This is a genomic window from Pedobacter immunditicola, assembly GCF_037482985.1.
Taxonomy (GTDB): domain Bacteria; phylum Bacteroidota; class Bacteroidia; order Sphingobacteriales; family Sphingobacteriaceae; genus Pedobacter; species Pedobacter immunditicola.
This window is the reverse complement of record NZ_JBBHKC010000009.1, coordinates 1-230,686: the sequence shown is the minus strand read 5'-3', so window position 1 is coordinate 230,686 and position 230,686 is coordinate 1. Positions and strand designations below refer to the sequence as shown.

Annotated in this window: 188 protein-coding genes, 1 pseudogene and 1 riboswitch (1 of these 190 cut by a window edge); of the genes and pseudogenes, 126 read left to right on the top strand and 63 right to left on the bottom strand. The window is 41.0% G+C overall.

The genetic code is table 11. The features are described 5' to 3' along the window. The 12 genes from nanU to WG905_RS16725 form a co-directional block, all read left to right on the top strand. On the top strand, positions 1-425 hold the 3' end of the coding sequence (gene nanU, locus WG905_RS16780; protein ID WP_339592905.1) for a SusD family outer membrane lipoprotein NanU. It extends 1,120 nt beyond the left edge of the window; 425 of the gene's 1,545 nt are visible here — the last part of the coding sequence; its start codon lies beyond the left edge, outside the window; the stop codon is at positions 423-425. 100 nt (positions 426-525) lie between these two features. After that, positions 526-1,470 (top strand): dihydrodipicolinate synthase family protein, encoded by a 945-nt coding sequence (locus WG905_RS16775; RefSeq protein ID WP_339592904.1) that lies wholly within the window; start codon positions 526-528, stop codon positions 1,468-1,470. 38 nt (positions 1,471-1,508) lie between these two features. Continuing rightward, entirely contained in the window at positions 1,509-2,690 is a 1,182-nt protein-coding gene (locus WG905_RS16770; protein WP_339592903.1) for a galactose oxidase, read from the top strand. Then, positions 2,677-3,918, top strand: a complete 1,242-nt coding sequence (locus WG905_RS16765; RefSeq protein ID WP_339592902.1) for an MFS transporter — start codon at positions 2,677-2,679, stop codon at positions 3,916-3,918. Before WG905_RS16770 ends, WG905_RS16765 begins: the two co-directional genes overlap by 14 nt. A 37-nt stretch (positions 3,919-3,955) precedes the next feature. Then, on the top strand, positions 3,956-5,524 hold the full coding sequence (locus WG905_RS16760; RefSeq protein ID WP_339592901.1) for an exo-alpha-sialidase: 1,569 nt from the start codon (positions 3,956-3,958) through the stop codon (positions 5,522-5,524). A gap of 3 nt (positions 5,525-5,527) precedes the next feature. Then, a complete protein-coding gene (locus WG905_RS16755) occupies positions 5,528-6,715 on the top strand; it encodes an AGE family epimerase/isomerase (protein WP_339592900.1) in 1,188 nt (395 codons plus the stop codon). 90 nt (positions 6,716-6,805) lie between these two features. Then, a complete protein-coding gene (locus WG905_RS16750; RefSeq protein ID WP_339592899.1) occupies positions 6,806-9,067 on the top strand; it encodes a TonB-dependent receptor in 2,262 nt (753 codons plus the stop codon). Positions 9,068-9,071: 4 nt separating this feature from the next. Continuing rightward, positions 9,072-9,878 (top strand): DUF4249 domain-containing protein, encoded by an 807-nt coding sequence (locus WG905_RS16745; RefSeq protein ID WP_339592898.1) that lies wholly within the window; start codon positions 9,072-9,074, stop codon positions 9,876-9,878. A 140-nt stretch (positions 9,879-10,018) separates the two neighbouring features. Then, a complete protein-coding gene (locus WG905_RS16740; RefSeq protein WP_339592897.1) occupies positions 10,019-11,845 on the top strand; it encodes an ATP-binding protein in 1,827 nt (608 codons plus the stop codon). Then, positions 11,846-12,544 carry a response regulator transcription factor gene (locus tag WG905_RS16735; RefSeq protein ID WP_339592896.1) on the top strand — a complete coding sequence of 233 codons (699 nt, stop codon included), beginning with the start codon at positions 11,846-11,848 and terminating at the stop codon, positions 12,542-12,544. It begins immediately after the preceding gene. Positions 12,545-12,581: 37 nt separating this feature from the next. Continuing rightward, on the top strand, positions 12,582-14,336 hold the full coding sequence (locus tag WG905_RS16730; protein WP_339592895.1) for a DUF4153 domain-containing protein: 1,755 nt from the start codon (positions 12,582-12,584) through the stop codon (positions 14,334-14,336). Positions 14,337-14,377: 41 nt separating this feature from the next. Next, positions 14,378-16,666, top strand: a complete 2,289-nt coding sequence (locus WG905_RS16725) for a helix-turn-helix domain-containing protein (RefSeq protein WP_339592894.1) — start codon at positions 14,378-14,380, stop codon at positions 16,664-16,666. Here WG905_RS16725 and dapF read toward each other — a convergent pair. Beyond that, on the bottom strand, positions 16,663-17,475 hold the full coding sequence (dapF, locus tag WG905_RS16720) for a diaminopimelate epimerase (protein ID WP_339592893.1): 813 nt from the start codon (positions 17,473-17,475) through the stop codon (positions 16,663-16,665). The genes WG905_RS16725 and dapF overlap by 4 nt on opposite strands. A gap of 166 nt (positions 17,476-17,641) precedes the next feature. Between dapF and WG905_RS16715 the strand changes: the two genes are divergently transcribed. From WG905_RS16715 to WG905_RS16700, 4 genes are all read left to right on the top strand, one after another. Continuing rightward, on the top strand, positions 17,642-19,168 hold the full coding sequence (locus WG905_RS16715; RefSeq protein ID WP_339592892.1) for a trypsin-like peptidase domain-containing protein: 1,527 nt from the start codon (positions 17,642-17,644) through the stop codon (positions 19,166-19,168). A gap of 249 nt (positions 19,169-19,417) precedes the next feature. After that, positions 19,418-20,098: a succinate dehydrogenase cytochrome b subunit gene (locus WG905_RS16710; RefSeq protein ID WP_339592891.1), complete on the top strand. Its 681-nt coding sequence runs from the start codon at positions 19,418-19,420 to the stop codon at positions 20,096-20,098. A gap of 27 nt (positions 20,099-20,125) precedes the next feature. Beyond that, entirely contained in the window at positions 20,126-22,105 is a 1,980-nt protein-coding gene (locus tag WG905_RS16705) for a fumarate reductase/succinate dehydrogenase flavoprotein subunit (protein WP_339592890.1), read from the top strand. Between the two features lie 14 nt (positions 22,106-22,119). Further along, positions 22,120-22,890: a succinate dehydrogenase/fumarate reductase iron-sulfur subunit gene (locus WG905_RS16700; protein WP_339592889.1), complete on the top strand. Its 771-nt coding sequence runs from the start codon at positions 22,120-22,122 to the stop codon at positions 22,888-22,890. 85 nt (positions 22,891-22,975) lie between these two features. On the opposite strand, the gene WG905_RS16695 is transcribed toward WG905_RS16700, so the two are convergent. Next, positions 22,976-24,841 carry a TonB family protein gene (locus tag WG905_RS16695; RefSeq protein WP_339592888.1) on the bottom strand — a complete coding sequence of 622 codons (1,866 nt, stop codon included), beginning with the start codon at positions 24,839-24,841 and terminating at the stop codon, positions 22,976-22,978. Then, positions 24,838-25,215, bottom strand: a complete 378-nt coding sequence (locus WG905_RS16690; RefSeq protein WP_339592887.1) for a BlaI/MecI/CopY family transcriptional regulator — start codon at positions 25,213-25,215, stop codon at positions 24,838-24,840. The genes WG905_RS16695 and WG905_RS16690 overlap by 4 nt, the downstream gene beginning before the upstream one ends. 230 nt (positions 25,216-25,445) lie before the next feature. On the opposite strand from WG905_RS16690, the gene WG905_RS16685 reads away from it, so the two are divergent. Next, positions 25,446-26,792 carry a M20/M25/M40 family metallo-hydrolase gene (locus WG905_RS16685; RefSeq protein WP_339592886.1) on the top strand — a complete coding sequence of 449 codons (1,347 nt, stop codon included), beginning with the start codon at positions 25,446-25,448 and terminating at the stop codon, positions 26,790-26,792. A gap of 13 nt (positions 26,793-26,805) precedes the next feature. Here the strand turns inward: WG905_RS16685 and WG905_RS16680 are convergent, their stop codons facing one another. Next, the gene (locus WG905_RS16680) at positions 26,806-26,985 is read right to left on the bottom strand and encodes a hypothetical protein (protein WP_339592885.1); all 180 of its coding nucleotides are present in this window, start codon (positions 26,983-26,985) and stop codon (positions 26,806-26,808) included. 311 nt (positions 26,986-27,296) lie between these two features. Between WG905_RS16680 and WG905_RS16675 the strand changes: the two genes are divergently transcribed. Both WG905_RS16675 and WG905_RS16670 read left to right on the top strand, forming a co-directional pair. Next, positions 27,297-28,331 carry a sensor histidine kinase gene (locus WG905_RS16675; RefSeq protein WP_339592884.1) on the top strand — a complete coding sequence of 345 codons (1,035 nt, stop codon included), beginning with the start codon at positions 27,297-27,299 and terminating at the stop codon, positions 28,329-28,331. Beyond that, a complete protein-coding gene (locus WG905_RS16670) occupies positions 28,328-29,077 on the top strand; it encodes a LytR/AlgR family response regulator transcription factor (RefSeq protein WP_339592883.1) in 750 nt (249 codons plus the stop codon). The genes WG905_RS16675 and WG905_RS16670 overlap by 4 nt, the downstream gene beginning before the upstream one ends. On the opposite strand, the gene WG905_RS16665 is transcribed toward WG905_RS16670, so the two are convergent. Both WG905_RS16665 and WG905_RS16660 read right to left on the bottom strand, forming a co-directional pair. After that, on the bottom strand, positions 29,074-29,820 hold the full coding sequence (locus tag WG905_RS16665; RefSeq protein WP_339592882.1) for a lysophospholipid acyltransferase family protein: 747 nt from the start codon (positions 29,818-29,820) through the stop codon (positions 29,074-29,076). The two genes, WG905_RS16670 and WG905_RS16665, sit on opposite strands and share 4 nt — an antisense overlap. A gap of 61 nt (positions 29,821-29,881) precedes the next feature. Then, complete coding sequence (locus tag WG905_RS16660; protein WP_339592881.1) at positions 29,882-30,436, bottom strand: NUDIX domain-containing protein; 555 nt, start codon at positions 30,434-30,436, stop codon at positions 29,882-29,884. Between the two features lie 218 nt (positions 30,437-30,654). Between WG905_RS16660 and WG905_RS16655 the strand changes: the two genes are divergently transcribed. Further along, positions 30,655-30,960 (top strand): hypothetical protein, encoded by a 306-nt coding sequence (locus tag WG905_RS16655; RefSeq protein WP_339592880.1) that lies wholly within the window; start codon positions 30,655-30,657, stop codon positions 30,958-30,960. A 20-nt stretch (positions 30,961-30,980) separates the two neighbouring features. On the opposite strand, the gene WG905_RS16650 is transcribed toward WG905_RS16655, so the two are convergent. Beyond that, entirely contained in the window at positions 30,981-33,365 is a 2,385-nt protein-coding gene (locus WG905_RS16650) for a TonB-dependent receptor (protein ID WP_339592879.1), read from the bottom strand. Further along, positions 33,365-35,854 (bottom strand): TonB-dependent receptor, encoded by a 2,490-nt coding sequence (locus WG905_RS16645; RefSeq protein WP_339592878.1) that lies wholly within the window; start codon positions 35,852-35,854, stop codon positions 33,365-33,367. The genes WG905_RS16650 and WG905_RS16645 overlap by 1 nt, the downstream gene beginning before the upstream one ends. Positions 35,855-35,951: 97 nt before the next feature. On the opposite strand from WG905_RS16645, the gene WG905_RS16640 reads away from it, so the two are divergent. Beyond that, on the top strand, positions 35,952-36,551 hold the full coding sequence (locus WG905_RS16640; protein ID WP_339592877.1) for a thioredoxin family protein: 600 nt from the start codon (positions 35,952-35,954) through the stop codon (positions 36,549-36,551). A gap of 31 nt (positions 36,552-36,582) precedes the next feature. On the opposite strand, the gene WG905_RS16635 is transcribed toward WG905_RS16640, so the two are convergent. From WG905_RS16635 to WG905_RS16625, 3 genes are all read right to left on the bottom strand, one after another. After that, on the bottom strand, positions 36,583-36,864 hold the full coding sequence (locus WG905_RS16635) for an ATP-dependent Clp protease adaptor ClpS (protein WP_339592876.1): 282 nt from the start codon (positions 36,862-36,864) through the stop codon (positions 36,583-36,585). Between the two features lie 287 nt (positions 36,865-37,151). Next, positions 37,152-37,619 (bottom strand): RES family NAD+ phosphorylase, encoded by a 468-nt coding sequence (locus WG905_RS16630; RefSeq protein ID WP_339592875.1) that lies wholly within the window; start codon positions 37,617-37,619, stop codon positions 37,152-37,154. 2 nt (positions 37,620-37,621) lie between these two features. Continuing rightward, positions 37,622-38,194, bottom strand: coding sequence for an Xre family toxin-antitoxin system antitoxin (locus tag WG905_RS16625; RefSeq protein WP_339592874.1), 573 nt, complete (start codon positions 38,192-38,194; stop codon positions 37,622-37,624). Positions 38,195-38,358: 164 nt separating this feature from the next. Between WG905_RS16625 and WG905_RS16620 the strand changes: the two genes are divergently transcribed. Then, complete coding sequence (locus tag WG905_RS16620; protein ID WP_339592873.1) at positions 38,359-39,405, top strand: 3-oxoacyl-ACP synthase III family protein; 1,047 nt, start codon at positions 38,359-38,361, stop codon at positions 39,403-39,405. 6 nt (positions 39,406-39,411) lie between these two features. Here the strand turns inward: WG905_RS16620 and WG905_RS16615 are convergent, their stop codons facing one another. From WG905_RS16615 to dcd, 4 genes are all read right to left on the bottom strand, one after another. Next, the gene (locus tag WG905_RS16615) at positions 39,412-40,287 is read right to left on the bottom strand and encodes an SDR family oxidoreductase (RefSeq protein ID WP_339592872.1); all 876 of its coding nucleotides are present in this window, start codon (positions 40,285-40,287) and stop codon (positions 39,412-39,414) included. 1 nt (position 40,288) lies between these two features. Continuing rightward, a complete protein-coding gene (locus WG905_RS16610; RefSeq protein WP_339592871.1) occupies positions 40,289-41,050 on the bottom strand; it encodes an enoyl-CoA hydratase/isomerase family protein in 762 nt (253 codons plus the stop codon). Between the two features lie 7 nt (positions 41,051-41,057). Next, on the bottom strand, positions 41,058-43,652 hold the full coding sequence (locus WG905_RS16605; RefSeq protein WP_339592870.1) for a TonB-dependent receptor plug domain-containing protein: 2,595 nt from the start codon (positions 43,650-43,652) through the stop codon (positions 41,058-41,060). 153 nt (positions 43,653-43,805) lie between these two features. Further along, entirely contained in the window at positions 43,806-44,342 is a 537-nt protein-coding gene (gene dcd / locus WG905_RS16600) for a dCTP deaminase (protein ID WP_339592869.1), read from the bottom strand. Positions 44,343-44,407: 65 nt separating this feature from the next. Here dcd and WG905_RS16595 point away from each other — a divergent pair, with 65 nt between their 5' ends. Then, the gene (locus WG905_RS16595) at positions 44,408-45,049 is read left to right on the top strand and encodes a 4'-phosphopantetheinyl transferase family protein (protein ID WP_339592868.1); all 642 of its coding nucleotides are present in this window, start codon (positions 44,408-44,410) and stop codon (positions 45,047-45,049) included. Positions 45,050-45,060: 11 nt separating this feature from the next. Next, complete coding sequence (gene lipB / locus WG905_RS16590) at positions 45,061-45,756, top strand: lipoyl(octanoyl) transferase LipB (RefSeq protein ID WP_339592867.1); 696 nt, start codon at positions 45,061-45,063, stop codon at positions 45,754-45,756. On the opposite strand, the gene WG905_RS16585 is transcribed toward lipB, so the two are convergent. Then, positions 45,757-47,184: an L-serine ammonia-lyase gene (locus tag WG905_RS16585; protein ID WP_339592866.1), complete on the bottom strand. Its 1,428-nt coding sequence runs from the start codon at positions 47,182-47,184 to the stop codon at positions 45,757-45,759. Positions 47,185-47,387: 203 nt separating this feature from the next. Here WG905_RS16585 and WG905_RS16580 point away from each other — a divergent pair, with 203 nt between their 5' ends. Further along, entirely contained in the window at positions 47,388-47,786 is a 399-nt protein-coding gene (locus WG905_RS16580) for a DoxX family membrane protein (RefSeq protein ID WP_339592865.1), read from the top strand. Between the two features lie 12 nt (positions 47,787-47,798). Here WG905_RS16580 and WG905_RS16575 read toward each other — a convergent pair whose 3' ends face one another. The 8 genes from WG905_RS16575 to miaB form a co-directional block, all read right to left on the bottom strand. Further along, positions 47,799-48,455, bottom strand: a complete 657-nt coding sequence (locus WG905_RS16575; protein ID WP_339592864.1) for an MgtC/SapB family protein — start codon at positions 48,453-48,455, stop codon at positions 47,799-47,801. Between the two features lie 92 nt (positions 48,456-48,547). Next, positions 48,548-50,185 carry a chaperonin GroEL gene (gene groL, locus WG905_RS16570; protein ID WP_339592863.1) on the bottom strand — a complete coding sequence of 546 codons (1,638 nt, stop codon included), beginning with the start codon at positions 50,183-50,185 and terminating at the stop codon, positions 48,548-48,550. 50 nt (positions 50,186-50,235) lie between these two features. Further along, positions 50,236-50,529, bottom strand: a complete 294-nt coding sequence (groES, locus tag WG905_RS16565; protein WP_339592862.1) for a co-chaperone GroES — start codon at positions 50,527-50,529, stop codon at positions 50,236-50,238. 215 nt (positions 50,530-50,744) lie between these two features. Next, positions 50,745-51,080, bottom strand: coding sequence for a preprotein translocase subunit SecG (gene secG / locus WG905_RS16560; protein WP_339592861.1), 336 nt, complete (start codon positions 51,078-51,080; stop codon positions 50,745-50,747). Between the two features lie 12 nt (positions 51,081-51,092). Then, positions 51,093-52,085, bottom strand: coding sequence for a DUF8458 domain-containing protein (locus tag WG905_RS16555; RefSeq protein WP_339592860.1), 993 nt, complete (start codon positions 52,083-52,085; stop codon positions 51,093-51,095). 32 nt (positions 52,086-52,117) lie between these two features. Beyond that, positions 52,118-52,624 (bottom strand): LptE family protein, encoded by a 507-nt coding sequence (locus WG905_RS16550; RefSeq protein WP_339592859.1) that lies wholly within the window; start codon positions 52,622-52,624, stop codon positions 52,118-52,120. 49 nt (positions 52,625-52,673) lie between these two features. Beyond that, on the bottom strand, positions 52,674-53,906 hold the full coding sequence (locus tag WG905_RS16545; RefSeq protein ID WP_339592858.1) for a sigma 54-interacting transcriptional regulator: 1,233 nt from the start codon (positions 53,904-53,906) through the stop codon (positions 52,674-52,676). 2 nt (positions 53,907-53,908) lie between these two features. Beyond that, positions 53,909-55,339 carry a tRNA (N6-isopentenyl adenosine(37)-C2)-methylthiotransferase MiaB gene (miaB, locus tag WG905_RS16540; RefSeq protein ID WP_339592857.1) on the bottom strand — a complete coding sequence of 477 codons (1,431 nt, stop codon included), beginning with the start codon at positions 55,337-55,339 and terminating at the stop codon, positions 53,909-53,911. Positions 55,340-55,438: 99 nt separating this feature from the next. On the opposite strand from miaB, the gene WG905_RS16535 reads away from it, so the two are divergent. Further along, the gene (locus WG905_RS16535) at positions 55,439-57,286 is read left to right on the top strand and encodes an AsmA family protein (RefSeq protein ID WP_339592856.1); all 1,848 of its coding nucleotides are present in this window, start codon (positions 55,439-55,441) and stop codon (positions 57,284-57,286) included. 142 nt (positions 57,287-57,428) lie between these two features. Beyond that, positions 57,429-59,138, top strand: a complete 1,710-nt coding sequence (locus tag WG905_RS16530; RefSeq protein WP_339592855.1) for a hypothetical protein — start codon at positions 57,429-57,431, stop codon at positions 59,136-59,138. A 122-nt stretch (positions 59,139-59,260) separates the two neighbouring features. Here the strand turns inward: WG905_RS16530 and WG905_RS16525 are convergent, their stop codons facing one another. From WG905_RS16525 to WG905_RS16485, 9 genes are all read right to left on the bottom strand, one after another. Then, complete coding sequence (locus WG905_RS16525) at positions 59,261-61,066, bottom strand: RagB/SusD family nutrient uptake outer membrane protein (protein ID WP_339592854.1); 1,806 nt, start codon at positions 61,064-61,066, stop codon at positions 59,261-59,263. Between the two features lie 47 nt (positions 61,067-61,113). Further along, the gene (locus tag WG905_RS16520) at positions 61,114-64,269 is read right to left on the bottom strand and encodes a SusC/RagA family TonB-linked outer membrane protein (protein WP_339592853.1); all 3,156 of its coding nucleotides are present in this window, start codon (positions 64,267-64,269) and stop codon (positions 61,114-61,116) included. Between the two features lie 60 nt (positions 64,270-64,329). Beyond that, positions 64,330-66,039, bottom strand: a complete 1,710-nt coding sequence (locus tag WG905_RS16515; RefSeq protein WP_339592852.1) for a RagB/SusD family nutrient uptake outer membrane protein — start codon at positions 66,037-66,039, stop codon at positions 64,330-64,332. Between the two features lie 4 nt (positions 66,040-66,043). Further along, the gene (locus WG905_RS16510; protein WP_339592851.1) at positions 66,044-69,043 is read right to left on the bottom strand and encodes a SusC/RagA family TonB-linked outer membrane protein; all 3,000 of its coding nucleotides are present in this window, start codon (positions 69,041-69,043) and stop codon (positions 66,044-66,046) included. A 51-nt stretch (positions 69,044-69,094) separates the two neighbouring features. Then, positions 69,095-69,946, bottom strand: coding sequence for a polysaccharide lyase (locus WG905_RS16505; RefSeq protein WP_339592850.1), 852 nt, complete (start codon positions 69,944-69,946; stop codon positions 69,095-69,097). Positions 69,947-70,158: 212 nt separating this feature from the next. Beyond that, entirely contained in the window at positions 70,159-72,279 is a 2,121-nt protein-coding gene (locus WG905_RS16500; RefSeq protein ID WP_339592849.1) for a S9 family peptidase, read from the bottom strand. Positions 72,280-72,482: 203 nt separating this feature from the next. Further along, positions 72,483-73,547: a branched-chain amino acid aminotransferase gene (locus tag WG905_RS16495; RefSeq protein ID WP_339592848.1), complete on the bottom strand. Its 1,065-nt coding sequence runs from the start codon at positions 73,545-73,547 to the stop codon at positions 72,483-72,485. A gap of 119 nt (positions 73,548-73,666) precedes the next feature. Beyond that, a complete protein-coding gene (locus WG905_RS16490) occupies positions 73,667-74,962 on the bottom strand; it encodes an HAD-IB family phosphatase (RefSeq protein ID WP_339592847.1) in 1,296 nt (431 codons plus the stop codon). Between the two features lie 13 nt (positions 74,963-74,975). After that, positions 74,976-75,965, bottom strand: coding sequence for an NAD-dependent epimerase/dehydratase family protein (locus WG905_RS16485; RefSeq protein ID WP_339592846.1), 990 nt, complete (start codon positions 75,963-75,965; stop codon positions 74,976-74,978). A 73-nt stretch (positions 75,966-76,038) separates the two neighbouring features. Between WG905_RS16485 and WG905_RS16480 the strand changes: the two genes are divergently transcribed. From WG905_RS16480 to WG905_RS16465, 4 genes are all read left to right on the top strand, one after another. Then, entirely contained in the window at positions 76,039-77,220 is a 1,182-nt protein-coding gene (locus tag WG905_RS16480) for a formimidoylglutamase (protein ID WP_339592845.1), read from the top strand. A 102-nt stretch (positions 77,221-77,322) separates the two neighbouring features. Then, positions 77,323-78,471: a redoxin domain-containing protein gene (locus WG905_RS16475; RefSeq protein WP_339592844.1), complete on the top strand. Its 1,149-nt coding sequence runs from the start codon at positions 77,323-77,325 to the stop codon at positions 78,469-78,471. A gap of 332 nt (positions 78,472-78,803) precedes the next feature. After that, complete coding sequence (locus tag WG905_RS16470; RefSeq protein ID WP_339592843.1) at positions 78,804-80,291, top strand: M14 family zinc carboxypeptidase; 1,488 nt, start codon at positions 78,804-78,806, stop codon at positions 80,289-80,291. 174 nt (positions 80,292-80,465) lie between these two features. Next, positions 80,466-81,065 carry a 3-keto-disaccharide hydrolase gene (locus WG905_RS16465; protein ID WP_339592842.1) on the top strand — a complete coding sequence of 200 codons (600 nt, stop codon included), beginning with the start codon at positions 80,466-80,468 and terminating at the stop codon, positions 81,063-81,065. Position 81,066: 1 nt separating this feature from the next. Here the strand turns inward: WG905_RS16465 and WG905_RS16460 are convergent, their stop codons facing one another. The 5 genes from WG905_RS16460 to purD all read right to left on the bottom strand — a co-directional run bounded on the left by WG905_RS16460 (position 81,067) and on the right by purD (position 87,623). Next, entirely contained in the window at positions 81,067-82,800 is a 1,734-nt protein-coding gene (locus WG905_RS16460; RefSeq protein ID WP_339592841.1) for a family 43 glycosylhydrolase, read from the bottom strand. Positions 82,801-82,831: 31 nt separating this feature from the next. Next, a complete protein-coding gene (locus WG905_RS16455) occupies positions 82,832-85,279 on the bottom strand; it encodes a DUF5916 domain-containing protein (RefSeq protein WP_339592840.1) in 2,448 nt (815 codons plus the stop codon). Between the two features lie 57 nt (positions 85,280-85,336). Next, positions 85,337-85,792 (bottom strand): RES family NAD+ phosphorylase, encoded by a 456-nt coding sequence (locus WG905_RS16450; protein WP_339592839.1) that lies wholly within the window; start codon positions 85,790-85,792, stop codon positions 85,337-85,339. Beyond that, positions 85,789-86,277 (bottom strand): Xre family toxin-antitoxin system antitoxin, encoded by a 489-nt coding sequence (locus tag WG905_RS16445; protein ID WP_339592838.1) that lies wholly within the window; start codon positions 86,275-86,277, stop codon positions 85,789-85,791. Before WG905_RS16445 ends, WG905_RS16450 begins: the two co-directional genes overlap by 4 nt. Positions 86,278-86,351: 74 nt before the next feature. Then, a complete protein-coding gene (gene purD / locus WG905_RS16440) occupies positions 86,352-87,623 on the bottom strand; it encodes a phosphoribosylamine--glycine ligase (RefSeq protein ID WP_339592837.1) in 1,272 nt (423 codons plus the stop codon). 154 nt (positions 87,624-87,777) lie between these two features. Between purD and secA the strand changes: the two genes are divergently transcribed. From secA to WG905_RS16400, 8 genes are all read left to right on the top strand, one after another. Continuing rightward, positions 87,778-91,086 (top strand): preprotein translocase subunit SecA, encoded by a 3,309-nt coding sequence (secA, locus tag WG905_RS16435; RefSeq protein ID WP_339592836.1) that lies wholly within the window; start codon positions 87,778-87,780, stop codon positions 91,084-91,086. 68 nt (positions 91,087-91,154) lie between these two features. Beyond that, the gene (locus tag WG905_RS16430) at positions 91,155-91,592 is read left to right on the top strand and encodes an SPOR domain-containing protein (RefSeq protein WP_339592835.1); all 438 of its coding nucleotides are present in this window, start codon (positions 91,155-91,157) and stop codon (positions 91,590-91,592) included. Beyond that, on the top strand, positions 91,585-92,769 hold the full coding sequence (locus tag WG905_RS16425; protein ID WP_339592834.1) for a M20 metallopeptidase family protein: 1,185 nt from the start codon (positions 91,585-91,587) through the stop codon (positions 92,767-92,769). Before WG905_RS16430 ends, WG905_RS16425 begins: the two co-directional genes overlap by 8 nt. A gap of 48 nt (positions 92,770-92,817) precedes the next feature. Then, positions 92,818-93,753 carry a hypothetical protein gene (locus WG905_RS16420; protein ID WP_339592833.1) on the top strand — a complete coding sequence of 312 codons (936 nt, stop codon included), beginning with the start codon at positions 92,818-92,820 and terminating at the stop codon, positions 93,751-93,753. Positions 93,754-93,846: 93 nt separating this feature from the next. Beyond that, positions 93,847-94,503 carry an SGNH/GDSL hydrolase family protein gene (locus WG905_RS16415; RefSeq protein WP_339592832.1) on the top strand — a complete coding sequence of 219 codons (657 nt, stop codon included), beginning with the start codon at positions 93,847-93,849 and terminating at the stop codon, positions 94,501-94,503. A gap of 16 nt (positions 94,504-94,519) precedes the next feature. After that, on the top strand, positions 94,520-96,472 hold the full coding sequence (gene dnaG, locus WG905_RS16410) for a DNA primase (protein ID WP_339592831.1): 1,953 nt from the start codon (positions 94,520-94,522) through the stop codon (positions 96,470-96,472). Continuing rightward, positions 96,473-96,835 (top strand): YraN family protein, encoded by a 363-nt coding sequence (locus WG905_RS16405; protein WP_339592830.1) that lies wholly within the window; start codon positions 96,473-96,475, stop codon positions 96,833-96,835. It abuts the gene before it with no gap. Between the two features lie 37 nt (positions 96,836-96,872). Then, positions 96,873-97,895: a glutaminyl-peptide cyclotransferase gene (locus WG905_RS16400; protein WP_339592829.1), complete on the top strand. Its 1,023-nt coding sequence runs from the start codon at positions 96,873-96,875 to the stop codon at positions 97,893-97,895. 26 nt (positions 97,896-97,921) lie between these two features. Here the strand turns inward: WG905_RS16400 and WG905_RS16395 are convergent, their stop codons facing one another. The 4 genes from WG905_RS16395 to pgi form a co-directional block, all read right to left on the bottom strand. Continuing rightward, on the bottom strand, positions 97,922-98,446 hold the full coding sequence (locus WG905_RS16395; protein WP_339592828.1) for a DUF4251 domain-containing protein: 525 nt from the start codon (positions 98,444-98,446) through the stop codon (positions 97,922-97,924). Positions 98,447-98,632: 186 nt separating this feature from the next. Continuing rightward, entirely contained in the window at positions 98,633-100,705 is a 2,073-nt protein-coding gene (locus WG905_RS16390; protein WP_339592827.1) for an insulinase family protein, read from the bottom strand. Between the two features lie 79 nt (positions 100,706-100,784). Beyond that, complete coding sequence (locus WG905_RS16385; protein ID WP_339592826.1) at positions 100,785-102,098, bottom strand: M16 family metallopeptidase; 1,314 nt, start codon at positions 102,096-102,098, stop codon at positions 100,785-100,787. Between the two features lie 75 nt (positions 102,099-102,173). Further along, on the bottom strand, positions 102,174-103,820 hold the full coding sequence (gene pgi, locus WG905_RS16380; RefSeq protein ID WP_339592825.1) for a glucose-6-phosphate isomerase: 1,647 nt from the start codon (positions 103,818-103,820) through the stop codon (positions 102,174-102,176). Between the two features lie 125 nt (positions 103,821-103,945). Here pgi and WG905_RS16375 point away from each other — a divergent pair, with 125 nt between their 5' ends. The 3 genes from WG905_RS16375 to WG905_RS16365 all read left to right on the top strand — a co-directional run bounded on the left by WG905_RS16375 (position 103,946) and on the right by WG905_RS16365 (position 106,482). Next, positions 103,946-104,452 carry a hypothetical protein gene (locus tag WG905_RS16375; protein ID WP_339592824.1) on the top strand — a complete coding sequence of 169 codons (507 nt, stop codon included), beginning with the start codon at positions 103,946-103,948 and terminating at the stop codon, positions 104,450-104,452. A 32-nt stretch (positions 104,453-104,484) separates the two neighbouring features. Further along, positions 104,485-105,562 (top strand): peptide chain release factor 2 gene (gene prfB / locus WG905_RS16370; RefSeq protein WP_339592823.1). Its coding sequence is split into 2 segments (ribosomal slippage): positions 104,485-104,544 and positions 104,546-105,562, totalling 1,077 coding nucleotides; the frame shifts between segments, so codons are not numbered across the junction. Next, positions 105,562-106,482, top strand: a complete 921-nt coding sequence (locus tag WG905_RS16365; RefSeq protein WP_339592822.1) for an alpha/beta hydrolase — start codon at positions 105,562-105,564, stop codon at positions 106,480-106,482. The genes prfB and WG905_RS16365 overlap by 1 nt, the downstream gene beginning before the upstream one ends. 138 nt (positions 106,483-106,620) lie before the next feature. On the opposite strand, the gene WG905_RS16360 is transcribed toward WG905_RS16365, so the two are convergent. Then, complete coding sequence (locus WG905_RS16360) at positions 106,621-107,481, bottom strand: transglutaminase-like domain-containing protein (protein ID WP_339592821.1); 861 nt, start codon at positions 107,479-107,481, stop codon at positions 106,621-106,623. A 41-nt stretch (positions 107,482-107,522) separates the two neighbouring features. Here WG905_RS16360 and WG905_RS16355 point away from each other — a divergent pair, with 41 nt between their 5' ends. After that, complete coding sequence (locus WG905_RS16355; RefSeq protein ID WP_339592820.1) at positions 107,523-108,305, top strand: O-methyltransferase; 783 nt, start codon at positions 107,523-107,525, stop codon at positions 108,303-108,305. Here WG905_RS16355 and WG905_RS16350 read toward each other — a convergent pair whose 3' ends face one another. Beyond that, positions 108,306-109,436 (bottom strand): BamA/TamA family outer membrane protein, encoded by a 1,131-nt coding sequence (locus WG905_RS16350; RefSeq protein ID WP_339592819.1) that lies wholly within the window; start codon positions 109,434-109,436, stop codon positions 108,306-108,308. A 129-nt stretch (positions 109,437-109,565) separates the two neighbouring features. On the opposite strand from WG905_RS16350, the gene WG905_RS16345 reads away from it, so the two are divergent. The 19 genes from WG905_RS16345 (at position 109,566) to WG905_RS16255 (ending at position 129,287) form a co-directional block, all read left to right on the top strand. Further along, positions 109,566-110,543, top strand: coding sequence for a deoxyhypusine synthase family protein (locus WG905_RS16345; protein ID WP_339592818.1), 978 nt, complete (start codon positions 109,566-109,568; stop codon positions 110,541-110,543). Positions 110,544-110,795: 252 nt separating this feature from the next. After that, positions 110,796-112,097: a c-type cytochrome gene (locus WG905_RS16340; RefSeq protein WP_339592817.1), complete on the top strand. Its 1,302-nt coding sequence runs from the start codon at positions 110,796-110,798 to the stop codon at positions 112,095-112,097. 46 nt (positions 112,098-112,143) lie between these two features. Further along, the gene (locus tag WG905_RS16335) at positions 112,144-115,170 is read left to right on the top strand and encodes a TAT-variant-translocated molybdopterin oxidoreductase (protein ID WP_339592816.1); all 3,027 of its coding nucleotides are present in this window, start codon (positions 112,144-112,146) and stop codon (positions 115,168-115,170) included. 23 nt (positions 115,171-115,193) lie between these two features. After that, complete coding sequence (gene nrfD / locus WG905_RS16330) at positions 115,194-116,666, top strand: NrfD/PsrC family molybdoenzyme membrane anchor subunit (protein ID WP_339592815.1); 1,473 nt, start codon at positions 115,194-115,196, stop codon at positions 116,664-116,666. 2 nt (positions 116,667-116,668) lie between these two features. Further along, positions 116,669-117,205 (top strand): DUF3341 domain-containing protein, encoded by a 537-nt coding sequence (locus tag WG905_RS16325; protein WP_339592814.1) that lies wholly within the window; start codon positions 116,669-116,671, stop codon positions 117,203-117,205. After that, entirely contained in the window at positions 117,198-117,782 is a 585-nt protein-coding gene (locus WG905_RS16320) for a c-type cytochrome (RefSeq protein WP_339592813.1), read from the top strand. The genes WG905_RS16325 and WG905_RS16320 overlap by 8 nt, the downstream gene beginning before the upstream one ends. A 14-nt stretch (positions 117,783-117,796) precedes the next feature. After that, on the top strand, positions 117,797-119,011 hold the full coding sequence (locus WG905_RS16315) for a quinol:cytochrome C oxidoreductase (RefSeq protein WP_339592812.1): 1,215 nt from the start codon (positions 117,797-117,799) through the stop codon (positions 119,009-119,011). Positions 119,012-119,072: 61 nt separating this feature from the next. Next, complete coding sequence (locus WG905_RS16310) at positions 119,073-120,317, top strand: cytochrome c oxidase subunit II (protein ID WP_339592811.1); 1,245 nt, start codon at positions 119,073-119,075, stop codon at positions 120,315-120,317. A gap of 20 nt (positions 120,318-120,337) precedes the next feature. Beyond that, positions 120,338-122,224 (top strand): cytochrome c oxidase subunit I, encoded by a 1,887-nt coding sequence (locus WG905_RS16305; protein ID WP_339592810.1) that lies wholly within the window; start codon positions 120,338-120,340, stop codon positions 122,222-122,224. 81 nt (positions 122,225-122,305) lie between these two features. After that, positions 122,306-123,364, top strand: coding sequence for a COX15/CtaA family protein (locus WG905_RS16300; protein WP_339592809.1), 1,059 nt, complete (start codon positions 122,306-122,308; stop codon positions 123,362-123,364). 11 nt (positions 123,365-123,375) lie between these two features. Next, the gene (cyoE, locus tag WG905_RS16295) at positions 123,376-124,278 is read left to right on the top strand and encodes a heme o synthase (protein WP_339592808.1); all 903 of its coding nucleotides are present in this window, start codon (positions 123,376-123,378) and stop codon (positions 124,276-124,278) included. 19 nt (positions 124,279-124,297) lie between these two features. Further along, entirely contained in the window at positions 124,298-124,882 is a 585-nt protein-coding gene (locus WG905_RS16290) for a cytochrome c oxidase subunit 3 (protein ID WP_339592807.1), read from the top strand. Positions 124,883-124,913: 31 nt separating this feature from the next. Then, a complete protein-coding gene (locus WG905_RS16285; RefSeq protein WP_339592806.1) occupies positions 124,914-125,618 on the top strand; it encodes a cytochrome c oxidase subunit 3 in 705 nt (234 codons plus the stop codon). Between the two features lie 18 nt (positions 125,619-125,636). Next, positions 125,637-125,987 carry a cytochrome C oxidase subunit IV family protein gene (locus WG905_RS16280; protein WP_339592805.1) on the top strand — a complete coding sequence of 117 codons (351 nt, stop codon included), beginning with the start codon at positions 125,637-125,639 and terminating at the stop codon, positions 125,985-125,987. Positions 125,988-125,993: 6 nt separating this feature from the next. After that, the gene (locus tag WG905_RS16275; RefSeq protein WP_339592804.1) at positions 125,994-126,698 is read left to right on the top strand and encodes an SCO family protein; all 705 of its coding nucleotides are present in this window, start codon (positions 125,994-125,996) and stop codon (positions 126,696-126,698) included. A gap of 22 nt (positions 126,699-126,720) precedes the next feature. After that, a complete protein-coding gene (locus tag WG905_RS16270) occupies positions 126,721-127,293 on the top strand; it encodes a DUF420 domain-containing protein (protein ID WP_339592803.1) in 573 nt (190 codons plus the stop codon). A 211-nt stretch (positions 127,294-127,504) separates the two neighbouring features. After that, positions 127,505-127,750, top strand: a complete 246-nt coding sequence (locus WG905_RS16265) for a hypothetical protein (protein WP_339592802.1) — start codon at positions 127,505-127,507, stop codon at positions 127,748-127,750. Then, the gene (locus WG905_RS16260) at positions 127,743-128,405 is read left to right on the top strand and encodes a DUF2461 domain-containing protein (protein WP_339592801.1); all 663 of its coding nucleotides are present in this window, start codon (positions 127,743-127,745) and stop codon (positions 128,403-128,405) included. Before WG905_RS16265 ends, WG905_RS16260 begins: the two co-directional genes overlap by 8 nt. A 39-nt stretch (positions 128,406-128,444) precedes the next feature. Next, entirely contained in the window at positions 128,445-129,287 is an 843-nt protein-coding gene (locus WG905_RS16255; protein ID WP_339592800.1) for an OmpA family protein, read from the top strand. Positions 129,288-129,463: 176 nt separating this feature from the next. Here the strand turns inward: WG905_RS16255 and rfbC are convergent, their stop codons facing one another. Together rfbC and WG905_RS16245 are read right to left on the bottom strand one after the other, a co-directional pair. Then, positions 129,464-130,024 carry a dTDP-4-dehydrorhamnose 3,5-epimerase gene (gene rfbC / locus WG905_RS16250; protein WP_339592799.1) on the bottom strand — a complete coding sequence of 187 codons (561 nt, stop codon included), beginning with the start codon at positions 130,022-130,024 and terminating at the stop codon, positions 129,464-129,466. Position 130,025: 1 nt separating this feature from the next. Then, the gene (locus WG905_RS16245; RefSeq protein ID WP_339592798.1) at positions 130,026-130,328 is read right to left on the bottom strand and encodes a DUF4286 family protein; all 303 of its coding nucleotides are present in this window, start codon (positions 130,326-130,328) and stop codon (positions 130,026-130,028) included. A gap of 182 nt (positions 130,329-130,510) precedes the next feature. Between WG905_RS16245 and WG905_RS16240 the strand changes: the two genes are divergently transcribed. Genes WG905_RS16240 through WG905_RS16230 form a run of 3 tightly spaced genes read left to right on the top strand, consistent with a single transcriptional unit; the run spans position 130,511 to position 134,766 of the window. Continuing rightward, positions 130,511-132,394, top strand: coding sequence for a S9 family peptidase (locus WG905_RS16240; RefSeq protein ID WP_339592797.1), 1,884 nt, complete (start codon positions 130,511-130,513; stop codon positions 132,392-132,394). 10 nt (positions 132,395-132,404) lie between these two features. Continuing rightward, on the top strand, positions 132,405-134,084 hold the full coding sequence (locus WG905_RS16235) for a sensor histidine kinase (RefSeq protein WP_339592910.1): 1,680 nt from the start codon (positions 132,405-132,407) through the stop codon (positions 134,082-134,084). Then, positions 134,077-134,766, top strand: a complete 690-nt coding sequence (locus WG905_RS16230) for a response regulator transcription factor (RefSeq protein WP_339592796.1) — start codon at positions 134,077-134,079, stop codon at positions 134,764-134,766. The genes WG905_RS16235 and WG905_RS16230 overlap by 8 nt, the downstream gene beginning before the upstream one ends. On the opposite strand, the gene WG905_RS16225 is transcribed toward WG905_RS16230, so the two are convergent. The 6 genes from WG905_RS16225 to WG905_RS16200 all read right to left on the bottom strand — a co-directional run bounded on the left by WG905_RS16225 (position 134,767) and on the right by WG905_RS16200 (position 144,524). Beyond that, complete coding sequence (locus WG905_RS16225; protein WP_339592795.1) at positions 134,767-136,080, bottom strand: metallophosphoesterase; 1,314 nt, start codon at positions 136,078-136,080, stop codon at positions 134,767-134,769. Positions 136,081-136,082: 2 nt separating this feature from the next. Then, positions 136,083-137,576: a sigma 54-interacting transcriptional regulator gene (locus WG905_RS16220; protein ID WP_339592794.1), complete on the bottom strand. Its 1,494-nt coding sequence runs from the start codon at positions 137,574-137,576 to the stop codon at positions 136,083-136,085. A 54-nt stretch (positions 137,577-137,630) separates the two neighbouring features. Beyond that, positions 137,631-138,728 (bottom strand): vWA domain-containing protein, encoded by a 1,098-nt coding sequence (locus tag WG905_RS16215; protein WP_339592793.1) that lies wholly within the window; start codon positions 138,726-138,728, stop codon positions 137,631-137,633. Positions 138,729-138,789: 61 nt separating this feature from the next. Then, positions 138,790-139,674, bottom strand: coding sequence for a cupin-like domain-containing protein (locus WG905_RS16210; protein ID WP_339592792.1), 885 nt, complete (start codon positions 139,672-139,674; stop codon positions 138,790-138,792). Positions 139,675-139,859: 185 nt separating this feature from the next. Next, positions 139,860-141,443 (bottom strand): SusD/RagB family nutrient-binding outer membrane lipoprotein, encoded by a 1,584-nt coding sequence (locus WG905_RS16205; protein ID WP_339592791.1) that lies wholly within the window; start codon positions 141,441-141,443, stop codon positions 139,860-139,862. Between the two features lie 63 nt (positions 141,444-141,506). Next, positions 141,507-144,524: a SusC/RagA family TonB-linked outer membrane protein gene (locus WG905_RS16200; protein ID WP_339592790.1), complete on the bottom strand. Its 3,018-nt coding sequence runs from the start codon at positions 144,522-144,524 to the stop codon at positions 141,507-141,509. A 328-nt stretch (positions 144,525-144,852) separates the two neighbouring features. Between WG905_RS16200 and WG905_RS16195 the strand changes: the two genes are divergently transcribed. Next, on the top strand, positions 144,853-145,794 hold the full coding sequence (locus WG905_RS16195) for a DUF4886 domain-containing protein (protein ID WP_339592789.1): 942 nt from the start codon (positions 144,853-144,855) through the stop codon (positions 145,792-145,794). A 6-nt stretch (positions 145,795-145,800) separates the two neighbouring features. Further along, positions 145,801-147,120, top strand: coding sequence for an acetylxylan esterase (locus WG905_RS16190; protein ID WP_339592788.1), 1,320 nt, complete (start codon positions 145,801-145,803; stop codon positions 147,118-147,120). Between the two features lie 93 nt (positions 147,121-147,213). Here WG905_RS16190 and WG905_RS16185 read toward each other — a convergent pair whose 3' ends face one another. Beyond that, entirely contained in the window at positions 147,214-148,227 is a 1,014-nt protein-coding gene (locus WG905_RS16185; RefSeq protein WP_339592787.1) for a LacI family DNA-binding transcriptional regulator, read from the bottom strand. 257 nt (positions 148,228-148,484) lie between these two features. Between WG905_RS16185 and WG905_RS16180 the strand changes: the two genes are divergently transcribed. The 4 genes from WG905_RS16180 (at position 148,485) to pelA (ending at position 155,752) form a co-directional block, all read left to right on the top strand. After that, positions 148,485-150,128, top strand: coding sequence for a pectinesterase family protein (locus WG905_RS16180; protein WP_339592786.1), 1,644 nt, complete (start codon positions 148,485-148,487; stop codon positions 150,126-150,128). Next, positions 150,107-151,075 (top strand): pectinesterase family protein, encoded by a 969-nt coding sequence (locus WG905_RS16175; RefSeq protein WP_339592785.1) that lies wholly within the window; start codon positions 150,107-150,109, stop codon positions 151,073-151,075. Before WG905_RS16180 ends, WG905_RS16175 begins: the two co-directional genes overlap by 22 nt. A gap of 116 nt (positions 151,076-151,191) precedes the next feature. Then, positions 151,192-152,856, top strand: a complete 1,665-nt coding sequence (locus tag WG905_RS16170) for a glycoside hydrolase family 28 protein (RefSeq protein WP_339592909.1) — start codon at positions 151,192-151,194, stop codon at positions 152,854-152,856. 10 nt (positions 152,857-152,866) lie between these two features. Further along, positions 152,867-155,752 (top strand): pectate lyase, encoded by a 2,886-nt coding sequence (pelA, locus tag WG905_RS16165; protein WP_339592784.1) that lies wholly within the window; start codon positions 152,867-152,869, stop codon positions 155,750-155,752. 3 nt (positions 155,753-155,755) lie between these two features. On the opposite strand, the gene WG905_RS16160 is transcribed toward pelA, so the two are convergent. Both WG905_RS16160 and hemW read right to left on the bottom strand, forming a co-directional pair. Next, positions 155,756-156,541 (bottom strand): SDR family oxidoreductase, encoded by a 786-nt coding sequence (locus tag WG905_RS16160; protein ID WP_339592783.1) that lies wholly within the window; start codon positions 156,539-156,541, stop codon positions 155,756-155,758. Positions 156,542-156,674: 133 nt separating this feature from the next. Further along, positions 156,675-157,817 carry a radical SAM family heme chaperone HemW gene (gene hemW / locus WG905_RS16155; protein ID WP_339592782.1) on the bottom strand — a complete coding sequence of 381 codons (1,143 nt, stop codon included), beginning with the start codon at positions 157,815-157,817 and terminating at the stop codon, positions 156,675-156,677. A gap of 495 nt (positions 157,818-158,312) precedes the next feature. Between hemW and WG905_RS16150 the strand changes: the two genes are divergently transcribed. The 5 genes from WG905_RS16150 to WG905_RS16130 all read left to right on the top strand — a co-directional run bounded on the left by WG905_RS16150 (position 158,313) and on the right by WG905_RS16130 (position 166,366). Beyond that, a complete protein-coding gene (locus WG905_RS16150) occupies positions 158,313-161,564 on the top strand; it encodes a SusC/RagA family TonB-linked outer membrane protein (protein ID WP_339592781.1) in 3,252 nt (1,083 codons plus the stop codon). Between the two features lie 9 nt (positions 161,565-161,573). After that, entirely contained in the window at positions 161,574-163,304 is a 1,731-nt protein-coding gene (locus tag WG905_RS16145) for a RagB/SusD family nutrient uptake outer membrane protein (protein ID WP_339592780.1), read from the top strand. 407 nt (positions 163,305-163,711) lie between these two features. Continuing rightward, complete coding sequence (locus WG905_RS16140; protein ID WP_339592779.1) at positions 163,712-163,852, top strand: hypothetical protein; 141 nt, start codon at positions 163,712-163,714, stop codon at positions 163,850-163,852. Positions 163,853-163,869: 17 nt separating this feature from the next. After that, the gene (locus tag WG905_RS16135) at positions 163,870-165,690 is read left to right on the top strand and encodes a serine hydrolase domain-containing protein (protein WP_339592778.1); all 1,821 of its coding nucleotides are present in this window, start codon (positions 163,870-163,872) and stop codon (positions 165,688-165,690) included. Positions 165,691-165,733: 43 nt separating this feature from the next. Beyond that, entirely contained in the window at positions 165,734-166,366 is a 633-nt protein-coding gene (locus WG905_RS16130) for a hypothetical protein (protein WP_339592777.1), read from the top strand. Positions 166,367-167,540: 1,174 nt separating this feature from the next. Here the strand turns inward: WG905_RS16130 and WG905_RS16125 are convergent. Further along, a complete protein-coding gene (locus tag WG905_RS16125; protein ID WP_339592776.1) occupies positions 167,541-168,536 on the bottom strand; it encodes a DUF6624 domain-containing protein in 996 nt (331 codons plus the stop codon). Between the two features lie 1,147 nt (positions 168,537-169,683). Between WG905_RS16125 and WG905_RS16120 the strand changes: the two genes are divergently transcribed. Continuing rightward, positions 169,684-170,202, top strand: a complete 519-nt coding sequence (locus WG905_RS16120; protein WP_339592775.1) for a hypothetical protein — start codon at positions 169,684-169,686, stop codon at positions 170,200-170,202. Between the two features lie 119 nt (positions 170,203-170,321). On the opposite strand, the gene WG905_RS16115 is transcribed toward WG905_RS16120, so the two are convergent. Continuing rightward, positions 170,322-171,767: an amidohydrolase family protein gene (locus tag WG905_RS16115; protein ID WP_339592774.1), complete on the bottom strand. Its 1,446-nt coding sequence runs from the start codon at positions 171,765-171,767 to the stop codon at positions 170,322-170,324. 215 nt (positions 171,768-171,982) lie between these two features. On the opposite strand from WG905_RS16115, the pseudogene WG905_RS19550 reads away from it, so the two are divergent. The 10 genes and pseudogenes from WG905_RS19550 (at position 171,983) to WG905_RS16070 (ending at position 176,714) form a co-directional block, all read left to right on the top strand. Next, a pseudogene (locus WG905_RS19550) lies at positions 171,983-172,350 on the top strand (immunity 53 family protein). A gap of 259 nt (positions 172,351-172,609) precedes the next feature. Then, on the top strand, positions 172,610-173,206 hold the full coding sequence (locus tag WG905_RS16110) for a Crp/Fnr family transcriptional regulator (RefSeq protein ID WP_339592773.1): 597 nt from the start codon (positions 172,610-172,612) through the stop codon (positions 173,204-173,206). Positions 173,207-173,309: 103 nt separating this feature from the next. Beyond that, positions 173,310-173,768 (top strand): YybH family protein, encoded by a 459-nt coding sequence (locus tag WG905_RS16105; protein ID WP_339592772.1) that lies wholly within the window; start codon positions 173,310-173,312, stop codon positions 173,766-173,768. Positions 173,769-173,791: 23 nt separating this feature from the next. Beyond that, positions 173,792-174,184: an alpha/beta fold hydrolase gene (locus tag WG905_RS16100; RefSeq protein WP_339592771.1), complete on the top strand. Its 393-nt coding sequence runs from the start codon at positions 173,792-173,794 to the stop codon at positions 174,182-174,184. 65 nt (positions 174,185-174,249) lie between these two features. Beyond that, positions 174,250-174,657 (top strand): alpha/beta fold hydrolase, encoded by a 408-nt coding sequence (locus WG905_RS16095; protein ID WP_339592770.1) that lies wholly within the window; start codon positions 174,250-174,252, stop codon positions 174,655-174,657. Between the two features lie 94 nt (positions 174,658-174,751). Next, positions 174,752-175,048, top strand: a complete 297-nt coding sequence (locus tag WG905_RS16090; RefSeq protein WP_339592769.1) for a nuclear transport factor 2 family protein — start codon at positions 174,752-174,754, stop codon at positions 175,046-175,048. Between the two features lie 25 nt (positions 175,049-175,073). After that, positions 175,074-175,466 (top strand): YybH family protein, encoded by a 393-nt coding sequence (locus WG905_RS16085; RefSeq protein ID WP_339592768.1) that lies wholly within the window; start codon positions 175,074-175,076, stop codon positions 175,464-175,466. Between the two features lie 18 nt (positions 175,467-175,484). Next, positions 175,485-175,778: an alcohol dehydrogenase catalytic domain-containing protein gene (locus tag WG905_RS16080; RefSeq protein WP_339592767.1), complete on the top strand. Its 294-nt coding sequence runs from the start codon at positions 175,485-175,487 to the stop codon at positions 175,776-175,778. A gap of 84 nt (positions 175,779-175,862) precedes the next feature. Further along, on the top strand, positions 175,863-176,456 hold the full coding sequence (locus tag WG905_RS16075; protein WP_339592766.1) for a zinc-binding dehydrogenase: 594 nt from the start codon (positions 175,863-175,865) through the stop codon (positions 176,454-176,456). Positions 176,457-176,486: 30 nt separating this feature from the next. Further along, positions 176,487-176,714: a DUF2798 domain-containing protein gene (locus WG905_RS16070; protein WP_339592765.1), complete on the top strand. Its 228-nt coding sequence runs from the start codon at positions 176,487-176,489 to the stop codon at positions 176,712-176,714. Positions 176,715-176,734: 20 nt separating this feature from the next. Here the strand turns inward: WG905_RS16070 and WG905_RS16065 are convergent, their stop codons facing one another. Continuing rightward, complete coding sequence (locus WG905_RS16065) at positions 176,735-177,412, bottom strand: hypothetical protein (protein WP_339592764.1); 678 nt, start codon at positions 177,410-177,412, stop codon at positions 176,735-176,737. A 286-nt stretch (positions 177,413-177,698) separates the two neighbouring features. On the opposite strand from WG905_RS16065, the gene WG905_RS16060 reads away from it, so the two are divergent. Both WG905_RS16060 and WG905_RS16055 read left to right on the top strand, forming a co-directional pair. Next, entirely contained in the window at positions 177,699-178,898 is a 1,200-nt protein-coding gene (locus WG905_RS16060) for a S41 family peptidase (protein WP_339592763.1), read from the top strand. A gap of 762 nt (positions 178,899-179,660) precedes the next feature. Continuing rightward, entirely contained in the window at positions 179,661-181,034 is a 1,374-nt protein-coding gene (locus WG905_RS16055) for a MutS-related protein (RefSeq protein WP_339592762.1), read from the top strand. 157 nt (positions 181,035-181,191) lie between these two features. Here WG905_RS16055 and WG905_RS16050 read toward each other — a convergent pair whose 3' ends face one another. Continuing rightward, the gene (locus tag WG905_RS16050; RefSeq protein WP_339592761.1) at positions 181,192-182,016 is read right to left on the bottom strand and encodes an ATP-grasp domain-containing protein; all 825 of its coding nucleotides are present in this window, start codon (positions 182,014-182,016) and stop codon (positions 181,192-181,194) included. A 629-nt stretch (positions 182,017-182,645) separates the two neighbouring features. Between WG905_RS16050 and WG905_RS16045 the strand changes: the two genes are divergently transcribed. The 8 genes from WG905_RS16045 (at position 182,646) to porN (ending at position 193,213) form a co-directional block, all read left to right on the top strand. After that, entirely contained in the window at positions 182,646-183,143 is a 498-nt protein-coding gene (locus WG905_RS16045) for an SRPBCC family protein (RefSeq protein ID WP_339592760.1), read from the top strand. A gap of 170 nt (positions 183,144-183,313) precedes the next feature. Continuing rightward, entirely contained in the window at positions 183,314-186,658 is a 3,345-nt protein-coding gene (locus WG905_RS16040) for a DEAD/DEAH box helicase (protein ID WP_339592759.1), read from the top strand. Between the two features lie 25 nt (positions 186,659-186,683). After that, entirely contained in the window at positions 186,684-187,661 is a 978-nt protein-coding gene (locus WG905_RS16035) for a DUF4271 domain-containing protein (protein WP_339592758.1), read from the top strand. Positions 187,662-187,675: 14 nt separating this feature from the next. Then, positions 187,676-188,446, top strand: a complete 771-nt coding sequence (locus WG905_RS16030; RefSeq protein WP_339592757.1) for a uroporphyrinogen-III synthase — start codon at positions 187,676-187,678, stop codon at positions 188,444-188,446. A gap of 90 nt (positions 188,447-188,536) precedes the next feature. Beyond that, entirely contained in the window at positions 188,537-189,877 is a 1,341-nt protein-coding gene (gene porK / locus WG905_RS16025; protein ID WP_339592756.1) for a T9SS ring complex lipoprotein PorK/GldK, read from the top strand. Between the two features lie 19 nt (positions 189,878-189,896). Next, the gene (gene porL / locus WG905_RS16020) at positions 189,897-190,709 is read left to right on the top strand and encodes a type IX secretion system motor protein PorL/GldL (protein ID WP_339592755.1); all 813 of its coding nucleotides are present in this window, start codon (positions 189,897-189,899) and stop codon (positions 190,707-190,709) included. An 18-nt stretch (positions 190,710-190,727) separates the two neighbouring features. Then, a complete protein-coding gene (gene porM / locus WG905_RS16015) occupies positions 190,728-192,266 on the top strand; it encodes a type IX secretion system motor protein PorM/GldM (protein WP_339592754.1) in 1,539 nt (512 codons plus the stop codon). Positions 192,267-192,310: 44 nt separating this feature from the next. After that, the gene (porN, locus tag WG905_RS16010) at positions 192,311-193,213 is read left to right on the top strand and encodes a type IX secretion system ring subunit PorN/GldN (protein ID WP_339592753.1); all 903 of its coding nucleotides are present in this window, start codon (positions 192,311-192,313) and stop codon (positions 193,211-193,213) included. A gap of 5 nt (positions 193,214-193,218) precedes the next feature. On the opposite strand, the gene uvrC is transcribed toward porN, so the two are convergent. Genes uvrC through WG905_RS15995 form a run of 3 tightly spaced genes read right to left on the bottom strand, consistent with a single transcriptional unit; the run spans position 193,219 to position 198,551 of the window. Then, positions 193,219-195,015: an excinuclease ABC subunit UvrC gene (gene uvrC / locus WG905_RS16005; protein WP_339592752.1), complete on the bottom strand. Its 1,797-nt coding sequence runs from the start codon at positions 195,013-195,015 to the stop codon at positions 193,219-193,221. 25 nt (positions 195,016-195,040) lie between these two features. Continuing rightward, on the bottom strand, positions 195,041-197,266 hold the full coding sequence (locus WG905_RS16000; protein WP_339592751.1) for a penicillin-binding protein 1A: 2,226 nt from the start codon (positions 197,264-197,266) through the stop codon (positions 195,041-195,043). 1 nt (position 197,267) lies between these two features. Further along, the gene (locus WG905_RS15995) at positions 197,268-198,551 is read right to left on the bottom strand and encodes a tetratricopeptide repeat protein (RefSeq protein WP_339592750.1); all 1,284 of its coding nucleotides are present in this window, start codon (positions 198,549-198,551) and stop codon (positions 197,268-197,270) included. A 209-nt stretch (positions 198,552-198,760) separates the two neighbouring features. Between WG905_RS15995 and WG905_RS15990 the strand changes: the two genes are divergently transcribed. The 11 genes from WG905_RS15990 (at position 198,761) to WG905_RS15940 (ending at position 208,204) form a co-directional block, all read left to right on the top strand. Further along, positions 198,761-198,973 carry an AtpZ/AtpI family protein gene (locus WG905_RS15990; protein WP_339592749.1) on the top strand — a complete coding sequence of 71 codons (213 nt, stop codon included), beginning with the start codon at positions 198,761-198,763 and terminating at the stop codon, positions 198,971-198,973. 50 nt (positions 198,974-199,023) lie between these two features. Beyond that, positions 199,024-199,410 (top strand): hypothetical protein, encoded by a 387-nt coding sequence (locus WG905_RS15985; protein WP_339592748.1) that lies wholly within the window; start codon positions 199,024-199,026, stop codon positions 199,408-199,410. Positions 199,411-199,427: 17 nt separating this feature from the next. Next, a complete protein-coding gene (gene atpB, locus WG905_RS15980; RefSeq protein ID WP_339592747.1) occupies positions 199,428-200,558 on the top strand; it encodes a F0F1 ATP synthase subunit A in 1,131 nt (376 codons plus the stop codon). Positions 200,559-200,595: 37 nt separating this feature from the next. Next, positions 200,596-200,805, top strand: a complete 210-nt coding sequence (gene atpE / locus WG905_RS15975) for an ATP synthase F0 subunit C (protein WP_339592908.1) — start codon at positions 200,596-200,598, stop codon at positions 200,803-200,805. Positions 200,806-200,877: 72 nt separating this feature from the next. Further along, the gene (atpF, locus tag WG905_RS15970; protein WP_339592746.1) at positions 200,878-201,372 is read left to right on the top strand and encodes a F0F1 ATP synthase subunit B; all 495 of its coding nucleotides are present in this window, start codon (positions 200,878-200,880) and stop codon (positions 201,370-201,372) included. 28 nt (positions 201,373-201,400) lie between these two features. Next, positions 201,401-201,949, top strand: coding sequence for an ATP synthase F1 subunit delta (gene atpH, locus WG905_RS15965; protein ID WP_339592745.1), 549 nt, complete (start codon positions 201,401-201,403; stop codon positions 201,947-201,949). A 53-nt stretch (positions 201,950-202,002) separates the two neighbouring features. After that, positions 202,003-203,577: a F0F1 ATP synthase subunit alpha gene (gene atpA / locus WG905_RS15960; RefSeq protein ID WP_339592744.1), complete on the top strand. Its 1,575-nt coding sequence runs from the start codon at positions 202,003-202,005 to the stop codon at positions 203,575-203,577. A 26-nt stretch (positions 203,578-203,603) separates the two neighbouring features. Further along, positions 203,604-204,482: an ATP synthase F1 subunit gamma gene (gene atpG, locus WG905_RS15955; protein WP_339592743.1), complete on the top strand. Its 879-nt coding sequence runs from the start codon at positions 203,604-203,606 to the stop codon at positions 204,480-204,482. A gap of 177 nt (positions 204,483-204,659) precedes the next feature. Further along, on the top strand, positions 204,660-204,875 hold the full coding sequence (locus WG905_RS15950) for a hypothetical protein (protein WP_339592742.1): 216 nt from the start codon (positions 204,660-204,662) through the stop codon (positions 204,873-204,875). Between the two features lie 209 nt (positions 204,876-205,084). After that, positions 205,085-205,273, top strand: a riboswitch (cobalamin riboswitch). A 173-nt stretch (positions 205,274-205,446) separates the two neighbouring features. Then, positions 205,447-207,774, top strand: coding sequence for a 5-methyltetrahydropteroyltriglutamate--homocysteine S-methyltransferase (gene metE / locus WG905_RS15945; protein ID WP_339592741.1), 2,328 nt, complete (start codon positions 205,447-205,449; stop codon positions 207,772-207,774). 43 nt (positions 207,775-207,817) lie between these two features. Then, entirely contained in the window at positions 207,818-208,204 is a 387-nt protein-coding gene (locus tag WG905_RS15940; protein ID WP_339592740.1) for an acyl-CoA thioesterase, read from the top strand. An 85-nt stretch (positions 208,205-208,289) separates the two neighbouring features. Here WG905_RS15940 and ruvC read toward each other — a convergent pair whose 3' ends face one another. Beyond that, the gene (ruvC, locus tag WG905_RS15935; protein WP_339592739.1) at positions 208,290-208,853 is read right to left on the bottom strand and encodes a crossover junction endodeoxyribonuclease RuvC; all 564 of its coding nucleotides are present in this window, start codon (positions 208,851-208,853) and stop codon (positions 208,290-208,292) included. Between the two features lie 42 nt (positions 208,854-208,895). Between ruvC and WG905_RS15930 the strand changes: the two genes are divergently transcribed. The 18 genes from WG905_RS15930 to WG905_RS15845 all read left to right on the top strand — a co-directional run bounded on the left by WG905_RS15930 (position 208,896) and on the right by WG905_RS15845 (position 230,636). Continuing rightward, on the top strand, positions 208,896-209,873 hold the full coding sequence (locus WG905_RS15930; RefSeq protein ID WP_339592738.1) for a hypothetical protein: 978 nt from the start codon (positions 208,896-208,898) through the stop codon (positions 209,871-209,873). Next, positions 209,851-210,981, top strand: a complete 1,131-nt coding sequence (locus tag WG905_RS15925) for a glycosyltransferase family 2 protein (RefSeq protein ID WP_339592737.1) — start codon at positions 209,851-209,853, stop codon at positions 210,979-210,981. The genes WG905_RS15930 and WG905_RS15925 overlap by 23 nt, the downstream gene beginning before the upstream one ends. Continuing rightward, complete coding sequence (locus tag WG905_RS15920; RefSeq protein ID WP_339592736.1) at positions 210,978-212,072, top strand: ABC transporter permease; 1,095 nt, start codon at positions 210,978-210,980, stop codon at positions 212,070-212,072. Before WG905_RS15925 ends, WG905_RS15920 begins: the two co-directional genes overlap by 4 nt. Positions 212,073-212,102: 30 nt before the next feature. Further along, positions 212,103-212,714, top strand: a complete 612-nt coding sequence (gene rnhB / locus WG905_RS15915) for a ribonuclease HII (RefSeq protein ID WP_339592735.1) — start codon at positions 212,103-212,105, stop codon at positions 212,712-212,714. A 22-nt stretch (positions 212,715-212,736) separates the two neighbouring features. After that, positions 212,737-213,933, top strand: coding sequence for a glycosyltransferase family 4 protein (locus WG905_RS15910; protein ID WP_339592734.1), 1,197 nt, complete (start codon positions 212,737-212,739; stop codon positions 213,931-213,933). A gap of 38 nt (positions 213,934-213,971) precedes the next feature. Then, complete coding sequence (gene gcvT / locus WG905_RS15905) at positions 213,972-215,051, top strand: glycine cleavage system aminomethyltransferase GcvT (protein ID WP_339592733.1); 1,080 nt, start codon at positions 213,972-213,974, stop codon at positions 215,049-215,051. Between the two features lie 17 nt (positions 215,052-215,068). Then, the gene (locus WG905_RS15900) at positions 215,069-215,785 is read left to right on the top strand and encodes a 2-phosphosulfolactate phosphatase (protein ID WP_339592732.1); all 717 of its coding nucleotides are present in this window, start codon (positions 215,069-215,071) and stop codon (positions 215,783-215,785) included. 187 nt (positions 215,786-215,972) lie between these two features. Further along, entirely contained in the window at positions 215,973-216,737 is a 765-nt protein-coding gene (locus WG905_RS15895; protein ID WP_339592731.1) for a DeoR/GlpR family DNA-binding transcription regulator, read from the top strand. 4 nt (positions 216,738-216,741) lie between these two features. Then, the gene (locus WG905_RS15890) at positions 216,742-218,148 is read left to right on the top strand and encodes an L-fucose/L-arabinose isomerase family protein (protein WP_339592730.1); all 1,407 of its coding nucleotides are present in this window, start codon (positions 216,742-216,744) and stop codon (positions 218,146-218,148) included. A gap of 9 nt (positions 218,149-218,157) precedes the next feature. Beyond that, the gene (locus tag WG905_RS15885) at positions 218,158-219,012 is read left to right on the top strand and encodes a transketolase (protein WP_339592729.1); all 855 of its coding nucleotides are present in this window, start codon (positions 218,158-218,160) and stop codon (positions 219,010-219,012) included. A gap of 9 nt (positions 219,013-219,021) precedes the next feature. Continuing rightward, positions 219,022-219,978 carry a transketolase family protein gene (locus WG905_RS15880; RefSeq protein WP_339592728.1) on the top strand — a complete coding sequence of 319 codons (957 nt, stop codon included), beginning with the start codon at positions 219,022-219,024 and terminating at the stop codon, positions 219,976-219,978. Positions 219,979-220,040: 62 nt separating this feature from the next. Then, a complete protein-coding gene (locus WG905_RS15875) occupies positions 220,041-220,985 on the top strand; it encodes a D-ribose ABC transporter substrate-binding protein (RefSeq protein WP_339592727.1) in 945 nt (314 codons plus the stop codon). Between the two features lie 4 nt (positions 220,986-220,989). Further along, positions 220,990-221,625 (top strand): DUF2291 domain-containing protein, encoded by a 636-nt coding sequence (locus WG905_RS15870; protein WP_339592726.1) that lies wholly within the window; start codon positions 220,990-220,992, stop codon positions 221,623-221,625. A 19-nt stretch (positions 221,626-221,644) separates the two neighbouring features. Beyond that, positions 221,645-223,150, top strand: coding sequence for a sugar ABC transporter ATP-binding protein (locus WG905_RS15865; RefSeq protein ID WP_339592725.1), 1,506 nt, complete (start codon positions 221,645-221,647; stop codon positions 223,148-223,150). Positions 223,151-223,159: 9 nt separating this feature from the next. Next, the gene (locus WG905_RS15860; protein ID WP_339592724.1) at positions 223,160-224,137 is read left to right on the top strand and encodes an ABC transporter permease subunit; all 978 of its coding nucleotides are present in this window, start codon (positions 223,160-223,162) and stop codon (positions 224,135-224,137) included. Then, the gene (locus WG905_RS15855; RefSeq protein WP_339592723.1) at positions 224,137-225,639 is read left to right on the top strand and encodes an FGGY family carbohydrate kinase; all 1,503 of its coding nucleotides are present in this window, start codon (positions 224,137-224,139) and stop codon (positions 225,637-225,639) included. The genes WG905_RS15860 and WG905_RS15855 overlap by 1 nt, the downstream gene beginning before the upstream one ends. A gap of 307 nt (positions 225,640-225,946) precedes the next feature. Continuing rightward, entirely contained in the window at positions 225,947-229,198 is a 3,252-nt protein-coding gene (locus WG905_RS15850; protein WP_339592722.1) for a SusC/RagA family TonB-linked outer membrane protein, read from the top strand. A 16-nt stretch (positions 229,199-229,214) separates the two neighbouring features. Beyond that, a complete protein-coding gene (locus tag WG905_RS15845; protein ID WP_339592721.1) occupies positions 229,215-230,636 on the top strand; it encodes a RagB/SusD family nutrient uptake outer membrane protein in 1,422 nt (473 codons plus the stop codon). Positions 230,637-230,686 lie beyond the last annotated feature (50 nt).

The following is a 230,686-nucleotide window of genomic DNA, read 5'->3' as shown; positions in this document are numbered from 1 at the left end:
GAAAATACCAGGGGGAGCAAAATGCCAATGCCAGAGCTTACACCAATGATTTCCCGATTTACCGCTACGCTGATTTATTACTCTTGTTAGCAGAAGCAAAAGTGGTGCTTGGCGAAAGTCCGGCAACAGAAATTAACCTGGTTCGTGCAAGGGCTTATGGCAGTAATTATAATGCTACAACTTTAGGTTTCCCTAACATGGCCATTGATGCCAATCCAAGAGAGGCTATCTTGCAGGAGCGCTTGCTGGAGTTTATCGGAGAAGGTAAAAGATGGTATGATTTAAGGCGTATGGGTGACAATTTTGTGTATGCAAAAACTAATCTGACAGCTGCCCAGGCTTATAAACTGTTATGGCCAATTGACCGCTTAACGCTAACTAATAACAGGTCGCTGGAACAAACAGAAGGTTATCCTTTATTTTAATTTTCCTTCTGCGGGGTAGCGGTCACCATATTGTTACCCTGCAGATTTTTCATATTGCTTTGTAAAAAGGCATTTTTATTAAATTATAAAACATTACACCATGTCATTTCAAAAAATAGAAGGCTTAGTTGCCGCCCCTTTCACGCCCATGGATGCGCGTGGAAATATTAACACGGAAATCATCCCTGCTTATTACAGTTTTTTAAAAAGCAATAAAGTTACCGGAGCTTTCATCTGCGGATCCACCGGCGAAGGGGTATCCATGACTACGGATGAAAAAAAACAAGTTGCCTCTGCCTGGGCTGCAGCTACTAAAGGTGATCAGGACTTTAAAGTGATGTTGTTTTTAGGCGGCACCAGTATTGCTGATTGTAAAGAATTAGCCCTTCATGCCAAAGAGATAGGTTTATACGCCATTTCCTTTACTGCCCCTTTTTACTTTAAACCGGCTAATGTAGAGATGCTAGCCAAAGCCTGTGCTGAAGTTGCTGCCGTGGTTCCTGATATGCCTTTTTACTATTACCATATTCCTGTGTTAACTGGAGTAAACTTTGCCATGTACGATTTGCTGCAGGCGGTGAATGATTTGGTGCCAAATTTTGCAGGGGTGAAATATACACATGAAGATTTCATGGATTTCCTCTCTTGTATCCATTACAATAATGGTAAATATGATATGCTTTGGGGCCGTGATGAAAATATGCTTTCTGCATTGGTATTAGGTACCAAAGGTGCTGTAGGCAGTACATTTAACTATGCAGCTCCTTTATACTATGATATGATTGCTGCTTTTGAAGCAAATGACCTTAAAAAGGCGCAGTTCTTACAGCAACAATCAATAGATATGATCAGGTTGCTGGGCAAATATGGTGGCATCAGTACCGGAAAAGCATTCCTCAAACTGGTAGATATTGATTGTGGCGAATTCAGGTTGCCTGTTAAAAATATGGATGCGGCGCAGTTTGAACTGTTTAAGCAGGATGTTGATGCCGTTGGTTTTCATACCTTCAAATCGAAATCTGCTGAAGTAGCGGCTGGAAATTAAAATTATCCTAGATTAGTTCAGGATTTATATCAAGTTAAATGAATAAACTTCTAATCACCTTATCATTACCTTTTATGCTCATGACTACAGATGCTGATGCCCAGCGCTCGCCCATTAAACAGGTGGACTGGACATTGGTGGCCAAATTACAAAACCCTGATGGGAGTCCTTCACTAGGTTTTGCCGGTGCCATAAATGCGGTAAGCAACAAGGTGCTGATTGTTGCCGGAGGGGCTAATTTCCCTGATAAAATGCCCTGGGATGGTGGTAAAAAATATTATTCCAATGAAATACAGGTGCTGCAGCACAAGGGTGATCAATTTACCTGGGATGCAGCAGTAAAAGATTCGCTACCCGAAGCAATTGCCTACTGCGGCATGACAAGCACTGATTTAGGGGTTGTATATGCTGGAGGCGAAAACGATAAAGGACTTTCAAAAAATGCTTTTATGCTGAACTGGGATCCGGCTCAGCATAAAATTGTAGTAAAAGCCTTACCGGATCTACCCTTTGCGGTGACAAATATTGGCCTTAGCCATATCGGTAATATAGTTTTTGCCATTGGTGGCGACCGGGAAAAGCAAAGCTCATCTGCTGCTTTAAAACTAGATCTAAACCAGGCTATTCCGCAATGGGAAACTTTGCCTGCTTTACCAACTGCCCTGGCCAACGCTGTGGTGGTGGCACAGGCTGCTGAAGTTTATGTGATAGGCGGCAGAACGAAAACTGCTTCGGGTATTTCTGACCTTCATGGAACTGTTTATGCCTATGATCCCCAAAAACAATGCTGGAGATCCTGCGCAGCCATTACTGATGGACAGCAAGAAACCAACTTCTCTGCAGGTGCCGGTGTGGCCATCGGTAAGGATATGATCTTGATTACCGGCGGCGATAATGGCGAAGTATTTCACAAAATAGAAACCTATATTTCGCAGATTGCCCAAACGGAAAGCCCGGAGGAAAAGGCAAAACTGACCGCAGAAAAAAATGCGCTGAGCATCAATCATAAAGGATTTTACAAAGCCATGCTCCTTTACCATATACCAACCAATACATGGCGTAAAATAGGCGATATGCCTTTTCCTGCGCAGGTTACCACTACTGCAGTGAAATGGGAAGAAGATATCATCTTGTCAAATGGTGAAGTAAAACCAGGCGTACGAACGCCGAATGTAATGTCAGGTAAAATAAAACAAGTAAATCAACATGAAAGAAACTAAAAGTTATGCCTGGGTAGTTGTTGGGTTGCTATGGGTAGTTGCCTTGTTAAATTACATGGACCGGCAAATGTTGTCGACCATGAAACCTGCCATGCAGATCGATATTGCGGAACTGCAGTCGGCCACTAACTTCGGCTACCTGATGGCTATATTTCTCTGGATCTATGGCTTCATGAGTCCTGTGGCTGGTATTGTTGCCGACAAAGTAAACCGGAAATGGCTTATTGTGGTCAGCTTATTTGTTTGGTCGGCCGTTACTTTTTTAATGGGTTATGCCACAACTTTTAATCAATTATATTGGTTAAGGGCATTGATGGGGGTAAGTGAGGCCATGTACATTCCTGCGGGACTGGCTTTAATTGCAGACTTCCATTCGCCGAAAACCAGGTCACTCGCCATCGGTATCCACATGACTGGTCTTTATATGGGCCAGGCTTTAGGCGGTTTTGGAGCTACCATCGCTGACCGTTTTTCATGGCAGCAAACCTTCCACTCTTTTGGTATTGCCGGCATCATCTATGCAGTAGTGCTGGTGTTCTTTTTAAGGGAGAAGAAGGTGGAGGTGGAGGAGACCTTTTCAGACAAAATTACCATCAAGTTGAAGCCTTCTCTTTTTAAGGGACTGGCACTGCTTTTATCCAACTTATCGTTTTGGATTATCCTTTTTTACTTTGCGATACCAAGCTTACCGGGATGGGCAGCTAAAAACTGGTTGCCTACCTTATTTTCTCAGAATCTCGATATCCCGATGGCCACAGCAGGTCCTTTATCTACCATCACCATTGCGGCATCCTCCTTTATCGGTGTGATCTTCGGTGGTATCCTCTCTGATAAATGGGTGCAAAAGAACCTGAGAGGGCGGATTTATACCAGCGCCATCGGTATCGCCTTAACCATTCCTTCTTTATTGCTCCTGGGCTTTGGTCATTCCTTTTTACATTTGGTCGGTGCTGCGGTTTGCTTCGGTGTGGGCTTCGGTATGTTCGATGCCAATAATATGCCTATCCTTTGCCAGTTTGTTGCCGCAAAATACCGTGCAACGGCCTACGGACTGATGAATATGACCGGTGTGTTTTTTGGTGCTTTTATTACCGACCTCCTTGGAAAATCGTCTGATGCAGGCAACCTTGGAAAAGATTTTGCCATGCTGGCAGGATTTGTCGTGGTGGCACTGGTGATGCAATTGTATTTCTTGCGACCAAAGCACAATGATTTTATTGACGCTTAATTTTTTTGTTTACTTTTAAATTTTATCTTGACTAGTAATGACTAAACATTCAACCTTTAACTATGCTCTCCTGCTTTTATTTATTGTTACAGCGTCGGCCTGTACACAAAAAGTATATAAACAACAGGGGGTAAATGCCATAAAAGTGACGGCAACGGCTACAGTAAACCCCCTTTTAAAAAGGAACAATGTTAATCCTGCTGCACGTATCAATATCAATATCCCTGCAGGTAATACAGACAGGGTTTTTAAAAGCCTGCAAGGTCATATCAATGCTGATTTAAGTAAAGATATCAGTAAGCTGGAGGTTTATATGGACAGTGAAAAGCCGAGTTTTGAAAGTAAAGTTTTAGTAGGTACTTTGGTGCCTACAGATAAAAATTTCACTATTCCGCTGGAAGTTGTGCTGAAACCAGGCAGTCATAACCTTTGGTTAAGTGTGACTTTGAAAGATGGCGCCAATGATGATGCTGTTGTTGAAATCAAAACAACACAGTTAAAGGATCAAAAAGGTATCATTTTTCTCATTCAACAAGATAAAGCAAGCAGCCATCCCATTGGGATTGCTTTGCGGAAACCTATGGACGATAATATTAAATCTTACAGGATCCCGGGAATTGTGACCACCGATAAAGGTACATTGATTTCCGTTTATGACATCCGTTTTGATAACAGCCGTGATCTTCCCGGAAATATTGATGTGGGCATGAACAGAAGTACGGATGGCGGTAAAACATGGGCGCCAATGACAACTATTATGGATATGGGCGCACCACATGAAAATAATGGGGTAGGTGATCCGGCTATATTGTTTGATCCGAAAACTAAAACGATATGGGTTGCTGCGCTATGGAGTAAAGGTAACCGTTCGATCGCAGGTTCATTACCTGGCTTGTCGCCGGATGAAACCGGTCAGTTTGCAGTGACCAGCAGTACAGACGATGGCCTTACCTGGTCTAAACCGTATAGCATTACCACACAGGTTAAAAATCCTGAATGGCGCCTTTTCTTCCCTGGCCCGGGTAACGGCATTGCCATGGCTGATGGAAAGATTGTTTTCGCTGCACAGTATTGGGATGCGAACAAAATGCCGCATTCTACCCTTATTTATAGTGGCGACCATGGAAAAACATGGAAGAGCGGTGTAGGTGCTAAATCGAATACCACGGAGAGTCAGTTGGTAGAAACTACACCAGGTACATTGATGTTAAACATGAGGGATAACAGGGGTAAGTTTAGGAGTGTGGCCACTACCACCGACATGGGAAAAACATGGACCGAACATGCTACATCTTACCGTGCTTTGACTGATCCGGTTTGCATGGGTAGTTTCATCAAAGCAAATGTGATGGTAAAGGGACAAATGAAAGAGGTATTGTTTTTTAGCAACCCAAATGATTCAAAGAATAGAATCAATATCACCATTAAAGCAAGTTTAGATTTAGGCGAAACCTGGCAACCGGCAAATGAGTTGCTGCTGGATGAGCGGGATTGTTTCGGCTATTCGGCTTTAACTAAGATAGATGACAATACGCTTGGCATTTTATATGAAGGTGTAAGCAGCCTGCATTTTGTGCGCGTACCGGTAAATAAAATTATTAAATAAAAAATGAGTTATTCTTTAGCAGATTTAAAAAACCTCAAAGATTTTTACGAGAAACAATTGATCGGGGATACGGTGCCTTTTTGGTTTCCGCGTTCCATTGATCAGGAATATGGTGGCTATTTATTGTTCCGTGATGAGGACGGAACTTTAATAGATGACGATAAAGCGGTGTGGATACAAGGCCGGGCGGCCTGGTTACTTTCTACTTTATATCACACCATTGAGCCTAAAAAGGAATGGCTGGATGGGGCGAAGTCTGGGATAGACTTTTTAAATGACCATTGTTTTGATACGGATGGCCAGATGTTTTTCCACATGACGCGCCAGGGTGAGCCCATTCGTAAACGCCGCTACTATTTCTCGGAAACTTTTGCCGTTATTGCCAATGCAGCTTATGCAAAAGCAAGTGGCGATGAGGGGGCTGCGGAGAAAGCACGTAACTTGTTTGGGAAGTGTATTGAATATGCCACTACACCAGGTTTATTGCCGCCTAAGTTTACGGGAGCACGGCCTGCTAAAGGAATTGGTGTACCAATGATCATGATGAACACAGCACAGCAATTAAGGGAAACCATTGGTGACCCCCGTTGTGATGAGTGGATCAGCAAATGGATTGATGAGATTGAAACCTTTTTTGTAAAGGATGACATTCAATGTGTGATGGAACAGGTGGCGCCGGATGGCAGCATCATTGATCACGTGGATGGCAGAACGCTGAACCCCGGGCATGCCATTGAAGGAGCCTGGTTTATTTTACATGAGGCAAAATACAGGAATAATGACCCAAGGTTAATTGCTCTGGGTTGCAAGATGCTTGATTACATGTGGGAACGTGGATGGGATAAAGAGCATGGCGGAATTTTGTATTTCAGGGATGTATACAATAAGCCTGTGCAGGAATACTGGCAGGACATGAAGTTCTGGTGGCCGCATAATGAGGCCATTATTGCAACTTTATTAGCGTATACGATGACGGGTGATGAGAAGTATGCTAAATGGCATAAAATGGTGCATGATTATGCCTATGAGAAGTTTCATGATCCGAAAAACGGGGAGTGGTATGGTTATTTGCATCGTGATGGCAGCATTGCTCAAACAGCGAAAGGAAACTTGTTTAAAGGTCCTTTCCACTTGCCAAGGCAGGAATGGTATTGTCTGCAACTGCTGAAGGAGCATTTAGAAAATAAATAATTAATTGAAGAGGGGCCTGAAAGGCCCTTTTTTCTTTTCATGGCGATGCCATTAAATTTAGATATTTTTACCATAAATATTTGGCATCTTATGAGGATCTTATCCATTGTTTTTTTGTGTGTGATCACCTTGTCTCCGGTTCTTTTATTAGCACAGCAACGTTTCAATATAAGTGGTTCGGTAAGAGATGCCGCCACAGGCGAAACACTGATTGGGGCAACTGTTAAGCTGCAACAGGCATTGCAAAGCACTGGCATAGCCACAAATGGGTATGGTTTTTATTCGATAAGTGCTAATGAGGGTGAATATAATTTCATCATCAGTTACAGTGGTTATAAAATCTGGACTAAAAAAATCACCTTAAATAAGGCATTAAAAATAAACATAGAACTTGTTGGTGCTTCGAATTTGCAAGAGGTCGTAGTTAGTGGGAGTGACAGAAAGAATGAAAATGTAAAGAGTCCGCTGATGGGTTTGAACAAAATCGATATGAAGGATATCGATAATGTGCCCGTTTTATTAGGTGAGAAGGATATTCTAAAAACGATACAACTTTTGCCAGGAGTAAAAGCGGGAGGGGAGGGTAATACCGGTTTTTTTGTCCGTGGAGGTGCTGCCGATCAAAATCTTATCCTTCTGGATGAAGCTACAGTTTACAATTCGTCACATCTTTTGGGGTTTTTCTCGACTTTTAATGCCGATGCCATAAAAGATGTGAGCCTATATAAAGGGGGTATGCCATCTCAGTACGGCGGGAGGTTGTCTTCTGTGCTTGATGTTAAAATGCAAGACGGCAATGACAAAGAATATGTAGTGGAGGGCGGTATTGGTCTTATCGCATCACGTATAAAAGCAGAAGGTCCTATTGTAAAGAACAAAAGCTCATTTGTGGTCAGTGCAAGGCGTACTTATATAGATCTTCTGCTGAAAGCTTCCCCTGACTCAACTTTAAATAGTAATACCGTCAATTTTTATGACATTAATGCTAAAGTGAATTATAAGTTCGATGATAAGAATACACTGTTTCTTTCTGGCTATTTTGGTCAGGATAATATTGGAATCAAGGACCTTTTTGCTAATGACTGGGGTAACACTACTGCAACCATCCGGTGGAATCATGTGTTTAACAGTAAATTATTTTCTAATACCTCGTTAATTTACAGCAAATACAATTATGCCATTGAATTGCTTGATGAAAATAATAACGTAAAAGTAACCTCACGGATTAGGGATTTCAACTTTAAACAAGACCTTCAATACTACAGCAATGATCACATCATAAGATTTGGATTACAGGCAACACACCATCAAATAGCACCTTCTGATATTACTGCATCACCAAATTCGAGTTTAAACCCTATGTCTATAGAGAATCGTTATGGGCTGGAATCTGCTGTTTACTTAGCTGATGAGTGGACGATTACCGATAAGTTCAATTTACTGTTTGGAATAAGATTAAGCCAATTTTCCCTGCATAGACCAGGAACGATCAAAACCTATATTAATCCGGAACCACGTCTATCCGCAAGTTATAGCCTGAATGAAAGGAACTCCATAAAGGCATCCTACAACCGCAATACGCAAAATATTCATATTCTTACCAATTCCAGCTCCAGCTCGCCAACTGATCAGTATGTGATGAGTTCTAATAACATTAAACCCGAAATTGCAGACCAGATAGCCTTTGGGTATTTTAAAAATAATGAGAACAATTCCTTTGAAATTTCCGGAGAGATTTATTATAAATGGCTGCAGAACCAGATAGATTACAGGGATGGTGCAGAATTAACGGCTAATAGGAATATTGAATCAGAATTATTGTATGGCAAGGGCCGGGCATATGGGCTTGAGCTTTACGGAAAAAAAACGAAGGGAAAGCTTACTGGCTGGATCAGTTACACGCTTTCAAAAACAGAACGTCAATTTGATGAGATCAATAAGGGCAATTATTTTAATGCCAAACAGGATCGTACGCACGATCTGGCAATCGTTGGTATATATAACCTCCGCCGCTGGTCAATATCGGCTAATTATATCTACAGTACGGGGAATGCGGTGACCTATCCGGCCGGAAAGTATAACATAGGTGGCCTTACTACTTATTATTATACCGATCGGAATGCCAACCGGATGCCTTACACATCCCGCTTAGACATTGGAGCAACACTGAAAGCTAAAGAAACTGCAAAATTCCGTTCTAGCTGGACATTTAGTGTCTATAATGCGCTTAACCGTAAAAACCCTTATGCGATTCAATTCAGGGACAAACCAAATGATCCAAGCCGTACTGAAGCTGTACAAACGAGTCTTTTTGGGGTCATTCCATCGGTAACCTATAACTTTAAATTTTAATTCAATGCTAAAACATATAAAATACCTTGGTTTTTTAATTGCTGTTTCAGTTAGTATTTGTTCCTGTGAGAAAGTGATAGAAGTGGAACAGGATACCTCTTCTAACCAAATTGTGATAGAGGGTAATATTACCAATCAGTTAGGCCAACAAACAATTAAGATCAGTCAGTCGGTGCCTTATACGGATAATAATACCTATCCACCAGTTACAGGCGCAATCGTGAACGTAACTGATGACGAGGGACGTTCCTGGATTTTTAAAGAAAGTGCTCCGGGTAGTTATACTTTCGCGCCTTTAAGAGGAAAAACAGGACAGACGTATTCGCTCAAAATAAGTGTCAACAATTTGATTTTTACGGCGTCTTCAACCATGCCAAATTTGGTAGAAATAGATTCGCTCCATGTTAGAGAATTTGAATTTGGGGGTGAGGCACAGAAACAGATGGGAGTACATTACAGGGATCCTGCTGATGTTGCCAATCAATACAGATTTGTAATGAAAATTAATGGCGTTCAATCCAAACGTGTTTATGCTGAGAATGATCGTTTCATCAATGGCAATTACACGTCTTCCATCTTGTTTTATTCTGGAGATGACGATGATGACCTGAAAACCGGTGATGATGTTGAGGTTGAGATGCAATGTATAGATAAAAATATCTTCACTTACTGGTATACACTTAGCCAACAAACACAAAATGGTCCTGGTGGTGGTGTAACACCAGGAAATCCTCCCTCAAATATAAGCAACAATGCTTTGGGTTATTTCAGTGCACATACCGTGAGCAGAAGCCAAACTAAAATCAAATAACTAAGCAAAACCATCGCGCAATCATTACGTTAAAAAGTGTTAAAATGCTGCCTTTCTGCAATTGCTTGCTTAATTTTGAATACATTATGCTGAATACTACGCTGATATGCGGGTTTCAGCATGATAAATAAACTGTAAGAATGAAGAAAAAAAGCTTTTGGCTGATTACTGCTTTAATGACAATTGCATTGTTAGGTGTGGTGTTTATGCAGTTGTATTATATCAGACAAGCCTATCAGCTCAATTCCCAGCTATTTGAACAAAATGTGAACCAGGCATTGAATGCTGTGGTGAACAAGGTGCAGCGCAGAAATGCAGCCACACATATCATCAAAAAGGATTTCGAATGGCGCTTAAAAAGGGAAAGAGAGCAAAGAAATAAAGAAAAATCCATCGCACAGCTTGCTGAAAAATATAAAGAAGAAGAACGAAAAAGGAAACTGAGGCAACAGCAGATCATCATCGCTGACCTGAATTTCCAGGACAGCATGATCCGGGAGAAGTTCTACAACCCTGAAATTATTTCAGAGGAGGAGTATGTTGCTTTAGGTAACCAGTCGACCACCCCCTTAAACGTAGATGTTAATGTTGGCTTTGATGCGGAGCTGCACGTAGTGGGCGGTAATGTCCGCAAAACCTTTAGAATGGGTTCCAACAAAACCTTTAGTGTTAAGCCCGACAAGCTGCCAGACAGCATTCGTTATCTTGCTTATAGCCGTTTTGATGGTCAGCCGCTAAAGATTTCTCTGGCCAGTGTGGACGGTGTTTTAGAGGCTAAATTCAAAAATGAAGATGCACTTGCGGAAAGACGTTACAAGCTGGAGCTTAAGCGAATGCAGACTGATACCCTGGATATCTTTAATTCGGATAGCTTTAACCTGGTAGAGGAGGCCGCAAAGGAAATGGAGCAGGAAAATGTGCCCATCACCAAAAGGGTGTCTGAAGAAGTACTGGATACCTTGATCAGAAGGGAGCTGCTCAATAAAAATATTGCTTTGCCTTACAATTTCTGGGTGAAGCTGGCGCAGCGTGATTCTGTCTTATTTCAAAAAATTTCTACTGAATCTTTAGACGCTTCCCCTTCAAATACATATCAAACCACCTTATTCAGCAATGATATCAAGCGTGATCCGGGAATGCTTTATGTGAGTTTTCCCAATAAGAATGAGGTCATATTCAGGAATATGGGTGCCACACTCGCTTCTTCCGGGGGCCTGGTGCTGGTGCTGCTCTTCATCTTTTCTTACACCTTGTATGCGATTTTGAAGCAGAAAAAGGTCTCCGAGATGAAGTCTGATTTCATCAACAACATGACGCATGAGTTTAAAACGCCGGTTGCAACGATCATGATCGCCAGCGAAGCCTTAAAAGATCCTGAAATAACAGCTGATACCAACCGCCTGAAAAGACTTGCCGGAATTATTTATGATGAAAATATGCGTCTAGGCAATCATATTGAAAGGGTGTTGAGCATTGCGCGACTGGAAAAGAAAGAATTACACCTGGAATGGGAGCCCGTGGAAGTGAATGACCTGATTGTTGCCGTAACAGACAGTATGCACCTGCAATTGCAGAAAAAACAAGCGACGCTGGTTTTAAACCTCGAGGCAGAAAATTCAACTGTAAATGGTGATGAGTTGCATCTGTCCAATATTATTTATAACTTGATAGATAATGCCAATAAATACAGTGAAGATCCGCCAAGGATTACCATTTCCACCAGGAATTCAAATAAAAGCTTGATTATAGATGTCGCTGATGAAGGCATTGGCATGGAAAAAGACCAGACCAAACGTATATTTGATCAGTTTTACAGGGTGCCAACGGGCAACCTTCATGATGTGAAAGGCTTTGGCCTTGGCTTAAATTATGTGAAGGACATTGTTACCCAAATGAAAGGCAGTATAAAAGTACGCAGTGAAAAAGATAAAGGAACTGTTTTTGAAATTACCTTACCGCTCAAATAAATGAAAAAAATTCTATTGGTTGAAGATGATCCTAACCTGGGGTTGCTGCTGCAGGATTACCTGCAGTTGAAAGGCAAGTTTGACGTGACCTTATGTACTGATGGGGAAGAGGGGATCCGTGCTTTTAACAAGCAGTCTTTTGACCTCTGCATCCTGGATGTAATGATGCCCAAAAAGGATGGCTTTACGCTGGGTAAGGAAATCAGGAAGGCAAACGAAGAGGTGCCTATTATTTTTGCTACGGCTAAGGCCATGATGGAAGATAAGTCCTCGGCCTATAACCTGGGAGGCGATGATTACATTACCAAGCCTTTTCGTATTGAAGAACTGCTGCTGCGAATCAATGCGTTGTTGAAAAGGGTTTCGAAGACTAAAGAAGCTGAAGATAAACAACCCGTACAAACACAATTTGAAATCGGCGATTACGTGTTTGACTATACCACACAGCTGATCTGGTATAAGGGCCAGCAACAAAAACTTTCTACCAAGGAAGCAGAGCTTTTGCAATTGCTGTGTTTAAAAAAGAATACGGTGCTTACCCGTGAGGAGGCCCTGCTGAGTATTTGGCATGACGATAATTACTTTAATGGCCGAAGCATGGATGTGTTTTTAAGTAAATTACGGAAATACCTTCGTGAAGACCCTAAAGTCGAAATTTTAAATGTGCATGGTAAAGGTTATAAACTATTGGTAAATTAGGATAACTATTGTTTACATTTAGTATTAAACGCTGCAAATGAAATTTCCTTCTTTAGCATCTCTTTGGAATGATACCCAAAAAGTACTCCTTCGTTTTCCTTTACAGGTACTGGTCACCATCCTGGCCATTGTAGTCATCTTTATTTTAGCCGATTTCAAGGGAAATCAGGCTGTTGAACATAATTTAATTAAGCTGGTGCTCATTTGTAACATGGCGCTGGTTTTATTGTTGGCTGCTGATTTGTTTGCTGAGGTGCACCAAATTGGAGGTGTTCGAAAATGGGGCCTGCGGTTGTTGTGCCTGCTGATTTGCACCGCATTCTATTTTATACTCCGGCCACATCTTTATATGGCCGATATGTTTCGCATCGGCTTACTGATTTTTTCTTTCCATTTAATGGTTGCCTTCTCCCCTTTTATCAAAAAAGGGAACCTCCATGGCTTTTGGGAATACAATAAAGTCTTGTTCCTGCGTATTTTAACCGCAGGACTCTATGCGGCAGTTCTTTTTGCGGGTCTTTCCATTGCACTTCTGGCTATAGACGGACTGTTTAATGTGAAGATCCAGTCGCCTGTTTATCTTCGCTTACTCTCTGTAGTAGGCGTTGGTTTTACAACGGTGTTTTTTTTAGCGGGAGTTCCTGTTGATTTCACCAGCATCAACAATACCCAACACACTTACCCTAAAGGTTTAAAAATCTTTACGCAATATGTATTGATCCCTTTATTAACCATCTATCTTCTTATTTTGTTGGTTTATGAAGCGAAGATCCTTGTCAGCTGGGAACTGCCGAAAGGACTGGTCTCGACCTTGATCCTTGGTTATGCAGTATTCGGCGTATTGTCATTGTTGCTGGTTTATCCGATTAAGGAACAGGAAGGCAATGGCTGGATCAAGTACTTTTCACGCTGGTTTTACATCATGATGATTCCTTTGGTGATTTTATTGCTGCTCGCTGTCTGGAAAAGGGTAGATAATTACGGGATCACTGAACCTCGTTATATCCTGATTATCCTGGCTTTATGGCTGTCTATCATCACCGCTTATTTCCTGATCAGTGCAAAGGACAACATTAAAATTATTCCTATCAGTTTATGTATCCTGGCCCTCTTAGCCACCTATGGTCCTCAAAGTGCTTTTTCTGTTTCCCGTTATTCGCAGACTCAAAGACTAAAAAAGCTGATGAGTGGTAAGGACGCCTATGCGATGAGAGAGAAGCCTGAAGTTATACGTTACCTCGCATTGAACCATGGCCTGGCCTCTTTACAGCCATTTGCCAAGGTTGATTTGGAGCAACTGAGCGACAACCTGGACCAGGACACCCGTTTAGCTGCCCAGCATGCTTATCAGCGGGAAAGAATTCTGGTTGATACGGCCTATGCCTTGTTGAAAATAGATAAAGCTGCCGTTAAACACAGACGGTTCCTCCAGGTTAAAGCGCAGGAAGAGGGCGTGGTTAACACCAAAGGTTTTGATTATGTGATCCCTGTGCAGGCCCATATCACCAATTTTGAGGGAATGCTAGATGGTGTTCCACTAAAGATTGTAAAAATGCAGGATAACAAGCTTTCTGTAAAAATTGCTGATGAGCCCCTGCTCATTTTTGACACTAAACCAGCGGTTATTGCAGCGAAAAATTCAGCTGTCTTTCCTGCTGACGGGATCAGGATAAAAACAACGGCTAATGGGCGCGAGCTTACTTTATTGATTACAGAGTTAACTGTTTCTTACGGAAGTGAGCAACAAGAAAACTTAAGTTACCAGGGCTATCTGCTGGTGAAGATAAAATAAAAGCGACCCAAGAGATCAATTAAGTTGTTTAAATTTGCGGCATGTCTGAAACTAATCCTGCAGAACTGGCTGCAAAATTCATCAACTATACTTCCCGGCATATCTTCCTGACTGGTAAAGCCGGAACAGGAAAAACGACTTTTCTCAGGAATCTAGTGCAGTTGACACATAAAAAGGCAGTGATTGTGGCACCTACTGGTATTGCGGCAATTAATGCCGCAGGAGTTACCATCCATTCCTTGTTTCAGTTGCCTTTTGGCACTTATTTGCCTAAACAACCCAGCGCTGGGGATAGTCATTTTAACCAGCAGTACAATACCCCAAAATCTTTAGTCAGACATTTACAAATGAACAGTACCAAAAGACGGATCTTTACCGATCTGGAGTTGCTGATCATTGATGAGGTGAGTATGTTGCGGGCAGATCTTTTAGATGCCATCGACATGGTGTTACGTTATGTGCGTAAAGACAATTCGAATTTTGGTGGTGTGCAGGTATTATTTATCGGCGACTTACACCAGTTGCCACCAGTGGTGAAAAACAACGAATGGACTTTGCTCAGTGAATTTTACCAGAGTGCCTATTTCTTCGATGCGCAGGCACTCCGTTTAAATCCACCGGTTTATATTGAACTTGAAAAAGTATACCGACAGGCGGATGATGTGTTCATCAACCTTTTAAATAATTTACGGAACAATGCTGTCACTGAACAGGATGTGGCCTTGTTAAAAACTTTCTACCAGAAAGACTTCAAGCCGGGTGTGAAGGATAAATACATAACCCTGACCACCCACAACCTGCGGGCGGATACGCTGAACAAACAAAGTTTAGAAGCACTGAAAGCGCCTTCGCACTTTTATAAGTCGCAGGTAGAGGATGAATTTTCAGAATCTGCTTACCCGGCAGAGCAAAGCCTTGAGCTTAAAATTGGTGCGCAGGTCATGTTCATCAAAAATGATCCAACACCTGAAAAGCGTTTTTTCAACGGAAAGATTGCCACCGTCATTTCACTATCCGCCGATGCCATAGAAGTAGAAACAGAGGGTGCCAAAGACAGGATCATCCTGGAGAAATATACCTGGAAAAATATACGCTATACCACTGATCAGGTCACCCATGAGATCAAGGAAGAGGTGATCGGCAAGTTTATCCAATACCCTATTAAATTGGCCTGGGCGATAACCGTACATAAAAGCCAGGGCTTAACGTTTGATAAAGCCATCATTGATATTGGCAACGCCTTTGCACCCGGACAAATATATGTGGCCTTGTCACGACTGCGTTCTCTGGATGGGCTGATCTTAACCTCACAGATCTCCGGATCGGGCATCATGCAGGACCCGAACGTATCTATGTTCTCGCGGAATAAAGTTGCCAGCGAAATTTTAAACGAACAGATTAAAGAGGAGAGTGATATTTTCTTGAGAAACTACCTGCTTAAATGTTTCGACCTGACTAACCTGGATAATTACGTGTATGAGCATGTGCATTCCTACACCAAAGACCTGAATAAATCTGCCAAGCAGAAACATTTTAAATGGGCACAGAAATTACTTGCCGATTTAAGTGAGCAAAAGGCTAATGCCAATAAGTTCCTTTCACAGATTCAACGTCTTTGCATGGACAGATCTGCAAATGGTTTGAAAGTGCTGTTGGAACGTACCCTTGCTGCGGAAAACTATTTTAACCCGGTTTTGAAAAAGATGTCGCTCAACATCTTCGAAAGAATGGAGCTGGTTAAACAGGAAAAACAGATCATCGCGTTTCTTACCGAGCTGGTAGAGATGGAATCTTTGTTTTATGAGCAGTTTAAGAACATCCGCAAAGCCTCGGCTTTGTTAAAAGCGACGATAGAAGGAAAGGATTTTACCAAGCAGGATGTGAATGAGCTGCTTGACGAGGCAAGCCGTGAGTTGGAGCTGAAAAAAGTATTTGGCAGCGCCAACACTTTAGATTTTACCGGTAAAAAAGCGGCTGCCACCAAGAAAGCTTCGGCTGGCAAGAGCAAAAAGACAGCCTCTAAGGCGCCAAAAGAAGATACCAAAGAGCTTTCGCTGCAATTGCTCAAACAAGGGAAGACCCCAATGGAGATTGCGGCGGAAAGAAAGATGGTGATCGGCACCATTGAAGGCCACCTGGCCCATTATGTGGCCATGCAGGAGATTTCCGCCAAGGAAGTGATTGGCAGCAGGAAACTAGATAAAATTCTGGAGGCTATCACATCCCTGAAAACAACGCAAATGAACCCCATCCGGCAGCATTTGGGCAGGGAATATACTTTTGGCGAGATTAAGATCGGTCTTGCCGCTTTCCAGGCGGAGCGGGGTTAAATCGTTACCTCTCCCTTAAACACCACTTCTGCTGGTCCGCATAAAAAGATGTTGCTGAATTGCTCACCATCGTAGTCAAAATCTATGCGTAAGTCGCCACCTAACACTTTTACAGGGGTGCTCAGCTTTCCGGTCTGTCCCTTTTCGCGTGCCATGGATAGGGCTACCGCCGTAACTCCCGTGCCACAAGCATAGGTTTCTTCTTCAACGCCCCTTTCGAAAGTCCGTACAAAGAGGTAATCGCCTTTGTCTTCAATGAAATTCACATTGATACCCATTTCTTTGTAAGTATCATTATTCCGGATGGCTTTACCTTCCTGGTAGACATCCATGGTTTCAAGGTTGTTTACTTGTTTCACATAATGTGGGGAGCCTGTGTTTAAAACAAAAGCACTCCCATCTCTTTTAATGTCCGCAACATCAATCATTTGCAAGTCAACGTAATTGCCTTCAGGTGTAATTTTGGCAAAGTGTGGGCCGTCGACTGCCAAAAATTCAGTTTTTAGGTCAATTAGGCCAAGCGATTTGGCAAAGGCGACGATGCATCTGCCCCCATTCCCGCACATGCTGCCAAGTTTGCCGTCAGCATTGTAATAAAGCATCTCAAAATCATAACCATCACGCAATTGTAAGAGCATTAAACCGTCTGCACCAATGCCAAAGCGCCTGTTGCACAGCCTTTCAATGGTATTGGTATTCAAATCGTTATATTTGTTTTCGCGGTTATCTACTAGAATAAAGTCATTGCCTGCACCCTGATATTTGAAAAAGGGAACATTTATGCCATGGGGTTGTGTTGTATTTAACATTTTTTAACTAAATAATGAGTTTGAGAATAGGCAAATATCGGTGATGTGGTATTAAATTTGAACATTAATAAACACAAATAACAATATACGTATCATAAAAAACCTTTATCAGTCTGTTTTGTATTATTAAAAGCAGCCAGATGGGGTATAATTAAATAATATGCAAATGAAAAAAATAGGATTAATAGTTTTGGCTGCGTTTATAGGCGGGGCAGCATCAATTGGCGCCTATAAGTTATTAGAGCGAAATGATGACCAGATGAGCATATCAGAAAAGCAGGAAGTGCTGTTCGCTAATAACCCTTCAAGGGTATCATCAACCGGCTCTATTGACTTTGTTCAGGCTTCTGCCGCGGTATCGCCCGCAGTCGTACACATCAGAACAACTTTTAACACCACAAGCAAAAAGGAAAGTTCTCCTTTTGACATGATGGAAGATTTCTTTGGCGGCGGTAGCAGAAGGTCTAGGGCACCAAGAGCTGCTTCTGGATCTGGTGTGATTTTAACCCCTGATGGTTATATCGTTACCAATAACCACGTGGTTGCCAATTCACAAAAAGTAGAAGTGGTGTTACACGACAGACGTAAGGTGATTGCTAGAGTTATCGGTACTGATCCTAACACGGATTTAGCTTTAATTAAGGTTGATGCTTCGGATTTGCCAGTGGTGAAAATGGGTAACTCTGATAATGTTCAGGTAGGTGAGTGGGTATTGGCAGTGGGTTTCCCTCTGGATCTACAAACCACGGTAACTGCCGGTATAGTGAGTGCTAAAGCAAGATCAATTGGTATTTTAGCCAGGAATCAACAGCAACAGCCTTCGCAAGAAGAATATGAAGAATATCAAAGAACTGGCAAACTGCCTGCAAGACCCAACAACAGTATAGAATCTTTTATTCAAACGGATGCGGCTATTAATCCGGGTAACAGTGGTGGTGCATTGGTGAATGCCAACGGTGAATTGATTGGTATCAACTCTGCTATTGCTTCACAAAGTGGTGTTAATGAGGGCTACGGATTCGCTATTCCGATCAACCTTGCAAAAAAGGTACTGGAAGACTTTAAGAAGTATGGTGTTGTTAAACGTGGTTACATTGGTGTTACCTTTGTTCCTTTGGATGCTGACTATGCTGAGCAATTAAAAGTAGATGACATCAATGGTCTTTACGTGAATGAGGTGTTGCCAGATGGCGGTGGTGCTGATGCAGGTATCAAAAAAGGCGACATTATTAAAAAGGTAGAAGGTGTTACTATTTATGATTCCCCTGATCTTCAGGAGAAAATCGGTCGCATGAGCCCTGGTGATAAAGTAAAATTGACTGTTTTAAGGGAGGGTAAATTAAAAGACCTGACTGTTACCTTAAAAGGTGATAACAGTGTGAGTAAACCTACACCGGAACTTGCAGGAAAAACTACAGGTGCAACGATTGGTAAATTAGGTGCTTCTTTCGCTCCTGCATCCGATGCTTTGAAAGCTAAATATGGTGTAAAAAGCGGTGTTGTGGTGACTGCAGTTGAAGCCGGTAAGATGTTCGATTCACTTGATGTTCCTAAAGGAATGTTAATTACGACCATCAACGGTAAGGCTGTAAATTCGGTTAAGGATGTTGAGGATGCTTTGCCAACATCAAAAAATGGTATGACTACAATAACTGGTATTACAGAGAACGGAAAATATACTTTCTCTTTCTAAGGCAGCCGACTTTTAATATAGCGGCCGCATCATGTTCTTCATGGTGCGGCCGCTTTTTTTTGTGCTGTTTTTTACGCCGAATCAAAGCCGTTGATTTTTATTATACGGTAGCAATATGCAAACGAAAACTCTTTCCACTTTGAGGAAAAATCTTAGAATGTTTCTAAATAAAGGATTTATGGCTGGAATTACGGAATTTATTCATTTATTAAATACTTTTGCAGTTACAAAATATTAAAAAACAAACAAATGGCTAGTTTCGGAAACGCTTTTTCCTCTTCTATTGGGAAAAAATTAATAATGGGCATTACCGGCCTGTTTTTGGTTTTATTTTTAATAGTGCATTGTTTTCTCAATGCGCTGATATTTATTAATGACGGAGGTCTTACCTTTAATATGGGTGCACATTTTATGTCTGGTAACTGGGTAATCAGGGCCGGCGAGATCGTGCTCTTCGTGGGCTTAATAGCTCATATTTACCAGGGTGCCCGTGTAACTTTTCAAAACCAGGCAGCGAGACCTGTAAAATATGCAGTTAATGATGGCAAAGCAAACAGTAAATGGTATTCCCGTTCGATGGGTTTATTGGGAACATTGTTAGCTATCTTTTTAATTGTGCATTTAGCTAACTTCTGGGTAGTATCCAGGTTTACAGGAATCCCTACACTTGATGTAAACGGTAACGAGGACCTTTATGCGGTAATGAAAGAAACTTTTAGCAATGTGTGGATTGTAATCCTGTATACATTGGCTATGGCTTCATTATGTTACCATTTACTACATGGTTTCGCTTCTGCATTCCAAACATTGGGATGGAACCACAAAAAATACAATGGCCTGATCAAAGGCTTTGGTGTTTGGTATTCCATCATCATATCTGTGCTTTTCGCTTTAATGCCGATCGCCTTTTATGCAGGTTTTATTAATTAATTTTTGAACGTCTAAGCTTAAAATAACATGGCAGAATTAAATGCTCATATACCAGAAGGTGAATTAACCGAAAAATGGACTAAGTTACGTTCTTCGATGCCTTTGGTAAATCCATCCAATAAAAGGAATATAGAAATCATTGTTGTGGGTTCTGGTTTAGCCGGTGCTTCGGCTGCGGCTACGCTTGCTGAAATGGGATACAAAGTTAAATGTTTTTGTTTTCAGGATTCTCCACGTCGTGCACACTCTATTGCTGCGCAGGGAGGAATCAATGCGGCAAAGAATTACCAGAATGATGGCGATAGCACTTACCGCTTATTTTACGACACCATTAAAGGTGGCGATTACCGTGCCCGTGAAGCTAACGTTTATCGTTTAGCTGAAGTAAGCTCGAATATTATTGATCAGGCTGTTGCACAAGGTGTGCCTCTGGCAAGGGAATATGGTGGTCTATTAGATAACCGTTCTTTTGGTGGTACACAGGTTCAACGGACTTTTTATGCTGCCGGACAAACTGGTCAGCAATTGCTTTTAGGTGCTTATAGTGCATTGGAGCGTCAGATTGGCATGGGTAAGGTAGAAATGTATACCCGCCATGAAATGCTTGAAGTGGTTAAAGTTGACGGTAAAGCGCGTGGTATCATTGCCCGTAATTTAATTACCGGAGAATTGGAACGCCATTTCGGTCATGCCGTATTGATCTGCAGCGGTGGTTATGGTAACGTATTTTACCTTTCTACCAACGCAATGGGAAGTAATGCAACGGCAGCATGGAAAGCACACAAACAAGGTGCTTTTTTTGGTAACCCTTGTTTCACGCAGATTCACCCAACTTGTATCCCGGTTTCCGGAGATCACCAGAGTAAGTTAACCCTGATGTCTGAGTCCTTAAGAAATGACGGACGTATCTGGGTGCCTAAAAAGAAAGATGATAACCGTAAACCTACGGATATCCCTGAAGAGGAAAGAGATTATTATTTAGAGCGTCGTTACCCTGCTTTTGGTAACCTGGTTCCGCGTGATGTGGCATCCCGTGCTGCAAAAGAACGTTGTGATGCAGGTTATGGTGTTGGTAAATCCAAATTAGCGGTTTACCTGGACTTTAAAGCCAATACAGAACGTTACGGACGTATCGAAGCTACAAAACATAACGACCACAATCCCGATTATGAAACTTGCATGAGGTTGGGAAGAGAAGTGATTAAGGAGAAATACGGTAACTTATTTGACATGTACAAACAAATTACTGGTGAAGATCCTTATGATGTGCCTATGCGCATTTATCCTGCAGTTCACTATACCATGGGTGGTTTATGGGTTGATTATAACCTGATGACAACTGTACCTGGTTTGTATGCTCTGGGTGAAGCAAATTTCTCTGACCACGGTGCTAACCGCTTAGGTGCTTCGGCATTGATGCAGGGACTGGCAGATGGATACTTTGTGATCCCTGCTACCATTGGTGCTTATTTATCTAAAGATTTGTCTACCAAGGCTATCTCGACAGACCATCCGGCGTTTGCGGAAGCAGAAGCAAGTGTGAAGTCAATCCTTGATACATTCTTCGCCATTAAAGGAACCAAGACTGTTGATTATTTCCACAAGAAATTAGGAAAAATCATGTGGGAAAAATGTGGTATGGCACGTAATGAAAAGGGCCTTCAGGAAGCTATTGTTGAGATCCGTGAATTGCGTAAGGAATTCTGGTCTGACCTTAAGGTTCCTGGCACTGCCGATGAATTAAATCCAGAATTAGAAAAAGCTGGCCGTGTAGCTGACTTTATCGAATTGGGTGAGTTGATGTGCATGGATGCCCTGGACAGAAATGAATCTTGTGGTGGTCACTTCCGCGAAGAATTTCAGACACCAGAAGGTGAGGCGTTAAGGGACGATGTGAATTATTCTTATGTTTCTGCCTGGGAATATTCAGGTGATGTTCAATTCAAATTGCATAAAGAAGAATTGAATTTCGAAAACATTAAGGTTGCACAAAGAAGTTATAAATAGTAAATCTCAAAATCATGAGTACAGGAAATATGAATTTAACGCTAAAAATCTGGCGTCAAAAAAATAACAAAGCCAATGGTCAATTGGTGGATTATAAAGTAGCTGATATTTCTCCTGATATGTCATTCTTGGAGATGTTTGATGTATTGAATGAAACTTTAGTTACTAAAGGTGATGAGCCTGTTGTTTTTGATCATGATTGCAGGGAAGGTATCTGTGGTGCATGTTCAATGTATATCAACGGCAGACCTCATGGACCGCTGGAAGGTGTAACAACTTGTCAGTTACACATGCGTTCATTTAAAGATGGCGATACCATCGTTGTTGAACCATGGAGAGCAACAGCGTTTCCAGTAATTAAAGACTTAATGGTAGATCGTACTGCATTCGACAGAATTGTTGCTGCAGGAGGCTTTATATCAGTGAATACAGGGAATGCACAGGATGCAAACAACCTTCCTATTCCTAAGAGTCAGGCAGACTCGGCTTTTGAAGCTGCTGCTTGTATAGGTTGTGGTGCTTGTGTTGCCACCTGCAAAAATGCTTCGGCAATGTTATTCACTTCGGCAAAGATTTCCCAACTGGCACAATTGCCACAAGGACAGCCAGAACGTTACCGTCGTGCACAAAGCATGGTTGCGCAAATGGATGCAGAAGGTTTTGGTAACTGTACCAATACCGGTGCTTGTGAGGTTGAATGCCCTAAAGGAATCACCCTTGAAAATATTGCAAGAATGAATCGTGATTTTTATCACGCAAAATTTGTTTCTGAAGAAGAAGTTTAATAAATTTATAGATCGAGACAAGGGTATAAGCGAAACCCCAGCCAATTTGGTTGGGGTTTTGTGTTTTAGCTTTTTTTAAACGAGACTAATCAGCTTTCTTTGGCTCATTTACGGGTGCTGTTACCTTATTTAAACTTTTCGCTTTAGTCTTGATTTCCAGCACGCCATTCTTTCCCTCTGCACCATAAATTTCAACTGCCGATGGACCTTTTAAGACATTTACTGATGCGATTTCATTTGGACTAAGGTTGTTCATGTCACTTTCGAGTACTTTTACACCGTCAACCATATACATTGGCTTTGACTGTGCTTTCATTTCGCTTACGGCGATGACGCTCGTGCTATCTTTAGAACGCTTATATCCTATAACAGTTGTTTTTGTAGTATCTGGCAATTTGAAACCGACCGGAATATTATATTTAACTCTTACCGGCTTACCATTCAAAATGCCTGGCGTCCAGTTTGGAGATTCTTCCAATACCCTTACTGCTTCTTCATCAGTTCCGTATCCTAATTTTCGGTCTACACGAATGTGGTTAATCTTGCCGTCTTTTTCTACAATAAATGATATAAATACCTTTCCTTCTATTTTATTGGCTTTGGCTTCTGCCGGGTATTTTAAATTCCCACGCAGGTATTCGTAAAATTTGTCCATCCCACCTGGAAAACTTGGTTGCGTTTCAATAGACACAAAATCATAGACCTGGGATTCTCTTGTAACTGTAATGGTGTTCAATTTTGTATAACCCGCTAAAGCAAATTCGTTGGTGTTTTCAGCCTTTTTTTCAACATCCTGAAGTCTGAAATTAACCGTAAAGAGGTAATCGCCATTTGGGATGTTTTGGTACTTTTTATAAGCTAAAATGCTTCGCATTACTTCTTCCTCCAAACCAAATCCCATTGATGATCCAGCAACACCCAAGTTGTTGATGCTGCCATCTTTAAGGTTGAATTTGATATGAACATCACCTTCTTTTTTAGCGATAACGGCTTCGTTTGGATATTTTAGGTTTCGTTTTCCAAAGGAATAAAAATCATCCCAACCCTGTAAGGAGGTGGACGGAGCTATATCCTGAAGGATGTTCAGTGGTTTCTCTAATGGAATTGCTGCCGCTGCCTCTTTTAACTGCTCGTTGTTGCGCAAGCTGGCAGAAGAAAAGATCAGGGTCAGTGCAAATAAGGGTAAAAACAGGCCGTATTTTAATAAGGCGGTTTTTGCAGATTTCTGTTGGTTAAGCATATAAATTCGTTTTTTAAGGAGTGATTTATTGAAAAAACTGTTCGTAAGGTGGTTTACAGGTATCCCAAAGGCATGGCTAACCAATAATAATGCATACTGTTCTTTATCGCCGATGAATTTTACGGCTTCTTCATCTGCCAGGTACTCATGAATGCTTTTCAGGCTCTGCTTGTACAAATAGATAATTGGATTGAACCAGGTGAAGATGCCAAGTACTTCAAAGAAAATGACATCCATGCTATGGTATTGCCTGCTGTGCACAGCTTCATGATGTTGTATAGTCTTGAATTCCGGCAACTCCGGGTCAATAGCGCTCTGCTTAAAAAAAGAAAAGGCAGCGCCTGCTGTGCTTGTCTTCAGGATACGCCTCACCTGCAATAGCTGATAAAGTAACCTGAGGGTGAAAAATACAACACCCACGACATAGACGAGTGCGAGAAATTCACCCAGGTTAAATTCAGCCGCCTGCACTTCGTTAATTGATGCCTCGCCCATCAACTGGTCCAGCCCCGAATAAATTGGTTGAGCTGCCGGTTGCGTCGTTAACCAATCCCATCTTAAAAAAGGTAAACTAAGGGATAGAAGGCCCGCAGACACCAAATAGAGGCGGTTCAAGGTAAAATAAGTCTCCTTGTCTAACAAGAGCTTATAGAAGCCGTAAAATACCAACAGGTAGATATTGGCTTGCAGTAGATAATGTGCCCAGCTCATCTTGGTCGGTTTTTCATGTCCTTAATCATTTTTAAAATCTCATCCACATCACTCAGGTCCAGCTTATCTTCCTTCACAAAAAAGGAAAACATGCTTTCTACAGAATTTTCAAAGTAATTATCCAAGAGCTTCTCTGTCGCATGCCGTTTATAATCTTCCCTGCTGATTAAAGGATAATACTGATGTGCTTTGCCAAAGGCTTCATGGGCCAGAAAACCTTTTGATTCCAGGATCCTGATAATGGTAGAAACCGTATTATAGGCTGGTTTCGGTTCTGGTAAATGATCCATCACGTCCTTGACAAAACCTTTTTCTATTTGCCAGATGATTTGCATCAGCTGTTCTTCTGCTTTGGTTAAATCTTTTATTTCCATGTTTTATCGGTTTTTAGGTGTTGATTATCAGCGTGCTGCAGGCTGTTGATAAACGTTATTTAAAGCTATAACTAATAAGTTAGTTATGCAAATATTTATAACTATTTTTTTAGTTGATAAATGTTTTAACAATAAGGCGTATCTTTCCTTAAGAACATTTAAGAAACCTGAAGCAATTTTAAGCTTACCTTTAGCATGCCCCAAGCACAATTAAGAACAAACAGCTGGTTATGAAATTACTGTACACGCTCCTCATCTTTCTCTTTTTCAACACCGTTCAGGCGCAACAAACCATTACCCGGGATCCTTATATTACCCGAATGCTGGAAGAAGTGTCGGCTGCGAACCTCGAACAATCAGTCAGCAAATTAGCGTCCTTTCATACCAGGCATACACTCAGTGATACGTTGAGTAAAACCAGGGGGATAGGTGCTGCCAGAAGCTGGATCAAGGCAGAATTTGAGCGCTACAATAAAGATAATGGGGGAAAGCTGCAGGTACAATACGACAGTTTCGTGCAGCCTGCAGATGGCAGGAGGATATTGAAACCGGTGGTGTTGAAAAATGTTGTCGCGATTTTACCTGGTACAGCACCTGCCGACAAAAGGATGCTGCTGGTTTGCGGGCATTATGATTCCAGGGTTACCGATGTCATGAACAGTAAAGATTTTGCCCCCGGTGCCAACGATGATGCTTCCGGTGTTGCCGGGGTTTTGGAACTTGCCCGGGTCATGAGCAAAAAATCTTTCCAAACCACCATTGTATTTGTAGCCATGGTAGGGGAAGAGCAGGGGCTTTATGGTGCGGCACACCTCGCTAAAAAGGCACGTGATGAAGGCTGGGATGTTCACCTGTTATTGAACAATGACATGATCGGAAACAGCTATGGCATGGAAACGGATCTGAAAGATAACAGCAGGGTGCGGATATTTTCTGAAGGCGTTCCTGAAGTAGAAACAAAAGAACAAGCTGCATTACGCCAGGCTACTGGTGGAGAGAATGATGGCAATGCCCGTCAAGCGGCCCGGTATATCAAGGAAACCGGCGAGAAATATATAGACCACCTGGAGGTTAAGCTGGTGTATAGAAAGGATCGTTTTTTAAGAGGTGGAGATCATACCCCTTTTTCTGCACAAGGTTTCACTGCAGTGAGAATTACAGAAATGAATGAAGATTTTAATCGTCAGCACCAGGACATCAGGACTGAGAATGGCTTTAAGTTTGGCGATTTACCGGAATATGTAGATTATACTTACCTGCAAAAAATCACCAGGCTTAACCTGGCTGTTCTGGCCAACCTGGGTCTGGCGCCAGCACCACCACAAGACCCTGTTTTAATTACGTCCACACTAACTAATAAAAGTGCGTTGAAGTGGACGGCACCCGGGGGGAAAGCACCTGCAGGTTATCACATCCTGATCAGGGAAACCACTAGCCCGTTTTGGGAGAAGAAGTTCTTCGTAGCTGAAACTTCTGCTGAAATCCCCTATTCGAAAGACAATTACTTGTTCGGTCTCCAGGCTGTAGACGCCGCCGGACATGAGAGTCTGATTGTGGTGCCTAAACCTGGAAAGTAAACAGCGCTTTCTCTTAGTTAAAAGAAGTGCTTACTTTTATCAAAGAGTTGCTTTCAGTGGTTTTGCTTTTTACAGCTATATTTTCTTGCTCGGTAGTCGTGCTGTTGATGCTGGTGGTGAAGGTTAATAACATCATCACAAACACAGGGACTAATAGGAGTATAAATGGCGAAACGTTTGCTAACTTTTTCATAATGATTCGTTTTGATGGAACAAATAGAATCATAAAAAAATCGCTGCTAAAATCTTTTAGACCAAGCTACATTTATTCTAGATCAACCCCGAATATGGCCTTATTGAAGGATTTTAGCTATTTTGAAGCATTCGTAGAAGAATATTGACCGTTCGTCGAACGGAAGTGCTTATTAAGAACCAGTTGTTTATTTTTAGAGGCTGTTAATTTACTTTCGAGAATGAAACCATCATCAGCTTGCAGCTTACAAAAAGCAATGAACATAAGCTGATGATAGCTTCATCACCGTTAAAAAACAATTATATATACTGATGAAAAATAAAGGATCCATCTTCATCCATGCCATCTTCTGGTTACTCCTGGGGATGCTCTGTGTGATGACAATCATCAACTACAAGGAAGAAATATCCTGGTATATGATCCTGGTGTATTTCGGCTATTATGGGTTAATTAATATCTCTATTTTTTACATTAACTATATGCTGCTGATTCCTCAGCTGGTGAAAGAGCGGAAAAAGTATGCATTGTACATTATTTCTATAGTGCTGCTCATCATCTTTATGAGTGTGCTCAAAACATTGGTGGCCTTCTTATACAGCGATATCGTGCTCACCCATATCAATGACCATACGAGTAAAAAGGTAATTACAGAAATCCCCCAATATATATTCAGCGCAGTTTTTACCTCCGGTTTTTTTATCGTCATCAGTTCGCTCATTAAATTTGCGGTAGACTGGTTTGGTAATGAGCAAGTTCAACGCAAGCTGGAAAGCGAGAAAAAGGACATGGAAATTCAATTCCTGAAGTCGCAGTTAAACCCGCATTTTCTATTCAATTCCCTCAACAATATTTATTCCCTGGCCTACCAGAAATCTGATAAAACGGCGGATGCGGTATTGAAACTGTCTGAAATTATGCGGTACATGATTTATGAAAGTAACGACAGCTGGGTAGCTTTAAGCAAGGAAATTGAATATGTAAAAAGCTATATAGAGCTGCAGAAACTGCGTTTTAAAGATGGCGCTGCAGTAGAGCTGACTATTAACGGTGAAATTAACGACCAACCGATTGTGCCGTTGATTTTGATTTCTTTTGTGGAGAATGCTTTTAAGCATGGCGTAGCCAATGATCCGAAAGATCCGATCAAGATTAACCTGATCGCCAATCAGAAGATTCTCCATTTTAGTATTACAAATAAAAAGAATAATTTTAATAAGGATGAAATGGGTGGTGTAGGATTAAATAATGTAGAGCGCAGGCTGCAGCTGTTGTATCCCGATCGCTATAAATTAAATATCGTTAATACACCTACACATTATACGAGTGAACTAATGCTTGACATATGAGGAAATTGAAATGTATCGCTGTGGACGATGAGCCATTAGCACTGGATATTATAGAAGATTATATTTCTAAAGTTCCATTTTTGGAATTGGTGAGACGCACAGAAAATGCCATTGAAGCCTTGCAAATTGTTCAGGCTGGTGGTATCGACCTTGTTTTTCTTGATGTTCAGATGCCTGACCTTACAGGTATACAGTTTTTAAAAATTGCGACTGGAAAATCTAATTTTATCTTAACCACTGCTTATTCTCAATATGCGCTGGAAAGTTATGACCTCAATGTATCCGACTATCTGTTAAAGCCAATTGCGTTCGACCGCTTTTACAAGGCGGTGGAGAAGGTGCATAACCTGATATTAAAATCTGAGGTTTCTGCCGCACCTGCACCGCTTTTAACTGTTAGCGCACCTGCCACACAAGTACAGCCTGTACAGGACTTTATCTTCGTTAAAACAGAACATAAGATCCAAAAGATACAACTTGATGATATCCTGTATATTGAAGGGCTGAAAGATTACATCTCTATTTTTACCAAAACAGAAAGAGTGATCACGCTTCAAAATATGAAGAAAATGGAAGAAACCCTGCCACAAACTCAATTTATCCGCGTGCATAAGTCGTATATTATTTCTTTGGATAAAATTGAAAGTATTGAGCGGAGCCGCATTTCTATCAGTGGCAAAACGATCCCGATAGGGGACACTTACAGAGAAGAGTTCTTTAAACGCATCGACACCAAAAACCTTTAAGCCTGCAATACCTGGTTCAGCTTTTCACGGATGGCATTTTCTGCTGTGAGCGTAATTTCTTCGAGCGATTTGCCTGCGGTTTCAACAGGGGGTAAAACCGTCCACCGGATATCTTCGCCTGTGCTCAGGGGGTAGGCGCCATATTGTACCACTTTCCATGAGTTCTCAATCGCAATGGGTACAACCAGGGCATTTGGGTTAAGCTTCATTAAAGTGGCTATTCCGCCAATGTGAAACCTTTTCATCCGGCCGTCTTTGGCACGGGTGCCCTCTGCAAAAATCATGGCCGACCAGTTGTTTTCATGCATCCTGCGGCCCAGTTTAATGATTTCACCTATGGATTGCTTGTTGTCTTTCCTGTCGATATTTGCGCCTCCGCCGTATTTCAGGTTGAAGGAAATCGATGGGATTCCCTTGGTCAGTTCGATTTTTGAAATAAATTTCACATGGTGTTTCCTCAAGAACCAGATCAGTCCCGGAATGTCGTACATGCTTTGGTGGTTGGCGATAAATATAATGGGGCGGTCGGCAGGCAAAGTTTGGTGGTTGACAAAAGTAATTGAGTTGCCGAGGAAAAATTGCAGGTAAGTCAGGAAAAAGTTCAACGCATCTACCGAAGCTTTATGCGCTTTATAGCCCGACAGTCGATAGCATAACCATTGAATAGGCTGAAATATCACTAAGGTTAACAAAAATAGCAGGTAAAAAACAGGACTTAATACGTATCCAAAAAGTTTCTTCATCTTATTTATATAATTTGGAAAGCCTTCCTGACTCAGAAAGCTTACCAATATACCGTCTTTTTTAAATCTGGCCTTGTAATATTAATATTTTGGTTTTTAATATGGCAGCTACGCTGATGCTGTCTGTAATTTCGCCACGCATCACCATCTGGTAAGCTTCCTCAAAAGCAAGTTTACGGATGGTTAACTGCTCCGTTTCCTCAGGTTCGGCTTTGCCCATGGTTAAATCCCTTGCAATATAAACAATAGCCAATTCATTGCTCACCGAATTGGATAAATGCAACCGTTGGATCTCCTGCCAGTTACCAGCACTCAAACCCGTTTCTTCCAAAAGCTCCCGTTTGGCGCTGTCTAAAGGATCAAGGTGCAGCGGCCCGCCGCCTTCAGGAATTTCCCAGCTGTAAGCATTTAAGGGGAAGCGATATTGGCCAACCAGCCAGGTGTTAAGGTCCTTATCCAATGGGAGGATACCAATGGCAAGGTTTTTAAAATGTACCTCACCATATATCCCCTGACCGCCAGAAGGATTGATGACCTGGTGTTCTGTTAAGCCTATCCAGTTGTTCTCGTAAATCTTACGACTGTCTAAAGTAGTCCAGGGGTTGCTTTCTTCCATGCCGCAAGATACAAATTTACTGGTTTCTTTAGGAAGCAATGGCAGCTTTAACCCGGTTGGCAATCTGTTATAATATGTACCGCGTCATTTGCTGATTTATAGAAAAAACAGTTTACCAATCAAATTATTAGTTCAAATCATACACTCTTCGTCAGGCTTTAATTGCTCTTTGGGGCATTGTTGGCGGTTTAACTTTCGGGCATCATTATTGGGTGATTATGGAAAAACATATGATTTCTATAAATAACGTACAACCATTAAGTTCTGAAAGTTTATTCGAGCTTTTAAAAACTGAATTTCCAGCTTATATCAATGAGCAACTTCGCAGCAATCTGGCGATTGATTTTGCCCATGTTTCGGGAATTGTGAATATTAGCTTTCCTGAAATAATTGACGGTAACGCTTACACGATCACTGTTAGTGAAAATACCCTGGAGCTTACAGACCATACTACTGAGGGAACTTACAACACAGAATTGTTGGAACAGCACCTGGTGGAATTTTTAACTTTGAAAGCAGGTTAACCCAGCTCTTTTTCTCACTGTTACCTCGCTGCCTTGTTTACTTTTGTAATGCGGTAATTCACACTCACCGTGAAATTGCTACTGTTATTGGTGGAGTAACTGTCCACTTTAAAGTTGTTACCCTCGTTAAATAACGTGTTGTTTCGCTTTCCAAAAGGATCATTTCCGCTGATCCTTACATTTAGCTTGTTCTTAAAGAACAATTTCCGGGCAGCCAGACTGGTGTTTACCGATCCGCTGGTACGCCCTTGTGCATTTACATTATTTTCGTAGTTTAGGTTTGTTTCAAATGCGGCTCTTAACGGCAGCTGCATCGAAAAACCCATTGCAGCCCTGACGCTGATGCCATCTCTGTTCAGGGAATTATTTAGGATGGAAGCGTATTTACTTTGAATCACATGGAAATTGGCATGTGTGGATATTTTCTTCGTTGGGCGGTAATTGCCGATCAGGATTAAGGCCAGGGCATCATTAGATCCTACATTATCGTAAGTGGTTTCAGAAACGCCATTGGATGAAACCGTACGGAACCTTTCAATGACACCTTTACTGGTTGAATAGGAGAGGCGCGGGGTAAATGACCACTTTTCCTGAAACATGCCAAAGCTCAGGTCCATTTGATGGGTATAGGCCGGTTGTAAGTCCGGGTTTCCGAAACTGATATTGAGCGGGTCATTGTCATTGACCTGCGGATTCAGCGTGTTTTCCCGGGGGCGGTTGATGCGTATGCTGTAGGTTGCACCCAGATTGTACTTTTTCTTGAAAAAACGGTTAAATGATATATTTGGAAACAGGCTGATATAAGGATCCAGCGGGTACTTGTTTCCCGTAGACAAATCAAAATTAACTTTGGTCATTTCTGTTCTCAGGCCCCCTTTGATACCCCAGCCATTTTTTCTATAATTATAGGACGCATAACCGGATAAAATATGTTCCTTATAAAGAAAGCGGTTAGTGAGTGTTTCATTCACCAAATACAGTTGTTCTTTAAAGTCAAAGTTCTGAACCAGGAGGTCGTTGTCGTTTTCCCGGTAATGGTATCGCAGTCCCATTTCTATGCGGTCTCTTTTTTTGAACATCGGTTTGTCATAGTCCAGGTTGAAATTAACGCCCTTACTGCCTGTGTGATTGTCGTTTTCCTGTAAAGTAGGATTTGCAATGTCCGGGAAAATAAATTTGCGGTCCATTAACCTGAAATTACTGCCCGAATTGCTGTTAAGCGTAAGGCCTGCTGTCAATTTCTGGCCGCTACTGTCTAGTTTCACTTCATAATCCGCATTAAATACCACGTTGTTACTCTTGCCTTCATTTAAATTCTGCTGATCCCGAATGCGACTTAAGGTCTTCGTGTGATCCAGGTAATTAAAAGTATTTCCAGAGCTGCCTTTACTGTTGTTGTAGTTTAAATTGGCAGACACCCGCAGGTTCTGTTGCTTGCTGATGTCCCAGTCAAGGCCGGTCCTGAAGTTTCCACCCTTATTTTTACTGCGATTAGCGGTATGCTGATCATAATAAAAGGTGGTGTCAGGGAAGAAGTTTTCTCTAAAAGATTCATTTGTCCTCCTGGAAGTGTTTTGCCGGAAAGCGGCGCTGGCGTTCACAGCGAATTTCCTTGCCCTGTAAGCAGCATTGGTGTTGGCGTTGGTGTTTCCCTGCATACCAGCCGTAAGGCCAGCATTGCCATTGAAACCAACCTTAAATCCTTTTTTTAACACAATGTTAATGATCCCTTCCCCGTCGGCAGAATATTTGGCGGGCGGATTGGTCATCACTTCTATTTTTTCTATGGCATCCGAAGGTAAAACATTCAGCAGATCGGCAATATTGGAACTCATGTAATCAGAAGGTTTTCCGTCAATAAAAATCCTTGTGCTTCTTTTACCGGGTATAGTGGCATTGCCATCAATATCCACCTGTACCATCGGCACGTTTTTTAAAAGATCTGTTGCGGTACTGCCTTCGGCGAGCAGCGACTGACTTACATTGTAAGTAATCATATCTGCTCCAAATTCCACCGTAGGTTTCTCTGCGGTAATGTTAACTTCTGCCAGCGATTGCTGATCACTGCTGAGTTTTAAAACGCCTAAATCTTTGTCTGGATCTTTTTCCGTGATCATGATGTTCCTCGAGAAAAACGGAACAAAACCAATGTAGCTTACTTTGATATGATAAGTTCCCGGTTTCAGTGCCTGGAACTTAAAAAAGCCATTTTCGTCTGTCGGTATGGTGCCTATTGGCGGGGTGGTGTCATCCCCGAAATACAAAGAAACGACAGCTGAAGGAATTGGCAGGCCGTCAACCTCCTCCATTACCTTTCCGGAAATACTTCCCGGGAGCGTACCCGATACTTTTAGTGGAAAAAGGAATCCAATGAGGATTCCTAATAAGTATAACGTTGTTTTCATTAAAATGACCCTTCATCAGGACCTTGTTGTTCCTGCTGCTCTGCTTTTTTAGGTTTTTTAGCTTTGAATGATGTTTGTCCGAAACGGTAAGAATAAGTCAAACTGGCCACCGGACCCTGCATGTATCTTTTAAAGTCAGTAAATGCACCCGGAATATCTGTAGTCATGCTCCAGTTACGGGTATTTAATACGTTTCTCACATTTAAGCTCAGTGAAGATTTCTTGTTAGGTAAATCATATTTTGCGCCCGCATCCATACCAAACATTGCATTTCTTTTTCCCTGTGCCATTACCTCTGCTGCATTATAGTCAACTTTCACCTGTAAAGTGATGTTATAAGGCAAAGTAATGTTATTGGTGACGTTGGCATTCCAGCTGAAACCTGAGTTTTCCAGGATGCCGTATTCAGGTACGCCCTGGATATTGCGCTGGTAAAGGTTTGCGTTAGCGGTAAAATTCCATGCTTTAAGCAAATCAATTTTTCCAATCAGTTCCAAACCTGTAGATCTCTCCCTGGTTAAGTTTTCAGGGGTCGTGAGGGTAACACCATCAGCATCAGGAGACGACCTCACGCGCTGAATCACATCGTTAGTTTGACGGAAGTAAACGCTGGAGATGAAAGTAACCTTAGGCCAGAATTTATTGTAGCTGAATTCATAGGCATGTACATCTTCAGGTTTAAGGTTCGGATTACCCTGACGGTGGCTCAAAGGTTCAGAAACATCAAGGAAAGGATTGGTATCCCAACCTCTTGGCCTGTTCACCCTTCTGCTGTAGTTTAATTGCAGCTGCTGCTCATTCTCCAGTTTCTGGGTTAAATATACACTTGGGTAAAGCCTGGTATAAGCCACTTTCCCCGGCGTAAAACCAATACCTTGAGGACTATAAGCCCCGGAAGTGGTGTTCAACGTGGCATCTTCCGCCCTTAAACCAACCTGGTAACCAAAGTTTTTGATCTGGTTCTGGTAATTGGCATAAATGGCATGTACCTGGTCTTTACTGTCGAAATCGTTAGACACCTGGTAATCCATCTCATATTCGCCGGTGCTACTATTTAACAACTGAGCCAAAGTGTTATTATCTGAATAACGAATCTGACTGCGGTAACCGGCTTCAAATTTACCGGTTTTACTTGTTGGCAGCGTATAATCGGCCTGGATGTTATAGTTTTTGTCGTTTCCTAAACCTGTATTGGTATTGATACCGATAGGCAGGTCTACCGCAGCACCATTGGTGTTAAAGATGTTCGTGTGATACTCCTGGAAATTATCATTGTTACCTTTAGAGTAGCCGAAGTTTAAAGTCAGTTCCTCGTTCGGTTTCCCAAACTTCTGACTAAAATCAAGGTTCAGGTCATAGCTGTCGCCACTTCTTTTATTGACATTGGTCCTGTTACTCAATTCAACGGGATTGCCCTGCAAGTTAAGTTTGTTGATGTTAAGGAATTCAGACCTGTCATTTTCCCTGATGTTAAATCCACCGGAAAAGCTGACGATACTTTTCTCCGCTAAATAATAATCTATACCAGCTTTAACGTTATGGCCTTTATTGCTGCCTTTTGAATCTGAAAGCTGGTTGGCAAAAGCCGTAGGGAAGGAGCTGTCTTTATAAGTAATGTTGTTATAACCATCGCTCAGGCGGTCGCCACTACGGTAGCTATAATTACCATAAATATTTATTTTATTATTTTGAAAGCTTAAATTGGTGTTACCATTGTAGCTGTTCTGGTTTCCCGCTGTTAAAGCTACGGAACCATTTAAGCCCAGTTTTCTGTTTTTCTTTAATACGATATTGATGATCCCCGACTGGCCTTCTGCATCATATTTAGCAGATGGATTGGTGATCACCTCTACACTTTCGATAGAACTGGCGGGAATAGACTGTAAAATCTGGGCAACATCGCCGCCGCCAATGAGTGAAGCCTTGCCGTCAATTAAAACCTTTACACCGGAAGAACCTCTTAAACTTACGTTTCCATCCATGTCAGTTTGTATAGTAGGTACATTCTGTAAAAGATCGGTTGCCGAACCACCTTCACTCACCAAACTCTGGTCTACGGAGAAGACTTTCTTATCGATACCCAGCTGCATGGTGCTTTTCTGTGTTGTAATTTGCACTTCTTTTAGTGCAGTACCTTTGGATGGCGTCATTTTGATCGTGCCGAGATTGACTTCTGGTTGTATCCCAACTTCCATCGGGTCCCTCACCATGGTCTGGTATCCTACATAACTTATTTTAAATGTAAATGTCCCAGGCGCTATCCCGGTGATTTTTAAATTTCCATTTACGTCCGTTTGTGCTACTCTTACTATTGCTTTTGTCTTCCTGTCTAATATTGTAGCTGTAGCATAAGGAACAGTTTGATTGCTCTGTGCATCAATCACTTTGGCCACAATATTAGCTTGTGGCGCTGTTTGTGCCTTAAGTTTTACAGAAAAGGTGCAAGTAATAAGGGTTAAAAACAGTACTTTGTAAAGGATCTTTATCATCTGATTGGCTTCTTTTTATTGGGGTTTCACTTAGATTGACAAAGAAACGCCTAGGAAGTTTAATATTTAAGGAGTAACTATTTTATTACAACAGAAAATGATTAATTACAGTAATATTTTTGTGAAGGATGGCTTAACCTACGAAGCCTATAAAGATTTTATCAAGGAACGTCTCGCCGCGGGGAAAACTACCGGTCAGGATGATTCGGAGGCTATGCTTCATTATACTAAAATGAACCTCCATAGAATGGGCCGTGTTGACAAAAGCGTTCAGTTGAATGAGGAGTTTTTGAGCATCTTGAAAGATGTGAAAAACAATTATCGTTTGCTGGTGATTACTGAAGGCTGGTGCGGCGATGCGGCACAGCTAGTTTCAGTTTTTGATAAGATTGTGAAGGCAGCTCCCGAACATTTTGAACTTCGCTTTGTATTAAGAGATCAGCAGCTGGAATTGATCGATGCGCACTTAACGAATGGCGGGCGTTCTATACCTGTCTTGCTAGTTTTGAATGAGCAAGATGAGTTGATGTTTAAATGGGGCCCAAGGCCTGCCCTGGTGAAGCCTTTACTGGCCGACTGGAACAAGGAAAGTGATGATATTATGGTGACTGCTGAAAAACTTCATGGCTGGTATGCAAAAGATAAAACAAGAACTACACAGCAGGAATTAATAGAGTTGTTCAAAACTTTGGGCTAAGCGGCAAAAAAAATGCGGTTGCGGGTTGGAATTATTCAACAGTAACGCTCAGGCCTTCCTGTTTAAGGATTTTGCGGTAAATCTCCATTTCGGTGTAAGATCCCTCCAGGATGGCACATTTCCCCTTGCTATGTACTTCCCAGGCAATTTTTTCGGCCTGGGACTCTGTGTAATCCAGGTACTTCATCATACAGTTTATCACATGCTCAAAAGTATTGATATCATCGTTCCATAATATTAAACGATTGGTTGTTTTAATGGAAGACAGAATTTCTTCCAGTGTAAACGTTTCCTCTTTTGTTTCTGTTGACATGGTACAAAAATACGGTAATTTAAAAAAATACTCGCAGTTAAAAATACTTTTTACTGCCAGACTCAGGCTTATCTGTATTTTAATGAGCGGATTGATCATTTAATAGGCTACCTCAGCAATATTTATTTTGGAGAACGGGTGTATACTTATTACATGAAACTATAGCGCAATAGTGAGTAGGTAACCGATGGTTTGTGGGACAATGACTGATCATTAACAGGTCAGTTATGCATACGGCAGACTTGCTAGGGAGATAATAGTGGGCTCGCAGCTCTTTATCAGGTCTTTTAGGGATTTGCTTTTAACCTGGGGTCGAACGTAAATTTAGAGACGTTAGCGATTTCAACTTTTGAAAAGTCCGGATGATCGGGGTTGATCAAATAGTTATATTCCAGGTCAATAATAGCGGAGGGAACTTTCAATATAGCAGATTTGCCTTCGCGCAGCCATTTGTCACCAATTTCCTGGGTAACAGGGTAATTAACGAGCTGATGCCATTGAGGGTGTAGCTGTTGGAGTTCCTCAGTAGTAATTTCATCGATCATCAAAGACTCGTCGATTTCAATAATGGAAACAGAAAAGTCGCCGGATGCCAACGAGGCGCCACTTTTATGAACGAGCATTTCAAGACATGATAAGGCCAGGCTTCCTCCGGTATAAGCAATCCGTTTTCCGGCAGCGTTCCACCGTGCTGCTATCCCTGGTGGACTTAAGGAGTGGGCATATTTGCTTTGGCTTATTCTATAAACAAACATGGTTATACCGTGATCCCATAATCAATACGAATTAATTCATCCATGACCATGTTAATTCCCGTAATTGTATCCAATATTTCAACTGGCCGCGCCGACAGCGCTATACTTTCGTGCCCAAGCCAGCTTTTAAACTCTTCTAATGAGCCAAAAGTATCCATGCCTTTATCAAAAAGCTGAAACAGCTGCAAAATATGTTCGCTAAGGCCTGTATTAAGTTCCTTGCCAACTTTTATGTGCTTTCTCAAAGTAGGTTCAGTCAGATCTAGGATATGTGCGAGATCCATTTGCGTAGCACCAGTTATTTCAATTAAATCACTGATGGCATGTGCCTCTAGCCCCTTTTTTATGGCTGTCAGCTTTGCAGCAGGTGATTTAAACGAAGCTTCATAGGGTTTTAAGATCTCCATCGCTCTTCTTGTTGCCGGTTCAGGATATTTTTCTGAACCCAAGGCTTGGCGTGCAGACTCACTAAATGCCGAAGTTCTGGTAGCCCTTGTTCTGTGCGCAGGAACATGTGCACTCTCTTTGTTCTGAGGCGGTTTGCCTAAAGTGGAAATTCGTTTCTTAGGTTCCATATCTAAAGGTAAATTTTTTCTTTTTGAAACGGAAGTTTTTTCTAATTTTTAATTCATAAACGTCACCCTTCCTTCATCAAAAGTTAATGCTCATGTGAAATATTTTCAAATAATATTGCAGTTAACGTAAATATTGCTTAAAATTTGTAATTAAACCAGCGCAGATGCAGAATTCTAAAATTGCAGGAATAGGTTATTACGTTCCCAAAAATGTTTATACCAATGATGACCTGTCCAAATTAATGGATACCAATGATGCCTGGATACAGGAACGGACGGGGATTAAAGAAAGGCGCTTCGCTGATCGCCTGGAAGAAACGACCACCACCATGGGGGTGGAAGCTGCAAAAATAGCAATCGAACGGGCCGGGATCACTGCCCAGGACGTAGACTTCATCATCTTTGCCACCTTAAGTCCTGACTATTATTTTCCAGGTTGTGGTGTATTGCTGCAGCGGGAAATGAAGATGAAAGAGATTGGTGCACTGGATGTCCGCAATCAATGCTCGGGCTTTATCTATGCCCTTTCCATCGCCGATCAGTTTATTAAAACCGGTATGTACAAAAATATTTTAGTGGTGGGTAGCGAGAAGCACTCTTTTGCTATGGATTTTGAAACGCGAAGCCGGAATATCTCTGTCATCTTTGGTGATGGCGCCGGTGCCGTCGTACTGCAACCTGCCAAAAATGAGGGTCAAGGGATACTGAGTACACATTTGCACAGCGATGGGGCAGATGCTGAATTGTTAGCCATGTATTACCCCGGCGCTGCAGCCAATAAATGGTTGAAAGATAAACCCGGCTATCCCGATCAAGAACTGGGTGGCTTGTTCATGACCACCGAACAGTTGGAAAGTGGTGCTGCCCTTCCTTACATGGATGGGCCAGCGGTATTTAAAAAGGCGGTGGTGAAGTTCCCGGAAGTGATTAAGGAGGCTTTACATGCCAATAACCTGCAGCCTCAGGACATCGATCTGCTGGTGCCGCACCAGGCCAACCTGCGGATAAGCCAGTATGTGCAGCAGCTGCTCAAATTACCGGACGATAAGGTTTTCAATAACATCCAGAAATATGGCAATACCACTGCGGCCTCTATTCCGATTGCCCTGTGTGAGGCATGGGAAGCAGGGAAGATTAAAGAAGGCGACCTGGTTTGTTTGGCCGCCTTTGGCTCTGGCTTTACCTGGGCCAGTGCTTTAATCAGGTGGTAACGGCCATTAACTTCCTTTTGCTGATCTTGTCATTTGCTCAAAGGCATCCCACATTTCATTAGGGATCGCCTCCAGGCCGTTAAACTGGCCGGCGCCCTGCAGCCATTCGCCGCCATCAATGGTGATCACTTCGCCATTGATATAACCGGCAAAGTCGCTGATGAGGAATGCAGCCAGGTTGGCCAGCTCCTGGTGTTCTCCGACTCTTTTTAAAGGTACGCGGTTTTTGAAGTCAAACTTCTCTGCCAGCTCACCGGGAAGTAAACGCTCCCAAGCTCCTTTTGTAGGAAAAGGACCCGGCGCAATGGCATTGGTACGAATGCCGTATTTACCCCATTCTGCCGCCAAAGAGCGTGTCATCGCCAATACGCCGCCTTTTGCACATGCTGAAGGAACTACATAGGCCGATCCCGTAAAGGCATAGGTGGTCACAATATTTAAGATGCTTGCAGGTTGCTTTTCTTTAATCCAGTGTTTACCAAAAGCAAGGGTGCAATTCACTGATCCTTTTAATACGATATCAATGACCGAGGAAAAAGCATTCGCCGACAAGCGTTCTGTCGGGGATATGAAGTTGCCGGCAGCATTGTTCAGCAAACCGTCTACTTTTCCGAATGTTTTCAGGGTCTCAGCCAGGACATTTTCCACTTGTGCATATTCCCGCACATCGCAGGCCACGGCCAATACCTTTCCACCAGTTTCTTCTTCCAGTTCAGCGGCGGTTTTACTGATCACGTCCTGCTTGCGACTGGTAATGACCAGGTTGGCCCCAAGTTTAAGAAAATAGGTGCCCATGGCTTTACCCAGGCCTGTTCCTCCACCTGTTATCACAATTGTTTTCCCTTTTAAAGCGTCATCTCTGAGCATTGGCTGATTGTACATCTTATTTCTTTTGAAGGTTACTGATGATTGTCTTTAGAATATTTCTGGTGTTTGGCGACCACCATTGCTCCAGCACCAAGGTTAATACCTCACTTTGGTCAGCAGTGGTGGCTTCAATTAAGTCTTTCCTGATGCTCAGCTTGCTTTGCTGCCAGGTATTGGATTCAAAAGCCATGTATTTCCTCACCCTGCGCTCTGCGGCAGTCAGAATGCTGTCGGCATTAACCAACTCATCCACAAGGCCAATGGCCAAGGCTTCTTCCGGACTAAACAGTTTGCCCTCCAGTAAACTCCTGGTAGCATTGGCCTTTCCAATCCAGAAGGCATAAACCTGGAAGATGCTGTTGGGTACAATGATACCTACCGGCACTTCATTCAGACCGATGATAAATTTCCCTTCTGCCATTAGCCTAGCGTCACAGGCAAGGGCAATTACGCAGCCTCCCGCTGGACTATGCCCGTTTATTGCCGCTACGAGTGGTTTCTTAAAGGCAACAAGTGTGGCAGCAAACTTCAGGAACAGTTCCCAGAAAGATCTGGCTTGCGCTTCATCATAATGATATAATTCCATTAAATCCAGCCCTGCAGAAAAGAATTTTTCCTGCCCGGTAATCATCACCCCGCCAATATGCTGGTCCGCGGAAATGTTATTAAACATGTCGGTCAACTCGGTGATCATCTCCCTGTTCAGGGCATTTGATTTTCCACGGTTGAGTGTGATAATGGCTAAACGGTCTTTTATATTAACTTTAATGGTGTTCATCTGTATCTTAATTTACTTCGTAAGTATATTCGGCCCTTGCTAATTGTCCCAGTGCATTAATGCCTTCCACAAGCACCCGGTAGGTTCCTGTTTCATCGCTGTTAAAATAACTTAATTTTGCTTTACCAGCAGCATCAGTGATCACTGCTGGATTCCAGTAAATGGTAGTTCTCAGGTCGCGTGCGCTGGACGCCGTTGCTGTATCATAGGTTGGTGAATAAAATTCCCTGCTGTAAGAATAACCTTTTGGCATTACGGTAATGATACCCGGTGCATAACTTGAATAGTTGTAATTACCGCCACCTCTTTTTGTAGTAATGATCAGGACACCACCGCCACCGCGGGAGCCATAGATCGACAGGTTGCTTGCGCTTTTCAAAACCTCCACTGTTTCCACATCCTGAACATTAATGACATCGATAAAATCAGATTCCACATACATGCCATCAACAATGACTTGCATGGGATGCCTTCCGCCGGCGCGTGTTAAATAAGGAATGCCGCCTTGGAACATTAATCCCGCTACACGGCCCTGAAGGCATTGTTCAAGTGTAAAACAGGTGCCAAGCTGCTCTGCAGTAATGATGGCATCTGCATTTCCCGCACCGTTTAAATTGGAGGAGTTTTTGGCCGGATTTCTCTTCTCCACAATATTGACTTCATTCAGCATGAGGGTACGTTGCAGCATTCCCCGCCTGGTGAGTTCGTCGAAGTAATTTTCACTCTTTTGTACATAAGCGGAAATGGCTTCATTGACGTTGACCACGATATCTCCTGTGTTTTTGCTCCTCGTTACCACCATACCCGGAACAATGTCTAATTTAATTTCTGTATTTTTTTTATTCTTTTCTGTTCTCCCCTGTACCACAAACTTGGTGCTGTCGCCAAAGGCCAGGTCGTCAAACACAAAACGGCCCTGATCATCAGACAGGGTATCTATTGCCAATAATCCGCCAGATGAAGAGAAAAGGGATACTTTGCCTCTTGGGATAGGTTTTCCGCCGGGAGTGAGGAGCGTGCCACTGATGACCAATGACTTTTCTGGCTGGTAACGGGTTACAGGCTCATTATTATTGATCACATTTTTCCATGAAAACCTTCTCCAGCCCTGGGTAAGCAGCAAGTTGTCCAACTTCTTTAGCCTGTCGGTGTTATTGTCAAGGAAATAATAATTAGGCTTTTCAATATAGCCGGGTAAATCTGAAGTGAGGAGTAAGGTACTGAAGATATTGCTCTCATTTTCGAGGTCGGGCTTTAAAACCGCATTATTGGTTACTGCCACAGAAAAGCTGCCTATAATAGGTTTGTCGCCTATGGCTGCACTAAAAGCCAGGTCTACCTTTTCCCTTGGTTGATATGCTTTTTTCGCTGAGCTTACCTGCAGGTTGATCGTTTCTGCAGCGTTTCTCACAAACACCAAACGTTCTGCTACCGGATTATTAGCCTGGTTAAATAAGGTGAGCTGGATAATGCCAGCAGGCAGGTCATTTTTTGAAATGGCCAGTTTGGCAATTTGTTTGTCGCTTTTAATTCTCGCCACCGCATAGACATTGCCCTGGTTTTGGGCAACCAGCTTTAATTCGCCATTCCCGAGAAGGTCAGCGCTCAGCATTATGCTGGCCTGAATCTTTGTATCGTCCTGGTTGTTAACAGTCAACACATAACCTGAAGGCTGCGGCTTGGGTAAACTTACTTTCTGCTCAGATCCATCTTCATGCTTAACAATGGCCGTATAGGTTTTATCAGCCTGCGGGTTCAAGATGAAAGAGCCCATACCAAGATAAGAACTGCTGAACCTGGTCACCTCTGCGCCAGTTTGATCTACAATAATTCCCGAAATATCCTTACCCAGTCCGTTGCTGTTTACTGCTTTTATGCCGATTTTAGAAGGTATATCGTTCACCAGGTTTCCTCCTTCGGGAAAGAATTGCACCGTGATATTGTTGGAGGTGGCAATAATGGGAATGACTTTCGTTACCTTTTGCTTGTTGGGCAGGCTAAGGGTGGCTGTAATTTTACCTGGCTGGCCCATGATGGCAGCAGGACTTAAAAAAGCGAAGTTGACCTCGCCATTTTGGTCTGTGGTGACTTTACCTTTTTCTACGTTTTTGAAGTTCAATTCCACCACATAGCTTACTTCCTGGTTGAGGTATGGCTTGCCATCCTTATCACTGAACTTTAAAACAGTGTTTACTTTTTGAGAATTGTTCTCGGTTGTATAAGCATAGCTGGCGTTGGTGAATACCTTATTTGCCCAGGCATTACCGATTTTAATCGTTTTATCGAACAAAAATTCAGGTCCGGCATTGCGCATCCATTGGGTATAAGCTCTGATTCTGTAATTCCCCTCGGTTAACGAATCCGTCAGTTTAAAATCGCCCCAGGTAACGCCGCCAATCAGGGGCAACAGCAACTGCTTTTTAATGGAGTCTGATTCATTGATCAGTTCTACGCGTAAAATGTTGCTGGTGTTTGATGGGCGGCCATCTAGTGTGTTTACCACGTAGGCCTTAAACCAAATATCATCCCCAATGGCATAATAAGGTTTATCTAAATGCAGGTGTACTTTTTCCTGCTGGTTTTTCTGGTTGTACTTTTCCATTTTCTTGAGTAATAAAGAAAATGGGTCGTCTTCCATTTTGAAGGCGCAAAAGAGTGATATACCAAAGAGAAGAAAGAGCGTTATTGTATATCTGGTTTTCATGGAAATAGAATTATCCTATTAGAACCTCAATATACGAGTATTAAAGGTTTTTTAAAATTTATTCTTCCACATCATACTCTCCACTGGTCTGGTGGTTTTGTTGTTATATTTTGCGTCGCTTTTGGTGTTATACATCGTGGCAATATCCCCCTCCACGTGGAAGTAAATCAGCTGCCCGATTGGCATTCCTGCATATATTCTTACGGGTTGTGAACAGGAGATTTCCAGGGTCCAGGTGTTGCAAAAACCAACATCGCCTTTACCTGCAGTAGCATGGATATCGATTCCCAGGCGTCCCGTACTCGATTTTCCTTCCAAGAAGGGTACGTGTGCATGGGTCTCCGTGTATTCCAGTGTTACCCCTAAATACAGGGTGCCCGGTTGTAAGATAAATCCGTCTTTAGGGATCTCGAAATGGTCTATGGCATTGTGTTTTTTGGCGTCCAATACGCGGTCTTTATAAGTGGCCAGGTATTTGCCCAAATGTACGTCATAAGAATTGGTGCCTAAACAATCAGCCGCAAAGGGCTCAATAATAATCGTACCCTTGTCTATTTCTTCAAGAATACGTTTGTCGGAAAGTATCATTTATTAATATTTCGCCTAAAATATGATTAATTTAAGATACTTTTACTTGATTTTCCAAAATAGAGATGCCAATAGTTTATAATAAAAATGTTGATGATCAAACCATACTGGCTGTATGGAAGATACAAGAAACTGAGGAAGAATTAATTGCCGGTCTGCAACTAAAACAACATGAACTCGAATTCCTTTCTTCTTTAAATAATGGCAAACGGTTATTGCACTGGCTCAGTACGCGTTTGCTGCTGAGGACCATGCTCAATACCGATGACTATATTGATTGCAGAATGGATGATCATGGTAAGCCTTACCTGGTGAATATTGATTATGAGATTTCTTTAAGTCATTCGTACGACTATGCCGCGGTGATGATCAGCAAGGACAAAAAAGTAGGTGTTGATATTGAACTGATGAAAGATAAAATTCAGCTGATCAAACACAAGTTTCTTTCTGTAGATGAATTGAAACAACAAAATCTTGATACCAGTAAGGATGGTTTATATGTAAGCTGGTGTGTAAAAGAAGCTATCTATAAATGGAATGGCAGGAAAGGGCTCGAGCTCAAAAAAGACATGTTTGTGAAGGCTTTTGATTTGAAAGAGGCTGGCGACGTGGATGCTGTTGTGAGCTTGCCCGACCGTAAACAGCCATTGCAGGCTAGTTACTTTAAGACTGACGATGGTTATATGTTGGCTTATGTGATGGCTTAAAATTGATGAGCATGAATAAAGACGTGAAGTATGTGGATTGGGGCCTGATTGATTATCAGCAGGCCTGGGATAAACAGGAAGGGATTTTTAATGCAACGGTAGCGGTTAAAACTGAAAACCGCACTAATAATACCTCCCTTATTACGCCTAATACCCTGGTTTTTTGCGAACATCCGCATGTGTATACCTTAGGTAAAAGTGGTGTGCCCGAAAACCTGCTTCTGGATGAAAAGGGCCTTGAAGAAAAACACGCTACTTATTATAAAATTAACCGCGGTGGTGATATCACTTACCATGGGCCCGGTCAAATTGTAGGTTATCCTATCCTTGACCTTGATAACTTTTTTACGGACATCCATTTGTACTTGCGTACACTGGAAGAAGCGGTTATACTCACCCTTAAAGATTACGGCATTGCCTCTGGCCGTTATCCGGGTTATACTGGCGTATGGCTGGATCCTGATAATGACAAAGCACGGAAAATATGTGCCATGGGCGTAAGGTGCAGCCGCTGGGTTACCATGCATGGCTTTGCCTTTAATGTGAATACTGACCTTAATTATTTTAAAAACATCGTTCCTTGTGGCATCGACGATAAGGATGTTGCTTCGATGCAAACGGAGCTGGGCTATGAATTACCGATCGATGATGTCAAACTTAAATTAAGAGGGCATATTGCGGCGCTGTTTGGCATGACGATCGTTTAGTTAACATTCTGGCAAGCTCAGTGGAATGTTGGTCGCCAATCCACCGTCAGAGGTTTCTTTATATTTCGAATTCATATCTAATGCCGTTTCCCACATCGTATTGACCACCGCATCTAAGCTTACTTTTGCCTTGTCAGGGTTACTTTGGAGAGCGAGCTGACTGGCCGTGATGGCTTTGATAGCACCCATGGTGTTGCGCTCAATACATGGAACCTGCACCAGGCCACCTATCGGATCGCAGGTTAAACCTAAATGATGTTCCATGGCAATCTCTGCCGCCATCATGACTTGTCGCTGTGAGCCCCCCATTACTTCTGTCAGTGCGGCAGCAGCCATGGCTGATGATACGCCGATTTCTGCCTGGCAACCACCCATTGCTGCAGAAATTGTAGCTCCCTTTTTAAAGATACTTCCGATTTCTGATGCACAGGCGATGAACTGAATAATTTTCTCATCACTGTAGCCATCACAAAAGGCGATGTAATATTGCAGAACGGCAGGTATGACGCCCGCGGCACCATTGGTTGGTGCCGTAACTACCCTTCCGAAGGAAGCGTTTTCTTCATTTACGGCGAGCGCAAAGCAACTCACCCAGTCCAATATATAATCGAAATTCCGGCCGCCGTTTCTAATGGCCATCATCCAGCTTTTGTAATCACTATGTGGTTGTTCACCAATTAATCTTTTATTTAATGCTGCAGCACGTCGTGCTACGTTTAACCCGCCGGGTAAATAGCCCGTGGTATGGCATCCCCGGTAAGTACAGTCCTTCATCACATGGAAATGTTGCAGGATGCCTTCTTTGGTATCTTCTTCGTCGCGCCATGCCGATTCGTTTTCCATCACCACCTCCGAGACTTTCAATCCCGTGGTCAGGCACCAATGCAATAAATCTGCAGCTTTTTCAATGGGAAAGGGGAGGTCTACCTGTTTTTTTTCACTTCCATTATCACCTTCCTTTACTACAAAGCCACCACCAATAGAATAGTAGGTTTCTGAAAATGCTTTGCCACTGGTTAAAAACGCCTGGAAAGTAACGGCATTGGGGTGGAAAGGTAAGCTCTCCTGGAAAAGAAAAATCAGGTCTTCCTCAAATTCAAAATGTACCTTATGTGTTCCCTGAAGGCGAAGCTGGCGTTGGTGTTTGATGCCCTCAATAGTAGAGTTTATAGAATTTACATCAAAGGTTACAGGGTCGGCGCCGGTCATTCCTAACATGATGGCGATGTCTGTTCCATGGCCCTTGCCGGTTTTTGCCAGTGAGCCATAGAGCAGGATTTTTACCTGTTCGACTTGTTGCAACAGATCGTTCTTCATTAGTGAAGCGACGAATTGCTGGGCAGCTCTCCACGGTCCTAAAGTATGGGAGCTGGATGGTCCTACTCCGATTTTAAAAATATCAAATACAGAAATCTGTTCCCTCTCCATTTCACAAAGTTACGCCTTTTAACGCTGCTATAAAAAATTCAATAGTTTTACTGACCCCAGCCAGATCACATCAGGATCCGTTGATTTTCAAATCTCTTGCTGTTTTCCAGATGGATTTAAAATGTGAAATTTGTTGCGGTTATAATTGATGTTGTTTTACAATTTATTTCGTAATTTAACAACAGCTAAAAGGCCAAATGCCGATGAAAACTCTCATAATCATTGTTCGTGTACTCTTGGGTTTACTTTTTATGTTCGCATCAGTAACCTATTTCTTGAAATTAGTTCCTCAACCGGAATTGACAGGAAACATGAAGACCTTTAATGACGGATTAAATGCCTCGGGCTATATTATGCCACTTGTAAAGTTAATCGAGTTGGTTTGCGGGATAGCTTTCCTTAGCGGGCGTTTTGTGCCGCTTGCTACAGTGCTTATTTTGCCTGTTGTAGTCAACATTTTCTGCGTGCATGCTTTTCTGGCTCCTGAAGGGCTACCTGTGGCGATTTTCGTGCTTGCAGCAACCTGTTTTCTCATTTGGGTTCAAAGAAAGATCTTTATAAAATTATTTGAACCCAAGCGAATTGAGCTGGTTAATCAATGATGATGAAATTGCTTAAAAGTCGAAAGCAAGGATCTTTTCATCAAGCAGCATGCGGTCGACAAATTTTTTATGTCGCTCTGGACGACCCACTGCAATCCAGGTGCCGCTGATTTTGCCGTCCCTCAATTGCTGTTTACCCCGGATGAATTTTAGATTAGAAATGCGGATGTATTCTTCGTATTTGTCGAGGTCTTCGTTGTCAAACTCTTTTACAATGCGGTAAATTCTTTTTGTATACCGTCTTTCCATCGCATCTTCAACGAAAGGAAAAATAAGAAGAGAAATTAATACAATCGCTGTTACGCTGATCGCTTGTACATAATAACCCGCACCAACGGCCATTCCTATGGCAGCTACAATCCAAATGACGCTGGCTGTAGTGAGTCCCTTTACCTGGTTGTCCTCCTTAAAAATGACGCCGGCACCCAGGAAACCTATGCCTGTCACAATATTGGATGCAATACGATCCATACTGCCCCCACCAATTTTAATGGACAAAATGGTAAATAGGGTAGCGCCTAAGCCCATCATAATGAGGGTTTTCAAGCCAGCCTGTTTACTCCTGAACTCTCTTTCTGCGCCGATCAGGCCGCAGAGTAAAATAGTTAGTAAAAATTTATTGACCTCACTTGTGGTGATGTAGTAATTGTCGTCTAACATCGCGATCATATTCATGCGTTAATATAGCAAAATTTTACATACAAAAAGGGCGCCGAAAAATTCGGCGCCCTTTTTAAAAAGCTGTATGATATTGGTTGGAATTACATCATTCCACCCATGCCACCACCACCCATAGGAGGCATTGAAGCATTATTTTTATCTTCAGGCTCATCAGCTAATACGCATTCCGTTGTTAACAACATCGCTGCGATAGAAGCTGCATTTTCTAATGCTACACGACCAACTTTAGTTGGATCAATAACACCAGCAGCAATTAAGTTTTCATAAACATCAGTACGTGCATTGTAACCGAAGTCACCAGTTCCTTCTTTAACTTTCTGAACTACGATAGAACCTTCAATACCTGCGTTTTCACAGATCTGACGTAATGGCTCTTCAATAGCACGTTTCACGATAGCGATACCTGTAGTTTCATCTTCGTTAGCACCTTTCATGCCCTCTAAAGCTTCAATTGCACGGATGAAAGCAACACCACCACCTGCAACGATACCTTCTTCAACCGCTGCGCGAGTTGCATGTAGAGCATCATCAACACGGTCTTTTTTCTCTTTCATTTCCACTTCAGACGCTGCACCAACGTAAAGAACTGCAACACCGCCAGCTAATTTAGCCAAACGCTCTTGTAATTTTTCTTTATCGTAGTCTGAAGTCGTTGTTTCAATCTGAGCTTTGATCTGGTTAACACGAGCTTTGATATCGTTACTTTCACCAGCACCGTTAATAATAGTTGTATTGTCTTTGTCAACAACAACTTTCTCAGCAGTACCTAAATAAGTAAGGTCAGCATTTTCTAATTTATAACCTCTTTCTTCAGAAATTACAGTACCACCAGTTAAGATAGCGATGTCTTCCAACATTGCTTTTCTACGGTCACCGAAACCTGGGGCTTTAACAGCAACAACTTTCAGTGAGCCGCGGATTTTGTTAACTACTAAAGTAGCTAATGCTTCTCCGTCTAAATCTTCTGCAATGATCAATAGTGGTTTACCAGTCTGAACTTGTTTTTCAAGGATCGGCAACAATTCTTTCATGTTGCTGATTTTTTTGTCGTAGATTAAAATGTAAGGATTTTCTAATTCCGCTTCCATCTTATCTGCGTTGGTTACAAAGTATGGAGATAAATAACCACGGTCAAATTGCATACCTTCCACTGTTTTTACTTCAGTTTCTGTACCTTTTGCTTCTTCAACAGTAATTACACCATCTTTACCAACTTTGCCCATTGCTTCAGCAATCAGTGAACCAATCACTTCATCGTTATTAGCGGAGATAGAGGCAACTTGTTTAATTTTGTTATTGTCTTCACCTACAGTTTGCGACTGAGATTTCAAGTTTTGTACAATTGCAGCAACCGCTTTATCGATACCGCGTTTCAAATCCATTGGATTTGCACCAGCAGCAACGTTTTTAATACCAGCAGTAACAATAGCTTGTGCCAATACTGTTGCAGTTGTTGTTCCGTCACCTGCAATATCAGCAGTTTTAGAAGCAACTTCCTTAACCATTTGCGCACCCATGTTTTCGATCGGGTCTTTTAATTCGATTTCTTTCGCAACAGTAACACCATCTTTAGTGATGGAAGGTGAACCGAATTTCTTATCGATAATTACGTTACGTCCTTTTGGACCTAGAGTTACTTTTACCGCATTAGCCAAAATATCAACACCTCTTTTCAGGGCGTCACGGGCTTCTACATTATATTTTACTTGTTTTGACATTTCTAGATTTTTTTAGTTATTTTTTGTTTAAAAGGTTGGATCTCCTACAATTAAAGAATTGCATAAAGGTCAGATTCACGCATGATTAAATACTCTTTACCTTCATAAGTAATTTCAGTACCACCATATTTACCATAAAGAACCTGATCGCCAGTTTTAACACTTAGTGGAATTAAGTTTCCAGTCGCTTCAGCGAATTTACCCGGACCTACCGCTACTACTGTTCCTTGCTGAGGTTTTTCTTTAGCCGTATCAGGAATATAAATACCAGAGGCTGTTTTTTCTTCGGCAGGAGCAGCTTCAACAACTACTCTATCTGCAATGGGTTTAATGTTTAAAGCCATAACTTATTATTAAATTTTAATTTAAATTAAATATGTAAATTTATTTTCTACCTCCTATACCATCAGTTTTTGTGCCAAGCACCCTTCATTGCCAAAATAACACCGCCTTGTCAGCTAAACGTTTGATGCCTCCAGCTTTTGTGTCAGAGTGTCAGCAAACAAAAAGCCCGTTAAGCGGATATCGCTTAACGGGCTTAAATATTTTTCGTTTATGACTACGGTTTTGGATTTGCAGGAGGCGGTGTATTTGCCGGATTCTGGTTAATCGGTGAAGGCGTAGGTGTTTTATCCAGTTGTTCCTGAATTTTAGAACTTCCGCTTCCGGTACTTCCGTTTTTAGCTATTGTAGATATAGATAACGTAAGGACTACCACTAATGCTAAAAGTACCCAGGTACCTTTTTCTAATACGTCTCCAGTGCGTTGTACACCAAACATGTTGCTTCCACCTGAGGCGCCAGCTTGCAGACCTCCGCCTTTAGGGTTCTGGATCAACACAAATAGTCCAAGAGCCACGCAAATGATGATCAATAAAATAATTAAAAAAATCATAATGTTATATTGTTAAATTTTCTTTTCTAAAGATTGGATAAGGTCGGCAAAGTAACGGCTTTTTTCTGGAAACTTCAAAATTAATTTTTGATAAGTCTCTATTGCCTTGTGGTAAAGCATCTGTTCAATATAAATTTTTGCCAGTGTCTCAGATACAAGGTCATTGTGATCTTCTGCACTCTTCTTGGCTTTATTTTCGTTATCGATCTGTTCGGGTTTCGGCGGACTGATCTGGGGGTCTCTTTTCAGGAAGTTATCAATGATTTCCGTTTCTTTCGGATCAATGTGTTGGCTCTGTGGTGTATTATTGATCACTTCCTCCGCGTTAAACGGACTTTGAATATGGAAGATGTGCTCTACATACTGTTGCTGCAGTTCACCGCTTTTGTTTTTCTTTACCGTTGCATAGGGTTGAAAAATCGACTGGTGTTCTTTTCTTGTCTTGGCAAGCCACCATAAAAAGGTGTAGGGCAATGTATCATCGTCATAATTACTTACAGTTACCGGTTCCTCCTGACGCGCTTCCGGCGCCTGTAATTGTATCGCTACCTGTTGTTGTTCAGGTTCTTTTTTTGTATGTTCTTCCCTGATCTCTTCCGTACTGAAATTCTCTTCAAAAGCAAAGAAGTCTGTTGAGGATATGCTTTCCAGTACAAAGGCATCTTCAATTGCCTCAGGTTGAATTACTGCTTGAGGTTGTGGTTCTGATTCAGGTTCTGTAAATGGGCTTTCAATGGGTAAGGCCGCAATCTCAAAATCTATTTCAGCCGAAGCTTCTTTCTGGATCAAGATTTTATGCAGCAAAGCACCATTTGCATGTAAAGCTGCAGCAGTTAAGGCCGTGGGCTTTTCTGGGTTTGCTTTTGCCAGTAAAAGATGCAGGGGTTCAAAAAAAGGAAATTGCCGGGCAAGTTCTTCCAATAATGCAATGTCCTGCTGTTGCACCTGATGAGGTTCAGCAAGCAATATTGAAAGTCTTTTTTGTCTATTTTTCTCCAGCTCCACGTTGCTAAGTTAAGGATTGATATTCACTTTGTTTACCACTGTGCAAAAGCCCTGTTAAAAATATCTTCTGTCAGCATGACGTTAATATCTTTAATCAATTGTGGTTCAAGAGCCTGCAAACTTTGGCCGTTCAGCGCAAAATCTTTATACCTGGTGAAGCTCTCTTCAAAGCTTTGTTTAGGATCCAGGTTATTGGTGTATTTGGCACTTATGGTAATGGTAAGCCTGCTTGTTCCTGCAGTAAGCTGCTCATTATCTGTTAATGATACCGGTCTGATGTCGTAATTTGTAATCCGGCCTTCAATAACTGCATCAGATTCATTCTGAGTCAAACTTAACCTGGTTTGCGAGCGGATACGGTTTTTTAAATCCTCAGTAAACTGCTGACTTAAATAAGGAACCACCAGCTGGGCATTGTTCTCGAAAAATTCCACCGAAATGGTCTTCATTTCAAGAGGTATGGATTCACCACTAAGTTTAATGGAACAAGAATTAAAGGTGACCATGATCACCAGCAATACGATTGATAATATTTTCATTTGTATTTGTGAATGTTTGCTCATGATGGTTTAATCACCATAAACAGCATTAATTTAAACTCAGTTCTTTAATTTTCCTATATAACGTACGTTCAGAAATTCCCAGTTCCTGTGCAGCAAATTTACGTTTGCCTTTGTGTTTTTTTAGCGCCTTTTTAATCAGGTCAGACTCTTTGTCCACCAGAGATAATGACTCTTCAACCTCTTCCGCATCATGCGCGTAATTATATTCTGAAGGATGGTTAGAAGTCGGCTTATTAATCGTTAGTGTAGGTTCATTGTTAGAGGTTAAGTCAGCATCCTGGTATAACTGATTTATATAGTGGTGGTTATCAGCTATAACATGTGATGTGTTGCCTCCACTCTGAATAATTTCTGCCACGAGCTTTTTCAATTCCATCATGTCCTTTTTCATGTCGAAAAGTACCTTATAAAGAATATCACGCTCTGTAAAGTCTTCTTTATTCTTTTGACCACTCACCATCGGTAAGTTTGATGAACTCTCATTGGGGATATAATTCATCAAAGCCTGGGCGGTCACATTCCGTTCTTTTTCAAGAACGCAAATTTGTTCGGCAATATTTTTAAGTTGCCTTACATTTCCCGGCCAGCTGTAATTGCTAAGCATTTGTATGGCATCAGGTTCCAATATGATGCCCGGGCTGCGGTATTTATCGCTGAAATCAGCAGAGAATTTTCTGAATAAAAGGTAAATATCCTCCTTGCGTTCATGCAGAGGAGGTATTCTTAGTGGAACTGTATTTAAGCGGTAATAAAGATCCTCCCTAAACTTTCCCGATTTTACCCTGTTATAAACATCCACATTTGTAGCGGCAATAATCCTTACGTCCGTTTTTTGAACTTTGGAAGAACCCACCCTTAAGTATTCACCGCTTTCCAAAACCCTTAACAAACGTGCCTGGGTACCCAAAGGCAGTTCTGCCACCTCATCTAAAAAGATGGTACCGCCATTGGCAACCTCAAAATAACCCTTTCGAGCCTCATGAGCCCCAGTAAAAGAGCCTTTTTCATGCCCGAATAGTTCAGAGTCAATAGTGCCTTCAGGAATCGCCCCGCAGTTTACAGCTATAAATGCACCGTGTTTACGGGTGCTCATCTGGTGTATAATATGAGAAAAGACTTCTTTACCACTACCACTTTCTCCTGTGATCAAAACAGACATATCGGTAGGCGCAACTTGTCGCGCAGTATCTATGGCCCTATTTAATAAAGGAGAACTCCCAATAATCCCAAAGCGGTTTTTAATGTCTTGTATATCCATAATTAATCTGCTATCCTTCCTAATAAAGTAGCTGATGTACAACGTTCAATTAATACATTTACATACTGACCAGGTTTAATGTTTTCCGTTGCCGGGAACACAACCATAGCGTTCTGGTCATTTCTGCCACAATAATCTTTATCTGATTTTTTTGAAACGCCTTCGACTAAAATTCTTACCGTCTTGCCTACATTCTGTTCCAGCCTGCGCAATGACCATTCCTGCTGTTTTACTAAAATCTCACTCAAACGGCGTTTTTTTACCGTTTCAGGGATATCGTCTGGCAGTTTCCTGGCCGCAAGGGTACCTGGTCTTTCTGAATAACTGAATGTAAAGGCGAAATCATAACCCACATAATCCATCATACTTAAAGTTTCCTGGTGTTCTTCTTCAGTTTCAGAACAAAATCCGGCAATGATATCAGAAGAAATGGCACAGCCTGGAATAATCCGCCTTACAGCTTCAATCCGGTTGATATACCACTCCCGGCTATAGGTACGGTTCATCAGTTCCAGCACTCTTGAACTTCCCGACTGTACCGGAAGATGGATATAATTGCAAATATTGTCGTATTTCGCGATGGTGTATAAAACCTCGTCGGTAATATCCTTAGGATGAGAAGTTGAAAAACGAATTCTTAACTCCGGACTAACTAAAGCCACTTTTTCCAGTAACTGGGCAAAGTTAACTTCAATGGGTGCATTTTCATCAGTATCAGGGCTTTTCCATTTGTAAGAATCTACATTCTGGCCCAGTAAAGTCACTTCCTTATATCCTCTGCTGAACAAATCCTGTGCTTCGGCTAAAATAGAATAAGGGTCCCGGCTGCGCTCGCGTCCACGGGTAAACGGTACCACGCAGAAAGAACACATGTTATCGCAGCCACGCATAATGGAAATAAAGGCCGTAATGCCATTTCCGTTTAAGCGAACCGGACTAATATCTGCATAAGTTTCTTCTCTAGACAAAAGTACGTTGATGGCCTTACTGCCATCTTCAACCTGGTTGATGAGGTTAGGGAGGTCCCGGTAAGCATCTGGTCCAACAACTACGTCAACCAGTTTTTCTTCTTCCAGAAACTTTGATTTCAAACGCTCGGCCATGCAGCCCAGAACGCCGATAATCAATTTAGGGTTACGGCGCTTTTCAGCACTGAATTGCGACAACCGGTTTCTGACGCGCTGTTCGGCGTTCTCCCGGATGGAGCAGGTATTGATAAACACCACATCTGCTTCTTTAAAATCAGCTGTGGTTTCAAAACCATCATCCTTTAAAATAGAGGCAACGATTTCGCTATCCGCAAAATTCATCTGGCAACCATAACTTTCGATATAAAGCTTCTTGCCAGTTCCCTTCACGGGCGAATCTAAAATTAAAGCTTCACCCTGGCGCCCTTCATCATGTGTCTTGTCTGTTAGCTGTAAATCAATCATATATAATTGCTATTTTAAAGAACCTCAAAAATACGCAAATATATTTGTAAATGACAAAGTGGCAGAGAAATTGTATGTTGTATTTTACAAACAAATGGTATGATTCAATTAAAAAAAGGTACAAAATACGTTTGGAAATGGCTTGCTGGTATTTTTCTGGCTTTGGTCATCGTCTTAGGGAGCGCTGCATTGTACTTCAGCTTAAGATGGAAACCGCTGCTCACAGAAAAAATTAAGTCAGGGATTTACTATGGGTCTTATCACCTTTATAAAATTGATTTCAAAGATATCCACCTTAACCTGCTGACCGGCACTGCTTCCCTGGATAGTGTAACACTGCTGGCCGACACTGCTGTTTATCGGAATTTAAGAAAAAACAATCTTGCACCAGCTCACTTACTGGATTTAAAATTAAAGCAATTAAAAGTGAGCGGAGCAGGGATACTCACTGCCTATTTTAAGAAAAAACTGGAAATTGATGCCATTATCCTGAATAAACCTGAGCTGAGGATCATCTATCAAAAGGTAGAAAAAAGACCCGATACCCTCGTTGATGAAAGAACTCTTTTTCATGAAATTTCAAAATCTTTAAAATCCATCCATGTAGGCAAATTAAACATTGTAAATGCAGAGTTGGACTATATCAATGCGGCTATTGGAAGAAAGCAAAATACAGTACAGCTTTTAAATGTTGAAGTTCAGGACTTTCTTTTAGACGCTACTTCACATGAAGATCATAGCCGGGTTTACTATGCCAAGGAGATTGCCTTCGAGCTGATTGGCTTTCGGTCACTTACTAAAGACCGGATGTATACCCTTAAAGCGGATACCATTACCGGATCGGCAAAAAACAAAACGCTGTTCATTAGTGACTTACAGCTGATTCCCGCGCATAAAGACCTGGCTTTCACCAGAAAATATAAAACTCAAAAGGACCGTTATGACCTTCATTTTCAAGAACTAGCTTTCCGTGGAATCGACTTCGTTAAATTGAATCATGATGGTAGCCTGCATGCACAGTCACTCACGCTTGGCCCCGGTAAAGCCGGAATCTTCATGAACAGGGAGCTTCCACCACCGGCATTTGATAAAGGGAAAAACTACCCTCACCTTGCACTAAAAAGACTGCCCTTGCCACTTCACCTCGATACCTTAAATATTAACGATATCCATGTTGCTTATACTGAGTATAACCCAATCACGCAGAAAAGGGGGACCGTGGATCTTCATCATTTAAAAGGTGAAATTCTCAATGTTACCAATGACTCCGCTATGCTGGTGAAAAATAACCATGCTATTGCCAATTTAAGTGCAAGGATTATTGAAGCGGCGACCATAAATGTCCGCTTGGATTTCAACCTTACCGCAAATGATGGAGCTTTCAGTTATAGCGGTCAAATCGGACCGATGGACATGACCGCTTTAAATCCGTTGTCACGTTCGCTGGGACTGGTTAAAATTGAAGAAGGCCGGGTGAGAAAGGCTGATTTCAATATCAATGGAAATTTAAAAGGCTCCAGCGGAACGCTTCGTTTTCATTACGATGACCTCAAAGTCACCCTCCTTAAGGAGGGTGAGGATGGTGAGCCCGCAAAGGAGAAAGGGTTTTTGTCCTTTCTTGCCAATACCATCATCATTGAAAGTTCAAATCCTGCGGAAGGGCAGGAACCAAGGGTGGCTAAGGTAAAGTTCGAAAGAACACCTGCAGCCTCATTTTTTAACTTGTTATGGAAAAGTGTTTTTGTGGGAATCCGTGAAACGATTGGCATAGGAATGGTTCCTGTAAAAAGTCCGGAAAAAGCGTTTGAAAAAGTCGCTGAAAAAAAGCTCGACCGACAGGAAAAACGGAAAGAAAGAAAAGAAGCGCGTATCAAAAAGCGAAAACAAAAAGAAGCCGAGAAGGCTTTAGAGAAAGCAGCCCAAGGAGCGATCGTAAAAGACAAGTAGATCTTTAACATTAATAATGTATCTTGTTACGGTATTGTTGCAGCCTATGCTTAAAAAACTACTTCAAGGTCACCAGATAGTTAAGTGGTTGCTCATCATAGCAGCGTGCTTTCTGCTTGTCGTAGGCTCAGTTTCACTGTATATGAACATCTGGGTCAAGCCGGTCTTGGCTAGGCACCTCAAAGAACTGGTAAAAGAAGCTACAGAAAACCTATATACCATTGAATTCTCGAGCCTTAGCGTCAATTGCCTCACCGGTGACGCCAATTTAGCGAATGTGAAGTTCTTGCCGGATACGACTGTGCTCAATGCAATGATCTTATCTAAAAAGGCGCCCAATAATGTTTATTCCATTCGATTAAGGAAGCTTTCCATTCGCAATGTGCATCCCCTGAAAGTATTCCGCGAAAAGAAGCTTAATATTGATCAGATCGAAATTCTTCATCCCGATATAACGCTGGTTTATAAACAGCATGAATTTAACGAAAATAAACCCCCGCGGCCTGATCGGTCGACTTATGATTATATTTCCAGGTACCTGAAGGAATTACGGGTGGACAGTATCCATTTCAGAAATATCAGTTTTAAATATATCGACAATAACCACTCTAAGCCAGTTATCGATTCACTTAAAAATCTAAACCTGACACTAAAAGACTGGCTGATCGATCCCCAATCTTCGAATGACACGAGTCGGTTTTATTTACTGAAAGAAGTAACCATGCAGCTGAGTGATTATTCTTATGCTACGGCCGACAGTCTCTACCATGTTAAAGCGAAGGAATTGAACTTTGTCGGATCAACAGGTACGCTTGACATTAAAAAACTTGCCCTGGTGCCTCGGTACCGTGAAATGGAGTTTTCCAGGGCGCTGGGCTATTCGAAGGACCGATTCAATATTGAATTTAACCACGTAAATCTTAAAGGGATCGACTTTCCGTTGTATTTTAAAAAGCAAGAGCTTTACGCCCGGGAAATGAATATCATGGATGGCAAGCTGGATGTATTTAATAACAATGAATTGCCGGGAAAGGAAGTAGACAAAACCGGCCACTATCCTCACCAGCTGCTGCAACAGCTACAGACTAAAATTACCATTAAAAAGCTGGCATTGAAGAATATCGATATCAGTTATTCAGAGTATGATCGGGAGAGCCGGCAAAAAGGAAGGATCACTTTTGAGAAAACCTCTGGAACGGTCAGCAATATCACTAACGCGGCCCGGGAGATAAAGGCCAATCCATTTATGGAGGCTAACTTGAACACGCTGATGATGGGACAAGGCAAGCTGCATACACGATTCAACTTTAACCTGACAGCAGCTGATGGCGCTTTTTCTTATTCCGGTGTTTTGCACGGCTTAAATGGAGCAGCGCTGAATAGCATCGTCAAGCCCTTGGCCATGCTTCACATCAGAAACGGGATGGTAAAAAAGTTAAGCTTTAACATAAAAGCCAATGACAAAAGGGCCATCGGTGAAATGGAATTCCGTTACCATGACCTGTCCGTTGCCGTTTTAAAAAAGGAAGCGGGAAAGCCATGGTACAGCAGGCAGGGGCTTTTATCTTTTCTTGCCAATAACATGGTCATCAATCCTTCAAATCCTGACCTTGAAGGAGTCTTTACTGCTGCCAGAATTGATTATGAACGGAAACCGACCCGATCTTTTTTTAACTTCATCTGGAAATCACTGTTCCAGGGTATACGTTATAGCGTTGGCGTGACCCCTGAAAAGGAGGCAGAGCTTAAAATGCATATCTCCAAATTTGAGCAAATGAAAAAAGCACGGGAAAAACGTAGGGCGGAAAGGGAAAAACGACGCGCCAAAAGAACTGCTTCCGGTAATGATTAAAGGGAGTAATGAGGTAATAAAGTAGCGCCAAAAGATCATAAAAAGGCCGTAAATAACAAGAGGCTGTATCGAATTCAATTGATACAGCCTCAGGCTTCATATACTTTTTAATCCTGGTTGATTTAGTAACCAGGATTCTGTACCAGCATTGGGTTCGTATTCATCTCTGTTTGATGGAAAGGGAACCAATAATTTTGTTCAAAGAAAACATGGGTAATTGTTCTGCCTGCTATCGGTACTTCCTCATACTTATAGGTATCCGTAGGCTTTACAGCGCCAGTGGTAGATTTAGTAATTTTCATTGCCAACATAGTCGCATTCTGGTTATCCATAGCTGTTTTAGTACGGCGTACATCATAATAACGATGTCCTTCGAAAGCAAACTCCACCTGGCGCTCATTTAAAATGAGGTCCCTCATTTCTTCCTTACTCATATTAGGCTTTATTCCATAGTTGCCATCAGCTCCAGCCCTGATGCCTGCTCTTGCTCTCAGCCGCTTTAACTGGTTGTAAGTAACAGTGATGTTTCCACTTTCATTGCTGGCTTCCGCATAATTCATTACCAACTCCGCATATCGGATCAGGTGCCAAACGCGTTGAAAACTTCCTGAACCCGTATTTACCGTAGAGTCCATGAACTTCCTGTTGTAATATCCTGTATACCAGTAACCAGTGTTAGGGTCTCCAGTGTAGCTGTCACTGCCGGCACCTACATAAGTGTAAATAGGTGATTGTGTGCTGGCGCTGGTTTTTCTCCAAAGGCTACCGTTCCTGATCACAGTGTAATGCAACCTTGGGTCTCTCTTTTCATAAGGCTTGGCAGCGTTCCAGTCCGCATCTCCACTGGTAGCCTTGCCATTGATAGTTCCAAATGCTTTAACCAGGTTGTGGGTAGGTACAGACTGTACTGTTGCAGTTCCGGTTGAAGTTGGCAAATAACGGCCTTCCAGTCTTTTATTACCTCCCCTGACATGCATACCCTGTAAAATAGACTCCTGATTTCTTCGCAATAAGAACTGCTGTGCAAATCCATAGCCAGGTGCAGGTGTACCGTTTCCAAGCACGTGGTTTACCACTAAACCATAAGCATTGGCATCCGCAAGGTCTAAGGCCGATTTTGCTGCATCAGCAGCATCCTTCCATCTTTGTTCACTGTAACTTTCATACCCTGTAACCAGTCTCTGGGCAGGGGTTTTCCCGATATTACCACCGTTGGTTAAAGGACTGGCGGCATACAACAATACCCTCGATTTTAAGGCACGTACGGCAACACTGGTGATACGACCATAATTCTGTCCGTTTTGTGAAGGGATTAAATCCGCCTCAATGGCATCTAATTCGCTAACAATGTAATCAACAGCTTCTTCGTAAGATGCTCTTGGCTTCTCGAAAACATCATTTGGCCCTAACAACTCATCTCCCAGTAAAACTATGCCTCCCCAGTTTTTAACCAGCAGGTGATAATACCATGCACGCAAAAACCGGGCTTCGGCCTTTGTTGTTTTCTTTAGAGATTCAGAAAAGGGTGACTTGTCTACATTCGCCAGAAACACATTCGCCTGCCTGATTTTTAAGTAGGCATCAATGTAAGTCGTGCGGTAAGGGTGGTTCCCTGTACCGTTACCAGGACTCAGTGTTCCAGTAATAATTACACCATTGGGCTGTTTTAAATCACCCAGACGGTGGTTGGCTTCATCAGTTGCATCCGACATGCTCATGGATATATCATACCACTTTTCAACAGAGTATTCGCGGCTAAGCAGGGAGTATATGCCGAATAAAAAATCACTCGTTCTGGTACTATCCGCAAAGACAGTTTCCTGATTTAAGTCTGTATTCGGTTTAGCGTCTAATACATCACCCTTTTTGCAGGCGTACACCTGCGAGAATATTACAATGGCTAATATTCCTTTAAATAAATTCTTCATGCTATTATTGGTTAAACATTTTAAAATCCTACACATTATTTTGTACCCTATAATGCCAATTGTAATCCCAGATTATAGATCTTCTGCTGCGGGTAAAAGCTCCTTCCATCGTTGCCCGAGAATGTTTCAGGGTCAATGTCATAGATGTTCTTTTCTGCAAGGCTCCAGGTAAAGAGGTTATAGCCATTTACATACATGCGGGCAGAATTTAAACCGATCTTGTTTACCCAGGTTTTTGGAAGTGAATAACCAAACTCGGCTGTCTTGATCCGCAGATAGTCACTTTTTCTGAACCAGTAGGTCGACACATTTCCTGCAGTACTCATAGAGCTTAGGTTTCCCAGGGAAGTTAACCTTGGGAAACTTGGGTTTTCGGCATTTTCAGGTGTCCATGCTTGCTGGTGGATTTCCCTGAAGTTATTGATCAATGGCGTAATGGCTTGTCCATAACCGCTCAGCGCAAAATTTAACCCGCTTTGGGCAGTGACACTAAAGTTGATGCTTTTGTATTTAAAGCCAAAGGTTAAACCCAGAATTGTTGTTGGAAGGTTCGTGTAAGGCATCACGATCTTGTCTTTATCATCGATGACACCATCAGGAAATACATCACGGTATTTTAAATCTCCGGCAAAGGTGGTGGTTGGAAAACTAGCAGGTTTGGCCACCTCAGGGTTGGTGATATCTTCTGCGGTATAGTAGCCAAGAAAATCATAACCAAGGCTGCTGCCGATTGGCTGGTTGGTTAATATTTGCCAGGTATACTCTTTTGTTGGCTCGTCCATTTCCAGGACCTTGTTTTTCGATACGGAAATGTTACCGCTGATATTGAAGCTCAGTTCCTGCACTTTACCATTATAGGTGATTCTGGTTTCAAACCCCTTATTTTTTACCCGACCGATATTTGCTTTAGGGAGAGAAGAGTTGATGTTGAAGCTACTCAGGTCAACAGAATAAAATCCGGCATACCAAGGCACACTTTGCCTCGACTGCAAGATATCATAACGATACCTGCTAAATACATCTGCTTCAATACTCAGGGCACCCTTGAACATTCTCAATTCAAGGCCTAGATTTAATTGTTCTTCTTTTTCCCAGGAAGCAAAACTCTCCACACTTCCTTCACGTATGCCTACGATGGTTGCACCCGGGGTATCGCCTAAATTATAATTGTAGGTGTCGCGTCCTGTTCCTGTTCCCGACCGGTCATATTGTGATAGGTAGATGTAATCATTGCCTGAGCCTATGTCATCGCTTCCGGTTAAACCAAAGGAACCCCTGATCTTAAAAAGGTCGATAAACTTGATGTTGTCTTTAAAAAAGGGTTCCTCGGAAATGTTCCATCCTGCAGATACCGCAGGAAACAGCGAGTAGCGGTCTGCTTTTGAAAAGGCACTGGTTCCATTATAACCTGCATTAAGCTCTAAAAGGTATTTACTCTTGTAATCATATCCGGTCCTGAAAGTATATCCTTCAAATACCTTGGGTACATTTGACCCGGCGATATCATTTTGAAAGTTGTACAAGGCCAAACCGTAGATATGGTGATTACCGAATGTACGGTCGTAATTGGCTGATACCTGCCAGTTAATTTTGCGTGTTCCCGCAAGATTAGAATTGCTAAGGTTAGGCAGGGCATTACGCAAGACATTTGAATTAAATGGCGTGTAAATTTCTGTTTCCGGGTCATAATAATAAGATGGGAAATCATTACCCGGACCTCTGGTCAGGTTTCTGGTAAAACCGCCATAGTTATTATAACCGATGACCCCTCTTACTGAAAAGCCTTGGGCAATAAAATCCAGTTTTTGGGTCGCCCGGAAGTTGGCCGTCAAATCGTTTCTGAACTCACGTTCATAGCCATAATGGGCTAAACGGCCCGCAATATTGTTAAAGGTGTTTCCGATAGAAATACCATAAGAACCATCAGGGTTATAAATTGGATATTTCCACGGTGAAAGTTCCGAAATCTGACTTATTTCATTAAATACGTTATTATAACCTCCACGGCCACCACTTTCCGGTGCGTTTTGTTCCGAGAAATTACCAGATAAATCCAGGTTTAAAAGAAGGGACTTGGTTGGTTGTATATCAAGATTTGACCTGAAATTATAGCGCTTGTAATTATAATTATTATTCATGCCAGCGTTCTTTGAGAAGTCTTTGATCAGACCATCCTGAAACAAGTAGCCAGCAGAGATGAAATATTTTGCCTTGTCCAGACCTCCTTGAACATTGATGTTATTCCTGGACTGGAAACTAAAATCTTTGAGCAACTCGTCTGACCAGTCTACATTTGGGTATCTATATTTATCAGATTTATTTTTAAAAGCATTAAGCGTCTCGTCAGAGAATCTGCTCCAGCTAATATCTGTAGCCGCTAAGCCATTGGCCAGATCGCTGTCAATAATCTGGTTCACTAATAAAGCCGATTCATAGCCATCCAGGTATTTAGGCATATAGTTGGGTACCAAAACACTGTTTTCCGAACGGATGGTAATTTGAGGTTTGCCTATCTTTCCTCTTTTAGTGGTAATGACAATTACCCCATTGGCACCTTTGATACCGTAAACGGCAGTAGTGGATGCATCTTTCAAAACCGTGAAACTTTCTATCTGGTCCGGGTCAATGTCAGAGATATTACCGGCATATTCCAGGTCGTCCACAATAACCATTGGTGCTCCATTTCCATTGGTTGTGCTTAATCCACGGATCAAAATCTTAGCACCATCGCCACCTGGCTGCCCAGACTGCTGTTGCGTAATGACGCCGGGAACACGCCCGATCAGGGTGTTCTGCAGACTTGCGGAGGGAGATTGTCTGATATCATCTCCAGTAATTGAACTCACAGCACCCGTATTCGTTAATTTCTTTTGGGTTCCGTAACCTACCACAATAATTTCTTCCAGTCCCTTTGCATCAACTTCTAAGGTTACATTGGAAACGCTGCGGCCGGCAACATTTACTTCTTTTGTCAAAAAGCCTACATAGGTGTAGACAATTATACCGGTGTTGCCTTTAAGGGTGAGGTTATACTGTCCCTCAGCATTTGTAACTGTTCCATTAGAAGGCATGCCTTTTTCGTAAACAGACACGCCAACGAGTGTACCTTCCTTATCTCTCACCACCCCGGTTACGGCTTTCTGTTGTGCCCAGGAGATGTTGTAGAGTAAGAAAAAACATATAGTGATTAAATAATTTTTCATCTGATTATAGTGTTTTTTATTTGTGATGAAGCTATCATAAGCTTTAATTGAATTTTATTATTACCAGCCAGTGTTCTGAACGAGATTCGTATTCTTTAAAATCTCCGTATTTGGAATTGGATAGAAATACATCTTTGGATCTGTGAAACCAATAGTTGCCACATTTTCTCTGGCATAAGTGAGTTCGCCATTAGCATTTTTAGTAATTTTTATGCCTTCCAGTGATTTATTCAGGGTGCTATGCGCAATTTTCCAGCGTCTCAGGTCCCAAAAACGATGCTCTTCAAAGGCAAGTTCTATACGGCGTTCATTGCGGATGGCTTGCTGCATCTCTGCTTTGGTCATCACGGTTTTCAGGCCATGGGCATAACCAGTGACTGTGCCCCTGGCTATACCTGCCCTTAACCTCAGGTCATACAATACCTGGTAAACTGAAGTATTTGGTGCATCCAGGTACTCATTCATTGCTTCTGCATAACTCAGCATCATATCGCTGTAGCGGAAAATGGGAAAGTTATGCGGACTGTTGCCGTATTGTGTCAGGGTTTCGGCATTACCAAGAAATTTACGCAGGTAATAACCGGTCCTGGTTTGTCTTGTTGTTTTGCCTGGTTTATCAAGGCCTCCTTCAAATGTTTCCAACGGACGGCTGAGCCATTGTGATCCGTTATATAAGACTGTATTTTTCAAACGTGGATCGCGGTTTGTATAAGGGTTTTGTGGATTATACAAAGAAGCGGTCTCGGTAATCGGGCGTCCGTTAGCACCGGGGAAAGCATCTACCAGGTTTTGAGTCGGATTGGTGTTTCCATTTGCCAGATTCGGATAGCCATAGCCTACAGGGCCATTGCTTGTTTCAAGATCTTTATGGTTTGCGGTTAAATAGGCGAATATGACCTCCGTATTTCTTCTTAACAGGAATACATCATTTTTGGCATAATTAGCAGCAGTCAGTAAAGTGAACAGTGGTTTCATGTCCATCACTACCTTAGCAGCCAGGGCAGCTTTGTTCCAGCGTTCTTTATCAAAGGCAGCATAACCTTGTAATTGTTTCTGCTCCGCGGAAGCGCCAACGTTGCCACCATTATAAAGGGGGCTGGCGGCATATAACAAAGTTCTGGCTTTCAAGGATAACACCACACCTTTTGAGACTCTTCCATAGTCAGAAGCAGACAAAGGATCTGTCATCACCAGGGTTTCAAGGGCATTGCATTCGTTTACAATATAATTGATACTCTCTTCAAAGGAATTACGTTTAAAATTCTGTTGGTTGACAGCGCTTAACACTTCGTCTCCCACTAACGGAATGCCTCCGTAGCGCTTTAGCAGTTCAAAATAGAACATGGCCCTTAAAAAACGTGCTTCTGCTTTTCGTGTGGCTTTAAGGTTGACATCTATCGGTACGATATCTATTTTCTGGAGAAAAAGGTTTACCTTCCTTATACCCTCGTAATTTTTACTCCAGGCATCATCAGGGTTATTGGAGGTGCTGAGGAGTCCTTTGGTAAATCTTTCTATTTCAGTACCCACCTGCGAAGGGATGGCGTCATCCGTTGCGGCATCTAAGAAATCGCCATCAATGCGGTTAAAACCATCAGGCAGCGTCCTATAAACATCATTTAAAAATTGTTCTGCATTTACACCTCTTGGGTCTTTTGAATCGAAGGCATAGTCTTCTGTGATTCTTTCCAGTGGTCCGTCTTCGACCTTTGAGCATGCAGCAAAGGCAATTGATAAAATTGCCAGTATATATAATTTCTTCATCTTCATTACCTTAAAATTTAACGTTAATACCTGCAGTAAGCATTTTTTGGATAGGGTACAGTCCGTTGTAATTCTCCGGATCCATATCGTGCAGGTCAGTAAATGTTAACAGGTTAGTGCCATTGGCAAATACCCTGATGCCTGAAAGTTTTACTTTTTTTATCAAAGAATTCGGAAGGGAATAGCCAAGTTCAACACTTTTCAGACGCAGGTAGTCTCCTGATTTAATCCAATAGGTGGAGGTTACATTGTTGTTCAGGTTATCACCTGCTGTTAACCTCGGATAGGTTGCGGTGGCAGCTGTTTCAGGTGTCCATCTTCCTAAGTTATGCTCGTAAGCCTGCCCCTGGATACCTTGAAATGCCCACATGTATGAACCGCTCAGGTACACATCACGGTTAGCGACCCCTTGTAGCAGTGCAGAGAAATCCAAACCTTTCCAGCTGAACCCAAGGTTAAGGCCGAAATACATTAAGGGTTTAGTAGTGCCTATCACGGTTTGATCGTTGGTATTGATTAAACCATCGCTATTTAAGTCCCTGTATTTAATATCTCCGGGAACAATACCAAAATCTGCCAGCGTTGCACTGTTTTGAATTTCGGCGGCCGATTGAAATAAGCCTTCAGCGATATAACCAAACCTTTGTCCTACAGGTCTGCCTGTACGCAACTGGTAGAGGTAATCACGTGGCACCTCATCCTGATAAATCACCTCTGTCTTTAATATGGAGAAGTTAGGGGCAAAGAAATAATTGAATGCTCCCGTTCTTTTCTGCAGGGTCACATCAAATTCAAAGCCGGAGTAGTGGTTGATGCCGATGTTTTGCTGTGCATAATTAATACCGGTAATGGCCGTGTTGTTGCCGATGCTCTGCAGTAAATCGAAATGTTTGTTTCTAAAGTATTCTGCTGATAGGGTCAGTTGATTTTTGAATAGGGAAGCATCTACGCCCACATTAAACTTGTCTGCTTTTTCCCAGGTAAGGTTAGTGTTGGCAAGGGTGTTTTGGGCAATACCACCAACTGCACTCGGGCTATCACCAAAGTTATAACCATCAGTACTGTTATAATATTGGTTATAACCATAATATGGCGCATTGAAGTTGCCCGTCTGCCCATAAGTAGATCTAATTTTCAAGCTGTTTAACCAGGTTAAATCTTTTAGGAAGTCTTCTTTACTGATTACATATCCCAAACCAACTGATGGGAAGAAATCAAATCCCTGGCCTGCCGGATATCTTTCTTTCACACCGTTATAGGCAAAACCAAACTCGGCGATGTATTTCTCGTCATAGTTATAAGATGCCTTTCCAGAAATTCCCCTGATATTGTAAGGAAGGTCCCTGTTGATATGGCGAAAATCGTTGTTGGCCAGCACTTGTGCTTCTATATGGTTTTTACCCGCGCTTTTGGCATAACCCAAAGCTAATTCGGTGTAAAATACCCTGTTTTGGCTTTCTGTGGAAAGAGAATTGGACTGGTCTGCAGGATTATTGAACTGGAAATACCTAAAATTGCCCGCTTCATCCACGCTTTCGCTAAACAATGGAACAGTTTTACTTCTGTTGATATTTTGTGCGAGGTAGCTGTTGATGGAACTTGAAGCTTTTACCCACAAGCCCTTTGTAATCGCTTCCAGGTTCCCCTTTATGGCAAGGTCGATCCTGAAATCCCTGATCATGCCGGGGCGGTAACCGGAATGAAAGTTCTGCGCGAAAACATTCGAACGGTAGTTCGGACTTGCTGCAAATGAGCCATCCGTATTATAGATAGGATATGCATTTGCCGGCGTATTATTGATGCTGCTATAAAGCGTTGAAGTGGTTGCGCCCGGCTCATTGCTATCCTGTATACGCCCCATCAGGTTTAAAGAGGTGGTGATGTGTTTTGACAGATCTACCTGCACATTAGAACGTAAAATATAACGTTTGTAGGCTGAATTGGTGTTATACACCGACTCTTGGTTGGTTTTAAACATTCCCGGCTGATCGAGGTAATCAAGACTCACATAGTATTTTGCTGTCTCTCGTCCGCCGGCTATTTCCAGGTTGTAACGGCTGTAAATAGATTGTTTTTTTAATACTTCATCTTGCCAGTTCACATTTGGGTAGCGGATAGGGTCACTGCCGGTCTGGTAGGCTGCTATGGCTTCCTGTGAATATACTGCCGGCCTGCCATCATTAGCAAGGGCTTCATTGTACAATAGCGAATAATTATAGGCATCCAGCGGTTTTGGAAGATAGGTAGGTTCAGAAATCCCACCTAAAGCCTTAAATGAAATTGTTTGCTTGCCTGTATGTCCTTTTTTAGTGGTAATCAAAATCGCTCCATGGGCAGCCCGCATCCCGAGCATTGCCGTTGCCAGGGCATCCTTCAGTACCGTTACAGATTCAATTTGTTCAGGATTGATAGAGGAAAAATTCTGTGCCACACCATCCAGTAAGATCAAGGGTGTTTGGCCCCTCAGACTTAGGGTAACATTATCATTACCAGGCTCTCCACTGTTCTGGTCTGTTAACAGGCCAGCGAACCTTCCACTAAAGGTGCCAGCGATCGGCGAAACGATGGTTCTTTCAATATCCCTGGTATATATTTCTGCAACAGCAGCTACATTGGTTGCTTTCCGCTGTGTGGAATACAACACATTAAAATCTTCAGCATCATTCAATGCTTTTGCCAGCACAACAGCTAATTTGGTGCTCCCCGCAGTCACTGTTTTTGTTTCAAATCCCATCACCGTAAAACTCAGGATATCACCCTTGACAGCTACAATAGTATACTGTCCATCGGTATCGGTATTTGTTGATGTCGATTTTGATGTGTTTTTTACCGAAACATCCACCAGTGGCTTGCCGGTGGCATCGGTCACACGACCAGAAATTTCATTCACATCCTGGTAACCGTAACGGCCGGAGTTGATGCTTGCAAAACCTGCATATCCGTTTAACAGCAAACACATGGATACTGTCAAAATTCTTTGCAGGAAGAGCTTACGTAAAAGTTTTTCCATAATTATTGATTAGTTTTTATTTGGTTTAGGGATTGTAAGACGTTTAGAGCCTTACTTAATTTTAGTGTATGTTAAATCGTCGAAAAAGACATAGTTTTCGGTCGCGGTTTCCCAATCGGAAGTGCTTCCGCCCCTGAAAGTAGAGAAGGCAAGTTTGTTGATTAAGCGTTTAGCGTTATTGGTTGTCCAGCGAATCTTTCTGTCTAATACAGTGCTGCCGTTTACTGTAAATTTCACCCAGCCGTCTTCATTGCTGCCGGTGTTACTTTTGATATAAATGTTAACCACATACCAGGTATCCTTTTGAATGCTGCCCGTGGAAGGGTAGGCCGTATCAAAGGCAGATCCGCAGTTATCCGGCATGTCCTTGTAATACAAATAAGGTTTGAGTCTTACATTACCATTGTCAGATGTGTACCACATCAGGCGTGCACTTGCACCATTTCCATCATCAGCTTTATCACAGCCTGTATTTCCATCTCCGATCCTGAAACCGAAACCAATTTTCCCTCCTTTACCCCATTCAAAGGCAAGAGGGAATTTTACTTTATACTGTACTTCATATTCGCTTCCTTCCTCCAACACTACATTGGCCACAATTCCCCCTGCACCGGATAAGGCATTCTTCTCCAGTTTTACCCTTAAGGATTGCGCCGCAATAGCGGTCCTTGCATCGTTCCAGCCCGTTAAGGTGCCCAGGTCTTTAGCAGCGGCAGCACTATTGTAAGTCCCGTCAGACAAAGCATTCCAGTTGACGGCAGTCGTTTTCTTGATGGTGATATCGGGTTCTTTTACACCAGGTGTAGGAGGTTCTGTAATATCCTCTTTGCAGGAGCTGAGGAATGTCCCCGCAATAAAAAACATACAGCCGAAGACCTTAGCTAAATAAGCTTTGTTCATCATAAAATATTTGGTTTATCTAACCAAATGTACTTTTACAAAGTGGCTGTGAGGAGTAAATTTTGCGCATTAGTGCTATACAAATGTTGCAAAATCAACTATAAGATGGTGTTAGAACATAGCTAACGCAATAAAGCTGGCTGGCTAGCTTTATTTTGGTTAAAACAAAAAGAGGCTGTATAAATACAACCTCTTTCTATTCTAACAATTTTGTTTTACTTCAATAATGCTGCGGGCACAGGTTTATGGAGCAGGTTCTTGTAATAGAAACGTATTCTTTCAGATCTGTCATGAGCACCTTTCACTCCGCCCCAGCCATGTCTGCCGCCAGGATAAATCATCAGCTCAAAATGCTTGTTTAAGTCCTGCAGTTTATTTACCAGTTGGATGGTGTTTTGCATATGCACATTATCATCCATGTCGCCATGCATTATTCGCAACAAACCTTTATATTGATCTGCATAAGTTAACACTGATGCATTTTTATAACCTTCCGGATTTTCCTGTGGGGTATCCATAAAACGTTCGGTATAATGCGTATCATACAATTCCCAGCTCGTTACCGGTGCTCCTGCATAGCCAAAGTCAAATACATCAGCACCATAGGTTAAAGCCAGACAAGTCATATAGCCGCCATAGCTGTGTCCGGTAATGAGCAGTTTTTCTGGGTCTACCCAAGCTTGTGCTTTCAGCCATCGGCCGGCGGTCAGGTAATCTTTCATTTCCCATTTTCCCAGGTTCCGGTGCATTAAAGCGACGCCGGCTTTACCAAACTGGCCAGAGGCACGGTGGTCAACGGCAATTTGTATAATTCCCTCATTAGCCCACCATTGGTTAGCAGTGCCTTTCCAGGTATTGGTTACGGTACCTGCATCTGGGCCACCATAAATGCTGAAAACAACAGGGTATCTTTTTGTTTTATCGAAATCCGTAGGGTAGGTGATTACAGCTGGTAAATCATATCCATCGCCGGAAGGAATGGTGATCATTTCCGTTTTTCCAAAAGCATATTGATTAAAATCTGCTGATTTGCTGTCGGCAAGCTCTTTAATCAATTTGCCGTTATTGTCTATCAATGCTCTCTTTGCCGGCGTGCTTACATTAGAATAAGTAGTGATAAATTTATCGCCAGAAGGAGAAAGCACTACCTGGTGGGTATAATCACCAAAAGTAAGTCGTTTTAAATTTTTACCATTGTAGTTCACCCTGTACAAATCAGTACGGGTAGAAGCTTCTTTCCGGGCCGTAAAGTAAAGCACTTTGTTCTTTTCATCTACTTTTAGCAGTTTCGTTACCTGCCATTTTCCAGTGGTGATGGGATTAACCAGTTTTCCTGCCAGGGTGTATAGATAGAAGTGTGCCCAGCCGGTCTTGTCACTTTTAAGGATATAATGTTTGTTATCTTTCAGGTATTCTATGCGGGCATCATCACTCAGGTCTATCCAGGCGCTTTGCTTTTCATCATAGATTTCTTTTTTAGTGCCTTTTTCAGGATTAACGGCATAAAATTTAAGGTTATCTTGTCCGCGGTCCATCCATTGCACCATCATACTGCTGCTGTCGAAACTCCAGAAAGGTGTTCCAAAATACTGGTCTGCTTTTTCATCAAAATCGGCCCAAACCACTGTGCCACCTGCTGCAGGTACAAAACCCACACGTACTTCCGGGTTAGGATCACCAGCTTTTGGATAGCGGGTTTTCTCTGTATAGCCATGTTGACCAGAAGAGCCATTGATAGGGAACATCGGTACTTTGGTGTCATCAAAGCGCATAAAAGCAAGCTTTTTACTGTCGGGCGACCACCAGAAAGCTTTATATTTAGTAGGCCTTCCTAATATTTCTTCAAAATAAACCCAGGAAGCATAACCATTATAGATCACATCTGTAGCGTCAGTGGTATACCTGACTTCTTTTCCTGTGGTTACATCAACAGCGTAAAGGTCGTTATTACGTGTAAACGCTACATATTTGCCATCAGGCGAAAGTGTAGGGTTCTTTTCTTCATCAGCGTTGTTCGTTAAACGTTTAGCTGGCTGCTTGCCATATTGAATGTATACATCATTATCATTGGTAGTAACTTCCACATCACTTTTTGGCGGTGGTGTATAAGCTGTTTTGGTGCCTGTATGAATATTTACCGACTGCAAGCCACGGGTTTGATAGTCTGCTTCCAGGAAATGGGTGTCATCACTCCATCCGGTTACGGGGTTTAGATTATTGGTTAATGAAGGCTGATTGCCAAAAGTTTGCTGCTGAGTAAGTCGCTTTAACTGCGCCTGTGCAGAAATATGACAGCAGAATGCTGCAGCTATACCAAGGAGTATAATTTTTTTCATTGGAATGTATTTTGTTTTTTAATGGTGATGAAGGCAACATTTATGGTGATGAAGCTCAAAGCAACACGAGGGGGAAAGTTACACAATGTTATTATTTTTTTAAAACTGTGAGCGAGATGTTACTTAAACAAGAAAGGCGCCTGGTTCAAGGCGCCTTTCCATAAAATCACGATGCAAAGCATCATGTGAAAATAAATAGCTTGTTATAAAACCCAGTTCCAGCCAAAGGTATCAGGTGCCAGGCCATAACGTATGTCGTTCAACGTTTTGGCAATGCCTGTAGATATAGTCCGGGTGGAAGGGTCAGTTAATAGGTAATTAACGCCTTCATAAGTGATTTCGCCAATCGGTGTTACTGTTGCAGCTGTTCCAGCAGCAAAAGCATCTGTTAAGCGGCCATTTTTAATGCCTTCGATGACTTCTTTTACACTTACACGTCTTTCTTCTACTTCAATTCCAGCCTCTTTAGCCAGTTGAATAATTGTATCACGGGTAACACCATCTAACACGGTACTTCTCACCGATGGTGTAACCAGCTTCCCGTCAATGACGAAAATTAAATTAGCAGTTCCTGCTTCTTCAATAAACTCATGTGTGGAAGCGTCCGTCCAGATCAACTGATCAAAACCTTCTTTGCTTGCTTCAGCAAAAGGGTAGATCGAGCGGCCATAATTTCCTGCTGTTTTAGCAAAACCTACGCCACCTTCATCTGCACGGGTAAACTCTGTTTCAATTTTAACTTTTAATGCTTTGCTGTAATACGGGCCCGATGGGGTCGTTAATATGGCAAATGTATAAGCGTCTGATGCTTTGACACCCAAATATGGATCAGTGGCAAACATAACCGGACGAAGATAAAGCGAATATCCATCCTGATTTGGCACCCATTTTTCATCAATTTCAATTAATGCAGCAATACCCTGCATAAAAATTTCCCTTGGTATGGTTGGCATAGCCATGCGGACCGCCGATTTATTGAAACGCTCGAAGTTTTTATCAGCTCTGAAAACGCTGATCTTACCATCTGCCTGGCGATAAGCCTTCATGCCTTCAAAAATTGCCTGACCATAATGAAGGGCTGAAATTGCCGGGCTCATTGGGATAGGGCCATAAGGCAAAACCTGTAAATTAGTCCATTCTCCATTTTCATATGTTGCAATGAACATGTGATCTGAAAACACTTTGCCAAAGGGTAAGTTGGAGAAATCAGTTCCTGTTAACCTGGACTCGCTAATAGGGGTTGTTTTAATATTCAAAGTAGCTATCAATTTCTGTTATCTTTAGTGTCAGACAAAAGTAGGTAAAAAAACGCATTGCCGCTCAGCTTAATTTCAGAATTGTTGGTGTGTACACTACACTAACAATCAGGAAACCCGCACTTTAAGATTTAGTAAAGCACCCTGAACTTAATGGTATGCTCAATCTTTTTTAGTGATTTAAACAAGGCTTTGTCGTAGGCCGAATTGATGTCGGTGATCACGTAGCCTATAGTGGCATTGGTCATTAAAAACTGGGCCACGATGTTGATGTCATGTTTAGCGAAAATAGTGTTGATTTTTGCCATAATACCCGGAACGTTTTTGTGAATATGGATCAGCCTGTGCGATTTCTCTATCCTTGGTAATTGCAGGTTAGGGAAATTTTTACTCAGGTAAGTCGTTCCGGTATTCATGAAATCAATCATCCTTGTAGGAATGAAGTTTTTGTTTCGGGGGTTGTTTTTAATATCATCAAACACAACCATACCCATTTCAGTAGCAATAGCAAGGTCGATTTTTTTAGCATTGCCCAGGTAACCAAGGGTTTTCAACTTGATCGCCTTTTTTAATTTTTCATTTTCGATGTTTTCGCCGTCAGCAAGCAACATCATGTGCACATCAGCAACATACTTGTCTTCGAAAGTCGTTTTATGACGAACTGAAAAGCCATCCTTTTTTAAAAGTGCAATACTTTCTTCGGGTACATCTCCAATGACAAGGCATAATATCCGGTGTTTTGGATAAGAAATTGCTCTTGGCAAATTGTTGACATATAAAAATTCATCAAAGCTCGGCGTCACATGGTCGGCCTTTTCCACAATACTATCCCTGGAAATGTTTTCCGTAAAAGCATAGAACTTTTTAATCATACCGCTTTCCCGTAACTGGAAATCAGAATAACCGTCGCCGATGCCATAAAGATTACCATCCAGGTTAAGGTGCTGCATTAATTTCACCTTACCGCCTTCTTCACTTAACGGATTGGCATGGTCGTAATCTATAATTCTGCCATCGGTTGTGGTGACAAAAGTATTGGCATAAATATTTTCTTTTTTAATATGGTACTGGCTCACCACAGGAATAATAAACTCTTTAAAACCACCAGAAACAATTAAAACTTCGTCTGCATGTTTTTTAAAGAAATCTGCATTTCGGGAGAATGAGCTGGAAACCTTTTTCTTTAATCTTTTAATCAGCTGTTTTAAGTCATCTTCATCCGCCTCTAACAACTGTACACGCTTGGCGAGGCTTTCACTAAAGGATAGCTTCCCCTCCATTGCCATATTGGTATAATCCTCTATTTTCTTATAAATCAGCTCCCGGTCCGGATGATTTTTTAAGGATATCCTTGCCAGTTCATCTAAAGCTTCTACCTGTGTAAAGGTGCTGTCAAAATCTATAATGTAATAATTTTTAGTGGTCATATGCTCTTTAATGTTAAACCTTTGTAGCAAGCGCAGCACAAACTTCGGCGATGCTTTCTGCCAGCGGTCTAAACTCCATTCCTATGGTTTTTTTAATTTTTTCGTTACTGTATAAACTCTTTGTCCAGCTGCTTCTTGCTGTTTCATTGGTTAAGCCAGAAGGCCTGCTGGTAAACAAGGAAGCTAGTTTTGCGGCCCGCCAGGCCATGCCCAACATAAAAGGTGTGGCCAGCCGCGAAGGGGCCTTTACCTTAAAGCCGGTTGCAATAGCGGTGAAGAAATCTTTGTATACATAATTTTCTGCTGAAACAATAAAGCGTTCCCCGCTTTCACCATTTTTGGGCTTGCCGCTGTAATTCATCAGTTTGATCATGGCTGCAGCTACATCCCGAACGTCCACAAAGCCGGTGATGCCTTCCGTGTAAAAGGAAAGTCCTTTTTTGACAAGCTCAAAGATAGCGCCGCTGCCTTCAAAGCCGGCATTTGCCCCAATAATGACCGATGGATTTACAATTACGGCTTCAAGGCCTTCCGCAATACCGCGCCAGACTTCCATTTCTCCTTCGTATTTTGAAATGGCATAGTTGTTCACCTTCGCATCATATTCCCAATAATCTTCTTCGGTGATTTGCATCCCCTTTTTTGCATGGCCCAGTGCAGCGACCGAGCTTACATGCAACAGTCGGATATGAAGATCCAGGCAAAGGTTAACCACATTACTGGTGCCTTCAATATTTACACGCAGCAGTTCGGCTTTATCTTTAGGATCGAAAGACACCAGGGCTGCGCAATGATACACCTGGGTAATACCTTCAAAGGCATCTTCAAGCGTCGCCATGTCATTAATATCAGCCAGCACCCATTTAATGAGCGTATTCCCCATTAATTGCTGTGGAATTACAGAAGTTTCACGTTTGAGCGCTACGACCTGATTTCCCTGCCGGGTGAGTTGATGGATTAGTTCAGCTCCCAGAAATCCAGTAGCGCCGGTAACCAATATCATTTTATTATTTTTAGGATGTTCATCAATGTATGGCCTCAAAAATAGATATTTGTGGTCATACATTACATTAATTATGTCCTTATCAGATTTTTTTTCTCCTGTCAACCTTGATACCTTAACACCAAAACAAGGCTTTTATAACAGTCAGCTAGGTTTAAAGGCTGCTTTTTATACTGAGGATTTTCCAGAACTTGTAGAAAACGCATATGATATAGCCATTTTCGGCGTACTTGATGATCGTGCGGCTGTCAATAATAATGGCTGTGCGTTAGGGCCTGATTACTTTAGAAGCCAGTTTTATGCCCTGCATGAAGGCGGGTTCAAAAGCAGGATCATCGACCTGGGGAACATTAAGGCAGGGGCCGCAATATCTGACACCTATGTTGCTGTAAAAATGGTAGTTGCAGACCTTATTAAATTAAATATTGTACCTGTAATTATTGGCGGCGGCCAGGACCTGACTTATGCGCAATATATGGCTTATGAGCAGTTGGAGCAAAAAGTGGATCTGGTGGTCGTGGATCATAAATTTGACCTTGATGAGGATGATCATGAAGGTATTGAAGCCCGCTCGGACACCTATCTTAATAAGATTTTTCTGCACCAGCCTAATTACCTGTTCAATTTCAGCAATATCGGTTACCAGACCTATTATGTAAACCAGGATAGTTTAAAAGTGATGGACAAACTCTATTTTGATGTGCACCGTCTGGGAGAGTTTGCAACAGATATTTCCTTAACAGAGCCCATCATAAGAAATGCCAACATGATCAGCTTTGATATTTCTGCCATCCGTTCGTCCGATGCAGCAGCAAATGCCAATGCAGGGCCAAATGGTTTTTACGGGGAACAAGCCTGCAGTATTGCCCGTTATGCAGGTATGAATGATAAATTATCGTCCATTGGCTTTTATGAATTTAATCCAGCCTTCGACCGCGGCGGTCAGACGGCGATGTTGCTGGCGCAAATGGTCTGGTATTTTATAGAAGGTTTTTATAACCGTAAAAGGGATTTTCCGCTGATACCTAAATCGCAGTACCTCACTTACCGGGCCAGCTTGAGTGAAGGAAACGGCGAGATTATTTTTGTGAAAAGCAAGAAATCTGACCGTTGGTGGATTCAGGTGCCTTACCCAAGTGGTATCTCAAAAAATGAACGTTTTCACCTGATCCCATGCAGGTACGAAGACTATAATACCGCTGTAAATGGAGAAATTCCGGACCTGTGGTGGCGTACCTACCAAAAATTACTGTAATATTATACAAGCTTTTAGAGACTAAGTCGTTAGTAAGTTTATATTTGTTATAATGGAAGCCAGCTGTTTTGTTCTGGTTTTGTCACCTCTGAAGAACAATTTATGAAAACACTTATTTTGTCCGCTGCCCTGATGTTGCCGTTGGCAGCTATGGCACAAGATGGATATACTTTGAAAGGAAAAATAGGGGCATTGAACGCCCCTGCTATCGCCTATTTACAATACAGATCTGGAAATGAGCGAATTATTGATTCTGCTGCTTTAAAGAATGGTGTGTTTGAATTTAAAGGTACGGTTACAGGTCCTACGGCTGCGCAATTGGTGTTGAAACATAGTAGTGTAGCGCCTGATCCTTCGAAAAGAATCCCTTTAGATGTGATTTCAATTTATTTGGAAAACAAGGTGATCACCCTTTCGGCGCCGGATTCAATTAAAAAAGCTGTCATTAAAGGTTCCACCTTAAATGATGACAATGCAGCCTGGAAAGCAATGCTTAAGCCTGTAAGTGATAAAATGGCAGCCTTAAATGCGGAGTATGCAAAGCAAAGTCCGGAGAAAAAACAAGACCCTGCATACAGAAAAACTTTGGAAGACCGGGCTGCGGCTATAGAAAAGGAAATGGAGCCGCTGAATAAGAAGTTTATTGATACCCATAGAGATTCTTATATCGGATTGGTGGCCTTTCGTAACAGTATCGGTTATGATATTGATGCTGCGGCGGCAGAACCCGTGTTTAACAAGTTCTCTGCAGCACTTAAAGCGACCCCGCTTGGTGTAAGCATCACTGATGCTATTAATGGTGCTAAAAAGACTGCCGTAGGTAGCATGGCCACAGATTTCACACAAAACGATGTTAATGGCAAGCCGGTAAAATTATCTGATTTTAAAGGTAAATATGTGTTGGTGGATTTTTGGGCATCCTGGTGCGGCCCTTGTCGCAGGGAAAACCCCAATGTGGTGGCCGCCTTCAACAAGTATAAAGATAAAAACTTCACCGTTTTGGGTGTGTCTTTAGACAAGCCAAATGGCAAGGAAGACTGGTTAAAGGCCATTGCAGCTGACGGTTTAAACTGGACGAATGTTTCTGATTTGAAATATTTTGATAATGAGGTGGCTGTATTATACGGGATTCAGTCTATTCCTTCCAATATTTTAGTTGACCCGAGTGGTAAGATTGTTGCTAAAAATATCAGAGAAGAGGGCTTGCAAAGTAAACTGGCAGAGTTGCTGGGTGCAGGCACAAATCAATAGGAAATTATTTAATGTTAAAGAGCCTGCATCATTCATCATGATCAGGCTCTTTTTAGTTAGAGACCTTTCTGTCAGCTTAGCGTTGATGTACAATTCACAAGGCGTTGGTAAGGCGTTGCCAGGGGGTTGGTAGGGCTAATTGCCCTATGTAGGCCCTAGCAATGCCCTGCCAACCCCCTCGTAACCCCCTATGTACATTTAATTGCCTGTTTCATGTCGTCCGGCTGTGGCTGCCTAAACTAGTAAAGTGTACCATGAATGGGACTTGATCATTATATACCCATATTTAACGAATCTTTTTTAATTTGCATTACATCTTAAATGCCTCAACTATGCTCAAATTTATACCTGTTCCCCTTATCGGCTTAGCTATTCTCTTGCTTGGTTTAATGAATCCAGTTGAAGTTTCGGAGCCTCATATTGAAACCACAACGATCTGGCAAAGTTATGAGCGGTATAAAGAGCCAGTTCTAAAAGACAGGCTTTTTAAACATGCAGATCTTCTTCCGCTGATTCAAAAACACGCCACTTCCAAAGCTTTTAAAACAGAAGTTCTGGGAACATCCGTTCAGGGAAGAAGTTTGAATTTATTAACCGCTGGACAAGGGAATACTAAGGTTTTTTTATGGTCACAAATGCATGGTGATGAATCAACAGCGACCATGGCCTTATTTGACATTTTCAACTTTCTATCCGCCACAGATGAAAACGACGAATTCAGGAAGTTTCTACTGGACAACCTGGAATTAAATTTCCTGCCGATGGTTAATCCGGATGGTGCGGAGGAATGGAAAAGAAGATCTGCCCTTGAAATTGACATCAACCGGGATGCCCGTTTATTAAACACCCCGGAGGGCAAGATTTTAATGGCTGCTGCTGATCGGATTAAACCTGCTTTTGGTTTCAATTTGCATGATCAAAGTACGCTTTACGCTGCAGGACCTACAAAAAATCAAGCGACCATTTCTTTTCTTGCACCTGCTTTTAATTATAAAAAGGATATGAATGAAGTAAGGGAGAAGGCGACGAAATTGATCGTGATGATGAACCGTACTTTACAAAAGTATGCTCCTGATAAGGTTGCCAAATATGATGACGCTTATGACCCGCGCTGTTTTGGTGATACCTTCCAGGGAAAAGGCATTTCTACGGTTCTTATTGAATCTGGCGGCTACCCCGGTGACCCCGAGAAGCAATACATCCGGAAACTGAATTTTTATGTAATCCTGAGTTCCCTGCATGCCATTGCCTCAAAATCTTTTGAAGGGGAAGATACCAGTGATTATGCGGCGATTCCTGAAAATGAGCGTGCTTTATATGACCTGATCGTCAGGAATGCAGCGGTTACAAAGGGCGGCTTTAAATTCAGGACTCATTTGGGGATTAACCGCTCGCAGGCGACTGACCCCGGCAAGCGGAGTATGAATTACCGTGGCATCATTCAGGAACTGGGCGATATGGACAGGAATTTTGGTTATGAAGAAGCTGATGCCGCAACGCTGACTTCATCTCCGGGAAAAATCAAATTGATGAAAGCTGCTGAATGGGAGAAACTATCGCTGACTGCCGAAACAGAACTTTTGAAACAAGGCTATTTGTTTGTTAAATTTTCTGACCGGAAATCACCGACAGGGCCCCTTAAAAACAGGTTGTTAAACCTGACTAACGGCTCCAGTCAAAGCAATCAGCCAATTGGCCTGGGCCAACCGGCTAATTTTATTTTGTCGGCCTCAGGAAAACCGGTTTATGCCGTTGTTAACGGTTTTCTAGTGGAGCTGAGCAAAAATATTGAAGCATTACCTAATGTATATGGTTATTAGTACGTTAACAGCGGCGATCCTTGTGCAGCCGAATAGGCCGCTGATAATGGAGCTGCGGGTTGATGGCCTTTAACTTGTAATGTCCGTGATTTGTTATACATTTATTAAAAATAAAGCTATAAACCATCATAACCTTATGATAGCTTCTTTAAAAACAAAAACAACTAAATAAATATGAAATATCTACTTTTAATTTGCAGCTTTTTAGCTGTCTCTACTGTTACGCTTGCTCAAAGCGCTAAGAAGATTTTTAATGGCAAAGATTTAACGGGCTGGACCATTCATGGTACCGAAAAATGGTATGTTGAAAATGGTGAACTGGTTTGCGAAAGTGGCCCCGATAAAGAATACGGCTACCTTACGACAGATAAGAAATACAAAAACTTCATTTATGATGTCGATTTTAAATTGGAGTCAAATGGAAACAGTGGTGTCTTCATTCGTTCCAATGTAGAAGGTACTAAAGTACAGGGCTGGCAGGTTGAAGTAGCACCTCCAAAGCTTCATACTGGCGGTATTTATGAATCCTATGGCAGAGGTTGGTTGATTAAACCGACAGCAGAGCTCGAAAAAGTGCTAAAGCCAACAGACTGGAATCACATGCGGATCCATGTAAAAGGTGATGTGGTAACTACCTATTTAAATGGAAAACAAATGGTGCATATAAAGGATGAAAAAATTGGAGCCGGAGAGGGGTCAATTGCGCTCCAGATCCACAGTGGGGGAGATATCAAGGTGAGATGGAAAAATATGCGTGTGAAGGAATTAAAATAAACTAAGGAACTTTCACAGCAGCCGTTCGTTGTGAAATACCATTTTCATTAAATGCCTCTACGGAGAAATAATAAGTCTGATCTATGGTCAGACTTTTTAATTCCAGTTCATTTTTACCATAAACCATCCAGGAACTATATAGTTTGTCGGGCGCAATACCCCAAAGTACATGATAGCCTTGTGCTCCGGCTTGTTGTTTCCAGGTGATCAAGGCGTCCCTGCGGTCTTTGTTTCGGTTTACCTTGACGCTGTTAACCCTTTTAGGTGCTTTTCCTGATCCGATGCCAAAAACCCGTAAACCTGAAATGGATAGGTTTGGGGTTGGCACGTGCATGTTTTTATAACGCACAAACCTGACCGTTTCAGGGTTTTTCAATTCTACATAATCATTCGGAACATCCTCCCGATTGTCAGACTTATCTACCAATGCCCGCCAGGATTCCCCATCGGTTGAGCCTTCTATTAAATATTGGTGGTAAAGACTATCAATCCTTCCGTAGAGGTTAGATTTGTAGTCGTTAAAGTTGACCTGAATTGCATAGACTTTACCTGGTTTTCCCAAGTCGATTTCAATCCATTGTTTGTCGTCATTACTTTCGGCCACCCAAAATGTTTTAACGGTTTCATCCGTGATGTTTTCGGGTTTAAAGTCTCCCTGGAAGGAAGATGCCTTTACGGGTTTTCGATAAGACAGGAGCATCCAGCCCCTGAATTCACCGGGTTTGTCTGGATCAGTAGGTGCATAGTGAGGGTAATCCCCAAATGAAGTATTGGAATACATCAGTCCATCTTTATCAAAGTAAGTGGGATACATGGCGATGCGTCTTTTCCAGCCTATATTGACGTTAACAGCCATAGAGCCAAAGTGCCAATAAGTATTGTTCGGGCCTTCCACAGTACTGCCATGCCCTGCACCGTTGATAAATCCACCGGGTTTATAAAAGACAGGATTGTTTGGTGCATATTTATAGGGGCCTAGCGGATGATCACTCGTATATACACCGTCTCCATAAACATCAAATTCTGTTCCGGGGGCTGCATACTGCAAATAATATTTATTGTTGTGTTTGGTGAGCCAGGGTCCTTCTATATAGCCCCGGAGTACAGTATCGGTATGGTTCTCTCCAAAACGTTCCCAACCATGTTTTTCACCGTCGAGATTAAATAATTCGTACGTTTTTTCAGACGGCCGGAAACGGAGGTCTTTGTTTAAAGTTTTTGCCCTTATGGGATAGGTGTTTGAAGAGCCCCAGAATACATAGGCCTTCCCGTCATCATCTATGAACAAGGCCGGATCCTGAAGGTCATTTATAATGCCCGGAACAGCCTTCCAGTCGCCCTTTTTAGGGTTATCGGTATAAAGGATACTCATGGAGCCTGATGGGTCCCCTGCCATATACAAAACAGAGTCTTTGTAATTGTGCGCCGCGGGGGCATTGGAGCCTTGAAAATACCACTTCTCGGGCTTGATAAATGTCCAGTTAAGTAAATCTGTGGAATGCCAGTAACCCATAGACCGCGTCACGAACATATAGTATTCATCTTTAAACTTAACTACTGCCGGATCAGCTCCCGACCGGTAGGAGATATCTTTATGGGCATCATAAATCATATACGTGTAATCGATATTCAGCGGATTACAATAGGTATTCATCATCCTGTCCTGTGCCAGGAGGGCGGGGACATGCCATGCCGTAAGCAGCGAAAACGCCAGCAGTTTAATGAGGTGTTTCATCGGCGTTTGTCTTTAATAGTTGATGACGCTATTAGTTAATGATTTTATTCTTTTTCTTTCTGATATCAAGATAATCAATATAATACAACATTTTAATAGAAAGGCTATTATTTTGTGGGCCCGAGAGGATGTTGTTTAAATTTGTCCTGTAACCTTTTGTGTAATAATCCATGCTGCTTTCTGAGATATCTTTATACGTGACGCTAAGTTCACTTCCCGGTGCAAATTGCCAGGTATAAATCAAGTCGATATTAAATACGTTGTAATTTTTGTCTGCTCCTTCAAGTGCAGGCCCTTGATGATCTTTTAACATACCGGTTGATGTTAGGTCATAAAAAGCCGAATTCCGTCTGTCAGACCAGTAATGCCTTGCTCGTAAATTTATTCCCATTCGATTGGTAAAGCTGTATTTGGCATCAAAAGAGTTTTCAACGGTATTCCTGTCATATTTAGAAAATATGGATTGAGTTTCATGAGCGCCAACCCAGTTAACGAGGTTATAGCTAGGCTCATAGTATAAATCCAAACCGAATCCCAGCTTGTCATTGAGCCGCAGGTTCTGGAAAAAATAGAAGTTATAAATTTTTCCGTCTTTAAGCTCTTGTTTGGTCATGCCGATATTACCGCCGAAGTTATAGGCTTTAGCTCTGTTGGGGTTAACAAATAACCTGATTCCGTAAGTTTCCGGAGATTTGTACAAATCTCCGTTTCTTGACTCGTAAAAGTCGTTGCCTTCCGCTCTCCAGTTTAAAATTAACTCGGCCGACCAGAGGTTTTTGAATTGTATATAGGGCCCCATTTCAACATATACATTCTGGTAGGCTGCGGGTTTAAACCGCCTCGAGTAATTAACGTAGACGAACGACTGGAAGGTATTATAGAATTTGCCTGGTTTATAGATGTTGTAGTGCAGAATTCCAGTCTGGTCAAAGAAATTATTGTTAGTGAAAAAGCCCATATCTGATGGGTCAAAAACTTGGTCGGCAAGTTTCTGCTCATAGCTCCAGGTAAAATTGCCACTTTGCTTCCCTGTTTCAGCTTCATAAAAATAACCTTTCTGATTTCCCTGCGTCCCATTGCTGGTGAGGTAACTCATTTTGCCCGCGCCGTTGATATAGAATTTGTTCTTTTTGTCATTTAAGTTAAACAGAAAGGCCGTTACATTGGCATCATCACTGGATCCCTGTCTTAAAACATTGGTGTTGATGATACTTACTGAGCTGTTGTTTTTTAAGCTTTGATCTAAAACAAAAATATTATAATTGGTGAGCGGCTGACTTTCGATTTCCCTTCTGTTGCCTTGTGCATCTTCGACTTCAGCGAACATTTTATTGGTAAGGGCGTTAAAAATGCCTATTCCCAGCCCTTTTGCCGTTCGGCCCGAGATTTTTGTGGCATTCAACACTTTGCTTTCCTGCGGGTCTTTTACAATGGTTTCACCCGTTTGAAGCTGCGCGGAGACATCTTTAAAATAGGAGGGTGAAGCGCCAATTCTCCTGGAGTAAAACAAATCGCCCTTATTAAATAATTCCGTTCCTTCGGTGAAAAAGGACCTGTTTTCATTGAATTTGACCTCAAAAGGGGTGAGGTTTAAGATGCGGTTATCCGATTGCACCTGTCCGAAATCAGGGATCAGGGTCATGTCTAAAGTAAAGCTATTATTGATGCCGTATTTAACATCCATGCCCCCGCTAAAGGAAGAGGTGAAATCTTTTATCCCGGCAACGGTGCTCGGATAATGGTTAACATAAGAGGAAATATAAGGTGAAAAAGATAGACGCAGGGGTGCTTTGATTTTTTCCAGTCCTTCCCAGGTGCCTTCCTGATTCATTAAGCCACTAACTTTTGGGTCAACAAAATTCCAGAAGGTCTGGGAATTTTCCATAGCCCTTTTTCGCAGCATATTAAGTCCCCAGGTTTGGACGTCTTTACTGGAAAAACGCAAGGCAGAATAGGGGATTTTCATTTCCAAAGTCCATCCTTTTTCATCGATCTTTACTTCGCTATCCCAAACTGCATTCCAGTTGGGATCTTCATTTCCAGTTTGTGAATACTTGGCGTCAAATTGAGTTCCCGATGCAGTTACAAAAAAACCATTCCCATTGATGCGGTCCAGAAACGTATCGAAGAAAATACCGAAGTAATCTGAGTTTCCAATCTGGTCCCTGGTCATTAGTTCTTGTGCGATGCTATCGGGATTGGCGTACATGCGGGCAGAAACATAAACGGCTATATCATCATACAATAACTTCACTTCCGTACGCCTGTCTGCTGTCTCCATTTTCCCAGGAGTTGGGTTGTTTTCAATGAAACCTGTAGCAATGGGTGCATTTATCCACTCTGGATCGTCTAATAAACCATCAATTTTTGGATTTGTACCCGTGCGTTTGGCAGGCATTTTCTTTCGAATGGGAGTGTTTTGTCCGACGGAAGAAGAGTAGCAAAACAGAAGTAATATACTCAGGTAAAGAAATCTCATGAAGGCGTTTCTGAGTATGACTTGATTTGCCCGTATATGTTTCAGGAATTGGGAAATTTATTTGATCAGCCTGTTGTCGAAGGTAAAAGGTTGGATCATGTCGATGACAATTCCGTCTGCCTCAGGATGTAAGGGGTTGATCAGTACATTCTTTGCTAGTGGATCAATAACGCTTGGCACAAATAACAAGAGGGAGCTTAATCCTGCGAGCCATGCATTGCCTATTCTTTTAAGGATGATTGGTCCTGGATATTTATCCCAGTTTTCCGGCAATTGTGCAATCTCTATCTCTTCGCTGCTGCTTCGATCAGGAACAACCATTGACGTGATCATGAGGTCATGATGAATATCACTTGCCTGCATATATACGAGTTTCTCCAGAATTGCAGTTGATGAATTTACAGAGGCATAGACTATAGGGACATGATCATGCCATCTTGCGGAAGATATTACACCACCTTTACCAGAGAGGTCGTTTGCGTACTTTTCTCTTGCAATACGGTATAAAATCATGAATAAAAACCATGTTCAATTTGAGAGAGCAGGTCATCTACCAATCTAATGCCTTCACTGGTGTCTAGCAATTCCAGGGGGGGGGTATCGCCTAGCGCAAGATTAGGCCGCATCAGCCATTGATCTAAGGTATGGCCATCGCCAAAAATATCCAGGCCCCTAACATAGACCCGGGTAAATTCATACAAAAAATTAGACTGCTCTACCGATAAAAGATCATCATTTTGGTAACGGTTAAGTTGCCTGATGCTAATGTGGATAATCTGACAAAGTTGTGCCCTGGTAACGCTGGTTTTTTGTAATAGATTTTCTACCGCCACTTTTGGAATACCATCACGAATCCAATCTATGGCGAATAAATAATAGTCATAGCGTTGATGGCCTGACCAGGATTTCTCTGGCAATAGAAATTTGAATATCATTTCAGCATTGGATTCGCCAAAATCGAAATCTTCTATATCCAGCTTTTTAATATCCTTAATCATGACATTGTCTTATGTCTACTAATTTATGGACAAATGTCCGGATTATCAAATTTCTTTTAATTTTCCACTGGTGCTTACATTAAATCGAATCCGATATCTTCCCGGAAATATTTACCGTCAAAATAAATTCTTGCTGCATCTGCTGTTGCGGATTGCAAAGCCTCGAATTGCGTGTCTTGTAAACTTGTGATCGCTACCACACGGCCGCCGTTTGATTTAACAACACCGCCATCTGCTATGGTGCCTGCATGGAAAGCCATGGACTGACGTAAATTATCTAAACCGGTGATGGTTCTTCCTTTCTCGTATTCGCCAGGATAACCACCAGCAACAATCATTACGGTAGCTGCATTCTTAGGGCTGATCTTTATAGTGACTTCATTTAGTCTTTTTTGTGCAGTGGCCAGAAACAGTTCTACTAAATCATTTTCAATTCTTGGAACAACACTTTCCGTTTCAGGATCACCCATGCGGCAGTTGTATTCAATTAGATAGGGCTTTTCATTTACTTTAATTAAGCCAAAGAAAATAAAGCCTGTATAATCGATATTATCTTTCTTCAAACCATTGATGGTCGGAATAATGATATCTTGCTCCACTTCTTTCATAAAAGCTTCACTGGCAAAGGGTACCGGAGAAACGGAGCCCATACCGCCTGTATTTAAACCGGTGTCCGCCTGGCCGATGCGTTTATAGTCTTTTGCTTCAGGTAAAATTACATAGTGATCTCCATCGGTCAATACAAATACCGAAAGTTCTATGCCAGTTAAAAACTCTTCAACCACTACCGTTGTACCTGCAGCGCCGAATTTACCACTCAGCATTAATTTAAGTTCTTCTTGGGCTTCAGCCGTGTTATCAAGGATTAATACCCCTTTTCCTGCAGCCAGGCCATCTGCTTTAAGCACGATTGGCGTTTGGTGGTTCTGAAGATAGGTAAGTCCTTCTTCCAGGGTTTCAGTCGTGAACGATCTTGATCCTGCCGTAGGGATTCCATGGCGGGCCATAAACTGTTTTGAAAAATCCTTACTGCCTTCTAAGATAGCACCTTCTTTTTTCGGTCCTATTACAGGAATCGCTGCAAGACTTTCATCTTTCAGAAAGAAATCATGAATACCATTTACCAAAGGTTCTTCGGGTCCTACAACCACAAGCCCGATGTTTTCTTTAAGCGCAACAGCTTTCACCGCTTCGAAATTATTGGGATCCAGATTGATGTTTTTGCCATAAGCAGCTGTACCACCATTTCCGGGTGCAATAAATAGTTTTCCGCATTGAGTTGATTGGCTCAACTTCCAGGCAAAAGCACTTTCTCTTCCGCCAGAACCTAATAATAAGATATTCATTGCGCAAAGATAAAATAAAACGCCAGTGACGAAGCAATGTACAGGATATTTTGTAATTTTAGCGCCCAACAACTGCCAATGTGGCTTATTCTTTCCACTGGCGTAATTGTTGTAATTTCATGATTTTAAAATATTTAAAGACAAGTATAAAGAGATGTTAGGATTTTTAACCAAGGTATTTGGCAGCAAATCAGAGAGAGATATTAAAGTACTTCAGCCTATCGTAATCAAAATAAATGAGGAATACGCTAAGCTATCTGCTTTATCAAACGATGAGCTTCGACATAAAACAGTATATTTCAAAGATGTAATCGCTAAAGCTTTAGCGGACATTGACGGTAGAATTGGCGGACTAAAAACTGATGCGGAAAGTCAGGAGCTTTCATTAACTGAAAAAACGGCCATCTATGATCAGATTGATGCGTTAATCAAGGATCGTGATAAAGAACTTGAAGTTGCCCTGACCGATATATTGCCACAAGCTTTTGCGGTGGTGAAAGAAACCTCCAGGCGTTTTTCTGAAAATGAGTTCCTGGAAGTAACTGCTACAGATTTTGACCGTGATTATGCCGCACGAAAGAAAAACGTCGAAATTATCGGCGATAAGGCAGTATGGGCTAACCATTGGGAAGCTGCAGGTACTGATGTGAAGTGGAACATGGTGCATTACGATGTACAGTTAATTGGTGGTGTGGTATTGCATAACGGTAAAATTGCCGAGATGGCCACTGGTGAGGGTAAAACTTTGGTGAGTACATTGCCTGCCTACCTCAATGCCCTAGCTGGTCAAGGTGTTCACATCGTTACGGTGAACGATTACCTTGCTCGTCGTGACTCTGAATGGAATGGTCCTTTGTTTGAATTCCATGGCCTGGCTGTCGATTGTATTGACAAACATGAGCCCAATTCTCCTCAACGCAAAAAAGCTTATCTGGCTGATATCACATACGGTACTAATAATGAATTTGGTTTTGACTACCTGCGTGACAATATGACGCAGGCGCCAGATCAACTGGTTCAGCGTAAATTGCATTTCGCTATGGTGGATGAGGTCGATTCAGTATTAATTGATGATGCCCGTACGCCATTGATTATTTCTGGCCCTGTTCCTTTTGGTGACCAGCATGAGTTCCATGAGCTGAAGCCTAGAATTGAGCGATTGGTTAATGCGCAGAAAGAATATGTAACCAGAGCTTTAAATGAAGCTAAAAAGTTAATAAATGATGGTAAGGGTGGAACTGAAGAAGGTGAGGGTGGCCTTGCTTTATTAAGGGCTCATCGTGGTTTGCCAAAAAATAAAGCGCTGATTAAGTTTTTGAGTGAGGGAAGTAATAAGCAGACCTTGTTGAAAACTGAAAACCATTACATGGCAGATCAGAGTAAAAATATGCCAAAAGTTGATTCTGAATTGTTTTTTCACATTGATGAAAAACACAACCAGGTTGAATTGACTGAAAAAGGTATTGAACTGATTACCGTTTCTGGGGAAGATACCAGTTTCTTCGTTTTGCCTGATGTAGGTACAGAAATAGCAGAAATTGAGAAATCTTCTTTAAGCAGCGAAGATAAAATTGCCAGGAAAGATGAGCTGATGCGTGATTATTCCATCAAAGCAGAGCGTATCCACTCGGTAAATCAGTTATTGAAAGCCTATACTTTATTTGAAAATGATGTTGAATATATCATTGACGAGGGTAAAATTAAAATCGTTGATGAGCAGACAGGCCGTATCATGGATGGCCGCCGTTATTCAGATGGTTTACACCAGGCTATTGAAGCTAAAGAAAATGTAAAAGTTGAAGATGCTTCCCAAACTTATGCTACGGTAACATTGCAAAACTATTTCAGGATGTACCATAAGCTTTGTGGTATGACGGGTACTGCAACTACTGAAGCTGGTGAGTTTTGGTCGATCTATAAATTGGATGTTGTTGAAATTCCAACTAACCGTGTAATTTCAAGAACTGATCACCAAGATTATGTATACCGCACCATCCGGGAAAAATACAATGCTGTTGCTGAAGAGATCGTGAAGTTAACTGAAGCTGGCCGTCCTGTGCTGGTTGGTACTACTTCTGTAGAGATTTCTGAATTGCTAAGCCGTATGCTGAAGCTTCGTGGTATTAAACACAATGTGTTGAACGCGAAGATGCACCAGAGGGAAGCTGATATTGTTGCTGAAGCCGGTCAGGCTGGTCAGGTGACCATTGCTACCAATATGGCTGGTCGTGGTACGGATATTAAATTAGGTGCTGGTGTGAAGGAATCTGGTGGTTTAGCCATCGTGGGTACCGAAAGACATGAGTCACGTCGTGTTGACAGACAGTTACGTGGTCGTGCCGGTCGTCAGGGTGATCCGGGTTCATCTCAGTTCTTTGTCTCATTGGAGGATAACCTGATGCGTTTATTCGGATCGGAGCGTATTTCCAACATCATGGTGAAAATGGGAATTGAGGAAGGTGAAGTGATTCAGCATTCCATGATTACCAAGTCTATTGAGCGTGCACAGAAAAAAGTGGAAGAGAATAACTTCGGTATTCGTAAGCGTTTGCTGGAGTATGATGATGTGATGAACTCTCAGCGTTCTGTGATTTATTCCAAACGGAAAAATGCTTTGTTTGGCGAGCGTTTGGATGTGGACATGAACAATATGGTTTTTGATGTAGCTGAAGATATCGTTACTGAATTTAAAGAAACTGCTAATTACGAAGGCTTTAAGCTGGAAGTCATTAAAAACTTCTCTTTAGATACTTCTATCTCTCCAGAGGAATTCAGTTCTAGAAACATTCCTACACTAACGGAGAAATTGTTTGGTGAAGCTGAAGTATTCTATGCTAGAAAAGGTGAGGCCATCATTAACCAGGCGATGCCAGTATTACACCAGGTATTTGAGGAGCGTGGTTCACACATCGAACAAATTGTTATACCATTCACTGACGGTATGCGGAGCATACAGGTTCCTGTAGGACTAAAACTTGCCATTGAAAATAACGGACGTGAAGTAACTAAGTCATTTGAGAAAACAATTGTTTTAGGATTAATTGATGAGTCCTGGAAAGAGCATTTGCGTGAAATGGATGAGTTGAAACAATCTGTTCAGAATGCAGTTTATGAGCAGAAAGATCCATTGGTTATCTATAAAATGGAAGCTTTTAACTTGTTTAAAAACATGTTGAATGCCGTAAACAAGGAAGTAGTGAGCTTCTTGTATAAAGGTGGAATCCCAATACACCAGGAAGCTGAAGATTTGAAAGCTGCAGAGGAGCCTAAAGCTCCAGCGGCAAAATTACAGATGTCTAAACCAGAATTTCAACATGCGGGAGAAGCGCCACTAATGATGGAAGATACGCGTGAGCAGGTTCCTCAGCAACCAATTCGCAAGGAACCAACTGTTGGTAGAAATGAACCTTGCCCTTGTGGTAGTGGGAAAAAATATAAGAACTGCCATGGTGCAGGATTGTAATTTGTAATAGACGTTGAGAATGCCGAGTTTTGTTGAAAAATTCGGCATTCTCTTTTTAAGCCCTTTTCATGAAGATCATAATTGCTTGTATAATATGCTTTTTTTGTATCCCTGCCTTTGCTCAGGACAGGGGTGAAGTGACCATCGTCAAAGATCCTTTGATTGATAGTTTAATTCAAAAGCGACTGGAGCTAAATAAAAAGGTGATTTCACCGACCATCAAACGTAACGGGCCTATTGTTGCCCAGGTAGGCTATCGCGTGCAGGTCTTTTATGGATCTAACAGGAAAGAAACTTTCCAGGAACAAGGCAGGTTTAAAGCCCTTTATCCTAAATTGAATACTTACATTACTTATAAAGAGCCAAATTACTATTTAAGGGTGGGCGATTTCAGAACACGTCTGGAAGCTCAGCGGCTGATGAATGAGTTACGGCCTTTATTCCCTACCCTTTTTATTTTTAGAGAAAAGATTAACGCACCCATTTTAGAAGAAACCAATGATTAAAGATCAGATTCAGGAACAAGCAGCACATATTTTTGAACAGGTAGTATCCGCTCGTCAGCACCTTCACGCAAACCCCGAGCTTTCTTTTAAGGAATTTGAGACATCTAAGTTTATACAGGAAAAGTTAAACGCCTGGGGAATCCCTTATACCATTATGGCTGATACAGGTGTTGTTGGTCTTATCAAAGGTGATTTACCATCGGACAAGGTGATTGCCTTGCGCGCCGACATGGACGCCCTGCCGATACAGGAGGCGAATGATAAACCTTATGCATCTAAAAATAACGGGGTGATGCATGCTTGTGGTCATGATGTGCACAGTTCTTCTTTATTAGGAACTGCCTTTATCCTTTCGAAACTTAAAGATCAGTTTGCCGGGACCATTAAGTTAATTTTTCAACCAGGGGAAGAGATCTTGCCTGGTGGTGCAAGTATCATGATCAAGGAAGGGGTTCTTGAAAACCCTCAGCCTCACCATATTGTTGGGCAGCATGTGATGCCATTGATAGACGCAGGTAAGGTGGGCTTTAGATCAGGTATATATATGGCCTCAGCGGATGAATTGTACGTTACGGTGCATGGTAAAGGCGGACATGGTGCCCAGCCTCATCAAAATATTGACCCGGTATTAATTGCCTCTCATATCATCATTGCTTTACAGCAAATTGTAAGCAGATATGCAGATCCACGTTTGCCTTCAGTTTTATCATTCGGAAAGGTTACCGCTGATGGTGCAACCAATATCATCCCGAATGAAGTTAAATTGGAAGGTACTTTCAGGACACTGAATGAAGAATGGCGCCAGGAAGCAAAGCTACGTATGAAAAAGATGGCTGAAGGCATTGCTGAAAGCATGGGTGGTAGTTGTGACTTTAACATCATGCATGGTTACCCTTATTTAATCAATGAACCTGTTTTAACGGCCAATGCACGTGCTTTTGCTGAAGATTACTTAGGCAAAGACAATGTGGTAGACCTTGATATCTGGATGGCAGCTGAAGATTTTGCTTATTATAGTCAGCTAACTGATGCTTGTTTTTACAGGCTGGGAACAGGTAATGCAGCCAAAGGGACAAGGTACTCTGTTCATACCCCTAATTTTGATGTTGATGAAGATGCACTTAAAATCTCGACCGGTTTAATGGCTTATATCGCCTTGAAACAGTTAGGTAATTAATGATTGCGCCTGATCGCTTTATCTTCTAAAAAACAATAATATATTTTGATGAAACAAGTTATTTGCTGCGCCTTCTTTTTTGCCTTTGTTTTTCAAAGTATTGCTCAGGAGATTCCTCGTTTTAATCCTGATACGATTAAAACAATTACACTGGACTCCACGGTAAACATTACCGCAAAAAGATTGAGTGTGGAAACTTTTATAGATGCCATCTTAACCGATACCAGTTTTTATGAAGCTTTTCGAAACATGAAGAAGTATGGTTTTTTTGCAGAGAACCGCATTTATACATACGACAAGAAAAACAAAGTCAATGGCAGCATTTACCGTAAAATAAAACACAACAGCAAAGCGCCAAAAATGGAATACCTGGTGAAACAGGATGATGGCAGGATTTATAAAAAGAACGGTAAATTCCAGCTGTATACCGTGGAGATGTTTGATTACATTTTTATGAATGCTTATAAATCTGAATTTTCGGATGCTTCATTTGCCAGCAATCCTGCTGGTGGCACCTCTAATGCCAGTTATAAAGACAAGTTGAAAACCTTGATTTTCTCTCCAGGAAGACCGGTGAAGGGTTTGCCTTTTATCGGAAAAAAGACTGAGATATTTTCAGCTAACATGCGTCAATATTACGATTACAGCTTCTTTAGTGCCACTTATCTTGATTCTATTCCGGTTTACCGGTTCAAAGTTACCGTAAAGCCGGATTTGAGCAACTGGACAAAAGATGGCCTGATGATTAAAGAACTGACCACTATTTTTGATAAGCGAAATTTTGAAATTCTGGGGCGCTTTGTCGACATGAAATACAGTAATCTGCTGTTTAATTTCGATGTACGCATGAATATAGAAATGAGTTATTTCGGTGAAGTGAAGTTGCCGTCTAAGATTTCATACCAGGGCGACTGGAACGTCCCGATGAAAAAGGCAGAGCGTGCGAGTGTGCTGATTTTGCATGAGGATTATAATTTAAATTAAGTTTTATATTTGTTTAACTTTATTTTATGAAGCGCAGTTAACTGTCGCCTTCAAACCGTTGTTCTGTCAACCATTTTAAAACCAAATATCTATATGAAACCTTATCTTAAATTAGCTTCTGCATTTTTACTTGTTTTATTATTTAGCGCTATGGCGCCGAAACCTAAAAAAATTATATTCTTTGGCGATTCTATTACCCAGCAGGGTGTTAAAACAGGCGGTTATGTTAACTTGATTAACAAAAGTCTTGACCCTTCTAAATATGAAGTTATTGGAGCAGGAATTGGTGGCAATAAAGTTTATGATTTGTATTTACGCCTTGAGAATGATGTGCTAAATAAAAAGCCTGACCTGGTTGTCATTTATATTGGGGTTAACGATGTCTGGCACAAACAGTCATCAAGAACTGGAACTGATCAAAATAAATTTGTTCAATTCTACCAGGCGCTGATCAATAAAATCACCGCAAATGGTGCAAAAGTAATTTTGTGTACACCAGCTGTTATTGGTGAAAAGAAAAACGGCGCCAATGAAATGGATGCTGAACTAGACAAATATGCTGACGAAATCCGTAAATTAGCGGCCGTCAACAAGCTACCTTTAGTTGATTTGAGGAGTTTATTTACTGCCTATGGCGCAGCAAACAATACTACCGATTCTGAAAAAAACGTTTTAACTTATGACGGCGTTCATTTGAATGATAAGGGCAACAAATTTGTAGCCGATCATTTGCTGCGCTTAGTCAAATAAATACTAAAATAAAAAAATGATTAACCACGACACCATTAACAAAATCATGGATACTGCCCGCATTGAGGAGGTGGTAGGTGATTTTGTGGCTTTAAAAAAACGTGGTACCAGTTTAATCGGAAATTGCCCCTTTCATAATGAAAAGACCCCATCTTTCCATGTTTCCGTAACGAAGGGCATTTACAAGTGCTTTGGCTGTGGTAAAGGTGGTGATGCGGTCCATTTTGTGATGGACCATGAGAAGTATTCCTATCCTGAGGCTTTAAAGTTCCTGGCGAATAAGTACAACATCGAGGTTGAGGAAACTGTTCAAAGCAACCAACAGATCGAGGCTCAGAATGCCCGCGAATCTTTATACATCGTTTCGCAGTACGCATCCGCTTTTTTTGCTAATGAACTCTGGACAGGAGCAGACGGCAGGGCGATCGGGTTAAGCTATTTTAAAGAGCGCGGCTTTAGAGAGGATATTCTGCGAAAGTTTGAGCTTGGTTATTCCCCTGATGTCTGGGATGCGATGACCCTGAAAGCTGTAAGCAGCGGATACAAGGAAGAACACCTGGAGAAAGCAGGCCTGTCTATCAGAAATGATAAAGGAAAGCTGTATGACCGTTTCCGGGGCAGGGTGATGTTCCCTATACATAACTTTACGGGCCGGGTCATCGGGTTTGGCGGCCGTACTTTAAAGACAGATAAAAACGTCCCTAAGTACGTTAACTCTCCTGAAAGTGACATCTACCATAAATCCAATGTGCTCTACGGGCTATTCCATGCCAAGAAAGCCATCAGGGAAACTGACAATTGTTACCTTGTTGAAGGCTATGCCGATGTGCTTTCTGTTCACCAGGCAGGGGTAGAAAATGTGGTCGCATCTTCAGGTACCTCCTTAACGGTGGAACAAATCAGGCTGATTGGCCGCTTCACCGAAAATGTAACAATTCTTTATGATGGTGATGCTGCCGGGATAAAAGCCTCCCTGCGTGGATTGGATATGATCCTGGAAGAAGGCCTGAATGTGAAGGTGGTTAATTTTCCAGATAGCCATGACCCTGATTCTTACATGCACAAAGTTGGTGCTGGTGCTTTTAAAACTTACATTGAAAACAACCGTAAGGATTTTATTTTATATAAGGCTACAACCTTATTAAAAGAGGCTGGCAAAGACCCTATCAAAAGAGCAGGAATTATCCGTGATATTGTCGAAAGTATTGCTAAGATTCCCGACAGCATTAAAGCTTCTATATTCATCAAGGAATGCAGTCACCTGTTAGAGGTGGAGGAGCGCATCCTGGTATCTGAACTTAACAAAATCCGGGTAGCGAAGTTTAAGAAATCGGCGCCACCTCCCGCTTCCTCTTCTTATGGACAGCAGCAGGATGGGCCTCCAGATAATCTTTTTGATGATAATGCCGTTCCCGGGGAAGATATTGGCCGTACCGCGGTTACCGATGAATTGCAGGAACAGGAAATCATCCGGCTGCTGTTGACTTATGGACATGAACTGGTGAACTGGGATAGCATCGATAACATGTATATCGGTTCATTCATCATGCAGAATTTAGCAGATGTTACTTTTAACGACGGTATCTGTGAAAAAATCATCGAAATATATAAGCAGGACATCGAAAGTGGCCTTTTACCAACTGCCAGTCAGTTTATAAAGAACCAGGACCGGCAGATTGCAGATCTTGCTATTACACTTTCCACCTCACCCTATTCCCTGAGTGAAAACTGGTATAACAAACACCAGATTTACGTTCGGGACGAAACGATTAATCTAAAATCAACAATATTAGGGGGGATTTTCCATCTTAAAAAAAGGAAAGTCGACCGTATTTTGTTAAACTTGCTTAATGAGATCAAAGAGGAAAGCGATGCTGTAAACCAGGAAATCTTGATGCAGCGTTATTCCTTTGTGAAAAATGTGGAAAAGGAAATCTCCAGGTTTCTGGGCTCTGTAGTGATTAAATAAATGGCGGCGCATAATGAGTTAGGGCGCCATGGGGAACAGGTAGCGAGGCTTTACCTGGAAGAGAAAGGATACCGCATCCTGAATCAAAACTGGGTTTATGGAAGGGCAGAGATCGATCTCATTGCTTTTCATGAGGAAAAGCTTATTTTTCTGGAAGTAAAAACAAGGAGCTCTGTGGAGTTCGGCGCACCAGAAGACTTTGTGAACTGGAAGAAGGAGCGGCAACTGGAATTTGCTTCACTGGAATATATTGAAAGGTGCAATCACCAGGGAGAAATTCGTTTTGACGTGATTGCTATCGTATTTGAGAATAGAAAACATTATAAAATTAATCATATTGAAGATGCATTTTGGCCAGGCTAGTAATCAGAAGAAATTTATAACTATTTGTGCGTTCGTTATGCTATTTGGCATTACCTTAACTTTATCCTGTAAAGAAGAAGAAAACGCCGCCTATGTGGGGTTCAAATTTCCTGAACAAGGCGAGATGGTGAAAATCGGTGATGATGTTAAAATTGAGCTGGATGTACCCACCGCTGTACAAGTAAGTTCTGCCACTTACCTGGTTGACGGGAAAGTTGTGGGGACAAAAAATGACATGACTCCATTTACACTAAAAACAGGGGATCTGTCATTAGGATACAGGTTGATTTCTGCTGTTGTGGATGACGGAAATAAAAAAGATACCATCACTGTAAACATCGAGCTCAAATCGAACGTTGTGCCCCCCGTAGATGGCTATAAGGTGATTAACGTATATCCGCATGATACTACTTCTTATACCCAGGGCCTGGAATACCATGATGGAAAGTTCCTGGAGAGTACAGGCGAATATGGGTCTTCCACTTTAAGGTGGGTTGATCTGGCGAGCGGTAAAGCACTCCTGAAAATAGACCTTGATAAGAAGTATTTCGCTGAAGGGGTCTCAATGATCGGGGATAAAGTAGTGCTGTTGACCTGGAAAGAAAACTCAGGTTTAATTTACAATCCCAAAACTTTTGAACAAACTGGAAGCTTCCCTTATCAAAACAGTCGTGAAGGTTGGGGTTTAACCTTTGATGGTAAACAGTTAATCAAATCCGATGGTACCAACAGGATATGGTTCCTCAATAAAGATACCTACAAAGAAGAAAAGTTTATAGAGGTCTATGATGACCAGGGGCAGGTGAGTCAATTGAATGAACTGGAATTCGTAAATGGTAAAATCTATGCCAATATTTACCAAACAGATAATCTTGCGATTATAGACCCCGAAAGCGGCGTCGTAGAGCGTTACGTTGATCTATCTGATATCTTGCCTGCAAAAGACAGACATTCCAATACGGACGTGCTAAATGGCATCGCCTGGGATGCAGAAGGTAAAAGGCTTTTTGTGACGGGCAAAAGATTTGATAAATTATTTGAAATATCAATAGTTCCCTAACAAATTGTTCCAAACGCTAGAATTCTTTATTTCTTTTTGTTTTCTGCAAGGAAACCATTAAAAGATATCGGCTGCCTGCTGTTATTCATCACATTAAGGGTAGCATAACCGTTTTTTGATACATATAGGGTAAGCTTTTGACTGTCCTTAACATCCTTTGGAACGATCACTATATTCCAGCCTCCCTTTTTCCGTTTGGTTTTAACATATTTAAAATCCTTGGATTTAAATTTTGTGCCTGCGTCGTTAGGATCCATGGATGGAGAAAAAGACCGTCCATAATAAGGCAAATAAGCCACCACACTATCTTTCTTTACAACCAGGTCATACTGTGAGCCGGTGAGGTTAATAGCGCCCGCTCCATTCGGACTGTTCAGCTTGTACAATACGGCTGATACTTCCTGGCTGGATAATGGTAATGCCGTAGTGGCTACAAATCTGAAATCCTGGTCTTCTATTATTTTCTTTGTTGTTGCCTCATTGGTTTGCGCAAATGCTGGAACGGAAACCACCAATAATAAAGCTATCAGGTAGTTGATTAAGTTTTTCATCGGTATATAATTTTTTTAATGGTGATGAAGCTATCATAAGCTTATGATGCTTTCATCTTATCATTCATAAAGTTATATATAGACAAATAGCAACGCTAAAGGTTTAAAAATTAACGACATAAAAAAACGGCAGTCTCATCAACTGCCGTTTAAATGGTTCCAACAATAATGTAATCCCGCAATAGCTTAAATAAAATCAGCAGGCTTAATTCCGGTGTTAACTTTGATGTCTTTTACATTAATCACAAAATCCTGATTACCCGCAGGAGTTTGAATAGACTGGTTAATTTTGTAAGGCAATAAAACATTGCCCACTTTGCGGTAATCACTGTATTCTGTTATTTGGGTGATGTCAGTTCCATTGCTCTTTATAGATTTCTCTTCCTTCAGCAAATAGCCTGTTTTTACATCATAGTACTCAATTACTTTTTTCCCCGCAGGTGGGCTAACATGTACAATATAAGCATCAGCCTGTCCTATTTTTGTAGTTCCTGCTACTTCAAGTTTGTTTCCGTTATAATACAATTGATCGAACAGGCCTTTTTTAGCTTTTTTCTGAGCCAGTTCTTCCCCGGTTATTTCTTTTTTCTGTCCCATCTGGCTTTGAAAGCCGCTGTTGCCATTAAATACCTCTTTCATCACGGTGGTTCCATTCATGGAAATTTCACTGCTTTCCAAATTAGGAAACAAGAGTTTCATGGTCGCTGTAAGCTTTTGTCCCTGGATTTCAAAGTCTGCCGTTTGAATGATAGAAGTGATTTTCTTCAATTCAGCTTCACCCCCAATGGCAGTCAGGTAACCTGAAATAATTTCAGCTGCCGACTTCTTCACCGCAATGACATTTGTAGTTGCAGTAACCGGTTTGGCATAGGTATCAAAAGTTTTAACCGTTAAACCCGATTTTTTTAAAGCCGGTAAAAATACTTCTTGCTTGCCAACGATCACAATACGCGTATCAGCGTAATTAAAGTATTTTTTGCTGACACGTAAGATATCATCTGCCGTTACAGCGTTGATCTTCTGAAGGTAAGTCCGGTAAAAATCTTTAGGCAGGCCGTTGATTAAAATACTGCTTGCAAAAGAAGCAATGCGGGCGGGGTTTTCAAGACCTAAAGCAAATGTACCATTATAAAGATTTTTGGTGTTCTGCAGCTCTTCGTTAGTCACTTTTTGCGTACGCATGTAATTAATCTCTTTCAAAATCTCCACAACAGCACTATCTACTTTTTCATTCCTCACGGCTGCATTGGCGGTAAACCTGTTTTGAAAACGGCCGGCACCAATGGAAGAATAAGCCCCATAAGTAAAGCCATGTTTTTCACGCAGGTTTTTAAATAACTTCGAATCAGCACCTCCACCAAGTAGCTCATTAGCCAATAACACCGCATGATAATCCGGATGGCTGATGGGTAAAGTAACCAAATTGGTCACGGTAATTTCTGATTGAACGGCCGAAGGCACATCAATGACATCAATTTCCGTTTGAGCAGGATTATTTACTTTCGCAAGCGCAGGAAGGGTCAAGGTCGTTCCTTTCCAGTCGCCCAAGGCCTTTAAAGCCAGTTCATGTGCTTTTTCAGGTTTAATATCCCCCACAAAAGTAAGGTAGCCCCTTGAAGGCGTCACATATTTCTTGTAAGCTGTTTTTACATCAGCTAAAGTAAGCGCGTTAATGCTCTGTTCCGTTGAAAATTCCCCGCTCGGGTGATTTGTGCCATAAGTTAAGGCACTCACCACCCTACCCGATATCGCCTTGGCGCTACGTTCACTAGATTTTAATCCGGTAATGGATTGGGATTTTAATTTTTCAAATGATGCTTGCGGGAAGGAAGGGTTGCGAAGTGCATCTGCCATGAGCAGGAAAGCATTATCAAAATAACGGGTTAAAGCAGAAGCACTGCCACCGCCAGCGTAAACACTTACATTAGCCCCTAGCTGATCAACAGCTTCATCGAATTGTATTTTTGTTTTAGTTGTGGTGCCCTCGTTTAACATACCGCCCATGATATCGATCACACCAGCCTTTGACCCTTCTGTAATAGGACCGGCATCAATGTTGAATGTGGCGCTTACTTTTGGTAATTTATGGTTTTCGACCACCAGGACTGTAATACCATTAGGTAATTTATAAATAACCGGGTCTGCGATGGTTATAACAGGTGCCGGTCCTGGAACTGGTCTTTTGCTTCTGTCTAGTTTCTGTGCGATTGCAGATTGTACAAACAGGACACTTATGACAAATATGAATATCTTTTTCATATATATAGTTTGATTTTTAATGGCGTTGAAACGATCACCTTATGATGGTTTCATCAGCGCTGATATTACCGTTGATTAATTATTTTTGTGGCAAATAATACAGGACAACCCGCTGGTTCTCACCCAGGTATTTACGGGCAATATCTCTGATTTCATCCCTGGTAATTGATTTCACCACATTTAATTCCTCATTGATGTCATTCGTGTTTTTGTTCTGAAAAGTGTAACCACTAGCAAGGTTTTCAGCCACACCAATCATTTTACTGTTTGCACTGATGTAACTGTTTTCAAATTGATTAAGCAGCTTCGTGTGTTCAGATTCGCTGATCAAGTCTGTCTGTAAACGAAGAATTTCAGCGTCAATGTCCTTTAAAAGATCATTCAACGGCGTATTGTTATTGGGTAAAGCCAAAGCGATGTAAGCACCGTGATCTTCTAAAGAATAATTGAAGGCGGCAACCTGTACGGCCGTTTTCTTCTCGTCTACCATTTTAGTGCTTAACCTGGAACTACCACCACCCGAAAGAAGGGTGCTGATCATGCCTAACACTTTATTTTCGCGGCTTTTCATCCCCGGAACGCGGTATGCAGCAAATATGGCGGGGATCTGTATATTGGCATCATAAACGGTGTCAATAATTTGCTTGGTAACAGGCTTTAATTCATACTTTTTCCTCAGCACAGGAACACCTTTAGGAACCTCGTCGAAGTATTTTTTAACCAGCATTTTAGTTTTATTCAGATCGATATCTCCTGCAATAGCCAAAACTGCATTATTAGGGGCATAGTATTTCTTGAAGAAACCAAGAAAATCATCCAACTTGGCAGCGTCAAGGTCTTCCATTGATCCAATAGGCTGCCAGCGGTACGGATGCCCTTCAAATAAATGCTGAAAAATATTTTCAGTAAACTTTCCATAAGGCGCATTGTCGATTCGAAGCCTCTTTTCCTCCTTTACAACTTCATTTTGAGTCTTGATGCCAACTGCATCAATTTTGGGGTGAAGCATACGCTCACTTTCCAGCCATAAACCCAGTTCCAATTGGTTAGATGGAAACATCTCATAATAAAAAGTCCGGTCCTGTGTGGTGTTCGCATTGTTTTGGCCACCGTTACTGCTTACTATTTTCATGAACTCACCACGCTTCATGTTTTCACTTCCTTCAAACAAAAGGTGTTCAAAGAAATGTGCCAAACCAGTTCTGTTGGTGTCTTCATCCTTTGAACCCACATGGTACATCACAGAAACAGCAACTACAGGTGCAGTTTTATCCTGGTGTAAAATAACATGCAGACCATTATCGAGGTCATACTCTGTAAATTTCACCTGTTGTGCTTGTACAGTCAGGAAGAGAACTGTAAAAGCCAGTGTTAAAATAGTTTTTGGTTTCATTTATATTTAGTTATTTAAGCTGTTTTTTTAATTAAATTCATCACCATTGTTCATTTATGTGTCAAAACTGTATGATTACCTCCAGGTTTTAAATTGGTTGATCAGGCCGTTCGTTGAAGCATCGTGAGAAGTTACGGGCTGGTCATCTTTCAATTCAGGCAAGATGCTTTTAGCCAGCTGCTTTCCAAGTTCTACACCCCACTGGTCGAAACTGAAAATATTCCAGATAATACCCTGTACAAATATTTTATGTTCATATATGGCGATTAGACTGCCCAGGCTATAAGGTGTTACACGCTTCAATAAAATTGAGTTGGTTGGCCTGTTGCCTTCAAACACTTTAAAAGGTGCAATCTGTTGAATCTCTTCTTCAGATTTTCCATCTTTTTTCAATTCTTCCACCACCTGCTCCAGCGTTTTACCATTCATCAGGGCTTCAGTTTGCGCAAAGAAATTGGATAACAAGATTGGATGATGTTCACCTACAGGGTTTAAACTTTGCGCAGGCGCTATAAAATCGCATGGCACTAACCGGGTGCCCTGGTGTATCAACTGATAAAAAGCATGCTGACCGTTTGTGCCCGGTTCACCCCAGATAATCGGGCCCGTTTCATAGCTCACCTCATTTCCATTGCGGTCTACGTGCTTGCCATTACTTTCCATATCCCCCTGCTGAAAATAAGCAGCAAAACGATGCATATATTGGTCGTAAGGCAAAATAGCCTGTGTTTCTGCATCAAAGAAATTGATGTACCATACGCCTATTAAAGCTAAAATAACAGGAATATTCTTTTCGAATGGTGTATTTTTAAAGTGCTCATCCGATGCATGGGCACCAGCCAGTAATTGTTTAAAATTATCAAAACCAATACTTAAGGCAATAGGTAAACCAATGGCACTCCATAAAGAATAACGGCCACCTACCCAATCCCAGAATTCAAACATGTTCGCTGTGTCGATACCAAAGGCCGAAACATCTTTGGCATTTGTGGAAAGTGCAGCAAAATGCTTAGCAATATCAGCTTCCCCGGCATCACTATTCAAAAACCAATCTCTGGCAGAATTTGCATTGCTCATGGTTTCCTGTGTGGTGAAAGTTTTTGAGGCAACCAGGAACAGGGTAGTTTCAGGGTCTAATCCCTTTAACGTTTCTACCAGGTGCGTTCCATCCACGTTGGATACAAAATGCAGGTTCAAATGGTTCTTGTAAGCTTTAAGCGCCTCGGTAACCATCACCGGACCCAAGTCGGATCCACCAATTCCAATATTGACAACATCGGTAATTCCTTTGCCGGTAAAACCTTTCCATTCGCCGGAAATGATCGCCTGACTGAATTTTTCCATCTTCGCCAAAACCTCATTCACCTCCTCCATCACGTTTTTACCATCAACAAGTATACTTTGGCTCCCTTGATTTCTTAAAGCAATATGAAGGACGGGCCTGCCTTCAGTTTGGTTGATTTGCTCTCCATCGTACATTGCTTTGATGGCCTCGTCTAATTTACATTCTTTAGCCAGTTGAATCAATAATGCCATGGTGGTATCATCAATCCTGTTTTTGGAATAATCTAACAGCAGGTCTTCAAATAGTACAGAAAATTTCTCAAAACGAGTAGGGTCTTCCGTAAAAAGTTCTTTCAAACTCTTTTCATTAATGTTAATAAAGTGATCGGCCAGGTATCTATAGGCTTCAGTTTCTGTAAAATTTATCGTTGGCAGCATAATTAATGTATTTATTGTAAATGTAATGGTTTATTTTTTCTGAAGGAATCATTTTCATTTTGGCAAAGAAATTGTCGAGATTTAGTAAGTAAGGGAGATCCCATTCATTATTAAATATAAATAAGATGTTAGACAAACTGAACCAACTGGTAAAAGAAAACGCTCAGGATGCTATTGTAAACAATAGTGAAATCCCAAATGAGAAAAATGAAGAAGTGGTGCAGGCTGCATCCGGATCTATATTTGATGCGCTCAAACAACAAATATCATCGGGTAATGTGAGCCAGCTTGTGGACACTTTTAAAGGTGGCACTACAGAAAACAGTCCAGTTGTAGAACAGGCGTCCGCTGGCTTTACAGATAAGCTGGCCGGTATGGGAATTAACCTGGAAACGGCAAAAAAACTTGCGATGACCCTTATACCCGGTGTCATGAGTAAATTTGTGCAAAAAACCAATGACCCCAACGATAAGTCTTTTGATATTCAGGATATACTCAGTAATATTTCAGGACCCGACGGGAAGTTCCAGATTTCTGACCTGACCAATATGTTTAACCAAGGTAAAACAGGTAGTGGTGATGCAGGAGATGAACAGGCTGGCCTTGGCGATAAATTAAAAGGACTGTTTTAAAAGCCCTTTCTAATTTATTATATATTTGCAGCATGACAAAAGAACAAATACAGGATTTAAGGGACAGAGTAGCGTCGCTGAGGAGGCATCTTTGACGTCGAAACACGACTTGAGGAAATACATGTAGCACAGCAGGTGACCCTGCACCCGGAGTTTTGGGATGATCCCAAAAAAGCGGAGAAACATTTGGCAGAACTTAATTCCAAGAAGGTGTGGACCGACGCCTGGCAGGAAGTGCAAAGTGAGCTGGAGGATACTGAGGTGCTTTTTGAATTCTCCCTTTCCGGCGATGCCACGAAGGAAGAAATGCAGGAACAATATGATAAATGCCTGCAGGCCATTGAAGACCTGGAACTGAAAAACATGCTGAGCAGCAAGGAAGATCAGCTCGATGCGGTTATGCAGATTACTGCGGGGGCTGGAGGTACTGAAAGTTGCGACTGGGCGGCAATGCTCATGCGAATGTATATCATGTGGGGCGAGAAAAACGGCTATAAAGTAACGGAGCAGGATTTTCAGGAAGGTGAGGTAACCGGGGTAAAATCTGTTACCCTGCAATTTTCCGGTGCCTTCTCTTACGGCTATCTCAAAGGAGAAAATGGTGTTCACCGTTTGGTGAGGATATCTCCATTTGATTCCAATGCACGCCGCCATACGTCATTTGCCTCGGTATATGTATATCCGCTGGTAGATGATACGATTGAAATAGATATTAAAGATGCCGACATAGAATTTGAAACTTTCCGTTCAGGTGGTGCCGGCGGACAAAATGTGAATAAAGTAGAAACGGCTGTCCGTTTGTATCATAAACCTTCAGGGATTGTGATTAAAAACCAGGAGTCGCGTTCACAGTTGCAGAACAAAGAAAATGCCATGCGTTTGCTGAAATCACAATTGTACGAAGCGGAAATGCGGAAGCGAATGGAGGCAACGGCGTTGGTTGAAGGTTCAAAGAAAAAAATTGAATGGGGATCGCAAATCAGGAATTATGTATTGCATCCTTATAAAATGGTGAAAGACTTAAGAACAAATTATGAAACCTCGAATGCCCAGGCGGTATTGGATGGTGAACTCAATGATTTTTTAAAGGCCTATTTAATGGAGTTTTAATGGTTAAATATTTTTATGCACTCTGCCTTGTTTTCCTTGTTACCGGTCATGCCATGGCACAAACTATAATTCCTTTATATAATGGAGCCATACCAGGGGCCAAACCGACTCCAGTGAGTTTTAAAGAGGTGGCAGATCAGGGTACGGATGGTGTGCTCAGGGTGAGTAAAGTGACTGTACCTACGCTTACCGCATACCTGCCTGCAAAGGATAAAGCAACAGGTACAGCCGTGATCATCTGCCCCGGTGGTGGCTATGGTATTTTGGCCATCAACCATGAAGGATATGCCATTGCAGAAGAATTTAACAAACTGGGCATTGCTGCATTTGTATTGAAATACAGGTTGCCTAATGATGAAACGATGATAGAAAGGGCATACGGGCCTTTGCAGGATGTGCAGCAGGCCATGTATATCTTGCGCAAGAATGCGTTAAAATGGAACCTTAAAACTGACCAGATAGGGGTAATGGGTTTTTCTGCTGGTGGCCATCTCGCTGCCAGCTTTTCTGTCCATTATGATGATGTGAAGATTCAAGAAAAGGATATCAATTTACGGCCCGACTTCTCCATCCTGATTTACCCTGTGATTTCCTTGTTGGAATCTCCTCATGTAGGGTCAGGAAAGAATTTACTGGGCGCTGCGGCAACCCAGGAACAGCTGACCTATTTTTCCGTGGAAAGGAACGTCGATCAGCATACGCCGCCAGCTTTTTTGGTCCATGCCATGGATGATCCGGGGGTCCCGGTGCAAAACAGCATTATTTACGGACAAGCATTAAACAAGTATAAAATTTCTGCAGAACTGCATCTTTACCAGGCCGGCGGACATGGTTTTGGCTTGAATAATAAAACAACTTCTGACCAATGGTTTGAAAGGCTGAAAAACTGGCTAAAGGCGAATAAGCTGATCAATAACTGATCACTTATAGATCAGTTACAGTTCTATTAAAGATCCCTGAATAATAAGTCGTACCAAAGGCGTAGCTGACTCGTACCTTCTACGGGTTTTCCGGTAGCAGGTAGGAAACACATCTACGGAACCAAAATAAACCTGTAATTACAAGCTTAAAATCTCCTGCAACTCTTTCAGTTCGCTTACTTTTTCAACAGCGCCTGCATTATTATAAGCTGATATTAAATTCCTGAGGACCCTCCGTATGATTTCAACGTTACTGCATGGGGCATAATAGCCCGGCTGCGGGTCGAGGTTTAATTGTCTGAGGAAATGATCGACATCATGTTTCCCGAAAATGGCTCCTTTGTTGAACGCATTGATGTAAAATAAAACGCTAAAATCCTGGCGTACCTGTTTTCCTTCATCAATATAACCCAGTATAAAGTGCTGTGGCAGGTTGATTCCATAAACCGGAATATCTAATTTCTGGGCAATGGTAGAATAGATGATGGCCAGGGAGATCTGGTTGCCTCTTTTGCTTTCTAAAACCTGGTTGATATAAGAATTTTGTGGGTCATGGTGGTTTTTGGTGTTTCCAGAAAAGCCGAAGTAGTTATAGAAAACATGGTTGAAGAGTTTTATTTTTTCAATAGAGCTCATTTCCGTTTGTAACCCCAACCAGATCTCTCTTTTGATATCATCAATCTGGTTTATAATTTTTTGCTCATCAAGATCAGGGTATTGATAGCGGTTAATCACCAGTGCGCCGTGTAACAAGTCGAATGCTCCACCTTGATACCATAAACTTAAATCTTCCTTAACGCTTGTAAATTGGATGCGATGAACAAGGTCCTCAATCCGCTCTTGTAAAAGTGAATCTATTGAATCTACCCAGGCATCTTCCAAAAAACTTATTGCAGCAGCACCATGTTCCAGCAAGCGCTGTTCAACGTGATGAAAAACTTCCTGATCAGGATCATCAAGAAGTTTAACCAATGCACTTATTTCTGTACTATTTTTCATTCTATGCAATTACAATTGTGTGTTTGCCTATTTTTGCGCGTATGGATTTTAGATTTTTAATTGATTTTCTGAAACATCGTTTTACCGCAAAAAGCAGACATGGCACTCATTCTCCATTTGTTTATAAACTCACAGATGAGGTAATTTACGATTTTAACTTTAATAAAGATTACAATAGCATAGAAGAGCAAAGAAAAAAACTTTATCGTGACGATGCTGTCATTCAGGTGACAGACCTTGGTGCGGGTTCTCATTTAAATAAGAACAGAACAAAAAAAGTAAAGGAAATTGCAAAAAATGCATTGAAAAGTCCTCGCTTGGCCCAGCTTATTTATCGCCTGGCTAAAGACACTAAACCAGCGAATATCATCGAGCTTGGTACCTGCCTTGGGCTTACCACAGCTTACCTATCAAAAGCTTGTCCTGAAGCCCGAGTAACTACCATAGAGGGTTGTCCCCAAACTGCTAAAGTTGCCGATGCGAATTTTAAAGCGCTGGAACTGCATAATGTGGAATTACAAGTGGGGAATTTTGATGAAATATTGCCGGATACAATAGCCGCGCATCCACAGCTTGACTTTGTTTATATCGATGGAAACCACCGCAAAGAGGCTACCTTAAACTATTTTAAATGGTGCCTGCCTAAGGTTTCTGAAAACTCCCTGTTGATATTTGATGATATTTACTGGAGTAAGGGGATGAAAGAAGCCTGGGAAGAGATAAAAGAAAATCCACAGGTTACAGTAACCGTAGATTTATTTTGGATCGGTCTTGTTTATTTTAAAAAGGGGCAGGCTAAAGAGCATTTCAAAATCAGGTATTAATTAAAATGCTTCGGCGAGACTGATGTAAAAGCCACTCTGACGTTTTTCATGGGGGGCTTTTTCACCAACACCGTAATCCAGTCTTATGCTCAGGCCTTTGGCGGGATCATAGAAATACCTGATGCCACCGCCCAAATTTGGCTTAAATTCTTTAAAATCAAATTCCCCATTTTCAAAAACCTGACCGGCACCTGCAAAAGCGACCAGCCCAAAACGGTTGGTAAAGCGGTACCTGATTTCGGTTTGTGCGGTGAGCAGGTTCTCTTCTCTAAACCGCCCTCTGTAATAACCACGCATCATTTCATCATTGCCCATTTGTGGCAGTAAATAAAAGGGGGTGTTTTTGCCTTGAACGGTATTGTAAATACCATTAACGCCAAGCACCAGGCGGTTGGCCACTGGAAAGAAGTTACTTGCCTTTACTTTGATCTGGCTTACACTAAAATCACTTTTAGAAAATAGGTTTGGTGCATATTGATAAGTTACCCGTCCAAAAAAACCTTTAGTAGGATAATTATTGGAGTTTCTGGTGTCGTAACTCTGCGAAAGCCCAACAAATAAAACGGGACCCCCATTTTTACCTTTTATCGCCGGATCGGTAGAAAACAGGCCACCAAGGGTTTTGTCAGTAAATTTATAATTTTCAAAACCCAATGAAATGCCTGTATAAGCGGAAGGCAGGAGTGATTTTTCTGCTTCCAGTAAAATCTTGATCTGATCTTCCAGCACCTTGTCTTCCATCAGCTCGCTTGTATTGTTGCCAATTCCATAAAAATTAAAAGGTGTCCTTCTGATTTTAAACTCACTCATCAAATGGTATTTATTTTCTGCGGTATAAATATCACTTCTTAGGGTAAGGTTGTATTGCTTTTTTGTGGATATAGACCCAACCATAGAGAAATTGGAGCTCCGGTTTAGCGGGTCGCTGCGGTCCATATAGGTAGAATAAAGTGCGCCTACACCAAATTCAAAACCTGTTTCCTGGCTATAGCCCAATACGGGTATCGGCATAAAGCTGGGTTTCCTGGTGGTGTCTATTTCGTTGGAAAGAAGCCGTTTGATTAATTTCTTTTGAGCGAAGGTACTGAAGGTGATAAAAAAAGATAGGCAGAGTAAGGCGATTTGCTTCATTGCCCAAATGTACAGGAATTATAAAACAGCGCAAAATTGTTCGCCGATCCGTTCTTAATTACTGAGTTTGTTCAGATAGGATGACATTGATAAGATAATTTCCTACTTTTGCGGATTATTAATATGACAATGAGCACACGAGGACCTATTTCACAATTTATGGAGGGTAATTACCTTCATTTCAATTCTGCAGCGATGATGGATGCAGCAAAAGGATATGAAACCCATTTAGACGAGGGTGGGAAAATGATGATCACCCTTGCCGGCGCAATGAGTACTGCAGAGCTGGGTATTTCTTTAGCTGAAATGATCCGTCAGGATAAAGTAGCTGCCATTTCATGTACAGGTGCAAATCTTGAAGAAGACCTGATGAATCTTGTAGCGCATTCACATTATAAAAGAGTGCCTAATTACAGAGATTTAAGTCCTCAGGATGAGTGGGAGCTTTTGGAAAGCCACTATAACCGCGTTACTGATACTTGTATTCCTGAAGAAGAAGCTTTCCGCAGGTTGCAGAAACATATTTATAAGCTTTGGAAAGATGCTGATACTGCGGGAGAGCGTTATTTTCCACATGAATTCATGTACAAAATGTTATTGAGCGGAGTTTTAGAGCAATACTATGAAATTGATCCTAAAAATTCATGGATGCTTGCCGCTGCTGAGAAAAACCTGCCAATCGTTGTTCCCGGATGGGAAGATTCAACCATGGGAAACATCTTTGCTTCTTATGTGATGAAAAAAGAATTGAATCCAACGACCGTGAAAGGTGGAATTGAATATATGGGCTACTTAGCTGACTGGTATATTGCCAACAGTGCAGGTAAAGGAATTGGCTTTTTCCAGATTGGTGGTGGTATCGCTGGAGATTTTCCGATTTGTGTAGTGCCGATGTTATACCAGGACATGGAAATGCCTAATATTCCATTCTGGAGTTATTTCTGCCAGATCTCAGACTCTACTACATCTTACGGTTCATATTCTGGTGCGGTTCCTAATGAGAAAATCACCTGGGGTAAACTAGATATCAACACCCCAAAATTTATTGTAGAATCTGATGCCACAATTGTAGCACCGTTAATTTTTGCATGGGTATTGAAAATGTAATTCAAAATTCCAAACAGCTTCCTGTTTTGGAAGAATGAAAATTCAAAGGGTTAAATGATTTTTCTTTGATTTTCGCTGTTTAAAGGCATAAATGCCTATTGTTTAGAATGAATATAAATTGTATTTGATGTCATTTATTTGTCATTGATAAATTAATAAACTTTACTTTTGTGGACGTTTTTGATGATAGCTATGGAGCTTGAAATCGAATATAACTTTAAGTTTTTTAAAAAATTGAATAAAATACTCATTATGAGGGATATCTCATTGGTCATTAGAAGAGTTTGGAAGTCGGCATTCATGATAACGGCTCTTTCTGTTTTAATTGTTTTTAGTACAAAAGCACAGGATGTGGTTGAGGGAAGGACAATCTTTAGAGAAAAGTGTACTTCTTGTCATGCCTTAGATCGCGATATGACCGGACCGGCCTTACAGCCGATTGTGGCTTCAAAAAGCGAAGAGTTCTTGTTGAAGTGGATTCACAACGCACCAGCGATGGTTGCTTCAGGTAATCCGGAAGCGGTAGAAGCTTCAAAATGGAGTGCAAATGCAGAAATGACTGCTTTCCCTACATTAACAGAAGATCAGATAAAAAACATCATTGCTTATGTAAAAGCAGGCGAGCCTAAGAAAGAGGGTGAAGCTGGTGCTGTTGCTGGTGGTGGTGCATCAGATGAAGTTTCTGACTTCTCTCTAGTTGGTGTGGCTGCAATCATCTTAATTTCCATTATTGTTCTTGTTGTATTGGGTAAAGCATCAAAAATGCTTGAACGCCTGATTCTTCAAAAACAAGGTATTGAAGTGGTAGAGCCTGTGAAGGTGAGCCTGGTAAAAGGTGTTGGTGGCTTATTTAAAAATAAGAAATTCATCTTCTTCTTTATCCTGTGTATCGTTGTAACCCTCGGTTCTTACGGTTGGATGGGAATGTGGAATACAGGGGTTCATACAGGCTATCAGCCAGTTCAGCCAATTAAGTTCTCGCATGAGCTCCATGCTGGTATTAACCAGATTGATTGTCAGTACTGTCACTCGGATGCATTTAAATCTAAAAATGCTTCAATCCCGTCACTAAACGTTTGTATGAACTGTCATACACAAGTTCAGGGCAGAGATAACAATGATGGAAACATCTCACCAGAGATTCAGAAGATCTATACTGCTATAGGATACGATGCAGATAAAATGACTTATGATAAGTCGAAAGAAAAACCTGTTGAATGGGTTCGTGTTCACAACCTGCCAGATTTCGCTTACTTCAATCACTCACAACACGTAGTGGTAGCGGAAGAAGCAATTCGCAAGCACAAAGGGTTACAGCCTAATGAGCCGGTTTGTTTTGCTTGTCACGGTCCTGTAGATGAAATGGAAGAAATTTATCAATATTCTCCGTTGACGATGAAATGGTGTATAGACTGCCATAACAAAGCAGAAATGGATGTTAAGGATAATGCATTCTACACCAAAATCATTGAGACTCATGACAAGATCAAGAGAGGTGAGAAAATTACGCCTGCTGCCCTTGGTGGTTTAGAGTGTGGTAAGTGTCACTATTAATAGAGTTTGTAAAAAAGAACGTTCGATAAACAGTAATAAAGCTTAAATGGAAAGCAATAAAAAATACTGGAAAGGCTTAGAAGAGTATAAAAACACTCCGGATTTTGTTGAAAACAACAAAAACGAATTTGCTGAGCCCCTTCCAATAGAAGATGTTTTAAATGAAGCAGGATTAAGTACCGTAACTCCTCGCCGCGACTTTTTAAAGGCGTTAGGCTTTGGTTTAGGTGCGGTAACATTGGCTGCTTGTCAGCCTGCTCCAGTTCATAAATCAATACCTTATGTTATCAGACCTGAAGAGGTTGTTCCAGGTATACCTAATTACTATGTGTCTACATTTAACGGCCGCAGTGTTTTAGTTAAAACCAGGGAAGGAAGACCTATCAAGATAGAGCCAAATCCTAATGCAGGTGAATTTAATATCGGAACTGACGCACAAACTCAGGCTTCTGTATTAGATCTGTATGATGTATCGAAACTTAAAGCCCCTGTTTTAAAAAATGAGGAGGCTACCTGGTCTAAAATTGATGAGTTTGTAAAAGCTGAATTAACTAAAGTACAGGCATCAGGTAAAAAAATACGTATTGTTTCATCTTCTGTACATAGTCCTTCAACAAAAGGTGTTGTTGCTGACTTTACAGCTGCCTATCCAAATACAAAACATGTACAATATGATGCCGTGTCTTATACTGGTATCATAAAGGCAAATGAAAACAGCTTTGGTAAAGCAGTTTTACCAAAATATAATTTTAACAACGCAGACCTGATTGTCAGCTTTGGTGCTGATTTTCTTGGAACATGGATTAGTGGTGAAGAATTTACCTCGCAATACATTTCCAACAGAAATAACAAATCCATCGTAAACGGGAAAATGTCAAGACATTTTCAGTTTGAAGCTGGAATGAGTATCACTGGTACTAACGCTGATACCCGCTTACCAATTAAATTATCGGAAGAAGGACCTGCATTAATTACTTTATACAATGCAATTACCGGTGCTTCTTTGCCTGGTGCTGCATTGCCTAATAATGCTACGGCTGATAAGGCTTTAAAATTAGTAGCAAAAGAATTGTTATTGAATAAAGGTAAATCTTTAGTGGTTTCCGGTTCAAATGATGTTTCAACACAAATCCTTGTGAATGCTATTAACTCCGCTATCGGAAGTTATGGCACAACAATAGATCTTGATCGTCCTTTCAAAGGTTATGCAGGTAATGATGCAGAATTCAAAGAGTTGATCAATGAAATGAACAGGGGTGAGGTTGGTGCAGTCTTCTTTTTAGATTCCAATCCTGCTTATAACGCCATAGATACCAAAACATTTACTGAAGCATTAAATAAAGTAGCTTTAAAAGTTTCTTTCTCTGATAGAAAAGATGAAACTGCTTCTCTTTGTGATGTAATTGCAACTAACCAGAACTATTTAGAGTCATGGGGTGATGCAAATGTTTATGATGGATCATATTCTATCGTTCAACCAACAATCAACCCGGTGTTTAACTCCCGTCAGGCTGAACAAAGTTTATTGGTATGGTCTAATGCTCCGGTACAAGATTACTACCAATATGTTCGTAACAACTGGGAGAAAAATATTTTACCAGGTCTTGGTAAATCATGGATTGAATTATTAGAAACTGGTGCTTTCTCGTTAACGGCTCCTGCTGCAGGTGCTGCTTATACCTTTAGCTTGTCGCTTGATGCAGTGGCTCAGTCCATCATCAGTAGCAGCAAGGCTTTGGCAAAAGATATCGAATTGCAGGTTTATGAAAGTATTCCAATGCGTGATGGTAGATATGCCAATAACGCTTTCTTACAGGAACTTCCTGATCCTGTGACTAAAGTTACCTGGGATAACTTCATTGCTATAGCGCCGAAGTTTGCGGAATCATTAGGATTGAAAGAATTTGATGTGGTTTCTGTTAAGGGAGCCAATGGTTATACGGTAGAATTGCCTGTGTTAATCCAACCTGGACAAGCACAAGGTACTGCATCTATTGCATTAGGTTATGGCCGTACCAAAGTTGGTAAAGCTGGTGATAACGTAGGTAAAAATGCCTATCCGTTTGTTGCTTTTGCCAATGGCACTTTGCAATATGCTACTACAGTTAGCGTAGAGAAAACTGGTTCAATTTATGAGCTGGCACAAACGCAAACGCACCACTCTTTTGAAGGCAGAAACATTATTCGTGAAGCTACCTTTAAGGAATTCGTAAAAGATCCGGCTGCTGGTTCTGGTAACCACGGTCCAAAACATAAAACTTACGATTTATGGGATAAATTCGAGAAACCAGGGAACAACTGGGTAATGGCAATTGATTTAAATGCTTGTACGGGTTGTGGTTCTTGTATTGTTGCTTGTAACGTAGAAAATAACATTCCTGTTGTTGGCCGTGATGAGGTTCGCAAAAGAAGAGATATGCACTGGATCCGTATCGACCGCTATTATAGCTTCGACGACGGTGATAAAAAAGTCTCTAAAGAGGGTGATGTTGCAGAACTTGAAAACCTTGACCATGTATCTGTTGTTCACCAACCGATGCTTTGTCAACATTGCGACCATGCTCCATGTGAAACAGTTTGTCCTGTACTGGCAACGGTGCATTCATCAGATGGTTTAAACCATATGGCTTATAACCGTTGTGTTGGAACACGTTATTGTGCAAACAACTGTCCGTACAAAGTTCGTCGTTTCAACTGGTTCAATTACTGGAATGATTCACGCTTTGATAACTACCTGAATAATGAATTTACGCAGTTAGTCCTGAATCCTGATGTAACTACACGTTCAAGAGGGGTAATGGAAAAATGTTCTATGTGTATTCAGAGAATTCAAACTGGTAAACTGGAAGCTAAAATGGAAAAACGTCCATTGAAAGATGGTGATATTCAAATGGCTTGTCAGCAGGCTTGCCCGGCAAATGCAATTGTATTTGGTGATGGTAACGATCCTGAGTCAGAAGTTTCAAAAGCATTGCGCAGTGAACGTACTTACTACGTTTTAGAAGAGATCAATGTACAACCGGGCATCGGATATATGACAAAAATTAGGAATACAGGTACAATACTAGCGTAAGCTGATATTAAATATAATATAATATGTCAGGACATAACGAATCAATATTAAGAGAACCACTTATCACCGGTAATAATATCACGTATGCAAAAATTACGAGCGATATTTTAAACCCGGTTGAGAATAAGCCAAATAAGGCTTGGTGGATAGGATTTATCGTAGCATCATTAGGTACGCTACTTTGGCTGGTTGCTGTTGGTTACACCTTTTGGACCGGTATTGGTGCATGGGGTTTGAATAAAACAGTAGGTTGGGCATGGGACATCACGGGTTTCGTGTGGTGGGTTGGTATCGGTCACGCCGGTACGCTGATCTCAGCGGTGTTATTGCTTTTCCGCCAGAACTGGAGGAATTCAATTAACAGATCTGCAGAGGCAATGACCATCTTCGCCGTTATCTGTGCTGCTACTTATGTAGTATCTCACATGGGTCGACCGTGGTTAGCTTATTGGGTTTTACCACTACCGAATCAATTCGGATCGCTGTGGGTTAACTTTAACTCACCGCTGGTTTGGGATATGTTTGCCATCTCTACTTACTTCTCGGTATCATTACTATTCTGGTACACGGGTTTATTACCAGATATCGCAACCATCCGTGACCGTGCATCAGGTTTCAGACGTAGGGTTTATTCAGTTCTTTCTTTTGGATGGAATGGAAACGTTAAAAGCTGGCAGCGTTTTGAGGCAGTGTCCTTAATTCTTGCTGGTATTTCTACACCATTGGTACTCTCGGTACACACGATTGTATCCATGGACTTTGCAACATCCGTAATCCCAGGATGGCACACGACAATTTTCCCTCCTTACTTCGTTGCCGGTGCTATTTTCTCCGGGTTCGCCATGGTACTTACCTTATTATTGGTTGTACGTAAAGTAATGGGCCTCGAAAATTACATCACCATGTTCCACATTGAATCGATGAATAAAATCATCATTCTTACAGGATCGATTGTGGGAGTGGCTTATATAACAGAGTTTTTTATTGCCTGGTATTCAGGTTCGGAATACGAACAATACGCATTTATCAACCGTTCTACCGGTCCTTACTGGTGGGCATACTGGATGATGATGACGTGTAACGTTATCTCACCACAATTACTTTGGTTTAAGAAAATCCGTACCAGTATAGGTGCAACCTGGATTCTTTCCATCGTGGTTAACATTGGTATGTGGTTCGAACGTTTCGTAATTATTGTTACTTCCCTTCACCGTGATTATATCCCTTCAAGTTGGGCGATGTTTTATCCAACGTGGGTAGATGTGGCTGTGTTTGTAGGTTCAATCGGATTGTTCTTTACCTTGTTCTTATTGTTCCTTAGGGTGCTTCCATCTATCGCCATTGCGGAGGTGAAAATGATCCTGAAGAGTTCAAGTGAGCAAAGTAAAATGGGATTGATTAAAGAGGGTCACTTAGATAAAGTACACGTGGATGAATATGTGGAGTCTTTAGAAAAGTTTGATAGTGTTAAACAAGAAGAATACGCAAAAATATAACCATGAGTAATATCAAATATATATTAGGCAGTTTTGGCGATCCTGACGAGATGATGCATGGCATTGACAAGTTGAAGGAGAATAATATCAAAATACATGATGTCTATACGCCTATGCCTATACATGGCATCGAAGCCAAACTAGGTGTAAAACGTTCAAGATTAGATGTTGCAGCTTTCTTTTTCGGTCTTACCGGAACAATCACCATGCTGTCGTTTGTTTATTTCGCAACGGTAATTGATTGGCCAGTTAATATTGGTGGTAAACCTCACTTCCCGTTAGCGAACTTTATTCCGATTACTTTTGAGCTAACGATTTTATTTTGTGCTTTCGGTCTTGTGGGTTCCTATTATGCTTCAACGCATTTGTTTCCTGGAAGAGCGCCGAGAGTAATGGATTTAAGGGCTACGGACGACAGGTTTATCATTGCCATTGATGCAAAAGAAAATGCTGAGCACAGCAAAATAGACAACTTATTAAAAGACGCAGGGGCTTTGGAGGTAAAATATAATGAAAGGAAATATATTAGCTATGAATAGGACAAGAATAGTATATGTAGCACTATTTGCATTAACTGTCGCTGTGTCTCTTTCATCATGCAAAGATAAGACCAGTACTGGATTAGAATTCGCAAGGAACATGTATGATCCTCTTGCTTACAATCCGGACCAGGCAAATAACAATTTTGCAAACGGACAGACTGCACAAACGCCTCCTCCAAATACGGATCCTATTGGTTTTGTGAAGTATGAGTACGCAAATACAAAAGAAGGTTACGAAGCTGCCGGCGCTAACCTTGTAAATCCATTGGCTTTAAATGAGCAAAACTTGGTTTCTGGTAAGCATTACTATACTGTATTTTGTGGACCTTGTCATGGTGATGCCGGTGATGGAAAAGGCCACTTGGTACAAATTGAGAAATATGCTGGTGTACCTTCTTACCATGGCGACGCAGCATCATCCCGCGGTGGAATGATGAAAGATTTATCTGCTGGAAAAATCTACCATACCATTATGTACGGTTTGAATAATATGGGCTCGCATGCATCACAGTTGACTCCTGAAGAAAGATGGAAAGTAGTGATGTATGTTCAACAATTACAAAAAATACAATAGAAAAGCAAGAATAAATGGGAACTCATAATTATAATTTTACTGAGCAGTTTGAGTTTACAGGCAAAGCAAAAACTTTGAGTATAATCGCTATCGTTGTTGGTATAGCGGCTATTGCTTATGGTTTTTCTGATCATGACCTTCATGAGCGGACTTTTGCAAACCTGTTACTAATGGGATACTACTTTGCATGCGTGTGTATGTCTGGTGCCTTCTTTTTAGCAATTCAATTTGTTGCACAGGCAGGTTGGTCTGCCTCAATTTTACGTGTGCCTGAAGCAATGGCTAAAACGCTGCCTATAGCGGCTGTTATTTTACTAGTTATTGTAGGTTCAGGTTTATACTCACATAATCTTTATCATCATTGGTATGGAGAGGGATTAACAGATCCCAACAGCCCTGATTATGATAAATTAATCGCTGGTAAGGCAGCGTACCTGAATGCGCCGTTTTTTATGGCCCGCCAAATTATCTTCCTTGCTCTTTATAGCTTCTTTGCTGTATTATTAAGCAGATTGTCTAACAATGAGGATTTAGCTGGTGGATTAACTTCTTACAGAAAAAGCTTTAAATATTCTTGTATATTTTTAGTGATCTTTGGCTTTACGCAACCAATCTTTGCTTTTGATACAGTGATGTCATTAGAAGCACACTGGTTCTCTACCATGTTCGGTTGGTATAATTTTGCCGCCATGTGGGTGAGTAGTTTAGCGATCATTGCGATTATCCTTATCTTGTTAAGAAAAGCTGGTTACATGCCATGGGTTAATAACAGTCACCTTCATAATCTTGGTCAATATATCTTTGGTTTCTCTATCTTCTGGACTTATGTATGGTTTGCTCAGTTCTTGTTGATTTACTATGCAAACATGCCTGAGGAGACAGTTTATTTTTATAAGCGCTTTGAATTCTATAAATTTTGGTTCTGGTTAAACCTGGTATTAAACTTCCTGGCACCATTGTTATTATTGATGGACCGTGATAACAAGAGGAAAGAGAATTCATTGTTAGCAGTTTCTATTGTGGTATTGTGCGGGCACTGGGTGGATTATTATCAAATGATCATGCCGGGTACGGTGGAAGCAAACCACGGATTTGGATTTATTGAGGTTGGAATTGCTATAGGTTTTGTAGGTTTGTTTACCTTTACCGTATTAAGTGCGTTAAGTAAAAAGGCGTTGATACCGAAAAACCATCCGTTTTTACAGGAAAGTTTGAATCACCAATTGTAAGTGGTGATTATATAGAGTATATAAATTGAATGTGTTAAGTACAATGTACTACTTTAAGGAAATGAGTTTAAGAAAATTTATCAGTAATAAAACAATGGCGATTTCAGCAGTGTTGGTAAGTGCATTTGCAAGTACCAGCGCCTTTGCTCAGGAAGCTGCCGCAGGTGCTGCCGCTTCCGGCGCAGCAAAACCTGTTGATATGGGGCCGATTTATAAATCGGTAATTTTTTACACGCTGCTCTTTTTATTGCTGTGTTTATTCATAGCAATAGTTGGAAAGGCAATGCGTGTATATGAACTTACCCGCGAAGCACAGGATAAGCCTGCAGGTATAAACTGGAATATGATTAACGCAGTGCTGTTTGCGGTATTCCTTGTTGTAGGTCTTTATGGGGTATATTGGGAATACACAGTTCATGGTAACATGATCTTGCCTGAAGCCGCCTCTGAACATGGTAAGAAAATTGATCAGATGTTTAACACCACGCTGATCATCACGACCATTGTTTTCATCGCTACACATATCCTTTTATTTACCTTCTCTTATATTTACCGACACAGAGGTAATAGAAAAGCATATTACTACCCGCACAATAATACCATAGAGCGTATCTGGACAATTGTTCCGGCTTTAGTTTTAACGGTATTGGTATTGATGGGCTTCTTAACGTGGAGATCAATTTTCTATAAGGTTGAAGATCCAAACAATAAACCATTAAGTATTGAGGTTACGGGTTCACAGTTCTCCTGGGCAATTCGCTATCCTGGAGAAGATGGAGTAGTTGGCAAGAAGAACTATAAACTAATTTCTTCCCTTAACGGTTTGGGAATGGACTTTAAGGATAAAAACAATCTGGATGACCAGATGGCTGATGAAATTGTTATTCCAATTAACAAACCAGTAAGGTTTATTTTAACCAGTAAGGATGTATTGCACAGTTTTTATCTTCCACACTTTAGGGTACAATTAAATACGGTGCCAGGCATGAGCTCTTATTTTGAGTTCACACCAACCATTACAACTGCTGAAATGCAGGCTAAGACTAACAACCCGGCTTTTAAATACATTCTTTTATGTGCTAAAATCTGTGGACAAGGTCACTTTAACATGCAAAGAACAGTGAGAGTTGTATCTCAGGAAGAATATAACGAGTGGGTTAAAAAACAACTTCCATATATTAATAATGACTTAAGAAAGGAGTTTGACCTGCCGATTGTACCAGAGGCTCCTACAGCAGCGCCAGCAGATACTACTGTAACGGATAGTGCAGCAACAAAAACTAATCAATTGGCTTTAAAAAAATAATAATACTGGAATAAAGCATTATGTCAACTATAACATTACACGATACGCATATCAAAGAGGATCATTCACATGGTCATCACAAGCAGTCCTTTCTATCAAAATACGTATTTAGCCAGGATCATAAAATGATAGCCAAACAGTTCCTGATTACAGGGATTATTATGGCTGTTATTGCAATGGTTTTGTCCATCTTATTTCGTCTGCAGTTAGCATGGCCTGATAGAAGCTTTCCAATTCTTGAAACTTTCTTAGGAAAATGGGCAGAAGGAGGTAGGATAAAACCCGATTTTTATCTGGCACTGGTCACCATACACGGTACCATCATGGTTTTCTTTGTATTAACGGCAGGCCTAAGTGGTACTTTCAGTAACTTGTTAATTCCACTACAGCTAGGTGCGAGGGATATGGCGTCACCATTTCTTAACATGCTTTCTTACTGGTTCTTCCTGGTTGCATGTGTGATTATGATGGCTTCCTTCTTTGTGCAAACAGGGCCGGCGAGTGCCGGATGGACCGTTTATCCGCCTTTATCATCCTTACCTACCACCATAGCAGGTTCAGGAATGGGGATGACTTTATGGTTAATCAGTATGGTGCTTTTTGTAGCCTCTCAATTAATGGGCGGTATTAACTATATCAGTACAGTATTAAACATGCGTACCAAAGGAATGGACATGTGGAAAATGCCATTAACGATCTGGTCATTCTTCTTAACTGCCATCCTTGGTGTATTATCCTTCCCTGTATTGGTTGCAGGTGTGGTACTATTAATCTTCGATAGAAGTGCCGGAACAAGTTTCTACCTTTCTGATATCGTTATTGGTACTCAAGTGCTTCCTAACGAAGGTGGTTCACCAATTTTATGGCAGCATTTATTCTGGTTCCTTGGTCACCCTGAGGTTTATATCGTAATTATGCCAGCATTGGGGATCTCATCAGAGGTCATCTCTATCAACTCCAGAAAACCTATTTTCGGATACCATGCCATGGTTTATTCATTGGTAGGTATTACCGTATTATCATTTATCGTATGGGGTCACCATATGTTTGTGACCGGGATGAACCCTTTATTAGGTGGTGTCTTTATGATCACGACGTTAATTATTGCGGTGCCTTCGGCGGTGAAGACCTTTAACTACCTTGCTACCTTATGGCGTGGTAACATCAGGTTTACACCAGCGATGTTGTTTGCCATTGGTTTAGTTTCATTCTTTATCTCTGGTGGTTTAACTGGGATCTTCTTAGGTAACGCGTCCCTTGATATCAACTTACATGATACTTACTTTGTAGTTGCTCACTTCCACCTTGTAATGGGGTCTGCGGCCATCTTTGGTATGCTTGCTGGTGTTTATCACTGGTTCCCAAGAATGTTCGGTAGAATGATGAGTGATAAATTAGGTTACCTTCACTTCTGGATCACATTTATTTGTGCTTACCTGGTTTTCTTTCCGCTACACTTCTTAGGTTTAGATGGTGTTCCTCGTCGTTACTATGCCTTTACTGAATTTGAATTTATGCAAAAATGGGTTACGGTTAACGTTTTCGTAACCTGGGCAGCAATTGTTGCTTCATTAGCACAAGTAGCTTTCTTGTTTAACTTCTTCTATTCGATTTTTAAAGGTAAAAAAGCGCCGCAAAATCCTTGGGGAGCAAATACACTTGAATGGACAGCACCTGTTGAACACCTGCATGGTAACTGGCCAGGAGAAATACCTACAGTTTACCGTTGGCCATATGATTATAGTAAACCTGGTGCAGAGGAAGATTTTATTCCTCAGACAGTGCCTTTCTCTAAAACGATGAGCTCTAATATGCCTCATGATTTTGAGGGAGATCCTGAAGCAGAACGCATCCAGACGAAATGGAATTTAGAACAAGAAAAATTAGTTAAAAATCCACAAGACTAAATATTAGTTTTCCACATATTTTGGGGTATCTGCAGTGAGTAAATACTTACAACAGATACCCCATTTTTTTTAAACATATCCATGAATCCTATATCTCATGCTAAATTTACCCGGCTTAACCTGATAACTATTGGGGTTACTCTTTTGGTGATTTTAGCCGGCGGAATCGTTCGTAGTACTGGCTCAGGAATGGGTTGTCCGGATTGGCCTAAGTGCTTTGATCAATATATACCGCCAACCTCGGTAGAACAATTGCCCGCAGATTATAAAGAAAAGTATACAGCTGAAAGGATAGAAAAGAATGAACGCTTTGCCAAATCTTTAGATAAGCTCGGTAAAAAACATCTTGCTGATCAAATCAGGCATGACAAATCCATTCTTGAACACGAAGAATTTAATGCCGCCAAAACCTGGACGGAATATTTAAACCGACTTGCGGGGGCAGTGACCGGCTTTTTTATGTTGGCGCTTGCCATCTACTCCTATAAATACCGGAAAGTTGCAAAGCGGATCTTTATCTTGAGTGTCCTCAATGTATTTGTGGTTGGTTTTCAAGCCTGGCTGGGTTCTATTGTGGTGTCCACGAACCTGCTTCAATGGGTGGTTACTGTCCATATGCTTTTAGCACTGGTTATTTTGGCTGTCCAGGTGTATACTTACCATTACGCACGCCAATTGTATAAAGACAGGGTTGTGATTGTTTCTAATATGGGCTGGTTGAAAGTGCTGATCATCAGTAGCCTTGTGGTGAGTACGGTACAGATTATATTGGGTACCGAAGTTCGGGAGGCTATTGACACCATTTCAAAAGAATTATTCAACCAGGAACGTGCTACCTGGGTCAGCAAAGTAGGGGATGCGTTTATATACCACAGAGATTTAGCTATTTTAGTAGCCGTTTTAAACGTGCTGATTTATAAAATAGTCATGGACAAGTTTGGTGGTAAAGCCACTGAATTGCGGGTAGGTAATTCTATTGTAATTGTTTTAATTGTTCAGGTATTAAGTGGACTTTTATTGTCTAACTTTGCGTTGCCGCCTTATGCACAAGCAATTCACATTTTATTTTCAACCCTATTATTTACGTTGCAATTTTATTTGTATTTGTTGGTATACAGGACAAGTACTTATAAACATTAATTTTATATAAATTGAAACAATATTTAGCGGATTTTTCAAAACTTATTAAGTTCAGACTTACATTTTTAGTTGTATTTTCTGCATCTATAACATTTTTGATGGGATCTAAGATGCAGGTTTCCAGAGGAGATTTGCCAGGTATAGACTGGGTTGGTTGGTTAATTTTGATAGCGGGTGGTTTTTTAGTGACAGGAGCAGCAAACTGTTTCAATGAGGTTATTGAGAAGGACATCGATAAATTGATGGACAGAACTCAGGACAGGCCTATGCCCGCGGGAAGGATGACTACCGGACAAGGATTGGTTTTAGGATTGATCATGGGAATTGTGGGTACCTTCCTTTTAGGAAAGTTGAACCTGGAGACCGGGTTATTATCCGTATTCTCTATTTTACTCTATGCTTTTGCCTATACACCTTTAAAACGTAAATCGCCTATCGCTGTATTCGTTGGTGCTATTCCAGGTGCCTTGCCACCCTTGATTGGTTATCTTGCTGCATTTGGTCATTCGACAACCTTTTATCCCATTGATTATACCATTGCTATCGTATTGTTCCTGGTGCAGTTTGCCTGGCAATTCCCGCATTTCTGGTCGCTGGCCTGGGTGCTTGATGATGATTATAAAAAAGCAGGAATCAGATTGCTGCCCACTACCAAAAGAGATAAAACAAGTGCGTTGATTACCTTGTTAAGTACGATCATATTAATACCGGTAAGTTTGCTCCCTACTTATTATGGGTTCGGCGGATATTATGTTGCCGGCGTATCCATTATTGCAGGCCTTGTTTTTTTCTGGTATGCATGGAAATTGTATATGGAAATGGATATACCTAGTGCACGTAAAGTGATGTTTTGTTCTTTTTTCTACCTGCCTGTCGTGCAGCTGGTATTATTATTCGATTTTCTAACTATCTAACTAAATAATTTAAATACTCATGGATCATACATTTAAAGATAACGATCAGCAGGTAAAGTTTGACTCCAAGCCAAAGAAATTCATTATTTGGTTGTTTGTGGTGTCATCCACAATTATGTTTGGGGGCTTCACAAGCTATTACATTGTTTTTTCCGGATCAAAAGGTAAGGGGCATGGTTTGGTGCTGCCAGACATGTTCTTATACAGCACTATCGTATTGGTGTGCAGCAGCATCTGTTTGTTTTTGGCTTCAAAAGCTTTGCGTAATAAAGTAATACAGAAGCAAAAGCTTTTTTTAGGGTTAACGCTGCTACTAGGCATTTCTTTTGGTTACTTACAGGTTGAAGCGTGGTCTAGTTTATACCAGAGTGGTGCCGTCTTAGTCAATAATAACGCTGCGATATCCATCATCTACATTGTTTCAGGAATTCACTTACTGCATATTTTTGGAGGGCTTTGCCTTATTACCAACGCTTTAGTTGGCGCTTATGGCAAAATACCAAACGACCGAATGGAGTACCGTATGGAAATTGCATCAATATTTTGGCATTTTATAGATATATTATGGATATATCTGTATGTTTTTTTACTTTTGAACAGTTAGAATTTTTAACAACCTATTACAAATAATAAAAATGGATTCATTATCACAATTAGATCAGGTAAAAACTACTGCATGGAGCGGCGGCCGTTCACCATGGTCCGTAGAATACGGCAAAATAATGATGTGGTTTTTCTTGGTGTCTGATGCATTTACTTTCTCATCACTGCTTGTTTATTATGGTGCACAACGGTTCACTAAATTTACATGGCCTGATCCTGATTTGGTGTTCCAGTCAATCCCAGGTATAACTGATACCGGTGCTCCATTGGTATTCGTCGGCATCATGACCTTTATTTTGATTATGAGTTCAGTAACGATGGTACTAGCCGTTGAAGCCGGACACAGGAGAGCTAAAAAGGAAGTGATCTGGTGGATGGTTGCAACAGTTATCGGTGGTATCATGTTCCTTGGCTGTCAGGCATTGGAATGGACCCACTTACACCATGCAGGTTTCTGGTTCGCCAGTTATCCAACCTCAGGTTTAGAGAATTATTTTGTAGGCCCTGTATCTACAGTAGCAGCTTTACAGTTCTCCAACTTGTTTTTTACCATTACAGGTTTCCATGGTTTCCACGTCTTTACCGGGGTAATTATTAACATTATCATTCTAATAATGACCATCAGAGGTGTTTTCGAAAAACGAGGCAGCTATTTAATGGTAGAAAAAGTGGGCTTATACTGGCACTTTGTTGATTTAGTTTGGGTATTCGTATTTACCTTCTTTTATTTGGTTTAATCTTTTAATAAAAATATAATGTCAGAACATAACGTACATACCACAACAGATCACGGACACGAAGCTCATTCAGGTCTGACCAAGAAAAGAATATGGGAGGTATTTGCTATCCTGTTGGTTATTACACTTATCGAATTTTTCATTGCCCTTTGGGTTATACCTAATGGCTACATGTCTCACAGCGTTGGTAACTTTTTATACATTGCTTTAACCTTGTTAAAAGCTTTTTATATCATTGCCTATTTTATGCACCTGAAGTATGAGAAGTTTGGCTTACAATTGTGTGTATCCATCGTTTTTTTATTTATCATTTATTTCATCGTGTTAATGTTAATTGAAGGTGGTTATCTGAACTTACACATGAGTTAATTATACATGAAATTATTTCCTATAAAAAAAATATTAATCCTGGTCACCATTTTAGCGGTACCAGGATTTTTATATTATTTACTACAGGACAAAGGAAAGAACAGGTATAAACCCCTTCCGTACTTTGGCGAAAAAACAGTAGCCTCGACCTTTCATTCAGTAAGGGGCACTGAAGTACCTGACACCATTTATCACCAGATTCAGGATTTTAAATTGGTTAATCAGCTGGCTGACACCCTTAGCTGGAAAGACTTTGAAGGTAAAATCGTTATTTTGAACCTATTTTATGCCTCGGATAACCAGGCAACTAAGATGGCAAATAACGCCATAGGTGTGTTACAAAAAGTGTATGGCAAAAATCCGGTCATTAACTTTGTTAGTTTGAGTATAGATCCTGTTCATGATACACCTGAGCTGTTAGCTAAATATGCTTCCACGCATCAGGCAAAAGCGGGGAAATGGGATTTACTAACCGGGGACAGTACCCAGGTCTACCAAATGGTCAACAAACAATTGCTTTTGGATGCTGTACAAAAAAATGAGAATGGCAAAAGTACTTTTGCATATAATAACTTTTTTGTACTGATTGATCCGAGACATCATATCAGAGGCTTTTATGACATCTCCTCACAGGAGGCTTTTACAAAATTGGACGACGAAATAAAAGTCCTGATTGTAGAGGAGTTGCGTAATAATAACGACGGCAGATAAAAGCAGTTAAAAATAGAATACAATGAATTTAAATGATAAGTTTTTTTCAAAGCTCATATGGATTGTAACGGCAGTAGTTTTACTTGTCGTCATCATTCTAAAATTGGTTCCACCACCACAGGATAAACCGGCCTATATTTATTTATTGCCACACATTATTGGTGGTATCAATGCAACATGTTCAGTTTTATTGGTGTTGTCACTGATCTTCATCAAGAACAAAAATATTCAGGCGCATAAAGTAACCAATGTGATCACTTTTATGCTCTCCGCCGTCTTCCTGATATTTTATATCTGGTTTCATCTCTATGAAAAGGATACCAAGTTTGGTGATGCCGATCATAATGGGGTGCTTTCTGCTGCAGAATTAGCCGCAGTTGGTGCCATTAGGTATGTCTACTTCTTTATCCTGATTACCCATATCCTTTTGGCGATGATTGTATTACCTTTAATTTTAATCAGCTTTCTGCGCGGTTTTAATATGCAGGTTGAAAAGCACAAAAAGATTGTTCGCTGGGCATACCCGGTATGGCTGTATGTGGCTGTTTCCGGCGTAATTGTATACTTGATGATATCTCCATATTACAACTTTTAGCAATTGAGTTTATATATTGTAAAAGGCTTCCCTTCTTAAACGGTGGGAAGCTTTTTGTATTAATGACTTGCCCTTCACAATTATTACACTTTGTTATTCGTTCTTTACTTATATTTGTCATGATGAAAGCATCATCAGCTCAGTGCTTTGAACAGCCATAAATAATAGCTGATCATAGCATCAACAACTATTAAATTCAAACCATTCTCTAATGAAAAAGACAGTATTTATCTTCCTGTTTATTTTTGTGACTGCCCTATCTATAAATTTACCGGCAAACGCACAGTGTGCAATGTGCTCTATCAATGCAGAGCAGGGAACTAAAAATGGCAACTCTCAGGGCAATGGTATCAATGATGGGGTAATGTACCTTATGGCTTTTCCTTACTTACTAATTGCGGGTTTAGGTGTTTTATGGTATGTGAAATACCGTAAAAAGTCCTTAAGCCATGATTAATCGCTCGACCCTTACATTTTTAGACAATGTCTCTAAAAATAACAATCGCGAATGGTTCGCAGAACATAAGGGGGAATATGAGGAAGCGAGAGAAAATGTACTTTCATTGGTGCAAGGCCTTATCCCTGAACTTGCTAAAATAGATCCGTTGCTCCCGGCAGCTGGTGATCCTAAAAAATCGCTGATGCGCATTTATCGTGATGTGCGGTTCAGTAAAAATAAAGACCCTTATAAAACTAATTTCGGTATCTGGTTTTCTGCTTACAGCAAAGGTGGAAACGAGCCCGGTTATTACCTGCACCTTCAGCCCGGCAATTGTTTCATAGCAGGCGGTTATTGGATGCCTGATGCCACACACCTCAAACTCATCCGCCAGGAAATCGATTATAACAGCAGTGATTTTCTGAATATCCTGAACGAGAAACAATTTGCCGCTAATTTCAAGCTCAGCACAGCGAATACACTGAAGAAAGCACCGAAGGGCTATGATCCTGATGATCCTAATATCGCCTATTTAAAGCTGAAAAGTTTTGAAGTGGTACAAATAATACCTGATGAGGATTTTTATCATCCTTCTATCATAAATAAACTGGCTGACACCTATAAAATTATTTATCCACTGGTAGGGTTCTTAAGAAACGCTATTGCCAGGTAAGTGCCACGTGACCCTTTAACTCTAAATATAAAACCATATATGAAACACCTTTTTATGGGCTTTGCCATCCTTCTCCTGGCTTCAACCATCACCTCTTGTGTCGTGTTATCCCCAAAGAAATATAAAGCCCTCCTGGCCCGTCAGGATTCCTTAAATAGTGGATGGACAGAATCACAGTTAAGTGGCGAAAACCTTGAATCTACCATCAAGAAGTTGAGGAAAGATACGGCCAGCCTGAATGATCAGCTTTCCGCCCTGCAGGCAAAGTATTCGGAAGTTGATGGTAATTACAATAAATTACGCAGCAACAGCTCAACCGAAATCAGCAAGCTGTCAGGGGACTTAAAAGCAAGGGAGCAACGCTTAAAAGAAGTAGAAGAAGTTTTGCGTAAACGTGATGAAGCAACCAATAAATTGAAGGAAACCCTTCAGAGTGCTTTATTCGGGTTCTCCAAAAGTGGCTTGAGTGTCGACATTAAAAATGGAAAAGTATATGTGTCTTTAATGGATAAACTTCTTTTTCCAACGGCAAGCATCGTGATTGATGATAAAGGTAAACAAGCGTTAACTCAGCTGGCAGAGGTATTGAAAAAGCAGCCGGAAATTAATATCGCGGTTGAAGGCCACACCGATGCTCAGAAAGTGAAAAACCTGGGGCAGATCAGAGATAACTGGGATTTGAGTGTTTTAAGGTCTACCTCCGTGGTTCGTTACCTTACTGAGGTTGAGGGCGTGGAAAGTGTGCGTATGACAGCCACAGGTAAAGGTGAATTCCAACCTTTGGCAGATAACTCAACTGCAGATAGCAGAAGTAAAAACCGCAGAATTGAGATTGTATTATCGCCGAAACTGGATGAATTATATGATCTGATCAATAAATAGAAACGTCAAAAAAGATTAAAGGCCGTATCAAATTCTATTTTGATACGGCCTTTATATTGTCGCTTGTTAACTTGATTTAGTTACTGGAGTCAATTATCTTTTTCGTTGTTAACGATCTATTCGTTTACATGGGAAAAGGGCTATAAACTTTACAAGGGTAAAGGAGCCATTTAAGTTTATAAAGTAAAGGGGCTATTGAAATCTTTAAAGGAAGGTAAAACCAGATCTTTATCTGATAAAATCAGTTCTTCAGGGGCTATCGTCTCATTCCAATTAATGTTTAAGTCCGGATCATTCCAAATGACGCCAACTTCAGTCTCTTTATCATAATAAGCCGTCACTTTATAAGTAAAAATGGTTTGATCTTCCAGGGTTAAAAAACCATGTAGAAAGCCTGGTGGAATCCACAACTGCAGGTGATTTTCGCCACTCAATACCACACTATAGTGTTGGCCATAGGTAGCAGAGCCAATTCTGGCATCCACTACTACATCCAGTACACTGCCCTGAATTACTCGGACAAGTTTTCCCTGGGCAAATGGGGCCTTTTGTGCATGTAAACCGCGTAGAATTCCACGGCTGGAGTAAGACTGGTTGTCCTGCACAAAATTGATATCAATGCCCGCTTTTTCAAAAGCCTTTGCGCTATAACTTTCATAAAAATAACCGCGGTTATCTTTCCAAACCTTTGGTTCAATCAATAAAAGATCAGCGAGGGGAGTTGTAGAAATTGTCATCTTATAAAACGTCTTGCATAATAGTGGTAAACGATATGACCTTATCTCCATATCTTTCCTTAATTTCTACTTGAAATACCGGATCAAAAACATTTATATATTCAACATATCCTTCCAGCTCTTCAAAAAAGAATTGGTAACTATAAGTCACCCCCTCATTGGGCGAGTCAATAATTCTCCAGGATTTATGGGAGATAAATTTTCCCGTAGCCATTATTTTAGGTAGATGTATTTCTTCCATCCAGCTCAGCCATTCTTCAACAACTGAATCTTCAACAATAAGTGTAACGTTATATAAAAACATAAAGCAAATATAAAACTATAAATTAAGTAATAAGTTCCATTATCCTCTAATTGTTACTCCGTACTTTATCATACTGCCACAAATATTATTAAATTGACTTGCACAATTGGGCAGAAAGTAACAATATTGGTGAAGTGGCTTGAAGGCTTCGGCGTGTTGTGTACTTTTGTATGAAAATGAATATGACAGGAATACAAAGATACCTATGGGTGGTCCTTATACCCTTGTTTTTTGCTTGCAAAGAGCAAAAGAAGGAAATTCCTGTAGCTGATTTTTTCAAAGCACAGGATAAATCTAATTTTGCCTTGTCTCCGGATGGCAAAAGTTTATCTTATTTTAAACTGGAAAATAACCGTCAGCATATTGTTGTTGAAAGTATCGCCACAGGCAAGGCTTTACAGATCACAAAGTTTAAAGATAAAAATGTAAACTATCACTTTTGGGTAAGTAACAATGAGCTGGTTTATTATACAAAGCATCCAGAAACTAAAAATATATCCCTGTTCATTATTACTAAAGACGGAAAGCAGGAAACGCAATTAAAGAAAGATGAAAAGAGCCGTATCCGGGTGCTCAAAGACCAGTTGATTGATGATAAATATTTACTCGTTTCCTCCAATCGCCGGGATTCGACTGTTTCTGACGTTTATCGCCTGAATGTAAGGGACGGGAAAATGGAGATGGCAGTAAAAAACCCCGGTAACATCACCAATTGGTATACAGATGCCGATGCAAAACTACGTCTGGCAACTTCCAGCGACGGTGTGAATGAAACGCTTTTATACCGCGCTAGTGAGAACGAACCATTTAAGCCAGTGATCACCAATAACTTTACCACAACTTTAATTCCCATTGCATTTGCTGAAAATAAAAAGAATATTATTTACGCCATTTCGAATGTAAACAGGGATAAAAATGCACTGGTTGAACTGGATTGTAATACAGGAAAGGAAAAAAGTGTCTTATTTAGCAATGATACCCTCAATGTGGTGGAGGCTCAGTATTCGCACAGTACGAAGCGCTTTGCGTTTGTAGTTTGCGAAACCTGGAAAAAGGAAAAGTTTTACCTGGATGACTCGGTAAAGAACTTTTATAACCGCATCGAAAAGTTATTGCCAAACACTGAATCCAGAATTATGGACCGCGACAAAGCCGAAAATGTATTTCTGTTGCGTACCTATACAGATAAAAACCCAGGTTCGTATTATCTATACACAGCCAACAATAATAGCATCCTTAAATTAAGTGATGTCAATCCTTCTATCCAGCCGGAGGATATGAACGATATGAAGCCAATTACCTATACCTCACGGGATGGGTTGACTATTCACGGCTATCTTACCCTCCCAAAAGATAAAACGGCAAGGCATCTTCCACTGGTGGTTATTTCACACAATGGCCCCGGTAACCGGAGCAACTGGAATTACAATGCAGAAGTTCAGTTTTTGGTGAATCGTGGTTATGCGGTTTTTCAAGCTAATTACAGAGGCTCTTCCGGTTATGGGAAAGCTTTCGCTGCCGCGGGCTTTAAGCAATGGGGAAACAAAATTAACAATGATATTGAAGACGGCGTGAGATGGCTTGTTAGCCAGGAAATCGTTGACTCAAAAAAGGTCGCTATTTATGGTGCTGGTTTTGGCGGTTATATTGCTTTAAGCAGTCTGTATGCTAATCCTGGAACCTATGCTTGTGCCATATCCAACTCTGGCGTGATCAACCTCTTCAGTTACCTCAAAGCGATCCCACCTTTTTTAAAATCTAACCTTCAAATGTTTTACGACATGATAGGTAATCCAGTTACCGATGTTGATTACATGAGACAGGCGTCGCCTGTTTTCCATGCAGACAAAATTAACAACCCTGTATTTATTTCGCAATTTGCGAGGGACAAATGGATTAACCCGGGAGAGGTGGTCCAGTTTGTGAAGGAATTAAAGAAAAGGAATGAAAACGTGACTTATCTGGAGAAGCCCTATGCAGATAACGCTCAAAATATCGTAGAAGACAGGCAAAAATATTATCTTGCTTTAGAGCAATTTCTTGAGGTTCACTTAAAAAAGAAATAGCCTTCTGGTGATGACTTTAGAAAAGAAAAGCGGTTACCGTAAGAATTTTTACCTGATTGTTACCTTTATCATTTTGATCTCAGGGCTCTTGGTTCTATCCCTGTATTTCGCCTATAACTTCAGTAAAAAATACATTGAGAACGAGTTTGTTTCTGTGAAAGTTAAAGTCTTAGAGGAAAGTATTAAGTCTTATAACGAATTTTTCCAGAAGAAGCTTCCAGAGATTTCTTATTATAACGGATACCTCGATTCTGCCACTACGGCTAAATATGTGGATACACTCCTGACAGAATACCCCTTTGTTTCCAAGGTGGTCTTTTATGATTCTGAGGTAACCAACAGTACCGTAAGAGACGGAATCAACACAGGGAACTTTTCTTTCGGCCCAAAAGCCATTTACCAATTCGGAACCTATATCCCTGAAGATTCCGTAAAGCTGTTCTCTGCAGCCGGTACACAATCTTTTAAAAGAGGGGATGATTTCAATACCCTCGGCATCAAACTGATCTCCTTTATTGAGAGTTTAGATACCACAAAAGCGCCTACCCAGGATGAGCTTTTCAGTAATTTAACCATTGTCAGGTCCAATAAAATTACTTACCTGAATTTCCCGAGATTTGAGGACCTGAAAATGTATAAGCAAATGCTCCGTAAAAAACTGGACCCTGCACCAGTTTACCAGCAGGACATGCTTACCTTCCACCTCGATCCTTTGAAAATTAAGATCATTAACCGCTATAGGCATTTATACCAGAACATCAGGATCGAGCCACTTACCTATGATCCACTGGAAACATCGTGGCAATTTAAAGCAACAGAAATAACCTTGCCCGGTCCTTTTTCTGATTACAAACTTTATTTTATCTCCGCTACTTCTTTCCTTGAAAGGGAGATCCTGCTGTACTTTTTACCCATAGCGCTGGTCGTCATAGCATTCTATGGAATTCTGATTTTAGTTGCTTTTTTAATATACCGCAATTTGAATATCAACCAGCGCATGTTCAAGCTGCAATATGATTTTGTGAATAACCTTACCCATGAGTTTAAAACGCCTGTCAGTGTCATTAAAATCGCTGGAAATAACATTAAAAGTGCCACTTCACTAAGTGATAAAGAGCTGAAACTTTATGGCCGGATCCTGGATGAAGAGGCGGATAAGCTGAACGGGCTGATGAATAAATTGCTGGCCTTTACCCAAATTGAAAATAAGGCCATCCACCTCAACCAGGATAAAATTAATATCCGTGAATTCATAGAAAGTACCATCGCCTCCCATCGGTTGAAGCATCCGGATTTTGATTTTACCTATGAGGTAAATGGCTTCAGCACTTTTGTCACCGATCCGGTGTTACTGGGTAGCTTATTTGATAACCTTGCAGAGAATGCTTATAAATATTCACCTCCTGAACGTAAAAAATTGCATATTAAGGCCGGAATGCAGAAAGGAAAAGTGATCTTTACTTTCACAGATAAGGGGATTGGGATCCCATCGCCATATATTGGCAATATTTTCAAGAAGTTCTACCGCATCCAAAATATATATAACCAAAACGGCAGCGTTGGGCTGGGTTTGGCTTTCTGTAAGGAACTTGTTAACTTTATGAAGGGTGAAATAACGGTTAAGAGCAAAGTTGACAAGGGAACAGAGTTTAAAATTGTATTACCATATAACGATAAGATACATGTCTAAAGGAATAAAGATATTAATAGTTGAAGATGATGAGAACCTGCGTTTTTTAGTTGTTCACCGCTTAAAAGCAGAGGGTTATGAGCTTATTGAAGCCGGAGATGGAGAAACGGCGAAACACATGATCTTAGCAGAAAAGCCAGATATTGTTTTATTGGATTGGATGCTGCCGGGAATGCAGGGCGCAGAAGTTTGTGAAGAAGTTCGTCGCCTGGGTTTCGACAAATTCATTATTATGATGACCGCAAAGGCACAGGATGTAGATAAAATAGATGCCTATAATTTTGGTGCATCAGATTATGTGACCAAGCCATTTAATATGGATGTATTGGTTGCTATGCTGGAAAGTAAGGTAAAGTTTCTGTTGAATAACGATAAGTCTGAAGTACATCGTTTTGGCGATACAGAACACCATCCCAACATCCACAGCTTAATACGACAAGGGAAAAAGATAGAGCTAACCATATTGGAAAACAGGATCTTATTGTATTTCCTGCGCAACCCTAACAACGTCATTAACCGTGATGAGCTGATGTTGGTGGTATGGGGCTATAACTCTGATGTTAATACCCGTACCCTGGATATGCACATTGTAAGGCTGCGCAAAAAGATAGAGGTAAACCCAGATAATCCACAGCTGTTACAAACGGTCCGTGGCGTTGGTTACCGTTTTAATGCGGGCTAATTAAGCCCGCTTTAATTCAAATATGGTAATTTCTGGCAAAATACCAACCCTGCCAGGGTAACCCAGGAAGCCATAACCTACATTCACATAGAGCTGCTGGTGCTTGTGCTGGTAGAGTCCTGCCCATTCCTTGTAAATATATTGTACAGGGCTCCATTGGAAATTCGGAATACGAACACCAAACTGCATGCCGTGCGTATGACCACTAAACATCGCATCAATTTGCGGGTATTCTTCCAGCACTTGTCCGCGCCAATGGGAGGGATCATGTGAAAGCAAGAGCTTCACTGGAAGGTCATCTGTATTTTCCGTGGCCAGATCCATGCGGCCATATTTAGGAAAACGCCCCATGCCCCAGTTTTCTATCCCTAAAAGACCAATTTCCTCACCATCAACCTTTATACGGCGGTTTTCATTCATCAGCAAATCCCAGCCCATTAGTTCATGGGTTTTAATGATATCCTGCAGGTTTTTTGTTTTTGCTGCCGAAGGTTCCTTGCCAAAATGATATTCTCCATAATCATGATTACCAAGTATCGAGTAAACACCTAATGGTGCTTTTACACGTGCAAAAATATCCTGGTATTGGCGTAATTCCGTGGCCTTATCGTTGACGAGGTCTCCGGTAAAGAAGATCAGGTCAGGTTTCTCTGCCAGCAGCATATCAATACCGCCGTTTACAGCTTTCTGGTTATAGAAACTGCCGGAATGGATATCTGATAACTGGGCCAGGGTGATCCCGTCAAAAGCTTTAGGTAAGTTCGGCAACACCAGTTTTACCCTTTTGATGGAGTAATCATAGGCGCCGGATACAATACCCCAACTGAGGGAGGTTAAAGGTATGGCTGCAACAGCCAGTCCCGCTTTCACCAGAAAAGAAGAACGACTGATTGGTTCAGCTGCAGGTATCATTGATGGCTGTGAAATCGGTTCTGCATCACCTGCAATTGCCATCACTGGCGCTGCCAGAACTGGTGACGGTGCATTTTCCATTTTGGCTTTTCCTCTGACAATCTTCGTAATTAACCGTCGCAGATCATCAATTAACAAGAATGGAAGAAACACTAATTTACAGGTAACCGTTAAAAAGTAAGCTACTAAAATAACGGCCCTCAGTGATAGAAAGAGGTTTAGGTAAATACTCGTAAATACGCCAATGGTTAAAAGTACGGTATATGACCACCAAAGGATGGTAAAAAGTCTTTTCGTTGAAGGTTTCCACTTTTTAAATACAGAAAGAATGGCTTTGTAACAGTAGTAGTCAAGTGCTAACATGATAAATGTCAGCAATATTAAATAAGGCAGTCTTCCCATTTCTATCTAAAATCTATATCATCGTCCTCATCCTGTTCATTGCTAAACAGGCTGTCGAACATATCCGAGAAACCAAAACCACCTTCATGGTATTTTTTATTAAGTTGAGAATATTCAGCCAGGCCATGCAGGATAAACTCCATAAGCAGCAGCGTTTGATTGGCGCTTAGTTTAGGATGAAAGGTCTTCACTACCTCGTTTAAGCCATCCACCTGCATCAGCGCTTTTTTATATTGAACATCACTTAAGCCATCGAGTATGTCTATACTATTCCCCTCGGTAAACCATTCCGTAATCGTTAGGTACGGGTTGGCCGTTTTACTTTTTTTCGCTTTTTCCGGATCAGGGAAATAACGGGAGAACATGGACTTAATAGCCTTTCCAATCAGGATGTTGGCTACTTTTGTCGGTCCTTCAAGTTCTCCTTCATATACAAGCTCAATTTTACCAGTGATAGCAGGGAGGATGCCCGCGAAATCTGAAAGACGTACCGCAGTAGCTTTCTCGCCGTTGATCAGCATCCTGCGTTCAGCGGTACTGATCAGGTTCTCATATGCTGAAATGGTGAGCCTTGCAGAAACACCTGATTTTTGATCAATAAACTCGCTCTTCCGTGCCTCAAAGGCCACTTGCTCCACCAGGTCCTTCACCAGCCCATCTGCTTCGATCAGTGTTTTCTGCTCATTTGTCAGCTTAGCTTCCTGGAAAGTTATCTTCCTGGAAATGCTGATGGTTTTAGGATAATGCGTCAGGATCTGACTTTCGATACGGTCTTTTAGAGGTGTAACGATAGAGCCCCTGTTGGTGTAATCTTCAGGATTCGCCGTAAACACAAACTGAACATCCAGTGGAAGGCGTAATTTAAAACCACGGATCTGGATATCTTTTTCCTGCAACATATTGAACAGGGCGACCTGGATTCTTGCCTGTAAGTCAGGAAGTTCATTGATCACAAAAATACTGCGGTGTGCACGAGGGATCAGTCCAAAGTGGATGACACGTTCATCATTATATGTCAACTTCAAAGTTGCCGCTTTAATAGGGTCAACATCACCAATTAAGTCTGCCACGGTAACATCAGGCGTAGCCAGCTTTTCTGTATAGCGCTCTGACCGGTGCTGCCAGCTGATCGGTGTATTGTCGCCATGAATTAAAATTTCATGTTTGGCAAACCAGGAAATAGGATTCAAAGGGTCATCAAAGATTTCACTTCCCGTAACGTAAGGTATGTATTCGTCTAACAGGTTAACCATTAAACGGGCAATGCGGGTTTTCGCCTGTCCGCGTAGACCCAATAATAATATGTTATGGCGTGATAAGATCGCCGTTTGTAATTCAGGGATAACAGTTTCATCATAGCCTAAAATACCTTCAAAACCGGCGTCTTTTTCCTGAAGTTGTTTGATCAGGTTCTTTCGCAATTCATCCTTAACCGGTAAGGATATATAATTTGTGGCTTTTAATTCACCGAGCGTCTTTATTTTTTTATAATCCATATATCAATTTCTTAACAAGGTACTCATCAGCCGATTGCTGATGTAGTTACCTGCTTAGCGCACTGTTTTTCTTCTGTTTTTAATATAATCCTCAAATATATATTCACCCAAGCCGGTAAGCGAGCTGTAGAAGGCCCGGCCACCATTAACCTTCGTGAAATCTCTCACAAACTGCTGCAGGTAGGGATCCTTTGCAATCATAAAGGTGTTGATAGGGATGTTTAATCTTTTACATTGGGCGGCCATGTTCAGTGTTTTGCTGATCACCTTACGATCCAGTCCCATGCTGTTTTTATAATACTGGCCGTTTTCCTTTAAACAGGTAGGCTTACCATCAGTGATCATGAAAATCTGCTTATTATGTGTTTTCCGGCGGCGCAGCAAATCAACGGCAAGTTCCAGCCCTGCACAGGTATTGGTATGGTAAGGGCCAACCTGTAAATAAGGCAAATCTTTCACCGTAATCGTCCAGGCGTCATTACCGAAAACAACAATGTCAAGCGTGTCTTTAGGATACTGCGTTTTAATCAGCTCAGCCAAAGCCATGGCTACTTTTTTTGCCGGCGTGATACGATCCTCACCATATAAAATCATGGAGTGGGAGATATCGATCATCAGTACGGTAGAAGTAAGGGTTTTATAATCCTTTTCTTCCACTTCCAGGTCTCGCTCGGTCAGGGTAAAGTTGTTAATGCCGTGGTTGATCTGCGCATTTTGTATGGAGGTAGTCATGTCAATCTGATCCAGACTATCCCCGAACGCAAATTCCCTGCGGTCGGCATTTTTCTCTTCGCCAATACCTGAGATATTGCTGTTGTGATTTCCCTTGCCCGCTTTTTTCAGTTTCCCGAAAATCTCTTCCAGTGCCGATTGGCGGATAGTTTGTTCTGTTTTGGCCGTTATCTCTAACTGGCCGTCACGTGGGTTTTCTTTCAGATAACCCTTATCTTTCAGGTCATCAATGAAATTGCCCATCCCATACTCATTATTGGTAAACTTATATTGTTTATCCAATTCATTCATCCAGGCCAGCGTTTCGCCGGCATCACCCGCGGTGTAATTGAGCAATTGCGTAAATAGTTTAAGCAATTCTTCAAATCCCCCTTTTGGCAAATCATCAGGAATATAGTTTGAAAAATGAAAACCCCTCATAGCAAATTAATAACGAATTACTAAGGTAAAAGTTTAAGAGTTAAGTATTTTAAGTGCTATGTCATTTTTGCGGTTGGTGCCTGGCAATCGCGCTTTCTGCGCGTTTTACAGCCAGTCCTTCCCGGTATTTCGCATAGGGAACTTTGAAAACCATTTTAAGTACACTATCCAGGCCTCCTTTAATGGCCAGGTTGAAAACACTTTGTGCTTTTCGGCTCAGGGAAGCATCCCAGGCACGCAGCGACAACGAGAAGGAACCGTCGAGGTATTTCATCCAGTGCCACATTCCGGTGGGCATAAAAAGGGTGTCGCCATGTTCGAGAAAAACTTCATAACCTTCAACTCCTTTTAAAGCAGGGAATTTTTCAAAGTCAGGATTGGCGACATCATAATCTTCCAGTGCATAAGTGGCATTAGGGATACAATACAGTCTTTTCTTCCATTTATTATCAAAGAGGATGATCTGCTTTCTGCCGCCAAAATGTGTATGAAAAAGGTGGGGCAGGTCTATGTCGTAATGTAAGAAGGTCACAGAATTAGAGCCTCCGAAAAACATGGCAGGCATGCTTTCAATAAAACCACCCATTAAATCCTTGGGAATAACAATGTCATCCACCAGTTGCGGGGCGTGCTTAAACAGATTGAAGAAAAAGATACGCAGTTCCGTGGGTTTCGATTTAATGAGATCCAGGTAATCGCCGAACTTCATTTTGGCCACCGAGGCATTGATGGGTTTGCTGGGGTCAGCCTTGGAATTATCCATTAAACTTACCTCTACGTCACCCGCAATTTCCTTTAAATAGTCTGTGGTCCACTTTTCTCGCGCAGGCCAGGTTTTGGTTAGTCCTTTGATGATTAATGGCCGTCTGGTATCCAGGTAATTCTTCTTAAAATCTTCCGGACTGATGTGCTCTACAGTATCGACCGGCTTTAAAATAAAGCTCATATTATTTCTAACCCTAAAATGTTTGGCAGCAAATGTCTAAAAATAATTGCAACTCGCTAGGGGAATTGTCTTTTATTTGATGGGAACAGAAGTTAAGGGCAGAAGTTAACAGACAAGAATTAAAAAACCCAGGTGTAATAGATTACACCTGGGTTTAAGATGTTTCAATGCTTTTTATGCTATGTTTATTTCATCCAGTAAAACTTAACGGATTCATCTTCTTTACCACCTAAAAACGCTGCCACAGCTTCATTATAGGCCGCCTGACTAGCCGTAACCACAGCAGTTGGGTAGGTTAACCGCTTGATAAAAGTACCTAAAGGAAGTACAGGGTTTTGCGGTGCCATGATGTGGTATTGTTTCGGATAACCCGTACGTCTAAATTCTGACCAACCTTCAGTTCCTTCCGGGAAAACTGCTATCCACTTCTGCGTAATGATTTTCTCCAACTTGGTTTCAAGATCGGCACCTTCATCCCATTTAACAACATTGGTGGTTAACGGCGGACTGTTATACGCAGGGCGTTTTGGGTCAACATAGGCCAGTTGCGGAGTTGTGCTTTGCAGATAGGTATCTGCACCTGAGACACCATTTGCTGCTATGGAAGCCCTGACGCCTTCTTCATAGAACTGTTGTGCTGTACCGCTGCCCATATTCCATCCTCTCAGCGCGCCTTCAGCTTTCAAAAAATAGCTCTCTGCAAGGTCAACAACTTTAACCGGCATGGTTGCCGTTACATTATACTGTGAATAGTTTTCATATATCGCTTTAGTGGGCCTGTCAACTCCCGGCCTGATTCCTCTGTAGGAACCATTTAAAACAGGGTCCTTGGCAGGTAATGCATAAGCCGTTAAGCGCGGGTCGCCAAAACCTTCTAAATAGGTTACAATTGCGGCTGAAATTCTGGTATCAGACCAGGCAGTCGACATGGTGAAATAAGGGTTTGTGCCCGTTGATGGTGATACTGCAAAGGAGCCGGAAGCGGCATCAAGTACGCCGCCATTTTCTGGAAGGAGTGCTTTTTCTGCTTCCGCTCTTCCTTTGCCAGCGTCAACAACTGAAATTCTTAAAGCCATGCGCAGTCTGATGGTGTTGGCCAGTTTAACCCATTTTGTGTATTCGCCACCCAATGTAGAGCGGTCCCATTTTTTGAAACGGGCAACGTCTGCCGCTGGATTGGTTTTCTCTGCTTCTAATAAAGATTTAACGGCCTGCTCCAAATCAACGAAAATAGCCGCATAAGCTTGTTCCGGTGAATCAAATTTTGGTTCAGCAGTATCACCAAATTTAGAATAGGGGAAGGGGCCAAATGTATCAACCAACCTTTGTCCTGCTGCAGCCTTGATGATCAATGCCACCGCATACAGATCGGGATATTTAACATCAAAGCCTTTCTTTTTCATCGTGAGCCAGTTGTTCATAACGCCGTTGGCTGAAATGTTGTAAGAATTGGCCCAGATACCCCTGGTCATATAGGTCGTTGTATTCACATTACCCAGGAAATTACTCGGTGCCTCCAGGTAACCCGCATAAGACTCCGCCTGTAAATTCTGCTGTGTTTGAACACCGGTAGCTGTGCTGACAATGTTATTCATCATCACAGGAAGTAAAAAGGCTGCCTCTGCACCATCTTTCGAAAGGTCTTCATCTGAAATATCTCCTTTGTTTACATTTAAGCCCTCAAAATCCTTTGTACAAGAAGGGATCGTAAAAAGCAGGGAGCAGAGGAAAAGCATTTTATAAATCGGTTTATTTATATATTTTTTCATTGTCTTTAATTTGAGTTTTAATGATTAGGAATTGATGATGGTTCCATCTTCGTGTTTTTTGATTTAGAAATTCACTCTAACTGTTGCTCCTAAAGAGGCAGCCGACGGAAGTTGAAATGACTCAAAACCCTGACCGCTATTTTCTGTACTCAATGCCATTTCCGGATCAAATGGTGCTTTTTTATGGAAGAAGAACAAATTCCTGCCGACCAGTGAAATGTTGACATTTTTTATCGTATTACCTAGTTTCGGAATAGTATAACCTATAGCCAACTCCCTTAGGCGGACATTAGTGGAGCTGTAAGAATATTCAGTAGCCACAGCACCCGCATCTGCCTTTGCAGAAATGAAACCATAATAAGTTTCAGCGTCAATCAATTTACCATTAACCATTACGCCGCCATTATTTCTCGCATCTGCTGTTCTTGGTGATAAACCTTTATAATCCAGCCATTGTTGTGTAGATGAAGATACAAGGCCGCCAAAACGCCCGTCAATCAGGAAAGATAAACTGAAGTTCTTGTAAGAAAAGTTGTTGCTAAAGTTTAACAGAAAATCTGGATTAGCATTTCCAATGTATTGGTCCGTTTGTGTTGATAAAACAGGAAGTCCTGTGGTGGCATCAAACTTTTGACTGCCGTCTTCATTATATTGATATGTTTTTCCGAAAAGATCCATGTATGAACCATATTTCCTTCCGTTTAAGAGTTCGCTTCCAGGGCGGAGAAGGAATAAATTGGTGAGCCTGTTACCACTTTGCAATACAAAACGATCAGAGGTCAATAAATCACTTAATGATTTGATGCGGTTTTTGTTAAGGGTAAAATTAACACCCGGCGACCAGCTCACATTGCCAATTTTTGCATTATAACTTAGTGATGCTTCAACGCCCCGGTTTTGGATCGTTCCACCATTGATATAAAAATTTGTTGCACCAGCACCTGTTGGTGCAGTAATGGTAAACACCTGATCCCTTGTCGTTGCATCGTATAAAGTCACATTGAAATTTAGCTTGTCGTTTAAGAAACGCATTTCAGCGCCAATTTCGTAGGATTTGGTACGCTCAGGTTTTAAATTCAAAGTGTCAGTTCCGCTAAAGAAAGGTAGCGTAACTCTTCCATTTACACTTTCATCTGGATTAACTGTATAATTCGAATTCCTTGCAGCAGCACCAAATGGCAAAGCATTACCTACTTCGGCATAACTACCTCTGATCTTGGCGAATGATAATAAGCCGTTAGCTTTACTTTCATTAACTAAAACATAGGCAAGACCAGCAGAAGGATAAAAGAAGGGATCGTCCGTAGTGGAAGACCATTCGTTTCTACCCGTTACGTCTAAAAACAACCTGTCTTTATAGCCAAGGGTTGCTGTACCCAACACCGCTCTGGTGATCCGTTTGGTGTTGTCGCTTTCAGAGATAAAGTTTCCTGTAAGGCCCTGTAAAGCGAAATAATTAGCATAGTATAAGGTGTTGTCCGCTCCGTTTGTGCCGTTCAAAACACCGCGGTCAGTATTGATGGTATTACTGAAGCCAGCAGTTGCATTTAAAGTCAAATCTGTAGACAGGTCCTTGTTGGCCGATAATAATACGTCTGTATAAATATCCTGGCCGGTCGATACTTCTTTTCTGTAGGAACCATTTACACCAATTGATGTAGGGTCCCCGCTTGCACCGTAGCGCTGGTCATGGTCATAATTATATCGGTTTACGGTAGTCCTTGCCGTCACATTAAGCCAGTCTAAAATGTTGTATTTTGCAGATACGTTGATATTGGTACGGTCCCTTAGTTCATCCCTCCTGATATTGTTTAATATCCAGTAAGGGTTTTGGTTGGAACTGTGCTCATTTTTAATATAAGGCCAGTTTTGAACATCAAATCCTCTTAATTCACTATATACCGAGCCGCCATTTGCGGCATAAGGGGCGATATCCACACCCATTGGGAAGAGGTACAGGCCAAACATCGGGCTGTTATACCATGATGATTCGTTCCTGTTTTTCATATTGGATTGAATGTAATTGATACCTCCTTCTAAAACTACCTTATCCTTGAATAATTTAGTACTTCCTCTTAAAGTGAGGTTATTTCTGTTAAAACCATAATCCTGCAGCATGCCTTTTGATGTGGTGTTTGCATAGGAAAAATAGATTCTTTGCATTTCATTGCCACTGCTGATGGACAAGCTGTTCAGGTAATTTTGTCCGGTACGGAAAAAATCCCTGATGTAACTATCGCTGCCATTAGAGATTTTTGGCCCCCAGCTATCATTAACAGGGGTCGTTGCCGCAACACCACCAATTCCATTTCCGTATTCAGTCTGGATTTCGGGTAAGGCGATTGGATTGTCGAAGGTAGCTGTCGAAGACAAAAGAATTTCCGGTGCACCCATCTTGCCTTTTTTAGTCGTAATTAAAATTACACCGTTTGCTGCCTGACTACCATATAAGGCTGCGGCGGAAGCGCCCTGAAGCACCTGCAGGTTTTCTATGTCTTCTGGATTATAATCGGCAAAACCTCCAACAGGTATACCATCAACCACATATAATGGCTGGTTATTGCCTGAAATAGATTTATTACCACGGAGTACAATCCTAGGAGAAGAACCAGGACCACCACTTCCCTGGGTAACGAATACACCAGCAGCTTTACCTGCAAGTGAATTCAAGACGCTTGCCCCTTTAACCTGGTTGAGGTCATCTGCCGATACAGTGGTTGTGCTGTACGTCAAACTCTTCTTGGAGCGTTCAATACCTAAGGCGGTCACCACAACACCTTCTAGTGTGGTTGCATCACTTTGAAGCGTGACGTTAATGGTGGTTCTGCCATTGACATCGAGGGTCTGACTTACAAAACCGAGTGATGAAAAGACAATTTTAGCGTTTGAAGGAGCTGAGATGGTGTATTTACCATCCGGACCGGAAATGGTTCCCTGGTTGGTTCCACTTACTTTGATACTTACGGCTGGAATAGGACCGTTTGTTTGGTCGACTATTATTCCGTTTACAGTGATGTTCTGCCCTAATGCGCAAAACCAGCAACATTGAAATAATGCTAAAAGCATGTAAATTTTTTTCATGGGATTAGGTTAATTGGGGTTAAAGTTGGTAAACCTAATATAACAATATTATTACAATCAATAAAAAGTCTAGAAACTTTTTTTATTATTTTTTTATCTGTTTTAGCCTTCTCTTAACTAATTTAAAAAGTATTATTGTTTCCTCGTCTGTTAGTTGAATTTAAATAGAAATACTTATTAAAAAATGCTCAAAAATGATCCTGTAAAATAATTCTTTTAACCAAATTCCCTATAGTCAAAGTCTTGTATTTGTTCTTTATATTTGGTTTCTTTATCAGAAATAACATCGCATAATAATTAACCAATTAATTCTAAACCAGATCAAATAATGTTCAAACAGTTTTCCATAGCCTTTACGGCTATTTTCACCACACTTCTATTATGTACGTCTGCAGCGCTTTTTGCGCAATCAGCACAAAAACCTTTGCGGTTATTCCTTATTGGTAATAGTTTCTCTCAAAATGCTTCCACTTATTTGCCTGTCATCGCAAAAGAGGCTGGTAAAACCTTAGAAATCGGCAGAGCTGAACTAGGCGGTTGTTCCTTAGAGCGCCACTGGAAACATGTAGAGAAAGCCGAGGCGAATCCTAATGATCCCGAGGGAAAACCTTATAAAGGCAAATCTCTACGAATGCTATTGTCTGAAGGAGTTTGGGATGTGATCACCCTTCAGCAGAATTCCTTGGCATCTACAGATGTGAACTCTTATCGGCCATATGCCTCCCAACTTTATAACTTTATAAAATCTATTCAGCCAAATGCCAAAATCGTTTTCCATCAAACTTGGGCTTATCGTTCGGATGCAAAAGTTTTTGGCCACATTAAAGGCGCTGCGTCAACTAAAAACCACGAAGAAATGTGGGAGAAATCCAGAGCTGCTTATCATACCCTTGCAAAAGAGTTAAATACGGCTATTTTTCCTGTTGGAGATGCTTTTCATAAAGTGGTGACTGATCAGGATTACGCCTATAAAAAAGATGAGAAGTTTAATTTTACCAACCCGGTCTATCCTAACCTGCCTAAACAGGACAATTCATTGCATTCGGGTTATTTCTGGAACAACAAGAACTTTAAACTTGATGCCAATCATGCAAGTGAAGCGGGGAAATATTTAGGTTCCCTGGTTTGGTATGCGTGTTTATTTGATGATTCGCCCAAAAACGTAAAGTTCATCCCGGCGAAGGTATCGCCTGAATTTGCAAAACACCTGAAAAAAGTAGCCGCTAAAACAGTAAAAGAACAAACTAAACAATTTAATTTATCCATTTAATTTTTCATGATGACCATAACCTTAAAAAATCCTGGTGTCTTTATCAAAGTCAGCCTTGCCCTAATTATTAGTTTTCTTTTTTCATTTCATCCGCTTTTTGCAAATGATCAATTAACGATCAGCATTAAAGCAGATCATCAAAACTGGATTTATAAACCAGGAGAAAAGCCACGGTTTACGGTGACGGTATTGCACAATGGAAAAAAGCCCGAAATTTTAAAAGTCAGGTATCAGATTGGCCCTGAAAAAATGCCACACTTTAAGTCAGACTCCGTACTGTTAACTAAGAAAAGCGACTTTGTATTAGAAGGTTATACAATGAATGAACCGGGCTTTTTACGTTATACCATTACTGCCGAGCTCAATGGTAAAATGGTGAAAAGCACGGCTACAGCGGCTTTTTCTCCTGAAATGATCAAGCCGACCGTTGAAATGCCTGCTGATTTTAAAGCCTTCTGGCAGCAGGCGGTTAAAGATTTATCGGCTATCCCAATGAATCCAAAAGTAGAACTGATCAAAGCTTATTCCACCGAAAAAGTTAACGTTTATGAGGTGAGTTTTCAAAATATCCATTCATCAAGGGTTTATGGTATTTTGAGTGTGCCAAAGCAAGATGGTAAATATCCGGCAGTTTTAAAGGTGCCGGGAGCTGGGGTGAGGCCATATAAGGGTGAAGTTGCACTTGCCGAACAGGGAGTGATCACCCTGGAGATCGGTATTCATGGTGTACCGGTGACCCTACCAGATGAAGTATATAAAAATTTGAGTGCCGGCGGACTGTATCAGTATCCTTCCGCTAACCTGGATGATAAAGATAATTATTATTACAAGCGGGTATACCTTGGCTGTGTAAGGGCACTAGATTTCCTGACTTCCCAAGCCGGTTATGATGGTGAAAATCTGGCTGTATATGGAGGAAGCCAGGGCGGGGCACTTTCTATCGTTACGGCAGCTTTAGACTCGCGGGTAAAATACCTGGGTGCTTATTATCCTGCATTAAGTGATGTAACGGGTTATTTGAATAATAGAGCTGGGGGATGGCCACATCTTTTTACCAAGGAAAAACTGGCCATCAATAATAAAAAAGATAAACTGGAAACCGTCAAATATTATGATGTGGTTAATTTTGCTAAGCAGCTAACTATTCCGGGGTACTACAGCTGGGGTTTTAACGATGAAGTTTGTCCGCCAACTTCCATGTATGCAGCTTATAATTCAATTGATGCGCCAAAAGAGTTATTGATTTATAAAGAGACGGGCCATAATACCGTTCCAGAGCAAAGAGAAAAGATGGATACCTGGTTAATATCTAAACTTAAGAAATAATTATACCGGTTAAACAGGGTGGTGGTCATAGCCACCCTGTTTAACCTTTTGAAGCCCACTGCCCTTTCATGAAATTATCAAACTTGAGATTGACTAAGTTCTAATGCATAATTTGGTGTCCAGAACGCGTTTTTCAAATTCTAATACCGGATATTTGCTTTCAATCAGATTGATTAGCATCTCTGTGGCAATCTGACCAATTTCAAAAGCAGGCTGATGTACAGCTGTCAGGGATGGGGTTATCAAATCGAGGACATCAGAATTGCTGAAGCCTGTGATAGCCATATCTTCGGGTATCCGAATACCCAGGTTTTTAAATACATGTAAACATCCGATGCTCAGGCGATCGCCAGCGACAAATATGGCATCCGGTTTTTCTTTCAGGTCCATTAGTGCGAGGATGGCATTCTCCACCTCATCATAAAACATCCCTCCATGCGCACAGTGTTTGATATAGGATTCAACTACAGGCAGGTGATGTTTCTCCAGTGCCTTTTTATAACCCGCCAAACGCTCAATGCTGATGGAAAGGTGATCGGAGCTGGTAAGATGGGCAATGCGTTTATAGCCTCCGTTGATCAGGTGTTCAGTTGCCTCGAATGCGCCTTTCTCGTTGTTAGCAATAATTTGATGTGTTTCAATTTCACTGGCTACGCGGTCGAAGAAAACCATTGATAAACCCTGCTGGTGTAACTTACTTAGGTGCGTAGTATCGTTAGTCTCAGCCGACAAAGACACCAGCAATCCATCAACAGAGCGGGATGCCAAATGCTGAATATTGCTTTTCTCGCGCTCGTAGGATTCATGAGTTTGTGTAATAATTACATGATAGCCCCGACTATAGGCTATTGATTCTATTCCATTGATGGCCTGTGAAAAATAATGGTTAGCTACCTCACTTACCACCACACCTATGGATTTGCTGCGCCGTTCTTTTAAGCTGAGGGCTATCGGGTTTGGTCGATAGTTGATTTTATCGGCATATTCCAAAACGATCTTTTTTGTTTCCGGACTTATTTCATGGGTATCACGCAGGGCTCTTGAAACTGTTGAGGTAGAGAAACCTAAAGCTTTAGCAATATCTTTTAAAGTAACGGGTTCATACATGGTCAGACGCTGGATTAAGGTTTAAAAGGAGTTAGCCATGCAATATAACGTAATTACACGATGAGAAAAGTATAAAGAATGCGTTATGGGAACGATTGCACAAATTTATGATGATCCATCTGACAGAATATTAACAAAACAGCGTAGACTTGTGTAAGAAACTAACCGGGTATTCTAACTAGCTAATCAGTAGGCTCTTTGTATGGAGTAGTAAATCTTTCGCTGATCCGAGATGGGGCTATTAATCGATTAATGAAATGATTAACAAAAGGTATATTTATTTATTACTTGTTGCCGTATCGTTACTCATGGCTTTTATAACGCCAGAAAAAAAAATCAGCGTTTATTTAGTCGGTGATTCAACAATGTCAATCAAACAAGCAAAGGCGTATCCCGAGACAGGCTGGGGTATGCCTTTTGTCAATTTTTTTGACGAACGGGTTATGATTAAGAACCACGCACAGAATGGAAGAAGTACCGGTACTTTTATTACCGAGAAACGCTGGTCAGCGGTCATGGATAGCCTGAAGGAAGGCGATTATGTCTTCATTCAATTTGGGCATAACGATGAAAGTAAAGAAAAAAAGAGTTATACCACGGAAGCAGACTTTAAGTCTAATTTATTAAAATTCGTTAGGGAAGCACGAAGCCGGAAAGCAATTCCCGTGCTCCTTACCCCGGTGGCCCGAAGGCGGTTTGATACAAGTGGAAAGGTTGTGGAAAGCCACGCTATATATGCGCCACTGGTGATTTCAATAGCTAAAAAGCATCAGGTTCCCCTCATTGATCTTAACGAAAAAAGCATGTCGCTTTACCAGAAATTTGGTGAGCAGAAAAGCAAATTACTATTCAATCAGCTTCAACCGGGAGAAAATCCAAACTATCCGGAAGGGAAAAATGACAATACCCATTTCAACGAACTTGGTGCAAGAGAGATTGCGCAGTTAGTGCTTCAGGAAATTAAGAACCTTCGGCTCGGCCTGGCAAATTATATTGTAAAACCTAAATCTCATTTCACCGTAGCAAAAGATGGTAGCGGAGATTTTACAACCCTGCAGGAAGCGATTAACGCGGTGCCGGATTTTAGGAAGACAACTACTGTCATTTATATTAAAAACGGGATTTATAAAGAGAAAATCAACCTTAGTGCTTCCAAGAAGTTGGTGAAGCTAGTGGGGGAGAGTGTTGAAAATACCATCCTGAGTTATGATGATTTTGCAACCAGGAAAAATCGTTTTGGTGAAGAAATGGGTACTTCCGGATCTGCCAGCTTTTATATGTATGCCGACGATTTTACCGCAGAGCATATCACTTTTGAGAATTCCGCGGGGCCTGTAGGACAGGCGGTAGCGCTATGGGTGGCCGGTGATCGTGCAAAGTTTTATAACTGCCGGATGCTCGGCTTTCAGGATACCTTGTATACCTTCGGTGCAAACAGCCGTCAATATTATTCCAACTGTTATATAGAAGGGACCGTTGATTTTATATTTGGCTCTGCGACAGCGGTGTTTGATGGAAGCGTGATTTTCTGCAAAAAGGGCGGGCGGTATATTACAGCCTCTTCTGCACCAGACACTGTGAAATATGGATATGTGTTTTTGAATTCCACTATCAAGGGAGACGCAGCTGATCAGTCATTTTTCCTAGGCAGACCCTGGAGGCCTTATGCCAAATCTGTATTCATTAATTGCTATCTGGGAAAGGTTATTAAAGCGGAGGGCTGGGACAACTGGTCGAAGGAAAGTAATGAGAAAACGGCTTATTATGCGGAGTATAAAAATGATGGTCCGGGTTTTATGCCCAAACACCGTGTGAGCTGGTCGGTACAATTGACTGCAGAAGAGGTGAAAGAATATACACTTACAAAAATTTTTAAAGGATGGGATGTAAAAGCCAACTAATTATGCTGTTGCTTTTCCTGCTTGCAGTGTTTAAAGTGACAGAAGCGCGGGCAACTAAGCAAGGAATTGTGGTCGCTAAAGATGGAAGTGGCGACTTCAAGACCGTTCAGGATGCGGTAAATTCTGTACGGGATTTTTCGGAACAGAAGGTAGTAATCTATATTAAACCAGGGGTCTATAAAGAAAAACTGGTCATCCCATCCTGGAAAGTAAACATTAAACTGCTTGGTGCTGGTAAAGATAGTACGACGATCACTTATAATGACTATTCTGGCGCGAATGGGATTATTACCTTTACCTCCTATACGGTGCTTGTGCAGGGTAACGGTTTCAGTGCGGAAGCACTAACCATAGAGAATACGGCAGGAAGTGTAGGACAGGCGGTGGCTTTGCATGTGGAAGCAGACCGGGTGTTTATTCTAAACTGCCATATAAAAGGTAATCAGGATACCTTATATCCATCTTCAGAAAATAGCCGGCAATACTATCTTAATTGCGAAATAGAAGGAACAACGGATTTCATCTTTGGTGCAGCAACTGCCGTTTTTGAGAACTGCCTTATTCGCAGTAAAAGGAATTCCTACATCACGGCTGCATCTACAGGCGACAAGCAGAAATATGGATTCGTCTTTTTAAACTGCACGCTTATCGCAGATGAGGCGGTGTCGCGTGTTTATCTGGGCAGGCCCTGGCGCTCTCATGCAAAAACGGTTTTTATCAATACCAACATGGGTAAACACATTGTACCCGCGGGCTGGCGAACCTGGAATGATAATAATAACCATTTAAAAAGCTTTTATGCCGAATATCGATCCTATGGACCTGGTGGCGATAGTAGTCAGCGTGTGGATTGGTCAAATCAGCTCGATAAAAAGATGCTTAAGGCTTATACAATTGAAAACATATTTTCAACCATAAACGGATGGAACCCTGTAGCTGATAAATGATAAAGGTTATCTGGCGGCAACGATTGCATAGTTATTTTTGGACTTTTTGTTCCATTATGTTACAAAACTATGTAGACTTGTTATGGATTGAGCAATTAACCAACTAACCAAGTATGATGAACAAATTCCAGCTTATGCTATGCAGTCTGATGTTATCAGTTGTATACGGATCATATGCCCAGACTCAAAATAATAAGTATTCCTTTGAGCATTTGCCCGTAATTAAAGAAACGCATTTTAAAAAAGACACCCTTAGCATCGTCGACTTTGGAGCAAAAAATGATGGGATCACTTTAAACACGAAGAGCATCAATGAAGCTATTCTGGCTTGTAGTAAAAAAGGCGGAGGTGTAGTTCTTATTCCACAAGGTGTTTGGAAATCAGGCCCTATTGTTTTACAGGATAACGTGAATCTTCATTTGCAAAAAAATGCACTATTACAATTTACCAGCGATCTTTCGCAATATAAACTCGTAAAAAGCAATTGGGAAGGGTTGCCACAAATGCGGAACCAGTCGCCGATATCAGCAACCGGAGCCGTTAACATTGCCATTACCGGTTATGGCATTATCGATGGTGCAGGTGATGCCTGGCGCATGGTTAAGAAAGAGAAACTGACGGAAAGTCAATGGAAGAAACTCGTTGCTTCAGGTGGTGCTTTAGATGCGAATAAAAAAATATGGTACCCTTCTGAAAAAAGTCTAAAGGGATCTACACTCAAGAACCCAGGAGTTATTATCGAAGGTAAAAGTCTGCAGTCCTATGAAGAAGTTAAGGATTTTCTAAGACCAAATCTACTCTTGTTAACTAGCTGCAAGCAAATTTTACTCGAGGGCGTCACTTTTCAAAATTCACCTGCCTGGAATCTTCATCCTTTGATGTGCGAAGATCTTACGGTAAGGAATATATATGTGAAGAATCCCTGGTATGCACAAAACGGAGATGGAATAGATATTGAATCCTGTAAAAATGTATTAGTGGAAGGCAGTACGTTTGATGTAGGAGATGATGGAATTTGCATTAAATCCGGCCGCGATGCTGCCGGCCGCAGCCGGGCTATGCCTACAGAAAATGTAATTATTAGAAACAGTACTGTTTATCATGCTCATGGTGGATTTGTCATTGGCAGCGAAATGTCTGGTGGGGCAAAAAACATTTTTATTTCCGACTGCACCTTTATCGGAACAGATATCGGGTTAAGGTTTAAAACTACTCGTGGCAGAGGCGGCGTAGTGGAAGGCATTCACGCCCGTAATATCTATATGAAAGATATCGCTGGTGAAGCTATTTTATTTGATATGTACTATGCTGCAATAGACCCGATTCCGCTAACTGGTGAAAAAAGAGATTTGCCAACGGTCAAGTTATGGCCTGTTACGGAAGAAACTCCGGTGTTCAGGGATTTTCATATCAGTAACGTTGTAGTTGATGGTGCTTCGAAAGCCTTATTTATTCGCGGTTTGCCTGAAATGAGTATCCGTGATATTTATTTAAATCAGCTGACAATGAAGGCAGCTTCTGGTGTGGATCTTCAAGAGGCAGAAAACATACAGATAAATAACATGAATCTGGTGGTAGACCAGGCAAGTCCGTTGGTCACGATCACCAATGGCCGTTCAATCAATTTTGATCAATTGAAATATAACAAAGCGGAAGTGCTTTTCAATATTGTTGGCCCTAACAGCTCTAAAATCAACGCGCGTGGTATTGAGGGTCCTACAGCAAATACCAAGGCTGCTTTTGAACATGGGGCAAAAGAAAAATCGTTAACGGTTAAATAGGTAAATTAGAATGAAATTAAAGATAATTTGGTGGTTCATTTTGCTTGGCCTGGGTACTCGTATCCAGGCACAACAAGCATCTCGATCTGTGCAAATGGCAGCAACAGTTCTGGATATCTGGAAAGACTCCATGAACCTTAATCCAGCTGTACCTAAAGCCGTAAAATGGGCCTATGATCAGGGCGTGATCCTGGAAGGTATTGATGGACTGTGGAGGAAAACAGGCGATGGCAAATACTTTGCTTATATGCAGAAATCAATGGATTTTTTCGTGACTAAAGATGGTCAGATCAACAGGTACCTGCAGGCGGATTATAATATTGATCATATTAAAAACGGAAAAACCCTGTTAAAGCTTTATAAGGTAACCGGGCAGCCGAAATATTTTAAAGCGGCGACTTTACTCTGGGAGCAGCTGAAACAACATCCAAGAACAAAAGAAGGGGGTTTTTGGCATAAGAAAATCTACCCTTATCAGATGTGGCTGGACGGGCTTTACATGGGGCAGCCTTTTTATGCTGAATATGCCGCACTTATTAGAGATAATGCCGCATATGATGATATTGCCAAGCAGTTCATCTTCATGGAACAACATGCAAGGGACGAAAAAACCGGTCTTCTTTACCATGGGTGGGATGAAAGCAGAAAACAGAAATGGGCTGATCCGATCAAGGGGACTTCCCCGCATTTTTGGGGTAGGGCTATGGGCTGGTACGGGATGGCATTAGTAGATGTGCTTGACTATTTTCCTGCCACGCACCCCAAAAGAAGTGAATTAATCAATATCTTAAAACGGCTGAGCGTTTCGGTACGCAAATATCAGGATCCTAAAACCGGGCTCTGGTGGGATATTGTAGACCAGGGAGGTCGCAAGGGAAATTATTTGGAAGCCTCTGCTTCATCGATGTTTGTATATACACTAACAAAAGGCGTGAGGAAGGGTTATCTTGATAATGATAATGTTGCTGCGGCACTTAAAGGGTATAGGGGTATTGAAAAGCAGTTTCTGGAAGAAAGTCCCGACAAGACCAAAGTAGATTTACATGGAACGGTAAGTGTATCTGGCCTCGGTGGCAAACCTTACCGTGATGGGAGTTATGAATATTACATCAGCGAAAAGGTAATCACGAATGATCCGAAAGGTGTGGGTGCCTTTTTATTGGCCGCTAATGAGGTCGAAAGGATAAATATGCCTAAACCTGGCAGCGGTAAATTGGTGTTACTGGATAGCTATTTTAACCATGAGCTGAAAAAGGATGCGCTTGGAAACTCTGTTTCATGGCATTATAAGTGGGACGAACAAAGTAACAATGGATTCTCACTTTGGGGTAGCCAGTTTGCAAATGCAGGCTTTAACATCAATACTTTATATCAGGCCCCAACGGCAGCGAATCTTAAAGATGCGGCAGTATACATTATTGTTGATCCGGATACACAAAAAGAAAGCGAAAGACCAAACTATATGAGCAAAGATCACATACAGGCAATTTCTGAATGGGTAAATGCCGGTGGAATTTTGGTGCTGATGGCTAATGATACTGGAAATGTAGAGTTGGAACAATTCAACAAACTCGCAGCGGTATTTAATATCCACTTCAACGGTGATAGCAAAGGGCGGGTTGTCAATAGTCAGTTCGATATGGGCAAGGTGTCCATTCCAGAGAACCATATGCTGTTTAAAACCGCAAAGCAGTTATATATTAAAGAGTACAGCACTTTACAAATACAAAAACCTGCGCGGAGTTTGCTGAAAGATAAAGAAAACGATGTGATGATGGCAGAATCAAGCCTTGGAAAAGGGACGGTATTTGCGATTGGTGATCCCTGGCTGTATAATGAATATGTAGATGGCCGGAAACTCCCCGCGGCATTTGATAATTTTAAGGCAGGGCAAGATCTGGTCAGTTGGATTGCGCAACGTAGTCCATTTGGCAGGGATGTCATTGCAGAAAGGATGTTGATTTACCAGCGGAGCATAGGCGGCTGGCCAAAAGCGGTCAACAAATTGCCCCTTGATTATGGGCAGGAACTTAGCCCAGCGCAAGAACTGGCTATTCGTGCAGATTCCCTGGCAAAGGATGCCACCATAGATAATAAAGCCACCACGAAAGAAATCAGTTACCTTATGGGGGCTTATCAGCGCACAAAAAATCCGCGTTACCTGAGTGCTGTAAAAAGAGGTTTGGACTATATTTTCATGGCCCAATACGATAATGGTGGATGGCCGCAATATTATCCACTACATAACCTCTACAGAGCTGAAATCACCTATAATGACCACGCGATGGTGAATGTGATGAATGTTTTGCAGGATGTGGTTGAAAGGATAAATGGCTATGAAGCGCTTGATATCGCTTACAAACTTAAAGCACAGCAGGCCGTAGCGAAGGGAATCGATTGTGTGTTGAAAACTCAAATCCGGGTAAACAACAAACTTACGGTATGGTGTGCACAATATAATGAACGTACGTTGCAGCCTGCAAATGCCAGGGCTTTTGAACTGGTGTCGTTAAGTGGGATGGAGTCTGTTGGAATTGTAGAATTCCTGATGCGTATACCAGATCCTGCTATTGAAATTAAAAATTCCATCAGGGGGGCAATGGACTGGTTTGATAAGTCGAAAATTCAAGGATATGACTTTGTCTTTATAGACAATCCTGCACTACCGCTGGGAAAAGACAAGGTGTTGAAAAAAGTGCCTAACGCTACCATCTGGGCAAGGTTCTACGACATCAAAACCAATAAACCATTCTTTACAGGAAGAGATGGCATAAAGAGAAATGCTGTTTCGCAAATTGACGTAGAAAGGCGGACCGGGTATGCCTGGTATGGCACCTGGCCCGAGAAACTATTTACAAAAAAATACCCGCAGTGGCTTAAGCGTATAGGAGCGTAAGGATCAGGTAACTTTTGCTGTCCTCATATATTTAGAAAAGCGCAAAGGGAAAAATCTCTTAAAAAGAACACCTTTCACTTCTTTTCCACCCATATAAACTTCTTCTTTTCGATCGCTTACCGCTTTAAAGATTTTTTCTGCACATTCAGCTGCAGGCATCCCATGAGCAATGGTATCGTCCATTGAATTTTGAGGCTTGCCATCGGCAGTCATCGCATTCATGCTGACATTGGTTTTAATGAAACCCGGACATATCATGGTAATGCTGATGTTTTTATCGTAAATTTCTGACCTGAGCGAATCAAAATAGCCGTGCAACGCATGTTTAGAAGCCGAATAGGCAGAGCGAAATTTGGTACCGAACTTACCAACAAGGCTGCTGATACAAACTACTTGTCCACCGCCCTTTTGTATCATCGCCGGGATAACCGCTTTACTCAGTGTCACCGTTCCCCAGAAGTTGACGCGCATGATTTTCTCTTCCGTCTCCGCTGTGGTCTCCAGGGCAAGACTGCGCTGACTTATGCCTCCGCAATTGATCAGTATATCTATTTTACCAAAAATGCGCAACGCTTCGATCGCTTTTTGTGGTAAGGTCTCCGTTTGTTCTAAATCCAGCGATAACACATGGATGTTGATGGCGCCTTTACAATTAGTTTTTACCCTAAACAACTCATCACGGTTGCGGGATGAAATGATGAGCTTCGCACCTGCTTTATGGTACTTGTAAACTAAGGCCTCGCCGATGCCGGAGGATGCGCCGGTAATCCAAACAACTTTATTTTTCATCAGGTTTTAGTTTGTTTTTTAACGGTGATGAAGCTATCATGAGCAATATTCATTTCGGTTTGTGAGTGTTTGCTCATGATGGTTTCATTAATATGTAATTTAATTTATCAAAGGTGATAAAGCTATCATAAACTTATAATTCCTCATGGTTATCTAATAAAAATAATTCTGAGGCTATGTGATCTGCAAATAACTTTCCTTCAGGTGTTAAAAAGACTTGCTCCTGTTGCTGCAGTAACCAATTTCGTTCTAAAAAAGGTTTAAGGTTAAAAAGCATTTCCTCATGGAAAGTTTTACCAAAGGTATGTTTAATCTTCTCTAAATCCATGCCCCACATGGTACGCAAAGAGGTCATGATGTACTCATTTAAGCGGTCAAGGTGTGTAAGTTCTTCTACTGTTTCCGCAAGTTTCCCTGCAAGGAGCTTTTCTAAATATTGTGCGTTGTTGGCAACATTTAATTGGCGGTTGGTGCCATCAAAACCATGTGCTGATGGACCTATGCCTAGATAGGATACCCCACGCCAGTAATTGGTATTGTGGACAGCATAATTGCCTGGTAAACTATAGTTGGAGATCTCATAATGTTCAAAACCCGCCAGACTTAATTTTTCAATCAGGATTTGAAATTGTTCGGCACTCTGGTCGTCATTTAAGGGGATTTCTTTTCCCTTTTTGATCATACTGGCCAATGCAGTTCTTGGTTCGATGGTCAGGGAATAGCCAGAGATATGCGGAATCTGCAGGCTGATCGCTTTATTGATGTTTTCCTGCCATTTTAGATTGGTGAGCAGGGGATATCCATAAATCAGGTCTATGCTCAGGTTTTCAAAACCGGCATCCTGACTGCGTTTAATGGAGTCTTCAGCTTCATTTGCATTGTGTGCCCGGTTCATCCATTGCAAGTCTTCATCAAAAAAAGATTGGGTGCCAATGCTGAAACGGTTAACTGGCATTTTCCTTAATTCTGCAATCTTTTTTGTGTTAAGGTCATCCGGATTGGTTTCCATGGTGATCTCCGCATCCGAAGCAATGGAAAAGTTCTCGGTAAGGGTGTTAAATATTTTTGCAAGGTAGGGGCTTGGTAAAACAGAAGGCGTTCCGCCACCAAAATAAATGCTGCCTACTTGTTCTGTTATGCGGCCTTTTTTTAATATGATTTCCTTGCAAATTGCATCGGTCATCTCCGCTGCATATTTAAGGGAGGTCGTAAAATGGAAATCGCAATAGGTGCATGCTTTTTTACAAAATGGAATATGGATATAGATACCGGCCATGTTACAAAGGTCGTTTAAATTGGTGGAGATCAAAATTGTATTCTCATGGTAAAGTATAATATGTGCTTTTAGAAAACCCGAAACTGAAATGAGTTCTTGTAAAATATTTGATAGATTAAATTCTTTTATCTAGATTCAATTTTTAATTAACTTCGAAAAGCTTTATGAACATGGAATTGCATACTGCTCGTTAGAAGAAATAATGCCGCTTTTGAAAACATTAATCCATTCCTTAAATCTGAAATATGAAATAAATGAATGCGAAATACTTTTAAACAACTCAAACTAAACCAAATTACATGATGAACAAAAGAATCACCTCCAAACCAAGAATCCGAAGTGTCTTACTTCCGAATCCGACCACAGGATTTACCTGGCCGGTTTAACTGAATTATCTCATTTTAACAGTAAAAAACGAATGATCTTATGAAAATTTCTTTACAAAAAAAATTTACATGGTCCGGAATTAGGAGGAATACACTAAGACTGCAAGTCATGTCAGTGGTATTCGCTGGTAGTTCTTTTGCCATAGAAACCAGTGCCCATGGTGTTAATTTTTCTTACACCAAGCACCTAAAAAACCTTAATAATACGATTTACGGTAACGTTACCGGCGCATTGTTTAACACAACACCTGTAATTGATAAAGCTCAATCCAGGGTTACCGGAAAGGTAGTAGACGACAAGGGACTGCCCTTGATCGGTGTCAGTGTCAAACTAAAAGGTACCCAAACTGCCGTAAGTACAGATGCAAACGGAAGTTATGCGCTGAATTTATCGGATGGAAACGGAACGCTGGTTTTTAGCTACATTGGTTATGTAACCCGTGAAGTGGCAGTGAACAACCGGACCTCCATTAATGTGACCTTGCAGGAGGATTCCAAATCCTTAGATGATGTTGTTGTTGTGGGCTATGGAACGCAGAAGAAAGTAAATCTGACCGGGTCGGTTGACGTTATTTCCGGCGAACAGTTAGCAAACAGGCCTGCTGCAAAAGTTGCGGATCTTTTAAAGGGTACGTCCCCGAACCTGAATATTACATCCAATTCAAGGGGCGGTGAACCGGGTGCAGCAAGTAACTGGAATATCAGAGGTGTTGGGTCGCTTGTGGGAAATTCAGCTCCTCTTGTGTTGGTTGACGGTATTGAGATGGATTTAAACAATGTGGATCCCGAATCTATTGAAAGTGTTTCCGTCTTAAAAGATGCCTCGGCATCAGCTGTTTATGGCTCAAGGGCGCCTTTTGGTGTTATTTTGATCACCACCAAAAAGGGCAGCAAGAGCGGAAAAATTAATATCCAATACAATAACAATATGTCATTGGCATCTCCTGTCAGAGTAGCCAGTCAGGTCAACTCCTTAACTTGGGCAACAGCCTATAACCAGGCCAGTGCGAATGCAGGGGCGGCCCCAACGTATTCCGATGAACAAATGGAACGGATTAAAGGCTACCTGGCTGGTACATTTAAGGACGAATACGACCCTAAAAACCCGATTAATACTGTTTTTTTAGGGAGAAGGAATGGTAACGCTAACTATGACTGGGCAAGACTGATGTATAAGGATAATGCATTACACCAAAAGCACAACATTAATGTTTCCGGGGGCAACGAAAATACACAGTATTATATGGCAGGTGGATTTTCAGATCAGGAGGGCGCGTATAATTATGGTTACGACCTGTATAAGAGGTATAACTTTTTAACCAATATTTCCTCAAAAGTAACGAATTGGTTGAAAGTTAATTCCAGCTTAAAATATGCAAAAAGCCTTTCCGACTATCCTTTAGGTATTACTACCGTGGATAGGGATCACACTTTTGGTGAATTTATCACCTGGTCGCCAATGACGCCGATGTACAATATTAATGGTACCGTTCAAAACCCATTGGTCAGAATGATGGAAGATGGCGGAAGAAACCGGATGGAAATTAATGATTTCCTAATTGCTGTTGGCGGGGAATTGGAACCTGTAAAAGGCTGGAAAACAAATGTTTCCTACAATCATAACATCCAGTCGGAAAAAGGGGCTGTCAACCCGAAACCGGTGATGGTGGAGCTTGGTAATGGCACATTCGGAAATATCGGGAAGCCGACTTCCAGCTATCAGGCTATTTTTGGTCAACCTTCCTATTCCATGTTCAACGTGGTTTCTGCTTATGAAAAAACGCTCAACGACCATTATTTCAAAGTAATGGCAGGATATGAGCAGGAAGAAAGATCATATTCCCGCCTCAATGCAACTGGTACAAATCTAATCACGACCGAGATTCCATCCCTAAGCACTTCGCTCGGTGAGAAAACCGCTGGTGACCAGCTATGGCAATGGGCAAACCAAGGGATTTTTGGTCGTCTGAACTACAACTTTAAAGAGAAATACCTGTTGGAAGTGAGTGCACGCTACAATGGTTCTTCCCGATTTGACCCGGATTCGAGATGGGGATTTTTTCCATCAGCGTCAGCCGGATATAACATTTCCCGCGAAGACTTCTGGAAACCTATTGAACCTTATATCAATATGTTCAAAGTAAGGGCGTCGTACGGGGCACTTGGAAACCAGAACGACCAAAATTACCTGTATCTGGCAAGACTCAGCGCAGTGCCGGAACTAAATTGGATTATTGACGGTCAAAGACCTCCATATTCTCTTGCGCCCGATTTGTTAGCCGATGTGACCTGGGAGACGATTACCACGCTTAACTTTGGCCTTGATGCTGGGATGCTTAATAACCGCCTGGGCTTGGTGTTTGACTGGTACAGCAGGGAAACATCGAAAATGTTTGGCCCAGGGGCAACACTTCCCTACGTTTTGGGTGCAGGATTGCCAAGAGAAAACAATGCTACTTTGTCAACCAAAGGTTTTGAGCTGGCGCTGAGCTGGAACGACCGGATTTCTGCTGATTTTTCATACAACGCAAAGATTAGCGTGGGTGACAGCAAGTCGACGGTTTTAAAATACAACAACCAAAAGGGGCTGATCGACACCTGGTATGTAGGTAAAGAATATGGTGAGATCTGGGGATTTGAAACCGATGGCCTGATTCAAACTCTAGGTGAAGCTATGGCTGACCAGAGTAAATATTATCCTACCTGGGGCCCGGGTGACATGAAATACAAAGATATCGATATCAAAAAAGATGGTGTGATCAATGATGGTACAAGAACGCTGGATGACCATGGCGACTTAAAGGTTATCGGCAATACTTCTCCGAGGTTTAACTATGGTTTTACCGGAGGCTTTAACTGGAAGGCATTCGATTTCAATATGTTCTGGCAGGGTCTAGGCAAACATGACTATTATCCTGGTGCCAATGCCAGTATGTTTTGGGGCATGACCGCAGCCTTCGGATCATCTTCAATCCTTAACAACTCCCCTTCCCTGGATTACTGGAGGCCTGCTGATGAAACCAATATATTAGGCCCCAATACAGATGCTTATTTTGCAAAGCCTTATTTTAGTGCTCAAACTAATAAAAACCGCCAGGTACAATCCAAATATGTGCTTAATGGAGCGTACTTGCGATTAAAGAGTATTAGTCTGGGCTATACACTACCGCAGAAATATGCAGGTAAACTGTTGATGCAAAAGGCCAGGATTTATATGTCCGGAGAAAATTTGCTGACTTTCACAGGTCTGCCTAAAACTTATGATCCTGAAACCATATTCGCTGGCAATAATGGTAATTCTGTAGGAGCAACCTATCCGATGTCAAAATTCCTGATTATGGGGCTTAACTTAACTTTTTAATTAACTACTATGAAATCTTTAAAAATAATTATCAGTTTCATTGCATTGGGTGTATTTCTAACTGCCTGCAAAAAGGATTTTCTAGAACGGCCACTTTTAGATGAAGTGACCGACGCGGATTATTTTAAGAATCCTGAAGAATTGAAGACCTATGTAAATCAATACTACAACGCCACTTTCTTCCCCAGATATACGAATCATGGAAGTGATTTCGGTAGCGATAACCAGGTCAGGCTAAATATTGACCAGCGTTTAGAGGGAACACGGACAGTGGCCACCAGCGGAAGTATAGGTTTCGGAAATGTGAGAAGCATCAATTACTTCTTTGACAACTACAAAAAAGTTGAACAAGGTCACACGTTAGATAAGTATCAGCAATATCTTGGCGAAGCTTATTTCTTCAGGGCGGTAAACTACTTCAATCTCCTGGAAAGCTATGGAGATATTCAATGGATCAATACCGAGCTTAAAACCACTTCTCCGGAACTTTATAAGCCAAGGGATTCCAGAAGCCTGGTGGCAGATCAAATAATATTAGCATTAGATTCAGCTGCGATGTACCTTACAGCAGATAAAACCACGGGTGCAGGTCGCGTTAATAAATGGATGGCGCTATTGATGCAGAGCCGGGTTGCTTTATTTGAAGGTACCTGGGAAAAGTATCATAGCGGCGGGCCTTTTGCCGTTGCCAACCCTCAGCCTGCTAAATACTTTAACAAGGCTGTGGAGGCGGCCGAAAAAATCATGGCTTCCAATTTATATGATATTTATAGTACCGGTAATCCGGCTACTGATTACAAGGATCTGTTCGCCCTACAAGACTACACTAACAACAAGGAAGTCATGTTTTGGAAAAAATATGATAATGGATTAACGAGGGGACATGCGGCTTTCGTAAATGACAGGAACTTCAGGATGGAATATCCAGCGGGAAACACCATTACCAAACAGTTAGCTGATTCGTATTTGTGTACTGATGGAAAGCCAATCGCTAATAACCCGCTTTTTAAAGGCTACACTACGTTAAAGGTGGAAGGTGAGAACCGTGACCGGCGCTTTTTTCAAACCATTGCATCACCGGATGATGTTTGGAAAATTGCTGCGGGTACACCAAATCAATTGTGGAAAGCAGTTTATGATAAACTCAATACTGCTAACGATTATAATGCGCCTACCGGATACCTCGTTTTGAAAGGCTACAACCCAAACATGATTTACCACGTTCAGCAGTTTGAGCAAACTCCTTCTATTATCTACAGGTATGCAGAAGTTTTATTAAACTATGCAGAGGCCAAGGCAGAATTAGGAACACTTACACAGGCGGATGTTGACAAAACCATTAAAAAGTTTAGGGACAGGGTTGGCATGCCGAATTTAAACCTTGCCAGTATCACACCTGATCCGGCATGGGACTTTCCTACGCTTTCACCAATGATCAATGAAATCAGGCGTGAACGCCGGGTTGAGCTTGCTTTGGAAGGCTTCAGGTTCTCAGACATCATGCGCTGGGCTGCGGCTGACGAACTGATCGTTGGAAAAAGGCCTAAAGGGCTTCTTGCTTCCCAGGTTGCGACTAACAAGTACCCGGTTGATGAAAACGGGTTCCTTGATCCATTCAAAAATATTGCTTCGAAGGGTTATGGGTTTGTGCTCGGACGTGATTATTTAAATTCAATTCCGCAAAGTGAAATTGTATTAAATCCGGCCTTGACGCAGAATCCTGGCTGGCCAGCAAATTAGTTCTCTCTTTACTAAGTAACATCTAATAGCGATTAAGTAAAACGTGGTTTTACTTAATCGCTATTTTATTGCTTATCCTTCTGTGGTTTTTTTTCCTGTGCATCAATCCCTCTTGGTAATGCAACTCTCCTCCATACCCAATTTAAGTTTCTTTAGTGTGTATAGTTTAGTGAAAGAATGGGAACACTTATGCTAATCCGGATTGGACAATCGCATTGTTTCCCCGAGTAGATTTTTTATTTCCAGCACAGTCGGAGGAATACTAATCATCTTAAACCTAAGGGTGTAAAAAAGTTAAGTCTAACTAGCCGTTTCTAAACATAGAAACAAGCGATGTGTCAGTTGTAACATAACACACCAGTCTACGTCAAAATAAGACCTAAAGATCTAACACACAATCTTGTTTTATGAATGAAAAGATGTTTTACAACAGGGCTCTTTATTTTGCAGCAATACTGACGATTGCTGTTTGGGCGCTGTTGGGTTGGCAACATTTTAACGGCGGTGTACCAAGCCACCATTTACTTGCAGATAACATCCCATGGTAAGTAATGGGGAGTCCAGCATGAAATTCAAGTTTTTTTTATTTTTTATAGCAGCCATTTCTTATCATCTTTCCTACGCTCAAACCAAGGAAGGATTAAAAGACACGATGAAAAACCTAATAGCTGAACAAAAGCTATCAGGTGCAGTATGGGCTACAGTGTCAGAAAAAGGTGAGATTGTTATTGATGCTCATGGTTTCAAAAATATCAAAACAAGGGAGTTACTTAATGCAACCGATAAAGTACATGTCGGTTCAGTCTCTAAGACCATCATGGCCGCAGGTTTCCTCAGAATGGCCACGCTGGGATTACTGGATTTAAATGACCCCGTAAAAAAATATCTGCCTGACCTGCCAATGGAAAATCAATGGGATAATGCCAATCCTGTAACCATCAAACATTTGATCGATCATACTTCAGGCTTGACGAATTCAAGATTATGGCATATTTTCAGTACAACTGCCACACCCGATACCCCTCTTGACGCTGTTTTTGTCAACGATCCGAATATTCTTAAAGTCAGGGCTAAGCCGGGTTCAATTTATTCTTATTCAAACCTGGGTTATACCATTTTGGGAATGGTTATCGAAAAGATAACTAAAGACCGATATGAAAATTATTTAGATGAAAACCTCTTGAAGCCGCTGAGAATGACAAACAGTACTTTGAAATTTATTTCCCAAGCAGGCAATGATGCTGATCAGCAATTGGCTTACGGTCATTTTGATGATGGCAGTCCCGTTATTGCAATGCCGACGTATTTAAGGTCAGCAGGACAACTCACTACTACAGCTGAGGATATGGGCATATTTTTGCGTTTCATGATGTCGGATGGAACAATCAATGGTAAGCCATTTATCAAAAGTGAATACCTGGCAGCTGTAGGCAAACAAAAGCTGACAGACGCTTATAAAAATGGCGTACCTTTTGGTGATGCTTTAGGGGCATATTCAAGAGATAGATATGGCGTAGTCGGCGCTGCTAAAAACGGCACTATTTTAGGCTTTTCAGCCATGACTTATATGTTTCCAGACCATAGGAGAGCCTTTTTTATAGCCCATAATATGGACAGTGAAACAGCCAATTACGATCTGTTCAATGCAACTTTGGTTAAACACCTCGGTATGAAGACCAAAAAATACACCTCAAAACAGCAACTTTTAGAAAACGAAATATCAAATTGGAATGGCTATTATATCCCCGTTTTTACGAAGATAGAACCGTTTGGCTTGCTTGATCATGTGTTTTCGCATACCAAAGTTGAAACCACAAAAGATGGTGCTTTAGTAATGCCTTTCCAGGGAACGAACAGGGTATTGATTTATCAAGGGAAGCATTTATTTTCAATGAAAGACAGAACAACCATTTCGCACACTTTTTATAGAACCGCTGATGGAGAATTTGTAATTACTGATGGCCTGAAAACGATGAAAAAGGTGCATGGTTTGAAAATATTAAGTATTGCTTGTAGCCTGTTTTTAGGATTAGTGGGCTTAGTTTATGTGTTCATTGCAGGTTGTATAAGCCTTATTAAACATAAAATTGATTTCAGAAATCAGCCTATATTTTGGTTGTTTTTATCCATCCTGATATTGATATTTTCTTTTATTTTGATTGCTAATCAACCCTTTATGCAGATGGGTGATGTGACCATTGGAAATATATTATTGGCAGTTGCTACGACACTAATTCCGGTTTTTTCAGTAGTTTCCTTATTTTTAACTGTGAAAATGAAACACAGATCTTTCCATATATTTAACTTTCTAGCGATTTTATTTGTGTTTCAATTTTCTGTTCTACTCATCATGAATGATCTGATGCCCATCGTGATGTGGAAATAAAATTGAAGTATCCTGTTATATTTACCAATCATAAGCCATTATAATGCAACCTCTCTCAAAGGACATAAAAACTTATTTTTTTCAGACGATTATTGAGGAGATTCCTCTTTTGGAGTTTGAAGAATGGCTTTATAAAAATAATGAATTAGAAACACTACTACGGTCTGACGATTATCTGGAATTAATTTCTCTTGATTTCAATAAGAAAGGTGCAAAGTATGAATTGAATCATCTTTTGACAGGCTTAATTGACCCTGCCGAATTTGAGACTTTTAAAATGCTGAACTTATTAGAGAAAACAAGTAAAAAGACAAAGGAGCTTCCCTTCCTATTAATGCAGTTTTACGATCTCTATTGCAAAGGTTATTCATTCGTGGAAGTCTTAGGTTTAACCTATGGCCATGCAGTTGAAGTGCCATTGGTGAAAAATAGCAGCGCAAATTCCTGGAATGAATTAACTGCTGCGCAGCAAGCAAAGCTTTTGTCTGATTTTTCTCCTGGCCTCGAAGCCGAAATTGAGCGGGTAACTCAGTGGCTAACATCAAAACAAATTGTCTTAACAGGTGAACAAGACTTATATGGACATTTTGTATATATAGATTATGGGCAAGAAGATAAAGTGCCAAAAAATGTCGTTTCAGAAAAGCAAATGAAAAAATGGTGGAGGTTATGGTAGTAAATGCCTTGAACAAATAGTTCGGGGGCATTTTTTGTTTAGGCTACGTCGATCATGATACTCGGCTTCGAGTTGTACCACTTAGTTACAAGTCTACAAATCAACATCAACCTATATCTTTAAACATATACATCACTGCCTGTGTTTTTGGTGAAAAGATAGTGTGAGAGGCCTGTTGAATTAGTGTGGGTCCACCATGAGTGCACCATGAGTCCACAGTGAGTCCACGTTTTACCGAACAAACCCTGGACTGACTGTGGACGGACTGCGGTGTCAGTGTGCTGGCATGTTAACGTCAGGACGACCAATCTACGGTGTTGGCTTCTGAGATAATTTGCATCTTGATTTATTGCATGGGTTGCCAAATGATTATTATGTTCATTGAATTTCTATGATGCCTCAATTATGGAGAAGTGAAAATTACACAGTTTACTTTAAAAAGTGTAACAAATTCTTTTAGAACAGTTTGAATCTAAATGAAGAGTTGATTGATATTATAAAAAATATAGATTTTGTTTATAACCTCTATATCACAAAGAGTTACTGTTTTGAGTGATAATGAATATTTAGCTGGGATTTGATTGACAAGACGAAGAAAAGCAGCTTGCTCACCTAATAGGTTCTTTTTTGTCCATTATTATAAACTCATATCATTAATCAAATTGGAATCTCCATTTCTGATGATGAGTATTTGATAAACGAAATAGCATAAAAATAGGGTCCGCTTGAGTGTGAACTTCTTGATAATTTGCTGTTTTTCTTTTACCGATTTTACAATTAGGCTAGACTTCTTTAATAAGCAAATTATCAAGAAACCACCGTTTTTTTATAATTTACCTTTATGGAGTTGCCTCCTGGAAACTATGCGGCGCGCCTAAATGCTGCTCAACTACAAGTATTGCAACTTAGGTCTACAGCTCCTTTGTTGTTTAATGTCAAGATGAATAATGATGGTGATCTCCTGAATATGGAACAAAAGTTCGGATTGATGCGTAAGTCCAAGTTACACCACCTTTAATTCTCTTCATTTCGTCTGGTTCCAAGGTTTTGAACATGTCCTCAGACAGACTTGTTAACTTTCTCATAATTAATCACAATTATATAACTCCTACTCATTGAAGGCTTTTCGGAAACCGCCTTTTACTTGTATTATGAATAAGCTTGATCATGATGATTATTTCTTCGGTTTAATGCCGTTTTCTCGATGAAGCTTCAATAACAGGTTTTCATATTCGTTTGGATTCCATTCAATATTAAAGCCAGCTAGATACTGCGCTAGCGGTTCTAAACCAATCTGAGCACGCCTTTTGTCTACGTTCAAAGGATCGAGAAGTGGTAATACATATTTTTGTCCGGTTAATTGAACTACTCCTATCTGTGTGCCGTATATTTGACGTTTATTTTGTTGTAATAGGATTCTATCCTGTAAGTATGCGAGGTCGATGGCATCAACTTCACCGTAGGACACGGCAGCCTTCAACATAGGTAAATACTTTAACTGGGTATTTAAGTCAGAATGCTGAATAACTAGAAAAATTGCTATGCTTGCCTTTCTTCCCACTCTTTTTGGCCCTAACCATCCATATTTATCAAGAATGCCTGATACTATCTTTAAGTTGATAGAGTCTACCTTCAGCATCTTGGCTATTTCTTCGTTCACTTTAGCGGAATTATTACCTTCTTGCTTTGACAAACTGTCAACGGAGTCGCGATACATCTGATCTTGCTCAAACACTCTTTCTAGTTCCTCAGAAAGAGGTTTGTCGATCTCCACAGCTTGTGCTTGTTCAATTTTCTTCAACTTATTTAATATAATATTCCACCTTCCATTTTTATGTAAGTATGTGAAGCTTGAATCTGAAATTAATCGATTATAATCAATGTAGTTACCAGAATTAACAATCTTCTCCAATTGAAAAAGAGCACTATCTGGAACTCCGGCCTTTGCCCACGCAATTGCTGCTCCATACCTATGGTCTATTCTCCCTCTCCACTTGTTAGTTTCGAATGCCTTAGAATATGATAGTGCGGAACTCAGGAACTCATCTTTTTTGAAAAGAGAGTCAGCCTGAGTAATAAATAAATCGTACTTATTCTCTTGCCCTCTTACTATAACATAATTAAAAACAATAATAGAAGTTAGGATATACTTTATGAATGTCCCCGTCATAAGTTAAAGCTATTACCATCTTAAACTTAAGAGATTAATTATTTATTTACAAGCGTTTCTTTTAAAAAAACGCCTGTAAATCAGTCTATTGTGGCGCATTGAGACAAATGCCTTGATCGGATGAAAAGAATTCAAAATATAAGTTCGTCTCTCAATACGAACGTATATCGTTGTTCACCCTCCTGGTCTCTTTAATGGCAAAAAACTTTCTCAGAAAACGACGGTTAAAAGATAAGCTTGAGTAGTAAATAATTATCACCAAAGAAATTTGTCATTGCATTTTTTACAAAGAGTAATTCAAAAACGAACTAGTCCACCAGTTTACTAAGATCAGTGAGGTGAAGTCTAGATCTGTTAGTAGAAACGAAAAATTAACAAAAGAATGATGAATGATGTTGTCGTCAGAATTTTATTTTCTAAGTAAATTTACAGAATAGTAAATTCAGAACATCTTGTATATATGAAGAAACATTTCCTTATACTTATACTTTTCCAATGTTTAATTGCTCTTAACGGTAAGCTTGCGTACGCTCAAGAACCGTCAAAAAGTCTTCCACCAAGTTTTGCTACGAAGATACCCCCTGGCCCCTGGTGTTTGGTTATGATAAACAATCAACACTACACTATAAATTGCAGATTGATTGATAGCTTAATCAAACCAAAATCGATTAAATCTTTAAAAGTTGAGACGGAAGGTGGTGGTGCTGCCATATATGGGTATAGGGCAGGAAATGGGATGGTCGTTATTGAAATTCAAAGGCGTTATTGGAAATCGGAGTTTCCGAAGCTTAAGCCTTATCTCAAAAACTTGTAGTGATAATTTCTCTCAGCTTTCAATTCTTTTTGGCACCAATTAGGGCAAAGAGAAAAATTGTCTAATAAACGAAGCTTTATTGAAGTTCCTTATCACCATTCCCTCGTTTTTTGAGAGACTGCAAGCCGTTTCCTCGATAAACCATGGTTCTCTAATATAGATTGCAGTTTAAATAAATTTACAATAAAAGAGAAAGTTGAAATGGCTTTGCATACATGAGATTTATAGGGTGTTTTTAAAAGACAGAACACGAACAGACAATAACATAGAAATTGGACGAAATTATACTTATAGGAATTTTTACACTTGTTTTCGTCGGACTACCAATCGGACTTGTTTGCTTATTTTATTTTGTGCCAAAAAAAAATCGGCTACCCTAAGACAGGAAAATGTTTAACAATAATTTTTGGACTGCTTGTATTGACAATTGTTTTATGGGTTGTTTTTGAAGACCAACATTTCAGCAACGACAATGCCAGAGAACTTGTAGAAGAACAGCAGATTTTATTAGTAGACAAGTTTGACTTGGAAGAAAATAAATCAACGTCTGCAATTGGCGACTATTATCACACTTTTACTTTGAATATATCAGTGAACGACAAACAAAGTGCAATCTTACAAATTAAAGGTGCTAAAAACTTTAAATCGCAGACTTACGAAAAGGAAAGTCTACTTTATCAACATCAAGACAGATATTTCGGGCCAAAGGTTATTCATAATTATGAAACTCAAAATTCATATGTTAGAGAATATTTTCAGCCAAGTGGACAGGAAGGTTACGCACCGACATTTAGACGAATATCCATAAGTAAATCAGAAAACCAGCTGACATTTGAAGACATTGACGAATGACAAAACATCCTTAATATCATTTTTGATGTGGGGGCTAAGGTGCTTCTAATTCCAAATAATTAATCTCTTTTTTTTGAAACTATCTTTAGGTTTGAAATCGTGCTCTTCAGCAGGTTAATCTAATAATTATTCCTCTTTTTCCAGTCAAATTTATCTTTATGAGCATTGTTCCACTTTTCTAGTTCGTCAAGCATTACATCAATTTTTTCTTTTTCCAGCCAGTTACCATTTACAAAAACGCCGGAGATTTTTCTTGTGTTTTTTATATCGTCTAATGGATTGGCTTCAAGCAAAACAAGGTCTGCATACTTTCCAGCTTCAACGGTTCCAATTTTGTCCTCAAGTCCGAGCCAAGTGGCAGGTAATCTTGTGGCTGAAGCCAGTGCTTCATTTGTACTGAGCCCGGCTTTAACCAAAAGCTCCATTTCATCATGAAGCGAAAACCCCCAAACTACTCCTGAAACTCCAGCATCTGTTCCAGCAACAATCGGAACTCCGGCTTCTTTGAAGGCTTTTACCAAGCGAAGATGAAAGTTGGTCATATTATCGATACGGTCAATACGTTTCGGGTCTGTTTCTTGATTATAGCGATTTGATGTAAGCCATTTACTTTGCATCAGTGGATGTACATATTTAAGACCGGGCAGATTACGAATACCATCGAGTGAGTGTGTCTGGTAGGCTATTCTCTCCATCGTTGTTAAAGTTGGAGTCAGCCAAGTTTGATTTTCTTTAGCAAATTGTGCAAAACGGCGTGAATCTTCATCGCTTAAATTTTTGCTTTCTTTGGCATATTCTTCAGCATGAACTACCATATCAAAATGAGGAACAAACGCTTCCTCTATTTTGCCTCTGAAAGCATTGGGGATATGTCCAACAACTTTCATCCCCTGTTGATTAGCTTCGTCAATGACGGCTTTGAAAGTTTCAATATTCAGCCCTGAATAAAGCTTAATAAACTCATAACCCTGCGCTTTTGCTATACGTACCGTTTGGCGACCCTCAGCCGGTGTATTAGCAACGTTACCTGATGCATCTCCTCGATCTATCAAAAAAGCCAGTGCAACCCGAGGACCGATCACTTTTCCCTTTATGATTTCATTCCTTTGTCCGAAATGTTCTACCCTGGCATTTAATTCAAATACCGTTGTAATGCCATTTGCTATATAAAGCAGCATAAAATTTTGAGTGTCTGCAAAGAGTGTCGCACCTTTAGTAGGATAATTTGCACTAAAATTGATGTCAGCCAGATTATGGACATGCATATCGGTAAGGCCGGGAATGAGCCACTTACCTCTCCCATCTATGATTTTTGCGTTAGGAGGAACAGGTTGATTGATTGATAAAATTTTCTTGTCTTTAACTACCACCGTACCATTTTTGATGATTTTGTTTTCGGCAGTCATCGGAATGATACTCACGTTTTTGAGAACATAGATTTCCTCTTGCTGATTCTCTTCCTTTGGCGAGTTAGTTGAAGATAATGGTGTTAAAACTGTACAGCTAGTGAACGTCATCAAAATAGAAAATGGTATAAATAGGTAGAACAACAGCCTGTATCTCATATCGTTTGAATTATGCCAAACAACTGAATATACGGATACTAAGCTGTAATTTGGTTATCTTAAGTTCAAAACTTAAATGATTTCATCGGATTATATCGGCAGATCATTTTATTCTTAAATCGCTTCCAGCGCAAATATAATTTATAGATTTAGGTGAAGTCACTTTATAACCTTGTTCTCCAAGCATAGTATCAATCTTTTTGATAACTATGTAAATGTATTTTCTAAACATCAAAATCTTTAGAAAGATACTACCGGTAGTTAAATTAAGATTGCACCAAATAAAAATAGTTTTTATGGATTTAATAAGATGGATATCAGGATGGTATAAGGATAATTGCAATGGGGATTGGGAACATACATCCGGTATTTTAATAGAAACATTGGATAACCTGGATGGTCTGTTAAAATTGATTTGATTGGTACTTCATTGGAAGGGAGGCAACTGTCAGAAAAATTTGTTGATGAATCCGAAGACGATTGGTTCAGAGTTTCTTCAGACGGAGAGTATTTTATAGGCTATGGGGATGGAAGCAAGCTCTGTTTTCTTTTAGAATACTTTAAAGCTTTTACCCAAGCATAGTTTTGCCCGTGCAAAGAGCCAGTTAGCTCCTATATCAATGCTTAGCCACTCAGATCTATATTAACGTTGATGAAGCAAGTTGATCACTCAAAAAACCTTCGTTTTTTTGAAAAGAGCAAAGACTCTTCTAAGAAATCGACGGTTTTTTGATAAAAAATTTAGAGCTTTTCACCGGCATAACTTAGAGCTGTTGCTAGACTTCAAACCAGTATCATTTTTTTTTGCTACTTTGTCGTATCAATAAAGCTTTAAAAAAATAGTGATCGAAAAAACTTCAATTGAAATATTGATTGAATACTTTAAAAAGTATTTTCCTCTTAATGAGACTGAGGCTGAACAAATACGCCAACGTTTTACAGAACGAAAAATAAAACGTCGTGGGTTCATTCTTCAACAAGGTGATGTTTGTGGCCATTTTAGCTTTGTGGTTTGGGGTTGTTTAAAAATGTATGCGCTAGATCAAGCAGGCAAAGAGCATAATTTGCAATTTGCATTTGAGGAAAACTGGATTACGGATCTTTCCAGCTTCTACTCCCAAAAGCTTTCCGGAGTTTATATTGAAGCCATTGAACCATCTACCGTTTTGCAAATCAAGCAATCAGACCTTCTACATTTATATACTCATTATCATAAGTTCGACCGTAATTTTAGAATTATCATTGAGCGAAAATTTATAGAATTACAAAACAGGGTGTTGCAAAGTATCAGTTCAACAGCTGAAGGAAAATATCTAAGTTTTCTCGAAGAATATCCGCAATTGTCAAACCGTTTGCCAAACACTGAAATCGCATCCTACCTCGGAGTGACCCCAGAATTCTTAAGTAAGATTAGAAAAAAAATCGGTTACAAGTCTTAATTCTTAAACTAGTTTATAGGCTCACTAAATTCGAGCGTCCTACTTTTACATTGTAAAATAAACAGATAAATACGATGAAAAAGTGTTATTAACCGTTGGGGTCATGGCCTCATTATTTCTTGTTCAATTAGAAGCATACGCGCAGTCTAATACAGCTAAAAGCAAAATAACTACCGCAGTTTTGGCTGAAAAATTAGCAATTGAGAAACTTATCTTTTCTTATCAGGATGCACTTAATGCTTCCAATGCCGAAAAGGTAATCAGCCTACTCACTAATAATGGTGTTTTGATCGCAAATGGGGCGCCCACGTCCGATGGTGCTGCACAGGTGAAAGGCACATACGAATATGTGTTTGACAATTTCGCCTTCAATCTTAAATTTAATATCATTGAAATCCAGGTAAATGGTAATACTGCATTTGCAAGATCTACCTCAAAGGGGTCACTAACCATTAAATCAAGTGGACAAACCGTTCCTGATGAAAACCGCGAACTATTTGTGTTCGAAAAAACTGATGGTCAATGGAAGATTGCCCGCTACATGTATAACAAAACAAAATAATGTTCCTAGCTAATAGCTTATCTATGAAAGCAACATCTAAATTATTTTTCTTACTGGCTTTCTTGTCCCTGGACACTTTCGCTCAAAACCATAAGCAGCTAAGACATTTTATGCAAACAACTACAACACCTGTGGATGCAATTCCTTACGGAAACAATCCAAAAGCGGGTAATTATGTAAATACTGGTGATGCTAAAATCTATTATGAAGTTTATGGTAAAGGAAAACCGGTTGTAGTCCTTCATGGAGGAACTGTTGGGTCTACTTTTGAAATGGCCCAATTTATAGACAGCCTTTCAAAACGATATCAGGTTATTGCTGTATCAACCCGAGGACATGGTAAGTCCGAGATGGGTACAGAAGTACCTAGCTACCAACGAAAGGCTAAGGACGTATCAGCTATTATCAGGCTGTAACAAAAAATAGCGTAATTATTTTAGGATTCAGCGATGGGGCTTATACCGGATATCATCTCGCGGGGATGTTCCCAGAGGAGGTCAAAAAGTTAATTGCTATTGGTGCAGGAGAATGGAGGCGAGCATGTAGAACTTTCAATCTTGATAGTGCTAGCTTGGCACAGATCGATAGTCACTACCTACAACAACAACTGGCATTAATGCCAGAGCCGCAAAGACTTGATCGATGGCTTTATATTGTAAATCAATACTATAACGCTGTCAGCGTAGGGAAAGAAATATTTAATGTTATTCATTGCCCGGTTTTAATTATGGCTGGTGAACGAGATGAGAATGCACCGTTGGAGACGGTAATAGCGGCTTATAAAATGATTCCCAATGCCCAGTTGAGCATCATTCCTAATGCACCACATCCCGCTTTTTTAGTAAATTTTCCAGCGCTTTGGACAAGTATCACACCCTTTCTGAACTAGACACATAACACAAATAATTTATATAAATAAAATTAACAAATGGAAATTAACGAAACCATAACAAGTCAGGTATTAACTCACCACCTTACCGTCTTTGGTAATAAATGACCTGGATGAGATTATAAAAGATTACACTGAAGAATCTGAACTTTTTACACCTGAAGGTCCTTTGAAAGGACTGGCTGAAATACATAAGTTTTTCGAAGCATTTTTTATTGCGATCCCAACTGGCTCTGCTTTCGAAATGCAACAGCTAACCATCAGCGGAGAACTTGCCTACATTGTCTGGGCTAGTGAATCTGCTGCTGCAAAAATACCCTTGGGTACGGATACCTTTCTACTTCATGGAGATAAAATCAAATTTCATACTGTAGCTGATTACAGGCTGTAAACACTAATTAAATTTTAAAGTTGAAATGGATACACAACAAGAAAAACAAGCAGTTGAGTCGTTGCTAAACAAATATGCTGAAGCAATTAATGCTGGCAATGGTAGTCTTATGCCAAATTTCTATACGCAAAGGGCGGTTTTCATGCCAAATGGAAGAAAGAACATAAGCCGGAACGATTTGGATCGAGACTCCAAAAACCTGTTCAAAAAAGTTGCTTATTCAATAGAATTTGCTGTGCAGGAAACAACTATTGACGGCAATTACGCATTCGTGCAAGCAGCCGCTCAAACCACCATTACAAAGTTAGCAACAGGTGAAAAGACCACTAAGGGAAGTAGAGACTTCTTTGTACTTCAAAAAGAGCAGGAGCATTGGAAAATATTTCGTTATATTTTCAACAATGTTAATGCAGGTTAATCAGAAAATCGCTTTACGATGATGAAAGCAGCAGTCCTTTATAATCCCGGAGCATGGGATAATTTTATTCTGGAAGAACGAGAAGTACCAATCCCGATACAAGGATGGGTACTTGTTAAGGTGCGAGCTTTTGGTCTCAACCGCTCGGAGTTAATGACTCGGAAAGGACTTTCCCCAAACGTGAAATTTCCCAGGGTGCTGGGTATTGAATGTGTTGGGGAGGTAGTAACAGATCCTTCAGGCGGATTGCAGGTTGGGCAAAAAGTGGCGGCCTTTATGGGTGGTATGGGTAGAGACTTTGATGGCAGTTAAGCGGAGTTCGCTTTGCTACCTGAATCATTGCTGATCCCCTTTGAAAGTGAGCTAAGTTGGGAACTGCTGGGCGCCATTCCCGAGATGTTCCAAACAGTGTATGGCTCACTTCATCTGGCTTTAAAAATCAAGGAGGGAGAAACATTACTTATAAGAGGCGGCACTTCTTCCATAGGGATGCTAGCCACCCAAATAGCGAAAAGTGCCGGTCTGCAGGTTATAGCTACTACCCGTAATAAAGATAAACAGCAACTATTACTGGATAACGGTGCTGACGAGGTAATCATTGACGACGGTAAATTGGAGGACAAGCTTAAAGTTATACGACCACAGGGTGTAGATAAGGTATTGGAACTCGTAGGAACCGCTACACTGCCCGATTCACTACGTTGTGCTTCTTTAGGTGGAATGGTATGTATGACCGGTATGTTATCGGAACAATGGTCACTTAACGATTTTGCTCCTATGGATGTTATTCCGGCTACAGTATGCCTTACTGTTTATGACAGCGGACAAGTACGTGTTGGGCAGCAGTATTATCAGCAGTTTGTCAAAGAAGTTGAAGCTGGTAACGTTCATCTAAATATTAATCGTTCATTTGTATTGGACGAGATTTCGCAAGCGCATCGTTTCATGGAAACTAATTCTGGTGCTGGAAAAATCGTGGTTTTACCATAAATGGATTATCCCCCGCCCCAACTCTGAAAAATGAAGAAAAAATATTTAAAGTACATTAATACCTTGTTTGTAGTGTTTCCTATGACCTTAATTATGGCTTTTGTTGGAATTGCACGGAATCACGGCTTTGTAGCCGGTTTGTTTTCAAAAGCCCTCAATGCCTGGATGGTTATGTTTCCTGTAGCTTACCTGGCGGCTTTCATCATTATTCCAGTAGCCGGTAAGCTTACGCATCGGTTGTCCTCAAAAGTGGAATAATTAACGAAATTAGAGCTACATTAGTTTTGCTTGTAGACTTTTAAATCGCTGAAATATCCTTCGGTGCCAACATCCACGAATAAGCCAATAGCACCCGAAACATTTTCGCCTAACTTTAGGTCGTTTACGATCAAGGAAGGGTGTTTGTTGTCGTTAAGGTAAAGTCTTGCTTCTTTTCCCTCTACAACTATTTTCATGGTGATCCACTCGTTTAAAGTCATGTCCGCATAAGATTCATACATTTCTGGAGCTTCCTTTCGAAGTCTGTCAAACTTGTAGTTGGGATAAGAATAATATTGGATAGAATGGTTACGCCTTACCTGATTTTCTGCCCGTCCATTGGTAGGCCGCAAATAAATGCTCTCGAATTTCGAATTGTTCTCGTTGATATGGAAAGCAATCCCAATAAAACCGCGGGAGTATGCCGGAGCGGATTTCGTTAGCCGACTTAATACCTTCACTTCAATTGTTCCGTTTTTGAAATCGCTTCCTTTTATTCTTACAAACGTTGGTTCGTCGAACGCTTTTATTGTGGAATCTTTGATAACTTTTACCACATCTCTGCCCATTAGCTTTTCTACAGACATAGACACCTGAATAGGTTCGAGAATACTTTTGCTAAGTTTTAATGTTTGTGCATATAGACTTCCGGTGCTTAACAGCAGGCAAGTTACAATCGTTAGTTTTAAGTTCTTCATATTGTTGTTCGTTTAACGGCTATAATTTTGAATCAAAGATCGGCTGTTAGACATAATTTAACCCTTAAACTATTTCAATAAATTCCTTAATATAGAAAAAGCTGAACTGTTCTCATTATTCCCTGGTTATTTGATAAGGCGCAAGCTAGTGTCTCAGAATTCTACCGTTTAATGATAGTGGGAGAACGTTGTTGTCAGCTTTGTTTCTCACTTTTATTTTCAGACGCTGTGAATGGTTATCTTAAAACAATATCTTTAAATCAATATAAATTGAACCATTGTATTTATGCTCTCAAACTATCTTAAAGCTTCTCTTTTCTCTTTAATCTTAACTACAACCTCTTTTGAGGTCATAGCCCAAAGCACATACAAGGATGATTTGCAAGTATTTTACGATGCTATTAAAAAAACACCCTCATACAAGGATCAGATCACGGGACAAAGAAAGTCAGGGTATGATTTGCAATTTGAGCGATTAAAGATTGAATCGCCACAATCAAATGCATTTGATAGTCTATATAAGTTGTCGTCTCTGTTATGGCCGATAAAAGACAATCATCTTGGTCTGTATCAGGTTTCCAATAAGGAGATTTCATCGCATAAACGATACCCCATCTCAGCAATGAATCTTGACTCTTTAGAGGAACAATTGCTATCAAAGCCGCTGAAGAGTCCAGAGGGAATCTATTATCAAGGCGATCGCTTTAAAATAGGTGTGTACTCTACATCGAATAAAGACAGCTTAATTGGAGTAATATTGTCTTCGTCACTACCTATCTGGTCAATTGGTGAAATGGCGGTGTTATTAGTTAAACATACACAGGATGGTTACAGAGGTGTATACGCCAATTTGTATAATAAAGATCTGTTTTTTGTAAGAAATGAAAAGTTGATAAATGGCAAGTTGCTTTTTGGTACCAAAAAGGGCTCTCCAGTAAATTATGCATCCCTGTTAGATAAACCTGAATTTGGGCTAAAAACACTTGGCCCCGATATTCAATATCTTCGGCTTAGTAGTTTCCGGACGTCGAACAATGATATTAAGAAAGCGGAAGTGTTCTATGATCGAATTAAGGATTCTATAACGTCGAAAAGTTTGATTGTTGATCTTAGAAACAATCCCGGTGGAGGATTTAAATCATCAGGTATGTTTTTATCGTTGCTGAAAAAATATGCGGAAGATTGTAAGCTTTTCATAATTGTTAACCGCCAGACTGTTAGTAATGCGGAACAATTCGTATTGAAGTTGAAAGGATATAAGAACGTTGTGGTACTTGGCGAAACGACTAACGGAACGCTGACTTACGGCAACAATTTCGGAAATTCAGTTAAACTCCCAAGCGGTAAGTACACATTTTATATAACGGACATGAAGGATAGCGGTAACTATCTTCCTTATGAGGAAATTGGCGTGGAGCCAGACTTAAAGCTAAGTCCTGGCAGTGACTGGATTGAACAGGTCACTGCGATAATCCGTAACAAATAATGGACGTTGTAATTAATGATAAATTCGATAATAATCCATCTTTTTATTCCCTGGTTATTTGGGATCGTCTCTTAATTCCACGGTTTTTTGATACCTTGGGCAATCCTGGTAAGCGGGCTGTACTGCTTACCTAAATTAGATCGTTCAAAGTACGCAAAGTTAATTCGTCGTTTTAAATGACGGTGCTAACTTCAGGAAAGCACTGCTATTCTTTACTTTTCCCTATACACAATAGAATTATTCCCATTATTAAGGCGGGTAACCACAGTATGAACGAGTACTTTCCTAGTTGAAGTATAATGGGGCTTAGTTGTGGCCCTTGATAGGTAAACATGGCAACGCCTAATAAAAACATACCAATCGCCAGCAAAGTTACTCCACAACCAATCTTTTGATATATCGACATTTTGAAATAGCTATTCAGTTAGCTCAATTGCATATTGAGAACATTGATCTAATATAGCGAACTAAAACGTAGCTTATCACATTAAAATAACTAAGCTCGAAAGAAGCAGGATTTTCCCTGCTCCTAAAAAGGATAGAATGATAAAGTCTTCGGTTGCAGTAGGATTGGAAATGTTTGATTCTCTCTATTCCCTGGAATTTTGATAATGTTCAAGTCTAGGTTGTCATAAACCACACCGCTTTTTTAATATATAAAACTAACTTGATGTGAGGCTGAAGGTTATGGAATTCGAATGCCTCTCAAACAATGAATTTATCATTGTACCTTAGAATCGATAATAATCAAATTCAACTTTAGTGGAGCATTTTACCATCGATAGCCAAACGTTTAGTGACCTAGACATATTTTCAGAGAAATTTGGATCAACATCAATATTTAATCTATTCAAGCATACACGGACGCTAGCTGCAAGGGACAGATTAATGGAGATCATGCAAAATCCATCCAGTGATTTCGAAGAAATTACATTGAGAAGAGACGCTATCAAATATTTACACGATAATCGGATTAGTCTAGAAATTAAGAATGAGGAAGTTGATTTAATTAAGTTCTACCTGCAAAGCACATTTAAGGAATTTAAAAACAATCCGATTGATGCTGTGGCAGATTATATAACACGCAAATCCAGCAATGATTATTATGTCATCAAAGCCGGTCTCAGGTATCTGATCCAACTCACAAAATACATTATCGGTTTCATAAAAGAACACAATTCAAATCAACCCCCAAAATATTTGGCCCTCATTTTTGAACAGATAAAGAACATTGTTGATGAGGGTGTACTCTTAAAAGCCATACGACTAAATGAAAAAAATCTAAAGTTTCTTGATGTAAGCAGACTAGACCGGGCTTTACGCGGAGCAGAGAAAGAAAATGTAAAAACACTCTTACAACTGGTCTATGAGTTAGATGTTTTAGAAAATATTGCACTAGTTGCGTCAGCAAACGGTTTTTCCTTCCCAGTATTTACTACGGAAGCACATTTAAAAATTAACATAAATGGATTGTTTCATCCTTCAATCAAGAATGCCGTCAAGAACGATGTCTACCTAGATCACAAGCAAAACATCATTTTCCTTACAGGTTCCAATATGTCGGGTAAATCCTCGCTACTTAAATCTTTGGGCCTAACAATTTATCTCTCCCATTTAGGGTTTCCCGTACCTGCTGATGCAATGGAAACTACTGTGTTTAACGGATTGGTGACCACAATTAACCTGCCTGATAACATCAATCAAGGGTTAAGTCATTATTATACTGAAGTGAAAAGAGTAAAAGAGGTTGCGGAAATTCTGTTGCAGCGCAGTAAGATGTTTGTCATCTTCGATGAGCTGTTCAGAGGCACCAATGTAAAAGATGCTTTTGATGGTTCTTCCCTAATTATCTCTGAACTTTCAGCTATAAAGTCTTCCGCCTTCATCATATCTACTCATATAATTGAGCTTGCTACAGTACTCGAGAAATTCAGTAATATCTCTTTTCGGTATCTGGATACCTACTTTGAAAGCGAGAAACCGGTTTTCACATATTTATTAACAGAAGGGATCTCCAAAGAGGTACTCGGAATGTATATTGTCCGGAACGAAGGAATTGTGGAAATACTACGGCAGGTGGTGAATAATACTACTCATCAAGATTCAGCATCGGGAAAGATCGGCTTGGATCAATAAAGACTAATGAATTACCGATAACAAATGCTGTGACCTCCAGCAATCTCAGCCCATTATTATTGATTCGTTAACACATAGCAAATTATAATGTCCTACCCTGTATCCAGTAAACGACCGTTATTTGATATAGAATGGCCCCTATAAAGAAACATTCTATTTATTTGCTTGTCTCTCCAATCAATTCTTGTAAAACCTCTACCCAACTATTGATGAATCTATTCCTTTTATTTTCAGGTAAAAGGTGAATGGAAAGAAATGGGTTTAAATCCTCCAGCTCTACAAGTAAAAGCGAACCATCTTCTAAGCGGCAAGCATCAACACGTGTAATTCCTGTAGTCATATTGTTCCATTTAATGAATTGGTCTGCAAATTCAATATCCCCATCAAGAATACTATATTCCATAAGTTCCCAGCGTTTAGATTTATCAGGTGCATATAGGGCGTATTGAAACTGGTTGCCTAAATAGTAGAATGATACTTCATACTGAAAATCAATAAACGGTTGTATGATTTTGTTCTCAGGTTTTGTAATCAATAACTCCTCCTTGCTTAATATCTCCATGCCGAAGGAATCTGCACCGTCTAAAGGTTTCACAATGTATTTAATCGGATTACCTAACTCTTCTAAATTGAAAATATTCCCTACTATGGGAATTACTGGAAATCCCATAGTAAATAAATCAAACAAATATTGTTTGCCTTTTATATCACCTTTACCGTCAAAAGAGTTGAAAGTTGGGATGTTTTTATCTGCAACAGTTTCTAAAAATTTATTAAAGTATTCCTGATACTTACTGACCGGCCCTGTATTCCTAAATATTATAAGGTCAGCACAAGTTAAATAAGCCAATGCTCGTTGTGGATGCCCGATTAAAATGTTGAAATGTTGATGTAACTTAGAATTGAGGTAAAGGTCTTCTTCGTAATATTTTCTGCCTTTTGCCTCGTAATAAAAGTCTGTTAGATACAATATTGTTTTCATAATAGTGGTCTGCGTATTTATTTTTAAAGCCCTCAATAGTTATTGTCTAAAAAATCATGAAAACTACTTTCAAAATGAAGTAGGCCGAATTTAATAATTATTATTACCAGTTAAGCAAATTGAACTTTCATTATTCCCTTGAAATTGATTTTAGTGTTGCGTATATTTTTCTAAGACTACTAAAAACTTATTTTGGTAGTTTACAATATAAACCTATTTCATTACTCACATATAAATTGAAAATTTTCTGCCGATGCGTCTTTCATTAATTGTTTTATAGAAATACGAGGTTATTGAAATTCCTTATCAATAAATTGGCAGTTTTAACCTTGAGGCATGCACTCGCAAATTTGGTAAGGTAATTCGTTTAAAATTGGTATACAATATGTGTTTGTAATGTTTTAATTTTGTCATATAGGATAGCAGCAGCATGACAGCGATTAATTATTACCGACGTTTTTGCTAAGAAAACCTCTGCTAAGAAGTGTAAATCTTTTGGTGCAAGCTGACTTTCCCTTGAAATTGAAAAAATGTAAGAGATTGACAAATGGCTAAGCCAATTCAGAGAAATTTGGGAAACCCGATTCAATCAACTTGAAGCAGTATGATCAACACTTAAAAAACAAAAGATGAACAACTTGCTATTTGATTTTACCGTTGACAAAACAACAAAAACGGTAGTTATAACCCGAGAATTCGATGCTGAACTTCCGTTGGTATGGGACGCTTTTACTAAACAAGAAATATTGGATCAATGGGTTGCCCCTAAACCCTGGTCATCCAAAACAAAGTATATGGATTTTAAGGTTGGCGGACGAAGATTTTATGCTATGGTAAGCCCCGAAGGACAAGAGCGTTGGTCTATTCAGGAATATACGTCCATTACTCCGAAAACCAATTTTAAAATGTACAATGCCTTTGCAGACAAGGATGAAAACCCTGAATTGCCAGGTTCTGAGTGGGATTATAATTTTAGCGAAAAGAATGGCATAACAAAAGTGAACATTACTATTTACAATGAATCACTTGCCCGTTTAGAGAAGATGATTGAAATGGGATTCAAAGAAGGCTTCAAAATGAGCATTGATAACTTAGAAAAATTATTGGATACCTTATCGCAAAAATGATCTCGATAGCTATTTGGGGGTTATTCAAAAAGTGGCCATATCTTCCGCAATGCCTTGTTTCCAAGGCCGCCATAGTAATACTTTTAACTAAAATATTATAATATCTTGCCTTGTAAATGATGCAATCAGATTTTCCCAGCTAAAACATAAACTATCTTTATCTTTGATCAATGTCTGAAAGAGAGATCCTGATAGAAGAATTTACCACTGAGCAGCTGAGTCAGGTGTTCATTTCTAAACACGCTGAACATCCTGTAGATGCGGGTCTGGTAGATTTTTATGATGTCCGTGCAGTAGATCCAGAGCTGGGTTATTGCATGTTTATTTGTCGCCCGGGTACCTCAAGAACAGCCTATGTTACTGTTTCTTTAGCCCATAACACCCTCAAGCTGGGTTGCGACTGCAAAGAGCCGGGAGATAAATTATGCAGTCACCAGGCACAGGTGCTTTTTAACATCATGCGCAGGGATGAGTTGCGGATTTTTTTTGATGGCAATCTAAGGCAGGAGAAAATGAGGCATGTGGCTAAAGATTTTGGACTGGAGAACGAACCTGTCCTTGATGATTTTTTCCAGGTGGAATACAATAACAGGTCCATCGCCATTATCCCTAAAGTTCCGGAGCTTTTTAAAGTAGACACCGAAACCAAACGTTATCTTAAAGAAAACCTCTTACCCCAACGCAGTTCGTTATCGCCAAAGCTAGCCGGGGAGACCACCCAGCGAATCATTGTGTTTAGGAAGCACAAGTACTACAGCCATTTTTTTGTGGAATTGTATGATGCGGAAAAGACTTCACAGGGAAAAATCAAAAACCCACTCGTGTTGGTGAACCCCTTGGATTTGATTTGGAAGACAGATGACCCCGACGAGCTGAAGTTTTATACGGCAGTAACGAAGTTTCAGAATTATGATGAAGCGGAGCGTTCAGATGCCTTGATCAATGCATTAAAAGCACTCATCAAAAACCCCTTGCAATTGGCTGTCTTTGACCAGAAGGAAAATTCAAAATCAATAAATACGGCCGCTATTGTTCCTTTGCAGTTGAAATTCCTGCATCTTGATATCCGGATATTGGTTAGTCAGCGAGCTTCATTTTATGAAATTACAGGTCAGCTTTACCTCGACGATAGGTCCTATGACCTGGAGAAATTGCAGCTCCGGTATCATTACTTCCTGAATTATAACAACACTTTATACTTAATTGATAATCCGGATTTTCTAAGGATGATCGGGTTCTTCAAAAAGCACAATAATAAAATACTGATTCATCAAAGTAAGTTCGAGGAATTCCAACGAACTATCCTTGCCAAGCTGGAAGATCATATTCATGTTTCCTATGCTTACCTGAAACCGGCAACTCCCAAACAGCTGCAGGAAAATAGTTTCGATGTGCCTAACGAAAAACTAATTTACCTGTCGGATGAGGGCGATCATATCCTGATTACGCCTGTGCTGAAGTATGGCAATGTGGAAGTGCCCGTCCTATCTAAAAGAACAATTTATTCCATCGACAGTCGTGGCAAACCGTTTATGGTTGCCCGGGATGAAGCGCTGGAATTGAGGATGACCTCCATCCTGATCCGCCAGCATCCTCATTTTGAAGAACAGCTGGATCAGAACAACTTCTACTTGCATAAATCTCGGTTTTTAGATAATGGCTGGTTTCTGGATGCCTTCGAGGACTGGAAAAAAGAGGGGATCACCATTTTGGGTTTCAGTGAGCTGCAGCATAATAAATTGAATCCAAATAAAGCAAAAATAGACATCAAGGTTTTGAGCGGACTGGATTGGTTTGATACTTCCATTGACCTGCGGTTCGGCAAGGAAAAAGTAAGTTTGAAATACCTGCATAAGTCCATCCGCAACAAGAGTAAATTCGTGCAGCTTGGCGATGGTACCCTGGGTATTTTGCCTGATGAATGGATAGAGAAGTTCGCCGAATACTTCAACTCGGGTGAGGTTACTGATGAAACCATTCGCATTCCAAAAGTTAATTTTGCCGGCATTGCGGAAATGTACCAGGAGGAGTATTTGTCTAAAGAGGTGAAACTGGAGCTGGCCATGTTAAACTCCCGCCTGGCGAACTTTCACTCCATTACTGCAGTACAAACGCCAATGGGCTTAAATGGGGCGCTGCGACAATACCAGCAGCAGGGCCTTAACTGGCTGAATTTTTTAAATGAATTTGGTTTTGGAGGCTGTCTTGCTGATGATATGGGCCTGGGGAAAACCATCCAAGTCATTGCATTTATCCTGCTGCAAAAAGAACAGGGTAATGAAGAGCCTTGCCTTATTGTGGTGCCAACCACCCTCATTCATAACTGGCAGGCAGAACTGGCCAGGTTTGCCCCTTCACTCAAAGTCCATACCTTGTATGGGGCGGATAGACGTAAAGATGTGATGGGCTTTGAAGATCACGATGTGATCCTTACTTCTTATGGGACCATGCTTTATGACATCCGCTTTCTGAAGAAATATGTTTTTCGCAGCATTTTTCTTGATGAATCACAAACGGTTAAAAATCCTTCCTCACAGCGTTACCAGGCTGCGGCTTTATTAAAGTCGAGGAATAAGATCGTCATCACCGGAACACCGGTGGAGAACAGCACCTTTGATCTCTATGGACAATTATCATTGGCTAATCCTGGTCTTTTAGGTTCCAGAAATTATTTTAGAGACCATTATTCTACGCCCATAGACAAATTTAAGGATCTTAAAAGAGCAATGGAGCTGCAGAAAAAAGTACGGCCCTTCATTTTGCGGCGCACTAAAAAGCAGGTTGCAACAGAGCTTCCTGAAAAAACAGAAATGGTGATTTATTGTGAAATGGAAGAGGAGCAACGGAAAGTTTATGATTCTTATAGAAACGAATACCGGAACTTTTTTTTGACACATAAGGAGGAAGATCTTTCCAGACACAGCATGCATGTTTTGAAAGGGCTGACCAAACTTCGGCAAATTTGTAATTCGCCCGCGCTACTGAAGGAGGACCGGTTTTATGGTAATTCCTCTTCTAAAATTACGTTATTGATGGAGGAGATTGAGGCGAAAAATGCACAACATAAGATTCTGGTCTTCTCTCAATTTGTGTCCATGCTTGATTTAATTGGAAAGGAGCTTAGTCAAAGAGGTATCGCCTATGAATGTTTGACAGGGCAAACTAAAAACCGGGCGGAAAAAGTAGCCTCCTTCCAGACTAATGAAAAAATAAGGGTGTTTTTAATCAGCTTAAAGGCAGGAGGGGTAGGCCTCAATTTAACAGAAGCAGATTATGTTTACCTGGTTGACCCCTGGTGGAATCCCGCGGTTGAAAATCAGGCCATCGACAGAAGCTACCGCATTGGTCAGCAGAAGAGCGTCATCGCTGTACGCCTTATTTGTCCGGATACCATCGAAGAGAAAATTATGCGCCTGCAGGAAACTAAAATAGACTTGGTTAATGACCTGGTAAAAACGGATAAGGATACTTTTAAACAACTTTCCAGGAAGGATTTGATAGAATTGTTTAATTAGCTAATAATAACTTAGTTTTGCAGTATTGAAAACGCTCGTATTATTTTTATGGTGTTTAATGGGATTGGGTGCCTGGGATTTACAGGGACAAGTTCTTCCTGCGCCTGAAACGCCGGATACAACGCTTCGGCAAGCTAAGCCTTACCGGGTAGTGAAAGATTCTGCATTCTACGCCCGCCAAAAATTCGTAACGGATTCAATTATCCGTCATACCTGGATTTTGCCTGATTCTTTGCTGAGTTCCACCATCATCATGGATAGTATTTTAGCTGAGGTTTATAAAAAAGGCCATGGTAAGCCCTGGTTCACCATCTATGACAAAGGAAAAAAGGAAAGTTTATATAAAGTAGGGGACGCCCTGCCCAAAGGGGATGTATGGGTATTGAGCTTTATTGCTTTTTTACTCCTGGTTTTTGCCATTCTGAAAAGGTATTTTTCTAGACCGCTGTTTACCATGGTTCATGCGTTTTTTAGCAACAGGGTCTTAAACAACTTATACAAGGAGGATAATTTATTTACTTCGTGGCCGTTTTTACTATTATTCATACAGTTTGGTTTTACCATAGGTATGTTTTTCTACCTGGTTACACAATATTACCAGGTGTCTTACGGTGTCAATGGATTCCAGTTTTTCCTGACCATTTCCGTGTTTATCATCATCCTATACACCTTGAAGATCCTTTTGCTTAAATTATTAGGGCATATATTTGACATCCAGAAGCCGGTTCATGAATATATAATTATTTTATATTTAAGTTATTTTAATCTTTCGTTATTGTTTATTCCTTTAGTAGTGGCGTTTGCTTTGACCTCTTTAAAGTACGGTTTAAATTATATTATAATATCTTTGTTCATAGCCGGAATAATTTTTACATTTCAGGTTTTCAGGGCAGGGATAAATATTTTATCTCACTATCGGTTTTCAAAGGTCTATTTATTTTTGTACTTTTGTGCCCTCGAAATCTGTCCTATTTTGATACTAATCAAGGCAGTAGGTTTATAACGCTAAATATGATAATGCAGGAAAACAAAGAAGATCGGTTACGCAAGGTTAAAAGTATTTTAATCACTTTACCGAAGCCCGAAACAGAGAAGTCGCCTTATTTTGACTTGGCAAAGAAATTCAATCTGAAGATTGATTTCAGATCATTTATTCATGTGGAAGGTGTTCCAGCCAGGGATTTTAGAAAAGATAAAATCAATTTGGCTGATTTTACAGCAGTCGTTTTTACAAGCAGGAATTCTGCAGATCATTTTTTCAGGATCTGTGAAGAAATGCGCTATGATGTACCCTCGGATCTGAAATATTTCTGCATTTCAGAATCTACAGCGTTATATCTTCAAAAATATATCCAGTATCGTAAACGTAAAATCTTTTTCGGAAAGCAAACGGCAGCCGACCTGGCTGAAGTATTGAAAAAACATGCGGCTGAAAAGTTCCTTTACCCATGTTCTGACGTTGCTACAGAAGACACCATGAAGTTTCTTCAAAAGAATGGTTATGATTTTACACCTGCTGTTTTATTTAAAACCGTAGTAAGTGATCTTTCTGACCTTGCAGAGGTTTTTTATGATGTGATTGCTTTCTTTAGTCCTTCCAGCATCCAGTCTCTCTTTGTTAACTTTCCTGACTTTGCACAAAATAATACCAGGATTGCAGCTTTCGGAGTCAATACGCATAAGGCAGTGACTGATGCAGGCTTAATCGTCGATATTGCTGCACCAACACCCGAAGCACCTTCTATGATCATGGCAATTGACAACTATATCAAGAAATCAAACAAATAGAAAAATAACTACGTTTCGGTTAAATAACAGGTAACCGTTGTTAATATCATGGATAATTTATACAATTGCTAATAATTGTTTGAGTTTCCTATGAGAAAAATTCACCTCCTTGGGATTTTAGCATTCGCTTTAATTCTGTCAAATATTACAACGGAAAGTTATGCCCAATCAAGATGGGTTAGGGTAAAGAAAAATAAGGTTTATTCCCCCGGAGACAGAGATATGGCCTCCGTGCCCTCTGGTCAGGCTTTTGTAGGCATTCCCGTTGATATTATGGATACCCTTGCTGTGAAGGGAAGAATGGTTTCCATCAGTGCTTTCTTCATGGACCGTACCGAAGTTTCAAATAAACAATACCGGGAATTTGTGGAATGGGTAAGAGATTCAATTGCAGTGACCACCCTTGGGCCCACGGTTGCTCCGAATCTGTTTAAGCAGGTAAAAAGCACTGAAGGTGGAGCTGCCCTGACTGCTGAACGCCAAATCGATTGGAAAAATGTAAAAAAATATCTTTGGCGTAGAGGGAATAGCGGCTACGCTGATAAGCTTTCTTTTATGTTTTATAGCGGTGACGATGCCTTACTTGGTAAACGGGAAATTGATATCCGTAAGTTGAAGTATTCTTTCAGCTTCATGAACATGGACCTGGCTGCTGCCGGAAGAAAGGATCCTACTAAAAACCGAAAAGATTTTATACAGAGTTATGTAGATAACCCTGACCCATCTAAATCTAATGAATACCCTTCTATTTCTGTCTATCCTGATACCCTGGTATGGAAGATGGATTATGGATACTCAGAAAATGATCCTATGGTGAGGGATTACTTCAATAACCCTGCTTACAATGACTTTCCTGTTGTTGGGGTTACATGGGAACAGGCCAATGCGTATTGCATCTGGCTGACCAGGAAATATGACGGCAAAAAGAACTCTAAAAAACATCCAAAACTGCAATTCAGGTTGCCTACTGCGGCTGAATTTGAGTATGCTGCTAAAGCCGGCCGTGAAAACGCCAAATATCCATGGGACGGTGATATTGTCCGTGGTGAAAAAGGTCATTTGTTAGCTAACTTTAAAACTGATGCAGGTAATTATACACCTGATTATGGATTGTTTCCAGTAAATGTAAGGTCTTATGCGCCTAATGGTTTCGAACTTTACAACATGGCAGGTAATGTATCGGAATGGACCACCACTGCCTATAACCCTTCAGCGGCGGCACTGTTAAATGACTTTAATCCGAACTTCACCTACGCTGCCACTGCGGCCGACAGCAAATACCTTAAACGTAAGGTGGTTAAAGGTGGTTCATGGAAAGACATCTCCTACTTTTTACAAAATTCCGTATCTACCTTTGAGTTTCAGGATCAACCAAGATCTTACATTGGCTTCAGATGCGTAGCATCATATCCAGGAACAAATATTCAGTAATTATAAATCTTAGCTAAAAATGGCACAAAACACTAATTCAGATTGGTTACATAAAGCAATCTCCTGGGGAGCCAGTATCGTTATCATTGGAGTTCTTTTTAAAATACTCCACTTTGGGGGCATTTGGGGTAATTATATCATAGGCTTCGGTCTTGGTGTTGAAGCGCTGTTGTTCTTTATTACCGGATTTTTCCCTCCAAAACCTGATCCTGAATGGAAAAAGGTTTACCCTGAACTGAGTGAAGATTTTACTGGTGAATTGCCAAAAGCAACAGCTTCACGCGCTATGGTAAACGTTCCGGCATTTTCTAATACAGCAGCTTTGGACAAAATGATGTCTGATGCTAAAATCGGACCTGAATTAATTGAAAATCTTGGAGCAGGATTAAGAACGTTCGGCGATAAAGTAGCTTCCATTTCAAGGGTAGCCGATGCTGCTGATGTCAGCAATGAGTTTGTTGCCAAGCTGAAAACGACTACTGCCAATTTTGATAATTTAAATAATGCTTTTGGAAAAGCTACTGCACAATTGGTTGAAATGGGACAAAGCAGCGGTGCTTCTCAGGCTTATCACGACCAGGTGAATGCGCTGGCAAGAAATCTTTCCGCTTTAAATGCAGTTTACGAATTGGAACTCCAGGATTCTACTGCGCACCTGAAATCAATGAATAAGTTCTACCAGAACCTTTCATCAACCATGAGCAACTTCAATGAGTCTATGGAAGATTCTAAACAATTCAAGGAAGAAGTAAATAAGCTGGCTAAAAACCTGTCGTCACTGAATGCTATTTATGGTAATATGTTGACTGCGATGAATCAACCACGTGTTTAACAATTTAAAAGACCTATAATGGCAGCAGGAAAAGAGACCACAAGGCAGAAGATGATTAACGTCATGTATTTGGTGTTATTAGCCATGCTTGCCTTGAATGTGTCCGATACGATATTAAATGCATTTAAGAATATAAACGACAGCCTTGAAGCGTCTAAAAATAATGTAAACACGAGTGTGGAACAGCTGTTCACCTCTTTTCAGAATACTAAACTTAAAGATGAACCTGCCAGGGCACAGCCGATCTGGGAGAAAGCAAATAAAGCCAAAGCTTATGCTGCAGACCTAACTAATTCGATTCAGGCTTTAAAGCAGCGTTTTGCTACTGCAGGTAATGGAATAGATCCCGAAACCGGCGATCTGGTAGAAAGGGCCAACCAGGACATCGCCCAGGATATCATGATCAATAAAAGGGAAGGAAAGAAGCTGCAGGTGAAGATCAATGAAACCCGTGAAAAGCTGATCGGCCTGTTAAATCCTGAAGACCGTAAGGCTGTAACTTTTACGCTGGAAGCTAAAAATGCTGTCGAACATGTCAATGGCAAATGGGAATGGTCTGACATTAATTTTGGTGAAGGTACCCCGCTCACAGCTGCCAATACTATTCTTACTAAAATTCAGGCCGATACAAAAAATGCGGAGGCTGAAGTGGTAAAGAAATTGTTCGGTAACATGGATAAATCATTGGTTAACCTTGACCAGTTTGCTGCCGTTGCTGTAGCGCCAACTTCTTATGTGATACAGGGACAACCCTATAAAGCTGAAGTGTTTTTAACAGCCAGCGATTCTAAATCCAGTCCTGATATTTTGGTAGGTGGCAACAAACTTTCCATGAAAGATGGTAAGGGTACCTATACCGGTGGAACAGGAAGTGTGGGTGTTTTCAAATGGGCTGGTGTGATTCGGGTTAAACAAACCGATGGACAAATTAAAGAATACAGGACTCCGGAACAAACCTACCAGGTGGCCAAGCCTTCTGCAACAGTATCTCCGGATAAGATGAACGTTATTTATGCGGGTATTCCTAATCCTTTTTCAGTTTCTGCTGCAGGTTTTCCCCTCGAAAGTGTAAAGGCATCAATCAGTGGCGGCAGCATGAGCGGCGCCAATGGAAAGTACATGGTGAATGTAGGTGGCCCTCAGATTGGTAAAGTGGTGAACATTAATGTGACTGCCAGTAGTGGCGGCAAAACGGTTGCTCTAGGCTCGCAGCAGTTCAGGGTAAAAGCATTGCCAACACCGAAAGGATTAGTGCGCGGCAAGTCTGGCGGAAATGTTGAAGTGGAATGGCTGGAAGCAGCCAGCCTGATGGATACCCAGCTGGATGATTTCGTTTTCGATGTTAAATACAGGGTGCTGCGGTTTTCTGCCACTTTTATTAATCCGCGTTCAGATGCAGTAACGGTTTCCAATAGTGGTGCAAGCTTCAATAACCAGGTTAAAGGTGCCTTGAATTCTATTAAACCGGGTGCTACAGTCATTTTTAAAGATATAGTTTGTGAAGGCCCGGACGGCAGACAGAAAGTGCTGGATAACATTACATTTATAACAAGGTAGCTTTCGATAGCTTCATTACCCATTAAAATAAAAATTATATACCTATGAAGAAGGTTTTGTATACACTCGTTTTGTTGTCGCTTGGCACTGTTACTTTTGCGCAGACCATCAAAACTACGGATACGGTTAAATCTACAGCTACAGTGACGCCAAAGAAGGCGAAAAAGCCGAAAACCCCACCTAAGGATGGCTTTTCTACACGGGTAGATGTGGATAGCAATGTCGTTGTACCTTATGCTGATGTAAGGGAAGAGGATGTGTTTTACTCTAAGCGTATCTGGCGGGAAATAGATTTAACAGATACTGCCAATACGGTATTAAACAATGATCAGTATAAGTTGATCGAAATATTCCTGAACGCGATCCAGGAGGAAGAGCTCACCGCTTATTCTCCAAAGGATACGGTGCAAGGCAGAATTCTGGAAGATAATGATTCTTTTAAAATTGCTTTTACACCTGAGCAAGCCTTGATGAATGCCAGGGGTACAACTGAAGGCGTTCAGGATCCCATTACAGGGAAACTTTCTGAGCCCACCCTCCGCAGGTTGAGAACTGAGGATTTCATTAAATACAGAATTAAGGAAGACTGGATCCTGGATGCTAAACGTGCTGTTTTTGAGCCGAGAATTATTGGTATTGCGCCTTTGAAAATGGTGGAAGGAAACTGGCAGCCCGTGTTCTGGATTTATTTTGATGAAGCAAGGGAAGTGCTGAGCAGGAAAAGATTGTTAAACCCGCTTAACGATGCTTCAGTAATGACTTATGATGATTTTTTCGTAAGACGTTTATTTACCAGCACCATCATTAAAGAAACTAACCCCGGTAATAGAACCATTATGGAAATTACGGGTGCTACTGATCCTAAGGATCCGAAAGTGATCGCAGAATCAGAAAGAATACAAAAGACGCTGGATAACTTTCAAAACCGCATGTGGCATAATAAATAGTAATGCTATTTATTAAAATATTCCAGCAGCGTTTTTACCTGTGTTTTATTTAATACTTCAGCCAATTCCTGCTCTTCCGCCTCTTTAATTCTTTTAACGGATTTAAAGCGGCGTAAGAGTTTGTCGGCTGTTGTTTTACCGATACCGGCAATACTTTCCAACTCCGTTTTAAGTGTGCCCTGGTCTCTTTTCTTACGGTGAAAAGTAATACCGAAACGGTGTGCTTCATCCCGCAACTGCTGGATGACTTTTAAAGTCTCTGATTTTTTATCCAGGTATAAAGGGAAACTGTCGCCGGGGTAATATAACTCCTCCAGTCTTTTTGCTATGCCGATTACGGTGACCTGCTTCTCGATGCCTAGCTTTTTTAAACTTGCCATGGCAGAGGATAACTGTCCCTTGCCACCATCAATAATGATGAGTTGAGGTAAGGGCTGCTCCTCGTCCAGCATGCGTTTATAGCGCCTGTAAACCGCTTCTTCCATGGTGGCAAAGTCATTAGGTCCTTCCACAGTTTTCACGTTGAAATGGCGGTAATCTTTTTTGGAAGGTTTGGCGTCTCTAAACACAACGATAGCAGAAACAGGGTAGGCACCCTGAAAGTTAGAGTTATCAAAGCATTCGATATGTTGCGGAAGCCTGGTTAACCTTAAATCCTTCTGCATTTGCGTCAGGATCCGTTCAGATCTTAAATCCGGGTTGAGCTTCTCGTATTGATTCAGTTTCTCTTTTTTGAAGTACAGCACATTCTTTTGGGAGAGTTCCAGCAGGCTTTTTTTCTCCCCTAATTTGGGTACGGTAAACCTGAGGTCAGGATCTTCAAGCGTAATCTCAAAAGGAACAATGATCTCTTTGGAGGTGCTGTCAAATTTTGTCCGGAATTCCGTGATGGCCAGGGTAAGCAGCTCTTCGTCAGTTTCATCCAGTCGCTTTTTGATCTCGATGGTTTGTGCCTGGATAATGCTTCCGTTCATGATTTTCAGGTAATTCACAAAAGCATAGCGAGGATCGGAAGCGATACTCACCACATCGATATTAGTAATGGAACTGTTCACGACAGTAGATTTGCTCTGGTATTTTTCCAGCACCAGGAGCTTGCGCTGGTATTGGTGGGCAAGTTCGAAATTCAGATCTTCGACCGCATTTTTGATGATGTTTTTTACATCCCGGATCACATTCCCAATCTTACCGTTAAGGATTTCTTTGATCTCCTCAATGTTTTTGTTGTATTCTTCTTCATTCTGGTAGGCCTGACAAGGTCCTTTGCAGTTGCCGATCTGGTATTCAAGGCAGACCTTAAACTTGCCAGCTGCAATGTTTGACTGCGTTAAGGGCAGTGTACAGGTGCGCAGGGGGTAGGTTTCTTTGATGAGGTCAAGGATGGTGTGCATCATTCCCACCGAAGCATAAGGCCCAAAATAAGTGGAGCCATCCTTGGTTCGCTGCCTCGTCCAGAAGACCCTTGGAAAAGGTTCCTTCTTGATGATGATCCAGGGGTAAGTCTTGTCATCTTTCAACATGATGTTGTACCGTGGCTGGTGCTTTTTAATCAGGCTGTTTTCCAGCAGCCATGCATCAATCTCCGTATCAACGATCGTAAAAGTAATTTTCCTGATTTTGGAAACCAACACCCTGGTTTTACCATTCATCTGGTTATCCTGGTTGAAGTAAGAGCCTACGCGGTTCCGCAGGTCTTTTGCCTTACCGATATAAATAAGCGTTCCTTCTACATCCCAGAACTGGTAAACCCCAGGCCGGTGAGGAATGTCGGCAAGAGCCGTTTTAAAGTCAAAAGCACTCATTCTTTACGGTGTTAAAACCAGGTGGTTAAAAGCCTAATTTATCTTCTATTTCAGTTTTTGTGGTATCCAGCGGTTGGTACTGGTTACAATCATAAACAATTGACACCCCATTTTTAGGGGCTTCAAAATCTTCTTTAGAGATTTTTAGTTTAGGATTGGCATAAACACGTTTCATGAAAAGGGCAAAGATAGGCAAGGCTGTATTGGCACCTCCACCATCACGTGTACTACTGAAATGGAAGGCACGGTCTTCACTACCTGTCCACACGCCGGTAACCAGCTGGGGGGTAATGCCCACAAACCAACCATCAGAGTTATTTTGAGTGGTACCTGTTTTTCCACCGATGGGGGCTTTAAGGCCATATTTCCATACTACTCTTGAACCTGTACCATTTTGAACCACACCTCTCAACATTCTTGTCATCACATAGGCCACCTCTTCATTTAAAGCCGGGTGTACACTAGGGCGTTTATCATAAATCACAATACCGTTTTTATCTTCAATACGGAGAATATAAGTTGGTTCAGTCCAGACTCCTTTATTTGCAAAAACACTAAAAGCGCCCACCATGTCATATACGGAGGCATTAAAAGAGCCTAATGATATGGAAGGGTATTCGGGTACATCAGAAGTGATTCCCATTCTGTGTGCCAATGAAGCCACAGCTTTAGCACCTACCTGTTTCATTAAATAGGCGGTTACATAATTTTGCGAAAAGGCCAGAGCCTTTTGCAAAGTGATTTCGCCAGGGATTACGCTAACTGAACGCGGAACCCAGGGCTCTCCACCAGGAATGTCGATGCTCACTGGCTCATTTGGGACGCTGAAACATGGAGAGTAGCCATTATCGATAGCCACGGCATAGGTGAAAGGCTTCGCAATAGAGCCTACCTGGCGGGTACCCATTTTTACCTGGTCATATTTAAAATGATCAAAGTCAATACCGCCCACCCAGGCCTTGATGTGTCCTGTTTGCGGATCCATGGCCATCATGGCATTGCGCAGCAGCATCTTATAGTATTTAACCGAATCGATCGGTTTCATTAGGGTGTCAATGTCTCCTTTCCAGGTGAATAAGCTTAATTGAGTAGGGGTGTTGAAGTCTTTCTTAATTTCCTCAAGAGATTTTCCTTCCAGCTGCAGGGCCTTATAACGGTCGGATCTTTTAATACCCTGGTCAATTTGCAGTTCCTTGCCTTTAAAGATATTTCTTCCTTTCCAGCTTTTTTCAAACTGAGCCTGCAGCAGTTTCATGTATTCCTTTTGTGCATCCTCTGCATGAACCTGCATGTCGTAATTAATGGTGGTATAAATTCTTAAACCATCCCTGTCCAGGTCATAGGGCGTTCCGTCGGCTTTAAGGATAGAGCGTTCCTTGAAAACTTTCTTTACTTCACTTTTCAGTACTGACCTGAAGTAAGGGGCAATTCCATCACTCACATTGGCTGCGTTGAACTTTAAGCCCAGTGGCTTTTGTTTTTCAATGTCAAATTGTTCCGGTGTCAGCAAGTCAGCTTTTACCATCATCGCCATTACAGTATTCCTTCTGGTAAGGGAGCGGTCGGGGTTACGGGTAGGGGAATAGCGGGTAATTCCCTTTTGCAGTCCTACGAGGGTTGCTGCTTCCGGAATACTTAATTTATCAGGAGTGGTGTTGAAATAAACCCTGGCTGCAGATTTAATGCCATAAGCCTGGTTACCGAAATCAACGGTGTTGAGGTACATGGTGATGATTTCTTCCTTGGTGTAATTTCGCTCCAGTTTCACAGCAATAACCCATTCCTTGAACTTCTGCATGATCCTTTTGAAAAAAGATTTTTCTCTTCCCTCTTCAGAAAATAAATTCAGGGCCAGCTGCTGTGTAATGGTACTTGCACCTTGTTTTTTACCAATCAGGTTATAGAAGATAATGGTAAATGTACGTTTAAAGTCTATCCCCGAGTGCTCCATGAAACGGGCATCTTCGGTAGAGATCAAAGCATTGAGGACATTGGGCGATATTTCAGGGTAACTGATGTTAGAGCGGTTTTGAACAAAATAAGTGCCCATTACCCTGCCATCTTCCGATACGATTTCTGTAGCCTGGTTACTTTTAGGGTGTTCAATATCTCTAAAGGAAGGAAGATCACCAAATACACCATAGCCAATAGCAACGATGAAAATGGAAAAAAGAGCGATACCGATGATCAGTACCTTCCAAATGGATAAATTATATTTTCTTATATCTGCTGATGACAGTTTTTGGTTCATTTCAAAAGTTATTTTTATAGAATTCTAAGTACTTATTTAAATAGTATTTACTTTTTATCTTTTCAAAGTTATCTTCACTGCTGATGAAGCTGTGATAGCTGCCTGCCGGAACTTTCATGATGTGTTCAAGTTGGGGCCCGATTCTATCAGCATATTTTTTTACGGTTTCAAAATTACTAAAGTTCCCGATGTAAATCAGTTGGTCATTGTCAAATTCTGTTAAACGGTGCTTCAGGCCCTGGCCGGCAAAGTTTCCGCGGTTGAATTCACCAATGCCAAAGCGTGAGGAACTTAAGTTTGTACTTGCATCGTTTACCACAATAACGAAATAATAACTGTTTGAAGGCGTTACCTGAAAAATACTGTCGGGCACTGCGGCTTTCTTTGCTGCATTAACCGGGTTGTACTCATTTTCGGCAGGCAAAGGTAAGGCTTTTAGCGGTGTTTCTAGTAAGACCTTTTGTAAAGTAATTTCTGGGGATAGCGATTGCTGCACATAGGTAAAGTACTTACTTTTTCGATGGTTTCCTGCAACGGTATTAAAATTTTTACCTAAAAGGTTTTCATGTTCGTTAAACTTCAGTTTTGATAAATCATTGGCGTTTGCGGTTCCCTCAGGATCTTTTAACTCGGATTGTAGAACAGCAGTGTCAGGAATTAGAGGCCTGTTGATGGCGTTTTCACGTCGCTTTTCAGCCTTCCGGGCGTAAAATACTGCCTTTGGGTAATCATTTTCTGCATGATAAAGTTGCGAAAGGCTATTGTACCAGCAGTTTCTTTGTTGCGGCGTGGATTTTTCTTTCAAAGCGGCTTCCAAATAAACAATGGCCGCATTATAGTCTTTTACGGCTATCCTGCTTTGGGCCAAAGTAACTAGAGGTCCTGCTCTATGTTTGTTGATGAGCGGTAGTTTTCTTTTAAGGCTATCCAGTAGGGGTGCTGCCTCGCCTTGCTTGTCGCGCTGCATTAAACTTCTTGCGCTGCCATCCAGTCCTTTAATATGCAAGCCGATGTTGCTACCGTAGGTTTGGGACACATAGCTAAAATATGCCTCCGCAAGGAAGTAATTGCCTTGCAGGTAGTGGGCTTCTGCAAGGAGCAGGTAGGCTTCAGGTATATATTTGCTGTGTCTTTTTTCAGTGATCACCCTACCGACTTTATAAATTACCTGGTCAAGTTGTTCTGTTGCGTTGCCGATATGACTGTCTACCAGGATCTGCTTCTCTTCGTTGATAATTGCCCGGGCATTGTATAAGTAGTTATACCGGGCTGTTAAATTATGCATACCACGATTGACGACCGTGTTCTGCTGCGTACTGCAGGAAAAGAGGATACAAAGGCTAAAGCAAATAAATGTTATCTTTAGTGTACGAATAACGCAGTGTTTCAAATTACCAGTTGAATCTATCAATAAAAATTAAACAAAAATATTTTATTCATCTATCAATTGCTAAGGAATTGCATTATTTTTATGAATCAACAAGGAAAGAACCTATGGAAGAAAAAGAAGATAACAAAGCCGGTAGTTTCATTAAATATTCTGCCATTGGCTTTCAAATGTTGGTCACCATAGGGCTGTTTGCCTTTATTGGGCACAAGCTGGATGAAAATCGGCAAAGCAACAAGCCAATCTTAACCGCCATTTTCAGTGTTTTTGGGGTGTTTATAGCACTATACCAGGTTATTAAACAGTTAAATAAAAAATAAGCAAGGGCTTACCACAGGTATTTTTATACTTTTGTAAAAAGTATATCGATTTGAGTCTAAGCAAGTTTACCCTGAGTTACCTTTTGTATTGTTTTGTATTGGGCCTTATCGCCTGGTATTTACCTTCACTATTCCCTAATGAAACCATTTTAGTTCCCCAATTCTGGCTGGTATTTGGTTTTCTGGGGAGTATCACTTTTATCGCCTACCTGATCGCCGCAAGGGGCATAAAAAGAAACCCCGAAACAGGAATTATGGCCATTATGGGATCCATTGCTTTGAAGATGCTTTTCTCTATGGCTTTTGTGCTGATTTACAGCCTGAAAAGCACTGGAAGCGGCTTTGTTTTCGTGCTGAACTTTTTTTCTTTATATTTATTGTTTAGCTTCTTTGAAATATACTGTTTGTTACGTAACTTGCGCCACCAAAATAAATAGTAAAAATCTGCGAGTAAATGGATTGTAACCACGTTTTTGATATTAAAGTAAAAAGGTTAGTTGTTGTTTTTGCGCTTTTTCTAGCGTTTTTTTCTGTTACATCCTCTGCTTTTGCGCAATTGGATACCTTACAGGCAACAGGTAATACTCCTGCTGAGCCTGAGGGCAAGAAAAAGTTTGATATCGGTAAGTTTGCCCTGCATCATATTGCTGATTCACACAGTTGGCATGTTATCGGTGATACTTATATCCCCTTACCGGTGATTCTGTCTACAGAAAATGGTGTTGTTTCTTTCAGCTCAGGTGAATTCCATCATGATGATGATGCTAAAGTTGTTGTGGAAAAAGGCGGTCAAGGCTTTGTTAAATTCCATGAGAAAATATATTATGCATCTGCTACGCCAAATGAAAATGGCCAGTACCTTCAGTTGGACGAAAAACACCACGCTTTAAACGAGCGGCCATTGGATTTCTCCGTCACTAAAAATGTTTGTACCTTAATTTTGTCGGTTGTAGTGCTGCTTACTGTGTTTTTATCAGTAGCAAAATCATACAAAACAAATTACGGCAAATCACCAAAAGGACTTCAGTCCTGGTTAGAGCCACTCATCTTGTTCGTAAGAGATGATATTGCAAAACCAAACCTGGGTCATAAATATGAGCGTTTCATGCCTTATTTGCTTACTGTATTTTTCTTTATCTGGTTTAATAACATGTTGGGTCTGGTTCCCTTCTTACCAGGTGGAGCTAACCTTACCGGTAATATTGCAGTAACCATGATCCTTGCTACCGCAACCTTGTTGATCACTGTATTTAACGGAAATAAATATTACTGGAAACACATTTTTGCACCGGACGTTCCCAAGTTGATGTGGATCGTGATGATCCCGGTAGAGATCGTTGGGATATTCACTAAACCTATCGCCTTAATGATTCGTTTGTTTGCGAACATTACTGCTGGTCACATTTTAGTGTTGTCACTGATCTGTTTGATCTTTGTTTTCAACAGTTTGTATATTGCTCCTGTATCGATTGCCTTTGCTGTGTTCATTTTAGGCATTGAGCTAATGGTAGCTTTTATCCAGGCTTTTATTTTCACCATTTTGTCTGCCTTGTTTATTGGTATGGCAATAGAAGAACACCATTAATAGAATTTTTTAACAACAATTAATATATAAAATCATGATTACAGGAAGTATTGCTGCAATTGGTGCAGGATTAGCTGCGATTGGCGCTGGTCTGGGTATCGGTAAAATTGGTGGTTCCGCAATGGACGGTATTGCTCGTCAACCGGAAGCTGCCAATAAAATCCAAACTGCGATGTTAATCGCTGCTGCCTTCGTTGAGGCTGTTGCGCTTTTCGCAGTAGTAGTTGCCCTAATGGGTAATGGCTAAAAACAAACTTGTACCTGGTTGCAAGACCGGGTACAAATTTTTTAAAAAGAGAACACTAGATATATATAGAAAATGGAATTATTAGTACCTGAAATCGGTTTAGTTATTTTTCAAACAATAGCGTTTTTATTGTTAATGTTTATCTTGGCTAAATTTGCCTGGAAACCAATATTAGCCGCAATTAAAGAACGTGAGCATTCTATCGACGAAGCATTAAACAAAGCTGAACTTGCTAAACAAGAAATGGCTCGTTTAACTGCTCAGAATGAAGATTTAATGAAAACTGCACGTGAAGAGCGCGATTTGATGTTAAAAGAAGCTAAAATGTTGAAAGATAACATCGTTAATGAGGCAAAAACTCAGGCTCAAACTGAGGGTGCTAAATTAATTGAAAAGGCTAAGATTGAAATTGAGAACCAAAAGAAAGCTGCATTATATGAATTAAAAAGCCAGGTTTCCTCGCTTTCAATTGAAATTGCAGAACGCGTATTACGTGGGCAGTTACAGGATAAAACTAAACAGGAAGATTTGGTAGCTGGTCTTTTAAAAGATGTTGAATTAAACTAATTGCATCAATTAGCTAAATAAGATTAAAATGTCAGAAAATAAAGCAGCATCAAGATACGCTAAATCGATAATCGATCTTTCTATAGAAACTAAATCTCTGGAAGAGGTGAAAAGCGATATGGCTTTAGTTTCTAAAGTGATTGGTGAGAATTCACAATTAGAAGCCATCCTAAATAACCCTATCGTTCCAATAGATAAAAAAGCCGGTATTTTGGCGGATTTGTTTCTAGGTAAGGTGCATCCCATTAGCAGTTCATTCATGAAGTTAATGGTTAATAAAGGCCGTTCTGCTATTGTTTACTCAGCCGCTAAACAGGTTGTTACTCAATATAATGATTTGAAAGGGATTGTAACTGCAGATGTGACTTCTGCAACAGCCCTTACTGCCGAAAGCAGAGCAGAAATCATCGCTATTGTTAAAAAAGAGATTGGTGCTAACGAGGTTATTCTTAAAGAAAAGGTTGATGACGACCTGATAGGTGGTTTCATTCTGAAAGTTGAAGACAAACAATTCGACGCAAGTATTGCAGGCGGATTAAATAAATTAAAAAAGGAATTTGCCCTGAGTGGGTTTTAATTCTGATATAGATAAGATAAAAATTTACTGATTTACAATATAAAATATAAATTATGGTAGAGGTAAGACCAGACGAAGTATCGGCAATTATCAGGCAACAATTGTCGGGCTTTAAATCAGAAGCTGAACTGGAAGAAGTAGGTACCGTATTACAAGTTGGTGATGGTATTGCCCGCGTATATGGTTTAACTAAAGTTCAGTCAGGTGAGCTTGTTGAATTCGAAAGCGGTTTACAAGGTATCGTATTGAACCTTGAAGAAGATAATGTTGGTGTCGTTTTGTTAGGTCCTTATGACAAGATCAAAGAAGGTGACACAATAAAGAGAACTAAGAAAATTGCCTCCATCCTTGTTGGTGAAGGTATGTTGGGTCGTGTAGTGAATACTTTAGGTGAGCCTATCGATGGTAAAGGACCTATTTTAGGCCAAACCTACGAAATGCCGATCGAACGTAAAGCTCCCGGAGTAATTTTCCGTCAGCCAGTTAACGAGCCTTTACAAACAGGTATTAAAGCGATCGATGCGATGATCCCTATCGGACGTGGTCAGCGTGAGTTGGTTATTGGTGACCGTCAGACTGGTAAATCTGCCGTTTGTATTGATACCATTATTAATCAAAAAGAATTTTACGAAGCAGGTAATCCTGTTTTATGTATATATGTTGCTTGTGGTCAAAAAGCAAGTACAGTAGCAAACGTTGTTCGTACTTTAGAAGAGAACGGTGCAATGGCTTATACTGTTGTTGTTTCAGCTACTGCGGCGGATCCTGCTCCATTACAATTTTATGCGCCTTTCTCTGGTGCTGCAATTGGTGAGTACTTCCGTGATACTGGTCGCCCGGCTTTAATTGTTTATGATGATTTATCTAAACAAGCTGTTGCTTACCGCGAGGTTTCTTTATTACTTCGTCGTCCACCGGGTCGTGAGGCTTATCCTGGAGACGTTTTCTACCTTCACAGTCGTTTATTGGAACGTGCTGCAAAAATCAACCAGAATGATGATATCGCTCGTAACATGAACGATTTACCAGAGTCGTTGAAAGGTATCGTAAAAGGTGGTGGTTCATTAACGGCATTGCCGATTATTGAAACACAAGCTGGTGACGTATCTGCATATATTCCGACTAACGTAATTTCGATTACCGACGGACAGATCTTCCTGGAGTCTAACTTGTTTAACGCAGGTGTTCGTCCGGCTATTAACGTAGGTATTTCGGTATCACGTGTAGGTGGTAATGCACAAATCAAGTCAATGAAAAAGGTAGCTGGTACATTAAAATTAGACCAGGCACAATACCGTGAGTTAGAGGCTTTCTCTAAATTCGGATCTGATCTTGATGCGGCAACTAAATCAGTATTGGACAAAGGAGCACGTAACGTGGAGATCCTTAAGCAAGGCCAGTTTTCTCCTTTATCAGTCGAGAAACAAGTTGCTATTGTTTACATTGGTACTAAAAACTTAATGCGTTCAGTTCCTGTAAACAAGATCAGAGAATTTGAAGCAGAATACTTACAACAGTTAGAAATGCGTCATCCAGAAACTTTAGCTGCTTTAAAAGCAGGTAAATTGGAAGATAGTGTAACTGGTGTATTAGAAAAAGTGGCTAAAGAACTAGCAGGTAAATACTAGGTTACTCTGGCAGAAGATTAAAAAGAATGGCTAATTTAAAAGAAGTAAGAATACGTATAGCGTCGGTACAGTCTACCCAACAGATCACCAAAGCCATGAAAATGGTTTCGGCTGCCAAGTTGAAGCGTGCCACCAATGCTATTATACAATTACGTCCCTACGCTACAAAACTTAAAGATATCCTAGGAAATCTTTCTGCTAGTCTGGAAGGATCTTCCTCACCCTACACACAGGAGCGTGAGCCTAATAAGGTGTTAATTGTAGTAGTATCTTCTAACCGTGGGTTAGCAGGTGCTTTTAACATGAACGTGATTAAAGCTGCAAATAACCTGATCGCTGATAAATACAGTGAGCAGTTTGCAAAGGGCAATGTGAGCATTGCGGCTATCGGTAAGAAATCTCAGGATTTTTTTGAAAGACGCAATTACAAAGTTATCGGAAACAATAACAGTGTATATGCTGACCTCAGCTTTGAGAACGTAACTAAAATTACTGACGCCATCATGGCTGGTTTCAAAAAAGGTGATTTTGATAAGGTAGAGGTAATCTATAACCGCTTTAAAAATGCAGCAGTTCAATTTGTAACTACAGAACAATTGCTGCCACTTCCAAAAGCTGAGATCAGTGCCACCACTGCCGCTAATACAGATTACATTCTGGAGCCTTCTCAAGAAGAAATTGTTGAACAATTGATTCCTAAGTCGATCAAAATTCAGTTGTTTAAAGCCCTGTTAGATTCACATGCATCAGAACACGGTGCAAGGATGACTTCCATGGATAAAGCAACAGAGAACGCTGGTGACCTGTTAAAGGCCTTGAAACTTTCCTATAACCAGGCTCGTCAGGCAGCGATTACCACAGAACTTTCTGAGATCGTGAGTGGTGCTGCAGCATTAAACGGATAATTGTAAATCATGATATTAAAGCCTTTATCCTTTTTGGATAAGGGCTTTTTTAATGTTAGCGTGGCAATAGCCGAAAGGGCTGTCAGCACAAAGGCTGCCGTCCTTAAAAACTTATTAAAGATTATGCTTTTTTAAGGAATTAATATTTATTTTTGTACATTATATAAAAAACTTATTATGGATCATACACCAAAACACAATACAGAAAGCATGAAGAGAGCTAATGATGACTCTATTTATAAATTATTAGTTGTTGGTATCATTGTCGCTATGGTTGGCGTTTTCATTCGGTTTGCAGGTGATTCTTCAATTTTATCTATCATTAGCTGGGTAATTTTATTCGTAGGTGCATTTATTTGCTGCAAAGCTGTATTCAAAATATTAGAATCTTAGTACTATAGTATACATATCAAAAGAGATGATACACCTCAAAAAGGGTATCCAAATAAATTTGGATACCCTTTTTTTTACCTCCATATTTTGAGGTGTTTTTCCTAAGCCTTTTTAGTAGGCTCGTTCGTTCAAGGACCGTGAATTACTACAATACTTGTCGTACTTTCATTTTTTAAACTATATTTGGCATATAAGTTCTTTACTTTATTTCATCATCAACCGGTAATGGTTTTGCTTAATTGTAGATTAAAAGGGAATCGTGTGTAAATCACGAACTGTCGCGCAACTGTAAGTAACACATCAAGTTTTTACTATTCATAACCACTGTTCTGAAGCAGAATGGGAAGGTTTGTAAAAACGTTACAAGTCAGGAGACCTGCCTATACCGAATTGACAATGCTTTCGCGATTTGAAGCTTGGTCAGGTTTTTATGCGTTTTAATGCCGTTTTAATTCTTCAAGGAAGATATGCGCTTTAATAAGCTAAATAGCTGCTGTTTTGAATTCGTGTGCATTGCGAAATCCGGCAAAAGAGCTTTTAACAGATTATTAATCTTTAAAAGTTTAAAAAAATGCTAACAAACAATCTTGGTTACCCGCGCATTGGTAACAACAGAGAACTCAAAAAAGCCTGCGAGCAATATTGGTCAGGCAAATCATCCCTTCAAAACGTGGAACAGGTGGCCCGGGAAATCCGTAAACACAACTGGTTATTACAGCAGGAGGCAGGTATAGATCTTATTCCATCCAACGACTTTTCATTTTATGACCAGGTATTGGACATGTCCCTTACAGTAGGAGCAATTCCTGTGCGATACCATGAGGTGATTTTGAATGGCTCCAATAAAGAGCTGGATCTTTATTTTGCCATGGCCAGGGGCTATCAAAAAGACGGACTGGATATCATCGCCATGGAAATGACCAAGTGGTTTGATACCAATTACCATTACATCGTTCCTGAATTTTATAAAGACCAGCAGTTTAAACTCTTTTCTAACAAAATCGTGGATGAGTTTGATGAATCAAAGCGGTTAGGAATCCCGACTAAACCAGTGGTGATCGGCCCCATTACTTACCTGTTGTTAGGAAAAGAAAAAGAACAAGGCTTTCACAGGATCTCACTGATCAAAAACTTATTGCCTGTGTATATCCAGCTATTGCAGCAATTATCAGAACGAAAGGTAGAATGGATACAGTTTGACGAACCTTTTCTGGTAATGGATTTAACGGAAGAAGAAAAAAAGGCCTATGCTTTTGTTTACAAAGAAATCCGACGTCTTTTTCCCGCTATCAAAGTGATGATAGCTACCTATTTTGAGGGCCTGAGGGATAATCTAGTGATGGCACTTTCTTTACCTGTACATGCTTTACATGTAGATCTGGTCCGTTGCCCCGAACAATTGGACGCTATCCTGGAAGCCATTCCGCTGCAAATGAAACTGTCCATTGGTGTGGTAGATGGCAGAAACGTCTGGAAGGCCGATTATGAACACCTATTAAGTTTTATCAACCAGGCGACTTCGAAATTAGGGCAGGAGCGTATCATCATATCACCATCCTGTTCATTACTCCATTCGCCATGTGATTTGGCGTCAGAGGCAGGGAATGAGCCTGTAATGAATGAAATAAAGCAGTGGCTTTCCTTTGCTAAACAGAAAATCGAAGAGGTCGTTACCCTGCGTGACTTGATTACCCAAAGTGATCAGCCACAGGTGCAGGAAAAACGTCATCAAAACACCACTACAAATAACAATCGCAGGTGCTCGGCGCTTATACATAAAGCGTCCGTACAACAACGTGTGGCTGCTGGAACTGCAACCAATAGCCTGCGGTTAAGTCCTTTTGCAAAGAGGAAGGTTATACAACAGCAAAGTCTTCAGCTTCCCTTATTTCCAACGACCACCATTGGGTCTTTTCCACAAACAGCAGAAGTGAGAAGCTGGCGAACAAAACTTAAAAACGGACAGCTCAACCAGGAAGCTTATGAACAATTGATTGAAAAAGAAACGACTGAAACCATCCGTTTCCAAGAAGAAATTGGTTTAGATGTATTGGTTCATGGAGAATTCGAAAGGAACGACATGGTGGAATATTTCGGTGAAAAGCTCGATGGCTTTGCCTTTACCAAATTTGGCTGGGTACAAAGTTATGGTAGTAGGTGTGTAAAACCACCGATTATTTTTGGTGATGTATCCCGCCAGCAGCCGATGACGGTCAGGTGGTCGGCATTTGCGCAATCATTGACTACAAAGTTGGTTAAAGGAATGCTTACGGGACCTGTAACCATCTTACAGTGGTCATTTGTAAGAAATGATCAATCACGTGCACAAACTTGCCAGCAAATAGCCTTTGCTATTCGGGATGAGGTCACAGACCTGGAAAAAGCCGGGATTAAAATCATACAAATTGATGAACCTGCCATTCGTGAAGGACTGCCTTTGCGGAAAGCGGATTGGGAAGCCTACTTGCAATGGGCTGTCAATGCCTTCAAAATTTCGGCAAGTGCTGTGCAGGATACCACGCAGATTCATACACACATGTGTTATTCAGAATTCAATGACATCATCAGGCATATTGCGGAGATGGATGCAGATGTGATCACCATTGAATGCTCACGTTCACAAATGGAGCTACTGGATGCTTTTTCAGCCTTTAATTACCCAAATGAAATAGGACCGGGGGTTTATGATATCCACTCACCAAGGGTGCCTTCTAGCAAAGAAATGGTGTTTTTATTGGAAAAAGCGCGTGCAGTAATTCCAGATGAACAGTTATGGGTTAACCCTGACTGTGGCTTAAAAACACGGCATTGGGAAGAAACCAAATTCGCGCTAATTGAAATGGTGAAAGCCGCTAAATCCTTACGGAAATCTGTTCATGTTGAGCTCCCAATAGCCTAATTTTGTAATTTTTAATTCGTCCTAAAGGATATATCAACATTACATGACTATAGAAGAAAAGATAAAAGCAGCAGAGACCAGGATTTTTAAAGCTGTGTTCCCCAATACGACCAATCACTATGATACCCTCTTCGGTGGAACGGCAATGCACCTCATGGATGAAGTTGCATTTATTACGGCAACTGGCTTTAGTCGCCAGGTAATGGTTACGGTAAGCAGCGATCGGATTGACTTTAAGAAACCTATCCCCGCAGGAACGATCATTGAACTGGTTGGTGTAGTTTCCCATATCGGTAATACCAGTTTAAAGGTGAAGGTGGATATATACATTGAACAAATGTATTCTCAAGTTCGTGAAAAAGCGGTAACTGGAGAGTTCTCCTTTGTGGCAATGGATGAGAACAAAAAGCCAACAGCGATATTGAAGTAAATAACACTATTTTAACATGTGTTATTGAATGTTAAGCATGATTACACAGTGTTCGATGGTATCGGCACTGTGTAATTATTGTTACTTATTTTACCCGCTTCTGGTTATCCTTTACGAAAGATTCCCACCCGGAGTAAGCTTTCCCCTTGCCACTTGTGCTTACCCGTTGAAAAGAATGGCATACAGCCACTGCCAAACCATCTGTAGCATCTAAAAATTCAGGTGTTTCTTTAAAGTTGAGCAGCCTTTGCAGCATTGCCGCCACCTGTTCTTTACCTGCGCTACCATTACCTGTAATACTTTGCTTGATTTTTCTTGGCGCATATTCCGTTACCGGGATATTTCTCGATAACGCCGCTGCCATGGCAATGCCTTGCGCGCGACCTAGTTTCAACATCACCTGGATATTTTTGCCGTAGAACGGTGCCTCAATCGCTAGAACATCTGGCTTAAACTCATCAAGAAGGATAATAGTTTTCTCGAATATCCGCTGCAGCTTCAAAAAGTGATCATCCAGGTGCTCCATCCGGACAATCCCCATTGTTATCAATTCAATCTTACTGCCCTTTTCCAATATTGCCCCGTAGCCCATTACAGCTGTGCCGGGATCAATCCCCAGGATAACCCTTTCCTTTTTTTCCGCCAACATAGAACAATATTAAGCATATTTGCAGACAGTAAAAGTAAAAATTTGACAAGCACGCATAAAAAGCTATTCTCCCATACCCTAAAAATTGCAATTGTAGTCTTTGCATTTTGGTTTATCTATGAAAAGCTGAGCACCAATAACGATTTAAAGGAGTTTATGCTGATGTTGGAAAACATCCCACGTCTTGAAATTATCAGCGTGCTTACCTTGATAGGGGTGTTGATGTTGCTGAACTGGGGCCTGGAGGCAGTAAAATGGAAAAGACTGGTGCAGAGTATAGAAAGCATAAGTCTCTGGCGTTCTATTGAATCGGTTTTTTGTGGCCTGACCTGGGCAATATTTACCCCCAACCGCTTAGGTGAATATGGAGGTAGGGTGTTCTTTTTATCACCCAAAAGGCGCATCATTGGGGTAATTGCCATGGCTGTGGGTAATATCGGACAACTCGTGCTCACCAATGTATTTGGCTCCATTGCTGTCTGCATGTTCGTTTACCGATTTAATTTGCTTCAGCCAGAGCTTTTCCTTGCCTTGTGTGCTTTTGCTACTGTTTTCTGTTTGTTCTTCCTGATTTTGTTTTTTAATATCAAATGGTTGAATGGCATCCTGTTGTCGATCCGGTGGACAAGGAAATACCAGCGTTTTTACAAAGTACTGGCCCGTTATAAAAAGTTGGAATTGTTAAAAATACTGCTTTTTTGCCTGGCGAGGTATGTGGTATTCAGTACGCAATATTTTGTCATGTTTTATTGGCTCATCCCTGATCTGCATCCTCCTGATATAGTGATGATGGTTTGTATCCTATTATTCGTACAATCTGCTTTGCCGTCATTGGATATCTTCGATATCGGTATCAGGAGCGTTACTGCCTTGTTCTTTTTTAAATATGTTACTGATCAAAACTCGGCTGTTGTGGCTTGTACTGCTAGTATATGGCTGATAAATATTATAATTCCTGCTATATTAGGCTCATATTTTGTTTTTAAACTTAACTTTTTTGGAAATACTCAACGTAACTAGTTACATATCTGCTTTTTTAACGCTCTTGTATGTGTTGGTTTTGCTCTACCTGGTTCGGGGATGGCAACAGCTACGATCGTATCAGCCCCATTTAAAGTCTGGCAAAATAGCGGTAAGCATCATTGTTGCCGCAAGGAACGAAGAGGAGAATATTGCTAAAACTATAGAAGACATCCTGGCTCAGGACTACGATCCTGCATTGATGGAAGTTATATTTATCGATGACCATTCTACCGATCAAACGGCGGCTATCATTTCCCGCTACCCGAGGGTCAAACTGATCAGTCTTCAGGAAAAAATCACCATCAATTCCTATAAAAAGAAAGCAATTGAAACTGCCATCGGTGGTGCTTCAGGAACATTGATCATCACCACTGATGCCGATTGCAGGATGGGGCAGAATTGGTTAAAAACAATAGTAAGCTATTACGAAGAGAACGATTATAAAATGATTTCTTCGCCCGTATTGTATGAAGCTGAGCAAAACTTTTTTGAAAGGGCACAGTCCCTTGAGTTCATGTGCCTCATTGGATTGGGGGCTTCTACTATTGGCAACAACAAACCTTCCACCTGTAATGGTGCCAACCTGACCTATGAAAGGGCTGCTTTTTATGAAGTGGGTGGTTTTAAAGGTATCGATGACCTGGCTTCGGGTGATGACGAACTGCTGCTCCATAAAATGGCCGCGCGTTACGGCAACAAAATAGGTTTCCTTAAAAATTATGCTGCCGTTGTTTTTACACAAGCAAAACCTAATTTGTCGGAGTTTATACAACAGCGCAAACGATGGGCTTCCAAAAGTACCCGTTATAAAAACAAGTCAATTATTGTGCTTGGGGTTTTTGTATGGCTGTTTAACCTGAGTATTGTCTTCAATCTGCTTGCCGGATTATTCATTGCCGGGCTTTTTAAAATCGCATTAATACAGTTATTCTTGAAGATTACCGTAGAATTTATATTTTTATGGGATGTTACCAAATTTGCAAAAAGGAGGGAGCTCTTACCTATATTACCTATACTAAACCTCATGCATATTATCTACATTATTTATATTGGTGTTGCCGGAAATTCTGGAAAGTACAACTGGAAGGGAAGAATGGTAAAATGAGTAAAAGCGGTTTTAGTCCATCCCAAAAGATCTGGAGAAAATTCAAAAAGAACAAACTTGCCTTTGGGGGCATGCTCTTTATTTTATTGATGGTGGTCATGGGTGTTGCTGGCTACTTAATTACGCCAGATCAAACCCCAATGGCCAATACCATGCATTTACAGCTGAGTAATAAAAAACCTGGCCGTAGCTTCGACTTTCTCATCATCAGCAGGAACCCGAAAGTACAGCAGGTGAACATTTTTGAAAAGATGTTATTTGGCCAGGAAAGCAATTTTAAAAGTATCCCCATCACGGCGCACCGCACTGTTGGAAACACCGTATTTGCCAGAGAATACATTGGTGATGATGAACAGGCTGAAGAAACAGCCTTTTCATTAGTTTCGGGTAAAAATGTCTACCAGCAAACATTTTGGCTTGGTACGGATATGTATGGCCGCGATATGTTGAGCCGCCTGATTTTAGGTATCCGTGTTTCGTTGTCTGTAGGTTTAATGGCGGTGTTGATTTCCTTATTTATTGGTATAAGCCTCGGTGCTATCTCCGGTTATTTCGGTGGTAAAGTTGATGCAGCCATCAGCTGGTTGATGAACGTGATTTGGTCCCTGCCTTCGCTATTGCTTGTTATCGCTATTTCTTTCGCCCTTGGTAAAGGATTCTGGCAAATATTTATTGCTGTAGGCTTATCTACCTGGGTAGATGTTGCGCGTTTAGTCCGCGGACAAGTCATGGCTTTAAAGGAAGTAGAATTTGTAGAGGCTTCCAAGGCTTTGGGTTTTTCGACGCCCCGGATCATCGTGAAACATATTCTCCCTAATATTGCAGGGCCGATTTTAGTCGTTGCTTCAGCGAACTTTGCTTCTGCTATTATTCTCGAATCGGGCTTAAGCTTTTTAGGTTTCGGCGCACAGCCGCCTATGCCTAGCTGGGGAGGGATGATCAAGGAACATTATGGCTATATCATTATGGATGCTGCTTATTTGGCGGTTTTGCCTGGTATGGCGATCATGCTTACCGTGTATGCTTTCAATTTGCTGGCCATCGGACTGCGGGATGCATTTGATGTAAAATCTCAGAATGTGACGGTTTAGTTTCTATCGTATTTTTCTATCTTTGCCGCTATGTTATTGAACTGCTACCAGGAAGAGTTTTTAGAAGCGGGCTGTGATGAAGCTGGGAGAGGTTGTTTAGCCGGACCTGTTTTTGCAGCCGCAGTTATTTTACCCAAAGATTTTATAGCTGGCGAATTAACAGACTCTAAAATGCTGAAGCACCAGCAGCGCGAGGAGTTAAGGATTATCATAGAAAGAGAAGCAATTTGCTGGGCAGTAGCCGCTGTTGACAACGTAGAGATCGATCAGATCAATATCTTAAATGCTTCTTTCCTGGCCATGCACCGTGCCATTGAAAAACTGAGTATCAGGCCGCAGTACCTCAGTATAGATGGTAACAGGTTTAAGGCCTACCCCGAAATTCCTCATTCCTGCATCATCAAAGGGGATGGTAAATACCTCAATATTGCTGCCGCTTCCATCTTAGCAAAAACCCATCGTGATGAATATATGGTGAAGCTTGGTCAAGAGTTTCCATTATATGAATGGCACCAGAATAAAGGTTATCCAACCATTGTACACCGCAATGCGTCGCTCAGTTATGGTTTAACGCCTTATCACCGAAAAAGCTTCAACATCAGTGACCCCCAATTAAATCTGTTTGAAAATACTGAAGGATAATTAGTATTTTCACTTATTGAAAGTGCTCATACTTACATATCGCGTCCCTTTTCCACCCAATAGTGGCTATCCCATCGTGGTTTATAATACGGTGAAGGGCTTGCTTAAATTGGGTGTCGACGTTACTATCTTTAGCATGAACACCAATAAAAACCGCATAGATGTAGAAGATATCTATGACCCGGTTTTTGAAAGCATCAAATTTCATACGCAGGAAATCAATACAGATGCTAATTTCTGGGCCATGCTCCTTAATATTTTTTCAAATGAATCTTATAATGTTTCCAGATATTACAGCGAAGAGGCCGCAAAGCTTTTAGAAAATATACTCCGGGAAAATGAATTCGATATCATTCAGTTCGAAGGCTTGTACGTAGTGCCTTATCTTGATGTGGTTAAAGCGCATAGCAATGCAAAGTTGATCTACAGGGCACACAATATTGTCTTCGACGTTTGGGAGCGCCTTGCTAACAGTGAGCGTTTTATCTTCAGACGGAAGTACCTGGAGTTTCTGGCCCGAAGGTTAAAATCTTATGAAACTGAACAGATCAACAGGTTCCACCAAATATTTGCCATCTCTGAACCTGACCGGCAGAGCATTCTACGCTTTGGCTGTGAAACGAGCCTCGAGGTTTTTCCCGTCGCCCTGGATTTAGATAAGTACACCAATGAACCGGTTAAGTTTGACTTTCCTACTTTGTTTCATTTGGGCGCGATGGATTGGCGGCCAAATAAAGAAGGTTTGGAGTGGTTCCTCAATGAGATATGGCCCGATATTGAAACCTTAAATAGTGAACTTCGTTTCTATATTGCAGGGAAACATATGCAACAACAGTTTTTCGACTATGATTCTGACAATGTGGTGGTGGAGGGTGAAATTTTAGATGCGGTAGAGTTTATCAACTCCAAAGCAATCATGATTGTGCCTTTGTTGTCGGGCAGTGGTATGCGTGTTAAAATTATCGAGGGTATGGCTATGCGTAAATGTATCATTGCGACTACCATGGCTGCAGAAGGTATCAATTGTGAGCATGGAAAAGATATTCTTATTGCGGATACACCGGATGAGTTTTACCGCGCTATTCTTCAATGCATTACCAATCCGGGTAAGTTAATTGAGATCGGTGAAAATGCCAGGAAAACAGCTGAAAAATACCATAATATCAACACCATTTCCAGGAGAATGGTGCAAATTTATCAACAATTAATAAATGCGTAAAATTTGTGTATTTTTGGCCATCATTATAATAAAAAAGCATGAATAATACCGCATTAACAGAGAAACACATTTCATTAGGTGCTAAAATGGTGCCTTTTGCAGGATACAATATGCCTGTTACCTACGAGGGCATCAATGCAGAACACAATACGGTTAGAACTGGCGTTGGTGTTTTTGACGTTAGCCACATGGGTGAGTTTATTGTAAAAGGTGAGAAGGCACTTGATTTGATTCAACGTGTAACCACTAATGATGCCTCAAAACTATATGATGGTAAAATTCAGTACTCCTGTTTCCCAAATGAAGAAGGTGGAATAGTTGATGACTTGCTGGTTTATCGCCTGGACGAAAAAAGCTATATGCTGGTTGTTAATGCGTCTAACATCGAGAAAGATTGGAACTGGATTCAAAAGTTCAATACTGATAATGTGGAAATGCACAATATCTCAGACAAAACTTCTTTATTAGCTATTCAGGGCCCTAAAGCAGCTGAGGCCTTACAAAGCTTAACAGATATCGACCTGGCTTCCATGGAATATTATAATTTCAGAAAAGCGAAATTTGCTGGTGTTGATAATGTGCTTATTTCTGCCACCGGATATACCGGAGCAGGTGGTTTCGAGATTTATTTTGAAAATGAACATGCTCAGACCATCTGGGATGCTATTTTCGAAGCTGGTCAGCCTTTTAATATCAAACCTATCGGATTGGGTGCCCGTGATACTTTGCGTTTAGAAATGGGATTTTGTTTATATGGTAATGATATCGATGATTCAACTTCCCCTTTAGAAGCCGGACTAGGCTGGATTACCAAATTCACCAAAACTTTCACCAATTCTGAGGCTTTGAAAGCGCAGAAAGAAGCCGGTATGCCTAATAAGTTAGTAGGTTTTGAAATGATCGACCGCGGTATTCCACGTCACGGTTATGAAATTGTCGATGCTGAAGGAAGAGTGATCGGAAAGGTAACCTCGGGTACACAATCGCCCTCTTTACAGAAAGCCATCGGTATGGGGTATGTAGAGAAGGAATTCGCTAAAGAGGGTACGGAGCTTTATATCCTGATCCGCAATACGAAGATTAAAGCTAAAGTTGTTAAATTTCCTTTCTATAAATAAACGGTCAGTAAACCTAGATGCAAAGAAAAATTGAAGTGTGTTTAACGCCGGCGCTGCTGGATTTATATACTATTGAGGAAAGTGTTGTTGTGGTCATTGATATTTTAAGGGCCACTTCATCTATGGTTTACGGCATTCAAAATGGTGCTGAATCAATCATTCCTGTATCAAAGGTGGAAGATTGCCTCCATTATAAAGGACTTAACTGCCTGTTGGCAGCCGAAAGAAACGGGGAAGTGGTCGATGGCTATGACTTTGGCAATTCCCCGTTTTCTTATACTCGAGAAAAGGTGCAGGGTAGAACGGTGGTCCTCACCACCACCAATGGCACCAAAGCTTTACATATGGCCAGAGCACGGGCACACCAGGTGGTGATCGGCTCTTTCCTCAACCTTGATTCCCTGTGTAAATACCTCATTAGCCAGGATAAAGATGTGCTGCTGCTTTGCGCAGGCTGGAAAGACCAGTTTAACCTGGAGGATACTTTGTTTGCAGGTGCTGTGGTTACACAACTCCGAACCAGCTTCTCTCATTTCGATGATTCCAGTGTGGCCGCTGAAGATTTATATGCACTGGCAAAAAATGACCTGCGTGCTTACCTTTCAAAGTCTTCGCATAGTCATCGTTTAATTGCCTTGAATATTGAAGAGGATGTTAAATTCTGTTTGCAGCTAAATATTTGTGAGGTCATCCCGGTGCTAACCGGTGATAAATTAATGGCATTGGCCTATTAAGCCTGTTATCCCATTTCTTTCTATTTTTGTTTGAACCATCATCCGCTCTTGCCCGGATCGGTGGGCATGAACTTTATTGTTTTTTTCTAATTCCTTCCTTTATTTGCTTTTATTTTTGTTTATTTGTTCTTGTGCTGTGCACCGCAAATATTCTTAAAGTTTAAGAAGTATTTAATTGTACCGAATTATGTTACCTAACCAAAGAAGAGAGAAAATACTGGATCTTTTAAAAGAAGACGGGTCTGCGAAGGTTGTAGATCTGGCGAAACTTTTTAAAGTGACGGAAGTGACGATCCGCCAGGATCTGGAAAAATTAGAGAAGGATGATTTGATCTTACGTGAACACGGGGGTGCCTACTTAAAAAACGTTGAAGACCAAGTAAAGGCTTTTTCGTTGGTACACCTGGATAACATGGATAAAAAAGAACTTATTGCCAGTAAATGCCTCGAATTTATAGAGGCCGGTGATACGATTATCTTGGATTCAGGTTCTACAACAACAGAAATCGCGAAAAAATTAAAAGGAATAAAGAATCTCACGGTGATTACCAATGCGCTGAACATTGCTTTAATGTTAGGGGCTGAGCCAGGTATAGAGATCATTATGACCGGCGGAGAATTTAAGCCACCAACCTTGTCGCTAACAGGACAGAAAGCCGCAGATTTTTTTGTGGGTATCAATGTTCAGAAGTTATTCCTGGCCACTGCAGGGCTTTCCCTTAAAGCGGGGCTAACCTATCCGAGTATAAGTGACCTCGTCGTTAAAAAAGCAATGATCAATGCTGCAGATATCACTTATCTGGTTGCAGACTCCACTAAAATCGGAAAAAGTTCATTCGCAAGTCTTGGTGCCTTGTCGCTCGTAGACTACATTATTACTGATGCTGGAATTGAAGATAAACACAAGAATTTATTTAAGGACAATGAGGTTGAACTCATTATAGCTGGTTAAACGGATGAAAGAAAAAGTAAGTTTAGGGGTAATTATAGGTAACAGGGATTTTTTCCCTGATAGATTAGTAGCTGAATCGCGGGTAGATATAATGGCGGCTTTCGACAAATTAAATATCAACGCCATTATTCTTGATGAATTTCAAACCAAACTTGGTGGGGTAGAAACCTTCCAGGATGCACAGAAATGTGCTGATTTGTTTAAAGCACACCAAAAGGATATCATTGGTGTGTTGGTCTTTTTGCCGAATTTCGGTGACGAAAGAGGCGTGGCCGAAACTTTAAAACTCGCAGCCCTGAATGTTCCTGTTTTAATACAGGCTTATCCAGATGACCTTGATAAAATGGATGTTGCCCGCCGCAGGGATTCCTGGTGTGGTAAAATATCTGTTTGCAATAACCTTTATCAATATGGTATCAAGTATACCATCACAAATAAGCATGTGGTCCATCCTTCGGACCCTGCCTTCGAGGAAGACCTGTTGGATTTCCTTGGCGTATGCCGTGTGGTGAAGGGCTTGCACAACGTGAGGATTGGTGCCGTAGGTGCCCGTCCGGGTGGGTTCAATACAGTTCGCTACAGTGAGAAAATTTTGCAGCGGAACGGGATTTCTGTGGTAACCGTAGATCTTTCAGAGATTTTAGGCAATGCCAATAAACTGACCATTGCAGATCAGGTGGTAAAAGACAGGCTGCAAAAAATCAGAGATTATGCCTCAACCGGACTTACCCCTCCTGATGCTTTAATTCAGATTGCTAAGCTTGATGTTGTTTTAAACGATTTTATGATCGAAAATGCATTAGATGCTACAGCCATACAGTGCTGGACTTCCCTTCAGAAAAACTATGGCTGCAATGTGTGCACGAGCATGAGTATGATGAGTGAAAACATGTTGCCTAGTGCCTGCGAAGTTGACGTTACCGGGACTTTAACCATGTATGCCATGCAGCTGGCTTCAGGTTCGCCAAGTGCGTTAGTAGACTGGAATAATAATTACGCCAATGATGATGAGAAATGTGTGTTGTTTCATTGTGGGAACTGGGCAAAATCATTTTTGCCCGACATAGAAATTAGTACGGCGCCTATTTTAGGAACCACCGTAGGTATTGAAAACACTTATGGGGCTTTATCTGGCCGTACACCTGCAATGCCTTTAACTTATGGAAGGATTAGCACAGATGATTGTCGCGGTGTAATCAAAGCTTATATTGGCGAAGGGGAATTAACTGATGATGCCCTGAATACTTTCGGTAACCGTGCAGTAGCAAAAATAAATGACTTGCAGGGACTGATGCAGTATGTATGTAAAAACGGTTTCGAGCACCATGTTGTCATGAATGCTTCAAAAACAGCAGGAATTTTAAAAGAAGCCTTAGGCAATTATCTGGGCTGGGAAGTTTACCAGCATTAATTATATCCCATGAAAACACAGGTTAAAGGAAGTATGACCGCGCAGGAACTGGAATTTAAATCAATAGCCTACCGCAAGAAAATATTAAAATACATTTATGGTGCTAAAGCCGGACATACCGGTGGCAGCCTGTCTTGCATAGATATTTTAAATGTTTTATACAATGATGTTTTAAATGTAAATCCGGAAAGCTTTAACTCCCCGGACCGCGATCGGTTTATTCAAAGCAAAGGACATTGTGTAGAAGCACTCTATGTGGTGCTGGCAGATAAAGGGTTTTTTCCCGAAACAGACCTAAACACCTTATGTCAGTACAAATCCCATTACATTGGTCATCCCACAAAAAAAGTAAATGGTGTGGAACAGAATACTGGCGCCCTTGGCCATGGCTTGCCATTGAGTGTGGGCACCGCCATTTCGGCTAAACTGGATGACCGGGATTTCCGTGTATTTACCTTGCTTGGTGATGGAGAGCTTCCTGAGGGCTCCAACTGGGAGGCTGCCTTAACAGCATCGCATTATAAGCTGGACAACTTATGCGCTATTATAGATAATAATGATCTTCAAATTTCCGGACGGATTTCAGATGTCTGCAATACAGCTCCTATAGACCTTAAATTTGAAAGTTTTGGCTGGTCTGTCCGTCATGTAGACGGCCATGATTTTGTTGCCCTTCAACGGGCTTTTCAGGACTTGCCTTTTACGGCTGGTAAGCCTAGTTTAATCATTGCACATACGGTGAAAGGTAAAGGGGTGAGTTATATGGAAAATCAAATCAAATGGCACCATGGTGTGCCTGGGGAAGATGAATACGAAATGGCCCAACAGGAACTGGATGAAGCCTTAAATATTTTAACAAACTAAATTTTAACCGTGGAAAGTGTAATAACAACAGAAAGACCTAACCTGGAAGTGTTTTCTGAAACCTTACAGGATTTAGCAAAAACCGACCGCGATATCATTGTGGTTACCAGTGATTCCAGGGGCTCAGGTAAACTTGTTCCTTTTGGAATAAAATTCCCGAAACAACTGGTGGAGATAGGAATTGCAGAGCAGAATCTGGTGGGGGTTGCGGCAGGCATCGCCTCTACAGGGAAGAAAGTTTTCGCTGTTTCACCGGCTTGTTTTTTAACGGCACGTTCTTTCGAGCAAATAAAGAATGATGTGGCTTATTCCGATAACCCAGTGAATCTGATTGGAATTAGTGCTGGCGTTAGTTACGGTGCCCTAGGGGCTACCCACCACAGTCTCCATGATTTTGCTGCACTGCGTGCTGTAAATAACCTGGTCATTGTTGCTCCGGCAGATAATTATGAAACGATAGAAGCCATTAAGTTAGCTGCTGCCTTGCAAAAACCTGTATATCTGCGCTTTGGTAAGAAACCGATGCCTCTGCTGCCTAACTTAGACTTTCATTTCGAGTTTGGCAAAGGCAGGGTAGTTAAAACCGGAAAAGACCTGGCCATTATTGCCACGGGTGAAGCGGTTTATCCCGCTTTAAAAGCAGCAGAAAAACTATGGGACGAGTACCAGATCGCGGTTGAAGTGCTGAGTATGCATACCATAAAACCGCTTGATTACCACTTGCTTCACCGGTTGTCGGAATCTTTTAAGGCGATAATTACCGTTGAAGAGCACAGTGTTTATGGTGGATTAGGAGAGGCTTGTGCTTCTTATTTAATTCAAAATGATTATAATGGTGCATTCAAAATTATCGGAATACCGGATGAATACACTGTTACCGGATCTCAAAATGAGATTTTTGACCACTATGGGATTTCAGAAAGTGGAATAACAGAGATTGCTGTAGAACTTTTAAAAATCTCCTAGAGATTTTTAAAAACAACCATTGAACCGGTTCTTTAAGGTTCGTTTTAAACCAAATGTAAATTATGAAGGGTATTGCTGTACTTCTTCTGCTGCTTTTTAGTTTCGCGACTTTCAGTTGTAAAAATAAAACCAGTCAGAATCAACCTAAAAAGATAGCGGTTATTGTGTCTACACTCAATAATCCATGGTTTGTGGTCCTCGCAGAAACAGCGGCGGCTAAATCCAGGGAGCTGGGTTATGAAGCGAAAATCTTTGATTCTCAAAACAATACCGCTTTAGAAGCGGATCATTTTGAGAATGCCCTTACTTCGGGCTACAATGCCATCTTATTTAATCCTACAGATGCCGATGGTTCTGTGGTTAATGTCTTAAAGGCTAAGAAAGCTGGTGTGGCAGTTTTTTGTATGGACCGGGAGATTAACAGTACCGTTGCGGCCACTTCGCAAATTCTTTCAGACAGTTATTCAGGCTGTATTGCCATTGGGAAGGATTTTGTTCAGAAAATGAATAAAAAGGGCAAGTATGTAGAGTTGCTGGGTTTGGTTGGCGACAACAATACCTGGAGCCGTTCAAAGGGCTTTCATAGTGTGGTTGATCACTATCCGGGATTAAAAATGGTAGCTCAGCAAAGCGCAGATTTCGACCGCAATAAAGCGATGGAAGTCATGGAGTCTATCTTACAGGCCCATCCTGATATCGACGGCGTCTTTTGTGGTAATGATGCCATGGCCATGGGTGCCTATCAGGCGCTTTCCGCATCAGGAAAGGCTCATCAAGTTAAAGTATTCGGATTTGATGGTGCTGCGGATGTGTTACAGTCCATTGGAGAAAACAAAATCCAGGCCACCGGTATGCAATTTCCGGTCATCATGGCGGAAACTGCCGCCCTCTATGCGCAGGATTATTTCAAAGGAAAACGTGATTTCCCACAAAAAGTACCCATTGGCGTAGAACTGGTTACCTCGAAAAATATAAAGGAATATTTCTCTCTAGAAAACAAAAATTAAGCTCATGGTGCGAAAATATTTGAAATACCTGGTGATCATACTTGTTGTTGGGTTAGTGCTGAAGAATACGGTTTACATCAGAAAGTTAAGTGAAGTCCACGCGGCAACACTCAAAAAAAGGTTTGATGCAGAAGGTTATGCCCACACATTCTGGAATAAGAAATTGATTCCTTCCTTAAATAAGGCCGTTGAAATTGACACTTTAATCGCCATGCTCAAAGCGCAGCCTGAAAATACCTTTAACGCTTATTCTCACGCGCTTGGCATAGGTAACCTGAAATATTTTCTTGTGAAGGGGGAAGGGAAGATACTTGCCGTCGGCGAAAATTCTGTAACGGTGCTGGTCAAGGGCGCAACCACAAAAAATGTAATTGAAATTGCTACGGAGTATGTTTATGGCAATGCAATCAGGGATGCCTCCGGGATAATCAACATGACCGAGTTTGATAATACCATGGATTTTAATGAGGTTTCTGCCGGCATTAACAAGATTGTGAGAACGAAAGTGTTGCCAGATTTTATTGCAAGGGTAAAAGAGGGAACTGCAGTGCAGTTTGCGGGTGCCATTGAATTAAACAAAAAACACCTGAGTTTAAAGGAGATCGAGGTCGTGCCGATAGCACTTAAAATAATTAATTAACTGTGATCATAGACCGTTTATGTTAGTTATAGAAAATATCAGTAAATCATTTTCGGGGGTCAAAGCACTGCAGGATATCAGCTTGTGTGTTTTACCAGGAAAAGTGACTGCCATAATCGGAGAGAATGGTGCGGGGAAATCGACTTTAATGAAAATTCTTTCCGGTGTATATCCTGAATATGAAGGGAAGATCATTTATAACGGCAGGGTTGTACGGTTTAATAATCCAAAAGAGGCCCAAAAAGCAGGTATTGCCATTATTCATCAGGAATTAAATCTGGTTGCTGAGCTGAGTATCGCGGAAAATATATTTTTAGGTCGTGAGTTGGTCACTCCCTGGGGAACGCTTGATAAAAAGTCTATGCGGCAGCAAACCAATCTGTTGCTGCAAAAATTAAAATTGAACAAAGATGCAGATACGCTGATTTCAGATTTAAAAATCGGTCAGCAACAAGTGGTGGAAATCGCCAAAGCATTGCTGACAGCAGCTGAAGTGATCATTATGGATGAGCCTACTTCTGCAATTAGTGATAGTGAGGTGGCCGTTTTGTTTACAATAATTGAAGAACTCAGAAAGGAAAATAAAGCACTTATTTACATCTCCCATAAGGTTGATGAATTATTCAAAATTGCGGACTGTTATGTGGTTTTGAGGGACGGGAGGTTGATTGAGACAGGCGAAATGAGTGCCGTAGATCCCGATGACCTGATCCATAAAATGGTGGGCCGTGAGATTGTCATGATGCAAAAGTCCGGCCTTTGCCAGGGTGAAGAGCAGCTGCTTTCTGTTAAAAATTTAAAGTTAAGAAATGCTGGTAGGGCATCTGAATATTTGCTTAAAGACATTAATTTTTCCTTAAATAAGGGAGAGGTGCTGGGGATATTTGGATTAATGGGTGCCGGCAGAACGGAATTACTGGAGACTTTATTCGGTCTGCACGCTAAAATGTCTGATGGGGAAATTTGTGTTAGCGGACAACCGTGTAAAATGAAATCGCCAGGAGATGCCATTAAATGTGGTATTGCACTGGTTCCCGAAGATCGAAAAAAAGATGGTTTGATCCTTGGGCTTGATGTACAACAAAATATCGGCATCACGACGCTTAACGGTATGGAGAAGCTGGGCTTGTTAAGCTTCAGGTCCGAATGCGAGCTGTCCGACGGATACATCAGTGACCTTAAGATAAAAACTTCTTCCGGTAAGCAGATTGCGCAAACTTTAAGTGGTGGCAATCAGCAGAAAATAGTCATAGCCAAATGGCTTGCTACAAAACCTAAAATATTGCTGCTTGATGAACCTACCCGGGGCATTGATATTCACGCAAAAAATGAAATATATAAGCTCATCATCAAATTGGCTGAAGAAGGCATGGGTATTATAGTCGTTTCATCTGAACTTCCGGAGATACTTGCCATTTCAGATAAAGTGATGGTAATGGCAGAGGGTTGTATTACCGCTAAATATTTAATTAATGAAGCTTCAGAGCGTATCATCCTGAAAGCTGCTATTCCGAAAACTATTTAAACATAAATAATGATTTTAACTGCCCATCGCCCGGTTTTAATGAAGTTTCAAAGCCTTATTGCACTATTCGTCTTGTGTTTTGCAATTAGCCTTTTGTCTGATAAGTTTCTCACCGTAGATAATGGATGGAATGTGCTGAGGCAAATTTCAGTAAATATCTGTATATCCGTAGGGATGACTTTTGTGGTGCTTACTGCTGGTATTGACCTATCTGTTGGCTCTGTATTGGCTTTTTGTGGTGCCCTTACCGCAGGGTTGTTGAAAAATGGGATTCAGTTTCCTGAAGGGGATCTATTTATTGGTTTTACGTTGTTTGGGGTAATCCTGGTCGGGATTATGGTCGGCTGCCTAATGGGTACCATGAATGGTTGGGTCATTACAAAATTTAACGTTCCACCTTTTGTGGCAACATTAGCTATGCTTACCATTGCCAGGGGGTTAACCATGTTGTATACCCAGGGTTTCCCGATTTCTGGCCTGGGCGAAAATTTCTCTTATCTCGGTACAGGATGGCTCCTCGGGATCCCGGTGCCGGTATGGATATCTGCTGCCGTTGTATTGATTGCGGTAATCATTACCAATAAAACCAGGCTCGGGAGATATATATATGCTATTGGTGGTAATGAAAGTGCTTCCAAGTTATCTGGCATCAACATAAACAAGGTTAAGATAATTGTGTATGCTATCGCAGGAGGTTTGGCGGCTTTGGGTGGACTTATTGTGACATCACGCTTAGATTCTGCTCAACCTAACGCCGGTAACAGCTATGAACTGGATGCGATAGCTGCGGTGGTGATTGGCGGAACTTCCCTTGCCGGGGGGAAAGGAAGTATATTGGGAACAGTTCTGGGTGCAATTATTATTGGGGTATTAAATAACGGTCTGGTGCTGCTCAATGTATCGCCTTTCTGGCAACAGGTGGTTAAAGGTCTGGTGATCCTGCTTGCGGTAATTATCGATAAATCGAATTCAAAATCGACTAACTAATGAATTATATCCTTTCGGTAGACCAGGGAACCAGCAGCACTAAAACACTTTTATTTGATGAAGAAGGTAAGGTTGCTGCGAAAGCTACCCAAGCACTAAACACCTCTTACTATGGTGAAGGTTTTGTAGAGCAGCAGCCCGAAGAAATTATTGAAAATGTGCTGCTCTCAGTAAAAGCATGCCTGGATGTGTTCAAAGCGTCGGGCGGTGAGTTGAGTGCTATAAAAACATGCGGTATTTCGAATCAGCGGGAAACGTTCGTGATCTGGGATCAGAATGGCACTCCTTTGTATAACGCCATTGTTTGGCAGTGTAAGCGCTCCGTGGAGGTGTGCAGTCGCCTACAACAAAAAGGTTATGAAAATCAGGTAAGAGAGAAAACCGGCCTGCTGATAGATCCTTATTTTTCCGGTACAAAACTGATCTGGCTAATAGAAAATGATGCCGGTGTAAGAGCTGCTATGGAAGAGGGTAGGGCTTATTTCGGGACTGTCGATACCTGGCTTTTATTTAAGCTCAGTGGTGAAAATAATTATTACACGGATTACACTAATGCGTCACGCACCTTGTTTTTTAATTTAAAAACCCTTAGCTGGGACCTGGAGTTGTTAGCCGCTTTTGGGCTAAGCAATATAAATTTACCGGTTATAAAACCTTCTTCTTCCCATTTTGGCTATACGAATTTTAACGGTCTGCTGCCGGCAGAAATTTCCATCACAGCAATGATAGGTGATTCACATGCTGCAGCTTTTGGAGAAGGGTGTTTCTCTCCGGGAAGTGCTAAAGCAACACTCGGTACGGGATGTTCTGTAATGATGAATGTTGGTGCCGAACTAAAGAAATCTGGCAGCGGCATGGTTTCTACCATTTGCTGGAGTACCGAAGAAAGAGTCGATTATGGTTTGGAGGGTGTTATTGTCTCTTGTGGGGCCACGGTAGAATGGTTGAAAAATGAGCTCCATCTTTTTAAGGATAGTCGTGATACGGCAACAATGGCTGTTCAGGCAATGCATAACAATGGCGTCTACTTGATTCCTGCATTCAGCGGGATGGGTGCCCCCTATTGGGATATGAATAGGAAAGCTTCTATTAATGGCTTGACTTTCGGTACCCATAAAAACCATATTGTCAGGGCTGCCCTGGAGTCCATTGCTTTCCAGATCAAAGATGTAATTACAGCTATGGAAAATGATGCTGCAACAGATTTGCAGGAATTGATGGTCAATGGCGGCATTACTGCAAATGAATTTGTAATGCAGTTTCTTGCCGATCTATTGGCAAAACCTGTGGTGGAAATGGGTATGCCAGATGTATCTGCTTTAGGTGCGGCTTATCTTGCTGGTTTATATTCTGGAATATTTAAAGATTTTGAACATTTAAAAACATTAAATCATCAGAAACATACCCATATTGCTCAGGATGGTCAACTTCAGGCATTGGATGCTTATCGTGGCTGGGTTGCGCTTTTAACCATTGAAACTTCCTCCTCTATTGAAAATTAATTCGATCTGAAAACATTTTATCCGGTATTTCAATTTTGACTAGCGGGATGACTTCTTTCTAATTTTTTCTTTTTCTCAAATAATTACCAAAAATCACTTATTTCTGTTTAATTATTCGATTATATGCAATTTAACTGCATTCAGTTAACTAATCGAAATTAAACGAAGAAATAGATAAATAAAAATGATAATTATAGTAAATATATAGTGATTAATATTTAAATTGCATTAGCATTATTCCGATGATCGCGTTTAAACGATCATCCTGTAATGTGACAGCTAAACCAAGTATTAAACCTATTTATCTATGAAAAAAAACCTGCTTCATAGGGGATGCTTTTGTGTTTTTAAACACAAAACTAATTCACCAGCAATTAAATGTATGATGCTCTTTGCTTTATTGTGCTTAACCAAAGTAACGATAGGGGCAGAGGCCGGTGATATGCACCGTAAGTTTGTGAGACTCGATTTCAAAGAAGTTAACTCCCTGATTGATGTAAAAGTTAAAGGCAAGGTCCTGGATGAAAAGGGTGTACCTGTACCTGGAGTGACCGTTAAAGTGGAGGGAACAAATCTTGGGGCCATTACGAACGGTAACGGGGAGTATGAAATTACCGCACCTGAAGGTGCTAAAATCACTTTTTCGTATTTAGGTTACAACAGTGAAACTATCACTGTTGGTTCTTCTGCTATCCAAACTTCTAATATCAATTTAACTGTTAATACTGCGGGCAAGCAGCTGAACGATGTGGTCGTGGTAGGTTACGGTACGCTGAGTCAAAGGGCAGTAACAGGTTCCATTTCTACCGTAAAATATGATAATTTCAAAGACAGGTCTTTTAACAACGTCACCCAGGCCCTCGCAGGTCAGCTGCCGGGAGTAAATATTACCCAGGGTCAAGGTTCGCCGGGTTCTTCACCGATCATAAAAATAAGGGGAACCAGCTCCATAACTGCAGGAACGAATCCATTGTATGTTGTAGATGGTTTACCCCTTGAAAATTTCAACCTGAACTTAATCAATACACAGGATATCGCGTCAGTGGATATCTTGAAAGATGCATCTTCTACCGCAATTTACGGCTCCAGGGGTGCTAACGGGGTAATCCTGGTCACTACCAAGCTTGGAAGACCCGGACAAACTACCATTAGTGCTACTGTAGAATATGGTGTACAAGATGTGTTGCGCAGGCTTGAATTGATGGATGCACAGCAGTACATTCAATATTATGTGGATGCACACAACAATGCGTGGACAGCGGCAGGTGGAAATGCTTCCGATCCAAACAGTGTTCGTGGATCAGCCTATAAAATTCCAGAAGATTTCACCACTAATCCTGCACAATTTGGCGTGGGTACAGACTGGCAGGATGTGATGTTCAGAACTGCGCCATCCAGAAATGCGCAGTTATCTGTATCCGGTGGCACAGAGAAAACGCAGTTTATGTTTTCTGCGGGATTACTGGATCAGGATGCTGTGCTAGACAGAAATTATTACAAACGACTTTCCCTGAGGTCAAATATCAAACACCAGATTTCCGATCGTTTTACGGTAGGAACCAATTTATCTTTTACCGGAATTTTTGACCGTACGGGTGGTACAGCAGGAAAAAGTGATGTAGTGAGTCTTGCCTTGCAAAGTGTCCCTATATTTCCGGTCTATAACGAGAATGGTAATTTGGGTTTCAGAGATCCCAATTCAACATGGTATCGTTTTGTGCCCTATAGCGACCTGATTATATGGCATCCTTATTCCCTAACCAGGGAAATTAGTCAGCAAAACAAAACCTTTAACACCCTTGCTACAGGATTTCTGGAATACAAAATTCTTGATGCGCTGAAGTTCCGTACCAGCCTTAATGGCAATATGTCTAATGGCCGTGATCAATCTTACAGGAACAAAAATCAAAAGTACGGTTACTCCTCCAACCTGCCTGCTGAAGGATTTGCAGGCTCCATTTATTCCTTAAACTGGCTAAATGAGAATACCTTAACTTACGATACAAATTTTGGTTCGCATGGATTAAATGCATTAGTTGGTTACACTTCCCAGCACCAGCGTGATGAATATGCGTCTTTAACGTCAACTAATTTTCCCAATGACCTTGTGCCAACCCTGAATGCGGGTACAGCAAGTTCAGGAACCTCGACTGCCTCGGAGTGGTCTATGTTATCCTACCTGGCGAGGGTAAACTATAATTACAACCAAAAATATTTCTTAACCGGTACCATTCGTAGGGATGGAAGTTCACGGTTTGGAACAAATACCAAATGGGGGTATTTTCCTTCTGTTTCCGCAGGCTGGCAAGTGTCAGATGAAGATTTCCTGAAAGATGTAAGTTGGATTAACAGGTTAAAACTTAGGACAAGTTATGGCGTTGCAGGTAATAACCAAATACCAAACTATGGTCCGGTGAGTCTATTAAGTTCACTGAATTATGCTAGTGGCAGCAGCCTTGCTAACGGACTAACGGTAGCTAACATTTCTAATCCGGATCTTAAATGGGAAAAAACAAACCAGTTTAATGTGGGGGTGGATTTGAGTGTTTTTAATAACCGTGTTAATTTTACCGGTGAATACTATAACTCCATCACCAACGACTTGCTTTTAAATGTTCCAGTTCCTGATATCACCGGTTTCGCAACGCAGTTAACCAATATTGGCAAGGTGAAAAACAGTGGTTATGAATTTAGCCTGGCAACTAAAAACACTGTAGGGGCGTTTAAATGGACTACTGATTTTAACCTTTCGTATAACCGCAATAAAGTGTTAAAACTTGGTCCAGGTAATGCACCGCTTATCTTCACAGATTTTGTGGTAACGGTAAAAACAGAAGTTGGGCAGCCGGTATCCAACTTCTATGGATATATATTTGACGGGGTATATAACAACCGGGCTCAAATTGATGGTTCTCCACATGATGCAGGTGCAACGCCGGGGGACCCAATTGTAAGGGATGTGAATGGCGATGGGGTGATTAATGCCAATGACAGAACCACAATAGGTAATGCACAGCCTGACTTTACCTCGGGCATCACCAATACTTTTACCTTTAAGGGATTTGAATTTTCCTTTATGTTCCAGGGTTCTTTTGGTGGGGAAATTGCCAACCAGCTAACCCGGTATAACGGCATCTGGAATGGGGGAAGAAATGCTTATGCTGAAGTCGCCAATTATTGGAAATCAGAAAGCAACCCTGGAGATGGCAAGCATTTTAAGCCTTCAGTCAATCCTTCAGCGCTGGTACAAAGTTTCTCTAATTACTGGATCGAGGACGCGAGTTATGTAAGGTTGAAAAATATCCGTTTGGGGTATACGCTTCCTGAAAAATTCATTGAACGTACCCCGGCGAAAGGTGTGCGGTTATATGTAAATGCGGAGAACGTACATCTTTTCAGTAAGTATAAAAACTACGATCCGGAGAATACTACTTATGCACCTACAACGCCATCGGCTACTGCTTCTTCCGCAGTTCCATCAGGTGCTTTTGTGGGTGTAGATTATGGATCTTACCCGGCACCACGTGTGATAACCTTTGGCGCTAAAGTTGATTTTTAAATTTAATAGGAAAAAAATGAAGACTATACAAAGATTTTTAGCCATGGCCTGCTTATGCATGCTGGCTGTCGGATGCAAAAAGTCATTTCTTGAACTTGCACCCATCTCAAATGCTAATGCTACCAATTACTATAAAACACCAGCGGATTTTGAGGTGGCGATGAATTCTGCTTACGCCACCTTATATACTGTCTATGCCCCCGAGGGAGCTGTTTCTTATACGGAGTTAAGGTCCGATAATGCTACTTTATATAGTGTGGCAGGTAACCAGGCGGATAAATGGGCATTCAGAGATTATACCATTCAATCCAGCAATACCCTTGTTTATCAGTTTTGGCAGGAAAACTATAAGGCCTTGTTTAATGTGAACACAGTACTTGATAAAATACAGACTGCCGGACTTGATGAAGCTTTTGCCAACCAGGTAAAAGCAGAAATGATGTTTTTAAGGGGCTTATATTATTATAACCTGGTTCAGTTGTACGGAGATTTGCCTTTGGTAACCAAAGTGCTGACCGCTGATGAAAGTTATGCCGTTCTGCGTTCTTCTGAAGCAGAGGTGCATGCACAAATAGTGAGCGACCTGACCTTTGCAGCTGCTAACTTGCCGTTGGCAAATGCAGTAAGAGGAGCAGGTAAAGCATCTAAAGGTGCTGCAGCAACCTTATTAGGTAAGGTCTATTTGTTAATGGGCAATAAAACTGCTGCTGCTCAGACTCTTCTTGAAGTTTATAACAGCGGGCAATATAGCTTACTCCCGCAATACGCTTCTCTTTTTGGGCCTGCTGTTAAAAATACAAAGGAATCAATATTCGAAATTCAATTCATTGGTGGTTCGGCAAGCAGTCCATTTAGCCCTTACTGGACCGCTTTTGCTCCGGTAAACAATGGTGTAATTACCAAATATGGTGGTGGTATAAACCAGGTTACTGACGATTTATACAATGAATTTGAAGCAGGTGATCCAAGAAGGGATGCCTCCATCGCTACAGGATATACGGATGCAAAGGGTAACTTTGTGGCCATCAAATTCCCAAAGAAATGGATGGATCCAACAGCGGCGGTGAACGGTGCACAGGAATTGAGTAACAATAATTTTATGGTCTTAAGGTATGCAGATTTGTTACTCCTGTTAAGTGAAGCAACCGGTGATGCTGCTTATTTAAATGCAGTCCGGGCAAGAAGTAACCTCGGTGCTTTTGGGTCGGCGACTTATCCTACAGCAACCTATCCGACACTTGATCGCGCCATAGAGCATGAAAGAAGAGTAGAGCTAGCTTTGGAATTCCACCGGTTTTTTGACTTAAAAAGAAATGGCCGTGCGGTACCTGTGCTTACAGCTAAAGGGAAACCTGCTACCGCGCAAAAGCTGCTGTTGCCAATTCCACAATATGTCATAACTCAAAATAATGCCATTACGCAAAACCCTGGGTATTAATAGGAAGTTGCTGAAGTTATATTAACCAAAAGAAGAGCCTGTGATCAATT

Bases quoted from the DNA above. Each gene is read 5' to 3' on its own strand.
- WG905_RS15875 (WP_339592727.1), top strand. From the start codon at position 220,041: ATGAAGGGTATTGCTGTACTTCTTCTGCTGCTTTTTAGTTTCGCGACT.
- WG905_RS16425 (WP_339592834.1), top strand. From the start codon at position 91,585: ATGATTAAAGATCAGATTCAGGAACAAGCAGCACATATTTTTGAACAG.
- porM (WP_339592754.1), top strand. From the start codon at position 190,728: ATGGCAGCAGGAAAAGAGACCACAAGGCAGAAGATGATTAACGTCATG.
- metE (WP_339592741.1), top strand. From the start codon at position 205,447: ATGCTAACAAACAATCTTGGTTACCCGCGCATTGGTAACAACAGAGAA.
- WG905_RS16200 (WP_339592790.1), bottom strand. From the start codon at position 144,524: ATGAAAAAAATTTACATGCTTTTAGCATTATTTCAATGTTGCTGGTTT.
- dcd (WP_339592869.1), bottom strand. From the start codon at position 44,342: ATGATACTTTCCGACAAACGTATTCTTGAAGAAATAGACAAGGGTACG.
- groES (WP_339592862.1), bottom strand. From the start codon at position 50,529: ATGGCTTTAAACATTAAACCCATTGCAGATAGAGTAGTTGTTGAAGCT.
- WG905_RS16725 (WP_339592894.1), top strand. From the start codon at position 14,378: ATGTCTGAAACTAATCCTGCAGAACTGGCTGCAAAATTCATCAACTAT.
- WG905_RS16290 (WP_339592807.1), top strand. From the start codon at position 124,298: ATGGATCATACATTTAAAGATAACGATCAGCAGGTAAAGTTTGACTCC.
- WG905_RS16655 (WP_339592880.1), top strand. From the start codon at position 30,655: ATGGAAAAACATATGATTTCTATAAATAACGTACAACCATTAAGTTCT.
- WG905_RS16205 (WP_339592791.1), bottom strand. From the start codon at position 141,443: ATGAAAAAATATATAAATAAACCGATTTATAAAATGCTTTTCCTCTGC.
- WG905_RS16530 (WP_339592855.1), top strand. From the start codon at position 57,429: ATGAACATCTGGGTCAAGCCGGTCTTGGCTAGGCACCTCAAAGAACTG.
- WG905_RS16285 (WP_339592806.1), top strand. From the start codon at position 124,914: ATGGATTCATTATCACAATTAGATCAGGTAAAAACTACTGCATGGAGC.
- WG905_RS15885 (WP_339592729.1), top strand. From the start codon at position 218,158: ATGAAAACACAGGTTAAAGGAAGTATGACCGCGCAGGAACTGGAATTT.
- rfbC (WP_339592799.1), bottom strand. From the start codon at position 130,024: ATGACAATTTCTACAACTCCCCTCGCTGATCTTTTATTGATTGAACCA.
- WG905_RS16160 (WP_339592783.1), bottom strand. From the start codon at position 156,541: ATGAAAAATAAAGTTGTTTGGATTACCGGCGCATCCTCCGGCATCGGC.
- WG905_RS16480 (WP_339592845.1), top strand. From the start codon at position 76,039: ATGTCCTTATCAGATTTTTTTTCTCCTGTCAACCTTGATACCTTAACA.
- WG905_RS16700 (WP_339592889.1), top strand. From the start codon at position 22,120: ATGAGTACAGGAAATATGAATTTAACGCTAAAAATCTGGCGTCAAAAA.
- WG905_RS16685 (WP_339592886.1), top strand. From the start codon at position 25,446: ATGAAATTACTGTACACGCTCCTCATCTTTCTCTTTTTCAACACCGTT.
- WG905_RS16695 (WP_339592888.1), bottom strand. From the start codon at position 24,841: ATGAGCTGGGCACATTATCTACTGCAAGCCAATATCTACCTGTTGGTA.
- pelA (WP_339592784.1), top strand. From the start codon at position 152,867: ATGAAATTAAAGATAATTTGGTGGTTCATTTTGCTTGGCCTGGGTACT.
- WG905_RS16730 (WP_339592895.1), top strand. From the start codon at position 12,582: ATGAAATTTCCTTCTTTAGCATCTCTTTGGAATGATACCCAAAAAGTA.
- porN (WP_339592753.1), top strand. From the start codon at position 192,311: ATGAAGAAGGTTTTGTATACACTCGTTTTGTTGTCGCTTGGCACTGTT.
- WG905_RS16735 (WP_339592896.1), top strand. From the start codon at position 11,846: ATGAAAAAAATTCTATTGGTTGAAGATGATCCTAACCTGGGGTTGCTG.
- atpB (WP_339592747.1), top strand. From the start codon at position 199,428: ATGGATTGTAACCACGTTTTTGATATTAAAGTAAAAAGGTTAGTTGTT.
- WG905_RS16030 (WP_339592757.1), top strand. From the start codon at position 187,676: ATGCAGGAAAACAAAGAAGATCGGTTACGCAAGGTTAAAAGTATTTTA.
- ruvC (WP_339592739.1), bottom strand. From the start codon at position 208,853: ATGTTGGCGGAAAAAAAGGAAAGGGTTATCCTGGGGATTGATCCCGGC.
- WG905_RS16385 (WP_339592826.1), bottom strand. From the start codon at position 102,098: ATGAAACCAAAAACTATTTTAACACTGGCTTTTACAGTTCTCTTCCTG.
- WG905_RS16075 (WP_339592766.1), top strand. From the start codon at position 175,863: ATGTTCCAAACAGTGTATGGCTCACTTCATCTGGCTTTAAAAATCAAG.
- WG905_RS16430 (WP_339592835.1), top strand. From the start codon at position 91,155: ATGAAGATCATAATTGCTTGTATAATATGCTTTTTTTGTATCCCTGCC.
- hemW (WP_339592782.1), bottom strand. From the start codon at position 157,817: ATGGCCGGTATCTATATCCATATTCCATTTTGTAAAAAAGCATGCACC.
- WG905_RS16520 (WP_339592853.1), bottom strand. From the start codon at position 64,269: ATGAAAAATTATTTAATCACTATATGTTTTTTCTTACTCTACAACATC.
- WG905_RS16710 (WP_339592891.1), top strand. From the start codon at position 19,418: ATGGCTAGTTTCGGAAACGCTTTTTCCTCTTCTATTGGGAAAAAATTA.
- nrfD (WP_339592815.1), top strand. From the start codon at position 115,194: ATGTCAGGACATAACGAATCAATATTAAGAGAACCACTTATCACCGGT.
- WG905_RS15860 (WP_339592724.1), top strand. From the start codon at position 223,160: ATGATTTTAACTGCCCATCGCCCGGTTTTAATGAAGTTTCAAAGCCTT.
- WG905_RS16255 (WP_339592800.1), top strand. From the start codon at position 128,445: ATGAAACACCTTTTTATGGGCTTTGCCATCCTTCTCCTGGCTTCAACC.
- WG905_RS16070 (WP_339592765.1), top strand. From the start codon at position 176,487: ATGAAGAAAAAATATTTAAAGTACATTAATACCTTGTTTGTAGTGTTT.
- WG905_RS16665 (WP_339592882.1), bottom strand. From the start codon at position 29,820: ATGAAGAAACTTTTTGGATACGTATTAAGTCCTGTTTTTTACCTGCTA.
- WG905_RS16230 (WP_339592796.1), top strand. From the start codon at position 134,077: ATGTCTAAAGGAATAAAGATATTAATAGTTGAAGATGATGAGAACCTG.
- WG905_RS16715 (WP_339592892.1), top strand. From the start codon at position 17,642: ATGAAAAAAATAGGATTAATAGTTTTGGCTGCGTTTATAGGCGGGGCA.
- WG905_RS16355 (WP_339592820.1), top strand. From the start codon at position 107,523: ATGGATTTTAGATTTTTAATTGATTTTCTGAAACATCGTTTTACCGCA.
- WG905_RS16000 (WP_339592751.1), bottom strand. From the start codon at position 197,266: ATGAACCAAAAACTGTCATCAGCAGATATAAGAAAATATAATTTATCC.
- WG905_RS16585 (WP_339592866.1), bottom strand. From the start codon at position 47,184: ATGGAGAGGGAACAGATTTCTGTATTTGATATTTTTAAAATCGGAGTA.
- miaB (WP_339592857.1), bottom strand. From the start codon at position 55,339: ATGATTGATTTACAGCTAACAGACAAGACACATGATGAAGGGCGCCAG.
- WG905_RS16525 (WP_339592854.1), bottom strand. From the start codon at position 61,066: ATGAAGAATTTATTTAAAGGAATATTAGCCATTGTAATATTCTCGCAG.
- WG905_RS16770 (WP_339592903.1), top strand. From the start codon at position 1,509: ATGAATAAACTTCTAATCACCTTATCATTACCTTTTATGCTCATGACT.
- WG905_RS16755 (WP_339592900.1), top strand. From the start codon at position 5,528: ATGAGTTATTCTTTAGCAGATTTAAAAAACCTCAAAGATTTTTACGAG.
- WG905_RS16450 (WP_339592839.1), bottom strand. From the start codon at position 85,792: ATGATTTTATACCGTATTGCAAGAGAAAAGTACGCAAACGACCTCTCT.
- WG905_RS16675 (WP_339592884.1), top strand. From the start codon at position 27,297: ATGAAAAATAAAGGATCCATCTTCATCCATGCCATCTTCTGGTTACTC.
- uvrC (WP_339592752.1), bottom strand. From the start codon at position 195,015: ATGAGTGCTTTTGACTTTAAAACGGCTCTTGCCGACATTCCTCACCGG.
- WG905_RS16705 (WP_339592890.1), top strand. From the start codon at position 20,126: ATGGCAGAATTAAATGCTCATATACCAGAAGGTGAATTAACCGAAAAA.
- WG905_RS16045 (WP_339592760.1), top strand. From the start codon at position 182,646: ATGAACAACTTGCTATTTGATTTTACCGTTGACAAAACAACAAAAACG.
- WG905_RS16615 (WP_339592872.1), bottom strand. From the start codon at position 40,287: ATGTACAATCAGCCAATGCTCAGAGATGACGCTTTAAAAGGGAAAACA.
- WG905_RS16210 (WP_339592792.1), bottom strand. From the start codon at position 139,674: ATGAGCTTTATTTTAAAGCCGGTCGATACTGTAGAGCACATCAGTCCG.
- WG905_RS16345 (WP_339592818.1), top strand. From the start codon at position 109,566: ATGAGCACACGAGGACCTATTTCACAATTTATGGAGGGTAATTACCTT.
- WG905_RS16150 (WP_339592781.1), top strand. From the start codon at position 158,313: ATGTCAGTGGTATTCGCTGGTAGTTCTTTTGCCATAGAAACCAGTGCC.
- WG905_RS15855 (WP_339592723.1), top strand. From the start codon at position 224,137: ATGAATTATATCCTTTCGGTAGACCAGGGAACCAGCAGCACTAAAACA.
- WG905_RS16225 (WP_339592795.1), bottom strand. From the start codon at position 136,080: ATGGGAAGACTGCCTTATTTAATATTGCTGACATTTATCATGTTAGCA.
- WG905_RS15950 (WP_339592742.1), top strand. From the start codon at position 204,660: ATGGATCATACACCAAAACACAATACAGAAAGCATGAAGAGAGCTAAT.
- WG905_RS16395 (WP_339592828.1), bottom strand. From the start codon at position 98,446: ATGAAAAACTTAATCAACTACCTGATAGCTTTATTATTGGTGGTTTCC.
- WG905_RS16620 (WP_339592873.1), top strand. From the start codon at position 38,359: ATGCAGAATTCTAAAATTGCAGGAATAGGTTATTACGTTCCCAAAAAT.
- WG905_RS15990 (WP_339592749.1), top strand. From the start codon at position 198,761: ATGGAAGAAAAAGAAGATAACAAAGCCGGTAGTTTCATTAAATATTCT.
- WG905_RS16145 (WP_339592780.1), top strand. From the start codon at position 161,574: ATGAAATCTTTAAAAATAATTATCAGTTTCATTGCATTGGGTGTATTT.
- WG905_RS16775 (WP_339592904.1), top strand. From the start codon at position 526: ATGTCATTTCAAAAAATAGAAGGCTTAGTTGCCGCCCCTTTCACGCCC.
- WG905_RS16580 (WP_339592865.1), top strand. From the start codon at position 47,388: ATGAAAACTCTCATAATCATTGTTCGTGTACTCTTGGGTTTACTTTTT.
- WG905_RS16365 (WP_339592822.1), top strand. From the start codon at position 105,562: ATGGTTAAATATTTTTATGCACTCTGCCTTGTTTTCCTTGTTACCGGT.
- porK (WP_339592756.1), top strand. From the start codon at position 188,537: ATGAGAAAAATTCACCTCCTTGGGATTTTAGCATTCGCTTTAATTCTG.
- WG905_RS15870 (WP_339592726.1), top strand. From the start codon at position 220,990: ATGGTGCGAAAATATTTGAAATACCTGGTGATCATACTTGTTGTTGGG.
- WG905_RS16595 (WP_339592868.1), top strand. From the start codon at position 44,408: ATGCCAATAGTTTATAATAAAAATGTTGATGATCAAACCATACTGGCT.
- WG905_RS15940 (WP_339592740.1), top strand. From the start codon at position 207,818: ATGACTATAGAAGAAAAGATAAAAGCAGCAGAGACCAGGATTTTTAAA.
- pgi (WP_339592825.1), bottom strand. From the start codon at position 103,820: ATGCTGCCAACGATAAATTTTACAGAAACTGAAGCCTATAGATACCTG.
- WG905_RS16760 (WP_339592901.1), top strand. From the start codon at position 3,956: ATGACTAAACATTCAACCTTTAACTATGCTCTCCTGCTTTTATTTATT.
- gcvT (WP_339592733.1), top strand. From the start codon at position 213,972: ATGAATAATACCGCATTAACAGAGAAACACATTTCATTAGGTGCTAAA.
- WG905_RS16335 (WP_339592816.1), top strand. From the start codon at position 112,144: ATGGAAAGCAATAAAAAATACTGGAAAGGCTTAGAAGAGTATAAAAAC.
- WG905_RS15865 (WP_339592725.1), top strand. From the start codon at position 221,645: ATGTTAGTTATAGAAAATATCAGTAAATCATTTTCGGGGGTCAAAGCA.
- WG905_RS16360 (WP_339592821.1), bottom strand. From the start codon at position 107,481: ATGAAAAATAGTACAGAAATAAGTGCATTGGTTAAACTTCTTGATGAT.
- WG905_RS16765 (WP_339592902.1), top strand. From the start codon at position 2,677: ATGAAAGAAACTAAAAGTTATGCCTGGGTAGTTGTTGGGTTGCTATGG.
- WG905_RS15920 (WP_339592736.1), top strand. From the start codon at position 210,978: ATGAGTAAAAGCGGTTTTAGTCCATCCCAAAAGATCTGGAGAAAATTC.
- WG905_RS15845 (WP_339592721.1), top strand. From the start codon at position 229,215: ATGAAGACTATACAAAGATTTTTAGCCATGGCCTGCTTATGCATGCTG.
- WG905_RS15895 (WP_339592731.1), top strand. From the start codon at position 215,973: ATGTTACCTAACCAAAGAAGAGAGAAAATACTGGATCTTTTAAAAGAA.
- WG905_RS16505 (WP_339592850.1), bottom strand. From the start codon at position 69,946: ATGATGAACAAAGCTTATTTAGCTAAGGTCTTCGGCTGTATGTTTTTT.
- WG905_RS16670 (WP_339592883.1), top strand. From the start codon at position 28,328: ATGAGGAAATTGAAATGTATCGCTGTGGACGATGAGCCATTAGCACTG.
- WG905_RS16745 (WP_339592898.1), top strand. From the start codon at position 9,072: ATGCTAAAACATATAAAATACCTTGGTTTTTTAATTGCTGTTTCAGTT.
- WG905_RS15995 (WP_339592750.1), bottom strand. From the start codon at position 198,551: ATGCATAATTTAACAGCCCGGTATAACTACTTATACAATGCCCGGGCA.
- WG905_RS16460 (WP_339592841.1), bottom strand. From the start codon at position 82,800: ATGAAACACCTCATTAAACTGCTGGCGTTTTCGCTGCTTACGGCATGG.
- WG905_RS16485 (WP_339592846.1), bottom strand. From the start codon at position 75,965: ATGATATTGGTTACCGGCGCTACTGGATTTCTGGGAGCTGAACTAATC.
- WG905_RS16085 (WP_339592768.1), top strand. From the start codon at position 175,074: ATGGATACACAACAAGAAAAACAAGCAGTTGAGTCGTTGCTAAACAAA.
- WG905_RS16245 (WP_339592798.1), bottom strand. From the start codon at position 130,328: ATGTTTTTATATAACGTTACACTTATTGTTGAAGATTCAGTTGTTGAA.
- WG905_RS16350 (WP_339592819.1), bottom strand. From the start codon at position 109,436: ATGAAGCAAATCGCCTTACTCTGCCTATCTTTTTTTATCACCTTCAGT.
- secG (WP_339592861.1), bottom strand. From the start codon at position 51,080: ATGATTTTTTTAATTATTTTATTGATCATCATTTGCGTGGCTCTTGGA.
- WG905_RS16125 (WP_339592776.1), bottom strand. From the start codon at position 168,536: ATGACGGGGACATTCATAAAGTATATCCTAACTTCTATTATTGTTTTT.
- WG905_RS16080 (WP_339592767.1), top strand. From the start codon at position 175,485: ATGATGAAAGCAGCAGTCCTTTATAATCCCGGAGCATGGGATAATTTT.
- WG905_RS16500 (WP_339592849.1), bottom strand. From the start codon at position 72,279: ATGAAAAAAATTATACTCCTTGGTATAGCTGCAGCATTCTGCTGTCAT.
- WG905_RS16650 (WP_339592879.1), bottom strand. From the start codon at position 33,365: ATGAAAACAACGTTATACTTATTAGGAATCCTCATTGGATTCCTTTTT.
- WG905_RS16140 (WP_339592779.1), top strand. From the start codon at position 163,712: ATGAATGAAAAGATGTTTTACAACAGGGCTCTTTATTTTGCAGCAATA.
- atpF (WP_339592746.1), top strand. From the start codon at position 200,878: ATGGAATTATTAGTACCTGAAATCGGTTTAGTTATTTTTCAAACAATA.
- WG905_RS16280 (WP_339592805.1), top strand. From the start codon at position 125,637: ATGTCAGAACATAACGTACATACCACAACAGATCACGGACACGAAGCT.
- WG905_RS16130 (WP_339592777.1), top strand. From the start codon at position 165,734: ATGCAACCTCTCTCAAAGGACATAAAAACTTATTTTTTTCAGACGATT.
- WG905_RS16445 (WP_339592838.1), bottom strand. From the start codon at position 86,277: ATGATTAAGGATATTAAAAAGCTGGATATAGAAGATTTCGATTTTGGC.
- atpH (WP_339592745.1), top strand. From the start codon at position 201,401: ATGTCAGAAAATAAAGCAGCATCAAGATACGCTAAATCGATAATCGAT.
- WG905_RS16340 (WP_339592817.1), top strand. From the start codon at position 110,796: ATGAGGGATATCTCATTGGTCATTAGAAGAGTTTGGAAGTCGGCATTC.
- WG905_RS16690 (WP_339592887.1), bottom strand. From the start codon at position 25,215: ATGGAAATAAAAGATTTAACCAAAGCAGAAGAACAGCTGATGCAAATC.
- WG905_RS16660 (WP_339592881.1), bottom strand. From the start codon at position 30,436: ATGGAAGAAAGCAACCCCTGGACTACTTTAGACAGTCGTAAGATTTAC.
- WG905_RS16325 (WP_339592814.1), top strand. From the start codon at position 116,669: ATGAGTAATATCAAATATATATTAGGCAGTTTTGGCGATCCTGACGAG.
- WG905_RS16310 (WP_339592811.1), top strand. From the start codon at position 119,073: ATGAGTTTAAGAAAATTTATCAGTAATAAAACAATGGCGATTTCAGCA.
- groL (WP_339592863.1), bottom strand. From the start codon at position 50,185: ATGTCAAAACAAGTAAAATATAATGTAGAAGCCCGTGACGCCCTGAAA.
- secA (WP_339592836.1), top strand. From the start codon at position 87,778: ATGTTAGGATTTTTAACCAAGGTATTTGGCAGCAAATCAGAGAGAGAT.
- WG905_RS16610 (WP_339592871.1), bottom strand. From the start codon at position 41,050: ATGAACACCATTAAAGTTAATATAAAAGACCGTTTAGCCATTATCACA.
- lipB (WP_339592867.1), top strand. From the start codon at position 45,061: ATGAATAAAGACGTGAAGTATGTGGATTGGGGCCTGATTGATTATCAG.
- dapF (WP_339592893.1), bottom strand. From the start codon at position 17,475: ATGTTAAATACAACACAACCCCATGGCATAAATGTTCCCTTTTTCAAA.
- WG905_RS16050 (WP_339592761.1), bottom strand. From the start codon at position 182,016: ATGAAAACAATATTGTATCTAACAGACTTTTATTACGAGGCAAAAGGC.
- purD (WP_339592837.1), bottom strand. From the start codon at position 87,623: ATGAATATCTTATTATTAGGTTCTGGCGGAAGAGAAAGTGCTTTTGCC.
- WG905_RS16220 (WP_339592794.1), bottom strand. From the start codon at position 137,576: ATGGATTATAAAAAAATAAAGACGCTCGGTGAATTAAAAGCCACAAAT.
- WG905_RS16180 (WP_339592786.1), top strand. From the start codon at position 148,485: ATGATTAACAAAAGGTATATTTATTTATTACTTGTTGCCGTATCGTTA.
- WG905_RS16305 (WP_339592810.1), top strand. From the start codon at position 120,338: ATGTCAACTATAACATTACACGATACGCATATCAAAGAGGATCATTCA.
- WG905_RS16135 (WP_339592778.1), top strand. From the start codon at position 163,870: ATGAAATTCAAGTTTTTTTTATTTTTTATAGCAGCCATTTCTTATCAT.
- WG905_RS16390 (WP_339592827.1), bottom strand. From the start codon at position 100,705: ATGAAAAAGATATTCATATTTGTCATAAGTGTCCTGTTTGTACAATCT.
- WG905_RS16515 (WP_339592852.1), bottom strand. From the start codon at position 66,039: ATGAAGATGAAGAAATTATATATACTGGCAATTTTATCAATTGCCTTT.
- WG905_RS16640 (WP_339592877.1), top strand. From the start codon at position 35,952: ATGATTAATTACAGTAATATTTTTGTGAAGGATGGCTTAACCTACGAA.
- WG905_RS16630 (WP_339592875.1), bottom strand. From the start codon at position 37,619: ATGTTTGTTTATAGAATAAGCCAAAGCAAATATGCCCACTCCTTAAGT.
- WG905_RS16625 (WP_339592874.1), bottom strand. From the start codon at position 38,194: ATGGAACCTAAGAAACGAATTTCCACTTTAGGCAAACCGCCTCAGAAC.
- WG905_RS16060 (WP_339592763.1), top strand. From the start codon at position 177,699: ATGCTCTCAAACTATCTTAAAGCTTCTCTTTTCTCTTTAATCTTAACT.
- WG905_RS16405 (WP_339592830.1), top strand. From the start codon at position 96,473: ATGGCGGCGCATAATGAGTTAGGGCGCCATGGGGAACAGGTAGCGAGG.
- WG905_RS16455 (WP_339592840.1), bottom strand. From the start codon at position 85,279: ATGAGATTTCTTTACCTGAGTATATTACTTCTGTTTTGCTACTCTTCT.
- WG905_RS15850 (WP_339592722.1), top strand. From the start codon at position 225,947: ATGAAAAAAAACCTGCTTCATAGGGGATGCTTTTGTGTTTTTAAACAC.
- WG905_RS16115 (WP_339592774.1), bottom strand. From the start codon at position 171,767: ATGAGATACAGGCTGTTGTTCTACCTATTTATACCATTTTCTATTTTG.
- WG905_RS16510 (WP_339592851.1), bottom strand. From the start codon at position 69,043: ATGGAAAAACTTTTACGTAAGCTCTTCCTGCAAAGAATTTTGACAGTA.
- WG905_RS16315 (WP_339592812.1), top strand. From the start codon at position 117,797: ATGGGAACTCATAATTATAATTTTACTGAGCAGTTTGAGTTTACAGGC.
- WG905_RS16215 (WP_339592793.1), bottom strand. From the start codon at position 138,728: ATGAGGGGTTTTCATTTTTCAAACTATATTCCTGATGATTTGCCAAAA.
- WG905_RS16415 (WP_339592832.1), top strand. From the start codon at position 93,847: ATGAAACCTTATCTTAAATTAGCTTCTGCATTTTTACTTGTTTTATTA.
- WG905_RS16470 (WP_339592843.1), top strand. From the start codon at position 78,804: ATGCTCAAATTTATACCTGTTCCCCTTATCGGCTTAGCTATTCTCTTG.
- WG905_RS16490 (WP_339592847.1), bottom strand. From the start codon at position 74,962: ATGACCACTAAAAATTATTACATTATAGATTTTGACAGCACCTTTACA.
- WG905_RS16740 (WP_339592897.1), top strand. From the start codon at position 10,019: ATGAAGAAAAAAAGCTTTTGGCTGATTACTGCTTTAATGACAATTGCA.
- WG905_RS16270 (WP_339592803.1), top strand. From the start codon at position 126,721: ATGAATTTAAATGATAAGTTTTTTTCAAAGCTCATATGGATTGTAACG.
- WG905_RS16575 (WP_339592864.1), bottom strand. From the start codon at position 48,455: ATGATCGCGATGTTAGACGACAATTACTACATCACCACAAGTGAGGTC.
- WG905_RS16260 (WP_339592801.1), top strand. From the start codon at position 127,743: ATGATTAATCGCTCGACCCTTACATTTTTAGACAATGTCTCTAAAAAT.
- WG905_RS16320 (WP_339592813.1), top strand. From the start codon at position 117,198: ATGAATAGGACAAGAATAGTATATGTAGCACTATTTGCATTAACTGTC.
- WG905_RS16170 (WP_339592909.1), top strand. From the start codon at position 151,192: ATGAACAAATTCCAGCTTATGCTATGCAGTCTGATGTTATCAGTTGTA.
- WG905_RS16375 (WP_339592824.1), top strand. From the start codon at position 103,946: ATGTTAGACAAACTGAACCAACTGGTAAAAGAAAACGCTCAGGATGCT.
- WG905_RS16275 (WP_339592804.1), top strand. From the start codon at position 125,994: ATGAAATTATTTCCTATAAAAAAAATATTAATCCTGGTCACCATTTTA.
- WG905_RS16475 (WP_339592844.1), top strand. From the start codon at position 77,323: ATGAAAACACTTATTTTGTCCGCTGCCCTGATGTTGCCGTTGGCAGCT.
- WG905_RS16175 (WP_339592785.1), top strand. From the start codon at position 150,107: ATGGGATGTAAAAGCCAACTAATTATGCTGTTGCTTTTCCTGCTTGCA.
- WG905_RS16535 (WP_339592856.1), top strand. From the start codon at position 55,439: ATGATTCAATTAAAAAAAGGTACAAAATACGTTTGGAAATGGCTTGCT.
- atpA (WP_339592744.1), top strand. From the start codon at position 202,003: ATGGTAGAGGTAAGACCAGACGAAGTATCGGCAATTATCAGGCAACAA.
- WG905_RS16465 (WP_339592842.1), top strand. From the start codon at position 80,466: ATGAAATATCTACTTTTAATTTGCAGCTTTTTAGCTGTCTCTACTGTT.
- WG905_RS16400 (WP_339592829.1), top strand. From the start codon at position 96,873: ATGCTATTTGGCATTACCTTAACTTTATCCTGTAAAGAAGAAGAAAAC.
- WG905_RS16190 (WP_339592788.1), top strand. From the start codon at position 145,801: ATGATGACCATAACCTTAAAAAATCCTGGTGTCTTTATCAAAGTCAGC.
- dnaG (WP_339592831.1), top strand. From the start codon at position 94,520: ATGATTAACCACGACACCATTAACAAAATCATGGATACTGCCCGCATT.
- WG905_RS15890 (WP_339592730.1), top strand. From the start codon at position 216,742: ATGAAAGAAAAAGTAAGTTTAGGGGTAATTATAGGTAACAGGGATTTT.
- WG905_RS16185 (WP_339592787.1), bottom strand. From the start codon at position 148,227: ATGTATGAACCCGTTACTTTAAAAGATATTGCTAAAGCTTTAGGTTTC.
- WG905_RS16680 (WP_339592885.1), bottom strand. From the start codon at position 26,985: ATGAAAAAGTTAGCAAACGTTTCGCCATTTATACTCCTATTAGTCCCT.
- WG905_RS15900 (WP_339592732.1), top strand. From the start codon at position 215,069: ATGCAAAGAAAAATTGAAGTGTGTTTAACGCCGGCGCTGCTGGATTTA.
- WG905_RS16550 (WP_339592859.1), bottom strand. From the start codon at position 52,624: ATGAAAATATTATCAATCGTATTGCTGGTGATCATGGTCACCTTTAAT.
- WG905_RS16605 (WP_339592870.1), bottom strand. From the start codon at position 43,652: ATGGAAAAGTACAACCAGAAAAACCAGCAGGAAAAAGTACACCTGCAT.
- WG905_RS16240 (WP_339592797.1), top strand. From the start codon at position 130,511: ATGACAGGAATACAAAGATACCTATGGGTGGTCCTTATACCCTTGTTT.
- atpG (WP_339592743.1), top strand. From the start codon at position 203,604: ATGGCTAATTTAAAAGAAGTAAGAATACGTATAGCGTCGGTACAGTCT.
- rnhB (WP_339592735.1), top strand. From the start codon at position 212,103: ATGTTATTGAACTGCTACCAGGAAGAGTTTTTAGAAGCGGGCTGTGAT.
- porL (WP_339592755.1), top strand. From the start codon at position 189,897: ATGGCACAAAACACTAATTCAGATTGGTTACATAAAGCAATCTCCTGG.
- WG905_RS16100 (WP_339592771.1), top strand. From the start codon at position 173,792: ATGAAAGCAACATCTAAATTATTTTTCTTACTGGCTTTCTTGTCCCTG.
- WG905_RS16300 (WP_339592809.1), top strand. From the start codon at position 122,306: ATGAATCCTATATCTCATGCTAAATTTACCCGGCTTAACCTGATAACT.
- WG905_RS16265 (WP_339592802.1), top strand. From the start codon at position 127,505: ATGAAAAAGACAGTATTTATCTTCCTGTTTATTTTTGTGACTGCCCTA.
- WG905_RS16235 (WP_339592910.1), top strand. From the start codon at position 132,405: ATGACTTTAGAAAAGAAAAGCGGTTACCGTAAGAATTTTTACCTGATT.
- WG905_RS16545 (WP_339592858.1), bottom strand. From the start codon at position 53,906: ATGGATATACAAGACATTAAAAACCGCTTTGGGATTATTGGGAGTTCT.
- WG905_RS16105 (WP_339592772.1), top strand. From the start codon at position 173,310: ATGGCCTCATTATTTCTTGTTCAATTAGAAGCATACGCGCAGTCTAAT.
- WG905_RS16635 (WP_339592876.1), bottom strand. From the start codon at position 36,864: ATGTCAACAGAAACAAAAGAGGAAACGTTTACACTGGAAGAAATTCTG.
- WG905_RS16420 (WP_339592833.1), top strand. From the start codon at position 92,818: ATGAAACAAGTTATTTGCTGCGCCTTCTTTTTTGCCTTTGTTTTTCAA.
- WG905_RS16195 (WP_339592789.1), top strand. From the start codon at position 144,853: ATGTTCAAACAGTTTTCCATAGCCTTTACGGCTATTTTCACCACACTT.
- WG905_RS16750 (WP_339592899.1), top strand. From the start codon at position 6,806: ATGAGGATCTTATCCATTGTTTTTTTGTGTGTGATCACCTTGTCTCCG.
- WG905_RS16095 (WP_339592770.1), top strand. From the start codon at position 174,250: ATGTTCCCAGAGGAGGTCAAAAAGTTAATTGCTATTGGTGCAGGAGAA.
- WG905_RS16645 (WP_339592878.1), bottom strand. From the start codon at position 35,854: ATGATAAAGATCCTTTACAAAGTACTGTTTTTAACCCTTATTACTTGC.
- WG905_RS16065 (WP_339592764.1), bottom strand. From the start codon at position 177,412: ATGAAGAACTTAAAACTAACGATTGTAACTTGCCTGCTGTTAAGCACC.
- WG905_RS16040 (WP_339592759.1), top strand. From the start codon at position 183,314: ATGTCTGAAAGAGAGATCCTGATAGAAGAATTTACCACTGAGCAGCTG.